Consider the following 230686-nt stretch of genomic DNA (forward strand, 5'->3'; position numbering starts at 1 on the left):
TTTGTCCATGCCTTCTTTCCCGGAGACGGGTCCATACGGCATGGCAAGCTTTTGCCCCAAAAAGCCGCGCTCCTTCGTCTTCTCGAAATCATTCCCGGTTACATATGCCTGCACTTTATCTTTAACAGCCCCACCTAGTGTCTGATAGAGCGGTTCGTTTCTCGCCTTTGCAATCAAATCCCACAACGCCAGATCAACAGCAGAGATTGCCATAATCGGAGAACCTTTCCGTCCGTAAGTTAGCGATGAGCGAAACATAATATCCCAAAGCTTCTCAACCTGTCTTGGATCCTTTCCGATCAACAAGCCGCTAAGATGATCCTTGATAATAACTGCACTCGCGCGGCCGCCCGCACTCTCGCCGAGGCCGGTCACACCCGTATCCGTCTCTATCTGTACAATTGTCCTTCCGCCCATTCCCGTCCAGAGCGACCGTCGATCGAAGTATTCAGGATAAATTGACATTGGATTAGCAATGACCGTTTCGGATAACCAAGAGCCCTTGTTCGGCTTCGCTGGCTCAAGATCCTGAGCTTGACTTTGAATTGTATTCTTCTGCGGACCTGTGACATACACGTTGATACGAGTGATTTTCATATGAACGCCTCATTCCAATGGATTTGGTGAATCCGCTTACGCATTCCTGACTAACGCTCCGCCGTCAACCGCCATTAGAGATCCTGTCACCCATTCGCTATCATCTGATGCCAAATAAACGACCGCTTTGCCAAGGTCCTCTGGTGTTCCCAAGTCTCTGATACCTCTTTGAGTCGCTGGATTGGGCATGGTTTGCTTATTGCTCGCAAACTGCTCCTTGTTAATGTCTGTAGGTACACCGCCGCAAAGAATGGCGTTTACTCGAATTCCATATGTTCTAAGTTCATTGGACAGAGAGATAGTGAAGGCGTTGACCCCCCCTTTGCTCGAAGCGTAATGAACCTGTTGGGACCCGCCGCGCATGGAAGTAACCGTACCGATATTAATAATTGTGCCCTTCCCTTGATCACGCATATGACGACCGGCAGCCTGAGCACAGAAGAACATGCCGGATAAGTTAACCTCAATTGTCTTATTCCAGATCTCTTCCGTGATATCAAAGAACGACCGGAAAGGACAGATGCCAGCGTTATTAACCAAGCTATCGATGGTACCGAAATCCATAATGACACTCGCTACCATCTCATCGACCTGCTGTTTATTCGAAACATCTGCTTGATAGATTCGTACCTTGCCGCCTAAGCTTTGTATTTCTTCTGCCACTTTACGCGCTTCGACATCGTTACTCGTATAGTTCAGTGCGACACTAGCTCCTGCTAGCGCCAGTTCCTTACAAATACCACTGCCAATTCCACGGCTCCCGCCAGTGACAAGCACGACTTTACCAGTTAATCTATCACTCATCGCTTACCCTCCTAGGCACCCTTCTATTCCAAAAGAAGACTTATCGATTCACTCGCAATGCTTCTATTGCTTCTTCATCGAGCTCAATTCCAAGTCCAGGCGCTGTGGGCAGTTCAATATACCCATCCTTGAGCTTATATAACGTCGGGTATTTAAGTATCCGATTCAAAGGCTCCCACATTTCCTCCGGCGTGAGCGGTGGGAAAATGAGAGCAAATTCCATCATCCTGCAGCTTTGAATCGTAGAGGCCACTTGAAGGGAAGCAGCTAAATCAGGTCCATTCGTCCCGTGTAGTACACAGGGCTTGCCGAAAGCCTCCGCCAATACCGCCACTTTGCGAGTCGCCCATATACCGCCGCTAATAAACACATCCGGTTGGATAATATCAACGGCAGAGCCGCTCAGATAGTCACGGAATACAGTAAGGTCATTCGAGAACTCTCCGCCAGTAATGGGGATATCTACTTCGCTAGCAAGTCGACGATAGGATGCAATGTCATCACGGGCAAAAGGTTCTTCAAGCCAAGTGGCATCGACTGCCTCCAGCCCGCGGGCAACCTCTAATGCTTGCTCATACGTCCACACCCAGCCTGGCAGATGGGCAGTACGATCGATCATCAGTTCGATTTTGTCCCTGCTGCCGCATTTCTTCCGCACCGCTTCAAAGACACGTACATCATCCATCGGATCGGGTCTCCACCCGCGAATTTTGAATCTGGTATGTCCCATTGCATGATACAAGGCAATTTGGTCTGCTTGTTCCTCAATTGTAAGATGGGATTGATCGGTATTCCCCGGCCATACACAGGTCAAATAATAGGGAATGCGTTCACTCGCGCTGCCTAGAAGATTGCGAATCGGAAGCCCTGCGGCTTTACCGGCAATATCCCATAGGGCATTCTCGACTGTTGCACAGCCAGCAAGAGCACCGCTATTCATATGCTCCATAATATTCAAAGGATTCGAACCGATTAGCCGTGGTCTAACTCTGCTCCGGAGCACTTCCTCGTCGGTCGTGCGGAACCCGTAGCCCGTAATTCCTTCATCCGTCCGTATGCGCGTCATTCCAAGTGTTGTATAACGATGATCTTGAGCGTTTGCTTGCTCATCCAGCTTGACAGTAAAGGATTCAACAGCCGTTATTTTCATCCAAAACCCTCCTCTTTCTTATTCCCCGACAACACCTGTTCGTTCAATGCCTTCGACAAAGTAACGTTGAGCAAATGCGTAAAGCAATAAAGGTGGCAAAATAACGAGAAAGGCGCCAGCCATCATCTGGGTTTCAATCAAATTAGGAGCCGTTATCGCGTTCCCGGCAGCTACGGATAGATTTGCCGGCATTTGGGACATTTGGTTCGCCATCATCAGAAACTTGCCGGATTGCAGGTACATCGCTGGCTCGAAATAATCATTCCAATGCCACACAAAGGAGAATAAGAAGACGACGAGCATCGCCGGTCTAGATAGTGGCAGCATAATCTTAACAAAGGTTCGGAAGGAGCCAGATCCATCCATCTTAGCGCTTTCCTCCAGCTCCTTGGGCAGCGTGGAGAAGAATTGGCGGAAGATCATCACGAACAACGCTCCCTTCAAGCCTTGCCCAAGCAAAGCCGGAATCAAGAATGGCAGCGGTCCATTCAACCAACCAAGTTTGGAATAGACGACGAAGATCGGGATGACTAATGTTTGAACCGGAACTAAGAAGGTTAGCAAAACAATGAAATACCAGAACTTCTTCCCCGGAATGCGTAATCTCGCAAACGCATATCCAGTAAGCGCGCACGAGCCTACTTGGAATAATGCCGCCAAGAGAGCGACTAATGCAGTTTGCCACAATGCCTGCACATATTTTAATCCCTTAAAGGCTATTCTGTAGTTCTCCCAATCGAGTACTTTGGGGAAGTAAGTAACAGTTGGATCGAACAAATCCTCATTCCGCTTCAGCGAGGTGGAGATCATATAAAGCACGGGCTGCAAGTAAATGACCGCAACGGCAGTCAATATCGCATAGATGGCAAACTTGAACAGTAAGCCATCCGTAATTTGTCTTCCTAGCACATACACCCGAGTACGCTCAACCTTGTGTCCGCGTTGAAGGAATTTATGAAGTGGCTGCCATAGCTTTCTGCCAACGCCTGACGCTTCATCACGCTTCGATCCCACCCACTGCTGTAATTTCGTATTGATTCCGCTGGGCATGCGATTCACCTTCTTCCTTTTTCCAACAATTTTGCAGCTATTCCGAGAATTATTATGGGAATGAAGATCAAGACGCAGTACATCCACCCCAGAGCGCTCGAATAGCCGAAGCCCGTATTGGGATCTCCCATATTCTTGGAGATTAACTTGAGAATCGGATTAAACGGGCTCGTCGTTTGATCGACAACCGTGTAGATCAGGTTCAAGAAAATGAAAGGAACGATAGACGGAAAAGTGATTTTCCAGAAGGACTCCCATGGCGTTACTCCGTCGATTCTCGCTGCCTCATAGACCGAAGGTGAGATCGTTTGGAAGGCTGCTAAGAAAAGAACGATTTGAATACCTGACGACCATAGAATGATAATGAATTTCCCAAGCAGCCCTACGAGTACCTCGGCTATACTTACCGGAAGTACATTATAGAGCACATCTGAGAGGTTATACTGGTCAGCAAATGGCAGTTTCCCTTGTCCCTGGCTGAACAGTGCTGTCAACACCTGTCCAGTCGCGAAAATAACAGGAAGGAAGAACAAGGTACGGAACATCATCCGTCCGCCAAACTTCTGATTGAGCAGCGTTGAAACCAATAAAGCAAAAATAACCGTAATCGGAATGGTGAGTACCGTCTCGCGTGCGAACAAGAACATTTGAACGGGGAACTCATTATCGCTGATAAAAGCATAAACATAGTTTTTCCAACCTAGAAAGTCGAACTGCAAACCCGATCCATCTGTTGCTACAGAGACTTTGGTAAAGCTCATATATAAGGAATAGATGAGCGGGTAGGCGACGAAGATAAGAGCGCCAATGAGCCAGGGAAGCAAGAAGAAATAGCCTTCCACCGACTCTTTTAACCGGCGCCTGCGATTGAAACGAGCATGATCCTTCACATGTAAGGCTTGTAAAGGCTCCTGATTATTCAACGATGACGAATGCTCGCTCATTTCTTGTCACCTCCGCTAAGAACTGTATACGACAACCCTTTAACTTCATAGCCCTCGCCTTGATAAGGCTGTTCATTATAATTCACGACAATACGGATTCCGTTCTCGTAGCTCGTTTCATAAACGCCGGCTGTAACTTGACGGTGACCTTCGATCAATTGATTCCAGACCCCTTTGCCAGCAGCGACAAAATTCTGATACTCTGCGAGAATCTCCTTCTTCAGCAGTGTGTACTGCCCGCTAATAAGAGGAGCGTATTGCGTTCGCCTTAGATCCCTTACATCGCCATCTGTAAGCGTAAAATAGGGCAGGGTTCCATACTCGATGTCGCGTAGAAACTCGGTTTGTGGATCCAATCTCAAATTACTTGATTTCGATGCATAGCTGACTAGACCATGCAGGACGATTGAATAAAATGGCACTTGTTCGCTTATGATCAAGTCGTAGTTGCTGCCCACGGGAAAATCGTACATATGATCCACATGGCCAATGGTAAACGAGTACGGTTTATTCGTCGCGACCCAGCCTATCTCGTTATGAATGGTATCGTAAATCTGATTCATATACGCGGCCGCAGCTTGGCGATCTGTGAAATTACTTTTATTGTAATCGCTGAACAATCCATCTCCGTTTTCGTCTATTAAATTGACACCGGTTATCGATAGCTTCTTCCACCCGCTCATTGCTTTGGGCAAATATTTCTCCACCACTCGCTTCGGACTGATCAAGTAATAATAGAGTGCAGCGTTATAATAGTCGCCGTTTTGATAATTCTTGATCACCTTACCTCCAATCTGTCTGACCGTATCCGACTTGATCGAGAAGCCGTTACCCAGCTTGTTGATCCCTACCATGAGATCGTCATCGAGCGACAAAGGGATTTGTTTCTTCTGCAGGTCGGCTTGAAGATCCTTCAGACCGGCATTCCCGCCAAGTGCAGATTCGACCGGGAAGCGTTTGGGCAGCGATCCGGCGTAGCCTCCATTCTGCCAGCCGCGAAGACTAACCCTCATCTGATGTACGCCGCTTGCGTAAAGATCATCCACAATGGCTTGAACCTGGCTAAACGTAGTGACCACAACAACCTTTGCTCCAAGCGGAGTCGGCTGCTCGCTCGCGGCCATTATAAAATCCAGCATAAGAGGCGGATCTTCCGGTCCAGGCTTTGTTGTTAAATGCAGCTTGTCGATGAGATAGGAACGATATTTCTTCGCCATCGCCACATAATCTGTATCTCCCTGCTCTAAGAACTGGTAACGAATCGTAAGCGGTGAAGCATTTAAATTGACTTCATATATTTTCTTCGTATTGTCCTCATTAAGTCCTTGCTGCTGCGCATAGAAGTTGCGCCATTTGAATTTGGCATAGACGTTATTGAAATCAGTCTTCAATAAAGCTGGCATCCCCACAATATTAGCCTTCGTATTCCCCTCCTCAATGATGGAGATGAAGCCTTGATCTCCGCGCTTCATCCCGAAGACAGGATAATCGATATCTTCACGGTAGAACTGATCCATTGGAATGGATTGATCATAGCCATACACAGGAAAATCGTAGGGAATCGTGAGATCTGCTCTATGCTGATCAAATTTTATTAACCCTCCGGATCGGTCGGGCACGAATAGATAGCCATCCTCATGACTAAGCGTTGCGCCGAAGAACGGTAACACGGAAAGGTTAATGATTTGATTTTGATTCCCTTCAATGACGCCATTCTCGGGAACGTGTACAACAAAGCCGTTATCATCAAAGGTATATTCCACATAGAGCTCGAAGCCGAGCTTAGTCATTGAATATCGGATACCAACGCCATTGTTGATTGATTGCCAGGCGATCTTAGCACCGGAATCAACCACATTCACCGTTTCCTCTATCTGCTTCTCTTTCTCAATGTAGGTAAGCAGGAAAGGCGAGTTTTCGTTGTTTTTCCAAAGTCCTTTCGTAGTATCCTTCATCTGATCTTCCTTAGACGGGCTGCTAAGCCATACAAAGCCTGAACTAGTCTTCACGGCAATTTGTCCTAGGCTAGGTTCCATCCATAGACTGCCTGAGCTCTGCTTGGACATTAAATACCAAGTCGACCCGTCATAGCTCATGGATTCCGTCTTTGGAGATTCACTGCTTAGAGTAAGTGCTTGCATATATTGATTGGCCTTGTCTGCATGATAGCTGCTTAAGACCGCCTGCTGTCCACCGACATTTCGATAGATCAGAAACAAAACCAAAGCAATCACAAACACTGCGATGGCGCGGTTTCGAAGCTTTTTGAACCAAGGCTGCTTATACCACACGATCAATCAGCTCCTGTCCGATTCTCATAAAGAAGTCAACTGCCTGATAGAGCAGCCCTATGAGAACAAATCCAAACACCCAAAAGCAGCCAAGCGTGAACAACGAGACTACAATCATCTTCAACGCTTCCTTTAGGTTGTAATTTTGCACGATCATTGTTCCGATGAAGATTAGAGCCAGCACCCAGATCTCGGTTCCATTCATCAGCAGCTTATAGATAATACCTTCTTGCAAAGTCAATACACGAGATAACAGCTGAGTAGGCAAATGTATGATGATGATGGGCATTAAAGCAACGCTGTTAACAATGAAGACACGCTTGAATGTTCCCTGCCCTTTCATGACCGAACCGACCAAGTAGCTGCATACCACCCAAGTTATCCATGGCAGTAAGTAGGTTTGCATCTCCGTCCATAAATTCAGCTCCTCGAACCGAACCGGGGAGAAGATGAAGCTAGCCGTTGCCTTCCCAGTAAGCGTTACCGCAAAGCCGAGCAAAACGAGTAGAATCGATAAGAGAAAATTAAATCGGAAGCCTTCGGATATCTCAGTCATTCCGTCTACTGGATGTCGTAGTATTCGGAAGCATTGCGCGATTGATGACCGCCAGCCGCCAAGCGTTGTTCGGTCAACCAGTCGTTTCCGCTTCTTCACAGGGACCCACCAGCCAAGCTTCCTTGCCGTAATCCTTCCTACAGGAACAAGAACAAGTATGGCAAGTAACGGTGTCATGATTAGCGCAAAATATTGGAGCAGCCAATTCATTCGCAGCTCCCAATAGGAATCGGAATAGCCAGCCGGATCGCGGGCAACCTTGAAGTAGTGCATAGCCTCACTATAGTTGCCTCTCCTATATTCCGCCTTGCCTATGCCTTGGTAGGCACGATCGTAGTTCGCGTTCTTAAGTAGGATTTGCTGCCACAAATTCTGGCTTTTCTCATATTGTCCATCCGAATACAGATTCACAGCTTGGTGAACCAGTGTTCCAAACTCCGTTCTTCGGAATACCTGTATATCGTTTAACTCTCCGTCAGATACCAGAATATTACCATTCGATTGCACGGCAATGCCTGTCGCTCGTTTGAATACACCTAGGCGCTGCGTTCCATCAGACGAATTACCGAATCGAAAAAGAAGATTCCCTTGCGTATCATATTGGTATATTCTTCCTCTCTGTGACTCTAGTACCGTAATAATGCCTTCTGTATCAACGGTTACAGCGCTAAAGGAAAATTTATTGGGCGGTATTATCCAGGGTGCGAAATCATGATCCTTCAGCAAATCGACTCCGCCTGAATTAAGTCGTCTTAATTGTCCCTGTCCCATATCACGATTCACCGTATAAATAAATCCGAAGGAATCGACCGTTAAATTCGTGATCGCCCCGGGCAGACGTACTTGCTCCTCTTTCATTTGCTCATCGCTGTAAAACTTCCGTTTCATGGATTCAATCCAGTCTAACGGGACTTTGTTTGTTCCGAAGAAGCCTGCAAATTCTCCCGTTGGGGTCAGCTGGAGCAAGCCCTGATAACCGCCCTTATTCGCCACATACATATAGCCGCGACGATCAAGGATGAGCTTCGAGGGGATAAAGGAATAGGTTTTGGACATGGATGGATCCTTAGGCTCTAGATATTCACGAGCAAAACGTCCGTCTGCCCCAAAAACGACGATGCGTCTTCCTCCCGTATCCGCCACGTACACTTCGCCAGCCTTGGTGACGAATACACCCTCAGGCTTTCGAAGCTGCTCCTTCGGATCGATTGCCTTGCCATCCTTCATTCTCGAGGCATCTGGGAAGGTTCGCATGACCTGGCCTTCCGCATTCAATTCAACGATACGGTCATTACCAGTATCTGCTACATATAATTCATCTTTGGACGTGTTGAATAAATCCTCCGGATCCTTGAACCCCGTCCATGCGGCTATTGGAACGAAGGCATCGGGAGTCCCGATAAAGCGGCCGTTCGAGTCGCTGGATATTGTGTAATAGGGCAAGGAAGCATGTGCTTGCTGCGGCATGAATAGCGACAATAAGCCAAAGCAGAGGATGAAGATATACATGCTGGGCAACTTTCCTATCTTTCTCCATCTCATTTCGAGTTCCTCTCTCTCTCCTCTACTTAATGCCCGAATGAGCCATCGTCGCCATTACTTTACGCTGCGCTAGCAGGAAGAAAATAATATTGGGGACGAATATAATCAGCCCCGCCGCTGCTGCAATACCTTGACCGACAACATTATTCGCTGCTCCATTCGTTAGCGTCGCCACATAATAGGGCAATGTTTTCATGGATTCGATCGTTACATACAGATTCGAGGTCTCCGTCTGTGCCCAGGAAGCTTGGAAGGCAAGAATGCCGACCGTTGCCGTTGCAGGCAAACACATAGGTAAAATTATTCGGAAGAAAATGGTGAATTCTCGAGCTCCATCCATCTTTGCCGCTTCGAGCAGTTCATTAGGCACTTGGTCGACGAATTGTTTTAATAAGAAGACTCCCACTGGCATGGCAATTAAGGGCAGGATATGGGCAAAATACGTATCCATAATTCCCAAGTGGGTAATAACCAAATATCTAGGTATGCCTACCGATTCCGGGGCAAACATTAAAGAAACGATGATCAAGGAATTGATGGCCTTACTTCCCGGGAAAGTGAGCTTGGAGAAGGCAAATGCAGCCATAGCACAAACCATAATGATGCCGCCCACCGTGAGGGAGGTCGTGATTATACTGTTGAATAAATACCGAGTGAAGGGTACAACCACGGTTTGCGACTGCAGGAAGAGCTGTTGAAAATTAAACAGCGTTGGATGCGAGACGACAAAACGCGGTGGATAGGCGAACAACTCACTAATCGGCTTAAACGCCTGGCTGAAGACAAACAACACAGGCAGCAGCATAAACAAGCCTAATCCAATCAATCCAATAATAGAAATCACTTGAAAAACATCAAGTTTCAGCTTTCTACGCAGCGTCCGAAGCCATGATTGAACCGTCATTTCTCATCCTCCCCTGTTCCGAACAGCACGAAAGAAAGTTTAGAGGATCCATAAATAACGACCAGCAAGATCACTGATAACGCCGCCGCATACCCGAATTCATAACGAATAAAGGCAAAATCATCAATATGATTCGTTATTAAATGACCCGAATAGGCAGGGGTTATCGCCTGACCAGTCGCTGTTGCGAGAAGTGTGCCAATGGCACCGGCCTTGAGCGTTCCAACAACCGCCATGACTGCACCAAACAGCATCTGAGGCTTAATAGCCGGAATGGTAATATAGAAAATCTCCTGTAAACGATTCGATATCCCATCGATCTTGCCCGCCTCGTACATCTCTTGATTCACCGTCTGCAATCCCGCCAGCATCGCGAGAAATCCGACTCCCATGCTCGCCCATAGTGAAATGACGATCATGATGAACATGAAGTGATCCGGTTTCTGCAGCCATAGTACTGGGGTCTGGATGTAGCCAAGATTTAATAGAATCTGATTCAAATACCCCACTCGGTCACCGCTGAAAATAACGGTCCAAACGACCGTCATTGCTACGCCTTGGAAGATCGAAGGCGCATAGAGAGCCAGTGCGAATAGATCTCGAATACTCTTAGGCAGCTGGTGGATCAGCCAGGCCAGAATGAAGGACAACAAGTAACCCCCAGGTCCAACAAGGATAGCGAATTTAATCGTATTGGGAATCGCGTTTTGGAAGAAAATTTTATCCTGGGTCATGATCGAGAGAAAGTTCTGCCAGCCGATAAACTTAGGTAAAGTGAAGCCGTTGAACGAGAAGAAGGACAACGCCAGCGCCGCTAGTATGGGAATGACAATGAAAATTAGGAATGTCAGCATGAAGGGCGCAACAAAGATATAGGCCATGACATGCTCCCGTTTCAAAAACGTCTTCTTGACTGGTTTTGTTACGGTTTGCAGATCTAGTTCTGGTTCAATTAATGTATGCGTTGTCATGGCCCCTCCCCCTTCGCCGGATTCGGAACTGAAACGATATCAAGTGAATGTTGTACATTTCCGAGCTGATCCCTCAGTTGAAACTCCACTTGTTTCCGCGCCATTTCACGATTAATATTTTGAACGGCAATCTCTAACTCTTCTCGTGGAACTTTGCTTCCCGTTACGACATTTTGCCAGGCAAAGGTGATATTGCGCATCGTAAAGTAACCTCCTGGAACTTGTGGTGCTTCCTTATACCATAGCCATTGATCCGTTATTGCTTTCAAATCAGCCCGAGGCCAAGGCAATTTCACAAATGCATCCTGATTCGCCGTATTCCAGCGATATTCGCGACCGTAGATCCCTTCGATATCATTGCCGAATCGGGTTTGCGTTTCCTCGGATGTCCACCATTTCAGAAACTGCCATGCCAGCTCCTGCTTATTGGACTTGTTATAGATGACACCAGCTTGCAAGGCACCCCCTGCCCAACGCTCAACTACACCTTTATCATCGTGGTTGCCTGGTATCGGCGCTATTTTCCACTTCCCTGCAATCTCGGGAGCAGCGACTTGCGTTTGCAGATACGTATTGAAATCCGTAATCCCAATTGGAATATCGCCTAGACGAAAGTGGTTGAAGAAGCTTGGAACTTCTTTGGGCACCTGGAATAAAGTGTACAGCTGGGTCCACTGCAGGAATCCCTTGTAAGCCTCGTTCGTATCAAGTGCTGATGTCAGCCCATCCTTCGTATACATCTCTCCGCCATTCTGATATAAGAAAGGCAAAAAGTCGCTTGGCATGTAGAAATCATACCCGCTCTGCTGCAGCGTCGGCATCATATTGTAGACATCTTCCCATGTATTCGGCGCCTTCAAGCCCAATTGATCCAAGATATCCGTACGATACATCATGATTTTGAAATTTTGCGTTTCGGGAAGCGCATAATCCTTCTTATCATAATGGAACACCCGCAGAGCCCCTGGCTTGAAGGCTTTAGCTGCCTCAGCATAATCGGGGTATTGGGACAAATCAACAAGCGCATCCCTTGAAGCAAAATCAACTACGGTTGCCCCGTCCAGTCCAAGTGCGGCATCCGGTTCTTTACCAGCCAAATTACTTAAAATGAGCAGATTGGCATCCGGAATAATGTTTACATTGACATGAATACCCGTTACTGGAGTGAAGTTCTCATCCGCCAACTGCTGGATCAGTCGCACATAGTTACGGCCGCGGTTCACCCAAACATCGATAGCTTTAGGATCCTTGCGTGTGAAGTTGTAATCGATCGTAAAGGAATGGTAGAAGTTAATCAGTGTGCTTTTCGTCTTCTGGATGAAACCGGTCTTCATTTTCGGTAACTTCGCATCCGGTTGAGCGACCCAAAGATAATCGAGTAACAAAGGTTGATCCAGCAGGCGGAACGCCCAACCGCTCAACTGCTGCTGATCGACCTCAAACAATTGCATTTGATTAGGAATATTACGAATTTTATTCTGCATATCCGCGAAGTCTGAAGCAGTGGCACGGAAAGAGATTTCCACGTCCGATTTACCGACCGTAATTTTAGAGAGCCGATCTGCAAGCGACAAAAGATCTTGTTCAATATTCGTCAGCTGCTGTTTCAAATCCGGAATATACTTCTCCAGCTGCCAATCCCGATTCGGATCGACGTTGCCGCCAGTGGTGTATGATTTCTCATAATTCCCTGTTATTTTGCGGATCTGCTGGTCTAGGGCTGAGATTCGATTGATGTTCCGCAGCAAGCCCTCATAGATTGGTTTAATCGGTGAGGAGGATGCAGTCATTCGAATATTGTGCTTTCCTTTAGTGAGATAGAAAGAGTATGGCTTTCCTTCACCATCGCCCAGCGTCTTACCTTCCCAATTCCACGAAGAATTATATGGAAAAGCAACATGCAGCAGCTCCTTGAAGGGTGTGAGACCATCAATCGTTATCGACTCAAAGGCGTTGGATTGATTGAGAAAAGCTTGCTTATATTTAAAGCCTATTTGATAGGCTCCATCCTGTGGAACCTCGATTTGCCATTCCACCCATTGTCCGGCTGTCTTAAACTGCTCGCCGCCTAGGGTATTGTACCTGATATAGCCCTGCGAATCCGGCTGTACAAGCGCATCATTAGTGGACTGAAGCTGAATGGACGTATTCGATTTCGCTGTAATATTCTCAGCTTCTACGATTTGGAGATAAGGCTTACTTTCTGAAGAAACGGACTCTTTATTGGCCGGCTCTGTTTTAACCCACTCCCCATAGCTTGGGAGCTCACGTGGAGCATCTACATATAAGGTTTTGAGCAGCATGGCACCTTGTTCATTGATCAATCTAACCGTATGAGAGCCTTTGGATAAATACCAGCGCAGCGGCTCCGAATCAGCGGTATAATCAGTTAAGCTCACTTCACGCAAACCTTTGGTATCTATTGAATGCGGTAAAATATCATTCGTAAACTCGTCTCTCTTCAGAGGGAAATTCGAATGTGTGAATTTGCGCTTGAGAATGATATTCTCTGCTTCAATGAAAGGCGTCGCGCCATCAATCTGTATGCCTCGTACCAAATCGACCGAGCCTTCATCGACCGTATCGTAGGCTAAGCCGATGTTATACAAGCCATCCTCTGGCACGGTAACAGAATACTCCACCCAGCTATCACCCTCAGACCAAACTAAACCATTCTCACTAGCTTGAAAATGCTGCTGATCCGAAGAAGCCGCGACTTTGCTGCCAGAAACCTCAATGCGCTCTTGATGTGCAGGTGCATTGGCATAAGATTTTGCTGTAGTTGCCAACCACTCCAGGTAGGTAGGAATGGTTCCGTTGATATAATCTTTAGCCGTAATAACGGGAGGAGCTGCCATTGTGTCCGAATCGCTGCTGGCATCCGTTATCGAAGATGGAGGAAATGTCCCGATAAGCATGCAGGCAATGATAATCAGTACTCCTTTATACAGATAGGGTCTTCTTTGCTTCAGCATATGGCAGCCTCCGTTAGTACATCGAAGAAGTGGACACGCTCCATATCCAAGGCAATGTTAACCTTCTGACCCTCAACGAATTTGGCGCGAGGATCCACCCGAGCGACAAGCTTATGCTCTTCATTATTAAGATAGAGATAGGCATCCGAGCCCAAGAGCTCTCTCATCTCGATTTGTGCCGTAAATTGAGATTCCTTCCACTCCGAATGTTCAGGTTGATCAACAGGCAGTGTGATAATACTCTCCGCACGGACCCCCAGAATCACCTTTTTCTGATCGTACTGCTTCGAATAGAGCAGCTTGGCTTTTTCCTTTGGAATAAGTAAAGAATAGCGTCTTGTGTCGAAGTAAGCCTCTCCATCCCGGTGGAGAATTTGACCCTGAACGAAATTCATAGGTGGTGACCCTATGAAGCTAGCAACAAACATATTGGCAGGATTATTATAGATTTCATCCGGCGTATCCACCTGTTGAATAAGCCCATTTTTCATGACCACAATTCGAGTGCCCATCGTCATGGCTTCAATCTGATCATGCGTAACATAAATCGTTGTCGTCTGAAGTCTGCGATGCAGCTTGCCAATTTCCTCACGCATCTGTACGCGCAGCTTGGCATCGAGATTGGACAAAGGCTCATCCATCAGAAATACATCTGGCTCCCTGACGATTGCACGACCAAGTGCGACACGCTGTCTTTGACCACCGGACATTTGGCGAGGCTGCTTCTGCAGCTGCGCTTCGATCTCAAGAATTTTTGCCGCTCTTGCAACCCTCTCTTCAATCACATGATGAGGAAGTTTGCGCAGGCGCAGACCGAAGGCAATATTTTCAAATACGGTCATATGTGGGTATAGCGCGTAATTCTGGAAGACCATTGAAATGTTTCTATCCTTGGAAGACAAGTAATTGACTAGCTTGTTCCCGATATACACTTCACCCTCGCTAATCTCTTCTAACCCTGCCAGCATTCGCAATAAAGTTGATTTCCCGCAGCCTGATGGACCAACCAATACGAGAAACTCGCCATCATTCACTTCCAGATGAAAATCGTCGACCGATTTACGGCTTTCTCCCGCGTATCGCTTTGAGATGTGATTAAACACAACTCTTGCCATATCCTCACGTCTCCTTTGCCCATTCCTCTTGATTCACAAATCAGAGTCGTCTAAGCCATGGAGCGAACTCCTCAGCTTAGACGACAGTGTGATAGACCTGCTATGACCTACTGCTAATTGTTCGTTTTGGCTAAGGCATCCGCAATAGCTTTATTCGTTTTATCTGCTATCGTCGGGAAGTAGTCATAGGCGGATTTTTCCTCTTGATAGCCGCTTGCTACCCAGCCACCAATTGCTGAACCAACATCTGCTCCACCCGGAATGTAAATGGTTGGATCCGTTTCACCAATCTTGGCAGCGTAGATGAGTGCATCTACATTTATGCCCTTATACGTATCCAGCGCTTTGAAGGCGTCCGTAATCTCTGCGTTTGAAGAGTTCGGCAGCGTACCGCCAATGCTCATTAGAATTTTCTGCCCTTCAACAGATGCTGCCCAGAATTTCATGAATAAGAAGGCTTCTTCCTTATGCTTACCGGCTTTGCTCAAGAACATCGGGTTGTTGAAGGAAGTACCTACTTGCTTCGCTGTCCCTGCAGGTGTCGGTGCAATATCCCAATTGAATTTCCACTGTGCCTTGAATCCAGGAATCGTCGGAGACACATGATAATAGAACGCAGCATGGCCCGAAGCGAACATGTCACCATCAATGCCAGCATCCTTCTGGCGTTTATCATTCAGCATGATTCCATCCTTCGTCACCCAGTCGTTCAACCATTGGTTGTCGTCCATGACATCCTTATCCGCACCCACGTACGTAATGTTCGTGGATAGATCACCGTTCAAATCCATGATGTGCTCGGAATGTCCATTTGCCGCTGCCAGATCAGCAGCCGCAAAACTTACAAAGATCGTATTGTTTGCCATTCCCCATACCTTATCCTCAGGATGAGTGGCCTTCTGAGCAGCAGCCTTCAGATCTTCCCAGGTCCAATCATTTTTCGGAGTATCAATGCCATATTTGGCTAAAATGTCTTTGTTATAGAAGAAAATAAAGGTATCATTTCCGCGGGAGAGGGCATATTGCGAGCCCTTGAATTGAAATGGCTCCAAGATCCCTTTGTTAAATTCATAAGAGGTGAAATCAGTATCCTTCGCGATGTAAGGATCCAAATTCTCAGCAAAACCCTGAGTGACCACATCATTGAAGGTATTATTCCAGAAAACATCGATTGGAGAGCCTGATGCAATGCTTTGCGTGACTGCCTTAAGCGTATCTGCACCTCCATTATTGAATAGCCATTTGACTGTAATCCAAGGGTATTTCTTCGTAAAAGCATCCGAAATCTTATGCCATTCTGGACTATCAGCCGGTACCCAAGTGCTAATAGTGATTTCGACCGGCTTATGATCTTCCGCAGGAGGTGTATTTGTCTTTCCTTCGTTTGTTTTATCTGTCTCATTTGTAGGTTTTGTTGTATCCCCTGTATTCACCGGATCTTTCTTACTAGTGTTATTACTACTGCATGCGGAAATAGTGAATAAAGAAACGGCAATCAGAGCACTTACCATGACCTTGTTAATCGATTTGTTAATAGCCAAATGACTTCCCCCTCAAAATAAGTTTCATGACCCACTGGATATCAGCTTATAGGATACAAATACCAAAGAATTGCCCTGCTTCGCCTCTCCACCCCTTCACTTCATTTGTGGCAACGCTTTCAAGTAGACTACGATGTTAGTATAATATGGAATAAACAGTTCTGCAACATAAAATTATACTTTTAAAGATAAATTTTAAATGTATACTTTTTTGTGTCGAAATTTGAATGATAACATGAAAGGATCAGCTAAATTATCTATGTTATTTTCACGTAATATTCGGATAAAAAAGAACCTTCAGATCCACTTTCATAGTGGCTTGAAGGTTCTTTTGCACATATTATAGGATTGTCTCACTCTGGTTTACTCTTTTGGAACAGCCCCAGTGGCTCTAGACCATAATCAGTGCATGCCAATACGAGTAACCTAGCGAAGCGGACGGAATCGTTCTGAAGAAGCGATAGCGTTCGCCTTTGTCTCCGTATTTCTACCCCTAAGGGATAGAATCAAGAAATAGGGAGACAACAGCGACCCTTAAGAATGATCCGTCCGCGCAGCGGGCTTCTTCGCACAATGAAGCACTTATTTTAGTGTTGAGCCCATTAGTAAAACTTAATTTCTCGCTTTGGTGCTGCTTCTGATAATTAATTCCGGAACGATCTCATCCCGCATATTGTTTCGGCTAACCCCCGAGATAAACATATCCACCGCTCTCTCGCCAAGCAGATTGGAATTTTGTTTTATCGTAGTTAGATACGGAGAAGTAAATTGACTGATCAAGATATTATCATAACCAACCACGCTTAGATCATCGGGGACGACTAAGCCCCGATCTTTCGCGGCCTTAAGCACGCCAATCGCTTTGTAGTCACTCGTTGCAAATATAGCACTCGGAGGATTCGGGAGTTCTGCCAGCTGTTGAAAAGCTTTATAGCCCATTTCTTCGCTTTCCTCATTACCTTCCATTACACTGACTAATTCAATATCAAATTCAATCTGATGCTGATCCAGCGCCAGCTTGTAACCTTGAAGCCTTAGCGTAAACTCTTGATTCATTTCAAAATAGGATTTACCGGTTAATATGATGGCTACTCGGGTATGTCCGAGCTTTAATAAATGCTCCGTAGCCAAATATCCACCAGTCAAATTATCGACAATTACATAGGGAATTTGCAGATTCGGATAATAGTATTGAATCGTGACCAGCTTACGATCCTCTTCTTTCCATTTTCTCAAGACATCCATAGGAATTTCGCTGGCTTGTGGTAGACTCGGAAGTAGAATAAGCCCGATATTGTCTTCATCCGGTAATTGGAATTGATCGCCCATGTCCCACATTTGCGCTTCAATCCCTTTAACGCTGCAAGCTTTCCTCAAGCCGCCCAGGAAATCGCTATAAAAGCTTCCCTCATAAATCGATAAATGATTCGTATGATAAACAAAGAAGATTTTATTAATATGGCTCGGTATTTGAAGGTTTTCAATTTGATTGTTTTCATCCAATTTCAAGAATGTACCCTTCTTCTGTATCCGATGCAGAATGCCTTCATTGGCCAGTTCAGACAAGGCTCTTCTCGTCGTAATTTCCGAAGTGTTATACATCTTTGTTAGTTCTTGCTGTGATGGAAATGGCAGCGTCCGTTCGAATTCCCCAGCGGCTATCCTCCGCTTCAAATCATCGACGATCGTTTGGTACAAGGGCTGCTTCTTTTTCTTAATCATAATGATCCCACCTCCTGAATAAAGTATACATTAATCGATGTTTGGAATCAATATGCCTTTTTCCGGTTACCATGAACCTGAAGGATTCCTAGAATAAAAAAACCTCCCCGGCTCATAGATTAGCGGAAGAGGTTCTAACCTGAATTAACTAATCGATAAAGAGGATCATCGTGTTTCCCTTAACTGCAGCAGATTTATTAAAGTATTTAATGTGGTTAATAAGTCGCTGTCCACCAGCTAAAGTGCCTTACCGCGAAAATGCCACCCGTTCCAGCATTCGATCCCCATATACCCGCTCAAGCTGTAGATCAGGCATATGGATATAACCGATATAACAATCACAGACTTTTAACTTGCAGGGAAGCTTTCTTGAAAGGCCCTCTAATCCGTCCCTATACAGGTTCCCAATCACTTGGCGATCCTTGTAGCAGCGTTTGACTCGACCTTCTCCCTGCACATAAAAGACGTCATAGCCTGCATGGCAGTCTTTCCCCAAACTCTCGTAGTCTGTCACATTAATATCAAAATATGGGTCGATTCCCCTCAAATAGTCCCTATCGGCATCCGAATAATAATGGGGTTTATCCTTAAAGGCATTAATCCACATATAGATGTCCTCAGGCAGAGAATAACGTAGCGACGATAAGGCATCGAAGGCATTTCTTAACCCAACCGAACCGACACTGAAGGTTATTCCCCGCTGGTAAAGCTGCTGACATTGTCGCAGGAACTTGGATTCCTCTGTCTGTCCAGGGTGATAAGTCACCCAAAAAGCAGCCTTAACCGGATTCAATTCTGCTGTCCAATCCAGATTGGCGGATAAATTAGTTTGAATCGCCACTTTGTCCACATGCGCCATATGTGACAGCTCTACGATTGCTACTCGATACCAGCGATGTGTTAGTCCTTCACCATAGGGATTGAAAAAGATAGATAATCGGTGACCAGCCGTCTCCTGATTCCGTACCCATTCAACAAAGGTATTTAATTGTGATCTGTCCTTTGCAAGCGTTGCTGCACTATCCTTGTTCTTGCTGAAAGGACAATAAGGGCAATCATAATTGCAGGAGGTCAGGCTTCCACGATAGTAGAGGGTCGCTTTCATACGTATACATAGCCTTCCATACGATCTCGTACATCAGATGAAATAAACCAATCTCCTATCGCATCTGAATGAGCCATGCCTTCCACAGAGAGGCGGAATAGATTCGCATCCAGCCAAGCAAGATCGGTAGATAGTAGTAATTTCAATTCTGGATGATCATCGAGCATTTGGGTTCCAAAACGGTCCGAATAACTGCTCAGCGCAAGCCCTTCCATATGTAGAATGGCTTTCAGAATGAACCGCCGCTTCTGCTCTGAATCGGTTAGTATTATTCCGTAGTCCGCTGTCGTATAATCATCCGTTTCCACATAATCTGCGATAATACTGGCTGTTGCGTTTCGGCTAACTCCATAGCGTGAAGCGTAATGAACACCTTGTGTATAAGAACGTGCACCGCAACCTAGCCCTATCATCCCTTCTTCCTGACAGCCATAAGGCAGAAGGACCTTGCTTGTACCGGCCTCCAATTTCGCGAACCTTCGCATCGAATATTGGACATAGCCTTTGGAGAGCAGCCTCTCACGGGCGGCAAGATAGAAGGACATCCGATGATCCGTACCCTGCTGCTTGATCACCTCTGGCTTAACAATCGTTTGCTCTCGCGTATACAGCGGATAGAGGAAAATCTCTTCTGGCTCGTATGATATTGCGCGATCAAGCGAATAGAGCCATGAATCAATCGTCTGGCCTGGAAGACCGTAAATGAGATCTAAATTCAGAATAGGAAAAGCATAAAGCTTCAACTGCTCGAGTGCTCGCTCTACTTCAAGCGGCTTTTGCGGACGGTAGATGGCAGTCGCTTCAGACTCTACGAAGCTTTGAATCCCCATACTAACTCGGTCGACCCTTCGCTCCTTGAGAATCTGGAGTCGCTGCGCCGTAACCGTCTCGGGAGAGGTTTCTACAGAAATAGAGGCCACACTTGGATCCAACCCCATTGTTTCTTCCGCTATGCGAAATAAGCGCTCCAGTTGTACGGGCTCGAGTAATGTAGGTGTGCCTCCGCCAATGGCGAAGCGGGCTATCGGCTTGTGCTTCATAATTGGTGCCCACTGCTTGGCCTGTCTCTCCAACGCATCGACATACACCTCATGTACCTTGGCGCTCTTGTCCGGCAGCGTGAATAAATTGCAGAATCCGCAGCGTGCGCCGCAAAACGGGATATGCATATATAAAAAGAAAGTATCTGCTGGCTCGCTGCTCCATAACGTTGACAGCGGCAGCTTCGTTTCGAATTCTCGATAGGATGTTTTGTGTGGATAGGCATACAGATAGGACCGATAAGGATCTGAAATCAGATTTTCCTTCCAATTATGGAGCGCTGCCTTATCGTTAATAATATCTGCATAGGTGGAGAAGGCAACCTTGCTCATCAGCTTTACTCATCCTCTCTTTGTCTCAGCTGCACTAAACGATAAATTCGCGATACGGTACATTCCATACCACTTCATGGGCCAATCGATGACCCTCAAATCCATCTTCACCATAAGCAGTGCCATGATCAGAGAATACCATGCAAAATACAGGGCGTTCACGCTCCCGCAGTTTGGTAAATAATCGACCGATCTCACCATCCACATAACGCAGAGCAGCCCGCTGTGTCTCGACGGAATCCTTTTTGGCTCCGGCAACGAAATAATGATTTGGTCCATGAATAGCCGATACATTCATGAATAGGAACAAGCGCTCATTAGCCTCAGCTTTCTCTAATCGCTTTAGGGCATGGTTAACCTGATGCTCTGTGGAGCGGGGGTTAGTGACGCCGAACGTCATTCTCCAATAGCTTTCCTGAAAATAGCTGGGAAGTACCTTGGCGAGCGGTACTTTTTTGGTGAAAAAGATCACTCCGCCAATACAAATCGTGCGGTACCCTTCTTGCTGCAAGCCTGAAACAATATCAGGCGTATCGAACAGCCACGTTGCCGGATGTGTCTTCATCCCTGTATGCTTGGAGTGAAACAAGCGGACATGCTCCGATTTATCCGTGGTTGCCGGAGTCGGTAGAAAACCGCCAAAAAAAGCATGATGCGCGGCATAAGTAAAGCTGCCTGGGGTATGACGTTTCTCCCAAGGCTCACCTCGACACAGATTTGGACAGTTCTCCACCTCTAATGCAGCAGCATCATAACGCAAAGTATCTAAGGTAATCATGACAATATCATGGCTGCCGACAATCTGATTCATATCAATCAACTCGATCTCTCCTTCCAAGCTTGAGTCGAATTGGCTGCAGATAGCTTCTTCATTTCCCATTCATAGGTATTGAATCCTTGGTAACTTACCTGATAGAGCAAGTCTCCGAATGGATTAACATCCAGCACGTAAGGCTTATATGATATAGAGCTTAGAAGAACATCAATACCAGCAACTGTAGAGTCAGGGAATGCTGCTAGAGTCTGTTCTGCACAGTGTCGCACCGAATGCTGGATTTCGGCAGACAGTCCCATAGCCCCGATATCTATTCGTTCGCTTTGCAAATGCAGATTCGTAATAGGCGTAGAGCTTACTCTTGCGATGCTATGACAGGCTTCTCCTCCAACGACAAGCTGACGAATATCAAAAACTCGGTCCTTGTAGGAAGCCTTCGCAATCCACTGCTCCGCATGAGCCCCATGCCGCAGCAGCCAATTTATGATCTGCTTGATTGATGATTGCTCCGTATAACGATGCAGTCTTTTGTCATTATAAAAGAGGGGCGGTCTTGATAAATAGTTCTCAACGCCCATCGTTGTTACAACCAGCTCGGCTCCAGTGGCCGGGTTCACTTGATAAGCGATAACTCCACATGCGCCAGAGCCTGATGCCAGCTTCAAAAAGATGCGGTGCATCCGTTTGTTAGCCATGGCTGCACGAAGCGCCTCATAATCGGGAATCTCTTGCGGAAGCGCTGCAAGCCGAGACACAGGCAATCCCGCTGCCGATAGCACCTGATGGGTATGTCGTTTATCGAACATGCTGATAATGTCCCTCGGAGCGTTCATCCATCTTGCAGTTGGTCTTAGCGTTCGCGCCTCGTTCTCCAGTCGTGCTAGTAAACGGGCATAGCCGCGGAACCATTGCGACGGATGATAGAGCTTTCCCTTTTGTTCCCTTAGACGAAGCGCGGTCCTCCTAGTCATTGGCTGTGAATCTGCTAGATCCCCAAATGGGAGCAACCGATCGTCTTCCAAGTGACCAGCCGAGTCCGGTGCTCCAAGAGCAATGAGATCGCGTTCTACTTCAAAATGTTCACCAGGTGCATCGAGCCTAAGCAGCAGACTATCCGCAGCTAACAGTCCCTTAGATTCCACAGCAGCTGTTAAGGTTGTTCTTCCTTGAAGCAAGTCCAAATAATTAACTTCAATTGCTGGCGGCAAACCAACTGCTCGACGGGCATCCTGAAGCCCGACCGTTCGCCGATTATTTGAATTACAGATCAGCAGCATTTGTTCCATTGTTACTCGGTAAGTGAGGGATAGCGATAATCCTCATCATCGTCCTGATCCTGTTGATCACTCAGGTTCACATTTAAGCCAGACTGTTCCCATCGCTTGATCATATCATCGGACATATAATGATAGCCCAAATCCAAATGCTGCAGCTTTTTTACTTTATCGCTATTGAAGAGTGCTTCCGCACCTTTGTCAGTCAACGTCCCCATGGACAAGTCTAATGTTTGAAGTTGATCTAGAATAGGTGCATTTGCCAGAGCGATAGCAATCTCATCTTGTATTTCGCTATTCTTTAAGCCCAAATAGGTTAATTGTGGGAACTTCCCTGGCTCTATCAGAGTTAGAACATCCTCCAGATCGCCATCGAAGCCATACTGATCGACACCCAAATAGAGCTCAAGCTTCTTCAAACGCGGAAAGCTGCCTTTACTTATGCTAGCAATGACCTCTTTACCGAGTCCGCCGCAAATAATGGTTAACTCTTCTAATTTATCATGACGAGCGGGGTCAAGCGCCAGACCCGTGCTCCCTTTAATCGTGAATGAGGTTAGCTCTGGAAATGCGGCTAGCAATGGAGCTAAATTCGACTGTGTGATCCATGAAACCTCGCACTCTTCAAAAGACATATCGCCAATAAATAGCTTTCGCAGCTTGGGGAATCTGCTGTTCAGCCGCACAAGCGTCTCAACAACCTCACTAGAATCGTTCTCATAGGCGCCTCCCCAATCTCCAATTACGAGGCTTTCTAGATTCAGGCTTTCTTCCTGATTAGCCAGTTGCTCGATTAATGAGGCTATCTTATCACCATTCTCATATTGATCATAATCCAGCGTTAACTTGATTTCAGACATTTCTTAATTCCTCCTTGTGGCTCCATGATCTAATAGGCTTTCGGATAACGTATTCGCGAAAATGACGTTCATTTCCTTTTTTTACGGTAACATCATGAATCCGACCATACTTGATTGCCCTGCATCCATCAGCAAAGTCTAAAGATGCTGCAGCTTATCCGGGTTCCTCACAAAATACAGATTGGAAATGGCATTGTCCTCGACATGCAGAAGCACGACGGTCTGGGTTACGCCATTCATGCGAACGATCAATCCAGTTTGGCCGTTTAAAGGTTTCAGTTCGATCTGAACGTCTTCCTCAGCTACCTTCTGAAGGAGACCAAGTAGGAAACGAGCCACACGCTCGGGCGTTTCGATCGGATGGGCTGCAGCGGTAATTTTCCCTCCCCCGTCCGAAATCAGAACGACGTCTTCAGCAAGCAAAGACAATACCGAATTAATATTGTTTTGAGTAAGTGCCTTAATGAACCGCTGTACCCACTCTTCTCCCGCCGTCTCAGCGCTGATTGACTCTTCTTCGGAAATTCCCATTTTTTCTCTGGCACGGCTCATCAGCTTACGGCAATTTGTCTCGCTTTTGTTGACAAATTCGGCAATCGTGGAGTAGTCGAAGCAAAGCGCTTCGCGAAGGACGAATATCGTTCGTTCTGACGGAGACAACCGCTCAAGCAGCACGAGCATGGCATACGACAACAAATCGCTGCGGATGACAGTTTCAAACGAATCGTCATCCGGTGTCGGTACCAGCTCCGGAAGCCAGGGACCGGAATACTGTTCCCGCCGCCGCTGTGCTGATTTGAGCAAATCCAAACAGCGATTAGTCACCATTTTGCACAAATAGGCTTTCGGTTCCTGGAGGTCGTCAAGATTCAACTTGTAGATCTTCACAAACACATCCTGAACCGCATCCTCGGCATCGGCAACTGAGCCTGTCAACTGATACGCAAGTGTAAATAGCAGTGCTTTATAATTCTCGTAGAGTTCTGTCGTTCTCATCGTTTGATCCTCTTCCACACCCTAGTTTCATCTTCTATTTTACCAAACTTGCTGAATCCCAAGTGAATTTTCTAATTTTCCAGCCAAGTTTACCTGTGAGTATGAAATCCAGTCCCCAATGACGGGTCCATACCATGCCTTGTTCCGGCCCCAAGCCGATGCAGAAGAAGTCCATATGCGTCTGGTGAGTAGGAGCTGGGCGATTATTTAAATCTGCTGAAATCACTTTTACCAGCCTAGTTGCTTGAGCGACAGCTTCCTTACATGTCATCCTGTCTGGTCGTCCATTTGCCGGATCGGTAATATGTGCACAGTCCCCGATACTGTAGACACCAGGTGCCCCTTTGACACGGTAACTGGCATCCACAATGACCTGACCCTCGGGTGTGAGCGGCAATCCAAAGCTGCGGAGCACCGGATTCGGCAGCAGACCCAGCGTCCAAATGCATAAACCGACGGGCATCGGCTTGCTGCCGGTCAGCATCAGCACCCCTTCCTTCTCCTGCATCGCTTTGCACCGGTGAAGAACAGTTACTCCAATTTTATTAAGGGCAATTTCCAGCTTCCGCCCTACTTTAGCGGGGCCTTCTGGAAAAAGTCTTTCCTGAGCGTTAATGAGGAACACTCGAATTTCTGCCGGATCAAGTCTTAGAGCTGCGGCTTCCTTCCGCATCTCGTAGGCCAACTCGGCGGAAGTCTCAATTCCGCTAATCCCTGCTCCCGCAACCGCAACAGTCAGCAATCGTTGGCGGTTAGCACGATTTGTTTCCTTGGCTGCCTTCTGCAAATTCGCCAGCCATTGCTGCCTGATGCTAGCCCCAGCATTCAGATCTGTCAGAGCCATTCCCCCTTGCTCGAGGGCTGGCTTTCGTATAACACTGCCGACCGTAACGATCAGAATATCGTAATTTATTTGGTGTGAATTCCCTTTGGCATCTTCATATTGCAGTCGTTTTTCCTCGCTTGTAATCTCCTTTACCATACCTTGAAGGAAAGAGATACCTTCAGTAAATATGTCTTCGAAAGGGATTGTGATAGGTGTACCTGCAGCAGCAGCCTTAAACAAAAGCACCTTTCTGAGGTGATGAGGTTGTTTATCAATCAAAATAATTTGCAACGGTATCCCCTGCATGGTCTTTCTGATGGCGTTAATAGCATTAAGACCGGCGTACCCGCCTCCAATAATAATACATGTCTGTTCTTTCATAGCCATTCACTCCTCTTCGCTCGTTTGCCCATATGACGACATACAAGCTCGATTTGTGACAGAAGTGAATTAAGCATCCCTCACACAATAACCAATCCCCCAAATGGTTTGAATCAAGTTACCCGCTTTTTTTGAAATCGGACTCAGCTTCTCACGAACCCACTTAATATGCGTATCAACCGTCCGATAATCGCCGCTCTTGGTATAATCATGCTCCCATACTGCTTGCAAGAGTTCTTCGCGAGTAAAGACAACACCCGGATGAAGGGCTAAGTAATAGAGTAAATCATATTCCTTTAAAGCCATATGGACTTGGGTACCTTCAACCAGAACACGGCGTCCCGCAGGCTCGATGACAATAGGATTAAGAATAATAGAGCTGCAGCTGCTGCGATTACGAGAGGTAAATGGGATTGCTGATGAACGGTTAACGATTGCCTTAATTCGATAAGCCACTTCCCTTGGACTAAAAGGTTTAACGACATAATCATCTGCTCCTACCTTGAAACCCTCCAGCCGCTCATTCTCGTTACCACTGGCAGTCAGCATGAGGATCGGTGTCTGTTTCACGCTTTTTAATCGCCTGCATATATCCAAACCGTTCATGCCTGGTAACATAATATCCAGCACAATGAGATCATAGTCAACATGTAAAGCTTGTTGAAGAGCCATGCTCCCATTATCCGTCTCATCGATGATATACTTCTCTTTCTCAAGGTACATACGAAGCAGCTTCCGAATCCGCTCTTCATCATCAACTATTAATAGTCTTTCCGCGCGTTCTTCCATCTGTCGTAACTCCTTCCTTTTGCGTTAAAGATGGTCCTTCAGTATGCGTGTGAAGCTCCCTTCATCATAAATAAAGAGAAAAAAACTGCCTATAGCTACTTCGGGTCATCTTGCATCCCTTGTGTGAACGCTGCGTGAACAAATAAGCGTGAACAAGATCACAGCAAAGGACAAATTTCATTGTTAATTCACAGTTCCGAGCACCGATTCTCATTTAGCAGCATCCGGGCATAGCTCTTCCGAGCCATAGAAACGCAGAGAATGATTTGTTAGTATGGTACTCATCTTGAATAATGTTTGGAGGTTAATCGTTGAAAATGAAATCCTTACTTGCTGAGCGAAAATATGTAATCGCTGCTGTTCTACTCGTTCTATGCATGGCTGCCTATTGGTCCTATAATTCCTTCAAGGATTCTGGTAAGCTCCCTGTCGTCATGAATGCCCCTGACTTCACGATTCCGGATTTAGATGGCAAGCCGGTTCAGTACAGCCGTATATCAGGTGATGTTCACATGATTGAATTTATGTTTACAAGCTGCCCCGACATCTGCCCAACCACCACGTACAACTTCGTTCAAATCCAAGAACAACTTAAGAAGCAGTCGTTATTTGGCAGCAGCAAAGTAAACTTCTTAGCGATCACATTCGATCCGAAGAACGATACGCCTAAGGTTTTGCGCAATTATGCAAGCAAACTTGGAATGGATCTAAGCGGTTGGACCATTCTGCGAGGGGAAGAAGCGGAGACCATTAATCTTGCCAAGAAGTTTGGTATATCCGTGTCAAAGATGCCTGACGGCTCATTCGTACATACGAATACCTCCCTGCTCTTGCTCGATGGACAGCAGCGAGTACGTAAGATTTATAAGATGGGCGAGGACATGGATAATCAAGTGATAATGAAGGATATTATTGCCCTGCAAGACGAAGCAGCAAAGTAGATCCAAGAAAGAACGATTATGAAGAGAACAGGAGTGATTATTCATGTATAAGTGGGCGTTGTTTATCCTATTCTGCTTAGCATGTACGCTTAGTGTAGGGTTATTGCTTTTTAATCTCCCAGCCAAGCAAACAGCCGTTGCAGAAGAACCAGCGATAGTTATTCCAGATAAGTCAGTCGATACCAAAGCAGCGGAGAGCGTCTACAAAAGCAACTGTGTTTCTTGTCATGGTGATCAATTGCAAGGTAGTCTTGGACCTAATTTAACTACAATCGGCGGATCAGTTAGTAAGGAGAAGATCTATAAACAAATCATTAAAGGTGGCAATGGGATGCCTGGGTTCGAGGGTAAACTTACCGAAGATGAGATTGTTAATCTTAGCAACTGGTTGGCAGCTAAAAAGTAATCGAGAACAATATCTAAGAAGAAACGGCTTACGCCGTCCTCTGGCAGCGACGTCTAGTGGGTATGAGGTTAATTGGTAAATCTCTTTTGAAAGAGATATCTTAAATTTCTTTAATTATAAGCTTGCAAATAGGTACAATTTCTTGGTCTCTTCCGGCAATGGGTACCTATTCTCGACACCCAAGAGTGGCGGTATGAATAAATCGTTTTTAGGTCGCAAAAAAGCTCAGGCATGTTTCCAGCCTGAGCTTAAATTCGAGATCTTCCTATTGCCCTTTTATAGGGAATCTTAAAACAGTTTTCATCTTCGACATTTCAGTCTTGCGCGGGTCGGATAGATAGATTTCCCGATGAGTTTTATCAGAACGTACGTATCCTTTTTCCTTGCAAAATACTTCCATCTTCGCAAAGCTTTCCGGTTCGTCATCATAACTTCCTATGTGCATCATTTGGCAGCATAAACCATCCGTCATTTCACCGAATGTTAACTTCTCAAGGTATGGGTTTGGCTTTTTCTTTTTAGTCTGCTCTACAAATGTTATGAATAATTCATTTGTCAGAAAGTCTGGTTGGCGTATCATAATTGTGTACTTCAAATTATTTTTGTCTGTTGCCGGTTTTGACTTATCAATTAAATCCCAAATTCCCTCAAGTGGGAAAACGGTATATTCATAATAGCTGACAGGTATTTCATCACTTTTATAGGACATTTTAACCGCATAACTTAAACTATATAATGCTTCTGTCGCTCGAGTAAACTCCTCACCGTTTGGATTACCAGTACCACTAATCATAATAAATGGCATCTTAGCCACATCAATAATAACGGGTATCGTTTTGGGCAGATAAATGTGCTTATAATCTTTTCTATATTCTATCTTTTTGCTCATGTCTAATCTCTCCTTATTACTTTTGACAACAGCATATCATTCTTAATATGACAACAGTGTGTCAGAGATTCTTCTTGAGGATTGACATAATGGGAAATTGGCCGGAAATGAAACCGTAATTTTCAAAGTGTCATAACCTATAACTTCAATTGGAGCCATGACTAGACGATAATTAAAGGTTACCTTTTTATCCGAACTACAACCTCAGCCCCAGAGAAGCTTTTGAAACAAGGCCGTGCTTACATCGAAACCTCTCTAGCTTATTAATGAATATTAGGCTATTTTAACAAAATATGTAGAAATTTGTGATAAAATTTTAGCTCAATGAGTACTTACAAAAACATTCATTCAGGTATATAATTACCAGTATGACGACTTGTACAGAGGCGGACACCTTACTAGAAAGGTGGAGCTCTAAACATGGATACATTTCAATCTCTTACAATTATGTTTGCCTTTGGAGTATTTATACTCACATTGTTAACTTACATTGACAAGAGGAAATGATCTGATTTGGCACTAGTTTTGGTTTGAAACCATACTAATTAAATCCGCCAAATACAAGCCGCCGTACAAGTCAGGTCATTTCATTGATCTGGCTTTTTTTGTAATGAATCAGTTATTTTTTTCGAAACATACGATAATCCTTGCAAGAAAAAACCGCCCTTTCCCTCACATGGGAAACAAGCGGTTACAGCTTTTCGGTCTATTTTGAACTTTGATTTTCCAAGCTTCTTAACAACACGACAACCGCCTCTGCCCGAGTCAGTGATTTTGCCGGGGCAAATTGGTTCGCTCCCATCCCTTGTACGAGACCGTGCTGCTTCGCAGCCCATACATACCGTTTGGCCCAAGTCGGAATATCCTCATCATCGGCAAAACCAATTGCTCCCGCTTCACCCGCTTCATCAAGAGCTAGCAGCCTCACGATCATAACGGCCATTTCGGAACGGCTAAGCAGCGCATTCGGCCTGAAGCTCCCATCCGCATACCCTTTAATGATGCCTGCTTGTACCGCTCTGCCCACCGCAGCCTTGGCCCATTTGCCAATGTTCGCTTCATCGGAGAAAGACAACTCCCCTGCAGTCTCCGCGGCTGCCGTGGTCTCCTGGAAGCTTCCCACGATTTCAATCTCATTCACCTTAGCGAGCATTCGTTTCATAATGAAGTGCATTCCCTTTTCGTCATCGATAATTACCACCTTCAAACTAAACGCCTCCCACTGCTGCAAGAACTAAAGTATAATTCTTCCCGATGACGGCAAAATGACAAACTTCGACAGCAAATAAGAGCCCTCATGTGAAGGGCTCTCCATCTACTCCATATGTTATGAATCTAGTTCCGACATCAGATGGCTGTAAAGAGCCGTTACTTCATGCGATGGGCTTATCCCTAGCTCTCTATGCAGTGTCTTTTATTGGCGGTTCAAAGCTTCTTTGTTCTTCTGTAAAGCCAAGGCCTTCATATACAGCTTTATCGCTCCTTCATCCAGCTCATTATGGGCGAACTACAGCCATCTGCTTACAGCCTTCTTCAAAACTAAGGATATCGACACTTACGCGATTATATCTAATGCATAAGAGCTGCCGTCGGAATGTATACTCCCCTTGAGTCCATAATGGTCCAATAATTTACGCAGCTGATAGACTGTCGTGTTCAAATAGGATTCGCCGTTCTTTAGAGGCATTTCGCCAAACAGATCCTCGATGATTCTCGCTCTGGGTACAAGTCTGCCTTATGCTTTAATAAATAGCCAAAAAGCTCCGCACTTTTGTTAGTCTTCCACTTGACCAAGACGTTACTCGCTTTCCCTCCTTCCATCCTGATTATTAGGTTGAGTGGAAGCTATAGGAGGCGTGGGAATACTTCCCCCATATTCTGTGAAGGATGATCTTTACTTGATTATTTTTCTCGGACCTCTCCGCAAAAAATATTTGAAAGGTGAATATTAGAATTGCTATCAACGCTCGTTGCACCATAAAATCCTTTATAATGTTCACTATTGTTTTATCACCTTTTTCACCTAAGAGCTGCAGAAGTTAAAGGGACTGCCTTTTGGCAGCCCCTTGGACATATCCTATTCAAATCTCGCCAGGTAGTAGTTTTTCTTGCCGCGCTTCAACACGACAAATTTCTTGTAGAGTCTTTGCTCTAAGGTGATGACGCTATCGATGCTCGTTTGTTTGGAACCATTCACGGAAACCGCTCCGCTTTCAATATCCTGCCTTGCTTGGCGCTTTGATGGAGCAGCACCTACCTCAATAAGAAGATCAATCAATCCGATATGATCCTGATTGCTGATAACCGTTGTCGGCATATCTTGGAGCGCCTCGACGAGCTCCGATTCACTGAGCTGCGTCACATCACCTGAGAATAACGCCTGTGTAATTTTCTCTGCGCTGACTACAGCCTCTTCTCCATGAACAAGCTTCGTAACTTCACGGGCCAGCTCACGGTGGGCGATACGTTTTTCTGGATGTTGGTTATGTTCAGTTTCTAGCTCTTCAATTTGTGATTTGGTCAAGAAAGTGAAGTATTTCAAAAATTTGATCACGTCGCTATCGTCAGTGTTAATCCAGAATTGATAAAATTGGTAAGCAGATGTTTTGTTACGATCCAGCCAAATAGCGCCTGACTCGGATTTGCCGAATTTCTTCCCATCACTCTTCGTTACAAGCGGCATCGTCATTCCGAATGCGCCACTGCCGCCCATTTTGCCAATCAAATCTAGTCCAGCGGTAATGTTGCCCCACTGATCACTGCCTCCAACTTGCAAGGAGCACCCATGTTCTTCATGCAGCTTATGGAAGTCATAAGCCTGCAAAATCATGTAGCTGAACTCCGTGAAGGAAATACCGTTCGCAAGACGTGAGTCGACTGAATCCTTTGCCAGCATGTAGTTAACCGTGAAGTTCTTACCGACATCACGCAGGAATGTGATGACATCCAATGGGGCGATCCAATCGTAATTACTCACAAGCTTAGCTGCGTTCTCAGCAACATCGAAATCTAGAAAATTCGAAAGCTGCCGTTTCAAGCTATTGGTCCAATCTGCTACAGTTTCTGCTGTGTTCAACGAACGTTCTGAAGCACGGCCACTCGGATCACCGATCAAACCCGTTCCTCCGCCTACCAATGCTAGTGGAATATGACCTGCCTTTTGAAAACGGCGCAGACATAGGATTGGAAGCAAGCTTCCAATATGAAGGCTGTCCGCAGTCGGATCGAAACCGCAATAAAGAACGACTCTTTCCTTTTGCAGCTTTTCAGTCAAATTGTCACGATTTGTGATCTGATGAATTAAACCCCGATACTCCAGGTCCTCCAATAAATCCGTTTGGTTGGCTAAGTTACTCTCTCTCATTACGAATCCCTCCAGAATAGTTGTTTACACAAGAAAGACCCGCCCCTGTCATTGACAGGGGCGAGTCATCGCGGTACCACCCTAATTGAAAATGCCTAGGCATTTTCCACTCTTGTCAGGCTAACGGTTGACGGCCGTCTTTTCCTTCTGCAATCTTGCAGTTTCGGATCAAGAAGCTCCAGGTTGTAATTCACGTTCATTCCGTACCGGCTTGCACCAACCGCCGACTCTCTGGAATCAAGAATGAAACGTTACTAATCCCTTCATTGCCCAGCTAATGTATTATTGACTGGTTTAACTTTAAACAATTTCTGTACCACCTGTCAACTCTACGTCATGCAGTTATTCCTCTTTCCCTTTATAACAAGCCTTAGGCGGCGCAATATCCGCTATCTATTTATAGGCTCTAAAGGTCGGCATAATTAGTGCTTGAGTGCTTGATCACGACTAACAAAGCGAAGCGGACGGAATCGTTCTGAAGAAGCGCTAGCGTTCGCCTTTGTCTCCCTATTTCTACCCCTAAGGGATAGAATCAAGAAATAGGGAGACAACAGCGATCGTAAGAATGATCCGTCCGCGCAGCGGGCTTTTACGCACAAGGCTTCGAATTTATCAAGCTCTTGTTTTAGTGTTGAGCCTATTTATAGAATGGAGCTCGTACTCTTGAATCATCTGCCGGACGTACTGCTCTGGAGACTGATTGATTAGCCAGTCTTGCCCATACATCTGGAACAGCTTGATTAATGGGGCATCTCCGAAAAAGCTTATCAACATCGGTTCGTCGAGGGATACCTGGTCCTTGCTGCTGCGATTCAGTTCCATCAATGCTCTATTCAGAACCTTCAAAGCCTGCGGATTATCTATCCATTCCTTTAATAAACTATATTCATGATAGCCATTGCTGCGAACATCTGGGAAATCTAGGTGTATACGATGTGATAGCCTCAAATCTTGAGAGGAGCTTCCGATGAAGATCTCGAAATAGCCTGTATCTGCCACCCATTTCTTGTACTCAGGATCATAATAAGAGAAGTCCCTAGGTTCGAGCGAGAAAGTGATTTCCGCTTCCTCTCCCGGCTGAAGCTGAAGCTTACGAAAAGCTTTAAGCTCCTTCATCGGGCGAATCCAACGACATTGCTCGTCTCTTACGTACAATTGGACGACCTCTTGTCCTTTCATCGATCCGGTATTACGGAGTCGGAACGTGACGGAAACCTCTTGCGCATCTCCGGACACGGACAACTGTGAGTATTCGAAGGTCGTATAGGACAAGCCGTGACCGAACGGGAACTGCGGAGCTAGCTCCTTCTTGTCATAGTAACGGTAGCCGACGAACAATCCTTCTGCATACACCGCTTTACCACCTTCTCCTCCGAAGCTAAGATAGGATGGATTATCCGACAACTTTACCGGGAAAGTCTCAGATAGTTTACCAGAAGGATTGCCAAGACCGAATAGAACATCTGCGATGGCACTGCCGCCCGCTTGCCCAGTCAGCCACATATCGACGACAGCAGGAACATCGTGAAGCCATGGTTCCATTGCGATTGCGGAGCCGTTGCTTAAGATAACGATACAGTTCGGTTGTACGGCTGCTACCGCTTGAATCAGCTTCACTTGCTGCAGCGGCAGATCGATTTTCACTCCATCAAACCCCTCTGATTCCGTTCCTTCAGGCATCCCTACGAATAGCAAGGCCGCGTCAGATTGTGCAGCAATTGCTACGCTCTCCGCGATAAGAGCTTCGTCTATCCCGTCTATATTCCCATAGCCAGGCGCGAACGACAGCGTCGCTCTATCCGCGTTAACACGAACGATCTCCTCATAAGGGATATCCAGTCTCCTCGGGATAACGCGCGCACTTCCCCCGCCTTGATAACGTGGTGCTTTGGCAAGCTGTCCGATAACGGCGAGCTTAGAGAGCGATTTTGGCTGCAGAGGAAGTACCTGTCGATCGTTCTTGAGCAGCACAATGCATTCAATCGCCGCCCGATAAGCAAGCTCATGATGCGCGTCCCAATCACAAGGCTTCACTGCCTGCTGATCGCTCTTCACCTTCTCATGTAGAAGCAGCATGCGTCGAACGCTTTGGTTCAGCGTCTCTATGTCTAGATCACCCGACTCTATCGCTTTGATCAACTGACTATTGTTGTAGAGCGCAGGTCCCGGCATTTCCAAGTCGAGTCCGACCTGTAACGCTTTAATCCGATTATGAACGGCGGTCCAATCCGACATGACGACACCCTCGTATCCCCATTCTTCCCGCAGTATTTCCCGTTCAAGATGCTCGTTCTCGCTCGTATATTGTCCATTTAATAAATTATAAGAACACATAATCGTCCACGGATTCGCCTTCGCAACCACACGCTCGAACGCATTCAAATAAATTTCCCTCAGCGTCCGTTCATCCACCTCGGAGCTCATTGCCATTTTCTCTGTTTCCTGATTATTGCAGGCAAAATGCTTCAACGAAGCGCCTACGCCTTCGCTTTGCAATCCATTCACGAAAGCAGCACCCAATTCACCGGACAGGCAAGGATCTTCCGAATAATATTCGAAATTACGCCCGCCAAGCGGCGATCGCTTCATATTAATTCCTGGCCCCAACAGCAAATTCACGTCAAGATGCTTGCCTTCGATGCCCAGCGCGATGCCAATCTCCTCAAGAAGCTCCACGTTCCATGAGGAGCCAAGAGCCGATCCTGTTGGAAAGCAGGTGGCTGGAATATTCCCTGCATCCTCGAATATCCCTAACTCATTCGTGTCCTGTGTCTTACGGATACCGTTCGTTCCATCGTACATGTAGATGGAATCCACCCCAAGACGTTCAATCGCCCGTGTCTTCCACATATCCGCACCAGAGACTAGCGCGACTTTCTCTTCCAGCGTCATTTGACTTAATAATTGATCTACATTCCGTTTCACGTCTTGAATCACACCTCTCCCTGATGATTATTCTGACGATATTCCGTAGGGGTAACCTGAAAAGTCTTGCGGAACACTTGCGTGAAATGCCGCAGCTCCTGATACCCTACCTGGTAAGCCACTTCAGTAATTTTCATATTCGTCTGCTGCAGAATCTCCGCTGCCTTGTCCATCCGCAGCCTGATCACGTATTCCTTATAACCCTGCCCCATCTTCTGTTTGAACAATTGGCTGAAATACGCCGCGTTCAAATAGACGGCAGCCGCCACCTTCTCTAAGGATAGTTCATCCTGATAATGAGCTTGAATGTATTGAATCGCTATTGGAATAGCACCTGAAGGATTCTCTTCGACTTGCGTCGGTTCCGATTCATGGGTCTGTGCGGGAAGACTGCGTAACGCCCGGATTGCACTCGGAATATCCCGAAAATCGCTCATGAGCTGCTGGCTAACATGAATCCCATAGGCGCGTTTCAAGCAGCGATCCAGTATTTCCGTCAGTTCTTGGATGAAGGGCTCTGGCTCTGGCTCCGTTGTCGCCGATACCAGTGCAATAACCGTTCGTTGATCAAGGCTGAAGACAACTCCTCTCTCCCCTGCCTCAACCATCTCCGTCACAATATTTTCCGTCATAAAATGAAAGAGAGACGCTTCCTTCTCCTGCTGCAGGTTAATCATCACCAGGTAGAATGAAGGGTACTGCTCCGCTAGCTTCGATATATTGAAGGGACCGATATCCATACCTGCGGCAAAACGCTGAAACACGGATTCTCGCATCAGCCGCAAGTTGCGGGATAGAAGCTCCTCGTCCGACAGCTGTATTTCATCCTGCTTAATCTCTGCCTGCAGCCGCGTCAGCAGCTCAATGAGCTTGGACTTGCCGATTGGCTTTAATAGATAATCCCTCGCTCCTTGCCGCAAAGCTTCCTGTGCGAAATGGAAATCGGAATGCGCAGAGAGGATAATCCAATGAATCCGCTTGTACAATACCTTCCCTGCGGCTATTAATTCTAAACCGGTCATCCCATTCATCATGATATCGGCGATAACGATATCAACGGGAACATCACGGAGTTTATCCAAAGCTGCCTCCGCGGAATCGGCCGTATGCACGTTCAGCGTCTGGAACGCAGATTCGATCGTCCGTCTCAACCCTTCACGGATATGAATCTCATCATCAACGATCAGGATATTCATGATGTACCCATCCCTTCTGCATCCTGCATACTACGGAAGAAGGGAATGACAATTGTAACGACCGTTCCCTGCCCCACTTCGCTTCTAATTCGCAAACCGTAAAGAGGACCGAAGCGAAGCGCCAGTCTGCTATTCACATTGTTCAAGCCTATACTTCTCGACCTTCCGCTTCCCTCTGTGAAGCTTGCTGTTATTCGCTCTACGCTAGCTTCATCCATCCCAATGCCGTTATCTATGACATCAATAAACAGCACACCCTTATCCATCCTTACTTCAATTCGGATAGAGGCTTTGCTTCGGTCCTTTAGCTTATCTAACCCATGGATAACTGCATTCTCCACGATTGGCTGCAGAATCAGCTTCGGCAGCGGAACATCAAGGCATTCCGGTGCGACATCCATGGTGAAATCCAGATGACCTCCAAGTCTCGTCTTAATGATGAGCAAATAATGATCGGTCTGTTCCATCTCATCGCGCAGCGTCACCAGCTCTGCCGTATCCCAATTGCTGCTGTAGCGAAACATGTGGGAAAGCGACAGCACCACATCTCCGAGTTGATTACGCTGGCGGTCATCATCGATCATCCAGTACATCATATCGAGCGTATTAAATAGAAAATGCGGGTTAATCTGGGCTTGCAGCGCTACAAGTTGAGCATTCTTCTCGCTGGTCGTCACGATTCGTACCCGCTCCACTAGCGCATGAACGCGTTGAACCATACGATTGAAACCCGCAACGAATACGTTGATCTCATCGAATGACTTCATTTCTAGCATAATATCCAGATTGCCAAGCTCTACCCGCTTCATTTCCCGTATGACCCGTTTTATCGGACGGGAGATGAGGTTGGATACTGTGAGAGCTAACAAGCTTGACAGCAAGATGAGCATGACAAGCATGATGAGATAATATCTTTGGGTCGCGAGTCTTTCTAACATAAGATCTGATTTCGGCGTGATGCCGATAATCCGCCATGCCGTCTCCTTTAGATCGGAAGCGACGATCATCTCCTTGGCGTTTTCTTTCAGTAATTCCGATGAATCGGTCACCCCGTCCAGGTAGGAGGGATCCAGCTTCTTTTGAAGTCGCTCTGAGTCTCCCGTGACTACGGCAACACCAGAACGGTCTATGACATACTGGAGACTATTATCGGTAATATGCAGGTTGGTCACTGTATTCAGAATATCAGTTGGCTTCATCTCTACGATGACCATCCCGATCGGTTTCGTTTGCAGGATATCGTACATTTTTTTGCCGAAGACGAAGACGGAACTAGACTCCCTCTTATCGATCAGAGAATGATTCATAACCCCGTACCACATCATCTCACCGGATGTTCCTTTGATCTTCTTGTACCAATCCCGCGAGGCGTAATCTGCATCAATTAATTGTGTGGGTCGCTGTCCAAAGCTGTAAACGGCACCTGTTTCGCTGATGATATAAATAGCTTGAACGTCTTGCCAGGAGTAGAAAATAGCTCCCAAAGTATTGGTGATCATTCTTTCGTTAATCGTACGAAGCGCGTTGTTCGTTTCCTTCTTCCCAACCCGCCTTTGAATATCAGGGTTGCTGGCGACCGATTTGGTCAATGCCGAGTATCCTCTAAGCAGCAAATCCACAGACTGACTTGCTTGGGACACATTTCTTAGCGCGACTGCTCCGACTCTGGCGTTGATCTGCTCTGCCGAGCGCTGATAATAGAGCCCCGTCATCAGAGTCAGCAGAATTAACGAGCATATGAAGAATAGGACAAACATCCGGAAACGCAGCGATTTTAGCTTTAACATAAGAGGTCCTAACCTTTAACTGCCCCGGCAACCATGCCTTTGGCGATTTTTTCAGATAACAGAAAGTATACCAAGATTACCGGAAGGGAGGCTAGTACCAAGTAAGCCCCGATCGCGCCGAAATTCGTCGTATATTTACCAACAAAGCTGTAAACCCCGAATGGAAGCGTTTTTAGGCTATCCGTTGAAATAAAGGTTGCAGCCATAATGTACTCGTTCCAGGTAGGAATGAACGTTAATATCGTAACGGTCGTAAGCGGCGGTACGGTAAGCGGTAAGATAATGCTGAAGAACGTCCGGTTAACGGATGCCCCGTCTATGGAGGCCGACTCTTCCATTTCCCTAGGAATTGACTTAAAGAAGGTGGCTAGAATGAATACAGCAATCGGCAATGCAAAAGCAATGTAAGGAAGCAGCAGCGAAATATAGGAATCTAGAATGTGTAATTTCTTGAATACCACCACGAGTGGAAGCAGTGTCGATTGGAGCGGAATCATCATGCCAATAATAAAGAGCAGCAGCATGGCGTTGCCCCATTTCCAATCAAAGCGGGCAATCGCATAGGAAGCCATTGAACCAAGAGCCAGCGTGCATACGAGAGTGACTCCCGTAATGAAGATGCTGTTCGTGAGATATTGCAAGTAGTTTCCCGAGAAGATCGCATCGTGATAGTTGCTCCACTGGAATACCTTGGGCAGTCTTAAAATGCCCCCTGTCAGAATCTCTTCATTGGTCTTGAGGGAGTATAGAAGCAGCCATAAGAGCGGATACAATTGAGTAACCAGCAGGACGGACAACAATAGCCACATTAGCTTTCTTTTGATATTCATAACCATCATTCCCCTCTTACGAAAGCGCGTTTTTCTCGGAGCGTTTAAAGATAAGATTGAGCACTAAAGTCGCTACCAAACATTGCACAACCAGTATCACCGAAAGTGCGCTGCCATATCCGTATTGCATAGATAGGAACGTCTTGTTGTACATATAGGAGGAGATAACTTCAGTTGCATGTCCTGGTCCTCCACCCGAGACGACCATGATCAAATCTAGAGCGTTCAGAGAACCGATAACGGCGATGATCACGCATATTTTGATGACGGGTACGGCGAGCGGGAGTGTAATGTACCAATCTGCCTTTATGCCATCTGCTCCATCAATTTTAGCGGCTTCATAGATATCATTCGAAATATTTTGGACACCTGTATACAAGATTAGAATGTTGTAGCCGAGATACTGCCAGATTGCGATGAAAATGATTGCATACATGGACGTATTCGTTTCACTCAACCAACCGTGTGTCCAGCTGCTTAAGCCAACTTGCGTTAGCAGAGAATTCAATAGGCCACCAAATGACAGTGGATTATAGATGTTTTTCCATAATTGGCCTACAATGACGACGGATAAAATGACGGGTACGAAATATACGGATACCAGAAAACTGGAGCGTTTTACGTATCTGCTCAGCAGAATGGCGATCCAGAGCGCAAAGGCAATTTCGGCGACTGAGAATAAAGCGAACTTCCACGAGTTGGATAGAGCCGACCAGAATATGTTGTCCTTGGTAAAGATAATGGAATAGTTATGCAGCCCGATCCACTTGGCCCCGCCAATTCCATTCCACTGCATGAAGGAATAGTAGACAGATACGACGATCGGAATGAACACAACCGCAAGGAACAGAAGCAAACAGGGCAGCACGTACAGCGCAATCATTGTTCTCGTCACTTTCATTGCATTCATGAAGTATTCCTCCTGTAAAAGGGAAAAGGGAGTTGGTCACCCCGTTCCCTTCCTGTATCGCAAAGCTTAGCTTTATGGATTGTTCATCTCGAAGTCATTTTGTAATTGTTTAGCTGTATCCGCCGCGCTCTCGTCGCCGACGAACACGTTCTGAACGCCGTTCAGATGCGTTTGAGTTGTTGTCGGATCGATTGTATTATCGAAAGCGAGGTCTCCACCCTTAACGGTCTTGAACAGATTAAGGACGTCGATGGCTGTTTGCGAATAACCAGCGGCTTTAAAGTCTCCGTCAACGTTCTGTGCAAGCCCAACCCCTCCCTTAAGTTCAAACATAACCTTAGGAAAATTCGTCATATAAAAGTGGAGAAAGTCTTTGGCTTCAGCCATATGCTTACTGGCAGCTGAGATTACGTAAGAGTTCCCTGGCGAGAGCATGAACTCACTAACATCGCCTTTACCGTCTACCGTTGGGAACGGGAATACGCCTACGCTGTCCTTGATTGTGGAATTCTCAATCGATCCAGCGTCCCATGAGGCGGTGAAATACATCGCTGCTTTGCCGCTCAAGAACAAATTCTGCGCAGTCGCATAATCCACAGAGACTGCACCCTCCTCGAATCCCTTCGCATTAATAAAATCCTTGAACTTCGCAAGTGATTGAACGTAAGGGGCATCAGTGAACTTCTTCTTCTTATCCATCACATCTTTCAGGAATCCAACTCCAGCTTCCCGCAGAACAATATTCATGAGGAAGAAGGAACCTGTCCATGTTTCCTTCTCTCCTATCGTCAAGGGGATAATGCCTTTTGCATTGAATTTCTTGGCACTCGCCACTAGTTCCTCATAGGTTGACGGGATCTCTACGCCTGCCTGCTTGAACAAATCCTTGTTGTAATACACGTAAGCAATATCCAGTGTCTCAGGTAATCCATAGGTCTTTCCGCCAAAGGTATAATTGCTCAGCACGCCTTGCTTAAAGGTATCCTTCAAGCCGTCCTTAGCCAATACATCGTCTAGAGGAGCAAGCAAACCCTCATCAGCGAAAGGCTTCATCTGCGCACCTGGGTTTAAGCTCGTAATATCCGGTATTTCATTGGATGCGGCTTGAGTCTTCAGTTTCAGCTTCTGTTGATCAGTTGTCAGCGCATCGACATTAATGGTGATATTAGGGTGGGCCTTGGTATATTCGCCAATAAGCCTTCTTAGCGTCTTCAAGTTCACGTTGGATTCATCCGCGTAAGGCGTCTGCAGCGACAGCGTCACCTTCTTGTCGCTTGATCCCGCACCTGCACTGCCGGAATTGGTAGCGCTGTCATTTTTCTGGCCGCTATTATTCGTAGACCCGCATGCTGACAAGGTCGATACCGCTACCATACCTACAAGAACAACTGAAAGAAGCCGTTTTGCTTTTACCATGCTCTAACCCCGCCTTTTCATTACATAAGTTGAATTGCCGATTAACTGATCTTCGTTCTCGTACTGAATCTGTAACCATCCATCGGAAGAGACTCCGGCTGGGCGCAGCTGCTGCCTACGTTGTAATATTGTTCCGCATTCGACGATAGCTCAAACCCGTGCATGACCTCAAGGACATGATAAGCCAGATCGCCATTCGCACGATGAAGCTGACCGTTTGCGATTCCGTGAGCCATATCCATCAGACCTATCCCTCTATGGTTTCCTGTAAAGCCATACACCATCGGAATTTCCTTGAAATCCGGCCAATCATGCCTTTTGACGAGAATCGGACCGCCAAAATCGTTCGGATCGGGTACAATCAGCGTCCCATGCGTCCCATATATTTCGATGTGCGGAAGCTTGGAGCCCAAGACGTCAAAGCTGGTTATCATCGTGCATACCGCTCCGTTATGAAAATCCAGAATACCTGCGGAGTGGGTAGGCGTCTGTACTTGGAGAGTATCTCCATAGTTATAATCGTTCGTAATCATTCTTTCCGGGAACGTGATTCGCGTCGATCCGGCTACCCGGCGAATCGGTCCGAGTAAATGGATAAGCGTGGTTAGATAATACGGACCCATATCGAACATAGGACCTGCGCCTTTCTCATACAGGAAGCCTGGATTAGGATGCCAGCTTTCCGGTCCCTCCGACATCATAAAAGCAGTCGCTCCGATCGGTTCGCCGATCCATTTGTCATCGATCAACTTTCGGCAAGTTTGAATACTGCCACCCAAGAAAGTGTCCGGCGCGCATCCAACCGACAATCCTTTCTTCTTAGCCAAGGACAGAATTCGCTTGCCTCCTTCAAGATCTAGCGCGAGCGGCTTCTCGCCATAGGTGTGCTTGCCTGCTTCAAGTGCCCGGAGATGAATCTCAGCATGAGCTTGAGGTATCGTCAAGTTCAGTACGATATCAATATCAGGGTCAGCCAGCAGCTCGTCCACTCCGCAGGCTTTGGGAACTCCATATTGCTCCGCTCTTTCCCTAGCCCTATTCATGTCCAAATCCGCACAGGCGGTAATGTCGAGCATATGGAAATGCTGAATATTGGTAAAATAAATGGAACTAATATTGCCGCATCCGATAATACCCACCTTGAATTTCCGCATGTCTTTATCGCTCCTCAAACCGTCTGCCATAGCTTACTGAAGTTTGAATAACTGCGCTGGACGCTATCCAGTGGCTGTAAGCTCGTCATATCCTGTTCGACGAATACGTATTTCGCGAAGCCTAACTCTTGAATAACACGCAAGATTCCGCCAATATCCATGATACCGTCGCCGATCTCCGTGAAATCTTCCGCCTTCCAGAATTCGGAGAACCGTTGTTCTGTAATGACTTCTTCCGTGCCAACAAGCTCCAATAAATTGAGCGGCTGTGTAGTTGCTGGCACATCCTTCTGATGCACCAGATCACACCGACTACCCAGCTTGCGAAGATATTCGATGGGATCGACTCCACCTCTCATCGCCCAGTAGGTATCTAGTTCAATTTTCACGAGATTCTCATCCGTGTTATCCAGCAGCCTGTCCATGATCGTCTGGCCGCCCATCGGTTGAAATTCGTGGAAGTGATTATGAAAATAAAAGTTCATGCCGTGCTTCAGGCAGATTTCGCCCCATTTATTCATATTTGCGCTTAAGTCATGTACATCCTGCAGATTCGAGAAGTAATGGATGGGATAGACGATGGCCGAGCTGCCGACTTCTTGGTTGAAGTCAACGATTCTCTCCCAGTTGGCATTATTCAGTGGATATACGTGAGTAGATACAGCCTTCATTCCCAACCGATCTAGCTCTTTTCTTAGTTCATCCGCCTTTAATCCACCCGTCAACAGCTCATCGCCCGTGTTGGTGATAGCAAGCTCCAAATTCTTATATCCGATTTCGGCGAGTCGCTCAAGTGTTCCGAGAATATCCTTGTCCCACTCCTCTCTAACCGAGTACGCTTGTAGACCAATTGAAGCGTTCATTGGACATCCCTCCATTGCCTTGTAGTGGATTGTTCTGTGATGTCCTCATTATGAGCCATGCCGCTTTTCTCGAACATACATAAACTTTATGTCGCATGTTTGTTTTCTTTTGGTCTTTGTGGGCGTCTGGATGGTCTTATACCAGACGCATAGTCAAAATAAAACTGTCGTCTGCCGTGTGAGAATACAACGAGTATGACATGAATGAAAAGCACAAGAATAAACAAGAAGTAAAAAAGGAGAACACCTACGTTGAACCACACCTGATAAGGATAAAAAGCCGAATCCTGATCAATCTCTATACCACCTATTGCTGACAGAACATGAAACAGCAGCCAAGGCAGATATAACGACAGAAATCGCTTAAATAGAGACCTAGCGAAAGGCTTGCCGGTATTCTTGTCCAAAAACCGGAAGCGCAGAATCGCGGACCCGATGGTTTTGCCTTGCCATACAAGAGGAACAAGGTATAAGACAAGCACAAAAGTGAGCGAAGCACACACGAAATCCGTCAGCCAGTCCGATGAGAAGAGAGACGCAAGTGGTAGATAAACCAGCTGGAATACGATGTAGTCAATAAGCAAAGCCAGCAGCTGCGGCAGAGGAAATACAATATCCTTCTCCAGAATCCTCTCTCTTTTGGCTTCTATGCTCTTACTTGATGGGAATAACGCCAGTACAATCGGAGCAATGAGAAACCCGCACAGGGTGCCGCTGCTATTGACCATTAGATCATCAACATCGAACAGCCTATAAGGACAATTAAAATATCCGAAAACACCCGTTAATTGCGTTACCTCAAAGAAAAGCGATAGTGAGAAGCCAAGCAGCAGCGCCCGCTTCCATGATTTCCGATTATTGAAAAAGTACCTGATATAAACCCCAAAAGGAAACAATAGCAGGAAATTAAAGACGGTTTGAAGGAAAGCCCTCCCTTTCACCAGCTGAACATAGCTCGCAGGCTGTGACCACACAACGGAAGCTTCCTTGAACATATCATGGACAAAGGAAAAAGGAATCAGCGAATAATAAACCGTATTTGCTGATTGATGAGCGCATGTATTCCTCGTTGACGGAAAAGGAAGCAGCACCAGACTCAAAGCAGCCAGCAAATAAAATATAAATGAAAAGCTTAAAATAAATTTCCACCAGCTAAAAAAGCCATCTCTCCTGTACGTGTAAATCAGCCAGGGTAACATCAGAATAAAAGATAAAATGACAAAAACAAGAAAAGCAGTTCGAATAGGAAGAGCATAAACAGACATTATCGTACTCCTCCGCTAGTTGCAGCGCAAAATAGGCATTCACTACTGTGAAATACCAACATGAACTATCAACTTCATCATTTGATGGGTATTTTCCCCTCTTTAATTAAGGATATACAATCAATTACAAACAAGAGGAGTGTGTGGATATTCCTTCGTTGGATCCCTTCTATTCTAGTTACCTCTTCTTCTTTGCTTAAAGCATTTGGGGTTATTCATTTCGGATATTTTTCTTCCTGATCATGACTAGATAAAAGATAATCGGGGACAATAAATTGGCTCCGCAAATCAAGTAGACTATAGAATAAACAAACCAGTCGGTATTTATGACATTTTCATAGATCCAGGAATGATACCAATCCAATATATGAACCTCCGTTAACTGTGTTTCACTCATCTTAACCAATATAATCCGCATTATACGGCCTGCTGAATAGTGAAGGGGGATTTAGTTTTGTCGATGTCCATCGAACAATTGCTGAATGCGAAGTTCCAGATTCGATTAATGGATAATGAAATGATGATCGAACAAATATTGGAGCAAAGCGTGGATTTACAAAAACGTAAATTTGTATTTTACGATACCGCAGACCTCTCCGGTCTTTGCATTTATACGGATGGTTTGGTAGACATACCACAGGTGGAGTTGATTTTAAAATCATTAATCGTATATGGAAGCCAACTAGAAGGAACAGACCAGATCCATGATATAGGGAACATGATTCGCGAACAATTGCTGTTTAATGCTTCCCTTCGCCTTGTAACGAAAGTGGAGGATGGCATTGATGGTATTCTTAGTGGTGATTCCCTTATCTTACTTGATCAATGTTCAGACGGGATCTTGGTAAGCACAAGGGGCTGGGATGCAAGAAGTATTGAGGAACCCGCAACAGAAGGTGGAATTCGTGGCCCGCGCGATGGATTTACCGAGAGCATACGAACAAATACGAGTCAAGTACGAAGAAGAATTCGTGATCCGCTATTACGTATTGAAGCAATGAAAATCGGAAAAAAATCAAAAACAGATGTTAACGTGGCCTATCTGAAAGGAACGGTGAAGGAAGGCCTTGTCGACGAAGTAAAGTCACGGTTGGAAGGACTCGCAATTGATGCTATTTTGGAGAGCGGATACATTGAAGAATTAATCAAAGACTCACCCCTATCTCCCTTCAAGACGATTCAAAGCACGGAGCGGCCGGATAAAGTCGCCTCAGCGATCCTAGAAGGAAGAGTAGCCATTTTTATCGATAATACGCCGTTTGTGCTCATTGTGCCGGTCAGTTTTTGGCAGTATCTCCAAGCTGCCGATGATTATTATTTAAACTATTGGAACGCCTCTTTTTTTCGCTTGCTCCGTTTTTTTGCTTTATTCATTAGTTTCACATTGCCTTCTGTTTACGTCATGCTGGTTTCGTTTCATCAGGAGATGATTCCGACCGATCTCGCTTTGTCGATCGCGTCTGGAAGAGAAGTGGTTCCATTTCCCGTTTTGTTGGAAATGTTGCTCTTGGAGTTTGTATTTGAGCTTATCAGGGAAGCTGGACTAAGAATGCCAAAGGCTATAGGTCAGGCTGTGAGTATTGTCGGGACACTTGTCATCGGACAAGCGGCGGTACAGGCCGGGCTTGTCTCGCCATTTATGGTCATTATTGTAGCCATTACAGGCATATCGTCTTTTGTGATTCCCAACTATGAAGCTTCGATTACGATCCGTTTGTTGCGTTTCCCCCTCTTGATTGTTTCCGGGTTTTTAGGTTTGCTAGGGTTTTCCGCCGGATTCCTTCTTTTACTCATCCATTTATTATCTATACGTTCTTTTGGTGAACCCTTCATTGGACCCATTATACCTTTTCACCCTTCGGAGCTTAAAGATTTTGTTATACGGTTTCCTTGGTGGAGCATGAAAAAAAGACCCGGCTTCGCGCAAGGTGATCGAGATCGAATCAGTGAAGGTCAAATGCCGCAGCCCCCGACAACGAAACAACAATCAGGGCAAGAAAATCGATCAAATCGGAAGCCGTAAACGGAGGAAAAGATGAAACGCATACAGGTAGTGACGCTCCTGCTATTATTTGTAACCGTTCATCTTACCGGATGCGACGGTGCCCACGATATCGACGAGCTCGCTATCGTAACTGCCGTTGGTCTGGATAAGGGAGAACGGCGGGATTCGTTGAAAATAACTGTGCAAATTGTGCGTCCCGCCGATGCGAGAGGTCAAACTGGCACTCCCTCCGGCGGAACAGGAGAACCGATTTATTCCGTCAGCGCTGAAGGCAAAACAATTTTTGAGGCCATTCGCAATCTGGCCCGCTTTTCGTCAAGACGCATTTTTTGGGCGCATAATTTTATCGTTGTCATAAGCGATAAAGTTGCAAAGTCAGGAATTGCTGATATTATTGACTTTTTTACCCGCAATCACGAGCTGCGCTTAAAAACATGGATAGTCGTTACGCCGGATAAGGCTGGTCAATTGATTTCCACAAACACTGGAATTGAAGTTATCTCTGGAGATTCTTTGGATAAATTATTTCGTTACAACCGGATCCTCGCAGAAGCCCCGAGTACTAATTTAATGAGGCTGCAGGAATCGTATTTAAGTGAAAGCAGCCACCCTTTTCTTGCCAAATTAAAGTTGAAAAAACGAGGAATCCCCAACAAAAACCCGGAAAAGTCCGAAACGCTGAATCAAGCCGAGCTATCCGGCGTTGCCGTATTTAAGAAGGATAAAATGCTCGGATGGTTAAGTCCTGCGGAAGCCAGAGGGCTATTATTTTTCGTGGAAAAAGTGGAATCGGGGGTGTTTCCGCTTTCATGTCCTGATCAATCTGGCGGTAAAGTAAGTATTGAATTGAGAAAACAAAAATTTAAAGTAACGCCAACCTATGTGAACAAGGAAGTGAAATTCGACGTAAAGCTAACGACCCAAGGCGATTTAGTGGAATCCGGATGTACGACACGATTGGCAGATATGAGGAGGGAATTAGAGAAAGAATTAGCGGCAAAGCTGCAATCCAATTTAACAGGAGTTGTTGCAATGGCGCAAAAAGTATACAAAGTCGATTTTCTGAAACTGGGAGAAACGTTTCAAAATCGTTATCCTGAAGAATGGAAATGGCTTCGGAAGGACTGGGAGGCAGAATTCTTGAAAGCGAAAGTATCCGTGAAGGTCGATGCCAACATTACTAGCGCCGTACTGCTGCAAAGAGCGACGAAATTAAAGAAGAACGGAGATTTAAAATGAAAACACAAATTTCTAACGGCATGTTGGTGTCGCTTATTATTATCTTTGCCTATCCCAAAGCAATTGGCATCACACAAGGGATTATTGTAAGAGATTCGGGCGGGGATATGTTGCTGGCTACCTGCATGGCAATGGTTCAGGGCTTGTTCGTTATGCTGCTGACCGTCTTCATTGTCAGGAAAATACCCGGGAGTAATTTTATAGATCAGGCACAAATTCTCATTGGAAGCGCGGGCGCGAAATTAGTCGGGCTTGTTCTCTTTCTGTTTTTCTGCGGAGCCTTCGGCGCGACGATGATTACCTATGTATATCATATAAGAGATCATTTTTTGCCGGAGGCTCCCATCGCTCTTTTTATTATTGTGGCTCTTATCGTAGGCGTATATGCCAACTATCACGGTTTTGAGGTCATCGGGCGGCTTGCATTGATCGGTTTGTTCTCGGTGGTTATTTTTAATATCCTGATGCTGATCGGGTCAACCCAAGATTTCGATATAAAAGAATTGCTTCCGGTATTTCAATCGGGATTTTGGAATACCGTCAAGGCAAGCCGCCACAATGACACGGATTGGGCAGTGGCTACGCTAATGATAGCCATCATTTTGCCCATGGTTAAAGATGAGAAAATGTGGGGGAAATCAAGCGTAACAGGCATTATAATGGGATGGATAACCATTCTTATGTGGCCGATTTTCGAAGCCGGGAACCTGTCGCCGGAAGTAACGGGACAATATTTGGTGCCTTGCTTACAATTGTCAAGAAGCGCGGAACTCGGACACTTTATTCATCGCTACGAAATGTTTATGATTGCATTTTTCGCTATACCGCTCTTTGTGCAAATTTCAATGTGTTTATTTTGTGCTTCCCATGTGGCTGCACAAGTTTTAAAACTGCAAGACAGAAAGCCAACCCTTATTCCCGTATCGCTTCTTCTCGGCGGGGTTGGTTACTGGGTTGTTTCTGATCGTATCCGTGCCATGGATTTGCTCGCCATGTACTGGCCTCCTGCAGCATTAACTGTGGCTTTTGGGCTGCCGATCCTCCTTCTCGTTCTTGGCTTTCTATTCAAAAAAAATATCGGCAAATGATAAAACATTTTCAACTGATTCCCCCACCTGTGAAAACATACATAGTGTCGTGAATTAATAATGATGACGTCCTCAATCTCCAAGCAACATCCAATTTATTGTTAAGTGCACCATCCATGTTCAATAGATTGATATTCATTTGTCATTTTTATGATGAAAAGTTGGGCATCTTATGTCAAATAGAGTGGTAAGATAAAAATGATAGCCATAATTCTTTCAATATAAATAAACGGAAGGACTAATAAACGTGTGGAAACCTAATCGTCAAAGTAATCAACCTCTGTATCAACAAATAGCCGACGATCTAGAACGGAGAATATCTTATGGCGAATTTCCACCGGGCAGCGTACTTCCTTCCGAACGAAAATTGGCAGAGCAATTGGAAGTGAACCGCAGTACGGTGGTTCTTGCCTATTCGGAGCTTCGTGCGCTTGGAATTATTGATAGCCGGTCAGGAAGCGGAACGCGAGTAACCAAATATAAATGGGGAGCTACACCGAAGCATCCCCCTAACTGGCATCGGTATGCAGAAGGTGGAAGCTTCTTGCCTAACTTGCCCTTTATGCGCCGTATCCGGGAAGCTCTCGGGCAGAATCAATCCTTGATAGATTTTGCCAGTGGCGAACTGGCAGCGGATATATCTCCTGTAGAGGAAATCAATATTCTTATGAACGAAAATCATTATACAGAATATTTGGGATATGACAATCCGCAAGGATTTGTACCCCTCAGACAAGAGCTGGTCAATTATTTAAGTCAATATCGGGATATCCACACCACAGACTCGTCAATTCTCATTACTTCCGGCTCCCAGCAATCCTTGTATTTAATTACACAATGTTTGCTATCTCCCGGTGATGCGGTTGCCATTGAAGATCCTTCTTATTGTTACTCACTGCCCATGTTTCAAACGGCCGGGCTTCGATTGTTCCGTCTTCCCGTCGATCACAAAGGAGTCCGACCCGAGGATATTCGTACACTTTACAAAAAACACCGAATCAAGATGGTGTTTATTAATCCAAATTTCCAAAACCCAACAGGCGCGGTGCTTGATAATGAACGAAGAATCCAACTGCTTGATGTCGCAAGTGAACTGGGACTTCCGATTGTCGAAGACGATCCCTTTAGCCTGACTGCCTATGAGGGGGCACCTCCTCCTCCGCTCAAATCTATCGATTCGATCGGCTCGGTCCTCTACATCGGTTCTTTCTCCAAAATCGCAGCGTCCGGGCTGCGTGTCGGGTGGATGGTCGCTCCTCATTCCGTTATCGAGCGGCTGGCAGATGCCAGACAGCAGATGGATTTCGGACTTAGTGTTATACCTCAAAGGGTTGCCGCACAGTTTTTGAAATCTCCATATTTCGTTCCTCATATGGACCGTTTGCGAATGCATCTGCTCTATAAAAGGGACTTGCTTATCAAAGCATTACAGAAAGAACTGCCAGACTTGATAACATTTACGATTCCGCAAGGTGGATTGCATCTGTGGTGCAAAATTATACCTAAGATAAATGACAGTAAGCTGTTGGAGGAAGCCATCCGGAGAGGGGTTATCTTTGTACCGGGCAGTGTCTATGGATCGGATTCAGGTTATATGCGATTTACCTATGCAAGGCCCAAGGCAGAAGACATTGGTTCGGGTATATCAAAATTTGCTGCTGCACTTCGAGACGTACTTAGTTAGACAAGCATCTATACGAAGAATAGGGTTGTCCTATCTATCATTAATTCTCATGATGGATGGGACAACCCTTTATTTTATAACGAGCAAGCCATGCTGATGAAGTGAAGTAAAGTTAACCGAAATCAGAAAATTGGTTTCATAAAGCTACCATATTGTACATCATGATCCACATCGACCCGGCGACGATCACCAGCAGAATGACTAAGCCAAGAAGCAAGGAGATTAGATTGTATCGCGGTTTCTTCTCCTCACGTAGATGCATGAAAAAAAAGAGCTGTACGACCAATTGCAGCACGCCAGCCATCATCAGCATAACCGCATCTTCCGTCCCCTCAAGCCAGTGATTCATCACGATGACAATCGGAATCAACGTCAGGACTATGGAGCAAAGGAAGCCAAGCGTATATGATTTGAACGAACCGTGCGCTTCATCCTGAGAATGGACAGACTCTACCTGTGCCATTTAGCTCACCCCCATTAAATAAACAACCGTGAATACAAAAATCCAGACTACGTCAAGAAAATGCCAGAACAAGCTGATCACATTGACTTTTCGCATGGTTACAGGTGTGATTCCCTTCCTCGATAGTTGAATCATCAAGCCAACCATCCAGACTAACCCGACCAGTACATGCAAGCCATGGGTACCTACCAGCGTATAAAAAGCGGATAAAAAAGCACTTGAGCCCATTGTCGCGCCTTCATGCACCAAATGTATAAACTCGCTAACTTCCAACCCGATGAAAACTGCGCCTAGCACTACCGTGATGCCAAGCCAGCCAAGCAAGGCTTGCCGTTTCCCTCTATGCATGGCCAATAACGCCAATCCGCATGTATAGCTGCTGGTGAGCAAAATGAACGTGCTCGCGATCACCCCGCCGATCTTGAACAACTCTGCAGGCCCCGGACCTCCGTTGGTATTGCCGCGAAGAACAATATACGTTGCAAAAAAAGTGCCAAATATCATCACATCAGTCATCAGATAGATCCAAAATCCGAACGTTCGCATACCCTCCAAATCTGGATGGTTATGGTGCTCCGAATGCGATTTGGGTTGAAAAGCATGCCCCGTCAGCTTTGATTGAGCCATTAGCTTGTCACCTCCCTTATTGCAGCTTCCGTACGTGCAATTTCATCCACTGGGACATAATAATCCGTATCATAATTGAAGGAATGGGCAAGCATACAACCCGCTACGCCAATAAGTCCCGGTATCGTTAACCAAAGCCAGTGAAATACGAACCCAAAACCGGTCAAAAACCAAAAGGCAGCCATAATGATAGGAATTGCAGAATTTTTGGGCATGTGGATCGGCTCCAGTTTCACAGGAGCAATAGACTTTTCTCCGCTTTCCCTGCGCAGCTTTTCCTCCCACCACTCATCCTGCTCCGAAACTTGCGGGAGTACCGCGAAGTTATAATGAGGCGCAGGCGAAGGAATCGACCACTCCAACGTACGCCCGTTCCAAGGATCGCCTGTCGTGTCCAGATTGTTTCGACGATGTTTGACGCCATGGGCAATTTGCCAAACCTGAAACAGAAAAGCAATCCCCATCAAGCAAGCGCCAATAGTGGAAACCAGATTCATTGTCCCCCAGCCCTTGTCCCAACCGTAAGTCACGACTCTCCGTGTCATGCCCATAAGACCGAGCACATATTGCGGCATGAAGCAGACATAAAAGCCGATATTCCAAAACCAGAACGCCCATTTGCCTATGCGCTCATTCAGCTTAAAGCCGAATAGTTTGGGCCACCAATAGTACAAGCCGGCGAAATAACCGAACACGACCCCGCCAATAATGACATGGTGAAAATGGGCAACCAGGAAATAACTGTTATGAAACTGAAAGTCCGCCGGAGCAACCGACAGCAGCACCCCCGTCAGCCCACCCGTAACAAAACAAGGAATAAACGCGATCGTCCAAAGCATCGGTGTTTCGAACGTGATTTTTCCTCGGAACATCGTAAATAGCCAATTGAATACTTTTGCGCCTGTAGGGATCGCAATTACCATCGTCGTGAGGGCAAAGAAGGCATTGACATCTGCGCCCGAGCCCATCGTAAAGAAATGATGCGCCCACACGAGAAACGACAAAAGACTGATAATCATCATGGCATACACCATCGATTTATAGCCGAACAGCTTCTTCTTAGCAAACGTAGCAACAATTTCAGAAAAAATACCGAAGGCGGGCAGCACAATAATATAAACCTCCGGATGCCCCCACATCCAGATCAGATTGATATACATCATCGGGTTGCCGCCGCCGTCCAACGTGAAGAAATGCGCGCCCGCGTATCGATCCAGAAACAGCAGTGCCAGTGTTGCCGTCAAGATCGGAAAAGAAAAGATGATTGCGATACAACTCGATAAAACTGACCATGGGAACATCGGCATTTTCATCAGCTTCATGCCAGGTGTGCGCATTTTCAGAATGGTAACAATAAAGTTGATCCCTGTCATCAAACTGCCGATCCCTGAAATTTGTATCCCCCAAATATAAAAATCCTGTCCAACGCCCGGGTTATACATAAGCTCCGAATAGGGTGGATAAGCGAGCCAGCCCGCATCTGGCGATCCTCCGATCACAAAGGACAGATTGAAAAGCATCGCACCCGATAAGAACAACCAAAAACTTAATGCGTTTAGAAACGGATATGCCACATCTCTCGCCCCGATTTGCAAAGGCACCATCACGTTGAACAAACCGAACATAAACGGCATAGCCATAAACAAAATCATAATGACACCATGTGTCGTGAAAATCGAATTGTAGTGATCCGGTTCCAAAAATTTCAACTCCGGCACGGCCAGCTGCGCCCGCATGAGGAGCGCATCCACGCCACCTCGGAACAGCATAAGAAAGGCGGAAAGGATATACATAATGCCTATCTTTTTATGGTCAACAGTCGTGAGCCATTCCCCCCACAACCATCTCCATTTTTTGAAATACGTTAACGCAAATAGCACCGCTACAATAGTAAGAACAATACTGACGTCCGCTCCGTAAATTAACGGATCGCCCGTAACAAAGAAATTAGAAGCGAAGCTTTTCACTTTCTCCCCCATGGTCAACTCTCTCCTTACGTTCGATTCTAAACCCGCTACTCTTTCATCTGCATGTCTTGCATATCTTTGCTAGACATACCGTGATGGTGAGATGAAGCATACTTGGTGACGGTCTTCTCAAACAAACCTTCAGGAAAAGCAGAAAATGACTTCACACCCGACGCGGCTGGTTGTGCCAGCTGTTTATATCCCTCTAGAGTGAGTTTGGGAGATTCGGCTTTAACCTTATTCACCCATTTCTCAAAATCCTCCTGCGTCGTGGATTCCACATTAAAATACATCTTCGCAAAATCTTTTCCAGTGAAATTAGCACCGGATCCCCAATATTCCCCCTGCTGATTAGCTTGTAAATAAAGCGTCATCGCCATGCCGGACATCGCGTACATCTGGCCGCCAAGCTGCGGAATCCAAAAGGAGTTCATCGGGGAATCGGCTGTGATTTCGAATCGAATTGGCACGCCCTCTGGAAATTTCACATCGTTTACCGTTGCAATCCCCTGCTCCGGATATTGGAACAACCATTTCCAATCCAGCGAAGTCACCTGAATGGTCAACTGTTTTTTTTCCGACGCCAGGGGCTTGGACGGTTCCAGGGCATAGGTGGATCGCACCGTTATTACTGCCAGCGCTGCAATAATCGCAATTGGTATGCCCCACCAAATTACCTCCAGCTTGGTACTGTGCTCCCAATTCGGCGTGTATTTAGCTTTTCTCCCTTTTCTGTCCCGGTAACGCCATACAATGATCGCCGTAAGAATCAGAACAGGCACGATTACACTACTGCCTAATATGGTTGATATCAGCATTAGATCTTTTTGCTGCTCGGCAATGGGTCCTTTGGGATCCAGCACAATGATGTTGTCTGCACATCCGGTGGTCGTCAAAAGTAGAAGCACCAGCATGTAAAAACAAGCAAACCATCGAGGTGCCTTGGATAATTTCATGTTTCTCAGCTCCTATCGACTTACATTCATACTTGAATCACGTCTAACTTTAAAAGAGAAGGCTGGAAGTGTCACCAACCACTTATCAAGACAATCAACCGACCATGTTCAATAAATCGAAACAAATAGGACAAGATTAAGTCACAAAAAAACTCTTCAATTGAATGAAGAGTTTGCTCTATCAGGGCTTTCCTTATGTCGAACAAGAACACAAATGAATTCAGTGATAATATATCCTTGGGACTGCTTGAAGGAAATTCTTTCAGTCTTTTCATAAAAAGCAGGAACAGATGCTGATGATGGACTACTTTTCTTTCTTTAAATGAAGAAGACATTCTTTGCAAAGCAAGAAGCAGCTGATCTGATCCACTTAATGTTGTTGTTGTTGTGAAATTCCATAATTAATTAGAAAACGGAGCTTGCAAACCCGCGCGGCTCCGTTTTTATTGTTGTAGAATTCATTAGATTTTTTTGTTTTGTTTCTTAAAATAGTTATTTGTTGCAGAATTCGTATGTCTGTTGCTTCCTTAAACGAATTAGTCAAAAACTGTTAAAAGTAGCTGTGATCGCACGTGCACATATCCCTAAAGCAACCTTCGTTTCGTTCAATCATAAATAAATATTGACAAGCTATTAGCCGGAGTAGGGATCAAGTTCTTGACATCCACCAGTGACAAGAACTTGATCCCATAAATTTAAAAAGCCGCAATTTACGCGACTTTTAATGGGCCCATGTTTTTGACTTCCGACAAATTGTCGGATGACAGCTGTCTTGCGAGGTTTTACAAAGCATGTTTGCGGATCTGGTCTTGAAAATAAGCGAGCACAGTCGTCCTGGTTCTGGGTGATCGGCATCGTAAAATTGTTAGATTCCACGACGATGAGTCTTTGTCTGAGTAAATACAAATATTAAGAAGGAGTATAAGATAGACTGGCGCTAAATGAGAGTTGGGTGATATCAGCTGCTGAGGGATCCGTCGACACAAGCGTCCTTACTCGAATACCAATACGATCACCCGCAGCAACTACTAATGATCCCCCGACATTAATATTCGTTGCGGATCGGAAAGTACCAGCTGTAATGATATTATTCGGAAATCCGAATCTAACTGAACTAGTTAACGGAGTTGTCACGTAAGGTGAAGAACTATGATCAATCCCATTATTAGGAACTGACGGTGCGCGGAATACTGTAAAATCATATTGAAGACCGAGCGTATTTATAGAAACCACAGAAGCAACCAATAGATCTGCACTTATTTGTAAATTTTGAACGGTACCCGCAAAGGGAATTGGGAAAGCGAAACCACCTGCTTCGGGTGGCATAGTTGATTCTCCAGAACCGTCAATAACTTCAACCGTGTGATTACCAAAACCCATTAAAATTGGAGCAGCTGATACTACTGTAGCACCGCTGAGGATGATACCCGTTGAAAATGGAATTAATCCGCCAGCTCCTGGCGACCCTGTTGCTCCTGTTGCTCCGGCAGGCCCCGTTGATCCTGTTGCTCCGGCGGCTCCGGCAGCTCCAGTTGATCCTGTTGCTCCAGCGGCTCCGGCAGCTCCAGTTGATCCTGTTGCTCCTGTTGCTCCAACGGCTCCGGCAGCTCCAGTTGATCCTGTTGCTCCGGCGGCTCCGGCAGCTCCCGCTGATCCTGTTGCTCCGGCGGCTCCGGCAGCTCCAGTTGATCCTGTTGCTCCGGCGGCTCCGGCAGCTCCAGTTGATCCTGTTGCTCCGGCGGCTCCGGCAGCTCCCGTTGATCCTGTTGCTCCGGCGGCTCCGGCAGGTCCCGTTGATCCAGCGGCTCCGGCTGGCCCTGCTGGACCTACTGCTCCTGATTCTCCTGTTGGTCCTACTGCTCCAGCTGGTCCAGGAACCCCTTGCGGTCCCATCGCTCCGGTAGGTCCAGGCAACCCTTGAGGGCCTCCCGAAGGACCGGTAGGACCTTGTGGTCCTTGTGGTCCCGTAGGGCCAACAACCGTCGGAGCTGTAATATTCACTTCAGGCGGGGGACAACTTACCCGAATTATTTTTTTAATTACTCGAAGACAACGTTTCTTTTTTTTCCCTTTCGGAGGGCAAACAATTACGGTTTTCTTTTTACACCGTTTCTTATCAACTCGACAACTCAATAATGACACCTCCCTATAGAGATGGTTCAGTGTACGTGAGTAGTTTATTTTAGGGATGGACTAATTGCCTGATTTAGCTAGACTAAAAACTATTTTTAGAAAAATAGGTTAATGATAGGGTAGTTTCGTCCTTGGCTTTACTATAATATCCCACACGTTTTCAGTTATTAATACAAAGTTTAATAGAAAGTATAATAGAAACAACTTCAAGAGAACTATTGTGTACAAGAGCTCCTAACCAATTTACCGAAAAATAAATCTCAGTTCGGTGGTTATATATCCCATCTCAATAGCGTTAGCGGAAGCCACCTCTTTTATGAAATCTTTCGACTCATCTTTGGGTTCAATTGTAATATCCGAAAACCCACTTTCATTGCTTCAAAAGTATGCTGTACACGAGTCATCTCAATAAACCATCTAAGATGATGAGACCATTGAACCAAGCATTAAACTTGGTTATTATGCATTAGTTTCTAACAACTAAATTATCATATACCAATATAATTATTTACTTATATTAAGAAGTTTGGTTATAATACAACTGGATATTCTAAAAGGGATATCACGCTTCTTCTTTATAGTGAGAATAACCGAAACGAGGTGATATGGAATGATTCCCTTAGATGCATTAGCCGAAACTCTTAAACTTCTTTCTGATAAAACACGTTTGACGATCCTTGCCTTATTAAAAGAAAAAGAGATGTGTGTCTGTGATATCGTTGAGATTTTACAGATGACACAGCCAAATGTAAGTCAGCATTTACGGAAATTAAAAATCGGCGGTCTCGTGAACGAAACACGCCGCAGCCAATGGATTTACTATTCATTGAATGTTCATGATAAGCCTTACCTTCAAGGTATCTTGGACCAGCTTCCATCTATGAGAGAACAAATCGATGCAGTGAAAGCTGAAAGCTGCAATTAATGAATCAATAGGAGGATTTATGCTCGTTGTCGCGTCCCTCATTTTCTTAGTCACCTTAGTTTTTGTTATTTGGCAGCCAAAAGGATTAAATATCGGCTGGTCTGCAAGCGGCGGAGCCATCTTAGCTTTAATTGCCGGTGTAGTTAGTTTTACTGATGTATGGGATGTAACTCTAATTGTATGGAATGCAACACTCGCCTTTGTAGCGGTAATCTTAATATCGCTTATCTTAGATGAAATTGGTTTTTTCGAGTGGGCCGCTTTACATATGGCACGCTTCGCACGTGGAAACGGTACGCTGATGTTCGTCTATGTTATCTTATTAGGTGCGGCTGTTGCAGCTTTCTTCGCCAATGATGGTGCGGCACTCATACTTACGCCTATCGTACTAGCGATGGTTCGAGCTCTAAAGTTCGACGAACGCATGATCCTGCCTTTTGTCATCGCTAGTGGTTTTATTTCGGATACAGCCTCTCTTCCACTCGTCGTAAGTAATCTAGTTAACATTGTTTCTTCTGACTACTTTGATATTGGGTTTGTCGAGTATGCCAGCCGAATGATTGTTCCCACACTATTCTCTGTTGGAGCTAGTCTGCTCGTGCTTTATCTATTCTTCAGACGCAGTATTCCGAAGCAGTATGACTTGACCCAGTTAAAAGCGCCGAAAGACGCCATAAAAAATCCCTATCTGTTCAAAGTTTCGTGGATCATCCTTTCGGTTCTATTGGTCGCTTATCTAACCAGCGAATATATCAAGGTACCCGTATCCATCATTGCGGGCATTGCAGCTATTGCTTTTATCATCATGGCTAGACGTAGTCCTGAGATCCACACGGGGACAATCATTAAAGAAGCTCCCTGGGCGGTTGTTGTCTTCTCTATCGGGATGTATGTTGTCGTTTATGGGCTTCGAAATGTTGGACTCACCGACGAACTCGGTAAAGTCTTTCAGTGGGTTGGCGATCAAGGACTATTCGTGGCCACGATCGGTACTGGGTTTATCGCAGCTATCCTATCATCCATTATGAATAACATGCCAACAGTTATGATTGATGCACTCGCTATTCATGGCACGAACCCCACCGGTGTACTGCGTGAAGCTTTCGTGTATGCCAATGTTATCGGCTCCGATCTTGGACCTAAGATAACACCAATCGGCTCCTTAGCCACTCTACTTTGGCTGCACGTTCTCTCCCGTAAAGGTGTGAAAATCACATGGGGCGCGTATTTCAAAACCGGTATTGTACTGACGATTCCCGTCTTGTTTATTACACTATTAGGCCTTTATTTATGGCTTAAAGTCATTAGTTAATCTAAACCCCAACTAAAAGGAGAACAACGAACATGGAAAAGAAACTCATTTACTTTTTGTGTACAGGTAACTCTTGCCGCAGTCAAATTGCAGACGGATTTATGAACGCGCTTGGTGGAGATCGCTACGAGGTGAAAAGCGCAGGTTTAGAAGCGCATGGTCTTAATCCTCGTGCTGTCCAAGTTATGAAAGAAGCAGGCGTGGATATTTCGAACAATACTTCTAACGTTATTGACCCTGAGATTCTAAACCGTGCGACTTACGTAATCACCCTGTGCGGACACGCCGACGAACATTGCCCCGTTATCTCCAACCCGAATGTGATCAAGTGGCACTGGGGCTTCGATGATCCAGCCAAAGCAACGGGTTCTGAAGAAGAAATCATGACTCAATTCCGCACGGTTAGAGATGCCATTAAAGCTCGTGTAGAAGCATTCCTCAAGGATGGTAAGTAATAATGGCAGCTATCAAACCGGACGGCAATGCCCGATTCCATTTACATCATTCAAAAAAACGATACTTTAAAGGAGACCTAACTCGATGTCTAAAAACTATCAAGCCCTTGTTGGCGATCAAATTTATTTCGGTGGTGCAGCCGATGTGCCAGACATGATATCGGAAGCAAAATGTGAGGTTATCGTTGATTTACGCGAGGAAGCTTCCGAGAGCGTTGAATTGGATAACCAGATAACGAGAATCCAAGTTCCCATCGGCGATAATTCCGAAACGCCGCAAGCTGAATTATTCCAGCAAGCGATTAAGCATATCACTCATGCTTATAAAAGCGGTAAAAAGGTTGGTTTCCATTGTGGTGGAGGTAAAGGAAGAACAGGTGCCGTTGCAATTGGGACTTTAATTGAGCTGGGGTTAGCTCAGTCGATTGAAGAAGCAGAACTGATGGCCAAGAGTATCCGTCCGATCATTAGTATACGAGAGCCTCAACGAGAGGCTTTGGAGAAATTGTATGCAAAGGAATCATAATTGTAAAAATTCTCTATAGTTTTATACGCTAGGGAATTCAGCTTGTCGAGAAAGCCTATGTTTTTAGGGCTTTCTTTTTTCATGCCAAGTTTGGAATATCGCTCTACCCCCTCGTACTAAGGTGCATGGCTTTTTATCGCAATGTAAAGTATTTCTTTAATTCATCAAAACTAATCTTATTGACGACTTTATATCCTCTTCCTACTCCGTTTGGTTTAATGATGACAACCCCCATATAAGGAATTTCACCCAGCACTTTATTAGGCGAAAAAGTGTGACCAATTATGATTTTGTTAGTGCCCTGATGAATTGGCTTTTCGAATAATTCATTTAGTTTCTCAATGATGACATCTTCTTCCTGTTTCATGATCTTAGCACTACGCAGATATTCAATGTTAGAAAGAAATGGTACGACCTCTACATTTTGTTTACCAAATGCGATTTCAGCCGTTTCTCGAGTACGACAATATGGACTTACTAAAATAGGGAAATTCGTTGGAATCCTATGCTGACTAAAAAATTGTCCGATCCATCGTGCTTGCTCTTTACCGGTAAACGTCAAGTCTTTTTGAGTCTTACAATCATTAAATTCCACATGAGGCTGATCTTGACCTATAGTTTCACCATGCCTAAAATATAGTAGATATCCACCCTTCTGTAACTCCTGTATTAACGAAGATCTGTATGTATCCGCCTTTTCTGTTGCTTCTATTTTGTTTAAGTTAAACGTTGTTAGAACGAAAATGCTGATCATAAAAGCATAGAAAGCCTTTTTCATCATGGACCTTGCCCACTTCCTTTTCTGAGAATTTCACCTTGCTTATTTTTCCTGTTTATTAGTTTTTTATTCAGATACTCAATTTCACCTGAACGGAATGAAAATCAGGCCAGAGGATAAACTACATCATAACTTTGAAAATGAATTTTGTGGTGACTACAAATATGAATCGAAAGATACCTCACCTTCCTCTTGGAGCCCTTGTAATTGCTTTGCTTATTTTGAACATGACTGGAGTAATCGATTACCAAACTGCTTATGCCGATCCATCGCTGCCGATTGTAGCTGACCAAGGACTTTTTTCTATCGAAGTTTATCCTCAACAGCATCGACTAATAGTGCGGGTACAGGGGCAGAAAATGAAGACTTATACCGTCGCAGTTGGTAATCCGTCCACCCCTACCCCCGTTGGAGAATACAAAGTCGTATACAAGGGGAAAAATTGGGGCCCCTCCTTTGGTCCACGATGGCTAGGATTAAACGTTCCTTGGGGAACTTACGGCATTCACGGCACGAACAAGCCCTATTCTATCGGGCAGCATCAGAGTCATGGTTGTATCCGTATGCACAACAACGATGTCATTGAGTTATTCGAAATGATTCCGCTTGGAACAAAAGTAACGATTTATGGGCATGTATTGGGGGATCAATATCAAGATCCGAGGGATTTGGCAGAAGGAAACGTCGGAGGTGACGTACAATTAATTCAGTCCCGTTTGAAGAGCGCTGGATACTTCAAAGGAATATCTAACGGCAAATTTCGCTCGGATACAACAGAGGCCGTAAAACAATTTCAGCGTGACCATCATTTGGTGCAGAATGGTGTCGTCTCGATTAAGGTGTATGAGGAGTTAGGATTGATGGAGTGAAGGATAGGCGATATGCAATCCTCTCTGACCATAGCTTTCAGTATATGTTCTTGTTACTGACTTTTGACAAGAACATATATCATTAAAATGAAAAAAGCCGCAGATATGCGGCTTCATAAGCGTATATGTTCTTGTCACCCGACATCTCTTCATTAATTATACCAAACAATACTCTCCGCATCCCCGTATCCATAATAAGAAAACCGCGCATAGCGCGTATTAACGGATTATTTAGTGTATTTTGTAAATTAAACTCATCTATATTTCTTTTAGCTCCCTACGACGAATAAACCACCTCAGAGTTGAGGTGGTTTATTTGAACAATCAACAATTAGATATAGATTGAAACCCATTACTAATTGGGCAATCTTTTTCTTAACAATATTGCTCCACAATCCTCTTGTTAGAGGATCTCTGGTAGAGACAGATCTGCATTAGCTATGAATATGCGGTCATTTTCCTTAATGCTCCATACATGCGTTTATAATTTTCCTGTGAAATCCTTTTTTAGATTGACTTGTTCTGATGGGATTCCGATGGTTTCTGCCCTGCTTAACTAAAACTCTATTCTTTAAAATTGTGCCGTCATCTTTAACATGAACATCATGCCAGCCTTTGCCGTCAGCATCTAGATATACGAGAATAACCGTCATTGAATCTGTCATCTGTATTATATGCTGTAATTGGCTTGTATTCTTTGCAGAAACCGCATTGCTTCCAACTACCCACTCCAAATTGGGCGTTGGATTTGAACTGATAATACTCTTCAAATGCATAATATCCCCCGTTATCTTATACCACGGGTACCGCCAACAAAATAATGTTGTTGGCGGTACCCCTTATACAGGTAAGCTTTCGCTGCTCCGACACCGTGTGGCAGGAAAACAACCAGAGGTTACTGTCTCTCGTTACGATACGCTGTACAAGACAATTGTGACCGTCTGAAAAAAAGCCGCTCGACGCAGCTTAGGTGTTATTTTCATCAAGAACTGTACCTTCTAAAGAAAAATTTCTAATAAGAATGTTAGCTGCGGAATTAGTAGGATCTACAGGAGTAAGCAAAATGGCTTGCAGATGATACTCATGTTTCCCGTGGGGAACATTCGTCTCTGCAGCTGTAAAAGAAGTTGTATAAAACGCACCACCGTCATCATCAGTATCTATCACACTCATAACGACGAATACATTATCCCGTACAATTTGGTACTGTATTTGGGGCTCTCTCTCCGCTCTGCTATTATTAAAAGATACAACTGTTGCTGTAAGATAGATTCGGTCATCCCTATGAATGTGTTTCATAGTAATGGTTCCTAGAGTAACAACTTGATTAATAATTGTTAATGCTGTAGTACCGGATGGTATAGGAATTGGTAGTTGGTTTGAAAATGATCCTGTGATTGGGATCGGTGCAGGTGTCTGTGTTGTCGGCGTAAAATCAAACCATTTGGTTAGCCTCTCACAATCGCTCATATATCATCATCCTCTTTCAAAATAGTTTAATATATAAAATTCAGAAAGATACTAAATTGAACTAGATAAAATAATCAACTATTGAAAAACAAACAGAAGTCCAATCTTGACATCAAAGTTTATGCACTAAATGGCAGAAGAAACGTTTATTCTACCATTTGTTCTGATGTTGATTAACGTCATTTATAACTATAACTTAATCTGATCATCCCTTTGGCTCAGAATAGTCTTTTATACAAACAAATGTTTGGTATAATAAAATCAAACAAACATTCGGGGTGTGATGTCAAATGGCAAAGCCCCTTTTTTTAATCGACCGTAGGTCTGGTTACTTGGTTTTAGACGCCGTATTGATCAAATCTCCGGAAAAGAACGGAAGCAATAGCGACAACACTGGCAGTCGTGGAAACGCGATTTATTACGTCAACTTTACCGCAGTCAAAATTCTGGTGCGGCGCCTCTCTTCACCAACCCGGGATATCGTGCTGGTCTTGATCTCGACTACGACGTTGTTGCGTGTGAATAACAAAATGAACATAACGGATACCTGTTATGTTCATTTTGTTATTCAGCTAAGTTTAAAATTAATGTTGATTTTCAAAAGACAACCACCCACTAAAAAGGCGGTTAATTGAACTCTTGTTACCCGTTAGCGGAACGATGTCTTCATCTTGAATGCTTATTATTTCCGATTAATTTATCAATTGCTAAACCGACTAAATACCAAAAGCCAATAGCCAATAAAGCTGTTACCAACCTGAAATTGTAATTTACGATATCATCATAACCAAGAAAGGATTTAATGAAAAACTCAATATTACTTAAAAGATTGGCTCTTACTTGATTCGTTCCTTCACCAAATCCACGATTGAAACTCTGGTCTATTATTACAGCAGTAATAGTTAAAATGATTTGGATACTTGGCAAAATAAATTTTAATTTCAAAACTTTACGCATATCTCTCCACCAATCCGCTTTAATTATTCCTTTATTAGACATTAAAACAATCACTAAAGTTGCATTATCCTGCCCTTTCGTATTATAAGGTCACCAGATCTTTCTGGTCGACCTCATTTTGTGTGGTCGTAAAATAACGGTAGCCGGGGATCGAACGTTTCTGCCCGTGGGAGTCGGATCCCGAGAGCTATTCCGTTCATCCCCCTAACGGTTCGGATACAGCAGCTTGTGGGACATGTCAACTCTAACCGGTGGTCACTGGAACGGGAATATAGCTGTCCTTTTGCCATTGTTGGCGACAGGACAGCTTTTATTTTTTGTGCTTCTCGCTCATGGTCAGCTAGCCTTCCTAGCGGTCGGCCTCCTTCGTCATCCATACAAAAAAGAGACAGGCCAGCAATATGCCAACTGTCTCATCGACTACAAATTGAACAAGTCCCCGAACCCGCCCTCACCTAACCCATACATCAGCACGTGGTAGTTACATTAAACAACATACAGCCTAGTTACATGCTATCGCGCACTCTTGTTACATTATTGGGCTAATTAAGGGAACGCCTTAATTTACGATGTCCCCTTACTTTGTTTTCGTAAATCTCAATTAAGTAAGCATCGTCTATGCAAACAATATGAGTTAGACGCTGTTCTTTATAATCCATCCATTCTGATTGGAACAATTCTTTAACAGTCGAAAAGAAAAACACGGAAATTTCTAATTTTTCTTCCTTTGTAAAGACACTTAATTTGCGTTCCTTAAATAATAAGTTTAAGGAACGGTATAAATTTTGAAGTGTAATATGTCTACCTTTGTTACGTTTGCCAATAATGCTTCCATTATTATGAAAGGGACTATCATTCCGAACTAATAATTGTGTCGCTACCCAGCTTAATTCATCTGAGCCTCTGCGCAGATACTTACTCAACGAAGGGCCAATCCCTCTAGCCTTCGTGTTTATTGTGTCAAAAAGCTTTATTTCTTCGTCTTCATCCAAACAATGAAAGGAAAGAAAAGGGATACTCAGATCCGAGTTAGTTTCCTGAATAGTTTCCTGAATGTAACGTTGTATGCCACCTAATCGATGCTGCCCATCCATCAAAGAGGCTTTGCCCTTGCATATCAAACGCCCATAAGATGGTCGCTCTTTGTTATAACAGGCAAACTCCCAGTTTGAAGCCGCATTGAGCAAGATCGGTGTAAAAAGTGCATCTTCACCTTTTGATAAATAGATAGCGAAATCCTGGCTTCTCTTTTGATCCACCGGTCTCTGATAGCCTTTTCCTGATGGGTGATCGTATGGCTTTACATAAAATAAGTTCATCATAGTTGTAGCAGATATATTTCCCTGGTAAGCAATCTTGCCTCTTATTTTGCTTAACAAAACATTTTCGATAACCACTTGGTTGGTTAGAATGGTTTTATATGTTATGAGTATATTTAATTGCTCTTAAGACTGGCCTACTCTTTAGAAGAGGTGGTCTTTTTGGCAGAGTTAATGAGACAAATTGGAAAACAAATTCGCATTCTACGGAAAAATCGCGGACTTACCCAAGAACAACTAGGTGAAGGAGTACAGCTTCCGCAGTCATATATTGGTGGTATTGAACGTGGAGAAAAGAATATTTCGATTGAGACATTAGAGAGGATTATTCATGCACTAAAGATTAACCCTGGTGAGGTGCTTGGATCCATACAATCGGCTCAATCAGAGAAAGAAAAGTCATTAGATTCCTTAAAAGTATTACTCCTCAATCGTAGCTTGAATGAAATAGAAATCATAATTAGATTATCGAAGGATGTTTTGGTTGCTTTCGATGCAAAAAAAATTGAGAAAACAAGCTGTTAAAAGTGGTCTGTAGTGGACCACTTTCTAAAATAACATCCCATTGTCCCTTTATTTCGTTTCTTTGGGGTATTCTTTTAGCAGCGTTGCCAACCCCGACGAATACTTTGTCAGTTGCACGCTTATCTCTGATCGCATAACATCACGGGTCATGCCAAAACGTTCCTCATATCCCCTGCAATAATAACGATGATAGACAATCAAATCCGATTGCTCCTCGGTTAAGATTTTGATATTCCGTTTCTTAAGTTCGCGCCGCAGTCTGTACAAGTCCTTCACGATCTGATCCAGAATCTTCTGACCAGCCAGGAAATACAGGCGCTTTAGGATATTGGTTGAGTACTCCACGTCCGTGATACTCTTTTGTACCATCTTTTCCATATGTGGCAGCAAAATATAGTCACGAATCATCGTGCGTTCTTCGGTAGTGATTATCTTGCTTTCCTTGGAAGCATGCTGCTGCTCATACTGCTCTACATGCTCCGTCAGTAGCATTTTGGATTTCCACCGTTCGTTTCCATCAAGCTTGCTCATCTGTAGTGCCCTCCAATTTGTTCGGCTCTTTCCCTCGCTACGCCGGCTTCCAGCAGAGAGGAGGCGCGCATAATGGCGTCGCTCCCGTACCGATTTTTGATTCCGTCAATTACTTGCTCTTTACGATAAGCCAGGGATCGATCTTCAAAAAGGGTGAGTTGAATAACGCTATCGTCCGTCAGTTGAGATAAGCTGATACTTAGGTTACTAAGAGGCAATCCACTCCAATGCTCCTTAAATAGCTTATGAGCAGCAGTAGCCACTTCATGGGTCAGGGAAGTCGGCTGAGGCAGCGTTGTCTGCCGGCTAAACCAAGTTGATCGTTCACCATCCGTTTCTGCGGCGGAGACAGACACAACGGAACCCATATAATTATGTCGTCTCGTACGTTGGCATACCTCAAGCACTAGCTCGAGCAGGACAACTTCAATGTCTTTAAGATGGCGGTAGAGACTCCAGCGGAGCGCCTTGCCATGACTGACTGACTTTAATTGATGTCGTATTCCTGATACAACAGGGCTTGGATCGATGCCCCGTGCCGTCTGCCAGTAATACCCCGCCTGGATATCGCTTTGCTTCCCCATTTCGCGCCTCATCCGCCGCTTAAACTCACCGAATTCCATACGTGCTATATCACCGATGCAAGATAGTCCCATTCGAGTGAAATGGCGGGTCATAGCGGATGCAACCATGAACATGTGATGCACAGGAAGTTTCCACAACGTGGACTCCAACTTTTCAAAGGTGAGTTCAAATACTCCTTCCGGCATCTTTTTTGCATAGTTGTCTGTTGCCATTTTAGCGAGTATTTTCGTTGGGCCAATGCCGACCCTGGACCAGACGCCTGTGGATAGCAGGACGTGGTTTTGAATCGCCTTGGCCATTTCATAAGGAGATCCAAAGGCCTTAATTGAACCCGTAACATCTAGAAACTGCTCGTCGATGCTATAGGGCTCCACGAGATCCGTGTATGATTCGAAGATTTTTGTGATTAATAGCGACACTTGAATATAAGTCTGCATTCTAGGCCGAATGACAATCAGTTCCGGGCATCTGGCAAGTGCCTCTCCGACTCGTGACGCTGTCGTCACGCCGCGAGATTTAGCGATAGGACATGCCGCCAGTATAATACCATTCATCCTTGTTGGGTCTCCCACAGCAACCGGGTTATCGCGATACTCCGGATGAGCCGCCTTCTCCACCGATGCGTAAAAGGACTGTCCGTCGATTAAAAAAATTTGTCTCGACATGGGTAAACCCTCCATTAAAATATTTGAAATACATATTTATTCAGGCATAATATTTTACTTGCTTTACAGCTAAAATGCCGGTCCGCAGAAACAAACAAGAGGGAACAGGAACTTAAACATATTTAACCTTCATATGAAGATGATTTCTGCACCTCGCGCAGCCCCCAACGGAGGTCCGTTTTATTATGTTCAACATGAAGCAGGTTTGGGTTTGTAACTTCTAAATCGCTGAGAGAAGCCCTAGATGTGTCTGACCTTTGTAGCTACCTATTACTGGCATCACATCGAAAAAACACGAAAGTATGTTCGTATATCATTATACACCGAATGTACGTTCGCTATGCAAGGGTTTATAATTCCATTTGTGGTATTTTCTACTTTGGGCTAAGAAGTAGTTGAATCGAGTCAAATATCCTGTATATGTTCACAGAATATAAAGTCTTAGACTAACGATGCGCCATTAAGCTAACAGGAGTCTCGTTGAATAAGAAATAATTCTGATATAAAATCATTCTCAAGGAGTGATAAATCATGAGTGATTGTTGTAAAATAAATGATTCAATGACTGAAAAATCTCAATCCTGTTCGTCTTGTGGTGTAGTTGGTAAAAAGATAAAAATTATTACATTAAAATCAATGTTGAAACCAACGTCCTTGGAGTCGCTTAATGCGAATTTAGACCATTATTTTTGTGCAACTACTGATTGCGAAATCGTTTATTTTGATTTGGAACAGAAATCTTACTCTAAAACAGAGATTAAGGTACCTGTTTTTCAAAAAGATTCTTCACTTGGTACTCCTGTTTGCTATTGTTTCGATTGGACAAAAGAAAAAATTCAAAAATCCATTGAAAATGGACTAACACCTCATCCAGTTGAACAGATTCGAGGAAATATTAAAGCAAATCGATGTGGATGTGAAGTCAATAATCCTCAAGGCAGTTGCTGTTTAGCGAATGTCACAAAGTTTAGTAACCAAATTGGAGGTTAGTATGAATTATTGCGAAGCGATCAGAGAAAAGATTGGGAATGATCCCTTAATCATTGTGCGACCAAGTGTAGCGATTTTGAATCATAATGGTGAAATTTTACTTAGTCGATACATAGGTGGAATTTGGAGTATTCCAGGTGATATCTTGCAGTTGGATCAGTCGGTTGAAGAATGTCTTAAGCGTAACGTGCTGAATGATATTGGACTAAAGATTAAGAAGTTAACCTTATTTGGTGTTTATTCTGGAACGGAATTAATTAATCGAGTACAAGAAAGTGGCGATGAGTACCATACTGTCGCTATTGGTTATTTATGTAATGAATACGAAGGAGAAATAACACCTGATAGCAATCAAGGGATCGAAGCACATTTTTTTAGTATAGATAATTTACCAAAAGAAATTAATCCTTTTATAAAAAACAAGTTAGTTGAATTGAAATGTCAACTTGAAAAATAGAATATTCCTTATAGAATTAGATAGTTGAACAGTATAAATCACACAAGACAAACAGACCTCCTACCCATCTGGGCCTGGAGGTCTGCATATTTTTAAACAGTTTACAAGAATTATTAAGAAAATCCTTTTAAGTGGCGATATTATTTCCTCTCACACTATGGAAGGTTTAAACTCAAACACAGGGGGATACTGATTTTGTCCCTTTTATGAAGTCCTGGAATCATTCTTCTTCCTCTTTTTGAAAATCCACTGCGTGCTAATGCCCAAGGATACCAGTGCGATAAGGTATAAGACAATCCAGCCAATAAAAGGGATATTCACGAAAGCGGCTATGATGGATGCACCGATTAATACTTTCATCCAATCGGAACTTTGTTTTGGTCCACGAAACATTTCTCCAATGCGATAACTCAAAACGGTGACACCCACAGCAAAGGCCACGATCACAGCGAGGAGAATAAGGATTAGAATCGGTATGCCAATAATCGTTACGAGCAATAGTGCGCTTAGCGCCGCAATAATCAAACCACTAAGGAAACCGATGTAAAGCAATCGTCCCATTGATTCACGCTGATAACGATCAGTAAAAGCGGCTATTTTTTGCTTTCCGATGATCCTTATTAGTACAGGTACAAGAATCATAAGCAGGCTTCCAGCGAGCTGCAGCACCCACAAGCCCAGCACGAGTCCGCCTCCAATCAGAAGACTATTTTGTGTGGGGCTATCCAGAGAAATGTTATATACATCGTCACCCAAAGCAGCTCTAGGATCTTGGATAACTTGCCCCCCAACCACGACGATAACGCCTTTTATATTTGCTGTGCTGCCAATATGAAGGCTACCATTAATGACGACAACCACACCAGTCACTTGGCCAAGCACATCAGCATCTCCTCCGACGACATAGACGTCGTCGACTGTTTGCCCTTCGGGCACGGTTGTATTCTGGTGCTCGAAGATACTCTGCGCAGATGCAATGCCAGGGATGAGGAGCATGAAAAGTGTAATACAGCTTAATGTGTAAAAAATCTTTCTCAATACTTTCATCCCTTTCAACTGGCTGTGGTTTGAAGCAGTCGCCTAAGCGAGTAAATAGATGTCACAAGGATAATTAATGAGAGTACAACTGTCAGTGCAGTTAAGACGGGCACACTGAGAATGAAATGCGACGCCACATAGACCATAGCTATCATCAATTTTGAGAATCCATGAACCAGCTTTACTAAAACCGACCCAGTTACGAACCAAAATATGCCGAGTGTCAACGACACCATAAGAAATCCAAATAGCCAACCTTTTCCGACGGTCGCTGGACTTTCTTCTTTTGCGATTGACTGGAGAACCCGAACCTCGAGATCAGCTGGCTCTTGAATCAGATTGAATGTCTGCACAAGGTCACGTTGTAGGACTAAAAGGTCTTCCAGAAGCGCCTGACAGGACTCGCATTTCTCAATATGGTCTTCCATCCGTCGCCTTTCGTCATTATTTAACTCGTCATCGAGATAAGCCGACAATTGATCCTCTGGATGTTTGGTCATCCTTGATCCTCCTTTCTTAATTCTTTGCGCAACGCAATTCGGGCTGCAAATAGCCGTGATTTCACAGTTCCAAGGGGAACTTCAATCATCTCCGCGATTTCTTCATAACGATACCCTTGCACTTCATGCAGCAATAAGACTCCCCGATGATCGATAGTAAGCCTGCTCATGCCTTCCTCGATGGACAACTTTTCCAGAGGATCAGACAAATTTTGATCCGCTATCATCTCACTTGGTTCATCATTCAACCCTTGTTCTTTTGTGCGTTTCTTCAATCGATCCTTGCAAAGGTTAGACACAATTCGAATCATCCACGACGAAAACGCATATTCATTGTCCAAACTAGATAATGAATAATACGCTTTTATGAATGCCTCTTGTGAGACGTCTTCTGCGTCCATTCGATCGCTCAACATACCCACAGCATATCGATATACATGGCCTTTATAACGTTTGACAAGATCAGCAAATGCTTCCCGATCACCACGCTTGGCTCGATGAATGATATGATTTAGTTCCTCGTCCACCACTCGTGCTCTCAACTCCTACCAGAACGGAAGCTTTCTCACCATCATGCCTTAGTGTTAGTACAACACGTAATATAATAAGATGCTAATCCACCTCAATTAGTCTATAATAGCTTCGTTATTTCGAAGCTTCCTTAGGATCTCAAGCAGAATGACATTAAGACTGATCCATACCCCACCGAATACATAGCCTGCTACGACATCGCTTGGAAATTGCACATTGAAATAAATACGGCTGATGCCCACAAGCAGGCACAATAGAATAACAGATAAAATAACCGAAATGCGGATCAAGCTCTCACTATAATGTCGAAGCAATAAAAAGGCAGAGAACCCGCATACAGTTATCGACGTCAGTGTTTCTTCACTCGGAAATGTATTAAATAATTGAACTCCAGCTGCAACCGGCCCAGGACGATGAAAAAGTATACGCAGCCCTTCGTCAAGCAGTTCCCCTCCGAGCACTACCCAGAACAGAAATGAAAGTTCCAGCATCCTGTCACGGCCCTTTAGAACGATCCAGAGAGCTGTTAATGCGATAAGAGGCCCGTAAAGATATATAGATCCGAGCTTAGCGAAGCCTTTCATTGAATCATGCCATTCAGGTCCAAATAACGCGAGGACCAAGTAGGAGACAACCTCGTCGAATTGACTGAAATCCTGTGCTAGAAAATCCTGAATCAACCCTAACATTAGGGAGACGAACAAAACTAATGCTGCAAATGAAGTCAGCACCAGGAACCTGACTTTGCCGAGTGAGTTAAAATGGTGTACCCCTCTGATTAGTAGGGCCATAAGCGAAGCAAGAACGCGTCGTTTGTACTTCCGGTAGAGATAGATCACAAGGGTCAACAAAGCTGAGGCAATCCCGAATAGGATCATATAGTGGTTCACGGTTTTGTGATAGACTTCCCACTTCGGACCCAGCACCCTGCCGAGTGAGAGGAACAAACTGACCCAAAAAATCGCACCGGAATACGCATAGATCGCATATCTCCGGAATGGCATACGGGTTACGCCGCAGAAGTACCCCGTTATATGCCTCACACCGGGTATGAAATAAACGATGAACAACAGTTTGTCACCATATTTCTCAAACCATATCGTTGTTCTTGCCAGTTGTTCTTCGCCCAGATGGATACGATGCCCATATTTGCTGATGAACGGCTTACCCAGCCTGTAACCGATCCAGTAAGACAGCGTAACGCCGGCTGTGACGCCGGCACTCGCTGATAGGATACTGAGCAGCCAATTCAATTTTCCTTCATAAACGAATAAGCCGGTATAACTCATCATCATCTCACCTGGAAGAGGTAAGGCGAGCATTTCAAGTAGTAAGGAAATAAAAATCAGTCCGTATCCATAATGTTCAAGCCATGTTGTCAAAATACTCATAGAATCCCTCCTCTTCCTTTAGTTTGAACGTAAAAGTTCCAAAATAATCCGCAGAACTTGATCGTAGATCGCAGGTTTAAACCTGTTTACCGTTAATCGATAGATCGGCGTTCCGTACCTCTTTACCTTGCATCCATTCATAGATAATCGGAATCACAACAAAGCTGTTGAGTGTGGATGTGATCATACCGCCAATCACCACGATACCAAGCACCTGTGAAATGACGGTATCGGTACTATGGGATAACGCAAGCGGAATCAGGGTAAGTACCGTCGTACCTGCGGTCATGAAAATGGGCCGAACTCTTGAAAGGCTACCCTGTACCACGGCTTCCCGAAGGCCTAATCCCTCTTTACGATTACGTTCAATTTTATCAATCAAGACGATCCCATTTGTAACCACGATACCAGTAAGCATCAATACCCCAATGAATGCGGCGAGATTCCATTGGCCATGGATCGCATACAAAGCGAGCACAACGCCGGATAAGGCGAGGGGAATGCTGATCAATACGGCAAATGGCGCTTTCCACCCTTTGAATACGAAGCTCGTAATGAGCAAGACGAGCAATATGGATACGATGATAGCAATAGATATCTCAATAATCATCTGCGTAACTTGCTGGGTAATACCACCTAGCGAATACGTCACTCCGCTTGGAAGTTGTATGTCTTTCAGGGACTGATCTACAGCGTTCGATACCTTACTTAAATCACTGGAGATGATTTGAACAGATACGACAGAGAATGGCTGACCGTCACGCTCTTGAATGGAAGAAACGGCATCACTTTTATGAATCGATGCGAATTGATCCAGACGATAGGACTGGCCGTTGCTACCTTTGATTGTTTCGGCTGCAAGCGAGGCCAGCACTTGTTCCGGTGCATAAACAGGCAACGACTTATCGGTTACTACACCTGTTTTGACAGAATCGATATACACATCGACGGGAATAATACCCGTTCCTGTGGATGTTGAAATATCAAAGTCTTTTCCTTTTGCCATGTAACGGGTTAACAATTTATTGATATCGTCCGGCTTGATCCCAGCCTTTGTGACTTTTTCCTTGTCAATGGTTAAGGCATACTTAGGAATTCCGTTCGTCAGATCTGTTTTTCCTGCCACGCTCAGACCTTGAATATCGGCCAGTTTCGTACGTACAAGCTGGGCAGCGTTGTCCAATGTTTTTTCATCCGCGCCGGTTAGCATGATTTTAATCGTTGAATCATCGCCTGCGATGTTCTGATTGGTTACCGTAATAGCAGCGCGTTTTGAAAGATTTTCTAAGTCGGACTGCAAAGCCGGTATGAACGAATTGACTTCTTTTTTATTTTTTAATTGGATGGAAAGATTGGCCACATTGGGCTGCTGAATGAAACCTCCACCCTGGTCGAATACATCGTCTGCCTGCGGCGTAAAGGAAGATCCGAAGGTAGCTGAATAAGAAGCGATTTTTGTGTTGTTCTGCAGAACGTCTTCTACATTCTTTACTTCCTTGTCCACTTCTGACAGTGGCGTCCCTTTCGGAAGTTCCACTTTTATAGCTACCTGACCGCTCGCCGTGCTAGGCAGCAGGCTAAATGGAAGTTGTGATGCGAACAGCGCAGCGGCAACAAATAGGATGAGTGAGATACTGATCACCGTTTTTTTGTGCGTCAATGCTGACTGAAGAAGAGGCTTCATTAAAGGCTCGAGCGTTACCGCTTTAGCATTAGGTTCTCTAAAGCCCATAAATGCAAATGCTGGAATCACTAGCATCGCGACGAAGAACGAGACCAAAAGTGCGATTACAACCGACCAGGCAAAGCCGGCATACGACGCGCCGATGATGCCGCCAACTAAAGCAATCGGAACATAGACGGCAACTGTGGTCGCTGTGGAAGCAAAAATGGCCGGCAGCATCTCTACAACTGCAGAAGCCAACACATTCAAGATAGGCTTGCCCTTGTTTTCCTGAACCCGTCGATACATGTTATCCAAGATGACAATCGCATCGTCAACAATACGTCCCATGGCCACGATTAATCCGGAAACGGTCAATATGTTTAGCGTAACGCCCATTGATTTTAGAATAGTTGTAGTAGCCAATAGGGAAATGGGAAGCGTTATGGCGATCAAGAGTGTAGACCGCACATTCCTGAAAAAGAACAGAACGCAGAGCATGGAGAACACACAGCCCAGTAAACCTTCGCGAACAAGCCCCTTCAGGGAACCGTTCAGATCATGCGCACGGTCTGTTAGAAGAGTCATCGATACGTCACCGCTTTTAACAGAAGCAATGCCAGAAACACGTTCCTTTACATGCTTTGCAACATCCGTAATGGTTGCTGTAGGTGTCTTGATGACATTAATCATAACACTTGCTTTGCCATTGGTTCTTGAGACAGTTTTCACATCGGTCAGTGATTGAGAAACCGATGCAACGGCCGATAAGGGTACGCTGTTACCATCTTTGTTCTTGATAATCAGGTTGTTCAATTGTTGCTCGGTGAGGTCCCAGCCTTCTACTTTGATGGGAAAAGAGGCTTTAACATTCGCAATGTTTCCCTGCAGGCTGGGCACATCCGCCGTGATGGATTTATTAAAATCATCCAGCGTCAGGCTGTTAGCCACTAGATCTTTCATTCGAAGGGCAACGACGTACCCCCTGTTAGCTCCACCAACGGTTTGGACATCAGCCACACCGGGAACGGATTTCAACTGCTTGATGATGTCTGTTTGCAAGGTCGATCGAAGGGTTAGATCATCCACTTGATTACTTTTTGTAGTCAGACTGTAACTAAGGATGGGAAACGTGCTCGATGTTAATCTTGTTACGACAGGCTTGTTAACCCCATCCGGTAATGCCGCATCGTTCAACGCTTGTTTAATTGTGTTCTCGGCAATTCCCATATCATAATCCATGGGGTAGTAGAGATTCATCAGGACCCCGCCATCGTACGAGGTCGTCTCCAGATTGGTTATCCCGTTGGTCTTACGGATTGCATCCTCCAGGGGCGTTGTAATGTCGCGTTTAATTTGGTCCGCTTGATAGGACGAAGCGCGCAGTGACACCATTAAAGTGGTGTTATTGATGCCAGGAAGGTAGTCCCTCTGCATTTGGAGGGCCGAAACCGCTCCCCACGCTAATATGAGTACGACACAAACTAAAATAATCGTCGCTCGTTGCATGACTGATTCAATCATTCGTTTCATTATGAAGTCTCCTCTCGAGTGTATAAAGGAAAAGACTTCATTATGGGCACGATTGTTCATCGTAAATAAAATTTTACGAGAACAATAAATATCATGGGTATACTTAGAATGAGAATGTAGATTTATAATAATCCATGAGGGGAATACCGATGAGAAGTTTCCGAGCAGTTCTTCGCCGACTAAAGATTGTAAAGCTATTCTCAGTTCTTTACCGCTTTAAGCTGCTGCAAATACTTATCCCAGCAGCAGTGATCGTGTTTATTTACTGGGAGGGTAAGAACGAGTTCCAAAGGATTGATTGGGTGGGAACCCTTCACATCCTTCACCATATGAGACCAACGACCGTGCTCTTTCTGTTTGGAGTTTCACTGATCGCAGTAGCTGCAATTAGTGCATACGATTTTGTTCTTCGACGTCATTTCCGAATTCCCATCACCCTTTGGGATACCTTCCTTTTTTCATGGATTGCAAACACCTCTAATAGTGTAATTGGTTTCTCCGGTATTGCCGGAGCTGCTTTGCGGACTTTCCTGTACCGAAAACGGAAGATCCCTATGCAGACGATTACTGCTTCGATCGCTTTCCTCTCCACCATTACGATAACCGGCCTTTCTTTACTCTCATGGGCTGGTATTTTCGGTATTTTTCCCATACAGACTGTTATAAGAATGCATCCTTGGACCCTTTATGCCGTGTGGGCAACCGCTCTGTATTTACCAGGTTACGTTTTACTGCAGCGTACGTCGTTTTACGCAAAGTGGTTGAATCGAAATCTACCCCGGATGAATGCAGCTACAATTGCGGCTTCTGTTGGCGCTTCCTTCTTGGAGTGGGTCTTTGCAGGAATCTCCTTCTGGTTAATTGGCTCCTGTCTTCTTCCCGGTCTTTCACTTACACAGGCGCTTGGCATCTATACAGTCTCTGCGATTACAGGTCTGCTCAGTATGGCTCCGGGCGGCATTGGCGGCTTCGACCTAACCGCTCTACTTGGACTGCAACAGCTTGGCTACCAACCTGACAAGACGGCTGCTGTCCTCGTCCTCTTCCGGATGTTGTACTACCTTTTTCCCTGGATTATTGGTCTTGCTCTAGCCGCATATGATTTTGCAAGGGATCGTGAAAGAGAGAATGAGCGAAATTACGAGGGTTTCGAGAGCGTATTGAACAGTTGGCAAAGAGTATGGCACTTTCCTAACCAGTTCGGGTTGGTCGGAGAACTCGGAGCTTGGTCTCTTGGTAAACTTGTATTTGCAAGTGGATTCGTTCTACTTCTCTCTGCTGCTACGCCCGGTCTGCTGTATAGGCTTCAATTTACAGGGGAGCTGTTGTCCGCTCCACTTATGAGGTTGTCCCATCAATTAAGCGTCATTATTGGCCTCATGCTGATCGTACTTTCTTGGGGTATCTCGCATCGGGTAAAACGTGCTTACCAACTGACGCTTTTCCTTCTGTGCGCCGGTGCTCTATTTACATTCGCAAAGGCTTTTGATTTTGAAGAAGCCATTTTCCTGCTCATCGTGGCACTGCTACTTTGGATATCACGAAACCGGTTTTTCAGGGTCGCTGCACCTTTCAGCAAGGAAAAGGCAGCTATATGGGGGCTCGTAACGCTTTTGGCAGCCTATGTCTACGATTTGATTGCTTCGGATATTCATCCTGCTTTCCTAAAGCATTGGCCTCCGAATGCACAGGTGTCGTGGCTCATTAATCCAGCACAACATGCAGCGGCGGCTATCGCCGGTCTTGTAATCGCTTGGTTATTGATTTCACTTATTCTGATTCTCAGGCCAAACCGTTTGTCCAACAAAGGAGCATCCGAAGCAGAACGGAATAAATTACATTTGTTTCTGGAGCACGAACGAGGTAACTTACTGACCCATATGTTATTTGCCGGCGACAAAAGCTTTTTCTGGGCGTGCAATGACCGGGTATTGCTTCCTTATTCCATTGTCAGAAATAAACTCGTCGTCCTTGGCGATCCCATTGGGAAAACGGAATTAATTAGTGAAGCAATCCAGGAATGTCAGCGATTTGCGGATCTATACGATTTATCGGTTGTGTTTTATCAAGTTTCCCCGCATTACCTTCCGATCTATCATGAAAATGGATACCGTTTTTTTAAATTGGGTGAAGAGGCGCTGGTTTCATTGGAGTCCTTTACACTTAGCGGAAAACGAATCACAAACTTACGAAGTGTGAGAAACAGGTTTGACCGTGAAGGGTTCCGCTTTGAAGTGGTGCAGCCTCCCCATGACAATCATTTATTGGAAAGGCTTCGCCATATTTCGCAAAAGTGGCTGAATGGCAAAAAAGAAAAGAGCTTTTCACTCGGTTGGTTCGAGGAGTCCTACTTGCAGTTGTCCCCTGTCGCATTACTAATAGATCCGGATGATGCGATCATAGCATTTGCCTCATTGGCTCCTAGCTATGACAATGATATTAGTATATCCGTCGATCTCATGTGCCATCTTCCAGAAACGCCAAACGGAACGATGGACCAATTATTCGTCTGTCTGTTAGAGTGGGCAAAAGCAGAAGGGTATCAATACTTTAATTTGGGCATGGCTCCACTCTCTAGCGTAGGTCAAACTCAGGCAGCGATCCGAGAAGAGAAACTTGCCCATATTGTCTTTAAACATGGTGGTTATTGGTATGGATTTAAGGGTCTTCGGAAATACAAAGAAAAATTCTTCCCAGTTTGGGAGCCTCGTTATCTTGCTTATCCAACTTCGGTTTCGCTGCCGATTATTTTGTTGGAGTTAGTTAGGCTAATTTCGCGCCGACCCAAAAAAGGTGTTGATTAACGCCTTTCCTTTGCAAACCATTATCATTCTCCACGATGAACAGAATAACGGCAAATTGCCAAGGATTTGTCTCTATTGTTTCGGCGAACGCGTGACTTGAGTAGGTCTAGCATATCTCACAAGATTAGCTTGCATGATATTATAGACTGCGAGTAGCCGATCTTGAATATTCGCCTATCCTTGGTGAAGGAATCCCCCTTCCATTTATAGAACTACTCTAGTAGCTATTAATGGGGGGGTCTTCCCCTGTTGTAGTTCGGATAAGCATCCAAGAATACGACAATAAAGGAAGGTTTCCATGCCAGTCAATCTCGCCTACTTTCTGTTTTTTTACGTTTTCATTTATATGAGCAATGCGGTTTACGGCACCTTTATCCCCCTTTACTTTCAACACGTGGGGTTCACTCCGTCACAAATTGGAACCTTGCTTGGCCTCGGGCCGCTCATTGCTATCCTGGCTCAGCCTGTCTGGGGAACGTTGGGCGATCGCGCCAAGACTAAGAACAGTATCCTTCTGCTGTTAATCGCTGGGAGCGGAGTATCCGTACTGCTCTATCCGCTATCTGATCAGTTTCTTTATCTGCTCGCCATCATTTGTATCTTCACGTTTTTTCAAACTTCTATTTTTGCGATAAGCGATGCGGTTACTTTGGAGGCTCTGGATAAGCGCGGTGGAGGAAATTATAGTCTCATTCGCATGGGTGGAACGATCGGATTTGCGATTATGTCGATTATTTTCGGGCTTCTCGCACAGAAACGGATCGACCTTCTTTTTGGCGTTTATGCTATTATTCTGGCCGTTTGCTTTATGCTTGTCCTGCGTTTTCCCATTATTGAAGGCCATCAATCGAAGAATCGCAAGATACACATCTGGGTACTGTTTAAGAATCGGAAGCTGATGCTTTATTTGGCAGCTAATTTCGTACTCCAGATTACATTAGGCTTTTATTATGCCTTTTTTCCGCTGTACTTTAAGGAATTGGGCGGTGATAGCAGCTGGCTTGGGTGGTCGATGCTTATCTCCTCTCTCAGCGAAGTCCCTTTCCTTCTGCTGTCGAACAGAATCTTCAAACGGATCAAGATTCCGCACATTTTGCTTGGAGCCGGTGCAGCTGCCGCCTTGCGTTGGTATCTGTTCTCCGCTATTCATGATCCACTTTGGGTTCTTCCTGTTCAAGCTTTGCATGGTTTGATCTTTATCGTACTATCCGTGACCATGGCTACTGTTATCAATAGGGAAGTGCCTGCCGAATTAAAAGCAAGCGGTCAAACGTTTAACGGACTGTTAAGCTTAGGAATTGCCCGTATTATTGGAAGCTTAGTCGGAGGCATAGCTAGCGAAGCCTTCGGTATGCGCAGCGTGTTCCTTTATAATTCTATCGTAGCCCTTGTTTGTATCCTTGTCTTCTCCGTTATTTTCTGGCTGCAAGGCAGAAGTAGCAAGGCAAATTTGAACCTAAGTCAGTAGAAACGACCGCCTTCCATAGGCGGTCGTTTATTAAATTTCACATCCAGCCTGCATCCATGTGTACCGAATTAATGAGTTGGGGCAAGGAATCGCTGACAGTCAATTGCAGACATACAGCCTGAACTAATAGCGTTCACAATTTGACGGTATCTCCGATCTTGGACATCACCGCAGGCAAATACACCGGGAATCTCCGTTTCTGTTGTTCCTGGCTTCACGATCACATAGCCTTGGTCATCAAGGGGTAATTGCCCCTTCAGAAATTCCGTATTCGGTTTATTGCCAATCGCAACGAAAATGTAATCACCAAGAATGATTTCTTCCTCTTGGGTATCATTATGAATAACCTTTAATCCGGTTACCCCCTTCTCTCCAGTCATGGCTTCAACTGGTGTGCGATTCATCAGCCACTTCACCTTTTCCATCCCTCGAACCTTCTCCTGCAAAGATATCGATGCACGATTATGATCGCTTCGATTCACCATGACAATTTCAGACGCATAATGCGCCAAATAAAGGGCTTCCTCCATCGCAGAGTCTCCTCCACCGACAATGATTACCTTCTTATTCGTAGTGAAAAAACCGCTGCAGGTTGCACATGTATTGACTCCCAGTCCCAATTGATCCTTTTCTCCGGGGATATCCAAGAGTTTGGGCGTGGCGCCTGAAGCGATAACTAATGTCTCCGTTACAAGTTCTCCCTGACCTTCTAACAACAGGCTAAAAGGTCTTTTCGATAGATCCAGCTTCATAACCTCACCCATTCTTACCACAGCTCCATATTGCTCTGCTTGCCTGAACATATTGTCTAATAAAGCAGGACCATTCGTACCGTAGGTAAAGCCAGGGAAGTATTCGATGTCCTCTGTGGTGGTTAGATGATGACTGGGTTTCAATCCTTTGATCACCAGTGGCTTCAGCCCCGCTCTAGCCAAATAGATGGCAGCTGTAAATCCAGCAAATCCTGCACCAATTACTATGCTTTTATATTCCATAATATCCTCCATTATTGTTTTTTGAACAAATGCATGGTCATTCCCAATTTCAAGATTCCTGTACGAAACAGCAGTCCTTTCTATTTTTACCATCTTTCCGGCTCATTAAAACGTCCGAAACCGTCGTGTTACTTGGATCAAGAAGAAAAGCTAGTCTCTCCTGCACCATGTTGTCTCGAAAACCACTTTCCACGTAGACATCGTGTTAACGAATAACAACAGAAAAAATCCCGAACTGCCTTATTAAGACAGCTCGGGAATTTGTGATAGGAATTGATATTTGGTTAAGAATTCAATTAAGAATTCTATTAAGAATCGTTAGGCTGTTTTCATTCTCCCTCTCAGACTAACTACCCCGAAGCAGAGCACGAGGAAGAGGAAGCTAACGAGACCGACAATCTCGAAATCGACATCAACTATGGGGAAGAAGAAGGTGAATGCCAAATAGAAAGAAACACCATAGGCTAAGGTTACAATTAACCAGCCGATCATTCGCGAAGCGCTTTGCCCGATTTTACTCGTTTGGCTGATCATCCGATAGGCGATTAGAGAATCGAGGGTATCGGTCAGCATCATGCCTACCATGAATACAAGCCCTAGAATAATAGGCATATAGCTATTGGAATTCACAGCTGAGATCGCCCATACTGACGTCTGGCTAACGGTATCTGCCGCTAGAGCGAACAATCCGCCAAGCAAAATAATGACAAAGGGATTAGAGGTTTCACGCAGAATCTTAGGAATCAACTTTCCTTTGATTCCTTTCAACTCAAAATCATGTTTATGTTTCTTAGCACGAAGCAGGTTGGATATATTCAGTGTGCCAATGAGGAATAAGGACAGAATCGCCACCCAGGTTGCGAAAGTATCGAAGAAAGCCGGAAATGTGAAGCTTTTGAAAAATAAACCGAGTATGATCGCAATACTAGCAACGACGGCCCCATGACCGAACGAAAACAATGTCCCCACCCAACGGGCGATCGGGCTTCCGATCCGCCAATTATACCGAATCTGTCCATCGATAAAAGCGAGATGATCGGCATCCAATCCATGTCGTACGCCTAATAAGAAAACAAGAAAAATTAATGATGCAGTTTCCATGCCTTACGTTCCTCCTAATCGTTATCTTCTTCTGAAAAAAGAAGAAACTGCTGACGCCGTCCTCTGGCAGCAAAACAAGTTTCTTCCACAAAAAAACCTCAATCCTAAAAACCGGATTGAGGTTCGTACGTACGTCTAAATAGACGACAAATCGATTAGAGTTGTCGTATCCTTATTCGTACACCGCTCCTTTCCGCGAAGGACTTTTTGGTGCCATAAATTAGGTAGGTCTCCTGGCTCTCGGATCTGTATATTCCTCCGTCTTCCCCGATTCATTCTCGAGTGACATCATTTGGAAGAATACTCCCCAATTACAGTGGCGGGACCGCTCGGGATTTGCACCCGATTCCCTGTTACCCCTTGCTCTCACAAGGGCACCTAATTTATATCATCTTATGTGATTATCTAGTTAAATATAGCATATAGAAGTTCCTAGAGATACCCTTTTTTCAAGCAAAAAAGCCCGCCTCAAGCTTTCTCTGTCTCATGAAAAGGCTGGTTGTTTCATAAAGCTACCCTATTGCTTTCGAGATCCTTTTCAGTAAGGTGCATACCACAAAATACAAGACTGCATTAATGACTACGGAGTAGAGGAATAACACCCGCTCATCATCAATAAGGGCTTCTCCACGGACATCTTTCCAAATAAAATACAGGAACACGAGTCCAGCTCCAGAGACAGCGTGAACAACTAGTTTCAACAAAAGCCCTAGCCAGCTATCGTTTTTAATTGCATATTGAATGCTTAGAGATACCGGTATACCGATAAATGTTGTCCCAATGGAACAAACAATGACTACGAAACAAAAGACAGTCAAGTCTCCCTCAAGAAAGAGAGCCGTAATCAATACCGCACTAACAAAAGCAGACAAATAAACGGAGATGATCGCGATCCACAAATTACGGTATGAGAAATTCATTGTTTTCTCCTCCTGCGCCATAACGTCCAGGGTTACCTTCTTTTAGCCTATAGAGGGTTCCCTAGCTAAATTGTAGCCCTTCTGTAATCGCTCCAACAGTTCCATCTTTTATAGAACTGCATCTGTGCATAGGAAAAAGAGCCTCGATTTCTCTCGGCCCTCACCGTATATGAATGATCCTGTTTTGTCCCCGATTGCTCTTCATGCAGCGCAGCAAAACACTACAGCTCGATATTTTTAATCACTTTAGCAGGATTGCCACCAACAACCACCTGACTGGGAACATCCTTCGTAACTACTGCTCCAGAAGCTATGACCACATTATCGCCAATGGTCACACCAGGGTTAATAATTGCCCTCCCGCCAATCCAAACGTTATTGCCTATTGTCACAGGTTTACCGTACTCTGCTCCAGAAGTTCGTTCAATCGGATGCAAAGGATGGGTTGCGGTATAGATATGTACACCCGGTGCTATGAAACAATGATCCCCAATTCGGACCTCGCAAACGTCTAAAATAACACAATCAAAATTGGCATAAAAACCATCACCGACATGGATATTGTAGCCATAATCGCAGCGGAAGGTCTGTTCAACATAGATATTCTCACCCACTGACCCCAGAAGCTCTTGGAGAAGCTCCGTACGTCTGGCATATTCCGTTTCCGTTGTTTGATTGAATAACCGAGTCAGTCTTCTAGCCTGCTCGCGCTCTTCAACTAACTGCGAATCTGAGGCCATATACAGTTCTCCAGCTATCATTTTCTCTTTTTCGCTTTTAATTTGCACGCACAGTCTCCCTTCCTTTCACAGCTCATTCTTCTCAGCCAAGAGAACAGAATTTGAGTGAAACTCCATCATTTCAGCCAATTCTCAAAGAAGCTTTCATACCCTTTTTTCATAATCGTGTTCGAGAATGTACTGAAGGCATATGCCCGATTATCCTGAGATGCCTGCACCGGAGAAGCTACAGCCATATTGAGCAGCTCATTCCAATTCCTCTCATTCCCCGCAAAAGTATGTGTGGAGCTGATGTGAGCATAACAAGGGTGCTCGGGGCGACAAATGATTTTCCCCATGGCCATGGCTTCCGATAACGGCATTGAGAACGTATCAAATACACTGCTAGACCAATATACCTTTGCAGAGTTCATGAGTGTGAATACCTCTTCACGGGTCAAAGCGAAGTGCAGCTTAACATTGTTAGGAATCTGATATTTCTTCATACTCTCTATATATCGGACGCCTCCGAAGACCATAACGACCTCTTTATCCGGATTATTCCGAGCATATTCAATTGGTATGTCAGGTCTTCTATTGGGCTCATCGCGGCCAATCCACAGAATTCGATTCTGAATGATTGCAGATGGGTCATAATATCGGTTTGCCAGTTCCTCCTCGAAACCAATCGGAATCACATCCACATCTGTCACTCCAAAATCATCCTTGAAGCTTTGTTTCAAGAAATCGGTATGTACGACTGCTTTATCCACGATCTGATAGAATGGGCGCATCATTTCATGGCCAGTTAAGCTCGGATTGGGGTAAGAATGTGGGAAAAGCACGCATTTGTCGAAGAATAGTTTGAGAAATGAAAAGCCTGATACGGTATAAATGACATGATCAATCTTTTCCTTCATCATACGGTCCACAACGATATCATAATTGCACAAATCGCCTTTCTCATATTCAAAACCAACTGCTTGGTCATAATCACTTACATTACGTTCCGGAGCAATAAACACGATATCGATTCCAAGCTCCTGACCAATGGCCTTCAATCGTTCTGCATATACTCTAGGCCCTTGGGCTTCTGTAAACTGAATCTTCCTCATTACTAGGCCAACCTTTTGCATTCCTTTATTCTCTCCATCTATGGTGTATTTTATCGTCGTCGTATTAGGCTGACGAGCTGCCAAGCATTATTACATCTACCCATCTTACTATCACTGGAGGCTTAGGACAATGTGAAACGATTATTATACGCTATTGAACGTACTCATTTGGTTCCGCAGACGCGTCAAGCTTCGTGCGACCCATGAAGAGAGAAGCAAGCAGCGCTAGCAGCACCGGAACAATTGCCCAAGCGAAAGTATACACGATAGATGACGAGAGCATATCTGATATTCTGCTAAGTAAATCAGATGGGAATAACGCCCGCGTTGCTGGGGACAACAGCGCATGGGGGTCCTTGAGGTCAATCCCTTTAGGGAGCTGGTCCGATCCACCGCCTCCTAATAACTGGTTCGTCATTTTGTTCGTAAACATATGACTTTGAATCAATCCGAAAGTTGTAATGCCAATCGTCATACCGAGTGAACGGAAGAAGTTCAGGGTCGAGCTGGCCGTTCCTCGTTGTCGATAAGATAAACCATGAATGGCAGCATTGCCAAGCACCGAGAAGGATCCGCCAATACCAAGTCCAATCAGAATCATAAATATAGTTACGATAAAACGACTCGAATCCGCTGTGAGTGTGACAACAAGCGCTGTACCAATCGCAAAGATAATAAGCGTCGGGACCATGACATTACGATACGGTATCTTATTCATGAGAAATCCACCCAATGTCGCAGTCACAACGGAGCCGACCATCATCGGCAGGAGGACCATCCCGGAGTTGGTTGCAGATCCACCAAGTACACCTTGTATGAAAATAGGGATGTATACAGATGCCACAATAAACGCCGCACCACTAAAAAAGGCACAAAGAACGCTTGTTGTATACAATCTCTTCTTGAATAGAGCATATGAAATGATCGGCTCTGCAACCTTCCTCTCCGTGAGAAGAAAAGCAACTAACAACAGCATAAATCCAGCAAAAAGACTAATAATTACAGAGGAATCCCACGCGAATTGCTTACCACCGAGCTCTAGGGCGAACATCAAGCAGACGACTGCTCCCACTAAAGTGAAGGCTCCCATCCAATCAATGCGCTGCTTAGAATGCTCATGCGATTCCTTGTAGAATAACAAGACCATGATAAAGGCGATTATACCCAAAGGCAAGTTGATATAGAATATCCACTCCCAAGCGATATGATCGGTAATGTAAGCGCCGAGTAACGGTCCGAAGATGCTGGATAACCCAAACACCGCACCGAACAGTCCACCTAAACTTCCGCGTTTCTCGAGTGGAACCGCATCGAACATGATCGTGAACGCAATAGGGACAAGCGCTCCTCCGCCAATACCTTGAATGGCCCGATAAATCGCTAATTCAGTAATAGAAGTTGCTGTTCCGCACAAGGCTGAACCCAGCATGAATACGATCATGCCGAATATAAAAAACTTTTTACGTCCATACATATCCGATAGCTTCCCGAAGATTGGCATGCCAGCCATCTCAGCGACCATATAGGCGGATGTAACCCAAACAAATTTGTCCATGCCTCCAAGCTCTCCGACGATATTGCCCATGGCCGTGGCCACGATCGTATTATCCATAGATGCCATTAATATACCAAGCAGCAAGCCTGCAATGACGATTGGCAAGCTGTTCTTGTGAGATTGCTTCATTTTGACAAACACTCCTTTAGTAGTTGAGATCATAGATTGCGATTCCTATTCCAATGTCTTGCTCCTTTCTTTTTCACTACAATCAGTGTAATAAAAAAAGTATGACAACAGATTGTCATACTTCAGGATATCGATTTATCATTTTTTCAAGCTTTGCTTTGATTTGTTGTCTTAGCTCAGGCGGTTCAACAACCTCTACCCCGTCCCCGAAGCTTAATAGAACCGGCAGTAACCAATCGACTTCATGGGAGTTGTACATTTTTAAGGTAAGCGTGAGTGATCCATCATCATTAAAGCTCTTCGCAGCATGATAGAAGAAATCCATTGCCCTAGCCAAACAGTCCACCGAGAAATGAAGAACAGCATCGGTAGAATGCTCTCTCTTATAACGATCGAAATGGCGCGTCGGTGGAACTGCTTGATGATGCTTCCGGAAGTGTTCCTTCGATGCAGTTAAATCAGCAATGCGCGATAGCTTGAATTCCCGATAATCCTTGCGCCCTCTGCAAAAGCCATATAAATACCAATTATCATACTTATACATCAGACTGATCGGCTCAACTGTGCGATCTGTTCTTTCGCTCTTGGCATTAATATATTCGAATCGGATGACACAGCATTCCGTAATTGCAGTTCTAATGACACGAAGGAAATCGTTATAACCTCGCTGACTTCCAATATCCATGGACAAGCTTGGCATATGCGTATCGGTTTGTATCGTTTGCAATTTGTTAATGGTTTCCAGAGCCTGCACATCTTCAAATACGGTAGACATGCTGTGGAGAATGGTTATGAGTGATCCGACATCATAGGAGCCTAATAAGCTCTTGTCCATTTTATAGGCCTCCATGATTCCATAACCGCCATTCACCCCTTGATAAGAAACGACTGGAATACCAGCGGCACAGATCACATCGATATCTCGGTAAATCGTTCTTTGCGAAACCTTGTATTTCTCTGCTAATGCAGAAGCCGAGAGCACCTCATTATTGAGCAGCATGTAAATCATAGATATGAGACGCTCTAGCTTCATGGGTAACTCCTTCTATGTTCATTCTATCCTTCTCTTCTGCCGCAACTAAGTTCCCATCTAGTTAATTCGAGAAGTTGCTTAGAATTCCTTTCTTTAACTTTTTTCAAGTTCTGCCATTACCAAACTCAGCATTTCAAATAGGATCGAAAGGAAATGAACAAATCTTGCTCTTTTTTCTCCGGAATTCATACATTTTCACAAAAACTTTATGTTGACAAATAATTATTTTTGTGGTATAATATATAATTTTTATATTGACTATCTCTTCTCAAAAATGATAATTAGTAGATGTGGTTATAGTCACTAATTAGTCGAGGAGGATGATTTCATGAGAATTTCGGGCGGAATTGAAATGCTTGAATTAGAGGCAGAGGCTTTCGGGGGTCGTGCACAATTGAATCCTACCCTTATTTGGGATGACACAACAGCTCTTCTGATCGATACCGGCATGCCAGGAGGATGGGAACAATTACGAGAAGCTATGAATGAGGTCGGAGTTCCTTTTGCAAAGTTAAAGGCGGTTATTCTCACGCATCAGGATATTGACCATATTGGCAATATTCCCGAAATACTACAGGAAAGCAGCGGGAGCATACAAGTCTATGCTCATGAGCTCGATAAACCTTATATCGAAGGAATTCTGCCTCTCATTAAGACCAGTCCCACTGCGATGGCCCAAACCATAGCATCACTTCCGGAACATATGCGCCCTCAAGCCATGGCATTATGCGAGAACCCACCAACGGCGAGAATCGATATCTTACTGGAGGATGGTGATGTACTGCCTTACTTTGGGGGTATTCGCGTTATTTTCACCCCTGGACATACACCTGGTCATATCAGTCTTTATCATCAAGAAAGTAAAACCCTTGTGGCGGCAGATGCATTAATAAATGTTGCCGGTAAATTGCGTGGACCCATCGCGCAAACCACCTTAGATATGCCCGCAGCCCTTCGCTCCTTAGAGAAGTTCTTGGACTTCGATATTGATTCGGTGATCTGTTATCATGGTGGCTTAAGTACGGATAACGTTATGGAGCAGCTTCGGTCTCTTGTAGGGAATAATTGAAGAAGGCTGCAGGAGATTCCTAATGGAAAGTAATCTTCCCTGTCAAGGCTGTAAGGGCATGTGCTGCGGCCCTGTTCCTGTTTCGGAGCAAGAGCTCAAACGTATTAAGAAGAAACTGAAAGAGATGCCTCTTAAAATTCGGCTAGAACTTGAGAATCAACAGCGTTTCTATGGAACCTGTATTTTCTACGATCAAGACCATGACAAGTGCGGCATTCATGCGGTTAGACCCGCCGTATGCCGTGCATTTGGTCACTTTAACAATTTAGTTTGTTTCCGCAAACCAGAAGCAGCAGCGGCGAATAATTGGGTAATACAAGAGAAAGCTGTCGGTATTTTGTCAGAGCATTTTACTTGGAAGGATTTCAAATAACCCCCCACGGAAGGGGCCTTTTATCCTTCTCTCACTTCCAGATGGCAGCGCACACCCGTTGGAATCTATCTTCTACTTCGAGCAAGCTGAACTTACCGTAAACGAAACCGGAGCGGATGCCCACTTGCAACCTTTCTACGAGTACGGTCGTTTAAGAACAAGAAGAAGCGAACCATCAGGAATCAAACAACAAATGGAAGTGGGTAATAACATGCTAAAACAAGCTCTCCTTACTGGGCTAACCGTATCCGCATTGCTCAGTTCTTCATTGTCTGTTTATGCAGCAGCTCCTACTAGCACGACAAGCAGCATCGTGAAATTCCAACTCGGCATGAAAGCCTATACCGATCATCAAGGCACACATTCTCTTGATGCTATCCCTTTCCTGTCAGGAAATAATATTATGGTTCCTCTCAAAGCACTTGCGGACAGTCTGAATACGCCCATCACTTGGAATGCGAAGACAGGTGAGATTACGTTGAAAGGCTCACAGGTTGTGAAGCTGAAGCTTAATGATAACAAGGCCATCATCGGATCAAACCAAGAGGTGAAATTGCCCACAGCTATCGTTTCCATAAAGGGGCGCACCTTCGTTCCTACTCGTTCCATATCCGAGCTAATTGGTGCAGCAGTTAGCTGGATGCCACAATCGAAGCAGGTTTGGATTACAGCTCAATCACCAAGCAACACGAAGAGTCTTCAATACGCTTACTCGTTCCAGAAAGATACAGAGGGTTGGTCGTCGGGCTTTGCTGATCTTCCGAAGAATTACAATCCGGAGATCTATACGTTATCAGCCAAACGAGAGCTAATTCCCACTGCAACTAACAAAACCAATTATGGCTTCCAGCTCTCGGGTGCGAATCGGAGCGACGATCTGTTTATGTTTATGACCAAGAAGCTGGATGGGCTAAAACCAAACACTACGTATAGCTTGAAGCTCTTCTTCGATTTATATTCGGATCAGGGTGCCGGTCAGATGGGTATTGGCGGTGCGCCTTCAGAGGCCGTACACATGAAGGCAGGTCTTCTAAGCTCAGCAGCCAAAGTAGTTGAGGTAAAAGAAGCTGGAGAAACCTACCTCCGACTCAATGCGGATAAAGGCAACCAAAAAACAGAGGGCAAAGATATGAAACTAATTGGTAATATATCGAAGCCAGAGCCAGACAAGGCTGGTTATCAGGCTATCCCGTTCGAATTCTTTGCCACAGCAAAGTCAAACGCTGCCGGTGAGCTGTTCCTAATAATCGGAACTGATTCCGGCTACGAAGGACTGACTACACTCTATTACAACAATATTAAAGCGACGCTAACAGAAGTGAAGTAATAAGAGGCTGTCGTTTTCACACAAAGAGACCGTCCCTCCGTCATATATTATGACTTCTGGGACGGTCTCTTCTCATTAGCGTTCCTTCTTTCTATAACTCCGCAAACAAAAAAGGCCGAAGACTTCAGAGAGAAAGTCACGACCATTTATTTGCTTATTGATTAACCATGAATCTTATTGACGATTTTTAGAACGGTTGCTCTTGTTAGCTTGTTTCCGCCGGCATTAATGAGTTTGACTGTAGCATGAGCCAGTGATAACGGGATTTTGCAGAATTTCAGAGCAGGACCGCTCTTAAGCTCCTCAACGTAAGCATCCGCTAGCTTCAAGTTACGGCGAGTATAGGCAATCATTTCTTTTGATCCCCAACCATTAGGGTAGAAGTCAACCCCCCGCCCAAGGTCCTCATCTCGATTACGAAGAATATTAACGGCTTGTAACCCACGGCCAAAAGCAACCGCTTTTATAGGATCGGATTTGGTTCCATCAAACCATTCCCATAGTTCCGAGAGCATTTCTCCCACCATACCAGCCACGCTGTAGGTATAACGGTCCAAATCATCTTCAGTCTGGATGACAAAATTAGCTTCGACCCATTCCGCCATTTCTTTGGCCATTTTGCCTATGTAGCGATAAATCGTTGGCACAATTGATGGTGGACAATAAAGCGCCCATTCATCTAATTTCATCGATACCTCAGGCAAGATATCCCGGTAGGGTGCCAGCAGCTTCTGTATCGATTCAATAATCTGCGAGGATCGAGTGGCATCGTGAACACCATTCAAGAGCTCCACCTTTAATTCATCGGTGAGATCTGTATGATCTTCAATTTCATCGATAGCCCGCATGCATAAGTATGCAGAAGCTACAGCCTCCTGCAGACCTGGAACCAGCCGACTAATCGGAATATAAAAGGTTCGGCTCGTATTCTGTAACATAACCATGGCTTCATTAAGGACGACGTTAGTAATGAGTATTACCTCCAAAAAGCAGCGAAGCTTTCTCGTATTTTTAATTCAGTAGTTACATCATACCATTTTGTTGATAAAGTACTCAAATATTAATGCGATTCATTTGAAGCAAAGGAAGGAACTTTCCCAACTTCTTGAAGATTATAGGGCAAATTGTTTGTTTAGGATACCGAGTTCCTAAATTTGGAAGGAGATTCCCCAATGTCCTTTAAATTTTAAACTGCACAAGCAAGTCCTGTTGCTCCTGAACCATTGAACTTAGCGACTTGGCGGAAGCCGAAACTTCCTGCATGGAAGCCAATTGCTGCTCGCTTGCTGCCGCAACGCTTTGCGTGGCATCTGAGGCTCCGCCGGAAATGCGGGCAAGTTCCTCCATCGTTGCGCTGATTTGCTGGGAACTGGCTAACATTTGCTCGGAGACTGCTGATACCTCCTGGATTTGACTCACTATATGTTGAATTTCAGATACAATACCGGTGAACGCTTCTCCGGCTTGCTCCACGAGCGTCGTGCTGGCATAGACCGCTTTCGAACCGCTTTCAACCGATTTAGCCGCTGCTTCTGTCTCACCTTGCATTTCTTCGATAATTTCTCGAACCTTCTCAGCAGAATGCTTCGTTTGTTCGGAAAGCTTGCGTATTTCTGAGGCGACTACAGCAAATCCTCTACCATGTTCACCTGCGCGAGCAGCCTCAATCCCGGCATTCAATGACAGTAGGTTTGTCTGTTCACTGATACCGCTGATGACATTGATAATATTGCCAATATCGACGGATCGGTTGCGAAGTTGATCCATGAGCGATGTCGTAAACGAGACGGAATGATTGGCTTCGTTCATATCTCGGACTGCCTGCTGAATGATTCCGTTGCCCTGCTGTGCCTGCTGGGAGGTGTTCTGTGACGCGTCATACAATGTGGAGGAAGATTCAGAGATTCGCTGTATGCCAATGGCTAGCTCCTCAAGCGCCTTAGTGCTTTCTTGAGTTCCACGAAGTTGTGTTTCCGCTCCAATGGCCACATCTTGGATGGTATTGGCAATGTTTTCAGCAACCGTACTTGTCTGGTCCGCACTCGCCGCCAGCTCTTCCGATGTGGACGCGACATGCAATGAATGTTCGGATACTTTAGATAACATTTTATTCAGTATGCCGCTCGTACGATTCAAATTTTCAGTCATCCTGCCAAACTCGTCTTTCGACTTTACCTCGATGGAATACGTAAAGTCACCTTGAGCCAGATACTCGGCCATAGTGTTAACGCGGGTCGTATGTGCTGTAAGGTTGCGCGTGTAGAGTAGAATTACCACAACGATGAGGACAATTCCAATTAAAATAACAATTAGGATTTTCAGCATCAATGCATTTATTTTTGTATTTAACTCTTGATCCGGCAGGGCTACTGCCAAGATCCAGTCAGTCTGTTCTAACTTTGAATAGTAGACATGGACGAGTCCTTGTGAGGAAGTATAAGTTGAAGCGCCATTGCCTTCCTTCATAATGGTGTTCGCTAAAGTGGAAAGGACGGGATCCTTGTCATCCTGTAGCTTTTCCTTCATGATTTTATCCGTCTGCGGCCCTGCTAAATAAGTGCCGTTTTTGTCGAGCATAAATGCCCAACCGCTGGCACCTACTTTCGTATCTGAGACGATTTTTTGTACAGTGTTCAAGTTAATATCACCAGTTATAACGGCGATGAAGCGTTGTTTATCGTCGTACACAGGAACAGACGCCGTAACCAACGTTGATTTGGTCTCTTCGTCGTAAGAGGGATCCGTGTAACGAATCCCTTTTTGGTTGACGGCAATTTTGTACCATTCTTGCGAAAGATAGTTGTACTTGGGATCGCTATAGTCGTGTGTAACGGTAATTTGATTCTGATCGTGATAGGCATAGCTTGAAAAATACCTCGTCTTGTCGTTATATACATTGGGTTCAAAGAAAATGCCTACACCGAAGGTGTCAGGGTTGACGTCCAGCGTGTTCTTGAACAGCGCGTCATAATCCTCTAGGTTGAGCTTGGTGTAGTGGCTTTGCACCGATTTGGCTATCGTTTCTGATACCCTTCCGTGGGAGGAAATCCGTTTCTGGATACTTTGGTTGGTATTTGCCAGCTGTTCCTTCATATTGTCCTGTGTCTGCTCAATCAGAAGACCTCGGGCTGAAAGGACGAGGACAGAAGAGATCGCAATGACTATGACAAGAAGTAGTGGCAAAAAGAGAAGTAGTGTTTTGGCTTTGACGCTTCTTAGACGCATATTGGAAATGCTCCTTTTCCATGATTATAATAATATCTAGTCCTATATCGACTTCTTTCGACATTTTTGTTAGTGTCATTTGTCAAAGGTGAACCAACGGTTGATTATGCCGACCAACCTTTAACAGGCAGATATATCCAATAGAAATAATTTCCATTATAATGTAACTCAAGTGTGGAATGGCATGACATAAGGGGGCACCAGTAAACGATGCTAGGAAAATATGTAGGAATGGGCTCGAGTTGCGAAGTATATGAATGGGGTAGCGACGACAAAGTCGTCAAACTATTTCATACGAATACACCATCGGAAGCTGTTCAGCTCGAATATCGGAACAGCTCCGCGGCTTGGAAGAGCGGATTGCCAGTCGCTAGACCGTTCGAGCAAGTGATATGGGAAGGTCGTCCCGGAATTATATTCGAAAAGATAGTCGGGGAAACGTTCGTGAATCGAATATTTGAACAATTGTATATTTTCCAAAAGATTGATTTTGACGAAGCAGACAGCGAACTACGAATATTCGCGAGAGTGCTGAATGACATTCATAAGGCAACCGACTTCGACATCGTTACCGATCAAAAGGAGAATTTAAAAGCGATTATTGGCCGACCTGCATTGTTTACCAATGACGAAATATCAGCCATCCATTCCTATATTGACCATTTGCCCGTTAAACGACAGCTTTGTCATGGTGATACCAATATGAGTAATCTGATACTGAGAGACGGCTTACCGGTCATGATCGACTGGATGCATGCCTCGCTCGGCAACCCGGCAGCGGATGTCGCGGAAGTTTGCGTGTCGATCGATTATGCTGTCTTGCCACCGGAAACTCCGGCTGCTGTCGATGAGTTCTTTCAAGCTTCGCGGCAAGTGGCCTACCACATTTTCATCGACGAGTACTGTAAGTTGTCTGGATTAACAGAGGAAGAAATAAGGTCTTGGTACGTTCCGGCTGCCGCACGTTCAATCGCATCGGGCGCCATACCGGACGAACAAATTGCTAGACTTGCTGCTATGATTCGGCATAAGCTGCGCCTTGCCTGAAACTTAGGCAACATGATTTATCAAGTTGCACTAACGAGGAACGAGTTCAATGAACAAGGAAAAGACAATCACCCCGACTTATTCAGGGTGATTGTCTTTTTGTATGCAAAAGGCGTTAAGCCTAGTCCTTTTTATTAGGATCGTTTCAAGAACGCCATTGTCGCCATTGTCGCCATTGACAGATTACGATATATCGTTTAATTTATTAGATAACGATATATCGTAATGAAAAGGAGAATATAACGATGCGCAATGATCCCTTTCGCAGCAGACTCCGTGAAGGACGAGCTGGCAGTAACGAAGGTAACAATAAGCACAGCGAGCATGATCACGAGCATGGAATTGCACGCGGTGACAGAAAAGGCAAACGATATTTTGGTAGAGGTGACGTTAAGTATGCCCTGCTGGAGCTGCTTACAAAGGAGCCGATGCATGGCTATCAGATGATGAAGGCGCTTGAGGAGCAATCGGGGGGCTTATACGTTCCAAGTGCCGGCTCCATTTATCCTACCCTGCAGATGCTTGAAGATCGTTCTTTAATCCTCTCTCAAGAGAACAGCGGCAAGAAAATCTATGCTATCACCGACGAAGGCCGTGAATTGTTACGTGAGAGACCCGTGCGTGAGGATGGCGATGGTCATGGCCGCAAGCATGCTGAGCGTCATGACCATTGCTCTTCAAGGGGCAACTCCTGGCGGGAGCGATTCAGACAAAGGCTCGGGCTTCATGCCCAGTCTTATCAAGTGCTGCAGCAGCTGATTTCTGCAGAGGAGTTTGCAGCTGGCAATAATAAGCTTCAACAGCAGCTCCATGAGTTAACACTGGCTATGAATAACCAGCTATCTGCTTTCCTTGGTCAAGCATCTGCAGCTGTCGACTCTAATAATGAGGAGTGAGCGATAGATGAATGGATTTCCTCATCGTATGCGCGTGGAGTCCGTGAAACCAAAGCGTGGGAGTATCTGGAGTATGTACAAAAGAATGTTCTTTCATGTTCGTGGTCAATGGAAGCTTCTGCTCATTGCTGCTATCTCCATTATTGCGGTTTCCTTGCTTGAGTTCGTTATCCCTCAGCTTTCTCAATACACCATTGATCGCCTTATTCCGAATAAACGATACGATTTGCTGATTTGGATTGCACTAGGTGTACTAGTCACCGCTCTTCTACTTGCCTTATTTAATTATTTGAGCGGAATAGCGATGGCATCCGTTGGCCAAAAGGCGGTCTATGATCTACGCAATCAGCTTTACAGCCATTTGCAGTCGCTAGATATCGGATTCTTTGATCGGAATCGCACGGGTGACCTGATGTCCCGAGTAACGAGTGATGTCGGTATGCTGCAGCAGCTGGTCTCTTCTGGCATGATGTCAATTGTGACCGATACGTTTACTTTTGCAGCAGTCGCAATTTATATGCTTTGGATGGATTGGCAGCTAACCTTGATAATATTGGCAACCTTCCCGTTTATGATTCTGACAACACGCTTCTTCTCCAAACGCATTCGTGCTGCCTTCAAGAAAATTCAACAATCTGTAGCGGAGGTCACAAACCATCTGCAAGATACATTATCGTCTATTCGATTGATGAAGGCTTTCTCCACAGAGCAATATGAGACAGAACGATTCGCTGATCGCAGCTCCGCGAATCGGCAGGCGAATCTGGATGCCGTTAAGCTCAGAGCGATATATGAACCGATCATTGATATGCTCAACTTCGCTGGACTTGCCATTGTATTAATTCTTGGTGCCAAGCATGTGATGGATGGCGGCTTGACCGTAGGAACGATTGTGGCGTTTCTCGCTTACCTTCGACTGCTGCAGAATCCGATTCGGCGTTTCAGCCGCACGCTTAATACAGTCCAGCAATCAGCGGCAGCCTATGAACGAATTGTCGAGATTCTAGAAACCAAATCACAAGTCATGGAGAAAGCAAATGCGCTAGAGCTTGGACGTGTACAGGGACATGTAGTGTTTCATGATGTCAGCTTTGCGTATCAGCCTGAAGTACCGGTATTAGAGCACTTTGACTTTGAGCTTCTGCCTGGGAAAGTAACGGCTATCGTCGGTGCTTCAGGAGCTGGCAAATCAACGATTACGCATCTAATTACTCGGTTCTACGATCCACAGCAAGGAATGATTACCATTGATGGACATCCACTTCCGGATATCCAACTCCAATCACTGCGCCGTCAGATGGGAATTGTATCGCAGGATGTTGCCCTGCTCAATGGTACGATTCGCGATAATATTAGCTACGGTACGCCTCATGCAACCGATGCGGAGATAGAAGCCGCAGCTCATGCAGCGAACGCGCATACGTTTATCACTTCTTTTCCCTTAGGTTATGAGGCGCAGATTGGTGAACGGGGCGTGAAATTATCCGGCGGTCAGAAACAGCGGATATCCATTGCCAGAGCTATCCTGAAAGATCCGCGCCTTATTATTTTGGATGAAGCTACCTCAGCTCTTGATACTGAATCGGAAAAAGCCATTCAAGATGCCCTTGTTCATCTGTTAGAGGATCGTACTTCATTGGTTATTGCACACCGATTATCAACCATTCAACGCGCTGACCGCATCTATGTATTGGATCAAGGGAAGATCATCGAAGCGGGTACGCATGACTCCCTACTCGCACAGCAGGGTAAATACAAACAGCTTTATGAGCTTCAATTTCCTCAGAAATTGCGTGATATCCCCGCTGGAGTGGTCACAAGAGGAATGAAATAATCCGTTGCAGCTGAAATTCACATGAGCATCGCTAGCTTCTTGAGCCTGTTAATGACTGCTGAGGTGCTCGTGTATCAGCTTCCAACAGCCAGCAGTGTTCTTCACAAAAACGTTTGTCGCACGACCGCTGCCTGATTTGAAATTACCTTCATAATAGCCTTCCCAACGGTACGTATAAATGCAGACTGCTGAACAGCTATCTGCGATTAACCATTGTACATCGGTCGCTGAATAAATCTCATCCTTGATCATGTTCTAGGCATTCTCAAAGTACCGCTGAATCTCAGCCGTTGAAGTGCAGGATGTATCCGAGAACCAATACACCGCTTGAGAATCTATACACTCTTGGACCTGACTAAAATCATGCGAGTTAGTTGCTGCAATATATTTCTCTAATGCATCTATATAGCTCAATATCTTTCTTCCCTTCTGATTTATTCATCCTAGCATCGCTGGGCTAGAGATGCTTCCTGAAACCCTCAACCTGCTCATCTTTAAAACCTAATGCTTCATACAAAAGATGAGCTTCTTTTCTATGCCCACCCGATACGAAAATCAAATAGTAGCAGCCTCGACCTCTCGCAAGCTCTTCAATTGCAAGCATCAATTTCCGACCTATTCCCTGTCTTCGTGCCTCAGTGGAAACAATAACATTCTCAATAACCATGAATGGCTTACAATCACCTGCTAGGTCGTAACAGATAACGCCCATGAGGGAACCAACTAATTTCTCTTCATAAAAGGCGCCAAGAATTATATACTGATCGTTATTCTTAATGGCATTAAACGTATCTACCATGGCCGTATATTCTGTTTTGCGGTTTATTAAATCTTCATACAAACGTGCTAAATCAGGAAGATCATCAAACGCAATTGTTCTAATCGTTATCAATGGATATAACAGCTCCTTTTGATTCGGAAATGGATCCACCTCATGATCTACACAAGAAAAGCCGTTTATGAACAAGGTTCACCCACGGCTTCTATCCTATTCCTCTGTTCCTTGATTCGTTACTTATTTTCGACCATAGGCTTTCGCATAACGTCTGATTTTCTTAAAGACAGAAGGATCGGAAAGTTTTCTGAATATATAATGATCAGGCCTCGTATTGACCTCCAGAATCCATGGCGTAAAGGTGTGGTCCATACCGACATCAACCCCAAGTTCACGGACACCAGGAAATTTCTTTTGCATCGCTTGACCGGTCTTTTCGCCCATATTCTCAAGCGCTTCTATGGTTTTCGCATAGGTCTTTTTATCGGTTTGACTAGCTAAAAGCCGATTAATCGATGTTGGAGTGCCACCGCTATGATAATTCGTCACAATCTTGCGAGGAGCTGCTACACGACCGATGATACCCGTTGTTTCCCATTTTTTCCGAGGATTCATTTGAACCATAACACGCAGATCGAACCTGCGTCCTTTGTAGGTCAATAAGTGAACCCCTCGTTGAATTAAATAGCTTTTTCCCTTGGTTTCCTTGCGAATGGCTTTATACATGGCAGATAAGGATTGATAAGATCTTTTATGCTTCAGAATTTGAAAATGGTAGCCTTGCTTGGTTTGTTCGACCCGCATAACGCCGAAACCAAACGTACCATGCTCTGGTTTGACATACACCATACCGAATTGCTCCAGCATCTTGCCCAGTTGGGAGAGATTAAACCGAACGGTCTTTGGAACTAATCGTTGTAACGTTTTGTCGCGTAATAACGCAGTAGTTTTTCTCCATTTGCTTCCGACATACTGAGGCACGTAGTACCCTCCCTGAATTGATGTTATCCTCATCCCATTCAGTGTATGTGTCAGCTAGTAACTAGGGGATAAAAATAGGCAAAGGTGTATGGGTTACTTAATGCTCCTTTGTATGTTGTTTCCGCCGACGCGAAAGCGAAATCCCACCGAATCCGCTAATGACTGCGATATAGAATCCAGCATCATACCACCAACCCGAATTATGTGCTTCATAAATTCTGATGCTCTGCTTGAACAAGCCAATAATTAAGGATAACGGCGCCAACCAACCATGCCATATTCCCCAAAAAAATCCGGCAGGGTGACTGCTAGAGTTCGTACCATCACCAGGTACACAGCCTGTTACGAGAACGAGGAAACAGATAAAAATAGTTAATAACATTAAACGTTTCTTTCCCATTGTCCACCTCCCTACTACAATATATATGCATGAAGCAACTCAGCCACGCCATCAATTACATTCCTCATGCGGGCATCAAGTCAAGGCTGCCTTTGTAAAAAGAAAGGAAAAACCGATTATTAAGGCGTATAATATAGCGCATAGATGAATAATCCGGCAGGCTCATTATTAACAAGCATAATGGAATTGAATGCAATCTACAATGAATTTAACTTCTAACTGTACCCATACACTATGCTATATAAAGGAGACAAATCGTGCTTAAATATACAAAACTTATGAATGAAATCGAGCTGCGGATCAAGAATGGTGAGATTCGACCCAGCCAGCCTCTCCCGTCTATTCGCGAGCTGTCGTCCGCTCATGCTTGCAGTAAGAGTACGGTTATCCGTGCCTATGCGGAGCTTGAGAAACGCCATCTCATCTACTCCATCCCGCAAAGCGGCTATTATGTCGTCCAAAGAAAATCAGATTCAAAGAATCATGCAAGGCAATCTGTCATGGATTTCTCTTCTGCTGCACCAGATCCGGAAGTATTTCCTTATTTGGATTTTCAGCACTGTATCAATAAGGCAATCGATACGTATAAGAATGAACTCTTCCAATATGGTACCTCACAGGGACTGCCCTCTTTATTGAATATCTTGACAAGGCACCTTGCCAACTATCAGGTATTTACAGATGCTAACGCTATCTTTGTGACCTCAGGTATACAGCAAGCCTTATCTATTCTTGCTACGATGCCTTTTCCAAACGGCAAACAGACTGTGCTGCTTGAACAACCAAGCTACCACTTATTTATTGAATTCTTGGAGTATCATCATATTCCCGCTCGCGGTATCAAGCGAACAGCAAACGGCATTGATCTGAATGAATTGGAGCATTTATTCCGCACGGGTGATATCAAGTTCTTCTATACCATGCCGCGATTTCAGAATCCGCTTGGTACCTCCTTTGATCTGCAAACCAAAAAAGCGATCGCTGACTTGGCGAAACGCTACGATGTTTATATCGTTGAGGATGATTACTTGGCCGATCTAGAGAACGATTCCAAAGCAGATCCTATCTATGCTTACGGTTCCTCTCATGTCATTTATTTGAAAAGCTACTCCAAAATCCTGTTTCCCGGTCTTCGGGTAGGCGCAGCCGTCCTCCCAACCTGTCTTCATGAAGATTTCCGTATGCATAAGAAACTATCGGATATAGACAGCCCCATGCTCTCGCAGGCAGCACTTGAGATCTACATTCAGAATGGAATGTTTGAACGACATAAACAAAAGATTAAAAACTCTTATTACCAAAGGCTGCAGCTATTGATGAAAGCATTGACTACAGAGAACGATACGAATTGTATTCAACATGCCATTGTAGCTGCTGGAGTCCACACCCACTTGATCCTGCCTTCAGAAATGAATATCGAGACACTTATTATGAAGCTAAAGAAAAAGCAAGTCATATTAGAGACGCCTAAGCAGCAGTACTTGGCAGGCTTCGATGAGCAGCAGCTGCTGCTTAAACTAAGCGTTACCAGGATTGAAAAGAAGCATATTGAAGCTGGAGTCCGAATGATCTTTGAGGAGATTAGAAAGCAGCTGCCAAAGTGATAAGCTATGCGTGTGGTACGTTCTACCGTATTTAGCTTTTGAACAACCGCAGGATGGCGAGCATCGCCACTTCAGGCGGTTCTGGGACTTATCGTTCCCGTTAGGCTTCATCTTGTTGCCTTTTGGACAGATTGGAATGCCTGTCGCAGAAATCTGGATATCGTTTTCCGTTATCGTATTCTTTTTGCTCCGGCTGTTTAGATCGATAATGGGCTTGATGTTCTGGTGTTCGAGAAGCAAGGTAATCGCTTTGGCATCATGAGTCGTTCATGTCATCACGAGTAACAAAGCGAAGCGGACGGAATCGTTCTGAAGAAGCGATAGCGTTCGCCTTTGTCTCCATATTTCTACCCCTAAGGGATAGAATCAAGAAATAGGGAGACAACAGTGATCGTAAGAATGATCCGTCCGAGCAGCGGCCTTCTACGTACCATCCCAATTCGGTTTGTGGCTGAAATAAAAAATCCCCCTACGAAAGTAGGAGGAAGTGACACCTATCATCTATTCAATGTTACTAGTTAGGCATGGACAGCTTCACGATTTCTTTGCCCTTCAATTCATCATTTGCGAATTTAAGCGCTTCTGGATAACCCGTTTTGTTGATCTGTCCGCGAAGGTCATTGATGACTTTCAACGCCGCTTCATCGGATTTGGAGAAAACCGCTGTTTTCCATACATCACCGATTTGATCCATAGAAGGCTTCAATGTCTCCCATTGTGGAGATTTACTCATCACATCTGCTGGATTATACGCTGAGATCACGCTAATTCCATTCGGACGGAGAATCTTACGTGCTTTCTCCATAGTAGCAATCCGGTCTTGATCAGCCCAGATGTCTCCAGCTCCTAAAGAAATTGTACGATCTTGCCCACCAAGAGATTCGAATCCGATTGTCATCCCTTCATTTTTCTTCAATTTACCTGAAGTATCTGCAGTAAACTTATCAAACCATTCTTTCTTCGCTACTGGTTTGCCATCTACCAAGTCCCAATGTGTGCCTTTGACACCATAACGAACTAACAGCGTGCCTTCATCAGAAGCTAGAAACTCCAGAAGACGAAGAGCTGCGTCCACGTTCTTAGCACTTTTCGTAATTACGGTTACGTTATTTCCTTGAATGCCTAGATCAACAGGGCGATTAGCCTCCGCTCCAGCGCGCTCCAATGGACCAACTGGGACGTAGTCGCTTCCTGGATGCGCTTTTACATATTCCTTAGATGCATCCAGAATGGCTGGATAATGTGCAGCAAGTACAGCAATGCGGCCTTGAGTGATTTTTTCTTTTGCAATCGGGTCAGTCTGGGTAAAGGTTTCTGGATCGAGCAGCCCATCCGAAATCAGCTTACGATAATAAAGCGTATAGTCCTCATATGGCTTGGTAAAGAAGACATGCTCGAACGTTCCATCTGCTTTTGCTGGATAATCGGTGCCAAAGAACATCGTATTGCCGATACCGACAGCCCATCCGTTACTGAATCCGCCAAGCGGCATAACGGGCATGCCGTTCTCTTTCAAGTTGGCATCCTTAATTTTCTTCAAGAAATTGAATAGATCATCCTTCGTTACGACCTTTTGTGGATCTACCCCAATCTTGTCGGCAATATCTTTGCGTACATAGAATCCGTACAACCAGTCTGTCGCATCCTTGTCTGTCGCAGGCTGATTCTGATACAGCATATATTTCTTACCGTCAATGCCGCCAATCGCTTTGTCATACAAAGCAGGTGGGACATTCTCTTTTGCAATCGCTTTTGCAAGATTCGGATATTTGTCTATTTTATCTGTCAAATCAACCAGCTGATCTTCTTTTGCTGCTTTGATAATACCATCAAGCTCGCCGCCCCAAGCGGGTCCCGTGTAGATATCAGGAAGCTCCTGCGTCGTGAATATGGTGTTCACCTTTTCTACTTCGCTTCCTTTGGTATACTCCCATTTCACGGTAACACCGGTTTTCTCTTTAATATACTCACTGACAGGAGTCATGTCTGTATCTGCTCCGGAAGAACCATTCCAGTTATGGAGGATTGAAACCGTTACTTGTTCCGTTCCATTGCTATTGCCATCGGTCGTCGTAGCTGTATTGCCATTCGTTGTCGTAGGTGTATTTCCAGTTGTTGACCCGTTATTACTTGAGTTGCTGCTGCAGCCGACGACCATCCCCGCAATTAAGCTTACGGCTAGTAGTGCTTTTGCGCTTCCATACTTCTTGATTCTCATACAAACCCTCCCGATTAGTAAAAATGTATGATAAAGTTCCAGATTGGAACGCTTATCCATGGCTATTAGCCTTTTACTGAACCAATCATGACGCCTTTAACGAAGTAGCGCTGCAGAAACGGATAGATACACAAGATTGGGAAGACGGTTATGACAAGCAATGCCATACGCAAGGATTCAGGTGTGGCGCCAACAGTGGTGCTTATTGTCTGCCCACCCTGCTGCTGCGAACGCTGCATGGAAGATGAGAGCGCTTCCGCTTCTGTCAGCAATTGCTGGAGCAAGGTCTGAACGGGAATCAACTTCTTATCGGTTACGTAATAAGCACCGGTAAACCAATCATTCCAATGAGCAACACCGATGAATAACGCGATGGTGGCTAGCACAGGTCCCGATAAGGGAAGGATGATTCTCAAAAAGATTTGAAAATCTCCATATCCATCAATGCGCGCTGACTCCTCAAGCTCCTCCGGAATACCTTGGAAGAAGGTTCGAATGATGACAATATGCATGAAGTTAAACAGCATCGGGATGATATAGACCCAGAAGGTATTCGTGAGATGCAAACTCTTAAGGGTCATGAAATAAGGGATAAATCCTGCACTGAAGATCGTCGGCAGAAAGATATAAAAGGTGAAGAAGGTTCGGCCGGGCAGTGACTTTTTGGATAAGGCATAAGCCATTAGCGTGCAGAGAGCCACATGAAGGAACGTACCCAACAAGGTCCGTGCGATCGTGATTTTATAGGCCTGCCAGATCAATGGATTGTCGAATACCTGTACATAGTTATCTAACGTAAATTGACGAGGCAAGAAGTATATGGCACCCAGCATGGAATCTTTACCATCGTTCAAGGAGTACGCGAGAATATAAATAAAAGGATAAACCATCGTGAATGCAACCAACGCCAGAATGACGTAATTGAACAGACTGAATAGTGAAAAACGTTGTTTCCTCAACTCACATCACTCCTTAGAACAGAGTTACATCACTGAATTTACGGGCAATTCGGTTCACCGTCACAATCAGAATCAATGCGATCAGGCTCTGGAAGAGTCCAACCGCTGCAGCATAACTGAGACGTCCTGCCGAAATACCTGAATTGATTACGTGCACGTCAAGCACACTTCCAATTGCAGTTGTTGCAGGTCCATTCAGAAGTAGGAGCTGTTCATAACCAGCGCTCATTAGACTTCCTGTGGCAAGAATAAACAAGATCACAGCGATTCCACGGATGCCCGGCAGTGTCACATGCCACATTTGGCGGAAGCGACCGGCTCCGTCTATCTTGGCTGCTTCATACAACTGTTGATCAATACTGGAGATCGTAGCCATATAAATGATGGAGCTCCAGCCAATATTCTTCCAGATATCCGAGCCAACGACGACTTGGTAGAACCAGGTTGTATTATTCAAGAACTGAATCGGACTCGAACCGAAGATTGAGGTAATCATGTCATTGATTGGGCCTCCATAAGGAGTCAGAAGGCGCTGCATAAGAGTGATAACGACGATCCATGATACGAAATACGGCAGATATGAGAGCGTTTGCACAATTTTCTTAAATTTACGATTATGAACCTCATTCAGAAGAATCGCCAGTATAATCGGCATCGGAAAACCAATTAATAGCTTCATTAGACTGATGATGATCGTATTGCGAATGATTGTTCCGGACTGGTAGTAATCAAAAAACTGGCGGAAGTACTTGAGCCCAGCCCAAGCACTTCCGGTGAATCCTTTGCTGAAAGTAAAATCTCTAAATGCGACTTGAATACTGTAGAGCGGGACATAAGAGAAGAGGAAGAACCAAATGATTCCAGGCAGCATGAATAGGTAAAACAGTTTATGCTTCCAAATCCGTTTCCACAGTAGAGATGAAGCCATATCCAACTACCTCCTTCCATCACAAGGATGGTTTAGTCAGCCTCAGAGTTACGATTTCAAATGGTTTAAACGTCAAGTGGATAAGTTCGCTCTCCGGTTGAAGCTGCTCAAGCTTATTCTCCATCAAATCAGCAAGCCATGCTCCCTCATGCTTAAATCCTGGTTGCAAGGTCGTCTGAAGTCTTGTACCAGCTGTCTCATATAACCGAATAATAAGATCGTCGTTGTCTTCTGCCTTCTTCACAGATTCAATCATGACATTCGGGTTAGAAAGCTTCAGGAATGAGTAAGCTCCTGAAGCTGCTGCTGCAGATTGGACTACGCCACTTTCAGATACGTTGACCACTCGAAGTGGAACATTGAGCTCATTACCTTGTTTATAAACAGCGGCAGCAACGTGATCACCAGCATGTGGGTACAATGAATATGTGAATTGATGCTCGGCCCGATCCGCTTCTGGGTCGGGGTAAGTGGAGCTGCGAAGCAAATTCAGATCCAGCACGCTTCCTTCAACACGATGTCCGTATTTAGAATCATTGAGCAGTGCTACGCCATAATTGGGCTCTGAAATATCCACCCATTGATGCGCGCAAATCTCATCCTTGGCATAATCCCACATCGTATTGCGATGAGTTGGACGCTTCAGGTAACCGAATTGGATCTCACAGCTCGAATTGTCAGCTTTAACATCCACTGGGAACGAAGTACGAAGCATTTTATCCGATTCTTTCCAATCCACGTTCGTTACAAAATCAATGCGACGACTGCCTTGCGTTAACAGCACCTTCTGCGATAAAGTCGATTCCCCAAAGCGATAGTTATGAATAAAGCCACCCGTAGGTCCGTCGATAAATTCGATGGTTTCGATCAATTGTAGAGCCATTCCACCCGTTTGACGATAATCCTGACGGAAATCCCAAGCATCGCCTTGATCATGATAGACACGCAGCTCATTGCCATGCTGACCTTGCAAAATCACCTCGCGTTGATTCTCTTTATCAACAATTGCAGCAATGCTGCCATCCTCGCCAAAGGTAATCGTAAGCCATTCATTCTCTATAGTGCGGCTGATTGTTGAGACTCTCACTGCAGCAGAAGCTGACGCAATATCGGATTCAGCCGATGTCTCTTGTGCTAACAACGTGTAACCCATTGCTGGCACTCGCACTTGACGCCAGCCACCTTCTACTTGCATCCATTCTGCCCGTTCCCAAGGAAGCGAGTTGAATAGAACAGCACCTTTCACTGGTTCCGCACGATTCACTAGGCGATGAGCTACCGCTCCATAAGCATCTGAGATCATCTGCTCCACTTGATTAAGCAGAACGGCATACCTTTCGAGCGATTCATCGTATACACGCTTGATTGAGGAGCCTGGAAGGATATCATGGAATTGGTACAGAAGCACTTCTTTCCAGATTTCTTCAAGTGTCTGCGCCGGGTAGGACAACTCTTCCCCTACTGCCGCTAAGACTGATGCAAACTCCAGCTCACGCAGTGCCTTCTCCAGCTTCCGGTTATACCATTTATTGCGCGCCTGACTCGTCAATGTGCCTTGATGCTTTTCTAGATAAAGCTCCCCGCGCCATGTTTCGTAATGGCTGGATCTTTCACTCAGTTTCTCGAAGAAGCGTGCTGAAGACTCCTGCACAACAGGAGCAAGACCCAGCAAATCCTTCTCGCGGGCTAACCGTTCCAGATGCTCCTCACCAGGACCTCCGCCGCCATCACCGATTCCGAAGAGCATGAGGCAATGTTCAGCTACATTCTTATCCAGATAATCATGCTCTGCCTTCACGATCGATCTTGGAGCAGCGGGACTGTTATAGGTATCTTCAGGCGGCATATGTGTGAGCACACGCGAACCATCGATGCCTTCCCAGAAATAGGTATGATGAGGATGACGGTTATACGTACTCCAAGATAGCTTCTGAGTCATCATGTAATCGACGCCAGATTTCTTCAGGATTTGAGGCAAGCTAGCCGTATAACCGAATACGTCAGGCATCCAGAGCGATTTCATTTCCTGACCGAACTCTTCTTGGAAGAAACGCTTCCCGTATAGAATTTGTCTGATCAAGGATTCTCCGCCAGGAACATTCGTATCGGATTCAACCCACATCGCGCCTTGCGGTTCCCAACGTCCTTCTTGAATACGTGCTTGAACCTTCGTGTAAAGCTTCGGATAATGCTGCTTCATCCAATCATAGAGCTGCGGCTGACTTGCACCGAATACATAATCGGGATAGCGTTCCATCATTCGCAAAACGGTTGAGAAGGTTCTTGCTCCCTTGCGAATGGTCTCTCGAATTGGCCAAAGCCAAGCGAGATCAATATGTGCATGACCGATAGCGCTGATGCTCAATACAGGATCTCCGCCGCGTTTAGCCAGCTGCTCGCTAACGATCTCATTCGCCTTGCTAAGGTTGTCTTCGTTGTAATCAATGAGAAAAAGTGAAATTTGATAGAGCGCATCGAAGATTCGTGCTTTACGTGCAGATCCTTCAGGCAGCTGCTCCGCGGTTTCGAGCAATACCTCCACATCGTAATAGAGCTTCCGAATATTCTCACGACAGATCGCAATGACAGCTTCTTTAAGTGTCCCACTCCGGTATCGTCCGAAGAGATCGGTGCAGCCTGCATCGCCCCATAGATCAATCGTTTCTCCACCTAATGTAGAAGCACTCACATCTACAACGCGTTTGCCTGGAAGACCAAGTGAATAATCAAATTCCGAATTGATATTCGTCAGCCCTTGTACAGGAGTACCCTCTTCATCGACGAGGCACAGCTCACCGTTCACATCGATAAGCAAGACCACTTTGACTTCCTTCTCTTGCGCCGGAACGACTCCGGTAAAATGAAACCAAGCGCAATCCCATAGCTGCCCCCAGCGATCACCAGCTGTTAGGCTGACTTTACTGCCAGATTGACGTTCTTCATAGCGAATCGGCTCTGGTGTAACCCAAGCCTCAACCTTTAACTCGGACAGAGGGACATAGATATGCTCCTTTATTCGGTCAAGCATTGAACGTAATTGTGCGGGTTTCACTATTTCGTAAGGCATACTCCATCTCCCTTTCTAATCTGAATAGTTTGCTCGTCATCGAGTTCTATTCTATAGCATTCAATATATATATTTATCGTTATATTTCTACTAAGTAATATAATCTATTATTTATATATATTCAATATATTTTTATAATATTATCAAATAAAAAAAAGATCTTTCCGCGGAGGAAAAGATCTTCGAAGGACTACTTATTCATTTGCTTACTTTCGACATGGACCAGAGGTTTGTCGGATGACAAGCTCCGGTTGGATCAGCTGGTTATCGTATATTCGATCCTTGCCTGCATGATTCTTAATATTATCTAGAAGCTTGCTGGCTGCTCGGTAACCCATCTCATATTCGAATTGCTTGATATGGGTGAATGTACTGAACTCTTCAACGATGGATGTGGGATCGTCGAAGCTAACGATAGAAACATCATCTGGAATATGGAATCCAGCCTGCTGAGCCATTTGATAAATTTGCACACCGAGCCGTCCATTAAGTGTAATGTAGGCGGTCGCCATCCGATTTCGAATATATCGGAATAAGGGATGCGACTCCATATTCTCCATATTTACCATGAGAAAATCAGTGATGATGTGAGCAGGATTGATAAGTGCTCCCTTATTCTTCAACGCATCCATATATCCCTCAATACGGTCCTGTACCGTTACAGTTTGGAGAGGTGAATCCGAGCAAATCGCAATATCGCGATGACCAAGCTCCCAAAGATGATCTACTGCAAGACTTGCACCAAGTTTGCCATCTGCCGCAATATAATGCGTCTCCACACCTGGTAAATAGCGATCGATTAATACGAAGGGATACCCGCCAAATTTCATACTTAGAATTTCTTCGTTATACTGATCCTCATCCACCGGGAAGATCAAGATGCCTTCTGCCCCAAAATTCTTCAGTGTCTTAATCGCCTCTTTCTCCATCTCCACAATGCCGCCGGAGAGAAGAATAACAGCACGATAGCCATTTTCCAACAGTCCACTTTGAATCCCTTTCACTAATCTGGCGGCAAAATAATCATCTATCGATGGCATAATGAGCCCGATGATGCCCGTACTAGCTCTTGTCCCAACTGCTGCTGCTTCACTCTCCTCTTGGCGAATAGAGGTTAGAGGTACTGGGATTGACTGTTCGGTCTCTGGGATCGTTACGAAGCTACCTCTGCCGGGAACCCGGTTGATGATTTTCTCATTAGCTAGACCAGATAAGGCGTTAACTACCGTTATTTTACTGACATTGAAGCGATCCATCAGTTCCTTCTCAGTTGGTATACGATCCCCTCCTTTCAACCCTTCCGAGTCGATTAGAGTACGGATATAATCTTGAATTTGTTGATATAACGGAATGCGATCTGTTGTATTCATCCTGATCACCGAACCCACTCTGACATGTTTATATAAAACATATTATATTATACTACTTATTATCACGCAATTGCCCCTTTCATTTAAAGTTAGTCATATTCCACATATTGCAATAGGTCAGCTTTCTTAATTCACTCAAGATTTTGAATTCAAAATAGATTTAAATGTCGATTATTGGCCATACGATCTCTTTCAGAAAGGTAGGATGAAATAAAATCGTTATAGGCAAAATCAACCATGCCATTGTCCAAGCACGACCTAACCACGGCCATTTGGATATCGGCAATCCGATTCTGCTTAATGCGGTTTCCAGCAGCATCGCGATTCCGTGGAGGAGAAAATAGAGCATCGGCCAGCCAAATCCGCTTCGAACAGGTAGGCTGATCGCAAGCTCATGCAAAACGCCCGAAAAGATGAAAGCTAGGAAAACGGCGCTATTCTTGCCAACAACCGCTGCCAATGGACGATATACGCCTAAGGTAGTCATTTCGGAGAAGGCTAGGTTCCAGCGCCGACTCCAAAACTCATTCAGGCTCCTTGAGAGCAGCGGATTGCGAAATAGCTGCTGACAATCAAACCCAGCCTGCCTCCAAATGCCGGTTAGGAGATTGAATAAACCGAAGTGCATCGTGAAGCTTAGACCCACTAACAGTAAAGCAGTCGTACCGATTAAGCTGTAGCGAGGATTCCAAGCCAAGTCCATGGATACTCTCCATAATAACGAAGACATCGCAATTAGAATAAGGCCAAGAATTAATCTTTTTACGCCAAGTACCATATATTTCTTAGCATCCTTATAAGGTGTCGTTCTTCTTTTTGCGAAGAGATAAGGCCTCATTCCAACCCATAGGTGAAAGGCAATCCAGCGGCGAACAGATAGTCTGGCACCAGCTCGGATAGAATATTCAACGTAAATAACCGATTTCATCCCAAATAACAAGGCACCAATGATGGCCAGCATTCTGAATCCAACAGGTTCATATAGGAGGATATGATCGATGAAGGTTAAGGAACCGATCGTCATACCCCAGGCCAAGACTCGTTTGAGCGGAAGAGATTGCAACTGTGCAAGGAGGTAGCCAATAGCCGGAAGACCCACTAAGATGACTAGGTAAATGAATAAGGTGCTTGTCGAATGAGGCAGATAAGCGGTCATCCATGCATCCCCCAGCCGTTAACGTATGCAGCCCCGCTATAAACAATTGTGAAGAAAAGAAAACAGACGACAAGCAGCCATTCCCCAATCTGATAGATGCCGCCGCTTGGCAGACCCTTTTTGTCAAAATAGAAAAACTGTATGCCTAACCGTGCAGCCCAGTATAAAGCAATAAAGCTGCACATTGCTGTTGCAAGCTCTGAACCATCCGTTAAGCTTGACGTCAATGAAATCGATAGAATGGCAAAGAATAGATTGGTACCTAGTACATAGGCGGCATAGGTCCAAAATACTTGCCTTGTTAACTTACGGATCGCAGCTAGTTCACTCCGCCAATTCAGCAAGAAAGGTACGGCAAAGCTGCCAATAACGACTCCTAATTGCATATATCCAGCTAGTAAAATCAATTTATCCCCTATCCCAATCATCCAGCCCACCCGCTCTCTCCAAGTAACGAACCGTTCTTCACTTGTTTCCATCATAGATGCTTCACTGGCCGCTGCTCAGTTCTAACTTTTATGGGAGAATACCAAAAAAAGTACTACACACAGTAGTACCCTTGGTAGATTACAGCGTCCCTGTCGCTTAGGCATGATAGAATAAAGTAAGAATAGATTCCTACCCCATACACTCAATATCCATTCAAATATCCCTTTGGAGGTCATCTCATGCATGAAAAAGTGGAACAAGCGCTTCAAGCCACATTAAGAAACTGGACGGCAATGTCTCGTTCCAATATGGATGAAGCCGAATCGACGGCGGATGGGTTTGAAGCTTCATTTTACCTATTCATCGATGTTGTACGTGACTGGTTTAATGATTTGGAGCAGCAGCCTCGAACCTTGGAGCAGCTATTGGAGCTGCCGATGATTCTCACTATAATTGACCTGCTTCCAGCACCGCTGTACTTGAATTTCGAGACAGAAGCTGAGCTTATTGTTGAGAATAGCCTCCGGCATGATGAGGACAAATATGATTAATGAGAAATCATAAGTCTGAGTTATCACTCCTTTGCTTCATTTGTGCTAATATTTAACAGAGTCATGTTATCGCTCATGGGTTGGCCTTCAACAAGCAAGGAGTTTCAAAAGGCCACCTTGTTTACAGGTGGCCTTCGGTGTTTCCGTTATTGTTCGCCGTACCTCCCCTAAGACCTATAAATCTAGGTTTGCATTAAATGGGAGATTTTAGCGTTTAAAGTATGTTCATTTTCCATGCTTTGAGCTTTTCGATATAAGCTTTCATATGCCATTCATTTGAATCGTTTGGATATCCAAGTTCTTGACTAATCACTAGATGATACTGCTGGATAAAATCTGCGGATTTTAGATCGTTGTAAAAGCTTTTGATGATTGTGCGGTCTTCATCCAATCTTTGGACGCATTGTATGGAACCGAAATTCATGGATATGAGAACTCTTGTTCGGTATAATGGATAGTTTCCGAATAATGACCGTGACAACAACTTTATTCCACTAAACCCAAAGAAGCCGCGATTTACGCGGCACTTAATGAGATAAAGTTTTTGTCAACCGACACATGGCTGTGACAAGTCAGGTTAAGAGATCCTAACGAGCTCTTTTCGTTTATAAAATTATTACGTATTATATATATTTTGACATTCTTTCACGGTCGGTTGATAAAAACAATGCTTCTTCCATCTTCCTACGAACGGCTGATCATACCAAGTTGGCGGACATGGTCCGGGATTTTCGAACGATCCTGGACGGAAATACCATAGCGAGAATTCGCCTGGCCAATTCCGCTCCCCATTCACAGCCCGTTGCGCCAGACGGCGTTCCCTCTCTCTTGCGTTTTGATAGTATAAACTATGTTGCAACGCTTCGAACGCATGCGGCTGGTTGATCATTTGGGGAATTGTCCGGATATCTTTAAAATCGGAGCAATTCCCTCTTATTCGGTTAATGCCAACATTTCCAACAAGAAGCATGCCCATTTCGCCTTCGGTCTCAGCTTCAGCTCGAAGCAACCTTGCCAACATATTAATATCCTGTTTCCTGGATTTTACGACTGCCATTGGCTCACCTCTTTAGATTTCTAGACTCATCATATTATAGGTGAAGCGGATGTGTTACTCTGGCAAAAGAGAGAGCGATAATAAATAACTATCCACCACACTCTTCTGCCCGCTGTTGTATGCTGTAGCGTCAGCTTATCCCATTGGTTCAGGCTGTAGGCAATCGCCTTACCCGTCGTGCTTTTGGGAAGCGTGCGGCCTCGTTGCTGTTTCAGCCATGCCAAATAAGCATCCAATACCGGGCGACTTCGCTCCTGCCTTACATCATGACGTTTTTTAGGCGTGGCCTCCTTGAGATCACGCTCAATCGCGTAGACCTGGTTGCAGAAGTTCATGCCTTGTTGAGCGACGGAATCGCTCTTCTCTGCCGCCGGTGGCATTGCCTTGAGCGCATCGTCGAACATGCGGCGCGCATGTGCCCAACAATTGCGCCGGACACCTTGTGGTAGCCAGAGTACCCGTCAACGTGCAGGTAGCCTTTGAACCCCGCAAGAAAATTGCGCGGATGTTCGCCGCCTCGTGATGGACGGTACTCATACAGGATGATCGGTACATCCATACGACCTGTACGGTACAGTCACATGTAAGAATGCGACTCAGCCGTTTTGCCGGGTTCGTTCAGCACCTACAGCGTCGTCTCGTCCGCATTCGCGACCTCCTTCTCCAGCAGATGCTCGCGTAAGCGACGACGTAGGAATGTAATGTTATCTGAAGGATTGGCCTACTCTGAGAAACTCACAAATATTATTCCGATTCTAATATGCTTTTTATAAAGTCAGTTTTTGCCTCTGTATAAGCTTCTCTGTCTTCTCTGTTTTCTTCCGCTAACTTTCTTTTTAGTTCGGCGTATTGCTTAGCCAGATTAGATTTTTCACGCAGTTTATCTCTGAATTTAATTTGTTTTTCCCAATGTTCTTCATCCTCTAACATCAAATGAAGGTGACACTCTCTTCTATCATTCTTAACTTTGACAAAAAATCTTCTCCACTCATGTCCATCCAGTTCAGGTGGAACATAATTCCAATTATCAGGTTTCAAACTTTCGATGATCTCTTCTAAATCATTATAGGTCTTGATTTTTGCCATCATATCAATAATTGGTTTAGCTGGGAGATTCGGAATCGACGTACTGCCAACATGTTCTATCTCACTTACTCCGAAGGGAGAAAGATTTTCTCTTAAACAATTAACTTCTTGTGTCCCCTTCTCTAACCATGTAAGATCAGGAATCTTAATCTCAATCGGTTCTGTGGCCCAAACTGGCCAGTTATTTTTATGATTTTCTCCCATTCAAAATCCTCCTAAATATAAATGCCAATCTATCAGATAATGTTCTTGTGTTCACGAATCCGAGAGCCTTAAGTGAGCGACAACGAACCGGTCGCAAGACTTAGGCTCGCAGTGGTTGTCCGGCTGAATATGCATCTCTGCTACTGAAATCACTTCCCCGAATCAGCTTCTACTACTCCTGTCCGGACCAAGGGCGTATGCCCGCAGCGTGAATACGGTGTTATCTGCTGTTGCTCTCTTCCGTGAGATTACCTGATAAAATCCCTGCTCTTCTTATGATGTTTATTCTTTCCTCTCTTCCTTCTATATTCTTTATCATATCTATTGCTGTTTCAAAATTTGTAATTACATAGCCTGTTTTCTCAAATCCTTTTGGCATTTCTAAAATTTTCTTTACTTCCGTTAAGTAATAGACTGTATATCCATTCGATTCTTTCCAGAACCAGCATGCAAAAGGGGTTCTATTTTCAGTTAATTCAATTCCTGCCTCTTCCATTACTTCCCTATTTAGCCCTTCATCTAACGATTCATTCTCTTCTAATCTTCCACCAATTGTTGTTAATACTTTTTCTTCACGATCCCAAACCATAACTAAATTCCCATTTCCCAAAATTGGTACACAATGAACACCGCCAATTGGGAAATCCGTTGGAATTTCAGTAATAAACTTCAGCATAAAAACATCTCCCAAAATAATGGATTAATTTCTCTTTAGAGTAATTGCAGATAACGTTCTTGTGTTCACGACGTCCCACCGACTTAAGGCGACGAAGTCGCCGGGCGCGATGCGCTTAGTCGGTGCGGATGTGTCCGGCTGAATCTGCTTCCCTGCTACTGACAATTACATCTCCGAGCCCTCATCTAACTTCTGCCGGACCGAGGGGCGAATGCCCCGAAGTGTGAACATGGTGTTAGCTGAAGTCGAACTCTTCTATGAGTAATCTAACTGAATTCCCGCTTCTTTAAATGCTTGTTTATAAATATCCTTATCGTGAATTGCTTTAGATGATTTAACAAAATTCGTGTACATTCTTAATTTAACTTCTTCAATATTATTAAACAGTTTTATCAGATCATTATTAATAAATAGGGGTGCCAGAGATAGAACTATCACAGAAAAAACGTTAGGGAATCTAATCTGTATTGTATCTGCATTGAATATAAAACTCTCCATGTACTTATCAAAATCATAGCAATTATAAATTTCTTCACCTAGTCGAAATGGAAACCCACTTCCGTCTTCCCACTCAATTAATAACCCCCAAAATGCTATTAATGATCCAGCACTATACCTATTATGGTTGTCGTTAAAATATAGATAATAGGGATAAAATAATTCATCTGAGCACCATGGAAAATCTATTATTCCTTGTTGTTCAATAATTATTTGGGATAAGTAATCGAGCTTATTCTCTAAGGCTATATTTTGCTTCATTTCTTCCTCCGAGTTTGCATTCTAAAAGCTCTAGTTCGATTTCAGCTAACATTCTTGTATTCACGACGTCCCACCACCTTAAGCCCGAAGGGCGGCCGCGATGCGGTTAGGTGGTGCGGATGTGCCCGGCCGATTAGACATCTCAGCTGCTGAAATACCTCTCCGAGTCCACTTCTAACTTCTGCCGAACCGAGGGCCGAATGGCCCGAAGCGTAATATGGTGTTATACGAAGCTTCACGACTTCTCCGAATCAGGCCAAGGATCTCCTTCTCTTCTACAATCCCAATCATAATACATTTCTGAATCAAACGGTTCCTTTGCCATTTCAGTTTCATTTTTTATTAGTTTCAAACCATTTATATTTATTTCATCAGTTAAGAAAACTAAGACATCATGTATTCCACCATCTCTTGATTGTTGAATGATATGAGCAAGTATTTGCTTTTGGTCTTGAGATAATCCGTTTATAAATTCATTGATTTTTGAATTCTCTTCAGTCTTTGGCCAACCTTTTGTTAGTACCCAATTAGATAAGACGCTCAGTCGAATATCGACCAAACCATCAATAAAATCTTTATAGTTTTGTAGGCTTTCTGCTTGTTTATCGTCTTTCATATGTTCCTCCGCATTAGTGAAGTTTCGTATAACGTTCTTGTATTCACGACGTCCCGCCGACTTAAGGCTCCGCCAGGAGCCGGCCGCGATGCGGTTAGTCGGTGCGGATGTGTCCGGCTGAATCTACTTCCCCGCTACTGAAACTGCCTCTCCGAATCCACTCCTAACTCCTGCCGGACCGAGGGCGAATGCCCGATGCGCGAATATGGTGTTAGGTGAAGTACAGGCTTCTTGAAATTCTATTCAAACTTCCTTCTTATTCCAGCAACCTCTAGTTCTATACCGACTTTATTCAGTGTCCCTGCAAATCCAGTTCCGTTTCTTTGTGTCCCATCAAATTGAACACTAAATGTATGTTTTCTATGTGGAGCTATGTTAACTACATGTTCTTCAAAATTTTCAATATCAGGATATTTATCTTTTAATATAGGTTTGATCAATACTTCCTCCTCAATTCCATAGTTATAAATTGTAAATGAACAATTTGCTTTAACATCTGATTCAACTGTCTGAAAGTTGCACTTACTATCTTTCATTGAGAAATCTAAAGAATTGATCCCCTTAGAATTATGCTTCAGTAAAAACATAGTTTTCTCACTTACAATTGGACAAATCAAGATAAATGCAATGCAACCTATAATAACTCTACTTAATATCTTTGGAAATCGGGGACGATATGTTCTTACTGTACATGACACACCAAATATTAGTAACGAAAACCCAAGTAAAGCTGGCAAATGAAGCCCAGTTTCATCTTTATCTGTCCATGGGGACAAGCCAATGAACTTAAATAGATAATCTCCAAAAGAATTATCCAAATGATTATCAGATATCATCAATAGACCGAGAAGTAAAATAACTACGTAAAGAATATTTTTTCCCTTCAAAGCTCATCCTCCATAAAAAGATTTCCCTGTATTTCACCTAACGTTCTTGTATTCACGACGTCCCACCACCCTAAAGGAGCAAAGCGACTGGCCGCGATGCGGTTGGGGGGTGCGGATGTGTCCGGCAGAATTTGCTTCCCTGCTACTGCCAATTGCATCTCCGAATCCACATCTAACTCTGCCGGACCGAGGACCGAATGGCCCGATGCGTGAATATAGTGTTATCCGATGCCTCCGACTTCTCGAACTGCTTACAAACTCTGTTCTTATTACTATTCATTGCTCTTCATGAAGCCTTATGGTTGTTTACTTGATTGTTCTCTCTGTAAACGTTTTTTTCGTCCGTAATCGATATACGTATATATAACTAGAAATACACCTGGACCAAAAATCAATATAAAATTATCACTGAAGGCGAACAATAAAAAGTAAAGTACTGACCAAACTGCTATTATTATTGTTTTTTTTAACTTTTTTCTATCTTTATACTTTTCTCTATTGTTGAGCATTTGCGAAACGATAAGTCCAATAAATATAGTATTTATAATTTGAACCATCTGTAACCTCCTGTGTCTTTATGTGGTTTCGTCCTTAGTACATTACAATCTCATTTGATTGATATACAAAAACAAGCCTTAGTGGAATTGTAATCCAACTAAAGGCAGTTATCATCAACTTTTTCTTCTCTCATATAGCGACGCTTCCTATGAAATAGGAGTAATACTATGCTCTTAAAACACTCGGAGGTTTCGGATAACGTTCATGTGTTCACGACGTCCCACCGACTTAAGGCGACGAAGTCGCTGGCCGCGATGCGGTTAGTGGGTGCGGATGTGTCCGGTTGATTACGCGTCCCTGCTGCTACCAATTGCATCCCCGAATCCCCATCTACTCCTGCCGGACCGAGGGCCGAATGGCCCGAAGCGTGAACATGGTGTTATAAGATGTTGGTGCCTTCTTCGAAATATAATCTTATTCTAATGCAGTCCTTCAAGATATTTTATTTTAATCTCATCAGATTCTCTTCCTGAATCTGTGTATCTAAGTGATAGCTCGTATGCTGTGTCATTATAAATATTTTTACTCCTCCAATCAGCTCCATTGTCTACCAACAACTTTAACATCTCGACAGATGTATACTGTTCCTCAGCAGCGCGTATTAAAGGTGTAAAATTGTATTTATCCTTATAATTCACATTTGCACCAGCATCAATTAATAGCTTTGCAATTTTGATGTCTTGCTTGCCGGAAGCGATTCCCAATGCTGATTCTTGTATATCATCATCATAATTCAAATTAGGATTCACCCCACTATTAAGTAAGTATTCAACTATTTGTTCATGATCATTAAATATTGCCTCGAATAATGCGTATTCAACGACTCCTACTTCCTTTGTTAAATCTTTAATTCTTTCAAGATCTCCCGATTTAGCCGCCTTTAAATATAAATCTACTTTTAAAGCTCTTTGATGCTCATTCTTGTTTTCCTGAATGTACTGGTAAATAATTATAGAAAGGATTATTACTATTATACTAATAACACTAATTCCTACTATCTTTTTCAATTTATCACCTGTTTCCTATATATTCCTGAACATTTGGATAGTAATTGCACTACAAAGAAATGCAATACGATTTTTTGGGGTTTGCGCCAATTTCTTATAACGTTCTTGTGTTCACGACGTCCCACCGACTTAAGGCGACAAAGTCGCCGGGCGCGATGCGCTTAGTCGGTGCGGATGTGTCCGGCTGCCTCCACTCCCCCGAAATCCCTCTGCCGGACCGAGGGGGCTCGTCCCCCGATGCGTGAACACGGTGTTGAACTAAACCGCTTCGCGGTAGCTTTTTAAACCCAGTAAATCCCTACTTCAATTACAGCACACTTTCCTTTAGTCTCTACAGATAAAAAGGATGGTGTTTACTCATGCAAGATTTCACGCAAGCAATGACAGTCTCCATGGAACTCAGAGGCTTTGCCAAAAGCACACAAAGAACGTACTTGGCCCACATTCAGCGGTTTTCTCAGTTTTGCGGCAAATCTCCCATTTCCTTCGGCTATGAGGAGGTTAGAGCCTTTCTACATTATGCCATCACTGTTAGAAAACTTAGCTCCGCCTACGTCAACTCTGCCTATGGCGCCATCAAGTTTTATTACCAATCCGTGCTCTGCCTCGATTGGAACATGCAGCATGTCCCTCGAATGAAGAAGAATTCTTCGCTGCCGATCATCTTGACAGCACCGGAGGTGCTCCGCCTCCTTGACGCTACCTCGAATCTCAAGCACAAAGCCATTCTTTCTACCATCTATTCCGCTGGACTTCGAGTCAGTGAAGCTGCTCATCTCCGCATTTCCGATGTGGACAGCAGCAACATGCGTATTTTCATTCACCAATCCAAGGGCAACAAGGACCGCTATTCCCTTTTATCTGAAAAAAATCTGCTGCTCCTCCGCCAATACTGGAAAAGTTATCGCCCTAGCTCTTGGTTGTTTCCCGGCATGTCCGCCGCAGCGCCTATTTCGACTCGAACGATTCAATCCGTTTTCAAGCAATCACTACTTGCTTCAAGTATTTCGAAGGATGTCTCCGTCCATACGCTGCGCCATTGCTTTGCCACCCATCTGCTGAACAACGCCGCTAGCATTCTCCAAATCAAAGAACTGTTAGGGCACGCGGATATTCAGACGACTTCCATGTACCTTAATCTCACCCATGCTCAGGTGCTCGGTCTGAAAAGTCCCCTTGATCTTCCCTATGGGGGTGATGCTCGTGATTGAGTTGCCGGACGTATTCTCTCATTTCGCCGCGCCCTTTCTTGCTTCTCATCCTGTTCATGTCGAAGGACTCAAAGCCGCGAAAGCGATTGTCCATTGCCGTACGGCGGCCCTGGGCGGGCATCTTCATCAATGCGATTCCTGTGATGATGTGAAAATCTCCTACAATTCTTGCCGCAATCGCAACTGTCCGAAGTGTGGAAATTTGAAGAAAGAGCAGTGGATTTTGGATCGTTCCTCTGAACTGCTACCTGTTCCTTATTTCCATACCGTCTTTACCGTCCCACACCAGTTGAACCCATTGTTTCTTGCCAATCCGTCACTTATGTATGCGTTGCTGTTCAAGGCAGCATCCCAAACCCTTACGAAGCTCGCGTTGGATAAAAAGTTTCTCGGTGCTCAAATTGGTGTCACGATGGTGCTTCATACGTGGGGACAGAATCTGTCGTTCCATCCCCATGTTCATTGTATTGTGCCTGGCGGCGGTCTTTCTCCTTCGGGCTGCTCGTTTGTGCAATCGAGGAAGAAATTTTTCATTCCTATCAAAGTGCTCTCTAGGATGTTCCGAGGCAAATTGCTTTATCTCGTAAAACAAGCCTTCGCCCAGCAGAAGCTCCTCTTTACAGGCTGTTCCTTACCTTTTGCGGAGGAATCCTCCTTTCAGGCATTACTTGACGCGCTCTATGCGATGGAGTGGGTGGTCTACTGTAAAAAACCGTTTAAGACTCCCTACCATGTGGTGCAATATTTGAGTCGATATACGCACAAGACTGCGATTTACAATAATCGGCTCGTCGCCATGGATGACGCTTCCGTCACATTTCAGTACCGAGATTACAAGGATCAGAGTAAAGTTAAGTCCTTGAAACTGGATGCTATGGAGTTTATGCGCAGATTTATGCTGCATGTTCTTCCCTCCGGTTTTCAGAGGATTCGGTATTATGGATTCCTCAGCAACTGCAACCGGAAGACTAAGCTGCACACCTGCTTGCGCATAACTCGTACCCCCATCAAGCCCAAGGTGAAGCTGACGGCTAAGGAGCTTATTTTGAAGTTAACCGGTAGAGATCTGTCGATTTGTCCTTCGTGCAGCGGGAATTGGTGTCAGCTAACGACCTTGCACCCTTCCGACGGTTGACGTGCTTCAATAGAATAATTGGTTCTTGCGCAGCCTGCCACGGGGAGGGGGAAGCTATGCCTTCAATCGGTACGAAGAGTCGCTGACCTCAACCATGGTACTCACTATTAACACCCAGGTCTCCATTGAAGCAGATGGAAAGTAATAACAAACCCCATAGGTTCGTTCGTACGACGGCTTCGTTCAACATGGATTTGCGCAATTGCCCTCCGACTGTATTGCTCATATGATCATGAGCTGTTGACCTTCATTGTTGTGCTTTGAAGGTCATTTTTTTCTGGGCAACTGCGCAACCAATCCAGAGTGTTATGTGATGTCGCTTCTTCCTAGAATAACAAACACAGAACTTATCGTCTCAGAACTGATCTTCATTATTCATTTCTTGGAAGTTCCTTTCTTCTTTCGATCTTTTTATTTTTAATAAAAAAGCCACTGGAAAAATGATTGCGGAAATAATGAAAGCAAATATACCCAAAATTAATCCTATTAAAGGAAACGTATCTATTGAGAAGCCAATGTCAGATGTAAAACAAAATATTGACCATAGAATATAACCTACTATTATGTAAATAAGAGTAATTAAAAATCCTATAACTATACTTTTAGTTTTACTTTCCCCTTTCAAATACGTTTTAATTGCAACTTTATATCCAAGAAATAAAGTAATCATCAGGTAAATTATATAAATCCGTAGACCTAATACATCTATCTCCATTTTATTTCACCTTCATTTGAGTTTGTTCTCTTGAGAATTTCGGTCTTTTCACTTGAATAAGCGATTTCACATAACGTTTCCGTGTTCACGATGTCCCACCACCTTAAGCGAACATAGTGAGCGGCCGCGATGCGGTTAGGTGGTGCGGATGTGTCCCGGCAATCACTTCCACGGCCTATCTTCCGGGACCGAGGGGGCTTGTCCCCCGATGCGTGAACACATTGTTATATGATGGATCGGCCTTCTCTGATATACCTACGTTTCCTTTTATAGCCCTTCTTTTTCTTCCAAGTTTAAAACGTGACTTGCTTTATGTATTCCTTCTGCTCTTGAGAATCCAATATTTCTGTAAAATTTATCAGCAATTGGGTTCTCAGTATATAAAGTTATTAATCGAAAATACTTCTCTGATTCCTTAATGATCATCTCTAAGAGTTTTTTTCCTACGCCACTACATCTGTGCCTCGGTAAAACGTATAAGTGTCTCACTCGACCTACATCAATAAGATCGAGATAAGGATCAATATTTAAACCACCTATCCCTATGACTTCCTCATCAACTATTGCTACAAATAACGATTCCCCAAATCTATTAAATCTATTACTTCCAATTTTGTATTCATCAAGTAATTTCTGAACAAATTTATATCCCTCAGATAAGCTATTATCTAATAACAAATTCAAATTGTACTGTTCGAGAAGACTAACTCTTTCAACAATCATCGTAGTATTCACCCTCATTTGACAATTGGTTGCCGATCTTTCATATAACGTTCTTGTATTCACGACGTCGAAAGACTTAAGGGATTGATCGGATCGGCGCAGCCATCCATCACACCGGTTCGCGTAGCGAAATTAGTCTTGCAGATGTGTCCGGCTGATTCCGCTTCCCTGCTTCTCAACTTCGGCCGGACCAAGGGCGTCAGCCCGCAGCGTGAATACGGGGTTATATGTTGTCGGGGCCTTCCCTGAGCTACTACCAATATGTATTTCTCTTAAACTACTTCTCTTATTTTCTTTAGGAAATTATTGATTATCGGTATATCTGGAGGGCTTATTTCACTCGGTATATCTTGAATATTAAAGAACTTTATATCCTTCACTTCTTTTTCATCCAGGTTAATATTGCCTTGATATTCCCTACAAGTATAAGCAACTATAACGTTATAAACTTCATCTCCATGGGGGTACTGATAATATAAGTCCTTCCCCGAAAATACATCTAACAAATTTATCTCATCTGCAATTAGCCCTGTTTCTTCAAATAATTCTCTTTTTGCTACTTCTTCCATGGATTCGCCTGGCTCTAGTGATCCTCCGGGTAAACCCCATAAACCATTATCCGCTCTAAGTTGTAAAAGTATCCTGTCTTGTTTATCGATTATTATTACGCATGCTCCTGTCATTATTAAAGGCCTTGTACCTACGATTTGTCTAAGATCCATAATATATCCCAAAAGTTACATCCTCCTAAAAATATTTCTAATTTACTTTTGACTTTATCAGCCCTTGCCCCGATTGCATATAACGTCTTTGTATTCACGAACCCTCACTGGCTTAAGGGGCGCATGCCCCGGGTCCGGCGGACTGAGCCAGTGCAGGGTTGTCCGGCTGTCCCCCACTTCCCCGAAATCCCTCTGCCGGACCGAGGGCCGGATGGCCCGATGCGTGAATACGGTGTTATAAGATGTTCCCGCCTTCGAAGCAATGCTCGAATCATTATAATTTATATTTAAATAGTGGTACGTTTATAGGTGTAATCGAAATAAGTCGTGGGCGCTGCCATAATCTCTTTTTATATTGAATGTCATATTTTTCATCTTTATTTATTAAATTAGAAATATTAATATTTATTGATATTTCAGTCGTATGATTATCTTTATCTTGTACAAGAATATTGTGACTACCTGCCACTACCAGTGTAATTCTCTCTTCGGCCGTAATATCAATTAGATACCAACAACCAAACAAAATTAGGCTTAATAGTATCAATGCAGACTTAATTGGATTACTATTCTTATTATCTCCCATCAAATTATCACCTCATTTTGTATTTAAGATTCTGTGGACTTTGCGGGAATTTCTTATAACGTTGTTGTATTCGCGACGACCATTCCCCTTAGATAACTCTTATCTTAGGGGAATGGATGTATCTGCCTGAACCCTTCTTCCTCGAGAATACTTCTGGCAGATCAAGTGCCGTATGGCCCGCAGCGCGAATATGGTGTTATCTGAAGTATCAAGCCCACCTTGAACCCGACTTCTAAATCTCTATAATATGGTATCCAAAAGCATTTATTATCTCTGTCTTCTTATAATGATGTATTCTTTGGTTTCTTCCATAGTTCAAATGTTGATGGCCATGTAACAAATATCTAGGATTATATTGGTTCATAAATTCTATAAAGCATTCAAATCCTCTATGACATAAATCATCACCGTCTCCAATTCTGTAAGCTGGGGCGTGTGTCACTAAAATATCTACGCCATTACTTAGCCATAGCCTTAGCTTAAGTTTAGTTATTCTCCAACTCATTTGTCTTTCTGAAAATTGATATTCTCCGGGGCTGTAGCGGTAACTACCACCAAGTCCCAATATGCGAATTCCATTATAAGTAACTATTCTATCTTCAATGCTTTCGCACCCTTCAGGTGGATCTGATTTGTATTTAGTATCATGATTTCCATGAACATAAAATAAAGGAGCGTTAATCATGCTCACTAGAAAAGATAGATATTCTGCTTTAAGATCACCGCAAGAAATAATTATGTTGATGTCCTTAAACTTCTTGGGTTCAAAATGATCCCATATGTATTTTGATTCTTCATCGGAGATAACTAATATTCTCATTTAATCTCCTCCGGTTTAGATCTTAATAAAAGCACTGCTTGATATTTCAGATAACGTTCTTGTGTTCACGACGTCGAAAGACTTAAGGGGTGATCGGATCGGCGCAGCCATCCATCATACCGGTTCGCGAAGCGAGATTAGTCTTGCAGATGTGATCGGCTGAATCTACCCCCGGCTCTTCTACTTCGGTCCGGGCCAAGGGCGCAAGCCCGCAGCGTGAATACAGTGTTATACGCAGTTATTGACCTTTCCTTAAAATAATGTTTCTACTTCTCTTGAACTTGAAAATATATATCTTTGTGAATTTCTTAGAGTCATTGAATTGATTCTATTTACTGTCAAAGTATCTACATTCCAAATCAATGGTAACCTATCTTCCCAGCCCCCTAGTAGACATACTACAGGACTCAATGGAAATGTAACTTGAACGTTTGGACTATTAAATCCTGTAAAAACCATCTCTTGATTGTTTGGATCTGCAACGACAACTGGATTGTCAGAAGTGACGAAACAACTCCCCTCTGAAGCAGTCATTAAACACCAATTCATCCCTAATAATAAATGGCTAACTGAATGAGTAGTTCTTATTACAGCATCCATATCAATAGAATTTGGAATATCCGTTCGTTTTAAAGTAATTTCTAGCTGTTTCCTATATTCCTCATTATTCAACACTACTGATGACAAATCTCTAAACAAAGGAACTCTAGCCCGCATTGAATATATAAACTTACAGAAATTTAATCTTTCAGAACGTGATATATATTTGTATTATAAAATTTTTCTTAGAATTCTTGCTGAAATGTCTTCTATTTTCCCAAAGTCATCTTCAACAATTGTGGTTAAGTCTCCATTTTCATCTTTTATATCGTTAAATCCTTTAATATAACCTATGTTATTAGGTGCTTTCTTTTTCAAAGTTTTCTCTTTTAGATCTATAACCCAAAGATATGGTTCATATTTTGCTGGTACATTAGGATCTGTAAAATACCTTAAGTAAAACTGAGGAATATAGTGGTGGTCTCTTTTCTCCATTGAAATCCCCCTGAATATTAATTTAAAATGTTTAGGTCAGCAATTGCGTATAACGTTCTTGTGTTCACGACGTCCCACCACCTTAAGCCCGAAGGGCGGCCGCGACGCGGTTAGGTGGTGCGGATGTGTCCGGCTGATTCCACTTCCCTGTTGCTGCCAATTGCATCCCCGAATCTTCAGCTGACTCCTGCCGGACCGAGGGGCGAATGCCCCGAAGCGTGAACATGGTGTTATAGGGTGTAGGCGACTTCTTGAGTTCCCTTACTAGTGTTTCTCGGTTTCTATATTGATTTACGTCTTTTTATAATATGTTTCTATCTAGGTAATTCAATGTTTCTTCAAGACTTTTAAATGCTTCATCGTGTCCTGAAAAATCTATTCCAATTGTTACTTTCCTTCTTGTAATTCCAACACCATCATTATTTGTAACTTGTATTTCAAAATAGTTTAAGTGATTGTCATTCACACTAACCCAGATACATTCTCCTGATGGCTCTAAATAAATATTCCAGCTGGGATATCTGTTAAGCAAGAGTTCTTTCAATTTATTAAACTCCACAGAACAATCCCCCATGATGAAAGTATAGATAAAGAATTGAATGCACTTGCACTTCGCCTATTTCCTATAACGTCTTTGTATTCACGAACCCTCACTGGCTTAAGGCGCGAACGCGCCGGGTCCAACGGACTTAGCCAGTGCAGGGTTGTCCGGCTACTTCCACTTCCCCGAAATGCCCCTGCCGGACCGAGGGCCGGATGGCCCGATGCGTGAATACGGTGTTAACTGAAGTTGCTGACTTCTTCGAATTTACATAAATTTTCTTTCTATGATTGGTTCCTAATATTCCAACTCTTTGTCTAAAAATTTATGCCCTTTACAATAATATTCAAGCAATATCCTTCGAGATCTATAATCGATTTCATAGTAAATTCCTAATGCATATCTACAAACATGCTCCGGCAAAGTTTTCCCATCAAAAGACCATATTTCGTCATAGCTATCTTTAGTTAGAGCAATTAATCTAAATCTATCATTATCTTTCTCATCTTGTTTTCGACCAGACTTTTTCATTTCTATAGCAATTAAATTATCTTGTTCGATTATATTACCTCGACTATGAACAATGAGGTCACAATTGATCTTTACTACAATATCCTTAGGCCCCCGAATAGTTTTTAGAGAGGTTTTAACCTTCCCATTTTTGTTTCGATTGTATTCGACGTCTACTTTGTAGTCTATAAATTCAGAATTCTTAATAAAGTTATATATATGTATCATTAATGCACCACAGAGCGTCCGCTCAGATACTTTTGAAAGTAGTAAATCTATATCACTTCTTATGAAACTTTTATTTGCATCTTCAAATATTTTAATAAGCCTTTCCTCCATAAGTAACCTCCAACAAGATTTCTATGATTATTCAGCAATTTCAGTTAACGTTCTTGTATTCACGAACCCGAGAGGCTTAAAGGAGCGTATGCGACTGGGTAGCTTAGCCACTTAGCCTCGCAGGGTTGTCTGCCTGCTCATACTTCTCCGAATTGCTTCGGGCAGACCAAGGGGGCTTGTCCCCCGCAGCGTGAATACTCTGTTATGTGATGTCACAGTCCTCTTCGATAAACCTTATAAAATCTAATCATTCCACATTCTTGTTACTTCTTCTAATTCTAAGTCCTCGAATTGCATTTTATAGATATCTGGTTTCTTTAATTGATTCAAAAATTCCAAGCCAAAAGCTGGATCAAAATGATTCATCATCAAAGTCATTACAAGACCATGAGTCCCGATTGCTATTTTCTTCCCGCTGTGCTCTTTTAATATGGGTTTTAGAACTGAGATTGCTCTTTTCTGACAATCAGCATTAGACTCTCCACCCGGCAAGGTATAATCAGGGTCATTAAAACTCTCTCTGATACTAGACATTAACTCTGCATTTTCAATAATATAAGATGTAAAATGACGTTCTCTAAGATCTTCAAATACTTTAATATCTAACTTTAAGTGCTCGGCCAATCCCTCAACACTAAGAATTGCTCGAGTATAAGGACTTGATATAATCATGTCTATTCCTTCACCTATAAGTAACTTCGTTACTTTTTCAATATCGATCTTTCCTTTTGGGGTAAGCCCTCTTGTTCTTTCATTTCCTTCATTGTATGGTGATTCTCCATGCCTAACCATATAGATAATTGTCTTCATACAGGCCTCCATTAGATGCTTTCATTAAATATAACACTGTGATTTCACATAACCTTCGTGTATTCACGACGTCGATCCCCCTTAGATAGCTCTTATCTTAGGGGGATCGATGTGTCCGGCTGCTTCAACTTCCCTGAAATGCCTCTGCCGGACCGAGGGCAGAATGGCCCGATGCGTGAATATGCTGTTATACGACGTAATTGCCTTCTCGATTTATCATTCAAAAATTGCTCTTTCAGTGTATTCTCTAATAAATATCTCTTTTGGATATGGATTTACTATAGGGGGGATCTCCGTTTCTTTAAAGTACTTTAATTCTTTCATTTCATCATTATCCGGAGTTAGTTTTCCACCGATAACTTTACATTCAAATACGATCGTCAAGTATTCTACTTTATGTCCGTTACTGTAGATATATCGATGTTTTTCTCCTCCAAACACACCAATGATTCGTTCAGGTGTAACTACTAATCCGGTTTCTTCCAAGACTTCTCTACAAACTGCTTCATTTGGGGTCTCGCTTATTTCTATTGCTCCAGCAATTAGTCCCCATACATCTTCATTATGTTTCCGTCCAAATAGAATTTCATTTTCTTCATTTCGTATTATGCCAACCACAGCAGGCACGAATATTAATTCTGGTCCAAACTTATTTCTTAAGTCTTTGTAATAGTCCGACATGGACATAAGATAAATCTCCTTTTATTTCTTTTGGCCTGCAATAAGCAATTATGTCGTATAACGTTCTTGTATTCACGAACCCTCACTGGCTTAAGTGAGCGATAGTGAACGGGTCCGACGGACTTAGCCAGTGCAGGGTTGTCCGGCAGAAGTCACCCTCGGCACTTCTACTTCGGTCCGGACCAAGGGCGTAAGCCCGCAGCGTGAATACGGTGTTATACGCTGTTGCTGGCTATAAAGCGTTTCTCGGAAAATTTAATAACCGGTACAGAATGTACCGGCCATTGGATTTATTCTACAGTTATTAAATCTATTAAATCTTCTTCTTCATGAACTGTGAGCTCTACGTACGTTTCTCTAAGCCTACGATATAATTCCGGATCATTATTCCTCACCATTTGTATTAAGTAATTTAATGGTTTATCCATTTCATTTAAATAATTGGCAATTACAAAATCCGAAGTATTATTACACTCACTTGCTATCTTATTTCTTGCTTCAACTAAATCTATTACAGCTGTACTATTAACTTCCTTGCGACTTCTAGTATTTACCCTACGAGTTAGTTCAAGTATTTCCTCTATTAGCTCCCTGTCACTTCGCCTATTATTCTCTGGATCTTCAGGTGTAAATGACGAAAGTATTGTATTTACTTGTCCCTCTAATCTTGGCCACCACATTTCAAAGACATCATTTAATATTGAGGAATCTAATTTATTATCTAGTGTTTGAGAATTAATTGTTACTAGTAGTTTCTTTAACTCATCTTTCGAAAATTGAGTGGATTGAAATTGTGTTAAAGGACCAACAATATCACTATTTTCGACATTAAATAATATTGGGCAAACATATGATTTACCCAGTTGTTTAGATAAAGCTCCAGCTTCAAACATCATCCAGGGACTACTTAATGCTTCACGAGTCATACATAGAATACCTACACGACATTCTTCGAGGTTTTTTGAAATGTCATCTGCCCATCTTGCACCTTTTTCAATATCATTAGGAGTAAAATATGGACGTACAGCTTGAAGTACCCCCGGTAACCATGTTTTAATTGCTTCACCTAATTGTCTACTTAATTCTCCTGACCAACTTATAAAAACTTTCAAAGTACTAACCTCTCCTTGAACTGTAAGATAATTATATATTATCACAGTTGTATAAATTTGTATTAGGGTTACAGCAATTGCGTATAACGTTGTTGCGTTCTCGACGTCCGACGAATGTCGGATGTGTCCGGCTGCATCTACTTCCAGGCTTCTCAACTTCGGTCCGGACCGAGGGCGTATGCCCGATGCGTGAATGCGGTGTTAGCCGATGCTTCCTCTTCTTTGAGCTACCCACCACATATGTTCTTGATCTTCATATGCTCTTACCGATCTTGACCTTCAAATGCTCTTATCCGATCTTGACCTTCATATGCCTTTATCCGATCTTGACCTTCATATGCCATTATCCGGTCTTGACCTTCATATTCCCTTATCCGGTTTTGACCTTCATATGTCCTTATCCGATCTTGACCTTAATGCTTATGGCTTTGAGGGTTTAACCATACGTTCTTGACCTAGGAAGTTTCGGCTAACGTTTTGTATTGACGACGTCCTGGCCCCTTAGAGCCGCTGCTTATAGTTGTGAGGCTTGCCGAACACCTAATGCAGTGACGTCCCGACGGGCTTAGGGGGCTGGATGTGGTCACTCGCTTCTCAGAGTGACCCCGAGCGTCAATATGGTGTTAGCCGAAGGAAGTTCTGGAAGCAGCCATTGTATTTAAGGCGTTCTCAAAATAGCTATATACTTCATCTGCAATTCCCAGAAACTCTTCAACAAGTACATGACTATCCAAGTAACAAGCATACAGATAATCAACTAAAGCGGAGTCAATCTCGCAATAGTCTAATATGGCATTCTTCATCTTAATAATGTCATCTTGCCATACACCTGTATCTTCTAAAACCAAAGAGTATAATGCACGAATTAATCTCTTAGAATAACCTTTAATATATCTAGTTTTCATTGTGTTATCACTAGCATTAGAAAGTAAACTATGTATACGATCTACTTCCTCCTTGGTCTCTGTATTTAAGTCTAAAATGAACTCTGTAGAAGTAATTATCGGTGGCACTTTTTCACCAACGTCATGACCATATATGCAAACACAAATTATCTTAATCCAAAAACCCCACTCATTCGGTTTACTTAATACATCGTCAATCGAGCAAATTATCGTATCAATCTTAGTTACTATTGGATATTCTTCCAAAAGCCTGTCTTTAATATTTGACAATCTTTCGTAATCAATATCTTTGGGATTTACACATACAATAGTAAAGTCTGCATCTGACTTAAAAGGTTTAGCAGTTCCTTTTGGAATCGAGCCACACATATAAATGCTATGAATCTTACCTTTAAATTCGGTAAGTATATTATCTTTATACTTATCAACAAAATCCTTATATTCACTTTGTATTACAATTCTATTTATAACTTTTTCTAATATCATATAGACTCCTCCTAAACATGTAAGAACTTCTTTCGGCTAACGTTGTTGCATTCTCGACGTCGAAAGACTTAAGGGACTGCTGGAATGGCGAAGCCACCCAGCACACCGGTTCACGCAGCGAGAGTAGTCTTGCAGATGTGTCCGGCTGCTACCTGGCTTCTCAACTTCGGTCCGGACCGAGGGCGTACGCCCGATGCGTGAATGCAGTGTTAGCCGATGCTTCCTCTTCTTTGAGTTACCACCGAATATGTTCTTGATCTTCATATTCCCTTATCCGAACTTGACCTTTATATGCCCTTATCCGACCTTGACCTTTATATGCTCTTATCCGATCTTGACCTTTATATGCTCTTATCCCAATCTTGACCTTTATATGCTCTTATCCGGTCTTGACCTTCATATGCCCTTATCCGGTCTTGACCTTCATATGCCCTTATCCGATCTTGACCTTAGATGCTTCTGCTTGAGGGTTTAACCATACGCTCTTGACCTAGGAAGTTTCGGCTAACGTTCGTGTATTCACGACGTCCTACCACCTTAAGCCCGAAGGGCGGCCGCGATGCGGTTAGGTGGTGGGATGTGTCCGGCTGAATCTGCTTCCTTACTACTGAAAATCCATCCCCGCGTAATCTTCTAACTTCTGCCGGATCGAGGGGCGAATGCCCCGAAGCGTGAATATGGTGTTAGGCGAAGTTAATCTACTTCTTTGATTCTACTTGCACTATCTAATCTAAAAGCTAACAAACTAATTAATATAATATAGTCCATTGCTCTATCAGGATTATCTGTAATGTTGCCATGCCCTCTAGGGTTTCGAATCCCCATAACTACGCCTTCAAATAAATGCATAATACCTTCTTGCTCATCTAAATCTGTCTGATCCTTTAGTTTATTAAAAGTCAAAATCGGTTTATTCTTGGAAAAAACAGTCCTGACAAGATTTGTTCCATCCAATTCATGTTTTCGAGATTTTTCTTTAACATAGTTAATTAAAGATTTTGCCGCTTCGAAAACAGCACTCGAGTAATGTCCATCATTGAAAAGGTCAGAGCAGATATCAAAGATACGTGGGTGCAAATTTAATCCATTAAATGTTCTAATTCGTACTGCATCAGGATCTTCTTCTAAGTCTACCCTCTTCTCGTTCAATCTTGCTATTAATCCTACTAGCATTAAAACAGATTGTTCAATACCCTCTTGAAATTTTCTTTGATAAGTATATTCAGATTCTCCAATTACATATCCCCCAGACCAGATATCATGATATTGATGTTTATTAAACTCTGGAGAATTACTTCCAAAAATTTCTCTTATCGTTTCTTGAATATTCATCTCAGCGTTTTTTACTCTTTGGTCTGTATAAACAACGTCCTGTTTAAGACCTTTAACTTCTTCAATTCTTCTTTCTAACTTAGTAATTGCTCGAGGAATCTCATCAAGGCTAAAATTTTTAGATTCAATCTCTACCTCATTGTTCTTTTTCTTCAAACATATCCCTCCAAAATAGATTAATTTCGCCTAACGTTCGTGTATTCACGACGTCCATCCCCCTTAGATAGCTCTTAACTTAGGGGGATGGATGTGTCCGGCTGACTCTACTTCCTTGCTTCTGCCAATGGCATCATCGAATCACTTCTAACTCCGGCCGGACCGAGGGGGCTTGTCCCCCGATGCGTGAATATGGTGTTATCGGAAGTTGCCACTTAATTGAGTTACTACCTAAAATCTTTTTACTAATTTTTCTAAATTTATATTGTCTGTTAGTCTTATCAATTTATCTTCGAAATTAATTATCCTATCTTCAAAATCCATTCTGTTTTTTTCAAATTCTCTTGTCCATTTATACATCATTTTCAACATCATAAAATCAGATTTATAATTGCACTTTTCAATTCCAAGATTTTGTTTGAGGAATCTAGTAAAAATTCTCATCTTTCGTTTCCACAGGGGCGGATCTAAAAACAGAATGATATCTGCCATATCAAATAAACACCTATATGACTCTCTGTTTGTTCCTTCAAAAATCCATTGGCCATTCCGATCAATTTCTTCGATAACAGAAACCTGCTCTTCTGGTGTTCGTGATTTTCTTCCCTCGTTCGTTTGAGGATGTACTATGGAATCCAATTCATAGCAAGGAATATTAAGACTATTAGATAATTGTTTTGCAAGAGTAGTTTTACCACTTGCAACAATCCCAGTAATTAAAATCTTCCTCATCCGAATTACCACCTGACTTTCTTGCTTTATGGCAATTTCCGATAACGTTCATGTGTTCACGACGTCCAACTCCCTTAAGCCCGAAGGGCGGCCGCGATGCGGTTAGGGAGTTGGATGTGTCCGGCTGATTCCACTTCCCTGCTTCTGCCAATTACTTCACCGAACCCTCATCTAACTCCTGCCGGACCGAGGGCCGAATGGCCCGATGTGTGAACATGGTGTTATCGGATGTTACCGACTTCTTTGATTAGCTTTCAAACAATGGTTTAATTATCACTTCATCAAGTTCCACAAGTTTTGATATCTCTTCAATTCTATATCCGTGTTTAATAGCTCTTATAATGATTTCAACTTTAACTGTTCCTTCTTTTATTGTGTTATCAATATATTTATCGAAATGTATTAAATCATCAGCAACTTTGCCCTCCAGTGTAAATACCATTCTATAATCTCCAATGTCGCTACCTAAATATAAAATCCTTAAATTGCAATAAACAAAATCAGTATATTCATGGATATGAGTTAATTGTATTGAATTTAGTTCAGTCGTTATCACTTTAAGATTTGACTTGCCCTTAAAGGTATCAAAAAAATCATCCCTATTCTCTTTCTTCCAATTTTCTAAATAATTTATAAATCCCTGTTTTGTTTGATCTACTATGCGATGGGTGCTTGCCCATTCTAAAAGTTGTCTGGATTCCATGTATTAACCTCATTTCGGTAATTTCCGATAACGTTCTTGTATTCACGAATCCGAGAGCCTTAAGTGAGCGACAACGAACCGTTCGCAAGACTTAGGCTCGCAGTGGTTGTCCGGCTGAATATGCATCTCTGCTACTGAAATCACTTCCCCGAATCAGCTTCTACTACTCCTGTCCGGACCAAGGGCGTATGCCCGCAGCGTGAATACGGTGTTATCTGCTGTTGCTCTCTTCTGTGAGATTACCTGATAAAATCCCTGCTCTTCTTATGATGTTTATTCTTTCCTCTCTTCCTTCTATATTCTTTATCATATCTATTGCTGTTTCAAAATTTGTAATTACATAGCCTGTTTTCTCAAATCCTTTTGGCATTTCTAAAATTTTCTTTACTTCCGTTAAGTAATAGACTGTATATCCATTCGATTCTTTCCAGAACCAGCATGCAAAAGGGGTTCTATTTTCAGTTAATTCAATTCCTGCCTCTTCCATTACTTCCCTATTTAGCCCTTCATCTAACGATTCATTCTCTTCTAATCTTCCACCAATTGTTGTTAATACTTTTTCTTCACGATCCCAAACCATAACTAAATTCCCATTTCCCAAAATTGGTACACAATGAACACCGCCAATTGGGAAATCCGTTGGAATTTCAGTAATAAACTTGAGCATAAAAACATCTCCCAAAATAATGGATTAATTTCTCTTTAGAGTAATTGCAGATAACGTTCTTGTGTTCACGACGTCCCACCGACTTAAGGCGACGAAGTCGCCGGGCGCGATGCGCTTAGTCGGTGCGGATGTGTCCGGCTGAATCTGCTTCCCTGCTACTGACAATTACATCTCCGAGCCCTCATCTAACTTCTGCCGGACCGAGGGGCGAATGCCCCGAAGCGTGAACATGGTGTTATAGGAAGTAGACGACTTCTTTGAGTTACAGTCAAAAAACACTCACTTAAATTATCAATCAATATTTCATCTGCTACTACTATTTCATTATTAAATTCTTATCGATGTATATAAATGTCTCCTCAAGATCTTTAAAAGCTTCATCATGTCCTGAAAAATCTATTTCTTCAACTTCCCTTCTTCGAGTTATTCCTACTCCTTCTTCCCTAACTTCAACTTCAAAAAAATTAATGCCCCCATCATTCATACTTACCCAAACACTTCTCCCACTCGGTTCAATATAAACATTCCATTTAGGATATCTTTGAGTAATACATTCCTTGATTTTATTAACCTCCATCATCTTTATCACCATTCTAAATAGATTTAGATATCTTTAGGTTTAATAGGGTTTAACCATACTCGTCTATTTCCTATAACGTTACCGTGTTCACGACGTCCATTCACTCTAAGCTGCAAGAGTCGTGCGTCCAGTACGATCTCGGCCGGCCGCGACCGCGGTTGGGTGAATGGATGTGTCGCCTGATTCCGCTTCCCCGACTTATCACCCGGCGACCGAGGGGCGTATGCCCCGATGCGTGAACACATTGTTATCCGATGACCTCGACCTCTACGAATATGCTAGAGTTTTAATCGAATAAAGGGAGCTTCCACTTTATCATTTAATAATTCTTGATATGCTTTAACTTTCCTAAACGTATTTCCCATCATATCTCTATTTCGATAGTTTCTTAATTCATCTAAATCAAATTTAGCGAGATAAAGACCTTCCGTCTCATTATCTGCTAACATAATTGTATTGTTTACCGATTTCCCATTCGAATCCCAAACAATTGGGCTGTATGCACATGAGCATCCAGCATCTTCACCTGGCGGATTTGCCATTACAATACCAACCATATTTTCATATGCTCTTGTCGAAAGGGCTTGCAATCGATGATTCATGCATCCGCAATCATTAGGAACCAATATAATTTCAGCACCTTTTAACATCAATACTCTTGCACTTTCCGGATATTCCCTGTCGTAACAAATCATGATACCGATTTTCACACCATCAAAATCGCATACTTTAAATTCTGTTCCGCTCTCTAATATACGTTCAGCAGCAAAATCACAAGTATGGACTTTAGTATACTTTAATAATATTTTTCCGTTCCGATCAATAACAAATGCCGAATTTTGTGGGCGTTTTATTCCTTTTGTAAAGCTTGTTATAACAATTCCAATCGATAATTCTCTTGCAATATCTTGAAAAGATTTTAACCAAGGACTATTTTCGTCTATTGCAGCATCATACCAAGCTTTAAAATCCGGATGATTCTCTATCTCGTGTGACGGCAAATTTGTTTCTACAATATCAGGAAAGGCATAACCAGTTATCCAGCATTCGGGAAACAAAACCATATCTGCTCCACGATCTTTCGCTTCTTTAACATACGCCAATCCAATTCTTGTGTTTAGCTCTGGATCAGGAATACTACAATTATATTGAACAGTTGCAACAGTAAAAGTTTTCATATTTCATCACCTTTCAATTATTATTAATGTAAATATCTTTCCAAGCCATTCGAGGTTTCGGATAACGTTCTTGTGTTCACGACGTCCTACTACCTTAAAGGAGCGAAGCGACTGGCCGCGATGCGGTTAGGTGGTGCGGGTGTGTCCGGCTGAAAATACTTCCTGCTACTGAAATGCCTCTTCGAATCTACTTCTAACTCCGGTCCGGACCGAGGGCCGAATGGCCCAAAGCGTGAATATGGTGTTATAGGATGTCAGCGCCTTCTTCGAATAACTCCCAAATATGCTTCTAATATCTCAGAGGAATTATAGATTTATTTATTTCACAATTTTCATATTTGTTATAATTCAAATAATATCGTAATCCCTCGGCAGAAATATTCAAATTATTTCTCGGTCCAATCGATATTGATTTTAAAGGGATTTTTTCATCATCATGTGTTATTGGAAGTTTAATATAGGGTACGATCGCACCATTCTTACTTCTAAAATGTATATGGTCTGATGATACCTCATTGCTATTTATAAAATGTCCACCATATTGTCTTTTTTTATTCATTAACACAACTACTCTATATTCTTCTTCTGACCTAAAACTAGGATCCTTAAAAAACAATGAATATATGTAAAAGGTTCGGATAATATGATTCCAAAGATAGTTCAATTCATTCCCTGGTTTTCCATCACCATGCTCTTTCCAAATATCAAATGCAATAGATATTTCTTCGGATAAGATTTTTTCTTGTTCTATAGGATCATATATTACAAATCCATGTATATTCTGAAATGCAGAGTCAGTTAACCTATCTAATACACTAATAAAACTACGATCAAATCCAATACAATATCCATCCTGATTGCTACAATTTGACCAGAGTGGAAGAGAATCCGCATTCATTGACATTGATAAGATGTAGGAGTCTATCCCTTTATCAAAGATTTCATCATTGCAATCTTCTAGGAGTTTCATTAATAAATCATCATCTTGATAATTAATCTTGGCCTGATCGCGAACTTTTTTTGCTATTCTTCTTGCGTACTTTATTTCACTAATATCATTTAAATATTCGCTTTTTGTAAGCCATAGTTCCTTATGTTTAAAAATGCTCATGATAGCATCTAGAGAACTATAATGATATTGTTTGTTTTGTTTATTTTCATTGCGCTGATTTCTTATAACGTTCTTGTATTCACGAACCCTCACTGCCTTAAGTAACCGTAGGGAACGGCCGCGACGCGGTTAGGCTGTGCAGGGTTGTCCGGCTGAGTATGCTTCCCTGCTACTGAATTTGCTCCTTCGAATCCTCTTCTTCCTACGTCGGCCGGGCCAAGGAGCGTTAGCGACGCAGCGTGAATACGGTGTTATGTGTTGCCGGCGGCATCTTCGAGTTTTCTTAAAAAATCTTTAGTCATTTACTCATCATTTCTGTTATTATGAAGCTCATGAATAATAGTACAAAGGAAAATAACATGTACTTTAATATTCTAAATTTCATTTCTAATACGCCTTTAACATGTTCTACTCTTCTGTAATACAATAGATTTCCCAATATTAATGTTAGCATTATTATTACCGTTACTAATAAGCCTATGTCACTTTTGCTGGATGATAAAAAAGCTAAAAATCCAATTATAACCGCCAACAAAAAGCCGATTACATAGTACTTTATTCTTTCAGAAAATATAAATCTAGATCTATTCTTAATTCCATCAATTAGACTTATTATCGAAATTAGGAATATAGCAATTAATATTATCCACACTACAATAATTATAATCCCGCCTCTTATAAAGATTTTCTTTATGTTTTGATATTAAGATTTATTGTTTTTTAATCTCTCAGATTCCGCCGGTTTCACATAACGTTCTTGTATTCACGAACCCGAGAGCCTTAAGTGAGAGATAGCGAACGGGTCGTCAGACTTAGGCTCGCAGTGGTGTCCGGCTGAATTTACCCTCGGCACTTCTACTCCGGTCCGGACCAAGGGCGAATGCCCGATGCGTGAATACTGTGTTATAGGATGTCAGCGACTTCTTCGAATACTCTACAAGTGATTCTTAACTAGCATTTGATCTTAATTAAATTTTCAATTGCTATTCTAATTAGTTACTCGGGTTTTAATTTATGGTTTGAGTCCTGATTGTAATACCTGGAAATATTCATTTAAAATATCATCGAAATTGGGTTCACCAGCTATCTTCTCAATATATTTCCAAAGAATCATTTCTTCAGTTTCTATATTCACAACCTCATATTCCATTTGATGTGATTCCCAAACGATCACTTGACCGAGACAACTCTCTGACTCGTGAATTATTCCTGTTGAAGGATTGGGTACACGACTTTCATCAATGTTATTATGCTTAACAAATTCAGTAGAGATATTAACTATTCTCAGTTCTTCAATATTGCTATCAGCCCACTGTTTAAACTTCTTTCTTATCATTGAAAGGCCTCCTGCAATGAAGAAAATTTATGAATAATCTTTACGGTTTCGCTGATTTCCTATAACGTCTTTGTATTCACGAACCTTCACTGGCTTAAGGGCGCCAGCCCGGGTCCGACGGACTTAGCCAGTGCAGGGTTGTCCGGCTGCTCCCGCTCCCCCGAAATCCCTCTGCCGGACCGAGGGCCGGATGGCCCGATGCGTGAATACGGTGTTATCGGAAGTTCATGACTCCATGAATTACTTATATAAATACATTTAAATCATGAAATGAAACCAAGGTTTCTCCCTTTAAGTTTGTTGTTTCTGCAAATATTCTGTTAATTTCTTCTTGTCTTTTTAAAGGTAACTCTTCCCATCTCGTTGGAGAAAAGGCAATATTCTCAACATATTTCACTAGAATATTAGATAAAACTATTTTTTTATGTGCTATTGAATACTTATTTATCTGTTCCAAAAATTTATAACGTTCTTTATCTCTTCTATAGTGACTCATTAAAACATACGTTTTCCCATCCTGAGGGAAAACGTTAATAAACAATGGTGCTAAGTAAGCGTCCAGCCTAGTAAGATCATTGATAATCTTTCCACTAAAATCCGTGACAATATTAATCAACGAGGATGCGGCCAAATGATATTCCTCATCGAAGACAATAACGTTGGTAACTAAGTTGTGATATTTTTTGTTTTTCATATTATTTTCAAATGCAACTCTATAGTTTTCGTACTTAAATAAAGCAGCCGCAAATCCTTGACCTTGTATTCCCATGATTTCATATAAATAATTGATTTGTTCAATTGATGGTTTCTTTCGTTCAAATATTTTATTTACTTCGCTGAACTGACCATTGTCCAATAAACTAATTATGTTTTGTGTCATCTTAAGGCATGTTTGTTTAGCATGATATTCTTTTGCCAGTGAGCGATAGGCGAAAATCAATTCTTGTTCCTTGTTTCCAGGTTGATAGTCATAATTTTCAATTGGTGAGAAAAGCTTTGCATCATGGTAACCACAAAACCCAGTAAAAGTGGAAACTTTTTTTCTCCCTTCCTTTTTCATTTTTGAACCAAAAGGATTTCCGATTTCAAGTTCAAATTGCATTACATTACCATCACGTGAGATCTTATTTAAGATCTTATTATTTTGAATTGAATGGGCCTTTATGATTTCATTACTACATTCATTATCATGATGAAAACAAGCTTTCCATATCGATTGTTTTCTTATTTTATTGTAACTCTCTTTCATGATACGAGAATCTAGTGGATCCTTAGTCATTTTATTCATCTCCATATTTCATGAATTTCCGATAACGTGTTGTATTCACGAACCCTCACTGGCTTAAGGGCGCCAGCCCGGGTCGTCAGACTTAGCCAGTGCAGGGTTGTCCGGTGTTCCCGCTTCCCCGAAATCCCTCTGCCGGACCAAGGGCCGGATGGCCCGATGCGTGAATATGGTGTTATCCGAAGCCTTCGTCATCTCGAGTTACTTTCATACTTCTTCAAAGTCTCTCAAAATGTCTGGTCTTCTTCTCTTTCATCTTTCAACTTCTGTCCTTCATTTCTTTTCTTTCAACCATTCTCTCAACAAATTCCCTTAGATCTTCATATTGTTCTAGATCTCTATGAGTCCTTAACATCGCCTCTATTTATATCCTCATCTCCAACTCATTATGGATTATGGTTTAATCATCTCTATCTTTATTCGGGCCCCTTGTCTTTAAAACTGTATTTGTCTTTCATTTCCTTTAAATCGTTCTTATTAAGGTCTATCCATCTTCCTTTATATGGTATTGTATCCTATTCTAATTCCTCTGACACTATATTCTTGATATACAAATAAAGCGCCGCAGGCTTCGATCAGTTCCCTAAATCGATCACCTAACGACACTTCATTTGCATTGGGTTTTAACCATTCTCGAAGGTTTCGAATAACGTTCTTGTATTCGCGACGTCCATTCCCCTCAGATAGCTCTTATCTTAGGGGAATGGATGTATCTGCCTGAACCCTTCTTCCTCGAGAATACTTCTGGCAGATCAAGGGCCGTATGGCCCGCAGCGCAAATATGGTGTTATCTGAAGTATCAAGCCCACCTTGAACCCGACTTCTAAATCTCTATAATATGGTATCCAAAAGCATTTATTATCTCTGTCTTCTTATAATGATGTATTCTTTGGTTTCTTCCATAGTTCAAATGTTGATGGCCATGTAACAAATATCTAGGATTATATTGGTTCATAAATTCTATAAAGCATTCAAATCCTCTATGACATAAATCATCACCGTCTCCAATTCTGTAAGCTGGGGCGTGTGTCACTAAAATATCTACGCCATTACTTAGCCATAGCCTTAGCTTAAGTTTAGTTATTCTCCAACTCATTTGTCTTTCTGAAAATTGATATTCTCCGGGGCTGTAGCGGTAACTACCACCAAGTCCCAATATGCGAATTCCATTATAAGTAACTATTCTATCTTCAATGCTTTCGCACCCTTCAGGTGGATCTGATTTGTATTTAGTATCATGATTTCCATGAACATAAAATAAAGGAGCGTTAATCATGCTCACTAGAAAAGATAGATATTCTGCTTTAAGATCACCGCAAGAAATAATTATGTTGATGTCCTTAAACTTCTTGGGTTCAAAATGATCCCATATGTATTTTGATTCTTCATCGGAGATAACTAATATTCTCATTTAATCTCCTCCGGTTTAGATCTTAATAAAAGCACTGCTTGATATTTCAGATAACGTTCTTGTATTCACGAACCCGAGAGCCTTAAGTGAGCGTTAGCGAACGGGTCGCCAGACTTAGGCTCGCAGTGGTTGTCCGGCTGATTCCACCCTCGGCACTTCTACTTCGGTCCGGACCGAGGGCTAATGCCCGAAGCGTGAATACGGTGTTATATGACGTCGCTGGCTTCTATGAGTTACTTAAAACATTTCTTCGTAATCTTCTTTCTCTTCTACTCTTTCATGCCTTATCCATGACATCTCATTAATCCCTACTATTTCTTTAAATTCATCAACTAGATTAAATAATTTCTTATGTTCTCTATAATATGTTGGATTAAGAATTAATCTTAATTTCTCAATCTGCTCATTAGTTATGTCAAACAGTTTAAATGCTGACACGTTACATTCATCAAACAATTGTTCAATCGCATCATCAAGTATACCGTTCTCAAAAACTTCTTTTGAGATCTCTTCTTGCAAATCATCGTCGTATAATTCGAATATCTCTTTATCTGGATAGCGTTCTTGAAGTATTTCATGAATTATTTCTCCAGGCAATTCATATGAAATCCGTAAATATGCGATTTCTTGACCATTAGAAAAGATCCTGTATCCCCAAAAGTGATCGCTAAAATTAGTAAAATAAAGCACTGGTGCATCATTAGATAGTTGGTATATGTAATCAGGGGCATCTTGATACTCTAAATAATTATCATCATGAGTTAAGTACGCCACCCATTTCTCGTCTAAGACCTTAATAAGAGATCCAGGTACTGCATGTTTTCGTATTGCTTCTTTTTGAGATGCCATCAATAATTGGCCCGAAGTGAATTCACTCATTCTTATTCATTCCTTTCATTATCATCTCAGCGATGTCATATAACGTTCGTGTATTCGCGACGTCCATTCCCCTTAGATAGCTCTTATCTTAGGGGAATGGATGTATCTGCCTGACTTATCTTCCTCGAAAATTCCTCTGGCAGATCAAGGGCCGAATGGCCCGCAACGCGAATATGGTGTTATAAGATGTCCCCGCCTTCGAAGGATTGCTATTCATATTTTATTATTATTATTCATAACTACCTTGTATAGGAGGAAGTAATTTATAAGCTTCTTTTGATTGAATAATTTCAATGATTGTTGTTGTCATTTTTATAAATTCCTTATCGCGTAACCGATCAGTAAATTCTCCCTTCCAATTAATTATTTTTTTCTTGCCATTATACTGTATTTCGAATCTATATCCTGAAGTCGGCTCCATAACCAATCCTTCTATTTCATTTAGATAATTAAACAAATTAATATCCTTCATCAATTTATAAATTTGTTTCTTCTCTTTTTCCGTCAAATTAAGTTCGGTTGTAATTGCACCATTCATTACAAGATCCTTAGTATAAGTTCCTTCAAAAGTATTTAGTATATTATTATAAAAACTCCCATATTCAAATGTAAAATTAAAGTCCTTCGGATATACTTGAGAATCTGAGCAACCAACAATTGAAAGAATCAATATCAATAGAAAAAATAATCTCTTCATCGAGATCACTCACCTAATATTATTTGCGGGGATTTCTGATAACGTTCTTGTATTCACGACGTCGATCTCCCTTAGATAGCTCTTATCTTAGGGAGATCGATGTGTCCGCCTGATCCAGCTTCCTCGAAATGCCTCGGGCGGACCGAGGGCCGATTGGCCCGATGTGTGAATATGGTGTTAGCAGAAGTAACTGCCTCCCTGTATAACCTACAAATTCCTTTCTACTATTGGTATATAGATATCTGCATTATTGAAGTGCTGTTCTTCTCCAAATCTAAATACTTCTAGTGCTAGTGATCTTGTGTTATTCTCAAGACCATTTTCTTTCAAGTATTCCTTGCTTAGTGCATATGGATCTTGATCTGCTGATCTCACCTTGACATATCGTTGACTCGGTACGTGGAATCCAATCATTCCATTCGGAATATCCTTAATTTCTGTAACTTCCACACAATAAATATATGTAAACAATATATCATTAGCAAAATGAGGACATACATATTCTTGCTCATTGATAGTTCCTTTAATTTCATTCCTTCTTGCAAGAAAAAGCTGGTTTGTTTCTATCATTCTTTCTGAATCAAATCTTTGGAATACATTTGTCACCGGAACTCCGATAAAATACTTTGTTTCTAATGTAACGATTTCGATTTGATTGGTTTTCATCATCATCTCTCCCATTGATTATTATTAATAAAGTCTTGCAGTTATTTCAGCTAACGTTCTTGTATTCACGAACCCTCACTGGCTTAAGGGGCGAATGCCCCGGGTCCGACGGACTTAGCCAGTGCAGGGTTGTCCGGCTGCTTCCGCTTCCCCGAATTCCCTCTGCCGGACCGAGGGCCGGATGGCCCGATGCGTGAATATGTTGTTATGCGAAGTGCAGTACTTCATGGATCATCTATCAAATAGTTCTTTCCTTAATTCATAAAACTGCTTTACTAATGGATGTTCTATTTCTTTTATTTCAATATCTTTAAATCGTCTTTTTCCAAGTCTCTTATCAATTAATCCGAAGGCTTTATAGATAGGGTTATTTGAAGTTAATATCTCTGAGAAAGGGGTATTTAGATAATTCTTTAGATTCCTTGTTATATGGCTTGTTTCATGGAGGCCGGTATTCATTATTCTTTTAACATTCTCTGATTGAATATTAGGTCTGTAAAAATCCTCATGGTATCCATGTTGAAGCGAGTGAAGTGAAATATCTTCTGGTAGAGGATTCATATACCAGTGGTAATATCCGCCTCCAAATATCTTCTCTCCATCTAGAGTTACCCACGCTTCACCATATCCATCATGAGCTTCATGATATCTAGTCACATGAATATCAATTCTTTTTCTCAATTCAGGAGTAATAAAATCTCGAATTAATACCCGTAGTTTTGACCAATCCATAGATTGTAAAAACTCCTTTCATCAAGGTATTCTGCATTTCGCATAACGTTCTTGTGTTCACGAACCCGAGAGCCTTAAGTGAGCGATAGCGAACGGGTCGTCAGACTTAGGCTCGCAGTGGTTGTCCGGCTGAATTTACCCTCATCACTTCAACCTCGGTCCGGACCAAAGGCGTCAGCCCGCAGCGTGAATACGGTGTTATAAGATGTTGGCGCCTTCTTCGAGTTGCTTAATCAAGTTCTCATTATAAATCTTCTAATTTGTACTTCTTCATACATATTGGACATTTAAGAAAAATTATTACTCTATACTTCTTTCCGTAAAAATGTGTCCCATTAATACTATCCCAGCCTTCTACTATGAACTCCTTTTCTTTAGCTCTAACTAACCTTTGATTACATTCCTTACAATATTGCTTCTTAAAATAATACGCTTTTATTTCTTTAATACTAATTTCTGTGACATATGACCGATTATATTTGGATCCAAAACTTTTGTAATTCATTGCAAATACAAGAATGACAATTATAATAACAAGAAGAACTACAAAAAAGAGTATTAGATCTATGTCCATGGTTTTATCTGTCCCTTGATTTTAGATTTTATATTTTATTAGATTTGCGCCAATTTCTTATAACGTTAATGTGTTCACGACGTCCCACCGACTTAAGGCGACGTAGTCGCCGGCCGCGATGCGGTTAGTCGGTGCGGATGTGTCCGGCTGAATCTACTACCCTGCTTCTGCCAATTACTTCTCCGAATCCTCATCTAACTTCAGCCGGACCGAGGGGCGAAGGCCCCGAAGCGTGAACATGGTGTTAGGCGAAGTTAAAATTCTACTCTGAATTTGCTATCTGAATTTATTAAATTTCTATTTAAACAATATTTTTGAATTGTGCTTTCATCTGTATTGGTTACTATTGTGCCCAGAGTATTTACAACATCATATAAGTCATCAACTTCTAATTCTCTTATTGCTCCTTGTTGATACTTACTCCTTGGAACAGCTTTAAGAAACTTATCATCGACAATACAACGATTATGAACAATGATATTCCTTAAGGCTATGAATTCTACGATTTTTTCTTTTCTATCGTTATCGACAACTAATGGTATTCCATTTTGTAAACACCACTCTTCAATATTTCCAAACCCTTTATTAGCTAGACTTGAAATCTTGCTTTCAATTACTTCTTGTAATAATGCTTCAATTGAATCAGATTTGAGTACTTGCTCTATTGAAATGCTCGGTTGCTTATTATGAAGTATTTCTGGTTTGACAACCAAGACCTCTCTTATTAATGACACAATGTAAACCTGAAAGTTATCAACTACTCTACTTAGTATCATTTCTAATAATTCCTGAGAATGTTTTCTTAATTTTTTCACATTTTTACCAGGATTCTTCTTTAGTAATTCCTCTGGGCTTTTGATGAAATCTTCTTCATTTGCTTTTCCGTCAATGACTTCTAAAGTCATTCTTGCGTGATAAGGAATATAATCAGATATCATGATTGTATTTAATATAAAGAAAAATAGATCTAAATCTTTCTTGATGGACGCATAGTATTTATATGATGAATGAGTTCCAGTATCTGGAACTGAAAAGTTAAGATCATGACTTATGCAGTTCATGAGATTAATCGGTAATTGTGAGAATCTATGCTTGAATGCACCGGCCACATGGTCATGGAGAGATTTTTGGGCCAATATGCGGAAATAAGGCTTGCAAAACGGCGTGCCTCTATGTCAAAATCGATGTAGATTCGCTTTAAACCCTTGTGGTTTCTTGTGCGAACCTGGCAACGAGTGTGGAAGAGACCGCGAACCATTTCGCCGTGGGTGTGGCTCTCATCACTCGTTTTTTCTTTGTTTACTTGCCATAACGCATAGGCAAGTAGCGTCTCCGCAGCAAAAAGTAACTCCATGTGCGCGTGCTGATGTGCTTCGGATGTAGAGTGGCACTTTTCAAAGCCAAGTTCTTGTTTGGCCGCGCGGAAAAACACCTCTATACGCCAACGCTTTCCGTACACTTCAAGCGCCTTATCTGGCGCATCATGTCGGTTGCTAATGATCAAGTAGGCTCCTTTGTAGGTTGCCGGTTCATCTGGTGAATCTTCCTTCACATCAACGCTTTCCTCGTCTTCTTTAAGCCGCATAGCGACAACGGCAGCAAGGGGAACGAAGCGTTGTTTCGTTACAAGTTGCCCTTTCCGCCCTTCAGCAAGATAAGGTATTTTCATATAAATATCAGATACTGAAATGGCGAAGATTCCCTTCTTGCTGGATGTAGATAAGCGCTTGTATGTATCCTGAATAAGCTGTCGCGCCGTAACAGGTACATACCGATCACGACGTCCGGGGACTGTAATCTTTCGATGCAGTGCAGTATTGCGCTTAGCTTTAGTTACCCAGTCAAAGGAATGCTCTTGCAAGAAAACGAAAAAGTCTTTGCATAAATACCATCGGTCCATCGCTACCCAGAGGCGGCAAGTGACCGACTCGCGAAGCATGAGCAGCATTTGTCTGGCTAAATCAAACTTGGTCAAGCCGGTTTCCTCGTCAGACATTTTGCGCCAAACGCGGTAGAACAACGGATATTCGAGTCCGTTTCGGAGCACGGCCTGAAGGACAACGAGGTTCATGCACCAGCTATAGGATTTGGATGAAGAGTCCCTGAGCCAGCACAGGAATGGCAGTTTCTTTGCATAGGGATGGGCGCTATGTGTATCGTCGAGATTAATAATATCGCCTTCTTGAAGCGCGGTTTCCCGTTCTTCCTGAAGCCTGGCAACCCGTTTTTTCCCAAACGTCAGCCATGCATGGGGAACTGTGAAGAACCGGCTGAGCGTGTATTGTGCGAGTTTGTAGGGTTTAAACATGAGTTCAAGTAGAGCATCTTTCCCAGCCAGTTCGCTCATTTGTACAACCGATGAGCATCCAGAGATCAATCCGATGATGTACATAAAGCAAAGCATCCATGAAGGAGCTCCGCTTCGTTTGAATATCCCAGCTTGCATCAAGAGCAAAGAAAAGTCGAACTTTTCCCAAAGTGATCGCAAGACCGGCGCTCCCGCGCATTCGCCTTGTGAAAGCTTACGAAATCGTGGATTTTCAAGGGTTTGTTTCACGAAAATCACCTATTATCTCGAAGGTATACCCAGTAGAAAAGGTATTCTTCGTGATTATCGGGGTGATTCCAAAAAGTCAAGGGATTTTCCGGGTTTTAGTTTACATTTCTATGACTATTGATCGTTTTCCAACGATTGGAATGAACTGCATAAGTCATGTTAAGATCAATTTGATCTTTAGCGTTTTTAGTCATCTCTTAAGCTCCTAATTTTAATTTCGCCTAACGTTGTTGTATTCACGACGCCCCACCACCTTAAGTCCCGAAGGGACGGCCGCGATGCGGTTAGGTGGTGCGGGTGTGTCCGGCTGATTCCACTTCCTCGCTTCTGAAAATCCTTCTCCGATCCCACTTCTAACTTCTGCCGGACCGAGGGCCGAATGGCCCGAAGCGTGAATATGGTGTTAGGCGAAGTGCCACTTGAATGACTTTCAAATTATTAATCACTCTGTTTCGAGTTCATCAGCAGGTTTGGTCCAGAATTTTAGCCCTTCCATTGCTCTCTCTAAATCGTCCATATCATCAGCATCTAAAGTTCTATCAAATTTATCAGATAAGATCTTTCTTATATTTGCAATTTTTTGGGTAATTCCCCATTCATCTATAAATCGAGTAGTTTCCTTCTCATATTCTGCTCTAAATTTGTCTTCCCCATTTTCTTGAAACTTCACACCATAATAGGATCCCATCCTATGAAGTGATTGAAGAATAACTTCAATTTCCTTCAGTACTTCTATTAATTCAGAGCCACTAAATGTGATTTGTTTGTTTGAGTCAAGCATTCAGATCCCCCCTATTTATGAAAAATCATTTAGTTAATAAGCTTGAATTGAAAAATTGCTCCGGCATTTCGCCTAACGTTTTTGTATTCACGACGTCGATCCCCCTTAGATAGCTCTTATCTTAGGGGGATCGATGTGTCCGGCTGCTTCAACTTCCCTGAAATGCCTCTGCCGGACCGAGGGCCGAATGGCCCGATGCGTGAATACTCTGTTATGTGATGTCACAGTCCTCTTCGATAAACCTTATAAATTCTAATCATTCCACATTCTTGTTACTTCTTCTAATTCTAAGTCCTCGAATTGCATTTTATAGATATCTGGTTTCTTTAATTGATTCAAAAACTCCAAGCCAAAAGCTGGATCAAAATGATTCATCATCAAAGTCATTACAAGACCATGAGTCCCGATTGCTATTTTCTTCCCTCTGTGCTCTTTTAATATGGGTTTTAGAACTGAGATTGCTCTTTTCTGACAATCAGCATTAGATTCTCCTCCCGGCAAGGTATAATCAGGGTCATTAAAACTCTCTCTGATACTAGACATTAACTCTGCATTTTCAATAATATAAGATGCAAAATGGCGTTCTCTAAGATCTTCAAATACTTTTATATCTAACTTTAAGTGCTCGGCCAATCCCTCAACACTAAGAATTGCTCGAGCATAAGGACTTGATATAATCATGTCTATTCCTTCACCTATAAGTAACTTCATTACTTTTTCAATATCGATCTTTCCTTTTGGGGTAAGCCCTCTTGTTCTTTCATTTCCTTCATTGTATGGTGATTCTCCATGCCTAACCATATAGATAATTGTCTTCATACAGGCCTCCTTTAGATGCTTTCATTAAATATAACACTGTGATTTCACATAACGTTCATGTGTTCACGACGTCCAACTCCCTTAAGCCCCAACGGGGCGGCCGCGATGCGGTTAGGGAGTTGGATGTGTCCGGCTGATTCCACTTCCCTGCTGCTGTCAATTACTACTCCGAACCCACACCTGACTCCTGCCGGACCGAGGGCCGAATGGCCCGATGCGTGAACATGGTGTTATCAGAAGGAATTGCCTCCTATGTGTTACCCCAACCATTCCTTAAATTCATGAATTCTCCATTCATTTTCACTTATTGCTTTTTCATCTTTTATTACTTGTTCAAATGCATAATTAATTGATTGATCCCCATCTATTTCAATCCCTTCCTGGGGATCAGATAATACACCATCAAATATATTTGCAAGTGCGGCTGCTGAATACCAAGCAAGTCTAAATTCAAAGCTATCCTGTGTACTTGCTGTAAATGTTATTTCCTTACTTGATTCTTTAAGTTTTCTTTCAATCGAATTTAATCTACGTTCTTTCTGAAATAATACTTTCCAAAATGATTTTATATTTTTTGTCGGTTTGTAATCATTGATCCATAATTCAAATCCTGACATAAGTTCGATATTGTTTAATCTTTTATTTGGACAATCAATTACAGTGAATTTAAAAGGTAAAAAGCCAGAATGATTTGAAAAAGAAAAGTCAGGATGTATTTCAACGTCCATATCGAACTTCTTTATTTCATTAATCCATTGTTGAATTTTTGAATCATCTAAGGCTTTTAAATATACTGTGAGATCGTAACTCATGATCCACCTCAATCTTTATTTATGTCCTTAAGTCATTGCAATTCTTTCTGATAACGTACTTGTATTCACGACGCCCCACCACCTTAAGTCCCGTAGGGACGGCCGCGATGCGGTTAGGTGGTGCGGGTGTGTCCGGCTGAATCTGCTTCCCCGAATACTGACTTGGCTACCCCGAATCTTGCTTCTCTCACTCCGTCCGGACCGAGGGCCGAATGGCCCGAAGCGTGAATATGGTGTTAGGTGATATTGCTGGCATCTTTGAATCTACTTTAATTTCCTTTCGTGATCCCTAGGCCCCTTCACGTATAGTGGTTACGCCATCAAATTGTAAATTCTTTAAGTCAAAATCTTTAATCCAAAAATAAACTCTTCCAGTATCATCCCAATCCATGTTAGTACTGTCTTCCGAATCTATTTGAAGAAGGAGCCTCCAACCCTCACCCTTATATTCACCCTGAACAGGATCATGATACCCAAAAAGTCTATTCATACCTACATGGAATTCTGAAGTATAGCCTTCTATATATTTATTTGAGAAATTTTCTTGGAATACTCTCCAGTACTTTTCTTCATCATTTTTTGATAACCCAAGCACTTCATACACTTCAAAAGAATCCGAATCGGGAATTGTCCATTCAAGTCGTGGTGTAACTCTCGTACTATTAAACTGCAATTCTTTCGATAGTTCTTTAGGTGGTTGAGTTCTTACTAAGTTATTTATTTCTCCGTCGTAAAATAAAACTTTTGAGGTCTCAGGATTATTATCAAAATCGACTTCTTCATACATCGCTTCGGGATATGCTGTATAAAAGAAATAAATGATTCCTCTAGTTGGATGAATATCGTTATCTGTCTGAATGTTAGGCATTTCTTGCAAATTGATCTGCGCAATAAATGACATAGGGTACTCTTTCCAATACGGCCATTCAATATTTGCAGGCAAATCTGGTTGGCCCCCTAATTTTGTTTGACCAATTGCTATTTTTTTCTCTGATTCTCTCTCCGTTATTAAACGGATAGATGGCTTGATCATTCTTTGAAATGTTTCTGAATAGTCTTCTAGTCCTGCTTCTTGAAACATAGATAAAATGTCTGCTTTTGCATCCATTAGTGAGCTCACCTCTTCAATATTATTATTATTTGTGTATTTCTTGCCACATCCAGATAATATCAAAATAAATATTAATAGAAAGAATTGTATACGTTTCAATTGTTGCTCCTTTAATTTTTTTTATTTTTTTGTCCCTTACAGCAATTTCACCTAACGTTAAATCTGCGACATATGTCGTTTTATCGTCCATATTTTGAGGAATCTCCGCTGTGGGCGTCCTTCCCACTACTCGGTAGAATGCGATCCAAGGGACTCATTACGCGACGAGCGTCTTTCGTACTGACATGGGTATAGATTTGTGTTGTTTTAATACTTTCGTGACCAAGCAGCTCTTGAATGTAACGTAGATCGGTGCCGCCTTCAAGCAAGTGAGTTGCGAAAGAATGCCTGAGGGTATGCACGGTTGCCGGTTTGAGAATACCTGCTGTCTCGCGAGCCCGTTCAAATATGCGTTGGATGCTCCTTTCTGTGAGGTGTCGATCACGGTCTGCGTCAGGGAAAAGCCAATCATAAGGACGCTCCTTCTCCATATATAAGCAAATCATCTCGTACGCCGATCGCGACAATACGGTTACGCGGTCTTTTCTCCCTTTTCCTTGCCGAATATGGACTAGGAATCGTTCATTATCAAGATCATGCAATTTTATCCGGACCATTTCCCGATTCGTAAGCCCGATGAATACGTTAGCATCAGAATCGTTTTATGCTTCAAGTTAGGTAATGCAGCAAAAATACGCAGTACTTCATCAACGGTTAATACAGCAGGAAGCTTCTTTTCTTTTTTGGGACGAGGCAAATTCATGATAAGATCTGAACGTCCGCATACTTTCCCGAGATGGTCTAATTCCAGCCGATTCAAATTTCTGCAGCCATGAAGTCATGCTTATCCCCCTACCATGTCCTATCCATATCTGTTTCATCTGGTTAATCAAAAGCCAAAGCCAAAGACAAAGATTAACTGCAGCCCTCATATATTGAACCATTACTGCTAACAAAACAGCACTTTGTCTATTACCATTTTATATTACTAATTACTGTTTAAAAAGGATAGTTATAGTTGTTTACTGATCAGTATTGCGTATCACATTTTACTTCTTTATTCGCTAAAGTCACTTCATCGGTAATCGGATCATTATCTTGTCACTCGACAAATGCCGAATGCCAGCCCAAAAAAAGAGCCATTGGGGAATTCCCAATGACCCTTTGCAGCGGCGGTAACTGCTTGATTATCGTTTACTAGATTCTACGACAGTTTTCTTCTTACGAGGGGCCTGCTTCTTCGACTGTGCTTCTATCGCTTCCCTTGTATCTGTACTCGTATCTGCACTTGTATCAAGGCTCGCTGGATACAGTCGTTTGGCCAACAAGGTCTGCAGCACAACGATAACTCCACCTACACTCCAATAAAGCGGGATAGCGGCAGGTGCAGAGAACGAGAATACCCCCATCATGATTGGAGATAGATACACTAAGAATCCCATTCCCTTTTGAGCGTTCATAGGATCCATACCAGCTTGGGTGACTTTTGCCTGAACCAAGTACACGGCAGCTGCAATAAATGGCAGTATGCTGTCTGTTTTACCCAGCTGGAACCAGAGGAACGTATGTTGAGCTAGATCCGGCGTCATCCGAATGGCGTAATATAAGCCGGTCAGAATCGGAAGCTGAAGCAGCATAGGCAGACAACCGATGTTGAGCGGATTATGCCCATGCTTGCTGTATAACGCCATCGTTTCCTGCTGCTGCTTGCTCATCGAATCGGCGTTTTTATTATCCTTATACTTGGCTTTTATCGCGTCGAGCTCCGGCTGCATCACTTTCATTTTTCTCTTCATTTTCTGCTGATTCTTATATTGAGACATCATGAAGGGCAGCAGCACTAATCGGACCAGTACTGTCATAGTAATCAAGGCAAGACCATAACTGCCGTCATACCAGCCTGCGAAATGCTCAATTAGCCATGAAAACGGAAAGACGACGTAATGATTAAAGAATCCTGGGGTGTCTGCATTCACGGTTCCCTTCGCTCCACATCCAGTGAGCAAGAGTATAAGCATGAAGGAGAGTCCCAGTAGAACTAAGCGAGGTGCTTTTTTACCTTTTGACTGACTTGGCTTTGAAGCTCCATGCGTTGTTACCCCATTTAGAAGGTTACTCGCAAGGACATTTGATTGCGTATTATCCTGTTGTTCTTCCTGAACAGCTGTATCGATAGGTGTATCCATTGCTTCCATTGTTTCCATAACCGTCCTCCCTGTTGAGCTTGATTGTCTTCGATCAACAGGGAAATACACGGTGATGTATCGTCATCTGGCGCTTCTTTACGTTTCGTTTGACGCGAGAGCCGATGCCGTCCCGAATTAACGTCTAAGGCAGGCTTTTGCAGCCTCGGAAGTGTGATTGTCAGGGTTGAGATTTCTGTCCAGCCAAGAGAAGTCGTACTTGGAATCCAGAAAAAATACAAATAGGCGAAGGAGCATATTATAGATATCGACATTAAGTTTGTTAGCGCATCATGAAGCTCGAACAATGGATCACCCCCTTACACGTTGGATCTATATCCAGATTTTCGTATTCTTTTTCTATCTTGTATCTATTCCATACGGCAGTTTTTGATAAAAGTTCCCTCTACTATCTTATATAGAGTAGATTCTTCTATTTAATGGCGTTAATCATGCTCATTTCCCATGTTAGGGCTTTGATTCCCGCCTTTTGCAACATTCCCCTTACACCACCAACAGAATGTTCGTGAAGTGATGCTCTTCTATTGTAAGGGCTCTAAAGAGGGAAAACAAACCGCATATAGTGGAAATGGCGTTCTGCCTCATTTCAGAAGAAGCTGTATCAGTAAGTATATGGAGGGACTTCCTCCGCATTAACCTATACGACTTGCTGGGCATACAGTGTGATATCTGAATTTGAAGGGAAAATGAGTATGTATCGAAACGAACCCTATGGGTCAAACGCTTATTATTACGCGGCACCTGTGCGTCAATCGTACCCTATTTCTGTATCGCCCTATGCTTACACCCCCGCTATTTCTTCCGACATGCGCTTTGAGCACTTTTATCCTCCCTATGCGCAGCCTGCTTGGTCTCATCATGCCAATGCTCCTTGGGTTCATGGCAATCTTGAAGACACCCGCGAGAAACAGCAGCCCCTAACCTTCGTACTCATCCACGGCGCTTGGGCAGATGCTAGCTTTTGGAACGGAACAGCTGCCGAATTGCGTAGAAAGGGACACACGGTCTATGCGCCTGAATATCCAGGACACGGTTCTGATCCTAACAAAAATGTGACTCATGCCATGCTTACCAAATCTATTGCTGACTTCATCGTCACTAATCATTTAAAAAATGTCGTACTTGTCGGGCATAGCTTCGGCGGCAGCTTAGTCCAAACGGTTGCTCAGCAGATACCCGACCGCATTAAACGGATGGTGTTCTTCGATGCTTTTGTTCTAAAAGACGGGCAAAGTGTTGCCGATGAGCTCCCTCCTTCTACTCTAGAAGCTTTTAATCAGCTTAGAAAAAGCTCTAAAGATGATACCATCATGCTTCCATTCCCACTTTTCCGTGAAACGTTTGTCAATTTAGCTAGCCTGGAATTAGCTCAACAAATACACAATGCAATCTCGCCTGAACCGGCCGGACCTCTCTACGAAAAGCTTGATCTCAAAAAGTTCTATAGCTTAAGCACCCCTAGAAGCTATTTGTTTCTCACGGAAGATAACGCGCTCCCTCAAGGCAGTGATCTCTATGGTTGGTTCCCGCACATGGCTAATCGCCTCGGCTTATTCCGACTCATTAAGGGTCAGGGTGATCACATGACTACAGCTAAGACGGAGCCAAGAATGCTCGCACAAAAGATTTATGAAGCTGGAAGAGATTAATTTACGGTTCAAGAAGAAACAGCTAACGCCGTCCTTGGCGACGAAGCAAGTTTCTTCCCTCTGAAAAATAAGCAAAGTATGGAGAAAAATTATACTTTCTTATTTTTGAACTTGAAGGCCGCTTTTTATTTGCGGCTTTTTTTGCTGAGAAATACGAATATAGACCTTCCTTTTTACCCATAATATCCAACAAGGAGGTTATGAAACCATGAGACAATGTACAGCTTGGATCATCTTATTCATATTATTTCTGTCGATGCCTGCTCCATTAGCGGCTGCAAACTACATACCCAAACAGGCAACAACCATGCTAAATAAGCTATCAGAAGCAAGTTCAGGCAATTTACAAATCAGCTGGAACGACGAAACCAATACCCCTTTTTCTTTGATTGGGGCTTTGAATCGACCTTCTAGAAGCACTTCGGATGCAATTGTTCATCAATTTCTAACGGAATATAAGTCACTTTATGGACTTCAGGACATTCACCATAATTTGAAGGTTACAAAGGTAGAACAAACGAAGGATAAGATGATTCAAGTTCACCTACAGCATATTGTCTACAAAACACCCGTGTGGCAAGATGGCCTAATTGTGACCTTGGACCAAGTAGGCGTAATTCAACGCGTAGAGGGCGTAATCCATCCAAATATGGAGAAAACTCTCTTCCATCGGCCTTTACATGCAGCAATCACCCGTACCCAAGCCATAAACAAAGCAAAAGCATGGATAGGAACAGAAGTGATTGCCAAAGACACCACGATCAACCTTAATTATCTATCTAGTGGTTCGAGAATTGTTCTTGTTTATGCGGTTAGCTTTCACTTATTGGATTCAGAGTCGAAAGTTACTGTTCTCGTGCATTCGCTTACTGGACGAATCTTCGATTATCAAAACGGTATAAGTGGTTGAAAGCCTGCTACGCAGACGGATCATTCTTACGATCGCTGTTGTCTCCCTATTTCTTGATTCTGTCCCTTAGGGGGAGAAATAAGGAGACAAAGGCGAACGCTATCGCTTCTTCAGAACGATTCCGTCCACTTCGCTTTTGTTTCGTGTTGGCAAGCACGGATAATGATTTAGAGCCCAAAAAAGAGCCTATAAATCAGGCTCAATCTAGAAATTAGGGGTTGACCTTTCAACACAGTAACCGGAATCGATTGCATTCAATTAAAATACAAGCTTTGTAGCACTCACGATTACGTGTGAAGTAGTGCCGACGCTGATAAGCTTGATACGATTATGCCGTCCTTCTACGGTTACGTTCGTCCACAGACAACAACGACAGTAGTTCACGGAAGCGTAGCAAGTGGACAATCTCTCGTTCACACAGCAACTTCAGGCTGTTCTCAGATCGTCACATAGCATTCGCTCGGCATGACTGCAATTTCCGAATAAAGTGTCCCATCCGCTCCAGCGCCCGATTCAACTGCTCAGGAGCAACTGAGTAGGAACAGCGGACAAAGCCCTCCCCGCCTTCTCCAAACACGGACCCTGGAACAACTCCAACTCCGGTTTCTTTTAGCAACTGAAGTGCAAACTGTTCTGAGCTTAATCCGGTATCTGCAATGGAAGGAAAGACGTAAAACGTCCCCTCCGGCATATGACAAGACAACCCTCTCTCTCTCAAACCTTTGACAAAATAGTCTCTACGTTCACGATAAGCTACAATCATCCGATCCTTCTCCCCCAACCCGTTACGCAGCGATTCCAGAGCCGCAATCTGTCCAAGCGCTGGAGCGCACATTGTTGTATACTGGTGAATTTTCAACATGGCTGCGATCAACTCACCTTGCCCACAGGCGTAACCAATCCGCCAGCCTGTCATAGCAAAAGCTTTGGAGAATCCATTAATTACAATTGTCCGATCCAACATTCCTGGAACTGATGCGATACTGACATGTGTACGATCATATGTCAATTCACTATATACTTCGTCGGAGATAACAATTAGGTTATGTGCCTTGACCAGCTCTACAATCGGTAGCCAGTCCTTATAGGTCATGATTGCACCTGTCGGATTATTCGGATAGTTTAACATCAACACTCTTGAACGGGAGGTCAGCTTCTCCTTCACTGCTTCAGCAGTAAGCTTGAACTCTTGCTGTGCAGAGGTATTTACCGTGACAATCTTTCCTCCGTTAATATGAGCGATAGGTGAATAAGCAATATAGCTTGGAGCAGGAATAAGCACCTCATCCCCTTGACGAATGACAGTTCGCAAGGCCAAGTCCACAGCTTCACTGGTCCCCACCGTTACAAGCACCTCACTGTCAGGTTTATATTGAAGCCCATAGCTCTGCTGCAAATAACGTGCAATTCCCTCCCGAAGCTCCATGATTCCCGCATTGGATGTATATTTAGTAAAGCCCTCATTCAAAGCACGAATGCACGCTTCTCTAATATGTTCGGGTGTAGCAAAATCCGGCTCTCCTACTCCAAGCGATATCATATCCTGAGTATTCATATCAAAAAATGCCCGAATACCAGATGGCGGTATATCCCGCACTAATGGAGAAATCCACTCCTTACCCATAACTCAGCACTCCCTGATTTCAATTCATTGTTACAATCTGGTCCCTATCTCCGATTTCTTAGTCGATTTCTTCTTTGTCTCTATCTCTCCACCAGATTTCTCAAGGGATAGAGATATGATCACATCCAGTAATTGACTGTATGTCATCCCCGCTGCCTGTGCGCTTTTGGGAAGTAGGCTATTTCTTGTCATGCCTGGCAAGGTGTTCATCTCCAGCACATAGGGAATACCATCCCTCAGCAGCATATCTACGCGGGCATACACATTGCATTTCAAAGTCCAGTAACTCACCAATGCTGCGGACCGCACCTGCTCATCCACCTCAGGCGTCAGATGAACTACTTGCTCCTCTGCGCCGCCATCCTCATACTTGGCATAGTAATCAAACCACTCAGAGCCCTTGCTCTGGATGCCAATGATCGGCAGCAGTTTCCCATCTACAATAGAACAAGTCAATTCTTCCCCTTTGATATATTGCTCAATGAGCACTTCTACATCCCACCGGAATGCTTCCTCTACCGCCGCCCTCAAATCTTGGCTGCTCTTTACAATCTGTATTCCGATGCTTGATCCGCCTGAGTTCGGCTTAACAACTATCGGATAACCCAGCTTCTCTACGGCCTCTGCTGAATAGTCGCCTATACTGCCCCAGCACAGCCAATCTGGAGTAAAAAGACCTTCGTAGCGGAGCAACTTTTTTGAAACATTCTTGTTCATACACAGGCTGCTGGACAATACGCCGCTTCCGGTATACGCAATTCCCAATGTTTCCAACATACCTTGAATCGTACCATCCTCACCATAGGAGCCATGCAAAGCCAGCAAAGCCATATCAAGACCTTTCACTTTGTCAGCCAGTTCATCACGCCTTGTTATTTCTATCGGATATACTTCATATCGATTCTGGTCGAGATGCGCCATGATTTCCTTACCCGACTGAAGTGAAACCTCACGCTCTGATGATAATCCTCCCATAATAACGCCTAACTTCATCTCTGCACCTCTCATTTCATTAACTGTCTGGCAGTATCACCAATAATCTTAATTCCCCTGATAATATCCTCATCGGTGACACGAGAGAAACCCAACCGCATCGTATTACAACCACGATTATCCGTGAAGAAGATATCTCCCGGCGTAAAAATTACCCCCAGCTCTGAACAAAGCTCCAACAACTTCCGTGTATCAAATCCTATCTCAAAAGTGACAAACAGATGCAGCCCCCCATGACCTGAAAGCTGAGCATACGGGATATGCTCCTTGCAGCACTGCATGGTCAACTCATATTTGCGTTTATATTCCGTGCGTGCTTTCTTTAAGTACTTCTCCAGATTTCCATTGTGCAAATATTGATAAAGAACCGATTGGTCCAATGTTGACGTATGAATCGTGCGCGCTCGCTTAATGCTCTCCAAATAGTCAATGAGTTCAGCGTCCGCCAATACCCAGCCCACTCGCATACCGGGAAATAGCACCTTAGAAAAGCTTCCTAAATAAATCACACTATTGCCGTTGCCCACACCTGCCATTAATGGAGATACATGCGATCCGGTGTAACGTAGCTCCTCATTAAAGCCATCCTCAATGACAGGAATCCCGTACTGGTTCATTAGGCTCATCAGTTCTTGTCGTTTCTTCGGGGACATTACAATCCCAGTAGGATTATGATAGGAAGGTACAAAATAAGCACAATCGTAAGGTTGTTCGGACAACGCCCGCTCAAGCTCTGTTAAGCTAATACCGTCATCCTCCATTGGGATGCCTGTAATTTGAAATCCATGCAACTTAAAATTCTTAATGGCTGTATGATGGGTCGGATTTTCACACAGCACCCTGCCACTCCTTTTTCCAAGTGCCGACAACACAATATCTAAGCCCTCTGTGAACCCATTGGTAATCAAAATATCCTTGCCCTTCAGATCGACTCCCTTATGCTGCATATAGCGTAACAAAAAGTCCATCAGCGGCTTATAACCCTTGGCATATCCGTAGTTGAGCAGTACATCACCTTCCACAGACATCCGATCCATGAACGCCCGCTTTACATTACCTATATCAAACAACGTCTCGTCTGGCGCAATACTGGTAAAAGAAATCGTCCCCTTCTGTGCACGGATGCCGTGCTTCATCAGGTCGAGCTGCTCAGCCAGTCGAGCATGATCATTAATCCGCTCCAGCCAATCGATTTGGCAAGCTTGAGTCGCTGTTCCACCTGATACAGCAGCCACATAGTTTCCTTTGCCCCGAACAACATAGATAAATCCATCTTCTTCCAGTTCGGCATATGCCGAAATCACCGTATTGCGGCTAAGCTTCATCTGCACACCCAGTTCACGGGTAGATGGCAACTTCTGATGAGGCTGTAAGGCACCTTTTATAATTATAAGTTTCATGTAATCTTTCAATTGAATATAGACCGGACGGTCACCTATAGGTTCAAAATCACGAAACACAACATCGCCCCCAGAGCTATCATGTCACAGAGTGAGGTATAAAAAAAGAACCACCTACCTGGATGTTTCATCCGGTTGTGGTTCTTTGCACACATTCGCATTTGAATATTCAAGGAATTGTATGGTCTTAGAGATTGTTTCGATATTTTGTTGATCTGTGTACAATATGAAAAACTCATATACAGCATCATCCATTTTTATTGGATTTGGTTATTTCACGATCAGACATATTTGATTTTTCATTGTAAAATTTATTATAGTCCACCACTGATTTTTAGGTAGATCCATAAATCATAGGCTCTTCTTAGTTCTCTTAATTATACGGTCATTGATGCCGCTAAAGCGGCGAGCTTGATGATGGTACTCCGATTACGCGATGTCCCGGTACCGCCCAGCTTTTGAAGGTTTTTTGCCAATTGGGAATCCAATACACTTTGACGAAAATAAAAGTACATTTCCGAACCATGGATATGGAATTCATCCTTTTCGTCACTATAGCGAGCCAAAACATTGATTTCTTCCTGTGAAGGTGCTTCGAGAAGTACAGAGATATGAATACTCTCCCCTTCCGACAGAGAGACATCAGCATAAGGATCGTTCGCGATAATCGCTTCGAACTCCTCTGCTGACCTTAATATAACCGTCACTGACATGTCAAAAACGGAAAGAATTTCTTGCTCAATTCGTGAGCGAAGCGAAGCTGGACCTTCGTCCGACTCGAATAGAACATTGCCGCTCTGAATATAGGTTTGAACCCGAGCAAGCCCCATCGTCTGCAGCGCAGTTTTCAATTCGGACATCTTAATCTTCTTCTTCCCACCAACATTAATACCCCGCAGCAAAGCAATGTAAATGGCCATCAGGAGTCCCCGTTTCTTTTTTTAATCCAGTATAGCATGTCCACAGCACTTATTAGGCAGAAAAAAAAGCCTGATTCTCCCTCAGGCTTTCTTATACTCGCTATACCTTCATTATCGCAGCTGCTAAGAAGCAGAATTAGAACCATTTCTTCCCGCCAGTGATTTGAGAGATAACTGCTTGACAAGCTCTGGAAGAGCCACACCGAGCAGCACTAAGACTACTCCAGTCCACTGCAGGATGCTCACCTGCTCATGCAGGACAACAGAGGAAAGGAGAATCGCAACTGGCAGTTCGGAAGCGCCGAGAATGGCTGCCATTCCTTCTCCGATATGCGGAACCCCGACTGCGAATAGCAAGGGTGGAATAAAAGCACCAAACAGACCAAGTAGAAGACCAAACAGAAGCAGATTCCCCCATAAAAGTCCGTTAAATAAGAAGTGCGGAGGGAACAATATAAATACAAGAAGCAATGCCCCAGAGATCATCCACGCGCTGCGAAATGCAGGATGAACAGAAGGTACAGCCTTCCCGCTGAATATGATGAATAGAGAATAACTCACAGCAGAGAGCAACCCTAAAGCAACACCCAGCAAATTGAAATTAGAAAGCCCTTGTTCCAGAATACCAGCTGCTAACAAAGTACCTCCAAATAAGATGGCCACGGTCAACAGCATGATACCATTCGGCCGTTTACGTTGACTTATCGCATGAATAAGAACGCCTATCCAAGTGAACTGGAACAACAGTACGATAGCCAAAGAGTTCGGAATATATCGCAGAGATTGGTAATATAAAAGTCCAGTTATCGCCGTTGGTGCTCCTGCAGCCATAAGCATAAGCCTTTGTGTCCAAGTGAGCTTATGTGCAATAAGGTTTTGAACCGCTGCTTGCGGCTTCCCTTTTCGTTTGCTGCGCAGTTTTATAAATAACGCAAGTGCCCATGAGAGGATAAATCCGGTTAACAGCTGACTCCCTACCACTTCACCCAATTCAAAGCCTTGTCCGTATGCTTTCACAACTATAGTCGATAATATACCATAACTCATTGCACCAAGCAGAACCGAAAACAGATATTTCATTACTAAATGACCTCCCTAAAATGCTTAAAACCATTTACAAACCAAAATCCCTCAACACAAACAAAAAACTTCCTTACCTCAAATACAGCATCATCTGAAGATGATCCTATATTCGTAGCAAGGAAGTTAAGGCTTCCCGTAGAAACCCCCACCCTGTTCATTCTGACTATCGTGAGGTTATACGAATGTATGTTATTATGTGACTTGCAATAGTTGAAATGTTACATGACAAGTCAACTACTGTCAATAGTTATTAATGGAAACATAGTTATTAATGGAAACTCCCTTTAATTCCGCATACTGCGATATGTATTCGGCACATTGTTTCCATCCGTCATGTACCATTATTATACTACCTTGCGATAATCACTCTTCATAATGCTGCGAACGTCTCCGGACCATCGCCCATTGGACGGACAGTACTTCCTGGCTACCTTCTCGATAGTCGTTAAGCCTTTACCTACGTAATTCTTAGCTAGAAGTTGTCCGAACTTCCGAACGCTATCTCCTTTCGTTGCAAAGCTGAACGCTTTTTTATTTTCACTGCCCGTTATTGCATTTAATCCAAATAGGTTGTTTTTCGTTTTGGCTAATCGGCTCTTGCCATTGCCGCTCTCAAGCTTCATGACGGCGATCGTAAAGAAGGCATTAATCCCATAATCATCCTCAATACTGAGAATGGCTTCTTCAAGTCCTTGCCCTGTAAGCTTGGTTCCCTTCAAAATGATTGCGATGTCCGCAGCTGTAAGACCAGAGTCAGACTTGACGATCGTCGTCGGCTTAGCTGGATCACCCGTCTCAACTCTGCTCTCTATCTTATGCTGTATGGCTTGTTTTGGATGCAGTTTGCCAGGAATCGGCTGCACGCTAGCAACAGGTGCAGTCTTTTGGAGACCAATCGAAGTTGTACTGCGGAGGAGTGATGAATCGAGTACCACAGGAGATGCATAACCGCCGTGAACATAGCCTCCATCCTTCAGCTGTAACCAACCATTCTCGGTCGAGGCGACAATGAGAAGCTCGCTACCATTCTTAACCACATTAATTATATTGGATTTAGCGTTCGGTTCGGTTCGAATATTAAGATAATAAGAGGTTACTTTATAAGTAATGGGTGAGTCTGAATGTATGGTACTTGTTGTTGCAGCCTCTATCTTTATCGACGATGTTGAGGGTTCTTCGTGTTTTGTTGACTGTGAAGCTTGAGCATTGCTTGTATCAGCTGTTGACTTCACATTCGTTGATTGCGTATTGATTCCTGTTTTTTCAGGCGTGAACATAGAATCTTGTGAAAGTTCCCATTTTGGGTACACAGGACTGGACGAACCTTTATTAATGGCATTAAATGAAATCACCGCCGACATAAGCAGAGCTACCAAAGCCACGCTAATTAGAAAAGCACGTATCGTCATTTTCATATTTCTTTCCATGTACTGCACCTCTTTCTTAGATTGATGAGGGCTAGTTCGATATAGGATAGATTGTAACGACTGTTTATTGAAAAGCATGTCAAACCTTCTGCGAGGAATTCATGTTCTTTTGTCGATTAGGATAAAAGTATCGGACTAACATAAAGAAGCAGTCCCAATAAGGGACTGCTTCTTTATGTTAGTTATTGTAGGAATATTCATTAACATTTTTTAACCGTTTTTAAGAGTAAAACAATCCATATTTTCCATGTGATTACACTTAGGTTGCACTTAAAGATTGTGAGAATTAAACCCAAGTGACCTTCTCTGTATACGATGTACGAGCAGGAATAGGGGGTTGCTCCGCAGGGTAACCAAGGCAGAGCGTTCCGATTACCTTCTGTTCTGGAGGACAATGGAGCAGCTCATTCAGTCTTGCATCTCGAACAAGAGCGATGCCGCGCGTTCTCCATACACAGCCAAGGCCTAACTCTTCAGCCGCCAGCCAGATGGAATGAGCAGCACAGCAGCTAGCGAATACGTTATCCTCAGAAGCATCAGCATCGTTTGCAATCTGATCCGCTGTAATAACAATTAGCAAGGGTGTGTTGTTCAATACTTTCAATGATTCTTGAACCAGATTCGGTTTAGTTGGAAACCGCTCCTGCAGATACTCTTCAGCCAATTGTGTGAAATTAACCTTACCTGCGCCCTGAATGATATAAAAGTGCCAAGGTTGACGCATCCGATCATTCGGTGCCAATATAGCGGTTTCGAGCAGGGTACGAATTTTATCTTCTTCAACCAGACGGCCATCAAACTGACGAATAGCTCTTCTTTTTTTCATAGCATCGATAACATTTATGGTCATACTTGTTCCTCCTCGTGTTGCCTTGCTGTATTCAATCAGGAGACACTACGTCTTATTGATCCCTGCAACAGAGTTGCCTGAAGCAATCAATCGGTCGCGGAACGAATAGACGAGCTGTTCCTCCATCGTTTCCTTTGCCACCAACTTGCGCACTAATCGTTTCCCAAGCTCAGGAGTCATCTCCTTGTACCACAGGCCCTCCGGGTATGCGATAACAACGCATGCATCTGTACATCGACCATTACATCGTGTACGCGTTGTGTGAATCTGACCATTAGCGTCAAGACTTTTGATTTCCTCGCGAATCGCCTGGGTGACTTCCTCTCCAAGATGTTTCATACAGCTGCCGCCATTACAAATGAGCAGATGATGCTGCGTGTCCTGTAAATTCCAAGTCGTCAATGGAGCATCTCCCTCCCCATACTTTCATTCTTATCAAAATTCAATGCCTAGTACCGCAGGGACACCTTCATTATAGTAATGCTTGACCACTTGAACCTCTGACACCAAATCGGCTCGATCCTTGATCTCCTGCTTCGCATTTCTTCCCGTTAATACGAGGTGGAGATGCTTAGGTCTTTGTTCAATCAATGCCAATACTTCTTCTAATGGCAGCACATCTTCAATAGGGAATTTCTCTATAGCCAGCGCATTATTAATCTCATCCAATATCACAACATCCCAATCCCCGTTCAGCACTTCTTCCTGCGCAATCGCCCACGCCTTCTGGAGCGCTTCGCGATGCTCTTCCGGTGTCTTCGTCCAAGTGAAGCCTACGCCCAATTGACGCATCTCAACGCCTAATTTGCGAAGCGCAATTTGCTCGCCATACGTGCGCTGTGGAGATTTGATGAATTGTAAAATAATTACGCGGTAGCCCCGTCCAACAGCACGAACGGCGAGACCGATGGAAGCCGTTGTTTTCCCTTTGCCGTCCCCAGTATAAACGAGGGTATAGCCTTTACGATTCGCTCTTCGATCCTGCTGCTCCATCATTAACACCTCTCTCCAGAGAAACTCATTCCTTCACACCTATCATCACTTACTTCTACGGTAATCCTCACATCGACCGATCCACCTGGAAGCGGCCTCTGGATTGGAAGCGAAATGAACATGTGTATAGCTTGCTAATAGGTTCCCGCTGCAGTAGCCCTCTTTCTTCGTCCCTCGTAAACCAGTCGTTTCGTAGGCGTAAGGATATTGCTCATCATCATCTGCTATCAACGTAGAGTAATGAAACTCATGACCTCGAATAGAGGCTCCCGATGCCAGAAGCAGCCCGTCTTGCAGCGCCTTTGTCTCCCTGTATCCGAGCGCAGCAAGCTTAGACTGCATCTCAATCTTAGCGGGAATAATACCCGCCATTGGATACGTCTCTCCAGAACGGTTCTTGATGGAATGGCAAAGATACATGTAGCCGCCACATTCCGCATAAACAGGCAGCCCACGTGATACGAGCGTGTTCAGGTCTTCTTTTAAACGGACATTCTCCGATAACGTAGAAGCAAACTCTTCTGGAAATCCGCCGCCCAAATAGACACCATCCGCTTCGCTAGGTATCGTGTCTCCTGCTAATGGACTGAAGAATAACAAGGTAGCACCCAAACACTCAAGGAGCTCCAAATTTTCCTGATAATAAAAGTTAAACGCAGCGTCTCGTGCGATGGCGATGATTGGCCTGAATTCACCATTAGCACCATTAGCGCCATTATCGCCATTAGCGCCATTATCGCCATTAGCGCCATTATCGCCATTAGCGCCATTATCGCCATTAGCACGATCAGCGTAGGTAGATACAAACATACTCCCCTGCGATGGCTCTAAGCCAGGAGCCTCACTCGCCATGGTGAGGATTTGATCCAGATCAACGGTCGCCTCTATTTGCTGTGCGACATGATCAAAAAACGAATGAAGCTCGCCTCTTTCAATCGCTGGAATAAGTCCCAGATGCCGCTCAGGCAGGTTCAGCGTTTCATCTCGACCAAGCCAGCCTACAACCGGAATACCGCATTCTTGTTCGACTGCAGATTTTACGATTTTGTAGTGGCCTGCGCTTCCGCATTTATTCACAATGACACCTGCGATACGAATTTGTTTATCAAGCTGCTGAAACCCCATGACCACTGCGGCAGCGCTGCGAGCCATACTCTGAACATTGACAACAAGAATAACCGGACAATCAAGAAGCGCTGCAATATGTGCGGTAGAGCCTACGTTGCTTAAGGGATCTTTACCATCGTAGAGTCCCATCACACCTTCAATAACTGAGATATCTGCATCTTCTGAGCCGCGTAGGAATAGATCCTGCATCGTCTCATGCGGCATCATCCAGGTATCGAGATTACGAGAAACTCTTCCTGTTACCGCCGTATGATAGGTGGGATCGATATAATCAGGTCCGCATTTGAAGCCCTGCACCTTCAGACCTCTGCGACCTAGGGCACGCATGATTCCGATTGTTATCGTTGTTTTCCCTGCTCCGCTTCCCGTTCCTGCTATGACGATACGAGGACGTTTGGTACTCATCACAACGATTCCCTATCTACCGCTGCTGCCTCAAACGGGACACGTGCGACGGAGATTGTACAGTTGCCACTCTTCTTCTTCTCAAGCAGCCATTCTGCTGCGCCAGACGAGAGTAAGGCTGCCGGTTCACTAACGCCATAAGCACCTGTGAAGCGGTGGACCGTCTCCGATGGGTTCTTCAGCGTAACGGTATTCAATTGTTCAGGCGTATAAGTGATCAACTTCCAACCCTGCTTTGCACACACTTCCAATAAACCTGGCTCGTCTTTTTTCAGATCGATGGTAGCTATATTGCGTACGCTCTTAACAGACAGCTTAAGCTCTAATAACGTATCCAAGATGAGTGCCTCAATCTCTTCCACCGAAGTTCCACGATTGCAGCCAATTCCTAAAACTAGACTTTGGGGGCGATATAATACACCATTGCGAAGCAGCACCGATTCCTCACGCAAATTCAGTAAACGATCCGTAATAACAAGCGCAGCTTGAAAATCAATCTCCATTGCTGCCTCTGCGGAATGAAGAACCTGAATATGTGATGGAAGCGGCTTATCGTACATCCACCAATTCTTCTCGCCGGTTTCCTGTACAACGACGACACGCTCTTCATTGACGACTGATGCGCTAACAGGTGTCGCTCTCTCAAAGCTCTCAATCTTCCAACCAAATGAACGACCGAACATATCTACGGGAATCGTCTGCTGAACATCCGATGCCGTCGTAATCACAGGACGGGCACCAATTGCAAGCGCTACCTCACGTGTTAACTCATTAGCACCACCGAGATGGCCAGACAACACGCTGATGACATGCTCACCGCGATCGTCGATGACGACAACAGCCGGATCCTGCTTCTTATCTACTAATATGGGAGCAATCATACGAACAACTGCTCCAAGTGAAATGAATAGTATAATTCCATTGTAGGCCTTAAACAAATCCGGCAAAATAAGCTTGACCGAGCCTTCAAAGAGTCGAATGTCCTTCGCCTCTTCATCCCCTCTAGCAAACTTGCTCATATAAAATAAATCCGCTGCCGGGAAGATCTCCGTCAGACCTCTTGCCATCTCCACGCCATGCTTGGTTATGGCGACGGCAGCATATGGCTTATTCACTGGCCTTCACTCCCTTGCGGTAACCATGCGTAAACGTCTTATCATACAGCTTGGAGCGATGAGCATCGCGGTCTGTGATCGTCGGATCAAGCGACCAACCGGCCAGAATCATCGCATGCATCCGAATGCCGGCTTTGCGCATATCTTCATCCAAATTTTTAAGCGTAGTCCGGACAATCTTCTGATCCGGCCATGTCGCACGCTGAACCACAGCAACAGGCGTCTCTTCGGACCAGCCAGCTTCTATGAACTCCCTGACAACCTTCTTTGTTAGTGTAGCGCTTAGGAATAAGGCTACCGTACAATGATGGGAGGCCAAATCCTTCAGCTTCTCTCGCTCAGGCACGGGTGTACGACCCTCTGCACGTGTTAGAATAACCGTCTGGGTAAGATCAGGAACCGTCAATTCAGCGCCAAGAACCGCTGCCGCTGCAAACACAGAGCTAACACCTGGAATGATTTCATACGTTATATCCTGCTGCTTAAGAAGTACGAGCTGCTCCAGAACAGCCCCGTACATAGAGGGATCACCTGTATGTACACGCGCAACGCTCTTGCCTGCCTGAACCGACTCCACCATGAGATCAACCATCTGCTCCAGATTCATCCCAGAGCTCTGAAGAACTAGAGCATGTTCTCCCGCTTGTGCGATTAGTTCATCGTTTACAAGAGAGTCCGTATACAGTACAACATCCGCCTGCTTCAGGATGTTCAACCCTTTGACCGTAATCAGCTCAGGATCACCAGGACCTGCGCCAACAATATAAACTTTCGCTTCCAGCTGCTTCATTTTCTCACCGCCATTAAGGTTAAATATTCGAGCTCATAGCCCTTTAACACGCGAACATCACGCCATACTGTCTCATAATTCGAAGTGGCCTTGGTCACGACTGAGGCTTTCTGCGTCAGTCCAAGCTCCTCTAGGATGTCGATCATCATATCGATAACTTTGGCAACCTTGATAAAAATGACTGTATCATGCTCGATGATTGCTTTTTTCATTGCAGCTCGGTCTTCCGTCGCGGGTATAATCGCAACTTGCTCATCCCCATCTGCAAGTGTTATTCCCAGCTGGGCTGCGGCTCCGAGAACCGATGAAATACCCGGAACCGTCGAGATTGGCACCTCAGGATGCAGCTCGTTCATGAGACGAGCCAAGTGAATGAATGTACTGTACAGATTAGGATCACCCTCGGTTACAAACGCGATATCTCGCCCTTCTCGCAAATGCTCCCAGCACATGGCGGCAGTCTTGTTCCATTCTTTATCTAGTACCGCTTTATCCTTCGTCATCGGAAAAATCAGTCCCAGCATTTCCTTCTCTGCCGGATTCACGTATAGCTCTATAATTTCAAGTGCGTACGACTTCCCACCCATTCGTTTCTTAGGGTAAGCGACGACCGGACATTCTTTCATCAAGCGAAACGCCTTTACTGTAATAAGCTCTGGATCGCCCGGTCCGACGCCAATGCCGTATAATGTTCCGATTTTCATTGCGGTAGTCAAGTTATTACTCTCCTTTTACTGCAGGTTTACTGGCGTTCTTATAACCCGTAATGATATAGATCGGATTAAGCCCCTCGAAGCGAGTCATATCCAAAATCGGTTTACTTCTGGAAACTTGAACAAGTGTGACACGGAACTCAAATCCTTCTTCCTTCAAAGCTCGTGTGCTCTCCGATAGGGTTTCGATCGTTGCAGCATTGATGACAATGCGACCATCTGGCTGCAATCGTTCACAGCAAATACGAATCAATTCCCGAAGCTCTCCGCCGCTTCCGCCGATGAAGATCGCATTCGGGTCAGGCCACGTATCAAGACCTTCCGGCGCTTTACCATGCAGAATGGTGAAATCGGTCCTGAATTTGATCCGATTCTGAACCACATTCTCGAGGTCGCCCTCATTCTTCTCTATCGCAAAAACCTGCCCAAATGGGGCAAGCTTCGTGCATTCCACTGATACAGAGCCTGATCCAGCCCCGATATCCCACACAACACTGTGCGGATTCAGCTTTAATTCCGATAGACTAAGAACGCGTACTTCCTTCTTCGTAATTAAGCCTTTCTCTGGCTTGCGCTGATGGAATTCCTCATCCTCAAAGCCGAATCCGCTGCGAGCCTGATATTGTATACCATCACGATGACGAAGAATGACAATATTCAGTGTAGAGAACACTTCATCTGCCATAGCTTCTAATGTGTAGAAGCCGAAGCGTTCCTGATCACTGCCTAAATTCTCAGCGACAAAAGCTTCATATTCGAGCATCCCGAACTGAATCAAATAAGCTGCAATTGCGGCAGGTGTGTTCTTATCATCCGTCAACAAAGCAACTTTTGACTTGCCGTCAATTCGCTGTGCCAAGCCTTGGAGAGGACGTCCGTGCACACTTTCGAGCAATGCATCCTGCCAGCTCTCCCCCATCCGGGCAAAAGCAAGCTGCAGCGAGCTCAGATTCGGATGAATCTCAACCGCATCACTCCCGAGCTTCTTCGCGGCGAAGCCGGCTATGCCATAGAACGTTGGATCACCTGATGCCAGCAATACAACATGCTTATCCTCGCGTAATCGACCAAGATTCGATACCATTTCAGCCAGCCCGCTCTTCACAACAATCTGTTCACCGCGAAACTCCGGAAAGAAACTCAGATGCCTTTCTCCGCCTGCCAGTACATCAGCAGAACGAACGAGCTCCAAGCACTTCGCTGATAGTCCTTTTGTTCCATCGTCACCTATACCAATGATCGCAATTCGGTTACCCGACAATTTCAGCCCTCCCCAATAATTCACCTTTCATCGTAACCAATGCTGTATCGACGATAACACCGCCTTCAACATGGTTCACCGCATGCTCAGATGCGTAGCGGCATAAGAGCTCAAAATATTTTGCAACACCTGCTTCAATGGCCAGATCCGCCGCTTGTGATGCTGTATTTGCTTCCTTTATCGTTTGTTGTACCGAATCCGGACAGCCGGCCTCACCGGCCACATCAGCCAGGAAATCAAAATCAACAGGTGCACTCTTGGAATGCACCATCATGACGCCCTGCGCGACCTTCGAGAATTTCCCCATCATACCAACTAAGCTTATTCGCTCTGCGCTGAGTCGCTTGGCATGCTTCAAGGAGAAGCCGACAAAGTCACCCATCTGGATAAAGGCCTCCTCTGGGAGTTCTGGATGCAGCTTCATCGCATATTTCTCACTGCTGCCTCCAGTAGTCAGCACGACATGTCTGCATTCAGAGGCTCTAGCTACCAACAGCGCTTGAATAATGCTCGCTTTATAAGCAGCCGTCGAGAACGGAACCACAGTTCCGCGGGTTCCCAGAATCGAGATCCCGCCTATAATGCCAAGACGGGCGTTCAGTGTTTTCTTCGCCATCTCTTCACCATCTGGGACCGAAATGACAACACGAACACCTCGATCGCCAACCTCGTAATCCTCTAATACTTCTTGGACAGCTTTAAGAATCATCCGTCTTGGTACCGGATTGATCGCAGCCTGGCCCACTTCAACAGGGAGTCCGGGCTTGGTGACCCTTCCGACTCCTATCCCGCCATCAAGCTCGATCCCAGCTTCATTGCTCCAAGTAACGGTGCAGACGATTTTCGCTTTATGTGTCGCATCAGGATCGTCGCCCCCGTCCTTAATCGTCGCACACTGCGCCATATCTCTGGTGATTTCGCATTCTATTAATTCAAACGTATGAAAAAAACCAGCAGGCAACCAGATTTCTGATTCCTCCAGTTTCATTTGCGTGATGAGCATGGTTAGGGCTGCTTTGGCTGTAGCCGTCGCACATGCACCTGTGGTGTAGCCATGACGAAGTGGCTTTGTTTCCGTATCGATAACGTCACTCATGCCGTCATCTCCTATTCGTTATTCCCGATTAGCAGCCATAATGGAGATCGCGTTGATCGCTGACACGACAATAGTGCTGCCGCCTTTACGTCCAATATTCGTAATAAAAGGAATGTCCAGCTTACGCAGCTCATCCTTGGATTCGGCCGCAGACACGAAGCCAACAGGCATCCCGATAACCAAATCCGGCTTAGCAAGTCCTTCCTTAACCAGTCGAATTAGCTCAAGCAGCGCCGTGGGTGCATTACCGATGGCATAGATCCCGCCCTCCGCCGCACGAATTGCTTTACGCATGGATATAATTGCCCGCGTCGTGTTAAGCCGCTTTGCTTCCTCGATCACATCTGGATCGGAGATATAGACGTGGATGCCGCCGCCGAAACGTTCCAATCTCTCTTTGCTTACGCCAGCTTGAATCATTTGAACATCCGCTACAACAGGTCTTCCTGCTCGGATCGATCGGATACCAGCTTCAATCGCATCCCCATTGAACACGATACTTCTTCCTAATTCAAAATCGGCTGAAGCATGGATGATCCGCTGTACGATGGGATACTGCTCGGGTGTGAAACTATGTTCTCCAAGTTCCTCCGTAATAATCTCGAAGCTCTTTCCTTCAATTTCTTGCGGCTGCACGGTAAGCGGCTTGAATTCTGTACCAAAGTCCATTGTCGTCAACCCTTTCATTGTTAAAGAATTTCTTGAAGCTTATTAAGAACACCGTCGTTATCGGTATATACATTGCCAAATTCCAATTCAGGACGCGAGATAAGAAGGACATCGATATCCATAGCCAATGCAGTATTCACTTTCTCATCGACTGCTCCGATTTTTCCGCTTTCCTTGGTAATCATGACGGTTGTCCCAAACTGCCGATACAGTGCCTCATTCATTTCTGGAGCAAAAGGCCCCTGCAGGGCAATAATGTTCTTTTGCTCGACACCAAGCTGTTCGCATAGCTCCATATTGTCTTTGCGCGGCAGCATTCTTGCAACCAAACGAATCTCCGGATCCTGCAGCAGATGCTTAGCGAAGATTGGGAGTGTTTTGCTTCCGGTTGTCAGCATGATCGAACCTTTGCGCTCTTTAGCCATAAGAGCAGCCTCTTCGTAGGAAGAAACGATTGTCAGCTTCGGATGATCATTATAGACAAGAGAAGCACGTTCAAACCGGATATAAGGAAGATTCGCTTCTTGTGCCGCTCTCATCGCATTCTTATGAGCATCCTCTGCGAAAGGATGGCTGGCATCAACGACGACTTTACAATCGATATCGCGAAAAAGCTTCACCATATCCTCAAAGGTTAAGCGTCCAATTCGCACAGGAATTTCTGCTTCCTCCAAACTCTTGGCGGCATTATCCGTTACCACAGATGCCAACAGCTTGTAACCTGATTGCTGCATTCTTACAGCGAGCTCACGCGCATCGCTAGTTCCACATAAGGTGAAAATCATGATGCTGTCTCCTTATTCTTTTCAGCATGTTCTTCACGATCATGCTGCTCGTGTTTGTGGTCATCGTCGTGTTTATGGTGATCAAGATCATCATGGTGATGATCGTCGTGATGGTCGTGACTATGATCATGATTGTGGTCATGACAATGGTCATGATTATAATTGTGATCGTGACTATGCTCATCATGATTATGGTTGTGATTGTGGTCATAATGATCGTGATTGTGATGGTCATGACTACGATCATGTTCGTCGTGGTGATGATCGTGGCCATGCCCATGACCGTGATCATGGTCATCATGATGATGGTGATGCTCAAGGCCCTCTGCCGCTATTTTCCGATATTTGCACATATCACAGTTCATTACAGCACGGCCCACGAATGCCTCCTCAACACGATCAAGCAGCAAATCGATAAGACCAGGGTGAAATCCGAAATATCCAGCAAGCTTCACTTGGATATGAGGATTTAATTGCGCGAATTCCTCCGTCAATTCTTCGATTCGTTTAATTAAGACACCTGTGAATAGAAAATAAGGAAGGATATATATTTTCTTCGCGCCTAGCAGCTTGCATCGCTCCAGACCGTCAGAGAAGGTAGGCTCGGTCACACCGATAAAAGAACTCTCCACCCATTTGACTGGAACCTGCTCCCAGAGGAGGCGTGACATTTTCAGAAAATCGCTATTAGCATCACCGTCACTGCTTCCCCTGCCCAGTAGAAGTACCGCTGTAACAGGGTCTCTCTCTCCTTCAGGCAAATCATTCTTATAACCAGCTTCAGACAGACGAGTGCTCAATATATCCAGCACCTTCTGGTGTATGCCGATCGGACGTCCATAGGCAAATTCAACCGAAGGATATTTGAGCTTCGCATGATCAATCTCAGCTGGAATATGAATTTTCGAATGACCCGCTCCGAATAAAATGATTGGAACCAGTACGACTCGTGTTGCTCCTGCTTCTATGCAACGAGCAATCCCTTGCGGAATATTAGGGCTCGCAAATTCAAGAAAACAGGTCTCCACCCATTTACCCTGTGCCTGCTCCTTAACTGATTCTGCAAATCGAAGTAATTCTTCATTGCCTTCACTAACACGGCTGCCGTGGCCGATTAACAATATTGCTTCCATATCATAGTCCCCCTTAGTCTCCACAAATCGCATCAACGATAACTGGCTGCACATGTTCCTTGTGGGTAAATCCAGCAATCTGGCCCACTCGCTTAAAGAACTTATGGAACCTCTCTCCTGGGTGGCCTTTCTCCGTAAACTCCTTTAAGACAAGCTCGACTGTCTCTACTATTCTTTCTGCTGGAATACCTTCCGCTACATTCTGTCCCGCATGAGCATTACGACCGATTTGTTTGCCACCGAGGAATAAATCATAGCCGCCTTTCCGATAGACGACTCCAACATCCTCCATGACAGCTCCATAACAGGCCATACCGCACCCGTTCAATCCAACCTTTATTTCTTTATGTGTTTGAAGCCCGCTGAACCGCAGATTGAGCTCTTCCGCAATTGGAATCGCTTCGTCCTTCTCCAAATTGCAAAAATCACAAGCTTTGATTTGGACAACATCTCCAATTGGGAATACAAGTAACTGCTGGGCCTTCAGCCTGGCAACAACTGTGTCTGCATCGTCAGTTGGCAAGCGAAGAATCACCTGATGATGCGTTGTATATTCAAGTTCTCCTTCATCGCCAGCTAATTCAGCCAACAATCCGATCTGACGAGCAGTAAACTTTTTGTTTGCAATACCCGGAGCCACACCAATTTCCAAAATGGATGGGATATTATTGCGGACGATGTTCGGTTGGCGTATTGTTGGCTGCACACTTGCTAATTGGCCTTTGCCTTGAAATAGCTGCAAAGCTTCCATGGCAAGATCGGCTGCCGCCGCGCTTGAGTAGCGCTGTTGTTGTGCTTGTGCTTGTACTCGCTCCTGCTGCTGAGATGATTGCTCGGATCCTTGTTGTATAACTTGCTGTACCGTTTGCTGAGATTGTTGTTGCTGTAGTCGCTCCAACTGCTGTACATGCTCTCGTTCTTGTGCTTGCTGCTTGGCTTGCAGTTCTTCTTCCTCTAATTCACCCTCATCCCAATCCTCTTGGGCATTCAATGACCAAGGCTCTGCTTCATTTCGCAATCGCTGATGAGGCTTTAACGCCTGTACGTCAGAATTTAATGTATATTTACGCTGGTATCCACGAGGCGTAATCATTTTACCGTCATAGAGGAATGTCGAAGAATTACCTATAATAACCGTAGTTAACATGCCTATATCATGATCAAGCATGCCGCCAAGTGTAGTAATGATTATTTGTTCGCGATCTCTATAGGCACTTTTCACTAATCCAACAGGGGTGTCTGCTGAACGATGTTCCAGAATCATACGCTGTGATTCCACTATTTGACGGGTGCGGCGACCGCTTCTTGGATTATACAAAGCTATAACGAAATCAGCAGATGCCGCTGCTTCAACCCGCTTCGCGATTACCGCCCACGGCGTTAAGTGGTCACTGAGTGAAATTGTGCAGGCATCATGCATAATCGGAGCGCCGAGCAGCGAGGCACAGGAATTGATCGCGGATATTCCTGGAATAATCTCAATCTCAACCCCCGTCGCGGCTGTCCATCCTTTCTCGATCAACACTTCGTATACGAGACCTGCCATTCCATATACACCAGCGTCCCCGCTTGAGATAACAGCAACCTTTTTGCCCTGCTCCGCTTGTCGGACTGCTTCACGTGCACGACTTACCTCTTCGGTCATCCCCGTGCGAACGATAGCTTGATCCGTTATGAGATCTCTAATTAAATCCACATAGGTGTTATAGCCGATGATAACCTCGCTCTCTTGAAGAGCTTCTCGAGCCCGAGCGGTAATATGCTCAAATGAACCAGGGCCAAAACCAACCACTAGCAGTTTTCCTTTTATACTCATTCGGTTCTCTCCTCATCCTTAGCTCAACAACTTGATTATCTAGATCGTTTCTTATATGTACGCTTCTTTCTATGAACAACGATTAATCCTTTATTTACTCCAATGAGCAGGAAAAAAGGCAACAAAAAAAAGCATTCCCAGGCCTAAGAGGCTGGAAATGCTTAGGTAGACACATCGATACTAGCCGAATGCTTCCTGCATTCGAATAAACGTGTGACGCTGCCACATTCCAACACTCACCTAGTCCTCGTAGGATCACGTGTTATTAGAAATGGGCAGGTCTCCTGACTAAGGGCTCTCGTTCTCCAGTCTTCCCAGGCTAACCCAGTGACTATCTAACAGAAAACAAACAAAATATGCCCATTACAGTGGCGGGACCGTGTCGGTTTTTCACCGAGCTTCCCTATTAAGCTTACTTCCTGCCTGAGGCAGAACGCAAACACCCATTTCACTTTAACTATCGTATTCAAGAATATATGATAGAAAACTATTTGTATACCCGTAAACTAAGTATACCTTTATTTCTAGCATTCGTGTACGTCTATTCCAAAGGAAACCCCTTCTTATTCAAAAAATCTTTCATATATAGACGTTTTGGATGGGTTAGCAATTTTGCCATTGCTTCTGTCCAACGATCCTTACGCCTGCCATTCGTTCTGTCTGCGTAATAAGCTGATATTTCATTATTATATTGCTGTAATTGATCGATTAGCTGCTGATCATCTTGATTATATTCATCTTCATGATAAACATTCAAATAGGGTAATCGTGGTTTCTGATCCGGGAGGTCAGCAGGATAACCCACACTAAGACCAAATAACGGAATCACATGATTTGGTGTTTGGAGTAATTGCGATACTTCATCCAATTGGTTGCGGATTCCCCCAATGTAGCAGATGCCTAAGCCCATTGATTCCGCAGCAATAACAGCATTCTGCGCAGCTAGCGACGTATCTATAACACCAACCATAAAGGTTTCTGTTGATGTTAGTGCTCGATAAGTCTCATCAGACGGAACATCTTCCATCTCAGCAGCTAATGTAAGCCGGTGCAGATCCAAACAAAATACAAAGAAGTGACCATTCTCACTAACATAGCTTTGGTTGCCCGAGAGCACAGCCAGTTTTTCCTTCTTACTTTGGTCCTTTATTCCAATGATCGTGTAGGCTTGTACAAAGCTTGAAGTCGCTGCAGCCTGAGCGCTGTTAACGATGATACGGATTTGCTCATCAGTTAATAGTTGGTTCGTTAACGACCGTACAGAACGATGGTTCAAAATCGTCTGAATCGTTTCATTCATAACAGTTCACATCCTTTACTTGGTCAGTCTCTCTCTATTTTGCGAGATACGGAGCTTAATTACCCTTGCATTATGACATCATAACCTCTTCATAAACAATGAATACGGGTTCCTCGCCATCTTGCATCATCCCAAATAAATAAGCAGCCTCTCGGCTGCCTGAAACAGAAAGAATTTAAATATCGTGGCATTAGCAACGATCAAATATATGTATTGGTTGCTCGTGACCGTCAGAAGATGACTTTCTCTGGCGTTCTTGGGCTTGGGCGTATTCGGACTACAAAATTGGATGAAGCGATTGGTGTCATTTATGAGATTCGAACGTACTTTGTACGGATTCATGGCGGGCATTTAGTTCCTACGCCAATTCGAAAGGGTTAGACCATTACCGCTTCAAGTCCGACGGGAAACAGCGTATGAAAGGCGTTTACCACATTCAGAACGTAAACAGCTACCATAGCCGACTGAAACGTTGGATTAACCGCTTTAACGGCGTTGCAACGAAGTATCTACAACATTATTTGGCTTGGTTCCGTTATCTAGACAGCAAGGAATATGAGAACACAACGTCGAATAAGAAAAATATGTTGGTCGCCTCGTGCCTATTTACTGTAAATGAGACAAACAATAAACTTCGACGAACCGCTTCTTCTTGCTGAACTAAAGGGTAGGAGAACGGAGTAACGTGACGTACGACAATTTTGCTATAATGTGTAAAATATGGGAGTGGAACCAATTAAACCAACTTTAGAAAGCCTAAACCATTGGATTACCGAATTGCCGTCAAAATATATGCTTTGTCCGAATTTGATCTTTCTGATCGGACGCAGCCTAACAAATGGTCAAAAAAAGAAATACTAGGACACTTGTCCGACTCCGCTCTCAACAATCTGTAACGATTCGTTCGTGCTCAGTATGAAGATCAACCTTACACGGTGATTAAGTACGCCCAAAATCAGTGGGTAGAACTTATGGATTATCAGAACCTCCCAATTGATCACATCTTAAACTTATGGTTGAGTTTGAATAAGCAGATAGCCGAGGTTATTGCAGAAATTATCGAAGATAAGCTACAGAACTCATGTGAGATAGGCGAAGAACAGACTGTAACATTAGAGTGGATTATTAAAGACTACGTTGACCATTTGGAGCACCATCTCAAGCAAATTTTTCACACTCTTTAGAAATTTCTACGATATTAGAGGGGACTCAACTAACGCAGAACGATAGTTAAATTAACAGCCTTTAAAAGGGCGGTTTTCTTTAGGGGTAAAAATCAACATTAAGATCTAACATAGTTTATCTATAAAAAATTTATTTATTGAGCAAACGGTAGCAATAGGTACGCATTTGAAGTGATCTCCAGCTTTCCCCTGCTCCACACCGGACGTGCTAGTTTCCCAGCATCCGGCGTTCCATCTAACTGAATTTACTAGTTCATAAGTTCCTCGTTACTCATGGAAAATGGATTGTTAGTTCGACTCCAGTTCGCATTTTTTGCGGACCCCATGACCTGTCAGCCATGACGCACGCAGGAGTATTGGCGGGATGGTTTCAGGAAACATGGCTCCGTCATTCCCATCCTCGGTTGTAAAGTTGAGATTAATTGTAATCTCCTGCTTTTCGCGCTGTTAGGTGCTTATAGCAGAACTTGTCATACTGTCCCGTTAGCCAGTATTCGTGAGAAAACCTTATCGTACCGAGGGAGCTCAATGACTTTCATAAGAATGATTATATATCAGTTTCAGCAAAAACAAAGAACAGAAACAGAAGAGATTCAACATTACAATTGGTCTCTGTTCTCTGGATGGTGTGTTTCTTTATATTAAATGACGATATCTCGATGATTCCTGAGACTATGTAATGTTTCAATGACTTGTTTTTGAGAGTTCACAATTTCCGAAATAATGGTGGTACCCACAGTATCTATTTCTTCGATAATACTAACAGCCATTTTTTTTGAAACATTTTTCAGCAAGTTGGCCTGGGTTTTACCACTTGCTCCGCTTATGGCAGTGACCAGCGTAACTGCATCAATTTCCCTGAGCAGCCTCTGTAAAGACCTGCTATCCATCCGACCTAAGGGCTCCTCTAAAAGTGAGGTTTCTTTTGAATAGACAGGTTTGTTCTGGTTCTTGGCAATAAAAGCTTCAAGTTTTTTGAGTTGGGACTCACTATCTACGTAGAAGTGTTTGTGGATTTCTCCAATAAAATCATCACCAAAGAACGAAGAGAGTTTTTCCCGCAAAATCAAAGTATGAATGCCCTGTTGTATAGCAAGTATTCCTTCAATAATGAGAATTCTAATGAGCAGGTCCTTACCTTTATAACCTCCGCATAAAGCATAATTCAAAAGAATTTCTCTTAAGGATTCAGATTCAATCCCATCTATAAGCAACTGGAGTGACTTTTTAAAAATTTCAGACTGGAGCATATCAATTTCTGGCTCAAGGGACATAAGACCAGAATGCTTTGCTCTTTCGGATAATTCAAGTACTTTATCCAATGTACTTAATGCTTCCTTCTTATTATCATGGCTACACGCTAGTTTTTCGTAAATGTTTATATCATACATAATGGTTTTTACCTCCTCAAATATTTTTGGGTTGCTTAAGGATATGGGGCACTTCTTGCTGCATAAATGGCGATGTTTTTGCGTTAAGGAATATTCCATTTTAAAATTTAACTTTCTGTATTCACCCGGGGTTATGCCATAGTATCTTTTAAATGCCCTGCAAAATCCATCCTGAGAATCAAAACTGTATTTTGCAGCTATTTCAATAATGTTGGACTTCATCGATAATAACTCCTGTGATGCTGCCCGGAGACGCAACCGGCGTAAATATTTCATTGGTGCTTCTCCTGTGCACAGTAGAAAAAGCCTATGAAAATGATATGGAGAAAAATGCACATGTTCAGCCAAAGCCTTCAGAGATATCTCTGAAGTAAGGTTATCATTAATGTAGTTTATTCCTTCTTGAACATGTTCTGAATAATGCATCATTATCCTCCGGCTGAATCTGATGTTATGATATCATTGGAAAACTCTTGAGTTCTCGACTATTTTTGCTAATATGGATGATTTAAACTTTATGACATCTAATGGGACAATGTTCTTGACTCCTGACAGTGTTGTTGAGTTATGATGTCAGACTACAAGAAAATATAACCCAAAAAGCTATCGGATTCCATACCGATAGCTTTTGGGTTTCCTCTTATCTTCTCAAAATTCCCGTTTTATTACATTGTTATTTTTTCACTCTCATGCCCGTTCAACAGGATGCTGATTTGCCAGTAGCCTGTTGAACGGGCATGTTCAATGGAAAGCAAGGCGTTAGTGGTATAATCGGGAATATAATAATGTTCTTGTCATAAAACGGGAATGTAATAAGTTTATTGACATTGCCCAATGACAAGAAACTTATTACATTAATCAAAAAAGCCGCGGTTTCTGCGACTTTTAATGTAATATTGCTTTTGGCTTCTTACACTAAATCAGCAAAACAATAAACCCGGCGATCCCGACTATCATACAGATGATGCCACCAAACCGAGTGGACCAGTTATATAAATCAGAAGGTTCCGTAGCGTCGTTAGATTTCCAGCTCTCCGAGATCATCCAAATGAATGCGGGCTTCGTGAACATTAATAAACCGATTAAAGCAAGTATTACGAATAGAATGAACATGTCTAACCCCCTATTAATGGTTATATGTAGTTATATGTTCGTTCCGCTAATAACTTCAATTGTTTATTTCTATGATTCAAAAAGCTCCGCATATATCTCTTTAAAATGAAAACCTCTACGAAACGACCCACAAAGCCATACGGCGCTTCAAAGATTAACTCATCCTTCATTAAAGTCGTGGAGTGATTCACAGCGGTGAACGTATGACTATGTCTCAGAGTCTTGAAGGCTCCTGAAACCATTTGATCAACGAATATGAAAGGTCGGTGGAATTCAACAATCTTAGAACGAAGTTGTTGTCTAATTAGAAAATGGGTAGCTTCGAATGTGACGTGTTCGCCATCTTCAATCATACCTGTCGTTCTTCCCGCAATCGCGCGTTCTTTAGTAAACTTCCAGACGGTCTGCATATGAATATCGATATTTCTCGCTAGATCGAAACAGCATTCAAGGGGGACTTTAATTTCTATTTCAGTTTGCAGCATAATCAAGCAGCTCGCTCCTTTTACTGAGATAGAGTAACGCAACGAATGATTGTCTTACTCTAAAGCGCGGCTAGCATCAGACTGACCTTGCAGCTGATGCTCTCTCTTTGCTTATAAGTGCTGTGCTAGACATTCTGCTGACTAATGCTACCATCAGGCTCAAAGGTCAGCATCTTCGTCGCTATTTTATCAATGAAGAATCTGTCATGACTAACCGTAACAACGGCTCCTGGAAAATGAATCAAGGCCTGCTCCATGACTTGAATGCTTGTCAGGTCAAGATGGTTCGTCGGCTCGTCCAATATGATGACAGAGGCACCGGAGAGAAGGCATTTGGCCAATGCGACACGTGCCTGCTGCCCGCCAGACAAGTTACCAATGACCTTTTGCAGGTCGTTCTCCGAGAACTGCAGCATGGATAAGAACTTGTTCACTTTCTTACGCGGCGCATTCTGACCCAGTCCATAGATGTTGACCGCATGACTAACCGTATCCTTAAGGTCCAGCTCCTCCCACATCCGGTTGAAGTAGGCGTAGCTGACACCTTTTTCCCATCGGACCTTACCAGAATCAGGCTGCTCCTGACCCGTAAGAACTTTGATCATCGTGGATTTACCACTTCCGTTAGGACCAACGATAGCAATACGATCTTCTTTTTGAATATCAAAGACCACATTTTGGAATATGGTCCGGTCTTCATATTGTTTGCCGATCCCTTCCACTTGACAGAGATTATCAGGGAATCGCAGATTCTCATAAATATCAGTAATCAGCACATTCACCGGATTAGGCTCTACCCGCTTCTTCATATCAGCCAGCTTGCGTGATAATCGATCCTTGGAGGATTTCTTTTGCGCACGATTATCAATCGTCTCCGCCTCCATGATCAAGAGTTCCTCTTCCCATTCGAACTGACGATCCAACACTTTCTTGCGCAGCTTCTTTTTCTGAATATAATCGGAATAATTGCCCTCGTACTCTTGAAAATGATAGTTCTCGATCTCAATTGTCTTCGTCACGACCCGGTCAATGAACTGCCGATCATGGGAGACTAGAATCATCGCGCCGTTGAACCGGTGCAGCCATTGCTCCAGCCATACCATACCTTCCATGTCCAAATAGTTCGTCGGCTCATCGAGGAGAACCAAATCGGGCTGTTCAATAAGCATTTTGGCCAGTGCAGCACGGTTCCGCCAGCCACCCGATAATTCATCAATCGGCTGATTGCGCGACCGGTCATTGAAGCCAAGCTTCGTTAGCACAGTATCCATCTCCACCGATACCTGCCAACCATCCTGAAGCTCCATTTGCTCAAAAAGCTCCGCCTGCCGCTCCAGCAATTGGTTCATTTCATTATCATCAGCCACTTGGCCAAGCTTCTCTCCTATTTCCTTCAATTCACGTTCCATAAGCCAGATATGCTCATAGCACATTTCCAGTTCCTGCTGAACAGAATTGCTTCCGCTAAGCTCAGAGAATTGGGAGAAATAACTGACTTTAATCTTAGGATCAACCTCTACCTTACCAGCCGTCGGCTCTTCCTTACCCAGAATCAGCTTGAATACGGTCGATTTGCCCGCACCATTACGACCGATTAGGCCTATACGCTCACCCTTGCTAATCTTAAAATAAATATCTCGAAAAATTAGCGAATCCTCATATTTCTTCGTCACATTCTCCAAACGAATAATGCTCACTTCTACGCCAGCCCCTCTTATTAACACGGTCTATTCATCTAGAAAAACCAGTTAGTATCCCATTTACTTGTCCATTTCTTGCTCCTACAACAATACTCGATTTGAGAGGTTCGAGCAATGCGCGGCGGGGTGTTTAAGGTGTTCTACACTAAACATGTGGCTGAAAGTAGTTACATAGCGCAAAAGTTTATCTATGAATGATTGTCTGTATATTTTACATAAAATTTGTAAATATTACGTTGAGTATGGCTTGGAATCTGTAACATACCAATAACAAGAAAGTTTGGTGATCACGATGAGAGAAGGTATACATCCTACTTTTCACCCCGTCATATTTGTTGATTCCAGTAGTGGTTTCAAATTTCTAAGCGGTTCAACTAGATCCTCAAACGAAAAGATGGAATGGGAAGATGGCAACAGCTATCCTGTCATTCGGGTAGAAACCAGCTCGGCCTCACATCCCTTTTATACAGGCAAACAGCGTACTGTGGAGATCGGAGGACGGGTCAGCCGCTTTCAGAAACGTCTGGATTCCAAACAGCCCTAACATTGGAGTTCGCTATTGCTCGATAATATCAAACAGCAAGCAGCTAGGCACCGTTAGAGGGAGCAGCTGCTTGCTGTTTGTTTTAACCTGGGCATTCGTTTTCTATTCAACCGTTCGAAAGCTATCAATGAAATGCTGTGCACTCTTAGGAAGGTATCGATCCTTCAACCACAGAATACCAACCTCGGATTGAAAGTCAGCATCTTCAATATTCAGCATCTTCACAATCGTCGTTGGAAAAGAAGCGATGACTGATTTGGGGAACACAGTAACACCTATCCCCTCTGCAATCAGTGCCATAATTATGGCAACGCTGGAGCATTCACAGATGATATTCGGCTCGAAGCCTTGACGTCTGTACTCATTAACGACCTGCTCGTGCATACGAGTCGTATGATCCGTTTTCAATGTTAAGAATGGGAACTGGGCTAGCTCTCGCATTGAGATGGTTTGATCTCCTGTATAGGGGGTCCAATCGCTTGGCATTACGGCTACGAATGGATCTGAAGGCAGCGGAAGAATCGAGTATTGTGCCGGATACTCCAGCGCCTCGAATGGCAATCTGGCAAGTACCAGATCGAGCGTTCTCTTCTCTAGCTGCTCACCCAGCTGGAAGTGATCTCCCTCTAGGATTTTGAAAGTCACTCTTGGGAACCTTTCCCTGTACTGCTTGATTTGCTTGGGCAGCAGTGAAATACAGGAGACAACGGCGCCTATTGAAAGGACACCTCGCACCCCTTCTTCTCGCTCTTTGACTTCTTTGATCGTTTCATTAAATTGAAGCAGGAGCAGTTCGGCCTTTTGCTTCAGCAGCTCTCCTGCATCTGTTAATTTCAACCGTTTACCATTGCGATCAAAAAGTAACACACCGAGCTCCTCTTCCATAAGCTTAAGCTGACGACTTAGAGGCGGCTGCTCCATATTAAGCAGCTTGGCTGCTCTTGTGACCTGCCCTTCCTCGGCAATGGTTATAAAATATTTTAGCTGTCGCATATCCATGAACGCTCACCTCATCTATATACCTTTAAGGTATGATGATTAAATAAAATAGATATTTTAAATATAATCGATAACGTGATAGCATTCAATTAACAATAACGATTCGATTACAGGAGATGGCTAATATGACTCAAGCATTGGATATCCAGCATACGCTTACCAAGAAGATTAAACCGGATGAGGACAAGCTCGGTTTCGGCATTCATTTTACCGATCATATGTTTATTCTGGATTACACGGCGGACAAAGGCTGGCATCAGCCTCGCATCATTCCTTACCAACCCATTGTACTGGACCCGGCTGCAAAAGTATTCCATTATGGTCAAACGGTCTTCGAGGGGCTCAAAGCTTACAAAACCGAGGATGGTCGAATTCTTCTCTTCAGACCCGAGCAAAACTTACAGCGCTTGAACCGTTCAAATGAGCGTTTGAGTATCCCTTATCTGGACGAAGAGCTTGCACTCGATGCACTTAAGCAGTTAATTGTTGTCGATCAGGATTGGATTCCATCCAAGGCCGGAACTTCTCTGTATATTCGTCCTTTCATTATCGCTACTGAAGCTCTCTTGGGTGTTGCTCCATCCACTCGTTATCAGTTCATGATCATCATGTCGCCAGTCGGTCCTTATTACTCCGAGGGTGTGAACCCAGTTAAGATCTTTGTGGAATCTCAATACGTTCGCGCAGTGAACGGTGGAGTCGGTGAAGCAAAGACGGCTGGCAATTATGCAGCGGGCTTGAAAGCACAAGAAGGGGCTACAGATAAAGGCTACTCTCAAGTGCTGTGGCTAGACGGCGTTCATCGCAAATATATCGAGGAAGTCGGCAGCATGAACGTATTCTTCAAAATCAATGGAACGGTTCACACACCCGCACTAAATGGCAGCATCCTTGATGGTATTACCCGCAAATCCATCATTCAGCTTCTCAAGCATTGGAATATTCCTGTTGTAGAACGGACGATTTCCATAGAGGAGTTGTACGAGCATCACGCAAAAGGGGAGCTTGAGGAAGCCTTCGGCACAGGTACTGCAGCTGTAATTTCTCCTATTGGGGAGCTAAACTGGCAGGATCAGAAAATCTCCCTCAATGGCGGCCAGACAGGTGAACTTTCAACAAAGCTGTACCAGACCTTAACCGGCATTCAGAATGGCATACTTCCAGATCCCTTCAACTGGATGGTTGAAGCTACTGCGATCTCCTCACACTCTTAAATTCTCTGAATCTGTTCACGATCTGTTTCTGACAAATAGGAATGACAAAAAGCAGCTGGGCCCGAGGGTTCAACTGCTTTTTGCTTCGATCATCTCGTAAATCTGCACTAAGCTGCTTTGTGACTCGTTTTGTTAAATGAAGTGAAAACTATTCGCCGAAAAAGAACAATTGTTTAGTGACAAATAAATCAATGACAAGGAGTGTTTTTCTGAAATATATCGAATTTGGAATAGGAAACATGTGGATAGTTAGAACTGAAACAGAATTAGCTGATGGAACTGAGTTTGAGGAAAAAGGAATAGTTCGGCCTGTAAAGTTCCATTCATTTTATATAAGGATTTGGATAAGAAAGACTGTATTGATATTTGATTTCAGAGAAGGCTTTAAAAAAACAAAAAAGAGTCGAAATACGTTTAAAATCATATTAGGAATTATTAGTCATTAAAAACAACAATTTTTGAGAAAAAGTCATCCATAAAGAAAGACCGCTGAGAAAGAGCCGTTTTGAAGAGCTATTGTCCCCTTCTTGTTCTAAATTAGTTTCATAAAATGAATCTGGAGTCGCTTTTTGAATGACTATCTCCCCGACTTCGGGACGAATTAAAGGATTGCTTTCCCACCCTGCCGATCCATATTCCAAAGGGTTCCCTGGTCTGGCGTTTTGTTGGACATAGACGATTGGCGTTGCAGAGCAACGGGCTCTTTCAATCAGCAATCCTATGTTTCGCAACAACTGGTCAGCCTTGTATACAGGATCAGATTCAAGAAACATTCCCACCTGAATTTCAATTACCATTAAAGTGCCATTAGTTTCCATAATTATTGTCTGAGGACAATAACATATATCCATTGAGACCCGCAATCTATGCGGGTTTTTCTATATATGAATACAAGTTCTTGTCCAATCCGAAAGACAAAAACTTGTATCCTTTGCCGATTTTGACAATTACATATTCCTTTGCCGAGCCATCGATACACATCAAACTTTTACACCAGGATCGCCAATGGATCTGGATAGTTTGGGGAGTAGAATCAGGCGGGTTTTTATATTTAGATAATGGGAAAAGGCTATGGATATTTAGCTTTTAATCATCCTCCTTCACTCGCTGCTTATTTCCTATCAGCTAGCTGCTTCTACGTTTAAGCTTGCTACATTCTTGCTTCCTTCCCAATTCACAAGAAAAATCCCGACGCATATGAATGCGCCTCCTACTCCCACATACCATTGTATCTGCTCGCCAAGCAGCACCCAGCTAGAAAGCACACCGAATAGCGGCACAAGGAAAAGGAAAGCACTTGTCTTGGCGGGATCCCCATTGCGAAGCAGATAGAACCAGACGGAAAACTGAACGATTGAGCTCATGATTACCAACCACAGCAGAATCATCACTGACGTCCCTGAAAAGATGAAATAGGGATGCTCCGAAATGGCGCTTAATATGAACAGCACTACTCCCCCGGCAATCATTTGGTAAGCAGCAAGAACAGTCATGTCAAAAGTAGACCCCCACCGCTTCACAAGCAAAGTAGCTGAGGCGAAGCTTACTGCTCCTGCGAAGCTAATGAAGGTACCCGTCTGGATCCCCATGTGGAGACCGAAGGTGAACACAACTCCGATAAAGCCGACAGCCACTCCCAGCCATTGACGTTTGCGATAAACCGCTCCGGTGAGCAATGTCCCAAGTACAATAACCAACAGCGGATTCGTGCAGGTGATAATGGAAGATTCACCGGATGTGATCCAGTTCATACTGTAGTAAGCGCAGCCCATTACACCAGCGGACTGGAATAGACCGACCACTGCCGCTTGCAGCCACTGCTTCCGACCAACTGGACGTGAACGAGGTTTCTTAGAAACGATAATTGCTAAGATGACGCCAGCTAGTACGAAACGGATACCCATTAGGAAGAATGGCGGTGCATAAGAAAGGCCTATTTTCCCGACTGGAAAGGCAAGGCCCATCACCAATGTCGTTAGTAGGACAAGACCGATATACTTCCCTTTATTCATGCTGATTACCTCCGCAAATAAGTCATAACTTAATTGTAACGAGATGCAGGAATTATGTATAATGATTGTTAAAGATATAAGTCATCATTAATTGTGATAGCCAAATCAAGTTGAATTAGATTGTGAATTAGGCTACAAGTAAAGTAACACTGTAATTTAAAGGCTTTTGAGGGAGCGATACTAATGGAAAGTGCAGATCTACGTATATTTCGAACGGTTGCTCGGGAGGGTTCCATTACAAAAGCAGCCTTGCAGCTAGGTTATGTTCAATCCAATGTGACCGCACGTGTTCAGCAGCTGGAATCTGAGCTCGGAACGGTGCTTTTCTATCGACACAACCGGGGTATGACGCTATCTTCGAGCGGCAAAGCCCTTCTTGCTTATGCAGACAAAATCGTTGGTCTTTTGGATGAGGCGACCAAAGCTCTCTCCTCCTTAAGCGAGCCAAGCGGTCCGCTCATAATTGGCTCAACACAGACTGCCGCAGCCGTTCGCTTGCCAAAGCTCCTTGCTTCCTATTATGAGCAGAATCCCCGTGTACAGCTCTCATTAACGACGGGTCATTCGGAATTTCTTATGGAGAACGTGCTTCAATATGTAATGGACGGGGCATTCATCGGATGTAAGTGTACGCATCCCGACCTACAGTCCATACCAGCTTTTCAGGAGGAGCTTGTCATCGTATCTGCACCAACGATTGCAACTCTGGAGATGGCGCTTAAGAGGCCCATTCTCGTATTCAGCTCGGGGTGCTCGTATCGGGATGTGTTGAATCAATGGTTATCAACCACTGGTCTGACACAGCCAACGATTATGGAATTCGGGACGCTAGAAGCCATTCTAGGTGGCGTAACCGCAGGGCTCGGCATATCGCTAATGCCCAGATCCATCGTTAACAAAGCTGAGCTAGAGGGTACGATCCGGACTCATTCCATCCCTGCCCCCTATACACACATGACAACGGAATTTATTACCCGTAAAGACTCCTTTATTAGCAGTGCTTTACAAGCATTAATGACAATGATTACAGAGTAGTCGCAGCAGCCCCATACGTCTACTACATCCTTGCAGTAAGAAAGCCTGTTGCCATTTCACACTAAAGCACTTATAATCGTTCTAATCTACTTAAAGGAGTTCGATCATCATGTACAACAACCTGCTGAATCAACTTCATCATCACAAACAGCGTTAGCACACACTTGATACATTCAAGGTGGGCTAACGCTTCTCGCGTTGGCCTACCTGCGGCATATGAAACGCGCAGGACCACATAGGTCTGGCGCGTTTTTTGTTTTCACAAATTTGAAAGGAATGATAAAATTGCAGAATGTTAAGGGAACCAATGATTATTTTGGCAAGGAACAGGCTCTTCGTAAGAAAGTGCAAAACACGCTTCAGGAGCTGTTCGAGCTGTATGATTTTGACGGGATGGATACTACGCTGCTGAACGAACTGGAATTGATGACATCCAAATATGCGGGTGGCGATGAAATCGTAAAAGAAATGTACCAGCTAAAGGATCAGGGGCAGCGGAATCTTGCACTTCGCTATGATCTTACGATCCCCTTCGCCAAGGTAATCGCATTAAACCCCGGCCTACCGTTTCCTTATAAGCGGTACGAGATTGGCAAAGTATTCCGAGACGGTCCAACTAAGCGTGGGCGTCTGCGTGAATTTGTGCAATGTGATGTGGATGTGGTCGGGATTGCTGGACCAGCAGCTGAGGCTGAATTGATGCAGCTGGCTGCTGACGTTTTCGGTAAGCTGGATATTCCGATTGTGCTGAAGTGGAATAATCGACGTTTTCTGGGAGAAGTATTAGAGGCGCTCGGGGTACCACACTTTGAGAAGCAATCCGTCATGCTGACTCTTGATAAAATCGCCAAAGTCAGCTCAGATGGCATACGAGCTGAGCTTATCGACAAAGGGCTGAATGCTGCTATTACAACTGCTATTCTTGAGTTAATTGCGATACGTGATCTAACCTTTGACAAACTCACGGATAAATATGGATTGAAGGAAAGTGTCGGTGCTCAGGAAGTGCTTGCATTGCAGAATTTAATTACGTCCATCGGACTTGAGGACATTTGTCAATTTGACCCCTTCTTATCTCGCGGCCTGTCCTTCTATACGGGGACCGTCTATGAGATATTCGACGCCACTTACTCCTTTACTTCAAGCTTAGGAGGTGGTGGACGATACGATTCCATCATTGGTCAGCTTGTCAATAGAGACGATATCGAGTATCCAACAGTGGGTCTTTCATTCGGAATGGAATCCATTATGGCGATGCTCGAGAATCGTTCTACCGGGGTCCCACCCTCTCCCGTCGTAATTGTTCCCATTGGAGACACCATTACAGCAGCGCTGCGAGCAGCCGCTCAGCTGCGTAATTGCGGTATTCGCACAAGTGTGGATTCTGGTGGGCGAAAGTTACGTAAATTACTTGCCTCTCTCTCGAGTAAAGGCATTCGGAATATTATCTTTATAGGCGAGGATGAACAAGCCAATGCTCAAGTACGATGGAAGGACATGACCCAGAAAACAGAAAAGGTCCTTACCATTCAAGAAGCCATTACTCTTATAACCGAACAATCACAGCTATTGAGGGAAGTTTGATCCTTCCTATATGCTGAACTGAGCGTTTCGAGTAGACGATTTGGATCATTCTTCCATGCAAATAGAGTGCCCTAGGAAGGGCACCCTACGACTTGGAGACAACGTCTATATTCCTAATCAATCTTAATCTCTCGAGACGGCTTCTTCCACTTCAATCTCATATTGAGCTTGACGTCGATCGTAAAAGGGGGAAACGATGCCATGCTTATGATTATCTCTTAGAAGATACAAGTTAATTTCAGCTATGACGATCATATCTTCATTCATTTCACCAGCTTGAACGATCCCGTCGGATGTAAAAGGAAAGTCGCATGGTGTGAATACACCCGCTTGACAATAGCCTTGGTCTACCTGCGGACGTTCCTCAGTCAAAGTGCCTACGATACCGGCTAGCACGACAAAAAGCTGATTCTCAATAGCTCTTGCCTGAGCACAATGTCGGACTCGATTATAGCCAAATTCATTGTCAGTATAGGATGGGCAAAGAATAACCTCCACGCCGTTCACAGCCGCCAATCTTCCAAGCTCCGGAAATTCAATATCGTAGCATGTGAGCATCGCTATTCGTCCCCAAGGGGTCTCAATGACCTTCAGTCTTGCACCTTCCGTTAAGGCCCATCGATTCCTTTCCTCCGGCGTCAAATGCAGCTTGTTCTGTGTTTCTATTCGACCATTCGGGAAGAAAATAAATGCTTTATTGACGAATCCGGATCCTTCTCTACAAATATGAGTTCCTCCAAGAATAGTTACGTTCCATTCTCGGCTGCAGCGCTCAAAGAAATGCTTATAAGCTTTCGTTCGGTCAGCTAAATAGATGCAGGCTTCATCATGTGTCATAATCGGCTCAAGACTTAACAAATGCGCCGTCAAATATTCCGGAAAAACGATCAATTCAGCGCCGCGATCCACTGATTCCCGAATTTTATTTTCCAATCGGGACCAGAATTGTTCCTCTGAATGTAAGGCTGATAATCCATATTGGATGGTGGCTATGGTTAGCTTATTCATCATGTCTCCTACTCTAGGAACGAATTTGCAGTGAATAGATATCCGTTCGACGGTCCCGGAATGTTAAAACATCCGTAGACTTCCGATGACGCTGCAGAATTTCCATATCCACTTCCGTCATAATGACCGTTTCTGTGTTCTCGCTGCACTCTCCGGCAATTCCGTCTCTCGGGAATGAGAAATCTGCTGGTGTATACACACCGGACTGCGCATATTGGATATCCACATTATCAACGTGAGTTAGATTCCCCACCGTTCCTGCGGTAACCGTGAACACCTGGTTCTCGATCGCTCGTGCTTGCGCACAATATTTGACACGAAGAAAGGTCTGCCGATCCTCCGCGCAGAAGGGAACGAAAATAATTTGTGCTCCTTCTTCTGCGACAATGCGTGAAATCTCAGGATATTCAATATCACTGCTTAATTGAATCGAAATTTTGCCACAGTCTGTATCGAATACTTCCAGCTTGTAGCCACCATTGATTCCCCACCACTTGCGTTCGTTCGGGGAGATATGAAGCTTGTATTGCTGCTCAATGGTTCCATCCCGGCGGAATAGATGTCCTACGTTATAAATCCTGTTGTTCTGCTCAACAAAGTGAGAGCCGCCAATTATATTCACATTGTACTTCACCGCTAATTCAGTGAAGAGCTCCACGTATTGAGTGGTATAGGTTGTTAATTTACGTACAGCTAAGCTAGGGGATCGTTCATCTAGAAAGGAGAGCAGCTGCATCGTAACATTTTCCGGAAATACCGCAAAATCAGACTTATAATCAGCTGATACATCCACATAATGCTCGCACTGCGTTGCGAATTCCTCGAAGGAATCAATCTTCTTCATCATATATTGGATCACACAAATTCGCACTGGAAAAGAAAGCTTATAATGTGTTTTGCTATTTCTCGGTTTGTACTCAATATTGTTCCATTCCAGCAAAGCGGCATAGTTCATGGAATCTTTATCATCAGATAAGTAATTCGTAATGATCCGTTTCAAAGTAAATCCATTCATCATTTGAAAGGTCAATACAGGATCATAAATATTTTGCTGCAGCACTTCCTCTGCATATTCACGTGGCGACATTTCATGATTATGCTTGTGATAGCCTGGGATACGTCCGCCAACAATGATACTTTTGAGGTTCAAATGCTCAGCTAGCCGCTTACGTGCTTCATATAGTCGTCTACCGATTTTCATACGCCGGAAGTCAGGGTGGACCATCACTTCCATGCCATACAAGCTCTCTCCACGCGGATTATGATTGCGGATGAAGCCTTTATCTGTAATTTCTGAATACGTATGCTGTTCCAAGTAATCATCGAAATTAACGATCAAACTGGAGCAGGAGCCAATAATATCCCCATCTAGCTCGACACATATTTGACCTTCTGGAAATATGCGAACATGACTTTCCAACTGACTCAGTTTCCATGGGTCCATGTTAGGAAAACAAATATTTTGCAGTTTAATAATTTTCTCGAAGTCTTTTGGTTCAATGTTTCGAATGATCATTTTCTTCTCGAATTGTGAAAGTTGGTCGGTTGTCATAGAGACCCCTCTTTTTCATGTTTGTTCTCATTATACGTATGTACTTCGTAATCCGTATTAATGGACGGTAAATGGATTATTAAATTTTAGGCTTTCCCCTTAAAATACCCCCAATCTGCCAATAACAAACTTGTCTATTCAATCGTGCTAAATCTCTTTTAGAAGAAACAACAAAAAACAGACCTCCATGAATGAAGGTCTGTTCCTTTAAAGCTTGATTTATTTGATGATTTTAACTCTCTCATCGATTGACTTGAATTCTTTCTCACCAGCAGGAGCTGTTGGCTTACCAAATGGCATTTGGGCAACAAGCTGCCAGCTTTCTGGCAAGCTCCATTCACTCTTAACTTTCTCATCGATTAGAGGATTATAGTGCTGTAGGTTAGCGCCCAGACCTTCTGCTTCAAGAGCAGTCCAGATCACGAGTTGGAGCATCCCATTGCTGTGCTGTGCCCAAATTGGGAAACGATCTTGATAAGTCGGAAGCGCTACTTGCAGCCCTTCAATAACACTTTGATCTTCAAAGAATAATACCGTTCCATAAGCGCCGCGGAATCCTGCCATACGCTGTGCTGTGGATTCAAATTGGTCTGCTGGTACAATAGCTTTCAGAATATCAGTTGCGATATCCCATAGTTTGTTATGCTGTTCGTTGAATAAGACGACAACTCTTGCACTCTGGGAGTTGAAGGAAGAAGGTGTATATTTGACAGCCTCCTTAACAATTTCGGAGACGCGATCCTCAGTGATCGGTAATTCTTTACCTAGTGCATAAATTGAACGACGATCACGTAATGCAGTGCTAAAATCTTTACTCATTTACATTCATCCTCTCATTTTCACTCATTCAATTGTAGTATTCGCAAAGTGTCGAAGACCGATTCTTGCCCAATACAAAATTCACTACACAAGCTTCAAGACTGTATAAAATGTATTAAGAACGAATCTCAATTTACTTACTTTATGTAATCAAGTTTAGTTTATATATATATAAGGAAGTCAAGTGTGCGATGATATATTTGTAACAAACTTAATAAATGATAAATCCAAGCCCCCGCTCCGAGATCGGCCGGGGGCTTGGATTTATTTCATTGTCGGTTTCAGCAAGATGCAGCGCCTACTGTAGTCCGTTATGTCAGTTCGTCGATGAGGAACGATTTAATAGGTTGTAAATGGCTTGTGCAACGTCCGCACGAGTGGCATATGCTGCCGGGTTAAATCGGTTGTTTCCAGTCCCTTTCATCAATCCCTCAACAAAGGCCGATTGGACGTATTCCACTGCCCAAGCAGATATTTGATCACTATCTACAAATGGGTTATCTGCTTTTGTTCCCTCTCTCGCATCTTTGCCGTTCTTGTACTCGTATGCACGAACCAGCATCACTGCCATTTCTTCGCGAGAAACTTTTTCGTCGGGACCGAACGTAGTTGCAGTCTTCCCTACAACAAGTTTTGCTTCATAGGCCGCATCTACTGCATCTGCGTACCATTTCGATGAATCGACATCAGTAAATACGGATGGGTTCTTTGCCTTCAATCCAAACAATCGTGTGAGCATGGCTACAAATTCAGCACGGGTTATTTCACCTTGCGGTAAAAAAGTTATATCCGTCAAACCGGTAATGACATGCTTGGCTGCCAATACCTTTAACGCATTGTTAACCCAATGGTTACTAGGTACATCGTCAAATGTCTTGTTATATTCCATTACTGCATATTGGCTAAAGTGCTTCAACTGAACCGCTATCGTTTTTTGCTCCTTATTTACCGTCCCACCGACGTAATCCCATTGGCCTGAAGCTTCATTATAATAATAGATGCCCAGCAGATCAGCATTCACACTTTCTCCGCTGTAATGAAGCTCAACTTCTATCGGTGTGTTGAATACATCCAAAGAATATTCTTTGCTATTGCGATCAACTACAGCGAGCTTAAACTGATAAACACCACTACCGGCTTTCACAGTCGTGTTCTTATCTCCTCCATTTTTCACCATGTCGGTTGTCGTTGTCGCATTCAACTTTTCAACTTTTAACACAATTTGATCCTCTTTGCCCGCTTCCCTTCCCAACAAAGCCGCTAGTTGTGTCAAAACATCGGAAGGAATCCCTATGGAAACGCCATCTGCTTTGATTTCAAGCTTGTTGTTACCCAACAATGCAGCGCTATTGATCGGTAAAAGCAATTCCTTGTTTCCTTTCTCCATCAGAATGGTAACTTTTCCAGTATGGGCCTGTTTCCAGATGCTATCATCCACGATCTGCCCGTGATGCACCGCAGGTGTAGGATTATAGTTTCCATTATTCGGCGATGGAACCTCCGTGTTTCTTTTCACCTTCACATTAATAATTTGGAGTTCTTCTATATTACCTGCTTGATCCGTACTGCGATAACCGACCTCATATATCCCTTCACCGAAGGCAGGAATGGAACCATTGTAAGTGATCCAAACTCCGTTATTCACTCGGTATTCCGTTCTCGTCACGCCCGATAAATTGTCACTTGCAGCTAAGCTTAACGTTACATCCGATGTATACCATCCATTGCTCCCATTTGGTATAGTCGGACTTACAGATGCCCCACTTATAGGTGCTGTCTTGTCAATCTTAACGATTGCCGTGTGTGGGTCTTCCCTATTACCTGCGTGGTCTAGGCTCCAATAAGTCAGAGTATGTTCGCCTTCGGCAGTTATCGTTACTGAAGTTCCTGTCTGCTCAGCAGCATGATCTACTTTATAGTAAGTGGCATTTATACCTGAGTCGTTGTCGGTTGCCTTCAGGGTTACTGTTACGTCTTTATTCACCCAATTCTTAGGTGCATCGTCTATTGTCGTTGGTGCTGTCGTATCAACCTGAATCGGGTTAACATCACCTGCAGCTGCTGTATACATGGCATCCATCAACGGCTGGGACGAACCATTATAGTCTAGTGATATTTCCCACATAAACACGCCTCCTGCTCCGCGCGTATCAAGGGCATAGTCTACTTTATCACCTATGGATGTTGCATCGTCGTAAGTAATGAATCCCGTTCCATTGTCTTTTCTTAAATAAGGCGCTGAAGAAGCGCTATCCCAGTATCGTGTCCATCCGTTGCCGATGAGCTTAGGGATATCTCTGTTGTAGTACACAGGTTCCACATTCGTACATAGGCCCCCGCAGCTATCATAGAGATCCTCCGAGTTATTGAACTTCCATCCATAGCTTGGCACTCCAAGGTTAACCTTGGCAGCCGAGACACCGCGTGTTAGCAAAAGATAATCCATATACTCCTGGACACTATAGCCGGGATCCGGTTCTGTCCCCGGATAAAGTGCCGAGTTGTGACCGGGATGAGAGCTCCAAGGGCCATGCATATCATAGGCCATAAGATTATAGAAGGTTATGGACGGATCAATTGCCGCATAATCCAGCCACTGACCCCAGTAATCAACTCCGCTGACCGCCATTGATGTACTCCAGCTTGGTGCCGGAGCGGCAGACGAATCGAATTTTGAGCGAATAGCTTGCATGAGCAAAGTATAATTCCTGCGATCCGCTGCATCCTGCGGGTACTCCCAATCGATATCGACCCCATCATAACCATTGGTACGACAGAAAGACTCAATATTTGCAGCAAATGCAGTACGTAAGCCCGGGCTCGCTGCAATCACCCGAATAGTCTCACCGTTGATCCCTGCAATGACCTTGACCCCCGCTGCATGCGCACTGGTAATAAGATTCGGCTCAAGGTATTTATCGGGTACATTAAGGGTTCCATCCTCATTAACCTCCAGGAACGCATGAATAATATGAGTCATTTTGCAAACTGGATCTTGTCCGATTTGTAAGTAAACCCATCTTCTATCCGAATATAATCTACACTGAATGATCCACTAGACACCCCCTGCCCTGGATGCAGCCGCAGTTGTTTAAGGTTTCCTGTCCAGCCTGCTACAGTTGACATATCGATCGTATATTCGGTATAGTCCGAATTTGCTGCAATGGTAAAGTCCTTATGTTTAGCAGTATTCCACGTCCCGTCTGCATCCGTTATAAAGAATATCTGTCCGGTAGTACTGGTTGTGCTGTTCTTCAGCCTTACCCGGATATAAGGAAAATTGGTTATCGGTTTTGCGAGATTTGCCGCCGACAATATCTGTGGATCGTTACCCGTGATAGTTCCGCCCACATAGCCTCCGGTTTGCCAGCCGAAACCGCTTACATTCTTAGGGGCTGTCCAGCTTTCAGCAGTCGATGCATACTCCCATGGAATGTTATTGTGCCAGAACACGTAATAAGCGACGGTTCTTTTCCCCACCCCAATCTTCGTTGCCTGGATGCGAACAAAATCAACACCGAATGAACCGGTTGCTGCCCCCTGCTCTGGATCCAATCTCAATTGATTAAGGGTTCCTGTCCAGCCTGCTACTGTTGACATGTCAATGGTATATTCCGTAAAATCCGAGTTTGCCACGATTGCAAAGTCCTTATGTTTAGCATCGTCCCAGGTCCTGTCAGCATCTGTTATAAAATATATTCTTCCAAGTGTGCTCGTTGTGCTGTTCTTCAGCTTTACCTTAATTATTTTATTATTGCTTATATCCACGCCCAGATAAGCTGCTGACATAATGACCGGAGAAGCCCCAGTAACGGTCCCGCCAACATATCCCCCGCTTTGCCAACCAAAGCCACTTACATCGCTAAAGCCTGTCCAATCCTCCGTAGTCGATGTATACTGCCAATCACCTACGGTTCCTGCTGCATATATCCGGATATAATCGATACTAAACGAACCGCTTGCTGCACCCTGCTCCGGATCCAATCTCAATTGATTAAGAGTTCCTGTCCAGCCTGGTACAGTTGACATGTCAATGGTATATTCCTTGTAATCCGAGTTAGCCACAATTTCAAAGTCCTTATGTTTAGCATCGTTCCAGGTCCCGTCAACATCTGTTACAAAATATATTCTTCCAAGCGTGCCGGTTGTGCTGTTCTTCAACTTCACCTTAATTATTTTATTATTGCTAATATCCACGCCCAGATTGGCTGCTGACAGAATGACCGGAGTGGCCCCGACAACGGTCCCGCCTATATATCCCCCGCTTTGCCAACCAAAGCCACTTACATCACTTAAGCCTGTCCAGTCCTCTGTAGTCGAGGTATACTCCCAATCACCCTTTACTATTCCAATCTTTTTCGCTTGGATCCGGATATAATCGATACTAAACGAACCGCTTGCTGCACCCTGCTCCGGATCCAATCTCAATTGATTAAGAGTTCCTGTCCAGCCTGGTACAGTTGACATGTCAATGGTATATTCCTTGTAATCCGAGTTAGCCACAATTTCAAAGTCCTTATGTTTAGCATCGTTCCAGGTGCCGTCAGCATCTGTTACAAAATATATTCTTCCAAGCGTGCCGGTTGTGCTGTTCTTCAGCTTCAACTTAATTAATTTATTGTTGTTGATATCCACGCCCAGATAAGCTGCTGACATAATGACCGGAGAAGCCCCAGTAACGGTCCCGCCAACATATCCCCCGCTTTGCCAACCAAAGCCACTTACATCGCTAAAGCCTGTCCAATCCTCCGTAGTCGATGTATACTGCCAATCACCTACGGTTCCTGCTGCATATATCCGGATATAATCGATACTAAACGAACCGCTTGCTGCACCCTGCTCCGGATCCAATCTCAATTGATTAAGAGTTCCTGTCCAGCCTGGTACAGTTGACATGTCAATGGTATATTCCTTGTAATCCGAGTTAGCCACAATTTCAAAGTCCTTATGTTTAGCATCGTTCCAGGTCCCGTCAACATCTGTTACAAAATATATTCTTCCAAGCGTGCCGGTTGTGCTGTTCTTCAACTTCACCTTAATTATTTTATTATTGCTAATATCCACGCCCAGATTGGCTGCTGACAGAATGACCGGAGTGGCCCCGACAACGGTCCCGCCTATATATCCCCCGCTTTGCCAACCAAAGCCACTTACATCACTTAAGCCTGTCCAGTCCTCTGTAGTCGAGGTATACTCCCAATCACCCTTTACTATTCCAATCTTTTTCGCTTGGATCCGGATATAATCGATACTAAACGAACCGCTTGCTGCACCCTGCTCCGGATCCAATCTCAATTGATTAAGAGTTCCTGTCCAGCCTGGTACAGTTGACATGTCAATGGTATATTCCTTGTAATCCGAGTTAGCCACAATTTCAAAGTCCTTATGTTTAGCATCGTTCCAGGTGCCGTCAGCATCTGTTACAAAATATATTCTTCCAAGCGTGCCGGTTGTGCTGTTCTTCAGCTTCAACTTAATTAATTTATTGTTGTTGATATCCACGCCCAGATTGGCTCCTGACAGAATGACAGGAGCGGATCCGACAACGGTCCCGCCTATATATCCCCCGCTTTGCCAACCAAAACCAGTTACATCACTTAAGCCTGTCCAATCCTCCGTAGACGATAAATACTCCCATTCACCTTTTGCCGTCTCAATCTTTGTCACTTGGATCCTGATATAATCGATACTGAACGAGCCGCTTGCTGCACCCTGCTCCGGATCCAATCTCAATTGATTAAGAGTTCCTGTCCAACCTGCTACAGTTGACATATCAATGGTGTATTCCGTAAAGTCGGAGTTTGCCACGATTGCAAAGTCCTTATGTTTAGCATTGTCCCAGGTCCCATCTGCATTCGTTTTAAAAAAAATCTGTCCAAGCGTACTGGTTGTACTATTCTTAAGCTTAACTTTGATTATTTTATTGTTGCTGATATCTACGCCCAGATTTGATCCCGACATGATCTGAGGATCGCCTTCGGTAATACTTCCGCCCACATATCCTCCGCTTTGCCAACCAAAGCCGCTCACATGATTAGTACCCTTCCAGCCCTCCGCAGTCGATGCAAACTCCCATTCACCTGCAATTCCTGCTGTATTTATCCGGATATAATCGATACCGAATGAACCGCTTGCTCCCCCCTGCTCCGGATCCAATCGCAATTGATTAAGGGTTCCTGTCCAGCCGGATACAGTTGACATATCGATCGTATATTCCGTAAAGTCGGAATTCGCCACGATTTCAAAGTCCTTATGTTTTGCATCGTTCCAAGTCCCGTCAGCATCTGTTATAAAATATATTCTTCCAATCGTGCCGGTTGTGCTGTTCTTCAGCTTTACCTTAATTATTTTATTATTTCTAATATCCACATCTATGTTTTCTGCTGACAGAATGACGGGAGAGGCCCCGACAACGGTTCCGCCTATATATCCCTCGCTTTGCCAACCAAAGCCAATTACCTCACTTAAGCCAGTCCAGCCCTCCGTAGTCGATGTAAACTCCCAATCCACTCCTGTTCCATCTGCTGCATAAGATGGTAGAACGGGCAGAATGCTGAATATCATCACCAAACACATCATTCTTACTATTATCCCTCTTGTCTTAGCTACTAACTTACCCATTAATTATCCCTCCAGCATATTGATGATTCACTACTCCATCTATGTAAAATGCTCACTCACTCTCATTCTAAAAGAAGAGGGTAGCATGAATATCATTTCAGATTAAGAGTCATATGCTGAGGGATCAAGTTAGTTATAAGCAGCTCTTAGTTCTCGGGAAGTGCTGAGCTCGATATCTACTGTTATAAATCATATAGGTCGTTAAGCGTCTCCTGTAATACTTGAGCCATGACATTATAACCGCGAACGTTGGGATGAATACCGTCGAAGACGAGCTCCTCCCGCATAGCAAGCCCATCCGGTAACGTCATCTTACTATGGTAATCCACGAAAATAGCATTCCGATTGTTCGCGATTTGGCGCAGCTCTGAATTAATGCGGACAATAGTTTCGTTACGGACAGCTGTCGTGGTGCTCATAGTTGTGCAGGTTGGTAGAATAGAACAAAGTACAGGGGTAATATTCGCGTCAATGGCGTGAATCAACATTTGATCGATATCCCATGTAATTTCCTTATATAAATCATCCGGATGCTTGCGAACAATTTCATTCCACTCGTCTAATCCCCATGTATTATTGATGCCGATCATGATAACGACAACCTTCGGCTTAAGCTGCAGGACATCGGCTTCGAATCGTTTCAAAACATACTCCGTCGTATCCCCGCCAATACCCCGATTGGCAATAAACCATCCAGAATGTTTGAAATAAGCCTGCAGCTCCCACATGTGGGTGATGGAGTCACCTATAAACACATAATCGACAGGAGTCTGATGGTACATCAGTATTTCGTTTTTCGCATCGAATTCCATTCGCCTGCTGTCGGCCGCGACCGTCATGCCAAATAGCCCCGGCCGTACGATATCCAATCGATTATGAGTCCACTTCATACATACCTTCCTCTCCCAAAAACCTTCATTTAACTGCTGTAAATTATTCCGAATACCCCATCATCCCAATATAAGCCAAATTCGGCTGGGCAATATCCATTCTGCCATACTGAATAATCACTTCAATACTGCTTCTAAATCGTAGTGAATATTGGAGCTGTCTATCTAGGCGGATTCCTCCAATTTCATCTGGATGATCCATTCGAATGCATTTAACTCTTCTGGCCTGCACAACAATCTTAATATCTCTATCAGGCTCCCTGTCTTCATAGTAAATGTCCATGAAAATCTCCGCTTCTTCATCCTGGCAGTTTAAAATCATGATAGCTTCGTGGCCTTCAAAGTTCTCATGCTCGACTTTCCCTTTGTAAGGTAAATAACCGTCAATGATATACCAGTTTTTCGCTCCCTGTTTTTCCATGTATGCCTCCTATTGAACAAGTGAAATGATTCCCTGTTCTCTCCACGTTTTACTTAATTGCCTGACCAGCTTGGACATCGATTCATATCCTGTTTCAGTTACAACCAGGCTTTCTTCAATCCGGTTTGAACCATGAGGATGTCCAAAAAGACTTACATCCGTATTTACTGTCATTCCTGCCTTGAACGTCGAGGTTGAATTCTCATCTGGATACGGTGACTCAGCCTCGGCTAAACCACAGCCGTGCAAGGGTGGGTAAAGGTCATATTGGGTAACGTCTTTCGCTGCAAAATAAGCTTTGACCGCGCTTACCAATTCACCTTGTTTCGCACCTGCTTTCAGTTTGGATAAAGCAAGCTCCTCTGCCTCAACAAGTAGCGTTATAAAGGCTTTTTGTTCCGCACTCACGTCACCTGCAACAAAAGGGAAGTTTAACGTGGCCACATACCCTTCCACCTGCACCGCAATGGCTGCCATGATCATCTCGCCATTTTGAATCACTTTTCGTGAAGCTCTTCCGATAATCGTATTGACCCGTTCGCCGCTTGTGAGAAGACAGAAGGGGATGCTTTCCGCTCCCTGCTTGGTGCATTCTCCATGTGCCAATGACGCTAGCTCAAGCTCCGTCATGCCAGGCTTCACCTGTTCGATCATCAGCTTGTAACCCGCATCGGCAATTCTTGCCGCTTCCTGCAAACATGCAATTTCCCGATTCGATTTGGTCATACGCAGCTGAAATAATAGATCACCTGCATCAACAATCTCTACGCCCGCGAAGCTTTGCGTAATTTCTCGCAATAAAGCTTCCGGCATGGCATCCAAGCCAACGATCCCCAATCTTTGCAGCTTATTCGAATCTTTAAGACCGCTGCATATCACTTTCAAGCTTGTATAGTGGGCAAAGGGATATTCGATCTTATCCGGTACAGTTACACATGCAAATTCAGGAATCAGTCTAATATCCTTCCATGCACTCATTTCACGGCAAAACATTTCACCTTCCGGTGCTGCAATAACAAAAGGCTCGCCTATCAAAGGAACAATCGCTGCCCCTCTTTCAAATAACGGCCAGTAGTTGCTGATGTACCGTAAATTTTCTTTTCTGTATTCATCTCCGTATACCAAGATGGTCTGAATATCTTTTTCTAGCATTAGCACCTTCAGCTTTTCAGCTCGTGCAACAAACTCTTCGCTTGGAATTTCAAACATGATTTATAGGCCTCCCGGTTCTATTTTAATAGTCCATCAATTTTCCTTAATAAATTACTTTTCGAATCTTCATGAAATCAGCAATCGTGGCTAATTCCTCGGTGTAATCTCCATAGCCGATGATGCAATGATGAGCAAAGCCCTCTTTAATCAATGCTTTGAGAAACTGTTTAACCGGTGTTTCAAATTGAATGACTGCCGTGATTTCTTCACAAGGGATGTTCTCCGGAATATGAAGTGCCTTCCCTTTCACAATGAGCATTTTGTATCCATCTGCATCGATGATGATATGGGCTACAGTGACAACACCCGCTTTCAGCGTATATTCAAACCCAAATCCCTGCCCTTTAAGTCCCCACTGCTCTGGAGAGCGGTTGACCTTCACCGTGTTCATGTCTGTCGCATATTCCGTATTTGCATAACCATGATGGACCATCAGGATTGCATTCAACTGCTCGTCGTATTCTCCCCACTCTGCGTAAGCCGGGGTTTTACCGCTGAGCTTATTTAGAAGGATCATCATAATCAAACCATGGATATCCCCCTCGGTATTGACCACATATTTGCCTTCTTCATGCATAAGCGTGTTGGCTAGATATGAGGTTGTTCCTGTCTTCTCCTCCACATAATGCTGACCTAGAAGCGTTAATGCATCCAATCTGAATCGTTCAATCGTGTTCTTCAGGGCAAAATAAAACTTAGAAGATTTATAGATATCCTCATCCTGGAGTCCAACTATACTGAAACGACTCTTGGTACTTTCTGCAATGTCCTTGATCTCCTCATCCGTTACTTTGCTGAATTGTTCGAGCAAATGATCGACTTGGATTGAAATGACATTCGGTCCAAGGGTGCCTTTAATCATCGTTTTATCATATTCAAAGTCATACATGCCTCTGAACACATGTCCAATTACACCTATATTTGTCGTTTTCAGACTCATATACGCCTTATATGCACGGATATATCGGGTCATTTCCTCATAAGCAGATCCATCATTAATCGACCCAACCACAACCTTTAAGTCTGTATACCAGCCCATTTTCCTAAACGTAGCAGCCAGCTGGAGATTAGCGATCAATCCGCTATTCCGCAAAATATTCTCATAATTGGTTTTGAGATTGATAGTATTGTCATGCTGCGTATTAAAGAGAATGACCGGCACATGACGTATATGCTCCAATGCCTGGATCGCCATATAATCGGGACAGTAGGTACCGGCTACATATACAATAAGATCAACCTGTTCAAGAGCTAACACTTTCCCCGCTTCATCTGCAGAATCGAGAGTATCAATGATTCCGGGCCAAATTACATGGTTATGATTCAAGTGTTTCTGGAGATTATCGAATATGCAGGTCATATCTGCTGTAACGTTATCTCTCAAGGAATCCGGGAACATCCGCCAATATTCAAAAAAACCGACTGTGAGCAGCCCGATCTTTAGCTCTTTATCCTGCACTCTTGTTGTTAGCAAATCCCCGAACACATTCCCTTTGGCTGTTTCGAAGGATTCAATCATTTCACTCATGTTTGGTATATTCCTTTCTATTTAGCAAGCGGATTGCATTATGATGAATAATATTCTGTATATCCTGATCGTCGATTCCAGAGAATAACACACTCCCTAGCATGTAATGCGGGTCATACCAAGGAAAATCAGTACCGAATAAAACTTTCTCGGAGGACGCCCCCCTGACCATCTTTTGCACCATGCCGTTTAAACGGCCCGTATCGCACAGCTCCAAGTACACATTCGGCAAGCGGCTCGCTATTTCGATCGCATAGTCGGTTTCTCCCGGTGCGGAATGACCGAGCAGAAACTTGATATTGGGATATTTACAAGCTAATTCCTCCACCATTTGCGGTGGATTGTAGAGACTATGCCCCCAAGTATGCGAGAGCAGCAGCAGTCCGCGTTCGTTGGCAAATTCATAGATTTTTGTGAATTTCTCACCATTAAGCGGATACTTGTGATAATCGGGCAAAAATTTAAAGCCTACATAGCCTTCTACTTGATCAAAGCTTGCCAGATCACGGTCCAAATCATGCTCATAATTCGGATTAAACGTGTAATAGCCGTATATTCGATCAGGATATTGTTTCATTGCTGCAAGAATTTCCGAGTTTCCGCCAATTGGGTCGAATAAAGCGCTGTGCGGTGCAGAAATGATGCATTTGATATTTTCCCTGTCCATCGTTTGAATCATCGTGGTCAGATCTGCTTCCGGCAAGTAAGTGCCATAGAAGGGTCCCATATGCGTGTGCATATCGATAATGGAGAGACTGCTTAACCTTCCCGTTTCCATAAACTCTTCTGCCAGCTTTGATTTATTGGTCATCCGGATTCCGCTCATAGCTTCACCTCGCTCCAAATTCTTTCAATATTTCTATGGGCAATATTCTCGATGGCCTCTCGTGTAATGCCAGCACCCACTAAGGTTACGAGCGGGCCGCCGATACAATTACTAGGAAAATCAGAGCCAAACAGAATTTTTTCCGAACCGAATTTGCTGCAGATGTCCTTAATTTCGCCTGCCGTCTGCATATCACCACTTTCGATATACACATTTTTGTAGGATTTGAAGAGAGGATACAGGAATCTATCATGGCTCCATAACCCATAATTATTAAGAATTACAGTCAGCTTGGGGTACTCTTTGAGCACATTGTAAATGACTTCCCAACCCGCGTTCGGAGACAAGTATAATGGGATATGAGCAGCTTCAATTTCTTGCAGAAGCTCACCCATCGTTACCGCATTTAACAGGTAACGGTTTCGCTCGGGATAAGCTCTTAACATCATGACATTGGATGTTTTCATGCTTTTAAACAGATTTTCCGCAGAAAATTCACTTTCCGTAATCGGCGGCAGAATCGTCCAGGTTGGGATCAGTCTGTCTGGTGCTTTGTCTACTTCGGTAAGAATGTTCTGATTGCCATAACCAGGATCCACATCGATCATCGTGTTATGATAAACAATCGCTTGCTCGATTCCGCAGAAATCCAGCTCGGCCAGCAGTTCCTCGGCATTGCGGGCTTGCTTGACCTTTTCTTTAACTAGGAAATTCTCATGGTTGACAACTTCATAATTGACTGTTTTATAGCCGATGGCACAGTTGCAATCAATAATTTTCATCGGACACCTCTTCTCATCAATCTTTTCCATCATCCAAAAAGGCGGCGGGATTATGCACCATCAAGGTTTCGATTTGCTCCGTTGTGAATCCCTCATCCTCCATCATCGGCATGATGTTTGTGATCATATGGTCATAGCCCCAACCGCCATAGCTGTGCAGGCATGTTTTCAGGCAAATATCGTTGGATAGTAGTATTCTCGTAAGGAATCCATGGTTAATCAATTCCTTAATCGCCCTAACCCGCTCAATATCTCTCGCAAAGAGCCCTTTAAGGACACTTCTATGTCTCTTATCGGAATAGAACTCTTTCCCAAAATTATCAAATTCCACATAGACCCCTTTGTTAAGCAGATCCTTTATATAGTCCAGCTTTATATCCACATCAATATGATTAATACATATTTTCTCAGGCGCAGCTCCATGTTCAGTAAGTATCTTCACCACTTCATATCCATTGGTAGCCCATAGATCTGTGTGCACATGAAGACCAAGTCCGGTCTCCTTCTGCGTGATAGCGGCTGCGATCAGCGTCTTTTTTTCATTCGGATAGATGATTTCGCTGGTTCCAATTTCACCAATAACACCTGCTTTGATATTCGTTCCATCGATCCCATGTTTGATTTCATGGAGCAGTTCTGCGGCAATACCTTCGATTGTCTTATCGTCCATATCCGGTGGGTGGGACGCTTTGATGTAGTAGCCGCAGCCAGCAATAACTTTGATATCGAGCGCCCTTGATAATCGGGCAAGCAGGACGGGGTCTCTGCCGATATCTCGCAATGTAAGATCGACAAATGTCGTTCCTCCGGCTTTTTTAAACTGCAGGATCTCCCATTCCATGATCTTCTCATCTTCGAGCACCGCATTGTCCAGTACGGCGTATGGATTCCGCTGCAGCCTGCCTATATTGGACATATTTACCTTTTCCCGTGCCAGTACCTTACCTGAAATCGTGTGTGGTGCAGGTACCAGATTTCGTAATTCGATGAAAGCATGCTCATGCGGCAGCACCAAACCCAGACTGCTCGCACTCACCTTCCCTGTTACTGTCATAACGGACAACTTATTCACCTACTCCTTGTTTGATGTACCTATCTCTATCTGTTGGTAGTCATTTAAAACTAATTTCTACCATAACCATGCCACGCCCTGGGACGATTAGATTAAAATTTGAATCCTTTGGCTTGATAGGTATACCTGGAAAATCGGTCAGAATGCTCATGCTTGCAATGGGACGACCTACATCGATATGCGCCCGTTTGTAGTTCACATGGAGATTTCTGATGAGAATCCTCCATATTCCACCCTCCATCTCCAATACGGTAGTTCGGATATGCTCCGCATGTTTGGTTACTTTCGGAGATCCTGCAGCATCTACCAACACCCGTATACATCCATTTAGGAAGCTATCAGATACCGAATTGAAATAAAGGCTATTTATCCAAGATAATGAATCGTTAACTTTGGAAAGATCGTTCTGCGTATCCGATAGACGATTCGCATCCGTTTCCTCCACAAACATGCTCAACACTGTGCCGTTTTCATCCCGTACCACACAAAAGAACTGGTTCAGTTCGCATTCCCCATTTAAGCCGATACTCTCCCGCTCTTGCGAAATCCGCTCCGTCATCCTACCTACCAGTACGGACGACCCATTTCGATAGGTGAGCACCTGCTGGAGCTCCTGTTCTGGTAATAAATGTACATTGGCCACGAATATGGTGCCATTCTGCAATTCATTTACATTTACAACACATTGTATCGGCGCGCCGCGCTCTATCAATTCAGTTACAAATTTATGCACAGGCCAGTTGCGAGTTTCGGTATAATCCACTAGTGAACGGTGTAACACTTCGTCAGACCAAACAAAGCTAGCTCCTATAACCCGTTTAGCTAGTCCCTCATACCCGAGGTCCCAGCGTTTTATGAGCCATTCCCACCCATCCTTGCTTATCCCATCCCCCAGACAAGCAACAAAGCCCGATGTACAGCGCTTTACCCCATCTTGGTCTTGTAAATAAATATTGGAAAATGAATAGATATCTCTTTCTACCAGAGTTGGGACGTGGCTCAGGGCATCATATTGCTCATTTGTATCTTGGATTGAATTCAAACCAATCAGCTTCGTATCTGGCACATAAGCCTTAATTGCCATCAACATGGCCATAAATTCTGAACCAGGATCATATTCCATATCATCCACACCGGATGAACATGTTGCTCCAACTGATTCCACGACAATACCATCTACTCCAGCTGCTGCTAGCAGTTTATAATCCACCCCATAACGATACAGCGCTTCAAACGGATCTCGGGTCCATGCCGAATTGACAACGCCTTTTTTGCCCATCTTGTGGAGTGCCGACATCATTTTCTTCCATTGCTCCCCCCATCGGTGAGCATAGAAGTGAATCCATTCCGTCCGCTTGTTGTGCCAAATCCATTCGCCCCGCTGTACCATAGCAATCGGATCGCCATCGCAAACAAGCGCAACCCCATTACCCAATTCCACCTCACTGTAGTGAATGAATTGATCCACCATATCATCAGAATAATCGCCCTCCGCAAGGCTTAAACGTGGACTGGTGTAACCATCAGCGCCATGATAGCCATCGAAGTTATAATCTTGTAGGATAATCATTAAATCGTGAATCAATAAATCCTCGTAGTAGCTTCCATCCTTAAATCGTCGCAACGGATTAATTACCGGGAGTGCTTCCCCTCTCTTCCTCATTTCATAAAGCTCCGGATGAGCAGCGCACCACTTGCTCTGCCTTAGTGAATCTTCACCTTCAACATGAAAGTGAAACAAATTAAAAAAGCTGCAATATATTTCAATACCGTGCTTTTGCAGCTCAACGACAAGTCCCCGCAGCTGATAATTGGTCCAAGCCTGCCTATTACGTTCCTTTCCATATGGACGTGCCCCGTAAGAGCAAACCTCCATGGGTAGAACATTTTCTCGCTCCATTCCTTCATGGGCATGCACAAAATCAGGTGAGAACATGAGCAATGAAATGCCTTGAGGAATAAAGCCGATATTGTCCAAATACGCCTTAACGCCAAAATCGCTTTCTGTATGATCGAACCCGATTAACTCAATCCATATCCATTTTTCATAAGGGCGATTATTCATCTTTTATCACTCACTGTCCTATCATTCTGTGATTTCCACACGGATACGTTTTAATGAAATAAGAAAGGCAGCAACGAATGTTACTGCCTTTTCACATGGTAATTATGATTTAACTTCTGTCCAAATCTTCGCCGCATTTTTGTAATTATTCATCCAATAATCTACTGATTTCTGACCCTCCATTGCCTTCAATTCATCCAATACTGTTTTTTGAATACTCTTGTATTCGTCTTGAGATTTAGCGAGAATCAGTTTGGTTTGCATACGTGCCAAGTAATCCGCAATTTTGGCATCCAACCGTTTGATATCGTCGGGGGTGTTCATATCCAACCCATAACTCATGGCTGAGTTAATAAATATAAAGTTAATCTCACCCGATTTGACCCGTTTGTCGACAAGTTCCCCCGGATAGGATACGCCATAATGACTGCTATAATCTTTATTCAATGGGGATAAGCTCTTTATCAGTTCTTCCTTAGACTGTCCATAGGCGATCGGTACGTTATACTTCGGATCGTTATAACCGGCAACAGCACCAGATAGATTCCAATACTTACCCATTCCAGTCTTTTCTGCATAAACGGCATCATTCCGCTTATCGGCGTCGATTACTTTCGGCTTGCCATTATCTAACTCCCATTGCTCTCCTTCAAATCCGTCGTTAATCAATCTGGACCCTTCGGACGTCAAGATGTAATTGATCAAATCCATCGCTCTCTCTGGATGTTTGCTATTTTTCGATATGACCCATAGTCTCGTCTCATTACCATCTGGGCTGACAGCATCCGTAGTCATGCTCTGTCCTTTAGGATAAGGAAGCCCTACATATCCAGATAAAGGATCTTTTGCAGCCAGCAATTCATTGGCGGCATTCGTCCCCAGCCAGTGATGCGTGCTGAATAACACAAGACCGTTCTTCGTTTTCTCCTGTAAATTCTCGAATTTATGCACAAAAGAGTCAGGATCCAAAATTCCCAGTTGATTCGCTTTGAAGTAAAAATCCGTACCTTTCCAGAATGCATTATCCGTATCGAAAAACCCTCCGCTTGGTTCACCTGTCTCCGGATTCAAGCTAATAAAATTATTAGCTGTCAATCGGTTAAAGGCATTATCAAACGTGCGATAAGTGAAGAAATCCGCAAAGTATGGTGATATACCATATGTTTTCTGTCCTTGGTCATTCGTAGGATGCTTATCTTGCATAGCCTTAAGCATATTAAGAAGATCATCCATATTATTTACTTCCGGGAATCCAAGCTCCTTATAGTAATCCCAACGGATAAGATAACCTGGAGATTCATAACGTTCCTGCGGCGCAAACTGGCTGGCCAATCCAGGAAGCGCATACAATTTATTCGTGTCAGCGCTCCAGAATTTCTTGCTGATCTTGATTCGGTTAGGCAATTCTTTGAGAATGTCCGGACCGTTAGTTGTAAGCAGATCGTCAAGAGGAATAATTTGATTTCCTTTAATTAACTGATTCAAATGATCCTTATTCGTCACGAGAATAATATCAGGCAATTCACCGCTAGCCATCTCTAGGTTAAACTTTTTGTCATCATTCACTCTGTCAATATCTAGCGATACACCAGTCTGTTTTGCAATTTCCATTGCAATTTCATCTGTTTGTACGCCTGATGGAAATTGACCTACAAATACAGGACCGTCACTAGAGAATTTTAGAGTTATAGGCTCCTTGGACGGTTTTTCACTCGGTGAAGTACTTGCTGGAGGTGAATTTGTAGAGGTAGGCTGATTCTCCCCTTTGTTCGAACAGCCAACCATAGCAACACATGCCACCAAAGTAATCATTCCTGCAATTCTTCTCAAACTGATTTTTCTTCTTTGACCCATTTTTAGATTGCCTCCCTTAATTATGATATATATACAGAGTTATATTAACCTCAGTTATATCCGCTACCCTTTTACAGCACCAAGCATAATGCCTTTGACAAAATATTTTTGCAGGAAGGGATATACAAATAGGATGGGGACTGTAACAATCATTGTAATCGTCATTTTCACAGACTGCGGTGTAATCATAAAAGCAGCTTTATAGCTTTGATTCGATTGTTGACTCATCATCCTCATGCTTGCTTCGGTAGCCAGTGATTCCGTTTGACTCAAGTAATTGTATAGTAAAAGCTGCAGCGTCTGGAGCTTGGGATGACTGACCAAAAATAAGTTGTCCACCCAGGAATTCCACTGAGCTACGGCAGTAAATAACGCAACTGTAGCAATAATAGGCATGGATAAAGGAAATATAATTCTAGTGAAGAGTGTTACATGTCCTGCGCCATCCATCATCCCCGATTCCGCCAGTGATGGAGGAATTTGCTCAATATAGGTCTTAATCAAGATGACAAAAAACGCACCAACCGCACCAGGAATAATATAAATAAGAAAGTTGTTTTTTAATCCAAGCTCTTTCATTGTGATATACCATGGAATTAACCCGGCATTGAGATACATCGTCATAACAACAAAGCGATAAATCCACTTACGTAAGATCAAGTCTCTTTGGGTGACAAGATAGGCAAAGAACGAGCTGCAGAACACGGTAATCACTGTACCAAGGACAGCTCTTAAAGTCGAAATGAAGAACGCATTTGATATGTCCTGCAAAACAAACAGCTTGGCATAAGTTTTAAGCGTGAAGCCAACTGGCAGCAAATAGACACCCCGTATTGCCAAACTAGGATCACTGACAGAATTAATGAGAATATAATAAAAGGGATATATACAGCAAAGTACGAACAAGGACATAAATAGCCAGTTGCATAAGTCAAATGCCCAATCGACCCCACTTCTTTTGTTCATATGATGTTCTCTCCCCTTACTCGTTTAGCAATCCGATTCACTGTAAATAAAATAATGATACTGATTACTGTTTTTAAGACACCCAATGCAGTCGCATATGCGAAGTCATTGTTCTGAAATCCAATTCGATAAACATAGTAATCTAAAATTTCTAATTTATCGGATACCAATGGATTCATGAACACGTAAAACTGCTCAAATCCATTACTGAGCAAATTGCTGACATTCAGCAGCAGCAATACAATGTAGGTGGGCATGATCCCCGGAATAGTTACATACCAGATCATCCTAAACCTACCTGCCCCATCTACATTCGCCGCATCATACATTTCTGAATCGATGCCGGCGATTGCCGCCAAATAGATGATCGCCCCCCAACCAAGCCCTTTCCAAAGCCCAATCCCGATTTGAAAATACCATGCAATTGCTGAATCCCCTAAAAAGTTTATTGGATTCTGAATAAGATGCAATTTCAACAGCAATTGGTTGATAGCGCCGTCATTAACAGAGAAAAAAACGTAAAATATAGAAAATGTCAATATCCAGCTAATAAAATTCGGCAGTGTTGTCGTCGTTTGAATGAATTTAGAGAAAGACTTTTTTTTGATTTCATTTAACAAAACGGCAAAGAGGACACCCGCAGGAGATGTAAGTATTGTTAAAAAGCTGATTGCCAGCGTATTCTTCAATACACGGATTAATTCACCCCTCTCTTCAGTGAAAGCAATAATGAAAAACTTAAACCCTACAAATTTACTCATCGATAAAGGGATACCTGGCTGATAATCATAAAAAGCATAAATCCAACCAAACAAAGGTAAATAATTGAATAGAAAAATCAATACGATTAAAGGTAATGCCAATAACAACAAGATTACACGATTTTTAGTAAGCTTTCGCCTCTTTTTCTTTAACACGGGCATCGTGCGAACCGGGATGTTCTCCATAGTCTGTGTCCACCTTCTCTCGATTTATATTTATTTTACAATCAAAAAAACGGTATAAAAATAATCAATTCGACGAATACATATACTTTCTTCGTCAATCGATTATTTCTATCCCGTATACTTCTTCAAAATCTTGCACTTTTTTACGCGATGTTGTTTATTTTTCTATTTTGAGGTATCCGGATTTCGATCGTTGTTCCGTGACCTGTAATGCTATGGACTTGCAATTCAGAAGATATACCAAAATGAAGCTTTATTCTCCGTTGGATATTCAAAAGCCCGATGCCAAATTCGTTGTCCTGCAATAGTGAAGCTTGCTCTGAATCAGTAGAGCGAATCCACTCGTTCAATCTTTGCAGCTTGTCTATCGGAATTCCTATGCCGCTGTCTTTAACCTGAATGTTGAAATTTTCATCATCCATTTCATTTACAATAATCTCAATAACGCCTACATAATGATTCGTTTCCAGACCGTGCATCAACGCATTCTCGATTAAAGGTTGGAGAATAAACCTCGGTACAAGACAGGTCAGCAGCGAATCCGGGATGTGATATTGAATAACTATACCTTCCCCGTAACGATTGTTCATAATTTTCATATAGTTTTGGATATATTCCAATTCCTCCTCTAACGTATAGAAAGTCGCCGGATTCTTAAAGATTGGTCTCAGCATGTTGCCTAATGCGTTGATAATCTCCACAATGTTCCCTGCTTTCATTACCGTAGCTGTCCACTTAATCGTATTAAGCGTGTTAAATAGGAAGTGAGGGTTGATGTGAGACTGGAGAATTTGAATTTCTAGTCTTCGCTTCTCTTCGTTATTCCGTTGGTCCCGCTCCAATGACTGCACAATGCTTTCAGACATGCGATTAAATCCGCGGCTTAACATGCCAAACTCATTTCTAGAATGCTTGGGGATGATATATCCCACATCGCCCATTTCCATAGTACGCATCGCGGCGGTCAGTTGGTAAAGTGGACGCATAATTTTACGAATCCAAAAAGAGGACATGAAAAATGTAACCAGTAAACTGATAAGTAAAATCCAAATGATTATAGATTTCAGGTTTAAAATATCTTTAACAAATTCCGCTATTGGAATTTCTTTGATTAATGTCCACCCGGTATCACCCAGTTTTAAATAAATAATTTGTTTATCGTTTAATCTGAAGCTCCCATATGTCTTCTCAGATTGAATGGATGCATAGTTGGTACTTATTGTTCCTATGTGCGCCTGGTCAGCATGAGATATGATTTGTCCATTCTGATCGGAAATATAAAGTTCTCCACTAAAGTTTTTAGTAAGATTGTTATACAGCGACAATAACGATTTTTCGTGAATATTAATGATTAGAGTAGCGCTCGATGTGCTTTGAGTAACGGACTTTACAGCACGGGCAGCAGAAATAATATTTTTCTCACCTTTTTTAGATCGACTGGTTTGATCAGTGAAATCTGCTATTTGATTAGCACCCGCCCATACTAATTTGGGGAAGGATTCTTTTGCTTCGCTGTAAACAGACGTACGTTTCAGATTAGAGAAATACAGTAACTGCTGTTGTTTGGAGGCGTTGGGCGGCAATAAAATTCGAAACAACGAATTTCCCAGAACCTTTCCGTCTTCTGTGTAAATGAATACAGAATCCAGATAGTTATAATTACCGAGCAATACATCCATTTGATTCAACACATCTATATTTAGCTGAATTCTGTCCGCTTCTCCTATTACCCTCAGATTTTGATCGAGATAATCTTGAACTTGGGGAGTACTTAACAATTGTGTGGATATCTTATCAACCTCCTGACGAAAAGCATTGATGGTATGATTGACCTGTTCAAATAATTGCATTGTATTATCCTCTGATTGCTTCTGCAGAATACTGAGCATTCCGAAGTATGTTAAAGCAGCGCTCAACATAAGGACGATAATACTCATGAGCATGAAAGAAATCCCCATTTGAATCCGCAGACCAAATCCAATGCTCCTAATGATTCCTTTACTAATCTTCTTCATATCCTGCATTTTCCTCTACCGGGTTTGTCATCCACTGATTTCTAAATTCCCGAGGTCCGACACCTGTAGTTCGTTTGAACATCTTACTAAAGTAAGTATGGTTATCCATGCCTACCCTTTCGGCAATCTCATATGATTTCATCTGTGTGCTAAGCAGGAGCGCTTTGGCTTTTTCTATACGAAATTTTAACAAATACTCGACAAAGTTAATTCCCATTTCTTTTTTAAATAAAGCGCTTAAATATCCAGGACTTATTCCGACATGGCTGGCGGCTTGCTGAAGGGGTATATCTCCAGCATAACTCCGTTCAATGTAGCTCAGAACCTTGATCACTTCTCTACTTAACTTTCTTTGGCTTTTTATCTCTATAATTTGATCCAAAAATTCATTGGAAATGTCAATCATTTGATCGAGAATAGTTGCTCTTAACAGCCTGTCCGCGTATGAGGCAAATAGAGAGACCTTCCCTGCATCGCTTACATGGAGTGAACTCATAGGCCATTGCAACCATTGAACAAACATTCCCTTAATATCCGCCTTTATCGATAATGAACCGCTTTCATATAAATTCGAAACAGATATGTACATCGCCTTGCTTTGTTCTTCATCTACAGTCTCCCATTTATGGATATGCTGAACTAATTTCTCCTTTATGATCTCTTCAAAACGCTTCTCACTTCCTTCACGACAGTTTAATACAGCACCAAATCCAAGAAAAAATTTCTTCTCCAAGACCTGAATACTATCATTATATTGAAGCCTAAGAGCCGAATAGCCGTTTTTTTGAGTACTGATTCCGAAGGAAATAGATACATTGAAATAAGAGAGCATTACCTTGCGAATATGCTCCAAAATTTGCTGGAGTATTTCCGTTATCTTCTGTTCACTGACCATGTCATGGAAGCTAAATAGTAATACATACCGATTATCTTCATCATGAAATGCCTCTCCCCGACCATGGCTTTGCAAAACTTCTTCCAATACGTTTAACAGGGATATGCGGATCAGTTGCCCTTTTTCATCTTTGAATTTATCCTGCAATTGTTTATATTGATCAATTTCCATTATACAAAGCGTTAACTTGATCGCTTTAAGCCTCAGATTCATGCCAGCTATAGTATTCGAAAACTCATTTTCCGTATACCGATTGCGAAACATGAAATCTTTAAATATATTTTCCTTTAGCGCATCCACATCAAGATTTGGAATCACTTTTATTTGCGGCTGACTAGCTTGCAGCTCGGTATGAAGTTTCTGTAAGACATTCTCCATCTCTTCGGAAGTCATTGTTAATTTCACTATGTAATCACTCACACCTAGACTCATTGCTTTGTGTAATAAATTAAATTGCTCTAGACAGGTTAATATCACGATCTTCGTGTGCTGATCTTGCAACCTAATTTTTGATATTAATTCCATCCCGTCCATTACCGGCATTTTTATATCTGTAATAATAATTTCCGGTCTGTGTTCCTCGTAAACTCGCCAAGCATCTTGTCCGTTAGCCACGTCAGCGATAACCTTCATATTGAATTTATCCCATTCAATCATACTTTTCAGACCTAGTCTAACTAGCATTTCATCTTCTGCAATGAGAATACGGTACACAATTGCACCTCCTGTATATCATATTTCTACCAAGATTCGATGATCAAATTAGTATGCCATATAATTTTCAGCTGAACAATATGAGGCTGGATCTTCATCCTCCCCTATCTACCCCTTCGAATAATTATTCTTCTTAAGGTAATTACTAATCACATCTTTATTTTCATGCCACCATAATATCGGCAAATCTCCAACTTTCACGAATCCTAACCGTTTCACAAGTCGGTTGGAGGCTTCATTCCCAGCATCGCAGTCCCAATACGGTTTAAGTCCAAGTGATCTACTTCTTTGAATAAAATGAGTGCATACGATTGATGCAAGCCCCATATTCCGGTACTTCTCCAACGTAAGGATATCCGGAGCAATAAATCCTCCTCCGATAAAGAACGTATTGCAGACGCTTGCAAATTCGCCATTGGATCCTATTATACTGAACCCAAAAGCATTTTGAAGGTAATCGTCATCAGACTCCCAAAGGAGATCGTATGTGTTATCAATTTGGGTTCGGTAATCATTATAATATTTTTTATCTATTTTGGAGATTTGAAATCCTGCGGGGAGCTCTGTATTACAATTCGATTGATCGTAATCGTCCAAAACGTAGTGAGATCGTGTTAGTTGTACCACCTCTCCTCTGAGTGCGGATTCTAGAAAAAGGTGCCAATCCACAGATGAAGAATAAAGATCGTAGAAGTTTGCATGGTTGGAGCGATCTTGTAAAAAAGCAATTAATGAATTATTAAAATTCGAATCTGACAAATCACCAAATACATAGTAGCACCCACCACGATTCATAATTATTCCTGCTGTCGGATCTGTTTTACTGTTAACGAATACTGTACCTGGTTGATTAAGTTCAAGAACCGAATACACAAAAACGTTGTGAAAGTGAAATTTATCCTTAACAACTCCAATTATATCCTTATAATCACAGTTCGATAGTTGTATCACAATGATCAACCTTTCCCTTATGTTTGATAAAAACATGAACGTATGGGGATATTAAAATAGAAAAAGAGCTACCAAAAAAGGCAGCTCCGACGAATCCAGTTACCATTACTGGAACACTGGCATGAATAATACCACTTTCCACATATCCCCAATTCCTTAAATATAAGCTTGTTTTGCAAGTAAATCAATAGCTAATTAATATGGATAATCCACTTTCAAATTTGGCATTTTCCTATGTTTTGTTTGTTGTTCAAATGCAAATGCAATACGAATTAATGTCGGTTCGCTAAATGCCTTCCCAGCAAAAGTAATGCCAAATGCTCTGCCATTCTCCTGGAATCCAGCTGGCACTGCTATGGATGGATACCCCGCTCTAGCACAAATATCGGCTCCAACATAAGAAGGAAAGAGAATTGCATCCAATCCATGCTTTTCTAAAGCATAATCAATACCCATATTTTGTGAGTAATATAAATCAGTTATAGATTGTAAAATATATTCTGGATTATTTAATTGATTTTCAAATTGTAGTCGATTTTTCATTGAATCTTGTCCATATTTTAAAGCCTTCTCGGCATTCTGCTCATTCCATTCAACCAGTTCATTCATGGTATGGACAGGTAATTGTGATGGAAGACTTTGCAGATAATTATCAACAGCATGTTTAAATTCAAAGTTCATTTTATTAAACTCCCACTCTCTATAGAACGATGGGATTTCTATATCTTCAACAACATTGGCTCCAGAATCTTTTATTTTGGTTACAGCATCATTAAATAACCCCTCATCATACTCGCCAATATCACGATATCGTTCAGGTGGAACATTTCTGAAAATTCCTATGGTTGCTTTTTTTAACCCGTCTATATCTAAAAAGGTTGTATAGTCTATCTTTGATTGGTTATTCTTCCAAGTAGCTGGATCACTTTCGTCTTTTCCTGTGAGTACACCTAGTAAGATTGCTGCATCTGTCACAGTCCTTGCCATAGGACCCGCAGTATCCTGAGAATAAGTCCACGGTATTACTCCTGAACGACTTATTAAACCTACGGTTGGCTTTATTCCAACTATGGCGTTCTGAACAGAGGGGCTTAAGATAGAGGCAGAGGTTTCCGTTCCAACTGCAATAGCTGTAAAATTTGCCGCTACAGCTGCTGCTGAACCCGTGCTGGACCCACCCGTGAAATGATCCCCATACGGATTTGTTGTTTGTCCGCCTGTAGAACTATATCCAGCCCACATTGACGAAGACATGCCGTTTGCCCATTCTGTCATATTTGTTTTTCCAAGAATAACTGCACCAGCTTCTCTCAGCTTTTGGACAAGGAAAGCATCCTTTGAGCTTACATGGTTTTCCAAAGCTAGTGCACCCGCACTTGTACGCATTTTATCATTTGTTTCAATATTTCCTTTCAATAAAACAGGAATACCATGTAGTTGGCTCCTTACTCCTACTAATTTTCTTTCTTGGTCTAATGCCTCAGCAATAAAAATCGCATCTGGATTAATTTCCATAACAGAATTTATCTTAGGGCCTCTTTGGTCATATGTTGCTATCCGATACATGTAATACATAACAAGTTCTCTTGAGGTAATCTCCCCCTTGTCCATTGCATCCTGTAATTCAAAAATCGTGGCTTCTTCGCCATTTAGATTTTTTAATCCAAATATATGTTCCATGTGTCAGCTCCTTGTTTCTAATTCTATCTTGAAGACTGATTTGCAGGTATTTAATCAGTTCCAATTCGAAGCTTACCACAACCTAAATTATTATATTTGGGAAAGATTAATTATAATTGAATTTTATTCTTCGACGCATACGGAGACACTTCAATAAAATGAGCAGAATGCCTAGGCACTCTGCTCACACCTAATTATTCCACTCAAAAGGGTTACTACGCGGTAGCTCTCTTATTGTTGAACTATACAACAAACCCAGCACCGATAAGGTACTGGGTCGTTTTTACAGAATCTGTATTCGTTCTGCAGGGCTCTCTCGAGCCTACTATGAGCCCTGCTTTTTCCATTCCTATTTTAACTTTTAGTTTTCACCATTATCGTTGGATTCTGAATGTCTTGTATGACTAAAGTGCTTGTGATGGCTGCTAGTGTGTTTGCTTACATGTGTAGGGGTAGGTTCAGGAGTCACACTCGGTCCTGGTTCTGGTTGTGGTCCTGTTCCTGGTTGTGGTTGTGATCCTGGTCCTGGTTGTGGTTGTGATCCTGGTTCTGGTTGTGGCGCTACCGCACCAGCTTGTCCATCATTAGGTAGGACTCGACGTGCTGTAACGAAGGTTCTATCCCACGCACTGCCCTTAAAATTAGAAATAGTTACGCCAATTCCTACTCGATACGTATGAAGTAATTTTCCATTCCCCATATAGATGCTCACATGATTAATAATGCCATCTCGATTCGTGTCAGAGAAAACTAGATCCCCTGGTTGCAGCTGATCTTTAGGTACTTGTGATCCTACGGTAGCTTGCTGCCTCGAAGAACGAGGAAGTTTAATACCGACTTGCTTATAGACATATTGAGTAAATGAAGAGCAATCAAAAACATCCGTTCTACCTGAGCTCGCACCAAATTTATAAGGAACCCCCATAAATTGTTGCCCTACGCCAATTAAGTTAGACGCAATGGATGAGCTAGATGCCGTAGCCGCATGTGCAGACTGAGGGGTTATTAACATACTTCCAGAAAAGACAACCGTTAGACTTAGGCTGATTCCTACTAATGTTTTAAGGATTGGAGATTTCTTTGTGTTGTTCATAACTTCCTCCTTGTGAATGAGTTATTGGTGCCATGTAAATGACCCACAACAACCATATCACAAATAAAAAAACCACCATTTACCAAGGAAGGAAGAACTCCTACATCCGCCTCGTCTAAGAGACTACTATTAGAAATCCATGAGAAATTCTGATAAAAAATTTCTTGCTTTTTCTCATGACCTATGAATTGCCTGGAGCCTCAATCTTGATTCTCCAAATTCTCCTCGATCATATTAGACTCGCGGTAACTGACCTGCACCTGAAGGTTGCTTAACTGCTTGCGAGAAATTTTTCCATGCTCGAATAGCATTTGTAATTCGTTACGCTCTGCTTGAATGCAGCTCATCTGGAGTTCTTCTTTCTGATCTTCATACTGCTCTTCCATGGAGTCAGAAATCTGCTTGCGAAGCTCAACAATGATACTCCTATAATGAGCGATAACGTTATACGCAGCCGTTTCATACTCCTTCTCTTTGTATTTCTCTTTGTATTGACTTAGCTCTTCAATAGCTACCTCGGCTGTCATTATTCTTAGTTTTTTTAACGCTATTTTCTCATCTATGCTAAGCTCGTCTTTTAAACCATGATTGCCCGGAGATAGGGCTTTATTCAAAAAGTCGGATAATATCAAAGAAAACATCCGGAAACGATTGGTAAGTACCATCTCTACTCTTTGCAGAATTGCAAGCAAACGTCTGGCCTCTCCCCGACTAATCCTCTCTCCCTTTAACATCTGTTGGATAAATTCCCGCTGCTTTGCTACAGCATGCCGATGCAGGATGATCTCTAATGAACGATTGCAAGTGCTGCTCTCCAGATTCGTTCGATTTGCTCGAAGCTCTGCAATACGCTGCTCATAATAAGCAATAACGGAAGTAACAGCCAATTCATTATACTGGTTTCTCATCAGTTTGACCGATATAATTGCAGCTGACATAGCTCTAATCTGAGCTTCGTTCTCCGATTCGCCTTCTTCGTTCACAACATCCATGCTTTTCTTCGCTGTAAGCAGCGGCAAAGCGATACTAGCTACAAGTAAAGACACCAGAATAACACCTGCCGCAAGAAAAATGATGAGGTTTCGCTGTGGGAAAATATCTCCGTTATCTAGAAGAAGGGGTATGGAAAAAGCTCCTGCAAGTGTTAATGCGCCTCGAACGCCAGAGACAGAGAGCAGAATAATCGATCTCATGGATATGCTTTCCTTGTAGTCTCTTCGTCCTATATTGATGGCGCTAAAGAAATATAACCATAAGAAACGGATCGCAATGAGCAGGACATAAAGAATAATGACGTATGCGATGACCTGCGCATTATTATAGGAGAAATCCTTGAATATCGTATTCAGAACGTGGGGGATTTGAACACCCAAGATGATAAAGACAAGTCCATTCAGAACGAATAGAATCACGGACCATGTATTCTCGGCAACCATTCTCAACTCGACGATCTCGGATCGAGAATGATCCTTCTCGATCGCATGTATGATTCCGCCCGCCACAGCTGCCAAGATACCAGATAATCCGAACTCTTCTGCCAGAATAAACAGCAAGAATGGAGTCAAGATGAGAATGAGCATATGTACCGTTACATCTTCCATGCCGAAACGCCGCAGTAGCATGCGGAACCAAATCAAGAGTACCGATATTAAAGCTCCGAACAATAGTCCACCTAACGATATAATGAGGAAGCTGACGGATGCCTGCCAGACCGAGAAGAATCCGGTTACGACAGCAGCTATCGCAAATTTAAATGCAACAAGCCCTGATGCATCATTCATGAGCGCTTCACCTTCAAGTAGACGATGAATTCGCTTGGGAAGTTGAACCCTTGAAGACATAGAGGATACAGCTACAGCATCTGTAGGTGATAAGATTGCCGCCAATCCGAATGCCGCAGCAATAGGGATAGCTGGAATCATAGCATGTACGGTATAGCCGCCTATAATGACAGTAATGAATACAAGCCCAATGGCAAGCAATAAAATAGGAGCTCGCAGTTTCCAGAGCTCGTCTCTTGGTGTCATTTTCCCATCGTTGAACAGAATAGGTGCGATAAAGAGAACAAAAAACAACTCCGGATTAAGAGGAATATGTATGTTTAGAAAAAGTACAATCACGATACCGAGTGCGATCTGAATAAGCGGGACGGGTATAAATGGAGTTACTCGGTTAAGGACATGAGAGATACTAATCAGCGCTAATAATACCAAAATATCTAGAAACAATTCCATCCTGATTCGTCCCTCTCTGCTTCAAGTACCTAGGCAGCTCTCATGACATCTATCCTGCCCATCCTCGCACACTTCGCCAATTTCTTCATTTCACAAGTTTCCCCAACTACATGGGCAGCTTATGTATGCCACTTATTTTAAACGTAAGGGCTGTTTTCCAATCTCCATTGGTTTACAAAGTGGAAAGATTACGATAAATTGAAAGATGGATATTATAAAGAGAGTAGGAGAACCAATTGATTACCAAAACCTTATCACCCCTTGTAAAGATGTTGGATTTGAAACCCCATCCTGAAGGCGGCTGGTACAAAGAACTTTGGAAGGCCTCATTTGAAATTCCTAAAGACGTGTTAAGTGCCCAATATTCGGGTTCACGTTATGCCGCAACATCCATCTACTTCTTGCTTCATCCCCATGAGTCTTCCGAATGGCATACTGTGCTTTCGGACGAACTATGGTTATGGCATTCAGGCAGTCCACTCTTGATTAGTCTAGGTGGCACGGCTGAGCATCCGGAAACCACACAAGAAATCGTGCTGGGAATGGATATGGAGAGCGGCCAAAGCCCTCAAGTTCTAGTTCCCGCTAACGTGTGGCAAAAGACAACCCCCCTTGGCGATGAGCCTACGCTGGTGTCTTGTGTAGTTGCTCCTGGATTTAACTACGATGACTTTAGAATGGTGGATAGAACTCAAAAAGGTTAAATCCATTTATGGGGACAACAAAAAGACGGGCATGCCAGATGGCGTGCTCGTTTGTTGTTTAAGCGAAAAGGTTAGCTTAAACTTTGTACCTCCAACTTCATATAGGAACCTCAGATTGAATAAAAGTCATGTATTTTTGCATCCAATAAGACTTTCATCCCCCAATTCTGTTAGAATGGTAGGTACGATTCATCATAACGGAGGCTATTGTGGACTATATTATTCTGGATATCGAATTTAATGGACGTAAATTTGCAAGTGATTTACCTATGGAAGTGATTGAAATCGGAGCCGTTAGATTGGACGCCTCCTTGGCATACGTCAATTCGTTCTCATCCCTGATTAAACCTGTATATTTCTCCAAATTAAACGGGTTTATTAAGAAAAAGACAGGTATACCGCAAGAAGACATTGATGTAGCTGCCGGCTTCCCTCATGTAATTAAGGCATTCATAAGCTGGTTGGATCTAAGCGAAGACTTCCTGCTCGTAACTTGGGGTGGTGAGGATTTGAAGCGGATCATCTTTGATACAAGAATGCATAAGATGGATGATGCCTATTGGATGGGGGCCTCTTATTACGATTTATTGAAAGGTTTCACTCGCTTCAAGAACGTTGCTAATGATGTAAGTGTCGAGGCGGCGCTCATTGACCTTGGAATTGCTGACAACAGTACAGCACATCGTGCTTTAGAGGATGCACGGATGACAGGAGAGATCTTCCGAGCGATCTATGATCAATTGGATTTTGAGCGAATTCAGCAATTCAAGGATGTTTATTCCAATGCTAAAGAACGAAAAATGGTCAAACATGCAATCCGTGTTATTACTTCGCAGAAGCTCCTCCCAACGTGGGATATGCTGGTCGAACATTTTCTTTCAGAGAAGGTTTCTCTAGTTGATCCGCGTAAGCTGGCAGAGCTGCATGCTTACTTTGATGCCGAAATGGTCAAAGAACCGCGCTCTATATCCGGCGTGAGTGTTGAATAGCCCCTTCTCTCCTCAGCCTAACAAAAATTACAAAAGCCAGCTTATTCTTCTCACAGAATAAGCTGGCTTTTGCAGCTTTACACCTCATAATCATTCTTTAAAATGATTAATCTTCTGTTCCAATCCAACAATGAGATTATCTAGGCATAGGCAGTTACCTGCTCTGTATCTTCAGAAATCTGACGTGAGGCTGCAGAAGTTTTCTGTAGAAATTTTGGTTCTAAACCATAATCAGTGCTTGCCATCACGAAGTGCCTAGCGAAGCGGACGGAATCGTTCTGAAGAAGCGATAGCGTTCGCCTTTGTCTCCGGATTTCTACCCCTGAGGGATAGAATCAAGAAATAGGGAGACAACAGCGATCGTAAGAATGATCCGGCAGCAAAGCGGACTTCTAAGCACCATGGAATGATTTCCTCACCAATGGTTAAAGCTATGAAAAAATGAAGCAACCAGGAGGAGATCAAGTGTGATTGAACATCATTCATTTCCCCAATTCCCCGAGTCTTATTGGATCGAGTCAACGAATAATCTCCCCTCCTATCCGACACTCAATCAGGATATAGAAGCGGATATCACTATCGTTGGAGGCGGCATCTCCGGTATTACAACGGCTTACTTGCTTGTAAAGGAAGGGTATAAGGTTGTCCTCCTTGATGCAGGTAAACTGTTAAATGGAACAACTGGACATACCACTGCCAAGATCACCGCACAGCATGACCTCATTTATGATGAATTCGTGACGAATCTAGGGCAAGAGAAGGCATCCCTTTACTATCAAGCCTCGAATGATGCGCTGCAATTCATTAAGCAGACGGTCACTCATAATCAAATCCAATGCGGCTTCTCTGAACAAGATGCGTATGTATACACGGATTCCATTGACTATTTAAAGAAGTTAGAGGATGAGATGGCTGCTTACAAGCTGCTTGGTATTCCAAGCTCCTATTCCGATCATATTCCGCTTCAAGTCCCGGCAAAAGCAGCGATTATTATGCATAATCAAGCCCAATTTCATCCCCTGCACTATTTAACTGCATTGGTTCGTGAATATATAGAAGCTGGCGGTGAGATCTATGAGAATACGACCGCGATCGATGTTGAAAAAGGATCTTTGCCTAAAGTGATCACAAGTGATGGTCATCATATCACCTGTAAATACGTTGCTTCCTGCACACATTTCCCTTTCTATGACGGTCTGGGATTTTATTTTGCAAGAATGCATGCAGATCGTTCTTATGTCCTTGGAGTGAAGGTTGCGGATGACTATCCAGGCGGGATGTACATAAGCGCAGAGGATCCTAAACGATCGATTCGTCATGCAGAAACGGCAGACCAACAGAAATTAATTCTTATTGGCGGACAAAGCCATAAGACAGGGCAAGGCATATGTACAATCAGTCATTATGAGGAGCTGCAACAATTTACTGAACGACATTTCAACCTTCAAGAAATTGCCTATCGATGGTCCACGCAAGACTTAGTTACGGGCGATAAAATCCCTTATATCGGTCGTATTACCGCATCCTCACCAAACATCTTTGTTGCAACAGGCTATCGCAAATGGGGCATGACGAACAGTACTGCAGCTGCCCTGCTCATCCGGGATTTGATTATGGAGAAGGAAAACCCCTATGAGAAGCTGTTTGAGCCATCTCGCTCTACATCCTTTACAACGATAAAGAAGCTCATTGTTGATAATGCTGATGTGGCCAAGCATTTGATTGCCGGCAAGCTGGAGAGAATAAATAAACGGCCAGAGGATCTTGCCCTAGATGAAGGCTCTGTCGTTCAAATTAAGGGTCGAAGAGCCGGCGGATACAAGGATAAGAACGGAGAACTGTATCTCGTAGATACAACGTGTACGCATATGGGCTGTGAAGTGGAATGGAATAATGGAGACCGTACCTGGGATTGCCCCTGCCACGGATCGAGATTCTCTATTAGCGGCGATGTTATCGAAGGACCTGCAGAGAAGCCATTAAGTAGACTTGAAGCTAATTAGATTGAAATATTGAAATATCCATTGCAGCTCCTTCTTATAAAAAGAAAAACCAGACGATGTGGTTAGAACCTAACCCATTCGTCTGGTATCCTCTTTTTTCCTTCTTACGAAGTTGATTTTCTTAGAAAGTTGCTGCTAATTGTTTCGCTTCTTCCAAGCCTGTGTTTAGGATATCTTGAGCGCGGTCAGGGAATTGATTGTGACCTTCGATAATAACTTCCTCTGCCTTCAATCCCCATAGTCCAATAGTACCTTTAACAAAACGAAGAGCTGCTTCGATGTTAGACATCGGTCCTTCGGAATATACGCTGCCACGTGCGTGTAGAAGAACGACCTTCTTATCGGTCACAAGTCCAACCGGACCCGCAGCTGTATATTTGAATGTTTTGCCAGCTTGTGACAGATAAGAAATATAAGTAACCAATTGTGCAGGAGTTGTGAAGTTCCAGAGTGGGAATGCGAATACGATTTTGTCAGCTGCAAGGAATTGATCCAAATAACTGTTTACTAGTTTGGCTTTAGCTGTTTCTTCTTCCGTAAGCTCCAAGCCTTGACCTTGCTTATATAACGCTGTGATAAAGCTGTTATCGTAATATGGAAGCTCGACATTGAATAAATCGAGTTCAGTTATTTCGTCGGTCGGATTTGATGATGTGTACGCTTTGATAAACGCATCGTATAATTTAACACTTGTTGCTTGATCTGCTGGACGATCATTCGCTTTGATGAATAGAACCTTTGCCATTGTTAAACCCTCCTGATTGGTTGGAGCCGTTAAGGCTCAAGAATAATGGTGAAGTACGGGACTATATACTGCGACCTTTGTAAGCACAGTTATTGTTAAAAAAAATGCAGTCACCGGTGTTAACTGCAACCTCTTTAAGCTCATTATAGAATAGATACTTTACTTTTTCAAGTGACTATACAAAATAATTTCTTGAATGGCTTTACTGTGAGAAATCAACCTTATCCATAATATCCGCAATTGTAAAATGGCTGAGATAATCGATGGTCTGCTTTTCGGCATCATCAAAGATGGTTTCCAGAACATCATTCAACTGCTTTCCCTTTTCTGCGCACTCCGAATGTTCTTCACTTTCAGTCGGACATTCCGCCTTAACTGCCAAGTAAATATCTGCCAAGGTAATTTGACAGGAGGATTTACCTAGTATATAGCCTCCTTCACGGCCTTCTCTAGCTTCAACAAGGCCAGCGTGAGCTAAATTCTGCAGCACTCTTCGTAAAAAGGTGGCATGGGAATTAACTTGAGATGCAATTGCGGAGCTGCTCAATACGCCACGGCTTTGGGTCAGCCCTACGATCGCATGCACGGCAACTGCAAAACGTGGAGGACCAATAGTTATACCTCGATTCGCCATTACTTATGCACGACCTTCCCTTTTTCTAATTACATCCCAGCATATCACAAAAGTCGAGCATAAACAGCAAAAAAAGCCGCATATGATTACACACAAGACCTAGGTGATGACGATAGCCAATGGACATGGTAAACTTTAGAAATAAAATACATCCAATCATTATCTTCATTACCTGAGGGGGAAATCACGTATGCAGAAAGTATTTTTCATATCGGATCATCATTTTGGCCATAAACATATTATTGATTTTGAGACGCGGCCTTTCGCAAATGTGGAAGAGATGGATATGTATATGATTAAAAGCTGGAATTCTGTAGTTGGAAAAGAGGATAAAGTCTTTCATCTCGGCGATTTCTCTTTCTTGAATCATGAGAAAACACAAGCTATCGTGAAACAGCTCAATGGGTATAAGCATATCATTCTCGGTAATCACGACCGTGGCCGCACTAGAAGCTGGTGGCTAGATGTGGGCTTCGATGAGGTTAGTGAGCATCCGATTATCTATAAGGATTTCTTCTTCTTGACGCATGAACCTATGTATATGAACAAGCATATGCCTTTTGTTAACGTCCATGGTCATATCCATGGTCAAAAGTATGAAGGCAAAAACTACTTTAATGTTTGTGTAGAGCACTGGGATTATAAACCGCTCACTTTCGAACAGATTCGGGATTCTGTTGTTGCTAGTGAAGAGCAGTAATTTAGCTTGATTGTGCCCTTGTGCCCATCTATTCTCCGAGGAGCGGATGACTAATGTTTGTAAGAATGCTGTATGCGCTTCGATAAAATTGATCCGAATCTTCTCCACCCTGCTCGTACTGCTCTATATACTGCGCCGCTTTCTTAAGGTTATCCTCCAACGAAGGATACAAAGGACGCTTAGGTGATGCAAGGCAACGCGCAAGCAGCTCTTGCAGCTTATCCATATGAGCTTGTACGGGCCGGGTTAGAGATGACCGCCTTGAGGAGTTACTCTGCTTTTCTCTCTGCTGCTTGATCTGTAATTCTTCTTCGTGCTTATCCAGTCTACTGCGAAGATCATCGATATAGTTTTGTTGAAAGCGCTCCTCTTCATCTGCGTAGAATTGGAAACTAAAGCGGCCAGTTGCTTTCAAATATGGCTCGTTCAATAAGAAAAGCTGGGTTAGCTTCATATCTTGCGGGGGAAACAACAGCTCACCCCATTTATTATGAAATTGTAGAAACCGAGTGAGCTGGATGGTTGCTCTGCTGAGATCAAGATACAGAAGCGATTCTACCTGAACGGCCATAGTCTGAAAATATCGCCGGTAGTTATCCCAATTCAGCGGCTGAGCAGAGATAAAGGATTCCCATGCCATATTGGAATCATTAATTGGCACCGCCAAAGATATCTCAGAATGATTGAAGGAAATATTCCTCTCCTTATTCAAAGCCAGCCAATCCAGATCAATAAGGAAGAGTGACTTGAAGCCATTGGATTTGTAGCTCCGCAGACGCTGCTCAATCTTCTTGCGAAAGCTGCCATCCCCTCGAAGATTCACAACATAGTCAATCGTCCATTGTTCTCCATTAGGAAAGGATACCAGAAAGTCAGGAACAAATCGCAGCTCTTTCTTATAGAAATAACCCTCCTGAACGGTATAATAACCTTGGTCGGCTTCCATAAGCGCATCTTCTATCATTACTTTAGCCATCGCCTGCTTTAATGCTTTCTCATGGCTTCGTTCCCGTCCAGACTTATATTTGGTGTAATTGGCTTCTCCCGCACAGGCTTCACTGTTATAATGACGAAATATTGCTTTGTCTTGAAATAACACCATAACAACACGTTCATTACAGCAGCCGCAGCTAAAAGAACCTTTCTCTCTGGAGAAAATGCGATACTTCTCCTCAAAAAAACGATGGATTTCCTCGTCTGATAATTCCCTTCTGACTAGCTCATTCCGCTCTCGCTGCAGGTTAATGATCTCGCGATGCAAGTATGCTGCTTCCATGGGTCACCCTCCCGCTCGTATTTAATGAGTGATTCTCGAAAAAATCATTATAACCTTTTTTTGTTCGTTTCGAAATATGGTTTCCTTTTATGGGAACCAAAAAAAAGCTTGATTTCTCAAGCTTTTGCAGACTTTTTAGGATAGAACCGCCGGCTCCAGCAGGATAGGATTCTTGCTCTCCCACAGCTTGCTTGGAGCCTCACGCCTGATTACTGGTGCAACATCAGTAGCGAATCTCTCGATTTGCTCACGCTGTTCTGCTTCCGTCAATCCATCCACGCTAATACTCAGCACCTGATGCCCAAAGGCCTTTTGGTAATTCAAAATCTTCTCAATCACCTGCTCCGCACTGCCTACTAATGACGGTCCATTCTCAATCGTATCCTGAAGATCCTTGAAGGGCGATTGATTGTGCTGAGCCGAAGCCGTACTTTGGAATGCCTCATAGTAAGGGCGGAATCGTTTAACCGCTTCCTCCGGAGTATTCGCCAAATACAAGCTGCCTGCCCCTGAGCCAACGACAGCCTGACTCGGATCATGACCATAAAAGGCAAGGCGCTCGCGGTAATGATCTATTAATGCTTTATATTTGGCCAGATGGTGAAAGGAGTTGGAAGAGAAAATCGGCTCGCCATACTTGGCAGCCAGCTCCGTAGATAGTGTACTAGATGCACTGCCATGCCACACAGGAATTTGCTGCTGAAAGGGTCTCGGCTGTGAAGTAACATTATCGAGAGGCGGTCGATATTTGCCCTCCCACGTAACATTCTCCTCGTTCCACAGACGCTTCAAGAGCCCATAGCGCTCTGCAAGCGAATCCCACTGCTCTTCCTCGGATATACCGAATAATGGGTAGTGGCGAGGATCATTCCCTTTGCCAATAATGACCTCTAATCGACCGCCAGAGAG

At 43.5% G+C, this 230686-nt stretch carries 206 protein-coding genes, 5 pseudogenes, 3 riboswitches and 1 other annotated feature (2 of these 215 only partly in view); of the genes and pseudogenes, 40 read left to right on the forward strand and 171 right to left on the reverse strand.

Annotated features, from left to right (window positions below):
• The 21 genes from EKN16_RS08095 to EKN16_RS08195 form a co-directional block, all read right to left on the reverse strand.
• Nucleotides 1-597 carry the 5' portion of an enolase C-terminal domain-like protein gene (locus EKN16_RS08095; RefSeq protein WP_125655263.1) on the reverse strand. Its footprint begins 591 nt before the window's first position, so 597 of the gene's 1188 nt are visible here — the first part of the coding sequence; the start codon lies at nucleotides 595-597; its stop codon lies off the left edge, out of view.
• A gap of 36 nt (nucleotides 598-633) precedes the next feature.
• On the reverse strand, nucleotides 634-1401 hold the full coding sequence (locus tag EKN16_RS08100) for an SDR family NAD(P)-dependent oxidoreductase (protein WP_125655265.1): 768 nt from the start codon (nucleotides 1399-1401) through the stop codon (nucleotides 634-636).
• Nucleotides 1402-1441: 40 nt separating this feature from the next.
• The gene (locus EKN16_RS08105; RefSeq protein WP_125655267.1) at nucleotides 1442-2551 is read right to left on the reverse strand and encodes a mandelate racemase/muconate lactonizing enzyme family protein; all 1110 of its coding nucleotides are present in this window, start codon (nucleotides 2549-2551) and stop codon (nucleotides 1442-1444) included.
• A gap of 18 nt (nucleotides 2552-2569) precedes the next feature.
• The gene (locus tag EKN16_RS08110; protein ID WP_125655269.1) at nucleotides 2570-3601 is read right to left on the reverse strand and encodes a carbohydrate ABC transporter permease; all 1032 of its coding nucleotides are present in this window, start codon (nucleotides 3599-3601) and stop codon (nucleotides 2570-2572) included.
• A gap of 5 nt (nucleotides 3602-3606) precedes the next feature.
• Complete coding sequence (locus EKN16_RS08115; RefSeq protein WP_125655271.1) at nucleotides 3607-4545, reverse strand: carbohydrate ABC transporter permease; 939 nt, start codon at nucleotides 4543-4545, stop codon at nucleotides 3607-3609.
• Nucleotides 4542-6836 (reverse strand): DUF5696 domain-containing protein, encoded by a 2295-nt coding sequence (locus EKN16_RS08120; RefSeq protein WP_125655273.1) that lies wholly within the window; start codon nucleotides 6834-6836, stop codon nucleotides 4542-4544. The genes EKN16_RS08115 and EKN16_RS08120 overlap by 4 nt, the downstream gene beginning before the upstream one ends.
• Entirely contained in the window at nucleotides 6826-8934 is a 2109-nt protein-coding gene (locus EKN16_RS08125) for a YIP1 family protein (RefSeq protein ID WP_183530798.1), read from the reverse strand. Before EKN16_RS08125 ends, EKN16_RS08120 begins: the two co-directional genes overlap by 11 nt.
• A gap of 22 nt (nucleotides 8935-8956) precedes the next feature.
• Nucleotides 8957-9838, reverse strand: coding sequence for a carbohydrate ABC transporter permease (locus EKN16_RS08130; protein ID WP_125655277.1), 882 nt, complete (start codon nucleotides 9836-9838; stop codon nucleotides 8957-8959).
• Nucleotides 9835-10809: a carbohydrate ABC transporter permease gene (locus tag EKN16_RS08135; RefSeq protein WP_125655279.1), complete on the reverse strand. Its 975-nt coding sequence runs from the start codon at nucleotides 10807-10809 to the stop codon at nucleotides 9835-9837. The genes EKN16_RS08130 and EKN16_RS08135 overlap by 4 nt, the downstream gene beginning before the upstream one ends.
• Nucleotides 10806-13784 carry an extracellular solute-binding protein gene (locus EKN16_RS08140; protein WP_125655281.1) on the reverse strand — a complete coding sequence of 993 codons (2979 nt, stop codon included), beginning with the start codon at nucleotides 13782-13784 and terminating at the stop codon, nucleotides 10806-10808. The genes EKN16_RS08135 and EKN16_RS08140 overlap by 4 nt, the downstream gene beginning before the upstream one ends.
• Nucleotides 13778-14899: an ABC transporter ATP-binding protein gene (locus tag EKN16_RS08145; protein ID WP_125655283.1), complete on the reverse strand. Its 1122-nt coding sequence runs from the start codon at nucleotides 14897-14899 to the stop codon at nucleotides 13778-13780. The genes EKN16_RS08140 and EKN16_RS08145 overlap by 7 nt, the downstream gene beginning before the upstream one ends.
• Before the next feature lie 113 nt (nucleotides 14900-15012).
• On the reverse strand, nucleotides 15013-16440 hold the full coding sequence (locus EKN16_RS08150; protein WP_125655285.1) for an ABC transporter substrate-binding protein: 1428 nt from the start codon (nucleotides 16438-16440) through the stop codon (nucleotides 15013-15015).
• A gap of 612 nt (nucleotides 16441-17052) precedes the next feature.
• Nucleotides 17053-18162, reverse strand: a complete 1110-nt coding sequence (locus EKN16_RS08155; RefSeq protein ID WP_125655287.1) for a substrate-binding domain-containing protein — start codon at nucleotides 18160-18162, stop codon at nucleotides 17053-17055.
• 247 nt (nucleotides 18163-18409) lie between these two features.
• Nucleotides 18410-19267 (reverse strand): STM4011 family radical SAM protein, encoded by an 858-nt coding sequence (locus tag EKN16_RS08160; RefSeq protein WP_125655289.1) that lies wholly within the window; start codon nucleotides 19265-19267, stop codon nucleotides 18410-18412.
• A complete protein-coding gene (locus tag EKN16_RS08165) occupies nucleotides 19264-20640 on the reverse strand; it encodes an STM4012 family radical SAM protein (protein ID WP_125655291.1) in 1377 nt (458 codons plus the stop codon). The genes EKN16_RS08160 and EKN16_RS08165 overlap by 4 nt, the downstream gene beginning before the upstream one ends.
• Before the next feature lie 34 nt (nucleotides 20641-20674).
• Nucleotides 20675-21460 (reverse strand): STM4013/SEN3800 family hydrolase, encoded by a 786-nt coding sequence (locus EKN16_RS08170; RefSeq protein WP_125655293.1) that lies wholly within the window; start codon nucleotides 21458-21460, stop codon nucleotides 20675-20677.
• The gene (locus EKN16_RS08175; RefSeq protein WP_125655295.1) at nucleotides 21457-22701 is read right to left on the reverse strand and encodes an STM4014 family protein; all 1245 of its coding nucleotides are present in this window, start codon (nucleotides 22699-22701) and stop codon (nucleotides 21457-21459) included. The genes EKN16_RS08170 and EKN16_RS08175 overlap by 4 nt, the downstream gene beginning before the upstream one ends.
• A 2-nt stretch (nucleotides 22702-22703) precedes the next feature.
• The gene (locus EKN16_RS08180; RefSeq protein WP_125655297.1) at nucleotides 22704-23549 is read right to left on the reverse strand and encodes an STM4015 family protein; all 846 of its coding nucleotides are present in this window, start codon (nucleotides 23547-23549) and stop codon (nucleotides 22704-22706) included.
• A gap of 138 nt (nucleotides 23550-23687) precedes the next feature.
• Nucleotides 23688-24545 (reverse strand): RNA polymerase sigma-70 factor, encoded by an 858-nt coding sequence (locus EKN16_RS08185; RefSeq protein ID WP_125655298.1) that lies wholly within the window; start codon nucleotides 24543-24545, stop codon nucleotides 23688-23690.
• A gap of 34 nt (nucleotides 24546-24579) precedes the next feature.
• Nucleotides 24580-25752 (reverse strand): NAD(P)/FAD-dependent oxidoreductase, encoded by a 1173-nt coding sequence (locus EKN16_RS08190; RefSeq protein ID WP_125655300.1) that lies wholly within the window; start codon nucleotides 25750-25752, stop codon nucleotides 24580-24582.
• Between the two features lie 69 nt (nucleotides 25753-25821).
• Complete coding sequence (locus EKN16_RS08195) at nucleotides 25822-26541, reverse strand: response regulator transcription factor (RefSeq protein ID WP_125655302.1); 720 nt, start codon at nucleotides 26539-26541, stop codon at nucleotides 25822-25824.
• 317 nt (nucleotides 26542-26858) lie between these two features.
• Here EKN16_RS08195 and EKN16_RS08200 point away from each other — a divergent pair, with 317 nt between their 5' ends.
• Together EKN16_RS08200 and EKN16_RS08205 are read left to right on the forward strand one after the other, a co-directional pair.
• Entirely contained in the window at nucleotides 26859-27482 is a 624-nt protein-coding gene (locus tag EKN16_RS08200) for an SCO family protein (protein WP_125666013.1), read from the forward strand.
• Nucleotides 27483-27525: 43 nt separating this feature from the next.
• Complete coding sequence (locus EKN16_RS08205; RefSeq protein ID WP_125655304.1) at nucleotides 27526-27888, forward strand: c-type cytochrome; 363 nt, start codon at nucleotides 27526-27528, stop codon at nucleotides 27886-27888.
• A gap of 265 nt (nucleotides 27889-28153) precedes the next feature.
• Here EKN16_RS08205 and EKN16_RS08210 read toward each other — a convergent pair whose 3' ends face one another.
• Complete coding sequence (locus EKN16_RS08210; protein WP_125655307.1) at nucleotides 28154-28777, reverse strand: GyrI-like domain-containing protein; 624 nt, start codon at nucleotides 28775-28777, stop codon at nucleotides 28154-28156.
• Between the two features lie 420 nt (nucleotides 28778-29197).
• On the opposite strand from EKN16_RS08210, the gene EKN16_RS32935 reads away from it, so the two are divergent.
• Nucleotides 29198-29284, forward strand: a complete 87-nt coding sequence (locus EKN16_RS32935) for a putative holin-like toxin (protein WP_221226835.1) — start codon at nucleotides 29198-29200, stop codon at nucleotides 29282-29284.
• A 199-nt stretch (nucleotides 29285-29483) separates the two neighbouring features.
• On the opposite strand, the gene EKN16_RS08220 is transcribed toward EKN16_RS32935, so the two are convergent.
• The 12 genes from EKN16_RS08220 to EKN16_RS08270 all read right to left on the reverse strand — a co-directional run bounded on the left by EKN16_RS08220 (nucleotide 29484) and on the right by EKN16_RS08270 (nucleotide 44487).
• Entirely contained in the window at nucleotides 29484-29978 is a 495-nt protein-coding gene (locus EKN16_RS08220) for an S-layer homology domain-containing protein (RefSeq protein ID WP_232016507.1), read from the reverse strand.
• Between the two features lie 354 nt (nucleotides 29979-30332).
• Nucleotides 30333-30464 carry a hypothetical protein gene (locus EKN16_RS33455; protein ID WP_260182959.1) on the reverse strand — a complete coding sequence of 44 codons (132 nt, stop codon included), beginning with the start codon at nucleotides 30462-30464 and terminating at the stop codon, nucleotides 30333-30335.
• 390 nt (nucleotides 30465-30854) lie between these two features.
• A complete protein-coding gene (gene tyrS / locus EKN16_RS08225) occupies nucleotides 30855-32141 on the reverse strand; it encodes a tyrosine--tRNA ligase (protein WP_125655311.1) in 1287 nt (428 codons plus the stop codon).
• 53 nt (nucleotides 32142-32194) lie between these two features.
• Nucleotides 32195-32417, reverse strand: a binding site (T-box leader).
• Nucleotides 32418-32753: 336 nt separating this feature from the next.
• Nucleotides 32754-35066 (reverse strand): beta-glucosidase family protein, encoded by a 2313-nt coding sequence (locus EKN16_RS08230; RefSeq protein WP_125655313.1) that lies wholly within the window; start codon nucleotides 35064-35066, stop codon nucleotides 32754-32756.
• 8 nt (nucleotides 35067-35074) lie between these two features.
• Nucleotides 35075-36262 carry a response regulator gene (locus EKN16_RS08235; protein WP_125655315.1) on the reverse strand — a complete coding sequence of 396 codons (1188 nt, stop codon included), beginning with the start codon at nucleotides 36260-36262 and terminating at the stop codon, nucleotides 35075-35077.
• Nucleotides 36259-38049, reverse strand: a complete 1791-nt coding sequence (locus EKN16_RS08240; RefSeq protein ID WP_125655317.1) for a sensor histidine kinase — start codon at nucleotides 38047-38049, stop codon at nucleotides 36259-36261. The genes EKN16_RS08235 and EKN16_RS08240 overlap by 4 nt, the downstream gene beginning before the upstream one ends.
• Before the next feature lie 8 nt (nucleotides 38050-38057).
• Nucleotides 38058-38879, reverse strand: coding sequence for a carbohydrate ABC transporter permease (locus EKN16_RS08245; protein WP_125655319.1), 822 nt, complete (start codon nucleotides 38877-38879; stop codon nucleotides 38058-38060).
• Between the two features lie 16 nt (nucleotides 38880-38895).
• Complete coding sequence (locus EKN16_RS08250; RefSeq protein ID WP_125655321.1) at nucleotides 38896-39789, reverse strand: carbohydrate ABC transporter permease; 894 nt, start codon at nucleotides 39787-39789, stop codon at nucleotides 38896-38898.
• A 72-nt stretch (nucleotides 39790-39861) separates the two neighbouring features.
• Nucleotides 39862-41205, reverse strand: coding sequence for an extracellular solute-binding protein (locus EKN16_RS08255; protein ID WP_125655323.1), 1344 nt, complete (start codon nucleotides 41203-41205; stop codon nucleotides 39862-39864).
• A gap of 41 nt (nucleotides 41206-41246) precedes the next feature.
• Nucleotides 41247-42359: a Gfo/Idh/MocA family protein gene (locus tag EKN16_RS08260; RefSeq protein WP_125655326.1), complete on the reverse strand. Its 1113-nt coding sequence runs from the start codon at nucleotides 42357-42359 to the stop codon at nucleotides 41247-41249.
• A gap of 14 nt (nucleotides 42360-42373) precedes the next feature.
• Nucleotides 42374-43222, reverse strand: coding sequence for a sugar phosphate isomerase/epimerase family protein (locus tag EKN16_RS08265; protein ID WP_164522728.1), 849 nt, complete (start codon nucleotides 43220-43222; stop codon nucleotides 42374-42376).
• 86 nt (nucleotides 43223-43308) lie between these two features.
• On the reverse strand, nucleotides 43309-44487 hold the full coding sequence (locus tag EKN16_RS08270; protein ID WP_125655329.1) for a VanZ family protein: 1179 nt from the start codon (nucleotides 44485-44487) through the stop codon (nucleotides 43309-43311).
• A gap of 460 nt (nucleotides 44488-44947) precedes the next feature.
• Between EKN16_RS08270 and EKN16_RS08280 the strand changes: the two genes are divergently transcribed.
• The 4 genes from EKN16_RS08280 (at nucleotide 44948) to pdxR (EKN16_RS08295) (ending at nucleotide 50503) form a co-directional block, all read left to right on the forward strand.
• Entirely contained in the window at nucleotides 44948-46510 is a 1563-nt protein-coding gene (locus tag EKN16_RS08280) for a spore germination protein (protein WP_125666015.1), read from the forward strand.
• Nucleotides 46511-46522: 12 nt separating this feature from the next.
• Complete coding sequence (locus tag EKN16_RS08285) at nucleotides 46523-47731, forward strand: Ger(x)C family spore germination protein (RefSeq protein WP_125655333.1); 1209 nt, start codon at nucleotides 46523-46525, stop codon at nucleotides 47729-47731.
• Nucleotides 47728-48819 (forward strand): GerAB/ArcD/ProY family transporter, encoded by a 1092-nt coding sequence (locus EKN16_RS08290; protein ID WP_125655335.1) that lies wholly within the window; start codon nucleotides 47728-47730, stop codon nucleotides 48817-48819. Before EKN16_RS08285 ends, EKN16_RS08290 begins: the two co-directional genes overlap by 4 nt.
• A gap of 247 nt (nucleotides 48820-49066) precedes the next feature.
• Nucleotides 49067-50503: a MocR-like pyridoxine biosynthesis transcription factor PdxR gene (gene pdxR / locus EKN16_RS08295; RefSeq protein ID WP_125655337.1), complete on the forward strand. Its 1437-nt coding sequence runs from the start codon at nucleotides 49067-49069 to the stop codon at nucleotides 50501-50503.
• Between the two features lie 136 nt (nucleotides 50504-50639).
• Here pdxR (EKN16_RS08295) and cyoD read toward each other — a convergent pair whose 3' ends face one another.
• The 5 genes from cyoD to EKN16_RS08320 all read right to left on the reverse strand — a co-directional run bounded on the left by cyoD (nucleotide 50640) and on the right by EKN16_RS08320 (nucleotide 56517).
• Nucleotides 50640-50966, reverse strand: coding sequence for a cytochrome o ubiquinol oxidase subunit IV (cyoD, locus tag EKN16_RS08300; RefSeq protein ID WP_125655339.1), 327 nt, complete (start codon nucleotides 50964-50966; stop codon nucleotides 50640-50642).
• On the reverse strand, nucleotides 50967-51593 hold the full coding sequence (gene cyoC / locus EKN16_RS08305; protein ID WP_125655341.1) for a cytochrome o ubiquinol oxidase subunit III: 627 nt from the start codon (nucleotides 51591-51593) through the stop codon (nucleotides 50967-50969).
• The gene (locus tag EKN16_RS08310) at nucleotides 51593-53572 is read right to left on the reverse strand and encodes a cbb3-type cytochrome c oxidase subunit I (RefSeq protein WP_125655343.1); all 1980 of its coding nucleotides are present in this window, start codon (nucleotides 53570-53572) and stop codon (nucleotides 51593-51595) included. The genes cyoC and EKN16_RS08310 overlap by 1 nt, the downstream gene beginning before the upstream one ends.
• A 35-nt stretch (nucleotides 53573-53607) precedes the next feature.
• Nucleotides 53608-54516, reverse strand: coding sequence for a ubiquinol oxidase subunit II (gene cyoA / locus EKN16_RS08315; RefSeq protein WP_125655345.1), 909 nt, complete (start codon nucleotides 54514-54516; stop codon nucleotides 53608-53610).
• A 909-nt stretch (nucleotides 54517-55425) separates the two neighbouring features.
• The gene (locus EKN16_RS08320; protein WP_232016300.1) at nucleotides 55426-56517 is read right to left on the reverse strand and encodes a collagen-like protein; all 1092 of its coding nucleotides are present in this window, start codon (nucleotides 56515-56517) and stop codon (nucleotides 55426-55428) included.
• A 742-nt stretch (nucleotides 56518-57259) separates the two neighbouring features.
• On the opposite strand from EKN16_RS08320, the gene EKN16_RS08325 reads away from it, so the two are divergent.
• From EKN16_RS08325 to EKN16_RS08340, 4 genes are all read left to right on the forward strand, one after another.
• Nucleotides 57260-57574, forward strand: coding sequence for an ArsR/SmtB family transcription factor (locus tag EKN16_RS08325; protein WP_125655347.1), 315 nt, complete (start codon nucleotides 57260-57262; stop codon nucleotides 57572-57574).
• A gap of 19 nt (nucleotides 57575-57593) precedes the next feature.
• A complete protein-coding gene (locus tag EKN16_RS08330) occupies nucleotides 57594-58886 on the forward strand; it encodes an arsenic transporter (protein ID WP_125655349.1) in 1293 nt (430 codons plus the stop codon).
• 32 nt (nucleotides 58887-58918) lie between these two features.
• Nucleotides 58919-59341 (forward strand): arsenate reductase (thioredoxin), encoded by a 423-nt coding sequence (arsC, locus tag EKN16_RS08335; RefSeq protein WP_125655351.1) that lies wholly within the window; start codon nucleotides 58919-58921, stop codon nucleotides 59339-59341.
• A gap of 85 nt (nucleotides 59342-59426) precedes the next feature.
• A complete protein-coding gene (locus EKN16_RS08340) occupies nucleotides 59427-59867 on the forward strand; it encodes a protein-tyrosine phosphatase family protein (protein WP_125655353.1) in 441 nt (146 codons plus the stop codon).
• A 133-nt stretch (nucleotides 59868-60000) separates the two neighbouring features.
• On the opposite strand, the gene EKN16_RS08345 is transcribed toward EKN16_RS08340, so the two are convergent.
• Nucleotides 60001-60648 (reverse strand): histidine phosphatase family protein, encoded by a 648-nt coding sequence (locus tag EKN16_RS08345; protein WP_125655355.1) that lies wholly within the window; start codon nucleotides 60646-60648, stop codon nucleotides 60001-60003.
• Nucleotides 60649-60872: 224 nt separating this feature from the next.
• Between EKN16_RS08345 and EKN16_RS08350 the strand changes: the two genes are divergently transcribed.
• Entirely contained in the window at nucleotides 60873-61514 is a 642-nt protein-coding gene (locus EKN16_RS08350; protein WP_125666019.1) for a L,D-transpeptidase family protein, read from the forward strand.
• Between the two features lie 461 nt (nucleotides 61515-61975).
• Here the strand turns inward: EKN16_RS08350 and EKN16_RS08355 are convergent, their stop codons facing one another.
• From EKN16_RS08355 to EKN16_RS08370, 3 genes are all read right to left on the reverse strand, one after another.
• Nucleotides 61976-62248: a hypothetical protein gene (locus tag EKN16_RS08355; RefSeq protein ID WP_232016302.1), complete on the reverse strand. Its 273-nt coding sequence runs from the start codon at nucleotides 62246-62248 to the stop codon at nucleotides 61976-61978.
• Nucleotides 62249-62480: 232 nt separating this feature from the next.
• Entirely contained in the window at nucleotides 62481-62984 is a 504-nt protein-coding gene (locus EKN16_RS08360; protein ID WP_125655359.1) for a hypothetical protein, read from the reverse strand.
• 666 nt (nucleotides 62985-63650) lie between these two features.
• Entirely contained in the window at nucleotides 63651-63983 is a 333-nt protein-coding gene (locus EKN16_RS08370) for a hypothetical protein (RefSeq protein ID WP_125655361.1), read from the reverse strand.
• 193 nt (nucleotides 63984-64176) lie between these two features.
• Between EKN16_RS08370 and EKN16_RS08375 the strand changes: the two genes are divergently transcribed.
• Nucleotides 64177-64422 (forward strand): hypothetical protein, encoded by a 246-nt coding sequence (locus EKN16_RS08375; protein ID WP_125655363.1) that lies wholly within the window; start codon nucleotides 64177-64179, stop codon nucleotides 64420-64422.
• 61 nt (nucleotides 64423-64483) lie between these two features.
• Here EKN16_RS08375 and EKN16_RS08380 read toward each other — a convergent pair whose 3' ends face one another.
• Nucleotides 64484-65338, reverse strand: coding sequence for a DGQHR domain-containing protein (locus tag EKN16_RS08380; protein ID WP_232016304.1), 855 nt, complete (start codon nucleotides 65336-65338; stop codon nucleotides 64484-64486).
• Nucleotides 65339-65422: 84 nt separating this feature from the next.
• On the opposite strand from EKN16_RS08380, the gene EKN16_RS08385 reads away from it, so the two are divergent.
• Entirely contained in the window at nucleotides 65423-65785 is a 363-nt protein-coding gene (locus EKN16_RS08385) for a helix-turn-helix domain-containing protein (protein WP_125655367.1), read from the forward strand.
• Nucleotides 65786-65833: 48 nt separating this feature from the next.
• Here EKN16_RS08385 and EKN16_RS08390 read toward each other — a convergent pair whose 3' ends face one another.
• Nucleotides 65834-66316: a YhjD family protein gene (locus EKN16_RS08390; protein WP_125655369.1), complete on the reverse strand. Its 483-nt coding sequence runs from the start codon at nucleotides 66314-66316 to the stop codon at nucleotides 65834-65836.
• On the reverse strand, nucleotides 66313-67566 hold the full coding sequence (locus EKN16_RS08395; RefSeq protein ID WP_125655371.1) for a DNA polymerase IV: 1254 nt from the start codon (nucleotides 67564-67566) through the stop codon (nucleotides 66313-66315). Before EKN16_RS08395 ends, EKN16_RS08390 begins: the two co-directional genes overlap by 4 nt.
• Before the next feature lie 531 nt (nucleotides 67567-68097).
• Here EKN16_RS08395 and EKN16_RS08400 point away from each other — a divergent pair.
• Together EKN16_RS08400 and EKN16_RS08405 are read left to right on the forward strand one after the other, a co-directional pair.
• On the forward strand, nucleotides 68098-68556 hold the full coding sequence (locus EKN16_RS08400; RefSeq protein WP_125655373.1) for a putative iron-sulfur cluster-binding metallochaperone: 459 nt from the start codon (nucleotides 68098-68100) through the stop codon (nucleotides 68554-68556).
• The gene (locus EKN16_RS08405) at nucleotides 68522-69013 is read left to right on the forward strand and encodes an NUDIX domain-containing protein (protein ID WP_232016306.1); all 492 of its coding nucleotides are present in this window, start codon (nucleotides 68522-68524) and stop codon (nucleotides 69011-69013) included. The genes EKN16_RS08400 and EKN16_RS08405 overlap by 35 nt, the downstream gene beginning before the upstream one ends.
• 204 nt (nucleotides 69014-69217) lie before the next feature.
• Here the strand turns inward: EKN16_RS08405 and EKN16_RS08410 are convergent, their stop codons facing one another.
• From EKN16_RS08410 to EKN16_RS08430, 5 genes are all read right to left on the reverse strand, one after another.
• Nucleotides 69218-70051 carry a hypothetical protein gene (locus tag EKN16_RS08410; RefSeq protein ID WP_125655377.1) on the reverse strand — a complete coding sequence of 278 codons (834 nt, stop codon included), beginning with the start codon at nucleotides 70049-70051 and terminating at the stop codon, nucleotides 69218-69220.
• 14 nt (nucleotides 70052-70065) lie between these two features.
• On the reverse strand, nucleotides 70066-70551 hold the full coding sequence (locus tag EKN16_RS08415; protein WP_125655379.1) for a zf-HC2 domain-containing protein: 486 nt from the start codon (nucleotides 70549-70551) through the stop codon (nucleotides 70066-70068).
• Nucleotides 70548-71081: an RNA polymerase sigma factor gene (locus EKN16_RS08420; protein ID WP_232016307.1), complete on the reverse strand. Its 534-nt coding sequence runs from the start codon at nucleotides 71079-71081 to the stop codon at nucleotides 70548-70550. The genes EKN16_RS08415 and EKN16_RS08420 overlap by 4 nt, the downstream gene beginning before the upstream one ends.
• Nucleotides 71082-71177: 96 nt before the next feature.
• Nucleotides 71178-72473, reverse strand: coding sequence for a bifunctional DedA family/phosphatase PAP2 family protein (locus EKN16_RS08425; protein ID WP_125655381.1), 1296 nt, complete (start codon nucleotides 72471-72473; stop codon nucleotides 71178-71180).
• Between the two features lie 76 nt (nucleotides 72474-72549).
• Nucleotides 72550-75669 carry an efflux RND transporter permease subunit gene (locus EKN16_RS08430; protein ID WP_125655383.1) on the reverse strand — a complete coding sequence of 1040 codons (3120 nt, stop codon included), beginning with the start codon at nucleotides 75667-75669 and terminating at the stop codon, nucleotides 72550-72552.
• A 149-nt stretch (nucleotides 75670-75818) separates the two neighbouring features.
• On the opposite strand from EKN16_RS08430, the gene mprF reads away from it, so the two are divergent.
• Both mprF and EKN16_RS08440 read left to right on the forward strand, forming a co-directional pair.
• Nucleotides 75819-78473: a bifunctional lysylphosphatidylglycerol flippase/synthetase MprF gene (gene mprF / locus EKN16_RS08435; RefSeq protein ID WP_125655385.1), complete on the forward strand. Its 2655-nt coding sequence runs from the start codon at nucleotides 75819-75821 to the stop codon at nucleotides 78471-78473.
• 298 nt (nucleotides 78474-78771) lie between these two features.
• Nucleotides 78772-79941: an MFS transporter gene (locus tag EKN16_RS08440; RefSeq protein WP_125655387.1), complete on the forward strand. Its 1170-nt coding sequence runs from the start codon at nucleotides 78772-78774 to the stop codon at nucleotides 79939-79941.
• A gap of 68 nt (nucleotides 79942-80009) precedes the next feature.
• On the opposite strand, the gene EKN16_RS08445 is transcribed toward EKN16_RS08440, so the two are convergent.
• The 7 genes from EKN16_RS08445 to EKN16_RS08475 all read right to left on the reverse strand — a co-directional run bounded on the left by EKN16_RS08445 (nucleotide 80010) and on the right by EKN16_RS08475 (nucleotide 87508).
• Nucleotides 80010-80936, reverse strand: a complete 927-nt coding sequence (locus EKN16_RS08445) for an NAD(P)/FAD-dependent oxidoreductase (protein ID WP_232016310.1) — start codon at nucleotides 80934-80936, stop codon at nucleotides 80010-80012.
• Between the two features lie 318 nt (nucleotides 80937-81254).
• Entirely contained in the window at nucleotides 81255-82037 is a 783-nt protein-coding gene (locus EKN16_RS08450) for a HoxN/HupN/NixA family nickel/cobalt transporter (protein ID WP_125655391.1), read from the reverse strand.
• 206 nt (nucleotides 82038-82243) lie between these two features.
• A riboswitch (cobalamin riboswitch) is annotated at nucleotides 82244-82434 on the reverse strand.
• Nucleotides 82435-82549: 115 nt separating this feature from the next.
• Complete coding sequence (locus EKN16_RS08455; RefSeq protein ID WP_125655393.1) at nucleotides 82550-82957, reverse strand: hypothetical protein; 408 nt, start codon at nucleotides 82955-82957, stop codon at nucleotides 82550-82552.
• A gap of 221 nt (nucleotides 82958-83178) precedes the next feature.
• Nucleotides 83179-83739 (reverse strand): sugar O-acetyltransferase, encoded by a 561-nt coding sequence (locus EKN16_RS08460; protein ID WP_125666022.1) that lies wholly within the window; start codon nucleotides 83737-83739, stop codon nucleotides 83179-83181.
• A gap of 74 nt (nucleotides 83740-83813) precedes the next feature.
• Complete coding sequence (locus tag EKN16_RS08465) at nucleotides 83814-84812, reverse strand: glycosyltransferase (RefSeq protein ID WP_125655394.1); 999 nt, start codon at nucleotides 84810-84812, stop codon at nucleotides 83814-83816.
• A gap of 130 nt (nucleotides 84813-84942) precedes the next feature.
• Nucleotides 84943-86475, reverse strand: coding sequence for an MDR family MFS transporter (locus EKN16_RS08470; RefSeq protein WP_125655396.1), 1533 nt, complete (start codon nucleotides 86473-86475; stop codon nucleotides 84943-84945).
• Between the two features lie 115 nt (nucleotides 86476-86590).
• Complete coding sequence (locus tag EKN16_RS08475; RefSeq protein ID WP_125655398.1) at nucleotides 86591-87508, reverse strand: helix-turn-helix transcriptional regulator; 918 nt, start codon at nucleotides 87506-87508, stop codon at nucleotides 86591-86593.
• 328 nt (nucleotides 87509-87836) lie between these two features.
• On the opposite strand from EKN16_RS08475, the gene EKN16_RS08480 reads away from it, so the two are divergent.
• The 3 genes from EKN16_RS08480 to EKN16_RS08490 are packed head-to-tail and all read left to right on the forward strand — an operon-like array spanning nucleotide 87837 to nucleotide 90277.
• Entirely contained in the window at nucleotides 87837-88577 is a 741-nt protein-coding gene (locus EKN16_RS08480) for an MBL fold metallo-hydrolase (protein WP_125655400.1), read from the forward strand.
• Between the two features lie 22 nt (nucleotides 88578-88599).
• Complete coding sequence (locus EKN16_RS08485) at nucleotides 88600-88950, forward strand: YkgJ family cysteine cluster protein (RefSeq protein WP_125655402.1); 351 nt, start codon at nucleotides 88600-88602, stop codon at nucleotides 88948-88950.
• 58 nt (nucleotides 88951-89008) lie between these two features.
• Complete coding sequence (locus EKN16_RS08490) at nucleotides 89009-90277, forward strand: copper amine oxidase N-terminal domain-containing protein (protein ID WP_164522729.1); 1269 nt, start codon at nucleotides 89009-89011, stop codon at nucleotides 90275-90277.
• A 161-nt stretch (nucleotides 90278-90438) separates the two neighbouring features.
• On the opposite strand, the gene EKN16_RS08495 is transcribed toward EKN16_RS08490, so the two are convergent.
• Together EKN16_RS08495 and EKN16_RS08500 are read right to left on the reverse strand one after the other, a co-directional pair.
• The gene (locus EKN16_RS08495) at nucleotides 90439-91221 is read right to left on the reverse strand and encodes a squalene/phytoene synthase family protein (protein ID WP_125666024.1); all 783 of its coding nucleotides are present in this window, start codon (nucleotides 91219-91221) and stop codon (nucleotides 90439-90441) included.
• Between the two features lie 235 nt (nucleotides 91222-91456).
• Nucleotides 91457-93502: a methyl-accepting chemotaxis protein gene (locus tag EKN16_RS08500; protein ID WP_125655406.1), complete on the reverse strand. Its 2046-nt coding sequence runs from the start codon at nucleotides 93500-93502 to the stop codon at nucleotides 91457-91459.
• A 210-nt stretch (nucleotides 93503-93712) separates the two neighbouring features.
• Between EKN16_RS08500 and EKN16_RS08505 the strand changes: the two genes are divergently transcribed.
• From EKN16_RS08505 to EKN16_RS08515, 3 genes are all read left to right on the forward strand, one after another.
• On the forward strand, nucleotides 93713-94549 hold the full coding sequence (locus EKN16_RS08505) for a phosphotransferase family protein (RefSeq protein ID WP_125655408.1): 837 nt from the start codon (nucleotides 93713-93715) through the stop codon (nucleotides 94547-94549).
• Between the two features lie 245 nt (nucleotides 94550-94794).
• The gene (locus EKN16_RS08510) at nucleotides 94795-95445 is read left to right on the forward strand and encodes a PadR family transcriptional regulator (RefSeq protein ID WP_125655409.1); all 651 of its coding nucleotides are present in this window, start codon (nucleotides 94795-94797) and stop codon (nucleotides 95443-95445) included.
• Between the two features lie 73 nt (nucleotides 95446-95518).
• On the forward strand, nucleotides 95519-97279 hold the full coding sequence (locus EKN16_RS08515; RefSeq protein ID WP_232016311.1) for an ABC transporter ATP-binding protein: 1761 nt from the start codon (nucleotides 95519-95521) through the stop codon (nucleotides 97277-97279).
• 48 nt (nucleotides 97280-97327) lie between these two features.
• Here EKN16_RS08515 and EKN16_RS08520 read toward each other — a convergent pair.
• The 4 genes and pseudogenes from EKN16_RS08520 to EKN16_RS08535 all read right to left on the reverse strand — a co-directional run bounded on the left by EKN16_RS08520 (nucleotide 97328) and on the right by EKN16_RS08535 (nucleotide 99435).
• Nucleotides 97328-97693: pseudogene (locus EKN16_RS08520) on the reverse strand (YybH family protein).
• A 43-nt stretch (nucleotides 97694-97736) separates the two neighbouring features.
• Entirely contained in the window at nucleotides 97737-98171 is a 435-nt protein-coding gene (locus EKN16_RS08525) for a GNAT family N-acetyltransferase (protein WP_164522730.1), read from the reverse strand.
• Between the two features lie 123 nt (nucleotides 98172-98294).
• Nucleotides 98295-99035 (reverse strand): YheC/YheD family protein, encoded by a 741-nt coding sequence (locus EKN16_RS08530; RefSeq protein WP_232016312.1) that lies wholly within the window; start codon nucleotides 99033-99035, stop codon nucleotides 98295-98297.
• A gap of 97 nt (nucleotides 99036-99132) precedes the next feature.
• Complete coding sequence (locus EKN16_RS08535; protein ID WP_125655417.1) at nucleotides 99133-99435, reverse strand: hypothetical protein; 303 nt, start codon at nucleotides 99433-99435, stop codon at nucleotides 99133-99135.
• A gap of 257 nt (nucleotides 99436-99692) precedes the next feature.
• On the opposite strand from EKN16_RS08535, the gene EKN16_RS08540 reads away from it, so the two are divergent.
• Complete coding sequence (locus EKN16_RS08540; RefSeq protein ID WP_125655419.1) at nucleotides 99693-101039, forward strand: aminotransferase-like domain-containing protein; 1347 nt, start codon at nucleotides 99693-99695, stop codon at nucleotides 101037-101039.
• Between the two features lie 514 nt (nucleotides 101040-101553).
• Here the strand turns inward: EKN16_RS08540 and EKN16_RS08550 are convergent.
• The 7 genes from EKN16_RS08550 to EKN16_RS08580 all read right to left on the reverse strand — a co-directional run bounded on the left by EKN16_RS08550 (nucleotide 101554) and on the right by EKN16_RS08580 (nucleotide 111219).
• On the reverse strand, nucleotides 101554-103257 hold the full coding sequence (locus EKN16_RS08550; RefSeq protein ID WP_125655421.1) for a type 2 periplasmic-binding domain-containing protein: 1704 nt from the start codon (nucleotides 103255-103257) through the stop codon (nucleotides 101554-101556).
• A gap of 65 nt (nucleotides 103258-103322) precedes the next feature.
• Nucleotides 103323-104216 (reverse strand): carbohydrate ABC transporter permease, encoded by an 894-nt coding sequence (locus EKN16_RS08555; protein WP_125655423.1) that lies wholly within the window; start codon nucleotides 104214-104216, stop codon nucleotides 103323-103325.
• Nucleotides 104217-104229: 13 nt separating this feature from the next.
• Nucleotides 104230-105144 carry an ABC transporter permease gene (locus tag EKN16_RS08560; RefSeq protein ID WP_125655425.1) on the reverse strand — a complete coding sequence of 305 codons (915 nt, stop codon included), beginning with the start codon at nucleotides 105142-105144 and terminating at the stop codon, nucleotides 104230-104232.
• 19 nt (nucleotides 105145-105163) lie between these two features.
• Nucleotides 105164-108211 carry an alpha-mannosidase gene (locus EKN16_RS08565; protein WP_125655427.1) on the reverse strand — a complete coding sequence of 1016 codons (3048 nt, stop codon included), beginning with the start codon at nucleotides 108209-108211 and terminating at the stop codon, nucleotides 105164-105166.
• A 206-nt stretch (nucleotides 108212-108417) separates the two neighbouring features.
• Nucleotides 108418-109581 (reverse strand): GntR family transcriptional regulator, encoded by a 1164-nt coding sequence (locus EKN16_RS08570; RefSeq protein WP_125655429.1) that lies wholly within the window; start codon nucleotides 109579-109581, stop codon nucleotides 108418-108420.
• A gap of 160 nt (nucleotides 109582-109741) precedes the next feature.
• Nucleotides 109742-110737 (reverse strand): wax synthase family protein, encoded by a 996-nt coding sequence (locus EKN16_RS08575; RefSeq protein ID WP_125655431.1) that lies wholly within the window; start codon nucleotides 110735-110737, stop codon nucleotides 109742-109744.
• On the reverse strand, nucleotides 110734-111219 hold the full coding sequence (locus EKN16_RS08580) for a hypothetical protein (protein WP_125655433.1): 486 nt from the start codon (nucleotides 111217-111219) through the stop codon (nucleotides 110734-110736). The genes EKN16_RS08575 and EKN16_RS08580 overlap by 4 nt, the downstream gene beginning before the upstream one ends.
• 186 nt (nucleotides 111220-111405) lie before the next feature.
• Here EKN16_RS08580 and EKN16_RS08585 point away from each other — a divergent pair, with 186 nt between their 5' ends.
• Nucleotides 111406-111717, forward strand: coding sequence for a hypothetical protein (locus EKN16_RS08585; protein WP_125655435.1), 312 nt, complete (start codon nucleotides 111406-111408; stop codon nucleotides 111715-111717).
• A 616-nt stretch (nucleotides 111718-112333) separates the two neighbouring features.
• On the opposite strand, the gene EKN16_RS08590 is transcribed toward EKN16_RS08585, so the two are convergent.
• The 10 genes and pseudogenes from EKN16_RS08590 to EKN16_RS08640 form a co-directional block, all read right to left on the reverse strand.
• Nucleotides 112334-112774 carry a cell wall hydrolase gene (locus tag EKN16_RS08590; protein WP_125655437.1) on the reverse strand — a complete coding sequence of 147 codons (441 nt, stop codon included), beginning with the start codon at nucleotides 112772-112774 and terminating at the stop codon, nucleotides 112334-112336.
• A gap of 29 nt (nucleotides 112775-112803) precedes the next feature.
• Nucleotides 112804-113333: pseudogene (locus EKN16_RS08595) on the reverse strand (IS66 family transposase).
• Nucleotides 113334-113518: 185 nt separating this feature from the next.
• Nucleotides 113519-114064, reverse strand: a complete 546-nt coding sequence (locus EKN16_RS08605) for a GrpB family protein (RefSeq protein WP_125655443.1) — start codon at nucleotides 114062-114064, stop codon at nucleotides 113519-113521.
• A 220-nt stretch (nucleotides 114065-114284) separates the two neighbouring features.
• A complete protein-coding gene (locus tag EKN16_RS08610) occupies nucleotides 114285-114740 on the reverse strand; it encodes an NUDIX hydrolase (RefSeq protein WP_125655445.1) in 456 nt (151 codons plus the stop codon).
• Nucleotides 114741-114995: 255 nt separating this feature from the next.
• Complete coding sequence (locus EKN16_RS08615; RefSeq protein WP_125655447.1) at nucleotides 114996-115499, reverse strand: hypothetical protein; 504 nt, start codon at nucleotides 115497-115499, stop codon at nucleotides 114996-114998.
• 41 nt (nucleotides 115500-115540) lie between these two features.
• Nucleotides 115541-115738, reverse strand: a complete 198-nt coding sequence (locus EKN16_RS32940) for a hypothetical protein (protein WP_125655449.1) — start codon at nucleotides 115736-115738, stop codon at nucleotides 115541-115543.
• A complete protein-coding gene (locus EKN16_RS08625; RefSeq protein WP_125655451.1) occupies nucleotides 115735-116115 on the reverse strand; it encodes a DUF6547 family protein in 381 nt (126 codons plus the stop codon). The genes EKN16_RS32940 and EKN16_RS08625 overlap by 4 nt, the downstream gene beginning before the upstream one ends.
• 239 nt (nucleotides 116116-116354) lie before the next feature.
• On the reverse strand, nucleotides 116355-117002 hold the full coding sequence (locus tag EKN16_RS08630; RefSeq protein WP_125655453.1) for a hypothetical protein: 648 nt from the start codon (nucleotides 117000-117002) through the stop codon (nucleotides 116355-116357).
• Between the two features lie 296 nt (nucleotides 117003-117298).
• Nucleotides 117299-117559 carry a hypothetical protein gene (locus EKN16_RS08635; protein ID WP_125655455.1) on the reverse strand — a complete coding sequence of 87 codons (261 nt, stop codon included), beginning with the start codon at nucleotides 117557-117559 and terminating at the stop codon, nucleotides 117299-117301.
• Nucleotides 117560-117979: 420 nt separating this feature from the next.
• Complete coding sequence (locus EKN16_RS08640) at nucleotides 117980-118567, reverse strand: ankyrin repeat domain-containing protein (RefSeq protein WP_125655457.1); 588 nt, start codon at nucleotides 118565-118567, stop codon at nucleotides 117980-117982.
• 359 nt (nucleotides 118568-118926) lie between these two features.
• On the opposite strand from EKN16_RS08640, the gene EKN16_RS08645 reads away from it, so the two are divergent.
• The gene (locus EKN16_RS08645) at nucleotides 118927-119778 is read left to right on the forward strand and encodes a tyrosine-type recombinase/integrase (protein ID WP_125655459.1); all 852 of its coding nucleotides are present in this window, start codon (nucleotides 118927-118929) and stop codon (nucleotides 119776-119778) included.
• Nucleotides 119771-120913 carry an IS91 family transposase gene (locus EKN16_RS08650; protein WP_125655461.1) on the forward strand — a complete coding sequence of 381 codons (1143 nt, stop codon included), beginning with the start codon at nucleotides 119771-119773 and terminating at the stop codon, nucleotides 120911-120913. Before EKN16_RS08645 ends, EKN16_RS08650 begins: the two co-directional genes overlap by 8 nt.
• 355 nt (nucleotides 120914-121268) lie before the next feature.
• On the opposite strand, the gene EKN16_RS08655 is transcribed toward EKN16_RS08650, so the two are convergent.
• The 36 genes and pseudogenes from EKN16_RS08655 to yidC form a co-directional block, all read right to left on the reverse strand.
• Nucleotides 121269-121628 carry a hypothetical protein gene (locus EKN16_RS08655; RefSeq protein ID WP_125655463.1) on the reverse strand — a complete coding sequence of 120 codons (360 nt, stop codon included), beginning with the start codon at nucleotides 121626-121628 and terminating at the stop codon, nucleotides 121269-121271.
• Nucleotides 121629-121895: 267 nt separating this feature from the next.
• On the reverse strand, nucleotides 121896-122351 hold the full coding sequence (locus EKN16_RS08660) for a GNAT family N-acetyltransferase (protein WP_164522732.1): 456 nt from the start codon (nucleotides 122349-122351) through the stop codon (nucleotides 121896-121898).
• Between the two features lie 272 nt (nucleotides 122352-122623).
• A complete protein-coding gene (locus tag EKN16_RS08665; RefSeq protein WP_125655467.1) occupies nucleotides 122624-123085 on the reverse strand; it encodes an NUDIX hydrolase in 462 nt (153 codons plus the stop codon).
• A 262-nt stretch (nucleotides 123086-123347) separates the two neighbouring features.
• The gene (locus EKN16_RS08670; protein ID WP_125655469.1) at nucleotides 123348-123659 is read right to left on the reverse strand and encodes a hypothetical protein; all 312 of its coding nucleotides are present in this window, start codon (nucleotides 123657-123659) and stop codon (nucleotides 123348-123350) included.
• A gap of 232 nt (nucleotides 123660-123891) precedes the next feature.
• The gene (locus EKN16_RS08675; protein WP_125655471.1) at nucleotides 123892-124479 is read right to left on the reverse strand and encodes a metallophosphoesterase family protein; all 588 of its coding nucleotides are present in this window, start codon (nucleotides 124477-124479) and stop codon (nucleotides 123892-123894) included.
• A 252-nt stretch (nucleotides 124480-124731) separates the two neighbouring features.
• Nucleotides 124732-125514 (reverse strand): annotated as a pseudogene (locus EKN16_RS32945) (DUF4238 domain-containing protein).
• Nucleotides 125515-125815: 301 nt separating this feature from the next.
• Complete coding sequence (locus EKN16_RS08690; RefSeq protein WP_125655477.1) at nucleotides 125816-126073, reverse strand: hypothetical protein; 258 nt, start codon at nucleotides 126071-126073, stop codon at nucleotides 125816-125818.
• 279 nt (nucleotides 126074-126352) lie between these two features.
• A complete protein-coding gene (locus EKN16_RS08695) occupies nucleotides 126353-126904 on the reverse strand; it encodes a hypothetical protein (protein ID WP_125655479.1) in 552 nt (183 codons plus the stop codon).
• 243 nt (nucleotides 126905-127147) lie between these two features.
• Nucleotides 127148-127714 (reverse strand): histidine phosphatase family protein, encoded by a 567-nt coding sequence (locus tag EKN16_RS08700; protein ID WP_125655481.1) that lies wholly within the window; start codon nucleotides 127712-127714, stop codon nucleotides 127148-127150.
• Between the two features lie 216 nt (nucleotides 127715-127930).
• The gene (locus EKN16_RS08705) at nucleotides 127931-128401 is read right to left on the reverse strand and encodes an NUDIX domain-containing protein (RefSeq protein ID WP_125655483.1); all 471 of its coding nucleotides are present in this window, start codon (nucleotides 128399-128401) and stop codon (nucleotides 127931-127933) included.
• A 284-nt stretch (nucleotides 128402-128685) separates the two neighbouring features.
• Nucleotides 128686-129507 (reverse strand): toll/interleukin-1 receptor domain-containing protein, encoded by an 822-nt coding sequence (locus EKN16_RS08710; RefSeq protein WP_164522733.1) that lies wholly within the window; start codon nucleotides 129505-129507, stop codon nucleotides 128686-128688.
• A gap of 623 nt (nucleotides 129508-130130) precedes the next feature.
• Complete coding sequence (locus EKN16_RS08715; RefSeq protein WP_125655487.1) at nucleotides 130131-130898, reverse strand: nucleotidyltransferase domain-containing protein; 768 nt, start codon at nucleotides 130896-130898, stop codon at nucleotides 130131-130133.
• Between the two features lie 693 nt (nucleotides 130899-131591).
• Nucleotides 131592-132386 (reverse strand): TIGR02391 family protein, encoded by a 795-nt coding sequence (locus EKN16_RS08720; protein ID WP_125655489.1) that lies wholly within the window; start codon nucleotides 132384-132386, stop codon nucleotides 131592-131594.
• Nucleotides 132387-132617: 231 nt separating this feature from the next.
• Nucleotides 132618-133118 (reverse strand): AAA family ATPase, encoded by a 501-nt coding sequence (locus EKN16_RS08725; protein ID WP_125655491.1) that lies wholly within the window; start codon nucleotides 133116-133118, stop codon nucleotides 132618-132620.
• A gap of 247 nt (nucleotides 133119-133365) precedes the next feature.
• Nucleotides 133366-133821: a hypothetical protein gene (locus EKN16_RS08730; RefSeq protein ID WP_125655493.1), complete on the reverse strand. Its 456-nt coding sequence runs from the start codon at nucleotides 133819-133821 to the stop codon at nucleotides 133366-133368.
• Between the two features lie 211 nt (nucleotides 133822-134032).
• On the reverse strand, nucleotides 134033-134488 hold the full coding sequence (locus EKN16_RS08735; RefSeq protein ID WP_125655445.1) for an NUDIX hydrolase: 456 nt from the start codon (nucleotides 134486-134488) through the stop codon (nucleotides 134033-134035).
• 316 nt (nucleotides 134489-134804) lie between these two features.
• Nucleotides 134805-135068, reverse strand: coding sequence for a hypothetical protein (locus tag EKN16_RS08740; protein WP_125655495.1), 264 nt, complete (start codon nucleotides 135066-135068; stop codon nucleotides 134805-134807).
• 278 nt (nucleotides 135069-135346) lie between these two features.
• Nucleotides 135347-136246 (reverse strand): carbon-nitrogen hydrolase family protein, encoded by a 900-nt coding sequence (locus EKN16_RS08745; protein WP_125655497.1) that lies wholly within the window; start codon nucleotides 136244-136246, stop codon nucleotides 135347-135349.
• Between the two features lie 289 nt (nucleotides 136247-136535).
• Nucleotides 136536-137450: a DUF2971 domain-containing protein gene (locus tag EKN16_RS08750; RefSeq protein ID WP_125655499.1), complete on the reverse strand. Its 915-nt coding sequence runs from the start codon at nucleotides 137448-137450 to the stop codon at nucleotides 136536-136538.
• A gap of 919 nt (nucleotides 137451-138369) precedes the next feature.
• Complete coding sequence (locus EKN16_RS08755; protein ID WP_125655501.1) at nucleotides 138370-138693, reverse strand: immunity protein TriTu family protein; 324 nt, start codon at nucleotides 138691-138693, stop codon at nucleotides 138370-138372.
• A gap of 244 nt (nucleotides 138694-138937) precedes the next feature.
• Nucleotides 138938-139972: a hypothetical protein gene (locus tag EKN16_RS08760; protein ID WP_125655503.1), complete on the reverse strand. Its 1035-nt coding sequence runs from the start codon at nucleotides 139970-139972 to the stop codon at nucleotides 138938-138940.
• Between the two features lie 829 nt (nucleotides 139973-140801).
• Nucleotides 140802-141389, reverse strand: a complete 588-nt coding sequence (locus EKN16_RS08765; RefSeq protein WP_125655471.1) for a metallophosphoesterase family protein — start codon at nucleotides 141387-141389, stop codon at nucleotides 140802-140804.
• A 237-nt stretch (nucleotides 141390-141626) separates the two neighbouring features.
• Nucleotides 141627-142268 carry a hypothetical protein gene (locus tag EKN16_RS08770; RefSeq protein WP_125655505.1) on the reverse strand — a complete coding sequence of 214 codons (642 nt, stop codon included), beginning with the start codon at nucleotides 142266-142268 and terminating at the stop codon, nucleotides 141627-141629.
• 229 nt (nucleotides 142269-142497) lie between these two features.
• Complete coding sequence (locus tag EKN16_RS08775; RefSeq protein ID WP_125655507.1) at nucleotides 142498-142965, reverse strand: hypothetical protein; 468 nt, start codon at nucleotides 142963-142965, stop codon at nucleotides 142498-142500.
• A 207-nt stretch (nucleotides 142966-143172) separates the two neighbouring features.
• Entirely contained in the window at nucleotides 143173-143646 is a 474-nt protein-coding gene (locus tag EKN16_RS08780; protein ID WP_125655509.1) for a GyrI-like domain-containing protein, read from the reverse strand.
• Between the two features lie 216 nt (nucleotides 143647-143862).
• A complete protein-coding gene (locus EKN16_RS08785) occupies nucleotides 143863-144363 on the reverse strand; it encodes an SF0329 family protein (RefSeq protein WP_125655511.1) in 501 nt (166 codons plus the stop codon).
• Between the two features lie 828 nt (nucleotides 144364-145191).
• A complete protein-coding gene (locus EKN16_RS08790) occupies nucleotides 145192-145875 on the reverse strand; it encodes a hypothetical protein (RefSeq protein ID WP_164522735.1) in 684 nt (227 codons plus the stop codon).
• 119 nt (nucleotides 145876-145994) lie between these two features.
• The gene (locus EKN16_RS33630; protein ID WP_375782107.1) at nucleotides 145995-147494 is read right to left on the reverse strand and encodes a transposase; all 1500 of its coding nucleotides are present in this window, start codon (nucleotides 147492-147494) and stop codon (nucleotides 145995-145997) included.
• Nucleotides 147495-147936: 442 nt separating this feature from the next.
• Nucleotides 147937-148275 carry a hypothetical protein gene (locus EKN16_RS08800; protein ID WP_125655515.1) on the reverse strand — a complete coding sequence of 113 codons (339 nt, stop codon included), beginning with the start codon at nucleotides 148273-148275 and terminating at the stop codon, nucleotides 147937-147939.
• A gap of 252 nt (nucleotides 148276-148527) precedes the next feature.
• Nucleotides 148528-149094 (reverse strand): histidine phosphatase family protein, encoded by a 567-nt coding sequence (locus tag EKN16_RS08805; protein WP_125655517.1) that lies wholly within the window; start codon nucleotides 149092-149094, stop codon nucleotides 148528-148530.
• 257 nt (nucleotides 149095-149351) lie between these two features.
• Nucleotides 149352-149906, reverse strand: coding sequence for a hypothetical protein (locus tag EKN16_RS08810; protein ID WP_125655519.1), 555 nt, complete (start codon nucleotides 149904-149906; stop codon nucleotides 149352-149354).
• A gap of 289 nt (nucleotides 149907-150195) precedes the next feature.
• The gene (locus tag EKN16_RS08815; protein WP_125655521.1) at nucleotides 150196-151014 is read right to left on the reverse strand and encodes a YwqG family protein; all 819 of its coding nucleotides are present in this window, start codon (nucleotides 151012-151014) and stop codon (nucleotides 150196-150198) included.
• 28 nt (nucleotides 151015-151042) lie between these two features.
• Nucleotides 151043-151207: a hypothetical protein gene (locus EKN16_RS32155; protein ID WP_164522736.1), complete on the reverse strand. Its 165-nt coding sequence runs from the start codon at nucleotides 151205-151207 to the stop codon at nucleotides 151043-151045.
• Entirely contained in the window at nucleotides 151197-151673 is a 477-nt protein-coding gene (locus EKN16_RS08820; RefSeq protein WP_125655523.1) for a tyrosine-type recombinase/integrase, read from the reverse strand. The genes EKN16_RS32155 and EKN16_RS08820 overlap by 11 nt, the downstream gene beginning before the upstream one ends.
• Complete coding sequence (locus EKN16_RS08825; protein ID WP_221226858.1) at nucleotides 151661-151819, reverse strand: site-specific integrase; 159 nt, start codon at nucleotides 151817-151819, stop codon at nucleotides 151661-151663. The genes EKN16_RS08820 and EKN16_RS08825 overlap by 13 nt, the downstream gene beginning before the upstream one ends.
• 424 nt (nucleotides 151820-152243) lie before the next feature.
• Nucleotides 152244-153074, reverse strand: a complete 831-nt coding sequence (gene yidC, locus EKN16_RS08830; protein WP_179955617.1) for a membrane protein insertase YidC — start codon at nucleotides 153072-153074, stop codon at nucleotides 152244-152246.
• Nucleotides 153075-153952: 878 nt separating this feature from the next.
• On the opposite strand from yidC, the gene EKN16_RS08835 reads away from it, so the two are divergent.
• Entirely contained in the window at nucleotides 153953-154909 is a 957-nt protein-coding gene (locus EKN16_RS08835) for an alpha/beta hydrolase (protein WP_232016314.1), read from the forward strand.
• A 208-nt stretch (nucleotides 154910-155117) separates the two neighbouring features.
• Nucleotides 155118-155819, forward strand: a complete 702-nt coding sequence (locus EKN16_RS08840) for a hypothetical protein (protein ID WP_125655527.1) — start codon at nucleotides 155118-155120, stop codon at nucleotides 155817-155819.
• A 226-nt stretch (nucleotides 155820-156045) separates the two neighbouring features.
• On the opposite strand, the pseudogene EKN16_RS33875 reads toward EKN16_RS08840, so the two are convergent.
• From EKN16_RS33875 to nfsA, 21 genes and pseudogenes are all read right to left on the reverse strand, one after another.
• Nucleotides 156046-156203, reverse strand: a pseudogene (locus EKN16_RS33875) (ISL3 family transposase); the annotation flags it as partial.
• Between the two features lie 61 nt (nucleotides 156204-156264).
• Entirely contained in the window at nucleotides 156265-157443 is a 1179-nt protein-coding gene (locus tag EKN16_RS08850; protein ID WP_125655529.1) for an aminotransferase class I/II-fold pyridoxal phosphate-dependent enzyme, read from the reverse strand.
• A gap of 30 nt (nucleotides 157444-157473) precedes the next feature.
• Nucleotides 157474-158436 carry a D-alanine--D-alanine ligase gene (locus tag EKN16_RS08855; RefSeq protein WP_125655531.1) on the reverse strand — a complete coding sequence of 321 codons (963 nt, stop codon included), beginning with the start codon at nucleotides 158434-158436 and terminating at the stop codon, nucleotides 157474-157476.
• Between the two features lie 11 nt (nucleotides 158437-158447).
• A complete protein-coding gene (gene pdxR, locus EKN16_RS08860) occupies nucleotides 158448-159896 on the reverse strand; it encodes a MocR-like pyridoxine biosynthesis transcription factor PdxR (protein ID WP_125655533.1) in 1449 nt (482 codons plus the stop codon).
• Nucleotides 159897-160213: 317 nt separating this feature from the next.
• Nucleotides 160214-160756, reverse strand: a complete 543-nt coding sequence (locus EKN16_RS08865; protein ID WP_125655535.1) for a DUF1697 domain-containing protein — start codon at nucleotides 160754-160756, stop codon at nucleotides 160214-160216.
• A 123-nt stretch (nucleotides 160757-160879) separates the two neighbouring features.
• Nucleotides 160880-161836, reverse strand: coding sequence for an EamA family transporter (locus tag EKN16_RS08870; RefSeq protein ID WP_125655537.1), 957 nt, complete (start codon nucleotides 161834-161836; stop codon nucleotides 160880-160882).
• Nucleotides 161837-161931: 95 nt separating this feature from the next.
• A riboswitch (purine riboswitch) is annotated at nucleotides 161932-162041 on the reverse strand.
• A gap of 142 nt (nucleotides 162042-162183) precedes the next feature.
• Complete coding sequence (locus tag EKN16_RS08875; RefSeq protein ID WP_164522737.1) at nucleotides 162184-163266, reverse strand: glucosaminidase domain-containing protein; 1083 nt, start codon at nucleotides 163264-163266, stop codon at nucleotides 162184-162186.
• A 286-nt stretch (nucleotides 163267-163552) separates the two neighbouring features.
• Nucleotides 163553-164110 (reverse strand): nitroreductase family protein, encoded by a 558-nt coding sequence (locus tag EKN16_RS08880; protein ID WP_125666034.1) that lies wholly within the window; start codon nucleotides 164108-164110, stop codon nucleotides 163553-163555.
• 51 nt (nucleotides 164111-164161) lie between these two features.
• Nucleotides 164162-164518 carry a (2Fe-2S) ferredoxin domain-containing protein gene (locus EKN16_RS08885; RefSeq protein WP_125655541.1) on the reverse strand — a complete coding sequence of 119 codons (357 nt, stop codon included), beginning with the start codon at nucleotides 164516-164518 and terminating at the stop codon, nucleotides 164162-164164.
• A gap of 33 nt (nucleotides 164519-164551) precedes the next feature.
• On the reverse strand, nucleotides 164552-165109 hold the full coding sequence (gene cobO, locus EKN16_RS08890) for a cob(I)yrinic acid a,c-diamide adenosyltransferase (protein WP_125666036.1): 558 nt from the start codon (nucleotides 165107-165109) through the stop codon (nucleotides 164552-164554).
• A gap of 45 nt (nucleotides 165110-165154) precedes the next feature.
• Nucleotides 165155-166642 (reverse strand): cobyrinic acid a,c-diamide synthase CobB, encoded by a 1488-nt coding sequence (locus EKN16_RS08895; RefSeq protein WP_125655543.1) that lies wholly within the window; start codon nucleotides 166640-166642, stop codon nucleotides 165155-165157.
• Nucleotides 166642-167757, reverse strand: coding sequence for a cobalt-precorrin 5A hydrolase (locus tag EKN16_RS08900; RefSeq protein ID WP_125655545.1), 1116 nt, complete (start codon nucleotides 167755-167757; stop codon nucleotides 166642-166644). The genes EKN16_RS08895 and EKN16_RS08900 overlap by 1 nt, the downstream gene beginning before the upstream one ends.
• On the reverse strand, nucleotides 167750-168547 hold the full coding sequence (gene cobM / locus EKN16_RS08905) for a precorrin-4 C(11)-methyltransferase (RefSeq protein ID WP_125655547.1): 798 nt from the start codon (nucleotides 168545-168547) through the stop codon (nucleotides 167750-167752). The genes EKN16_RS08900 and cobM overlap by 8 nt, the downstream gene beginning before the upstream one ends.
• Complete coding sequence (cobI, locus tag EKN16_RS08910) at nucleotides 168544-169251, reverse strand: precorrin-2 C(20)-methyltransferase (RefSeq protein ID WP_125666038.1); 708 nt, start codon at nucleotides 169249-169251, stop codon at nucleotides 168544-168546. The genes cobM and cobI overlap by 4 nt, the downstream gene beginning before the upstream one ends.
• Before the next feature lie 16 nt (nucleotides 169252-169267).
• Nucleotides 169268-170521 carry a precorrin-6y C5,15-methyltransferase (decarboxylating) subunit CbiE gene (gene cbiE / locus EKN16_RS08915; RefSeq protein ID WP_125655549.1) on the reverse strand — a complete coding sequence of 418 codons (1254 nt, stop codon included), beginning with the start codon at nucleotides 170519-170521 and terminating at the stop codon, nucleotides 169268-169270.
• A complete protein-coding gene (locus EKN16_RS08920; protein WP_125655551.1) occupies nucleotides 170511-171617 on the reverse strand; it encodes a cobalt-precorrin-5B (C(1))-methyltransferase in 1107 nt (368 codons plus the stop codon). Before EKN16_RS08920 ends, cbiE begins: the two co-directional genes overlap by 11 nt.
• Before the next feature lie 18 nt (nucleotides 171618-171635).
• Nucleotides 171636-172286, reverse strand: coding sequence for a precorrin-8X methylmutase (locus EKN16_RS08925; RefSeq protein ID WP_125666040.1), 651 nt, complete (start codon nucleotides 172284-172286; stop codon nucleotides 171636-171638).
• A gap of 20 nt (nucleotides 172287-172306) precedes the next feature.
• Nucleotides 172307-173071, reverse strand: a complete 765-nt coding sequence (cobK, locus tag EKN16_RS08930) for a precorrin-6A reductase (protein WP_125655553.1) — start codon at nucleotides 173069-173071, stop codon at nucleotides 172307-172309.
• Nucleotides 173068-174204 carry a sirohydrochlorin chelatase gene (locus EKN16_RS08935; RefSeq protein ID WP_125655555.1) on the reverse strand — a complete coding sequence of 379 codons (1137 nt, stop codon included), beginning with the start codon at nucleotides 174202-174204 and terminating at the stop codon, nucleotides 173068-173070. The genes cobK and EKN16_RS08935 overlap by 4 nt, the downstream gene beginning before the upstream one ends.
• 13 nt (nucleotides 174205-174217) lie before the next feature.
• On the reverse strand, nucleotides 174218-176020 hold the full coding sequence (cobJ, locus tag EKN16_RS08940) for a precorrin-3B C(17)-methyltransferase (RefSeq protein WP_125655557.1): 1803 nt from the start codon (nucleotides 176018-176020) through the stop codon (nucleotides 174218-174220).
• A 257-nt stretch (nucleotides 176021-176277) separates the two neighbouring features.
• Nucleotides 176278-176482, reverse strand: a riboswitch (cobalamin riboswitch).
• Between the two features lie 79 nt (nucleotides 176483-176561).
• Complete coding sequence (nfsA, locus tag EKN16_RS08945) at nucleotides 176562-177320, reverse strand: oxygen-insensitive NADPH nitroreductase (protein ID WP_125655559.1); 759 nt, start codon at nucleotides 177318-177320, stop codon at nucleotides 176562-176564.
• Between the two features lie 177 nt (nucleotides 177321-177497).
• Here nfsA and EKN16_RS08950 point away from each other — a divergent pair.
• Nucleotides 177498-177979 (forward strand): annotated as a pseudogene (locus tag EKN16_RS08950) (IS1595 family transposase); the annotation flags it as partial.
• Between the two features lie 1166 nt (nucleotides 177980-179145).
• Here EKN16_RS08950 and EKN16_RS08960 read toward each other — a convergent pair.
• The 4 genes from EKN16_RS08960 to EKN16_RS08975 all read right to left on the reverse strand — a co-directional run bounded on the left by EKN16_RS08960 (nucleotide 179146) and on the right by EKN16_RS08975 (nucleotide 183190).
• Entirely contained in the window at nucleotides 179146-180324 is a 1179-nt protein-coding gene (locus EKN16_RS08960; RefSeq protein WP_125655561.1) for a helix-turn-helix domain-containing protein, read from the reverse strand.
• Between the two features lie 486 nt (nucleotides 180325-180810).
• Complete coding sequence (locus tag EKN16_RS08965; protein ID WP_125655563.1) at nucleotides 180811-181008, reverse strand: DUF6199 family natural product biosynthesis protein; 198 nt, start codon at nucleotides 181006-181008, stop codon at nucleotides 180811-180813.
• Nucleotides 181009-181028: 20 nt separating this feature from the next.
• On the reverse strand, nucleotides 181029-181493 hold the full coding sequence (locus EKN16_RS08970) for an SRPBCC family protein (RefSeq protein WP_311547857.1): 465 nt from the start codon (nucleotides 181491-181493) through the stop codon (nucleotides 181029-181031).
• A gap of 125 nt (nucleotides 181494-181618) precedes the next feature.
• Entirely contained in the window at nucleotides 181619-183190 is a 1572-nt protein-coding gene (locus EKN16_RS08975; protein ID WP_125655567.1) for an ABC-F family ATP-binding cassette domain-containing protein, read from the reverse strand.
• Between the two features lie 295 nt (nucleotides 183191-183485).
• On the opposite strand from EKN16_RS08975, the gene EKN16_RS08980 reads away from it, so the two are divergent.
• Nucleotides 183486-183737 (forward strand): type B 50S ribosomal protein L31, encoded by a 252-nt coding sequence (locus EKN16_RS08980; protein ID WP_125655569.1) that lies wholly within the window; start codon nucleotides 183486-183488, stop codon nucleotides 183735-183737.
• A gap of 102 nt (nucleotides 183738-183839) precedes the next feature.
• Here the strand turns inward: EKN16_RS08980 and EKN16_RS08985 are convergent, their stop codons facing one another.
• Nucleotides 183840-184736 (reverse strand): LysR family transcriptional regulator, encoded by an 897-nt coding sequence (locus EKN16_RS08985; RefSeq protein WP_125655571.1) that lies wholly within the window; start codon nucleotides 184734-184736, stop codon nucleotides 183840-183842.
• 125 nt (nucleotides 184737-184861) lie between these two features.
• Between EKN16_RS08985 and EKN16_RS08990 the strand changes: the two genes are divergently transcribed.
• Nucleotides 184862-185950, forward strand: coding sequence for a branched-chain amino acid aminotransferase (locus EKN16_RS08990; RefSeq protein WP_125655573.1), 1089 nt, complete (start codon nucleotides 184862-184864; stop codon nucleotides 185948-185950).
• A gap of 209 nt (nucleotides 185951-186159) precedes the next feature.
• Complete coding sequence (locus EKN16_RS08995) at nucleotides 186160-186396, forward strand: DUF3977 family protein (protein WP_125666042.1); 237 nt, start codon at nucleotides 186160-186162, stop codon at nucleotides 186394-186396.
• Here EKN16_RS08995 and EKN16_RS09000 read toward each other — a convergent pair.
• The gene (locus EKN16_RS09000) at nucleotides 186376-186768 is read right to left on the reverse strand and encodes an isochorismatase family protein (protein WP_164522738.1); all 393 of its coding nucleotides are present in this window, start codon (nucleotides 186766-186768) and stop codon (nucleotides 186376-186378) included. The genes EKN16_RS08995 and EKN16_RS09000 overlap by 21 nt on opposite strands.
• A gap of 303 nt (nucleotides 186769-187071) precedes the next feature.
• The gene (locus EKN16_RS09005; RefSeq protein WP_125655577.1) at nucleotides 187072-187962 is read right to left on the reverse strand and encodes a DMT family transporter; all 891 of its coding nucleotides are present in this window, start codon (nucleotides 187960-187962) and stop codon (nucleotides 187072-187074) included.
• A 183-nt stretch (nucleotides 187963-188145) separates the two neighbouring features.
• Between EKN16_RS09005 and EKN16_RS09010 the strand changes: the two genes are divergently transcribed.
• Together EKN16_RS09010 and EKN16_RS09015 are read left to right on the forward strand one after the other, a co-directional pair.
• Nucleotides 188146-188997 carry a LysR family transcriptional regulator gene (locus EKN16_RS09010; protein ID WP_125655579.1) on the forward strand — a complete coding sequence of 284 codons (852 nt, stop codon included), beginning with the start codon at nucleotides 188146-188148 and terminating at the stop codon, nucleotides 188995-188997.
• A 285-nt stretch (nucleotides 188998-189282) separates the two neighbouring features.
• A complete protein-coding gene (locus EKN16_RS09015; protein WP_125655581.1) occupies nucleotides 189283-190581 on the forward strand; it encodes a histidine--tRNA ligase in 1299 nt (432 codons plus the stop codon).
• 123 nt (nucleotides 190582-190704) lie between these two features.
• Here EKN16_RS09015 and EKN16_RS09020 read toward each other — a convergent pair whose 3' ends face one another.
• The 22 genes from EKN16_RS09020 to EKN16_RS09125 all read right to left on the reverse strand — a co-directional run bounded on the left by EKN16_RS09020 (nucleotide 190705) and on the right by EKN16_RS09125 (nucleotide 222726).
• Complete coding sequence (locus EKN16_RS09020) at nucleotides 190705-191592, reverse strand: carbon-nitrogen hydrolase family protein (RefSeq protein ID WP_125655583.1); 888 nt, start codon at nucleotides 191590-191592, stop codon at nucleotides 190705-190707.
• Between the two features lie 10 nt (nucleotides 191593-191602).
• Nucleotides 191603-193141 (reverse strand): bifunctional GNAT family N-acetyltransferase/carbon-nitrogen hydrolase family protein, encoded by a 1539-nt coding sequence (locus EKN16_RS09025; RefSeq protein ID WP_125655585.1) that lies wholly within the window; start codon nucleotides 193139-193141, stop codon nucleotides 191603-191605.
• Between the two features lie 219 nt (nucleotides 193142-193360).
• The gene (locus EKN16_RS09030) at nucleotides 193361-193960 is read right to left on the reverse strand and encodes a nitroreductase family protein (RefSeq protein WP_125655587.1); all 600 of its coding nucleotides are present in this window, start codon (nucleotides 193958-193960) and stop codon (nucleotides 193361-193363) included.
• 316 nt (nucleotides 193961-194276) lie between these two features.
• The gene (locus EKN16_RS09035) at nucleotides 194277-196940 is read right to left on the reverse strand and encodes a glycosyl hydrolase family 18 protein (protein ID WP_125655589.1); all 2664 of its coding nucleotides are present in this window, start codon (nucleotides 196938-196940) and stop codon (nucleotides 194277-194279) included.
• Nucleotides 196937-200581, reverse strand: coding sequence for a hypothetical protein (locus EKN16_RS09040; protein ID WP_125655591.1), 3645 nt, complete (start codon nucleotides 200579-200581; stop codon nucleotides 196937-196939). Before EKN16_RS09040 ends, EKN16_RS09035 begins: the two co-directional genes overlap by 4 nt.
• A gap of 182 nt (nucleotides 200582-200763) precedes the next feature.
• Entirely contained in the window at nucleotides 200764-201471 is a 708-nt protein-coding gene (locus EKN16_RS09045) for an SGNH/GDSL hydrolase family protein (RefSeq protein WP_125655593.1), read from the reverse strand.
• A gap of 43 nt (nucleotides 201472-201514) precedes the next feature.
• Nucleotides 201515-201892 (reverse strand): sensory rhodopsin transducer, encoded by a 378-nt coding sequence (locus tag EKN16_RS09050; RefSeq protein WP_125655595.1) that lies wholly within the window; start codon nucleotides 201890-201892, stop codon nucleotides 201515-201517.
• Between the two features lie 9 nt (nucleotides 201893-201901).
• Nucleotides 201902-203101 (reverse strand): M24 family metallopeptidase, encoded by a 1200-nt coding sequence (locus EKN16_RS09055; RefSeq protein ID WP_125655597.1) that lies wholly within the window; start codon nucleotides 203099-203101, stop codon nucleotides 201902-201904.
• Nucleotides 203102-203147: 46 nt separating this feature from the next.
• Complete coding sequence (locus tag EKN16_RS09060; RefSeq protein ID WP_125655599.1) at nucleotides 203148-204632, reverse strand: hypothetical protein; 1485 nt, start codon at nucleotides 204630-204632, stop codon at nucleotides 203148-203150.
• Nucleotides 204625-205443 (reverse strand): amidohydrolase family protein, encoded by an 819-nt coding sequence (locus EKN16_RS09065; RefSeq protein ID WP_232016315.1) that lies wholly within the window; start codon nucleotides 205441-205443, stop codon nucleotides 204625-204627. The genes EKN16_RS09060 and EKN16_RS09065 overlap by 8 nt, the downstream gene beginning before the upstream one ends.
• An 11-nt stretch (nucleotides 205444-205454) precedes the next feature.
• Nucleotides 205455-206240, reverse strand: a complete 786-nt coding sequence (locus EKN16_RS09070; protein ID WP_125655606.1) for an amidohydrolase family protein — start codon at nucleotides 206238-206240, stop codon at nucleotides 205455-205457.
• A 16-nt stretch (nucleotides 206241-206256) separates the two neighbouring features.
• A complete protein-coding gene (locus tag EKN16_RS09075; protein ID WP_125655608.1) occupies nucleotides 206257-207294 on the reverse strand; it encodes a phosphotriesterase family protein in 1038 nt (345 codons plus the stop codon).
• Between the two features lie 58 nt (nucleotides 207295-207352).
• On the reverse strand, nucleotides 207353-209377 hold the full coding sequence (locus tag EKN16_RS09080; RefSeq protein WP_125655610.1) for a hypothetical protein: 2025 nt from the start codon (nucleotides 209375-209377) through the stop codon (nucleotides 207353-207355).
• A 102-nt stretch (nucleotides 209378-209479) separates the two neighbouring features.
• The gene (locus EKN16_RS09085; RefSeq protein WP_125655612.1) at nucleotides 209480-211231 is read right to left on the reverse strand and encodes an extracellular solute-binding protein; all 1752 of its coding nucleotides are present in this window, start codon (nucleotides 211229-211231) and stop codon (nucleotides 209480-209482) included.
• 63 nt (nucleotides 211232-211294) lie between these two features.
• Nucleotides 211295-212197 (reverse strand): carbohydrate ABC transporter permease, encoded by a 903-nt coding sequence (locus EKN16_RS09090; protein ID WP_125655613.1) that lies wholly within the window; start codon nucleotides 212195-212197, stop codon nucleotides 211295-211297.
• Nucleotides 212194-213060, reverse strand: a complete 867-nt coding sequence (locus tag EKN16_RS09095) for an ABC transporter permease subunit (RefSeq protein WP_232016316.1) — start codon at nucleotides 213058-213060, stop codon at nucleotides 212194-212196. The genes EKN16_RS09090 and EKN16_RS09095 overlap by 4 nt, the downstream gene beginning before the upstream one ends.
• 227 nt (nucleotides 213061-213287) lie before the next feature.
• Entirely contained in the window at nucleotides 213288-215081 is a 1794-nt protein-coding gene (locus EKN16_RS09100) for a cache domain-containing sensor histidine kinase (RefSeq protein ID WP_232016319.1), read from the reverse strand.
• 64 nt (nucleotides 215082-215145) lie between these two features.
• Nucleotides 215146-216768 (reverse strand): response regulator transcription factor, encoded by a 1623-nt coding sequence (locus tag EKN16_RS09105; RefSeq protein WP_125655617.1) that lies wholly within the window; start codon nucleotides 216766-216768, stop codon nucleotides 215146-215148.
• A gap of 108 nt (nucleotides 216769-216876) precedes the next feature.
• Nucleotides 216877-217719: a GNAT family N-acetyltransferase gene (locus EKN16_RS09110; protein WP_183530825.1), complete on the reverse strand. Its 843-nt coding sequence runs from the start codon at nucleotides 217717-217719 to the stop codon at nucleotides 216877-216879.
• Nucleotides 217720-217914: 195 nt separating this feature from the next.
• Nucleotides 217915-219399 carry an amidase family protein gene (locus tag EKN16_RS09115; protein WP_125655621.1) on the reverse strand — a complete coding sequence of 495 codons (1485 nt, stop codon included), beginning with the start codon at nucleotides 219397-219399 and terminating at the stop codon, nucleotides 217915-217917.
• A 361-nt stretch (nucleotides 219400-219760) separates the two neighbouring features.
• Nucleotides 219761-220492 (reverse strand): NlpC/P60 family protein, encoded by a 732-nt coding sequence (locus EKN16_RS09120; RefSeq protein WP_125655623.1) that lies wholly within the window; start codon nucleotides 220490-220492, stop codon nucleotides 219761-219763.
• A gap of 200 nt (nucleotides 220493-220692) precedes the next feature.
• A complete protein-coding gene (locus EKN16_RS09125) occupies nucleotides 220693-222726 on the reverse strand; it encodes a Na+/H+ antiporter (protein ID WP_125655625.1) in 2034 nt (677 codons plus the stop codon).
• Between the two features lie 239 nt (nucleotides 222727-222965).
• On the opposite strand from EKN16_RS09125, the gene EKN16_RS09130 reads away from it, so the two are divergent.
• The 3 genes from EKN16_RS09130 to EKN16_RS09140 all read left to right on the forward strand — a co-directional run bounded on the left by EKN16_RS09130 (nucleotide 222966) and on the right by EKN16_RS09140 (nucleotide 226422).
• Nucleotides 222966-223430, forward strand: coding sequence for a cupin domain-containing protein (locus tag EKN16_RS09130; RefSeq protein WP_125666046.1), 465 nt, complete (start codon nucleotides 222966-222968; stop codon nucleotides 223428-223430).
• A 209-nt stretch (nucleotides 223431-223639) separates the two neighbouring features.
• A complete protein-coding gene (locus EKN16_RS09135) occupies nucleotides 223640-224419 on the forward strand; it encodes a 3'-5' exonuclease (RefSeq protein ID WP_125655627.1) in 780 nt (259 codons plus the stop codon).
• 470 nt (nucleotides 224420-224889) lie between these two features.
• Nucleotides 224890-226422: an FAD-dependent oxidoreductase gene (locus EKN16_RS09140; RefSeq protein WP_125666048.1), complete on the forward strand. Its 1533-nt coding sequence runs from the start codon at nucleotides 224890-224892 to the stop codon at nucleotides 226420-226422.
• Between the two features lie 121 nt (nucleotides 226423-226543).
• Here the strand turns inward: EKN16_RS09140 and EKN16_RS09145 are convergent, their stop codons facing one another.
• Entirely contained in the window at nucleotides 226544-227167 is a 624-nt protein-coding gene (locus EKN16_RS09145) for an FMN-dependent NADH-azoreductase (RefSeq protein ID WP_125655629.1), read from the reverse strand.
• A 202-nt stretch (nucleotides 227168-227369) separates the two neighbouring features.
• Nucleotides 227370-227801: an RrF2 family transcriptional regulator gene (locus EKN16_RS09150; RefSeq protein ID WP_125655631.1), complete on the reverse strand. Its 432-nt coding sequence runs from the start codon at nucleotides 227799-227801 to the stop codon at nucleotides 227370-227372.
• A gap of 190 nt (nucleotides 227802-227991) precedes the next feature.
• On the opposite strand from EKN16_RS09150, the gene EKN16_RS09155 reads away from it, so the two are divergent.
• Nucleotides 227992-228501 carry a metallophosphoesterase gene (locus EKN16_RS09155; RefSeq protein WP_125655633.1) on the forward strand — a complete coding sequence of 170 codons (510 nt, stop codon included), beginning with the start codon at nucleotides 227992-227994 and terminating at the stop codon, nucleotides 228499-228501.
• A gap of 28 nt (nucleotides 228502-228529) precedes the next feature.
• On the opposite strand, the gene EKN16_RS09160 is transcribed toward EKN16_RS09155, so the two are convergent.
• Together EKN16_RS09160 and EKN16_RS09165 are read right to left on the reverse strand one after the other, a co-directional pair.
• Nucleotides 228530-229777 carry a hypothetical protein gene (locus EKN16_RS09160; protein ID WP_125655635.1) on the reverse strand — a complete coding sequence of 416 codons (1248 nt, stop codon included), beginning with the start codon at nucleotides 229775-229777 and terminating at the stop codon, nucleotides 228530-228532.
• Nucleotides 229778-229912: 135 nt separating this feature from the next.
• Nucleotides 229913-230686, reverse strand: partial view of an LLM class flavin-dependent oxidoreductase gene (locus tag EKN16_RS09165; RefSeq protein WP_125655637.1) — the 3' portion only. 300 nt of this gene lie beyond the right edge of the window; the window shows 774 of its 1074 coding nt (coding positions 301-1074); its start codon lies off the right edge, out of view; it ends in the stop codon at nucleotides 229913-229915.

Source organism: Paenibacillus baekrokdamisoli, from assembly GCF_003945345.1.
Lineage (GTDB): Bacteria > Bacillota > Bacilli > Paenibacillales > Paenibacillaceae > Paenibacillus_Z > Paenibacillus_Z baekrokdamisoli.

What these genes read in the sequence shown, in the direction of transcription:
- EKN16_RS08265 (WP_164522728.1), bottom strand. Translation starts at nt 43,222, where the DNA reads ATGAACGCTTCAATTGGTCTACAAGCGTACTCGGTTAGAGAGGAGTGG.
- EKN16_RS08505 (WP_125655408.1), top strand. Translation starts at nt 93,713, where the DNA reads ATGCTAGGAAAATATGTAGGAATGGGCTCGAGTTGCGAAGTATATGAA.
- EKN16_RS08575 (WP_125655431.1), bottom strand. Translation starts at nt 110,737, where the DNA reads ATGACCGCTTATCTGCCTCATTCGACAAGCACCTTATTCATTTACCTA.
- cobM (WP_125655547.1), bottom strand. Translation starts at nt 168,547, where the DNA reads ATGAAGCAGCTGGAAGCGAAAGTTTATATTGTTGGCGCAGGTCCTGGT.
- EKN16_RS08625 (WP_125655451.1), bottom strand. Translation starts at nt 116,115, where the DNA reads ATGAAAGACGATAAACAAGCAGAAAGCCTACAAAACTATAAAGATTTT.
- cobO (WP_125666036.1), bottom strand. Translation starts at nt 165,109, where the DNA reads ATGGAGCAGCAGGATCGAAGAGCGAATCGTAAAGGCTATACCCTCGTT.
- EKN16_RS08835 (WP_232016314.1), top strand. Translation starts at nt 153,953, where the DNA reads ATGTATCGAAACGAACCCTATGGGTCAAACGCTTATTATTACGCGGCA.
- EKN16_RS08730 (WP_125655493.1), bottom strand. Translation starts at nt 133,821, where the DNA reads ATGGAATCCAGACAACTTTTAGAATGGGCAAGCACCCATCGCATAGTA.
- EKN16_RS08415 (WP_125655379.1), bottom strand. Translation starts at nt 70,551, where the DNA reads ATGACCAAACATCCAGAGGATCAATTGTCGGCTTATCTCGATGACGAG.
- EKN16_RS08140 (WP_125655281.1), bottom strand. Translation starts at nt 13,784, where the DNA reads ATGCTGAAGCAAAGAAGACCCTATCTGTATAAAGGAGTACTGATTATC.
- EKN16_RS08580 (WP_125655433.1), bottom strand. Translation starts at nt 111,219, where the DNA reads ATGATGGAAACAAGTGAAGAACGGTTCGTTACTTGGAGAGAGCGGGTG.
- EKN16_RS08195 (WP_125655302.1), bottom strand. Translation starts at nt 26,541, where the DNA reads ATGGAAGAACGCGCGGAAAGACTATTAATAGTTGATGATGAAGAGCGG.
- EKN16_RS09090 (WP_125655613.1), bottom strand. Translation starts at nt 212,197, where the DNA reads ATGAACAAAAGAAGTGGGGTCGATTGGGCATTTGACTTATGCAACTGG.
- EKN16_RS08155 (WP_125655287.1), bottom strand. Translation starts at nt 18,162, where the DNA reads ATGATTAAGAAAAAGAAGCAGCCCTTGTACCAAACGATCGTCGATGAT.
- EKN16_RS09155 (WP_125655633.1), top strand. Translation starts at nt 227,992, where the DNA reads ATGCAGAAAGTATTTTTCATATCGGATCATCATTTTGGCCATAAACAT.
- EKN16_RS08450 (WP_125655391.1), bottom strand. Translation starts at nt 82,037, where the DNA reads ATGGAAACTGCATCATTAATTTTTCTTGTTTTCTTATTAGGCGTACGA.
- EKN16_RS08715 (WP_125655487.1), bottom strand. Translation starts at nt 130,898, where the DNA reads ATGATATTAGAAAAAGTTATAAATAGAATTGTAATACAAAGTGAATAT.
- EKN16_RS32935 (WP_221226835.1), top strand. Translation starts at nt 29,198, where the DNA reads ATGGATACATTTCAATCTCTTACAATTATGTTTGCCTTTGGAGTATTT.
- EKN16_RS08570 (WP_125655429.1), bottom strand. Translation starts at nt 109,581, where the DNA reads ATGAATACAACAGATCGCATTCCGTTATATCAACAAATTCAAGATTAT.
- EKN16_RS08400 (WP_125655373.1), top strand. Translation starts at nt 68,098, where the DNA reads ATGAGTGATTGTTGTAAAATAAATGATTCAATGACTGAAAAATCTCAA.
- EKN16_RS09115 (WP_125655621.1), bottom strand. Translation starts at nt 219,399, where the DNA reads ATGGAACATATATTTGGATTAAAAAATCTAAATGGCGAAGAAGCCACG.
- EKN16_RS09000 (WP_164522738.1), bottom strand. Translation starts at nt 186,768, where the DNA reads ATGGAAACTAATGGCACTTTAATGGTAATTGAAATTCAGGTGGGAATG.
- EKN16_RS08805 (WP_125655517.1), bottom strand. Translation starts at nt 149,094, where the DNA reads ATGAAGACAATTATCTATATGGTTAGGCATGGAGAATCACCATACAAT.
- EKN16_RS09045 (WP_125655593.1), bottom strand. Translation starts at nt 201,471, where the DNA reads ATGAAGTGGACTCATAATCGATTGGATATCGTACGGCCGGGGCTATTT.
- EKN16_RS08430 (WP_125655383.1), bottom strand. Translation starts at nt 75,669, where the DNA reads ATGAAACGAATGATTGAATCAGTCATGCAACGAGCGACGATTATTTTA.
- EKN16_RS08235 (WP_125655315.1), bottom strand. Translation starts at nt 36,262, where the DNA reads ATGAATATCCTGATCGTTGATGATGAGATTCATATCCGTGAAGGGTTG.
- EKN16_RS08210 (WP_125655307.1), bottom strand. Translation starts at nt 28,777, where the DNA reads ATGAGCAAAAAGATAGAATATAGAAAAGATTATAAGCACATTTATCTG.
- EKN16_RS08240 (WP_125655317.1), bottom strand. Translation starts at nt 38,049, where the DNA reads ATGTTAAAGCTAAAATCGCTGCGTTTCCGGATGTTTGTCCTATTCTTC.
- EKN16_RS08925 (WP_125666040.1), bottom strand. Translation starts at nt 172,286, where the DNA reads ATGGACTTTGGTACAGAATTCAAGCCGCTTACCGTGCAGCCGCAAGAA.
- EKN16_RS08810 (WP_125655519.1), bottom strand. Translation starts at nt 149,906, where the DNA reads ATGAGTTACGATCTCACAGTATATTTAAAAGCCTTAGATGATTCAAAA.
- EKN16_RS09150 (WP_125655631.1), bottom strand. Translation starts at nt 227,801, where the DNA reads ATGGCGAATCGAGGTATAACTATTGGTCCTCCACGTTTTGCAGTTGCC.
- EKN16_RS08115 (WP_125655271.1), bottom strand. Translation starts at nt 4,545, where the DNA reads ATGAGCGAGCATTCGTCATCGTTGAATAATCAGGAGCCTTTACAAGCC.
- EKN16_RS08535 (WP_125655417.1), bottom strand. Translation starts at nt 99,435, where the DNA reads ATGGGAAAGAAACGTTTAATGTTATTAACTATTTTTATCTGTTTCCTC.
- EKN16_RS08670 (WP_125655469.1), bottom strand. Translation starts at nt 123,659, where the DNA reads ATGGGAGATAATAAGAATAGTAATCCAATTAAGTCTGCATTGATACTA.
- EKN16_RS08395 (WP_125655371.1), bottom strand. Translation starts at nt 67,566, where the DNA reads ATGTCGAGACAAATTTTTTTAATCGACGGACAGTCCTTTTACGCATCG.
- EKN16_RS09065 (WP_232016315.1), bottom strand. Translation starts at nt 205,443, where the DNA reads ATGACCAATAAATCAAAGCTGGCAGAAGAGTTTATGGAAACGGGAAGG.
- EKN16_RS08475 (WP_125655398.1), bottom strand. Translation starts at nt 87,508, where the DNA reads ATGAAGCTAGAGCGTCTCATATCTATGATTTACATGCTGCTCAATAAT.
- cobJ (WP_125655557.1), bottom strand. Translation starts at nt 176,020, where the DNA reads ATGAGTATAAAAGGAAAACTGCTAGTGGTTGGTTTTGGCCCTGGTTCA.
- EKN16_RS08725 (WP_125655491.1), bottom strand. Translation starts at nt 133,118, where the DNA reads ATGAGGAAGATTTTAATTACTGGGATTGTTGCAAGTGGTAAAACTACT.
- EKN16_RS08440 (WP_125655387.1), top strand. Translation starts at nt 78,772, where the DNA reads ATGCCAGTCAATCTCGCCTACTTTCTGTTTTTTTACGTTTTCATTTAT.
- EKN16_RS08250 (WP_125655321.1), bottom strand. Translation starts at nt 39,789, where the DNA reads ATGAATGCAATGAAAGTGACGAGAACAATGATTGCGCTGTACGTGCTG.
- EKN16_RS08590 (WP_125655437.1), bottom strand. Translation starts at nt 112,774, where the DNA reads ATGGCAGTCGTAAAATCCAGGAAACAGGATATTAATATGTTGGCAAGG.
- EKN16_RS08340 (WP_125655353.1), top strand. Translation starts at nt 59,427, where the DNA reads ATGTCTAAAAACTATCAAGCCCTTGTTGGCGATCAAATTTATTTCGGT.
- EKN16_RS08560 (WP_125655425.1), bottom strand. Translation starts at nt 105,144, where the DNA reads ATGGCTTCATCTCTACTGTGGAAACGGATTTGGAAGCATAAACTGTTT.
- EKN16_RS08565 (WP_125655427.1), bottom strand. Translation starts at nt 108,211, where the DNA reads ATGCCTTACGAAATAGTGAAACCCGCACAATTACGTTCAATGCTTGAC.
- EKN16_RS08105 (WP_125655267.1), bottom strand. Translation starts at nt 2,551, where the DNA reads ATGAAAATAACGGCTGTTGAATCCTTTACTGTCAAGCTGGATGAGCAA.
- EKN16_RS08660 (WP_164522732.1), bottom strand. Translation starts at nt 122,351, where the DNA reads ATGATTGTTGAAAGAGTTAGTCTTCTCGAACAGTACAATTTGAATTTG.
- EKN16_RS08735 (WP_125655445.1), bottom strand. Translation starts at nt 134,488, where the DNA reads ATGCTCAAGTTTATTACTGAAATTCCAACGGATTTCCCAATTGGCGGT.
- EKN16_RS08110 (WP_125655269.1), bottom strand. Translation starts at nt 3,601, where the DNA reads ATGCCCAGCGGAATCAATACGAAATTACAGCAGTGGGTGGGATCGAAG.
- EKN16_RS08740 (WP_125655495.1), bottom strand. Translation starts at nt 135,068, where the DNA reads ATGATGGAGGTTAATAAAATCAAGGAATGTATTACTCAAAGATATCCT.
- EKN16_RS33455 (WP_260182959.1), bottom strand. Translation starts at nt 30,464, where the DNA reads ATGCCTCTAAAGAACGGCGAATCCTATTTGAACACGACAGTCTATCAG.
- EKN16_RS32155 (WP_164522736.1), bottom strand. Translation starts at nt 151,207, where the DNA reads ATGGACGATAAAACGACATATGTCGCAGATTTAACGTTAGGTGAAATT.
- EKN16_RS09085 (WP_125655612.1), bottom strand. Translation starts at nt 211,231, where the DNA reads ATGGGTCAAAGAAGAAAAATCAGTTTGAGAAGAATTGCAGGAATGATT.
- EKN16_RS08755 (WP_125655501.1), bottom strand. Translation starts at nt 138,693, where the DNA reads ATGATAAGAAAGAAGTTTAAACAGTGGGCTGATAGCAATATTGAAGAA.
- EKN16_RS08980 (WP_125655569.1), top strand. Translation starts at nt 183,486, where the DNA reads ATGAGAGAAGGTATACATCCTACTTTTCACCCCGTCATATTTGTTGAT.
- EKN16_RS08635 (WP_125655455.1), bottom strand. Translation starts at nt 117,559, where the DNA reads ATGGTTCAAATTATAAATACTATATTTATTGGACTTATCGTTTCGCAA.
- EKN16_RS08970 (WP_311547857.1), bottom strand. Translation starts at nt 181,493, where the DNA reads ATGCTGCAAACTGAAATAGAAATTAAAGTCCCCCTTGAATGCTGTTTC.
- EKN16_RS08645 (WP_125655459.1), top strand. Translation starts at nt 118,927, where the DNA reads ATGCAAGATTTCACGCAAGCAATGACAGTCTCCATGGAACTCAGAGGC.
- EKN16_RS09120 (WP_125655623.1), bottom strand. Translation starts at nt 220,492, where the DNA reads ATGAACAACACAAAGAAATCTCCAATCCTTAAAACATTAGTAGGAATC.
- EKN16_RS09160 (WP_125655635.1), bottom strand. Translation starts at nt 229,777, where the DNA reads ATGGAAGCAGCATACTTGCATCGCGAGATCATTAACCTGCAGCGAGAG.
- EKN16_RS09010 (WP_125655579.1), top strand. Translation starts at nt 188,146, where the DNA reads ATGGAAAGTGCAGATCTACGTATATTTCGAACGGTTGCTCGGGAGGGT.
- EKN16_RS09125 (WP_125655625.1), bottom strand. Translation starts at nt 222,726, where the DNA reads ATGGAATTGTTTCTAGATATTTTGGTATTATTAGCGCTGATTAGTATC.
- EKN16_RS08700 (WP_125655481.1), bottom strand. Translation starts at nt 127,714, where the DNA reads ATGAAGACAATTATCTATATGGTTAGGCATGGAGAATCACCATACAAT.
- EKN16_RS09100 (WP_232016319.1), bottom strand. Translation starts at nt 215,081, where the DNA reads ATGAGTATTATCGTCCTTATGTTGAGCGCTGCTTTAACATACTTCGGA.
- EKN16_RS08375 (WP_125655363.1), top strand. Translation starts at nt 64,177, where the DNA reads ATGTCAACTCTAACCGGTGGTCACTGGAACGGGAATATAGCTGTCCTT.
- EKN16_RS08485 (WP_125655402.1), top strand. Translation starts at nt 88,600, where the DNA reads ATGGAAAGTAATCTTCCCTGTCAAGGCTGTAAGGGCATGTGCTGCGGC.
- EKN16_RS08760 (WP_125655503.1), bottom strand. Translation starts at nt 139,972, where the DNA reads ATGACTAAGGATCCACTAGATTCTCGTATCATGAAAGAGAGTTACAAT.
- EKN16_RS08825 (WP_221226858.1), bottom strand. Translation starts at nt 151,819, where the DNA reads ATGAATTTGCCTCGTCCCAAAAAAGAAAAGAAGCTTCCTGCTGTATTA.
- cyoA (WP_125655345.1), bottom strand. Translation starts at nt 54,516, where the DNA reads ATGAAATTATCCAAGGCACCTCGATGGTTTGCTTGTTTTTACATGCTG.
- arsC (WP_125655351.1), top strand. Translation starts at nt 58,919, where the DNA reads ATGGAAAAGAAACTCATTTACTTTTTGTGTACAGGTAACTCTTGCCGC.
- EKN16_RS08610 (WP_125655445.1), bottom strand. Translation starts at nt 114,740, where the DNA reads ATGCTGAAGTTTATTACTGAAATTCCAACGGATTTCCCAATTGGCGGT.
- EKN16_RS08405 (WP_232016306.1), top strand. Translation starts at nt 68,522, where the DNA reads ATGTCACAAAGTTTAGTAACCAAATTGGAGGTTAGTATGAATTATTGC.
- EKN16_RS08850 (WP_125655529.1), bottom strand. Translation starts at nt 157,443, where the DNA reads ATGGGTAAGGAGTGGATTTCTCCATTAGTGCGGGATATACCGCCATCT.
- EKN16_RS08310 (WP_125655343.1), bottom strand. Translation starts at nt 53,572, where the DNA reads ATGGGGGAGAAAGTGAAAAGCTTCGCTTCTAATTTCTTTGTTACGGGC.
- EKN16_RS08290 (WP_125655335.1), top strand. Translation starts at nt 47,728, where the DNA reads ATGAAAACACAAATTTCTAACGGCATGTTGGTGTCGCTTATTATTATC.
- EKN16_RS09050 (WP_125655595.1), bottom strand. Translation starts at nt 201,892, where the DNA reads ATGGAAAAACAGGGAGCGAAAAACTGGTATATCATTGACGGTTATTTA.
- EKN16_RS08585 (WP_125655435.1), top strand. Translation starts at nt 111,406, where the DNA reads ATGCATGAAAAAGTGGAACAAGCGCTTCAAGCCACATTAAGAAACTGG.
- EKN16_RS09145 (WP_125655629.1), bottom strand. Translation starts at nt 227,167, where the DNA reads ATGGCAAAGGTTCTATTCATCAAAGCGAATGATCGTCCAGCAGATCAA.
- EKN16_RS09020 (WP_125655583.1), bottom strand. Translation starts at nt 191,592, where the DNA reads ATGATGAATAAGCTAACCATAGCCACCATCCAATATGGATTATCAGCC.
- EKN16_RS08605 (WP_125655443.1), bottom strand. Translation starts at nt 114,064, where the DNA reads ATGGGAGAAAATCATAAAAATAACTGGCCAGTTTGGGCCACAGAACCG.
- EKN16_RS08125 (WP_183530798.1), bottom strand. Translation starts at nt 8,934, where the DNA reads ATGAGATGGAGAAAGATAGGAAAGTTGCCCAGCATGTATATCTTCATC.
- EKN16_RS08770 (WP_125655505.1), bottom strand. Translation starts at nt 142,268, where the DNA reads ATGAGTGAATTCACTTCGGGCCAATTATTGATGGCATCTCAAAAAGAA.
- EKN16_RS08480 (WP_125655400.1), top strand. Translation starts at nt 87,837, where the DNA reads ATGAGAATTTCGGGCGGAATTGAAATGCTTGAATTAGAGGCAGAGGCT.
- EKN16_RS08190 (WP_125655300.1), bottom strand. Translation starts at nt 25,752, where the DNA reads ATGAAAGAACAGACATGTATTATTATTGGAGGCGGGTACGCCGGTCTT.
- EKN16_RS08455 (WP_125655393.1), bottom strand. Translation starts at nt 82,957, where the DNA reads ATGAATTTCTCATACCGTAATTTGTGGATCGCGATCATCTCCGTTTAT.
- EKN16_RS08165 (WP_125655291.1), bottom strand. Translation starts at nt 20,640, where the DNA reads ATGAGCAAGGTTGCCTTCTCCACCTATGCAGATATTATTAACGATAAG.
- EKN16_RS08495 (WP_125666024.1), bottom strand. Translation starts at nt 91,221, where the DNA reads ATGGTTATGTTACAGAATACGAGCCGAACCTTTTATATTCCGATTAGT.
- EKN16_RS09005 (WP_125655577.1), bottom strand. Translation starts at nt 187,962, where the DNA reads ATGAATAAAGGGAAGTATATCGGTCTTGTCCTACTAACGACATTGGTG.
- mprF (WP_125655385.1), top strand. Translation starts at nt 75,819, where the DNA reads ATGAGAAGTTTCCGAGCAGTTCTTCGCCGACTAAAGATTGTAAAGCTA.
- EKN16_RS08785 (WP_125655511.1), bottom strand. Translation starts at nt 144,363, where the DNA reads ATGGATTGGTCAAAACTACGGGTATTAATTCGAGATTTTATTACTCCT.
- EKN16_RS08255 (WP_125655323.1), bottom strand. Translation starts at nt 41,205, where the DNA reads ATGGTAAAAGCAAAACGGCTTCTTTCAGTTGTTCTTGTAGGTATGGTA.
- EKN16_RS08695 (WP_125655479.1), bottom strand. Translation starts at nt 126,904, where the DNA reads ATGGAGGAAAGGCTTATTAAAATATTTGAAGATGCAAATAAAAGTTTC.
- cobK (WP_125655553.1), bottom strand. Translation starts at nt 173,071, where the DNA reads ATGATTTTCACCTTATGTGGAACTAGCGATGCGCGTGAGCTCGCTGTA.
- EKN16_RS08270 (WP_125655329.1), bottom strand. Translation starts at nt 44,487, where the DNA reads ATGTCTGTTTATGCTCTTCCTATTCGAACTGCTTTTCTTGTTTTTGTC.
- yidC (WP_179955617.1), bottom strand. Translation starts at nt 153,074, where the DNA reads ATGCTTATACTCTTGCTCACTGGATGTGGAGCGAAGGGAACCGTGAAT.
- EKN16_RS09040 (WP_125655591.1), bottom strand. Translation starts at nt 200,581, where the DNA reads ATGGGTAAGTTAGTAGCTAAGACAAGAGGGATAATAGTAAGAATGATG.
- EKN16_RS08260 (WP_125655326.1), bottom strand. Translation starts at nt 42,359, where the DNA reads ATGCGGAAATTCAAGGTGGGTATTATCGGATGCGGCAATATTAGTTCC.
- EKN16_RS08935 (WP_125655555.1), bottom strand. Translation starts at nt 174,204, where the DNA reads ATGGAAGCAATATTGTTAATCGGCCACGGCAGCCGTGTTAGTGAAGGC.
- EKN16_RS08185 (WP_125655298.1), bottom strand. Translation starts at nt 24,545, where the DNA reads ATGAGAACGACAGAACTCTACGAGAATTATAAAGCACTGCTATTTACA.
- EKN16_RS08745 (WP_125655497.1), bottom strand. Translation starts at nt 136,246, where the DNA reads ATGAAAACTTTTACTGTTGCAACTGTTCAATATAATTGTAGTATTCCT.
- EKN16_RS08550 (WP_125655421.1), bottom strand. Translation starts at nt 103,257, where the DNA reads ATGAGAATCAAGAAGTATGGAAGCGCAAAAGCACTACTAGCCGTAAGC.
- EKN16_RS08920 (WP_125655551.1), bottom strand. Translation starts at nt 171,617, where the DNA reads ATGAGTGACGTTATCGATACGGAAACAAAGCCACTTCGTCATGGCTAC.
- EKN16_RS08205 (WP_125655304.1), top strand. Translation starts at nt 27,526, where the DNA reads ATGTATAAGTGGGCGTTGTTTATCCTATTCTGCTTAGCATGTACGCTT.
- EKN16_RS09080 (WP_125655610.1), bottom strand. Translation starts at nt 209,377, where the DNA reads ATGAATAATCGCCCTTATGAAAAATGGATATGGATTGAGTTAATCGGG.
- cobI (WP_125666038.1), bottom strand. Translation starts at nt 169,251, where the DNA reads ATGAAAATCGGAACATTATACGGCATTGGCGTCGGACCGGGCGATCCA.
- EKN16_RS08200 (WP_125666013.1), top strand. Translation starts at nt 26,859, where the DNA reads ATGAAATCCTTACTTGCTGAGCGAAAATATGTAATCGCTGCTGTTCTA.
- EKN16_RS08990 (WP_125655573.1), top strand. Translation starts at nt 184,862, where the DNA reads ATGACTCAAGCATTGGATATCCAGCATACGCTTACCAAGAAGATTAAA.
- EKN16_RS08985 (WP_125655571.1), bottom strand. Translation starts at nt 184,736, where the DNA reads ATGGATATGCGACAGCTAAAATATTTTATAACCATTGCCGAGGAAGGG.
- EKN16_RS08840 (WP_125655527.1), top strand. Translation starts at nt 155,118, where the DNA reads ATGAGACAATGTACAGCTTGGATCATCTTATTCATATTATTTCTGTCG.
- EKN16_RS08800 (WP_125655515.1), bottom strand. Translation starts at nt 148,275, where the DNA reads ATGCTTGACTCAAACAAACAAATCACATTTAGTGGCTCTGAATTAATA.
- cyoC (WP_125655341.1), bottom strand. Translation starts at nt 51,593, where the DNA reads ATGGCTCAATCAAAGCTGACGGGGCATGCTTTTCAACCCAAATCGCAT.
- EKN16_RS08180 (WP_125655297.1), bottom strand. Translation starts at nt 23,549, where the DNA reads ATGTCTGAAATCAAGTTAACGCTGGATTATGATCAATATGAGAATGGT.
- EKN16_RS08330 (WP_125655349.1), top strand. Translation starts at nt 57,594, where the DNA reads ATGCTCGTTGTCGCGTCCCTCATTTTCTTAGTCACCTTAGTTTTTGTT.
- EKN16_RS08895 (WP_125655543.1), bottom strand. Translation starts at nt 166,642, where the DNA reads ATGAGTACCAAACGTCCTCGTATCGTCATAGCAGGAACGGGAAGCGGA.
- EKN16_RS08500 (WP_125655406.1), bottom strand. Translation starts at nt 93,502, where the DNA reads ATGCGTCTAAGAAGCGTCAAAGCCAAAACACTACTTCTCTTTTTGCCA.
- EKN16_RS08325 (WP_125655347.1), top strand. Translation starts at nt 57,260, where the DNA reads ATGATTCCCTTAGATGCATTAGCCGAAACTCTTAAACTTCTTTCTGAT.
- EKN16_RS08245 (WP_125655319.1), bottom strand. Translation starts at nt 38,879, where the DNA reads ATGAATATCAAAAGAAAGCTAATGTGGCTATTGTTGTCCGTCCTGCTG.
- EKN16_RS08865 (WP_125655535.1), bottom strand. Translation starts at nt 160,756, where the DNA reads ATGGCCATTTACATTGCTTTGCTGCGGGGTATTAATGTTGGTGGGAAG.
- EKN16_RS08705 (WP_125655483.1), bottom strand. Translation starts at nt 128,401, where the DNA reads ATGTCCATGTCGGACTATTACAAAGACTTAAGAAATAAGTTTGGACCA.
- EKN16_RS08815 (WP_125655521.1), bottom strand. Translation starts at nt 151,014, where the DNA reads ATGGATGCAAAAGCAGACATTTTATCTATGTTTCAAGAAGCAGGACTA.
- EKN16_RS08160 (WP_125655289.1), bottom strand. Translation starts at nt 19,267, where the DNA reads ATGAAAGCGACCCTCTACTATCGTGGAAGCCTGACCTCCTGCAATTAT.
- EKN16_RS08445 (WP_232016310.1), bottom strand. Translation starts at nt 80,936, where the DNA reads ATGGAATATAAAAGCATAGTAATTGGTGCAGGATTTGCTGGATTTACA.
- EKN16_RS09025 (WP_125655585.1), bottom strand. Translation starts at nt 193,141, where the DNA reads ATGACAACCGACCAACTTTCACAATTCGAGAAGAAAATGATCATTCGA.
- EKN16_RS08130 (WP_125655277.1), bottom strand. Translation starts at nt 9,838, where the DNA reads ATGACGGTTCAATCATGGCTTCGGACGCTGCGTAGAAAGCTGAAACTT.
- EKN16_RS08870 (WP_125655537.1), bottom strand. Translation starts at nt 161,836, where the DNA reads ATGAAATATCTGTTTTCGGTTCTGCTTGGTGCAATGAGTTATGGTATA.
- EKN16_RS08350 (WP_125666019.1), top strand. Translation starts at nt 60,873, where the DNA reads ATGACTGGAGTAATCGATTACCAAACTGCTTATGCCGATCCATCGCTG.
- EKN16_RS08175 (WP_125655295.1), bottom strand. Translation starts at nt 22,701, where the DNA reads ATGGAACAAATGCTGCTGATCTGTAATTCAAATAATCGGCGAACGGTC.
- EKN16_RS08345 (WP_125655355.1), bottom strand. Translation starts at nt 60,648, where the DNA reads ATGATGAAAAAGGCTTTCTATGCTTTTATGATCAGCATTTTCGTTCTA.
- EKN16_RS08960 (WP_125655561.1), bottom strand. Translation starts at nt 180,324, where the DNA reads ATGATGCATTATTCAGAACATGTTCAAGAAGGAATAAACTACATTAAT.
- EKN16_RS08515 (WP_232016311.1), top strand. Translation starts at nt 95,519, where the DNA reads ATGTACAAAAGAATGTTCTTTCATGTTCGTGGTCAATGGAAGCTTCTG.
- EKN16_RS09035 (WP_125655589.1), bottom strand. Translation starts at nt 196,940, where the DNA reads ATGACTCATATTATTCATGCGTTCCTGGAGGTTAATGAGGATGGAACC.
- EKN16_RS08820 (WP_125655523.1), bottom strand. Translation starts at nt 151,673, where the DNA reads ATGGTCCGGATAAAATTGCATGATCTTGATAATGAACGATTCCTAGTC.
- EKN16_RS08100 (WP_125655265.1), bottom strand. Translation starts at nt 1,401, where the DNA reads ATGAGTGATAGATTAACTGGTAAAGTCGTGCTTGTCACTGGCGGGAGC.
- EKN16_RS08655 (WP_125655463.1), bottom strand. Translation starts at nt 121,628, where the DNA reads ATGGAGATAGATGTATTAGGTCTACGGATTTATATAATTTACCTGATG.
- EKN16_RS09030 (WP_125655587.1), bottom strand. Translation starts at nt 193,960, where the DNA reads ATGAGTAAAGATTTTAGCACTGCATTACGTGATCGTCGTTCAATTTAT.
- EKN16_RS08765 (WP_125655471.1), bottom strand. Translation starts at nt 141,389, where the DNA reads ATGAGAATATTAGTTATCTCCGATGAAGAATCAAAATACATATGGGAT.
- cyoD (WP_125655339.1), bottom strand. Translation starts at nt 50,966, where the DNA reads ATGGCACAGGTAGAGTCTGTCCATTCTCAGGATGAAGCGCACGGTTCG.
- EKN16_RS08280 (WP_125666015.1), top strand. Translation starts at nt 44,948, where the DNA reads ATGTCCATCGAACAATTGCTGAATGCGAAGTTCCAGATTCGATTAATG.
- EKN16_RS08425 (WP_125655381.1), bottom strand. Translation starts at nt 72,473, where the DNA reads ATGAGTATTTTGACAACATGGCTTGAACATTATGGATACGGACTGATT.
- tyrS (WP_125655311.1), bottom strand. Translation starts at nt 32,141, where the DNA reads ATGAGAGAGAGTAACTTAGCCAACCAAACGGATTTATTGGAGGACCTG.
- EKN16_RS08470 (WP_125655396.1), bottom strand. Translation starts at nt 86,475, where the DNA reads ATGAAGCAATCTCACAAGAACAGCTTGCCAATCGTCATTGCAGGCTTG.
- EKN16_RS08675 (WP_125655471.1), bottom strand. Translation starts at nt 124,479, where the DNA reads ATGAGAATATTAGTTATCTCCGATGAAGAATCAAAATACATATGGGAT.
- EKN16_RS08875 (WP_164522737.1), bottom strand. Translation starts at nt 163,266, where the DNA reads ATGGAAAGAAATATGAAAATGACGATACGTGCTTTTCTAATTAGCGTG.
- EKN16_RS08965 (WP_125655563.1), bottom strand. Translation starts at nt 181,008, where the DNA reads ATGTTCATTCTATTCGTAATACTTGCTTTAATCGGTTTATTAATGTTC.
- EKN16_RS08615 (WP_125655447.1), bottom strand. Translation starts at nt 115,499, where the DNA reads ATGAAGCAAAATATAGCCTTAGAGAATAAGCTCGATTACTTATCCCAA.
- EKN16_RS09055 (WP_125655597.1), bottom strand. Translation starts at nt 203,101, where the DNA reads ATGTTTGAAATTCCAAGCGAAGAGTTTGTTGCACGAGCTGAAAAGCTG.
- EKN16_RS08780 (WP_125655509.1), bottom strand. Translation starts at nt 143,646, where the DNA reads ATGGGAGAGATGATGATGAAAACCAATCAAATCGAAATCGTTACATTA.
- EKN16_RS08465 (WP_125655394.1), bottom strand. Translation starts at nt 84,812, where the DNA reads ATGCAAAAGGTTGGCCTAGTAATGAGGAAGATTCAGTTTACAGAAGCC.
- EKN16_RS08790 (WP_164522735.1), bottom strand. Translation starts at nt 145,875, where the DNA reads ATGATATCTGATTATATTCCTTATCACGCAAGAATGACTTTAGAAGTC.
- EKN16_RS09070 (WP_125655606.1), bottom strand. Translation starts at nt 206,240, where the DNA reads ATGAAAATTATTGATTGCAACTGTGCCATCGGCTATAAAACAGTCAAT.
- EKN16_RS08370 (WP_125655361.1), bottom strand. Translation starts at nt 63,983, where the DNA reads ATGTCTAATAAAGGAATAATTAAAGCGGATTGGTGGAGAGATATGCGT.
- EKN16_RS09075 (WP_125655608.1), bottom strand. Translation starts at nt 207,294, where the DNA reads ATGACAGTAACAGGGAAGGTGAGTGCGAGCAGTCTGGGTTTGGTGCTG.
- EKN16_RS08135 (WP_125655279.1), bottom strand. Translation starts at nt 10,809, where the DNA reads ATGACAACGCATACATTAATTGAACCAGAACTAGATCTGCAAACCGTA.
- EKN16_RS08510 (WP_125655409.1), top strand. Translation starts at nt 94,795, where the DNA reads ATGCGCAATGATCCCTTTCGCAGCAGACTCCGTGAAGGACGAGCTGGC.
- nfsA (WP_125655559.1), bottom strand. Translation starts at nt 177,320, where the DNA reads ATGAATGAAACGATTCAGACGATTTTGAACCATCGTTCTGTACGGTCG.
- EKN16_RS08775 (WP_125655507.1), bottom strand. Translation starts at nt 142,965, where the DNA reads ATGAAGAGATTATTTTTTCTATTGATATTGATTCTTTCAATTGTTGGT.
- EKN16_RS08285 (WP_125655333.1), top strand. Translation starts at nt 46,523, where the DNA reads ATGAAACGCATACAGGTAGTGACGCTCCTGCTATTATTTGTAACCGTT.
- EKN16_RS08390 (WP_125655369.1), bottom strand. Translation starts at nt 66,316, where the DNA reads ATGAGCAAGCTTGATGGAAACGAACGGTGGAAATCCAAAATGCTACTG.
- EKN16_RS08360 (WP_125655359.1), bottom strand. Translation starts at nt 62,984, where the DNA reads ATGAGCGATTGTGAGAGGCTAACCAAATGGTTTGATTTTACGCCGACA.
- EKN16_RS08855 (WP_125655531.1), bottom strand. Translation starts at nt 158,436, where the DNA reads ATGAAGTTAGGCGTTATTATGGGAGGATTATCATCAGAGCGTGAGGTT.
- EKN16_RS09060 (WP_125655599.1), bottom strand. Translation starts at nt 204,632, where the DNA reads ATGAGTGAAATGATTGAATCCTTCGAAACAGCCAAAGGGAATGTGTTC.
- EKN16_RS08145 (WP_125655283.1), bottom strand. Translation starts at nt 14,899, where the DNA reads ATGGCAAGAGTTGTGTTTAATCACATCTCAAAGCGATACGCGGGAGAA.